Source organism: Microbacterium luteolum (assembly GCF_039533965.1).
Lineage (GTDB): Bacteria > Actinomycetota > Actinomycetes > Actinomycetales > Microbacteriaceae > Microbacterium > Microbacterium luteolum.
The window spans coordinates 1,926,320-2,152,863 of sequence record NZ_BAAAUN010000001.1 but is presented as its reverse complement, the minus strand read 5'-3'; the positions used below and the strand labels follow the sequence as shown (position 1 = coordinate 2,152,863).

Below are 226,544 nucleotides of genomic sequence, written 5' to 3'. Positions count from 1 at the left end.
CATCCAGGGTGGTGTCCAGGTCCTGCGATCCACTGGTGAGACCGACACGCTCGAGGCGTCACTCGCCCTCCACCTGGAGTATCTGAACGGCTGATCCGCCACCGGTCGCGCTCTTGCGGTCGACGGGTGACTCCTGGGAGCATCACCTGGTGAGTGCAGCGAATGTCGATACCGAGAGCGTCGTCGACGTCGGGTCTCTGGCCGGCATCGATCGCGAACCGCAGCGCTGCGAGTGCGACCACGGCGACGAGACCGGCTACGCCCCCTGCGGACGCAAGGCCAAATGGCGCGTCACGATCGACTGCGTGTGCGGCGAGGGTCATCCGCGGCGCGTCGAGATCCTGTGCTCGCGGTGCATGCGGACGGCGCGACAGGAGTACGGACGCGAGGCGATCACGGTGCGACGCCTCTGACGACGCTCAGCCGAGGAACTCGCGCGCAGCCGAGGACAGAGCGGTCACGCCGACCTCGATGGTCGGGTGGATCTCCGGCGCGAAGTACGGCGAGTGGTTCGTCGGGATGTCCTTATCCAGGCGCCCGGCGGCGGCGGCCTCGGCGAAACGCGTCGGGTCGACTCCGCCCCAGAACCAGAAGACCAGGGGCACTCCGGCATCCCGTGCGAACCACGAGACGTCCTCGCTGCCGGTGAACATCCCGGGATCGATGACGGATGCCTCGCCCAGTGCCCGCTGCAGGGCGGCGGTCACCCGGACCGTGGCATCTTCGTCGTTGATCGTGGCCGGCAGCGTGTGCAGCGTGTGGATCTCGGGCTCGCGCTCGGCGCCGGAGGCGAGGGCCTCGGCGCGCACGATGCGCTCGACGCTCGCGAGCACCTTCTCGCGGGCTTCTTCGTTCGGGTAGCGCAGGCTCAGCTCGAGTGTCGCCTCTGCCGGGATGATGTTGTTCTTCAGGCCGGCGTGGATCGAGCCGACCGTCACGACGCCCACGCCCTGCGGGTCGATCTCGCGGGAGGCGATGGTCTGCAGCCGCATCACCGTGGCCGCCGCCATCACGACCGGGTCGATCGTGGAGTGCGGGCGGGAGCCGTGCCCGCCCCGGCCATGAAGGATGACCGTGAGACCGTCGGATGCCGCCATCTGGGTGCCGCTGCGCACGCCGATGATCCCGGCGGGGAGCGGGGTGACGTGCTGGCCCAGCACGACGTCGGGCTTCGGATAGCGGCTGAGGATGCCGTCGTCGAGCATCGCTCGCGCACCGGCGCCGTACTCCTCTGCGGGCTGGATCAGCACCACGAGCGTGCCCGTCCAGTCGGCCTTCTCGGCGACGAGCTTCTCGACCGCGCCGACCATCGCCGTGACGTGCATGTCGTGCCCGCAGGCGTGCATGACCGGGACGGTGTTCCCCGAGGGGTCCACGCCCTTGGCGGTGCTCGCGTAGGCCAGGCCGGTCTGCTCCTCGACGGGCAGGGCATCCATGTCGGCGCGCACCCAGACGACCGGGCCTGCGCCGTTCTCGAGAACTCCGACGACGCCGGTGACCCCGACGCCCTCCTCGACCTCGAGGCCCAGATCGCGCAGGTGAGCAGCGGCGATGCCGGCGGTGCGCGTCTCCTGGAACGAGAGCTCGGGATGCTGGTGCAGGTCGATGTAGAGCGCTTCGAGGTCGATCGTCATGGCCCCGAGCCTACTCGGGGATGCATTGTGCCGACCCGGCCCCTTCTGCTCGAGCCAGCCCTCTGTGGTGCGCGATAAGGGGGTGGCTCGCAGGAAAAGGGCCGGGTCCGCGGAGTATTCGAGCGGAACCTTGTCAGCCCTCGCGGGAGTACGTTCCCAGCTCCGGACCCGGGTGCAGGACGCCGTTCACGATCGCCCGGATCGCGAACTCGCTCGCCCCGCCGAGTTCGATGGTGCCGGGGTGCAGGAGCCACTGCAGTTGCAGGCCGTCCATGACCGCGAGGATGCCGGCGGATGCCGCGGCGATGCTCTGCGGATCGTCGACGCCCTCCTGGGCGCAGAGCTCGTGGAAAGCTGCGGTCACCTCGCGGCGCAGGGTCGTGTACCGCTCCTCGAAGTACTCGCGGCCCGGGTGGTCGTCGGTGACGGACTCCGAGGAGAGCACCGTGTACGCCTGCACGATGCCGGGGCGCTTCTCGTTCGCGAAAGCCGTGCGCACGAGGTGGAGGAAGAGTTCGGGCCCGCCGGGGATGTGCTTCTTCTCGAGGGCGGCCACATCCGCCTGATCGCGGTAGGAGAGCACCTCGAGAAGGAGCTTCTGCTTGGAGCCGAAGTGATGCAGGACGCCGGCGTGGGTGATACCGACCTGCTCGGCCACATCGGCGAGAGTGCCGTTGGTCGACCCCTTGTTACCGAAGATCTCGACCGCGGCCTTGAGGATCTGCTCGCGCTTGGCACGGGTCGACGGACGCACCTTCGACTCGTCGTCCACCACGCTGATCCCCTTCGTCGGCCGTGCACTTGCCATCTTACTTACCAGTGGGTAACCTCACCAATACTTACTTTCTCGCCAGTAAGTGAATGTCCCCCACGCAGCACAACGACCGTGCCCAAGGAGAAGCAATGAAGCTCAGGAAATCCCTGATCGCCGTCACGGCGATCACCGCCCTCGGAATCTCGGCCCTCGCCGGCTGCTCCGCCGGCGGGAACGACGACGCCGGCTCGGGCGAGTCGGCCGCCCTCACGATCGCGAAGCCCGACGGCGCGATCACCACCGAGTCGAACAACCCGTTCGTCGGCGACTCGTCCGCCTCGAAGTACGGCTACGGCAAGGTCATCTTCGAGACGCTCGGCCTCGTCAACCAGACCGGCGACCGCGAAGTGACCCCCTGGCTGGCCGAGAGCATCGAGTGGAACGACGACTACACCGCCGTGACCGTGGTCCCGCGCAAGGACGTCACCTGGAGCGACGGCGAGCCGTTCACCGCCGACGACATCGTCTTCACCTACGAGCTCGTCTCGACTCCGGCGCTCGACACCGCAGGTCTCCAGTTCGAAGGCGCGACAGTCGAAGGCGACGCCGTGACCCTGACCTTCGGGCAGTCGAAGTTCGTCAACCAGGCCCGTGTGCTGCATGTGCCGATCGTCCCCAAGCACATCTGGGAGAACCTCGACGAGCCGGCCACCGACCCCGTCAAGGGCGACGACCTCGTCGGCACCGGCCCCTACGCGCTGTCGAACTGGTCGACCGAGTCGGTCACCCTCGAGGCGCGCGACGACTACTGGGGCGGCGACCTGGCCGTGCCCGAGCTGCACTACGTCTCCTACGGCGACAACACCGCGCTGACCACCGCGCTCGCCCAGGGCGAGGCCGACTGGGCCCAGGCGTTCATCCCGCAGATCGAGGAGCAGTTCCTCTCCGCCGATCCCGAGCACAACAAGTTCTGGGCCGCCCCGACCACCGGGTCCGCGACGCTCTTCATGAACCTGCACCAGAAGCCGTTCGACGACCCCGCGTTCCGTCAGGCTCTCGCCTGGGTGATCGACCGCGACGCCTACGTCGACATCGCCCGCGAGGGCGCCAGCGAGCCGGTCTGGTCGGTCACCGGACTGTCCTCGATCCTCGAGGACGAGATCCAGCCCGAGTTCCAGGGCGAGGAGTACTCGGTCGACGCCGAGAAGGCCCGCGGCGTCCTGAAGGACGCCGGCTACACGTGGGACGGCGACGCGCTCATCGATCCCGACGGCACGCCCGTCTCCTTCACGCTCTCGGTTCCCTCCGGATGGAGCGACTGGAACACCGCGCAGGAGCTGATCGCCGAAGACGTCTCGGACTCGATCGGCGCTGAGGTGAAGATCGACATGCCCGACTGGGGCGGCTGGCAGGGCCCGCGTGACGACGGCACGTTCTCGGCCATCATCCACTGGCTCGAGGACAGCGGTACCGCCTACGGTCTCTACACGTCCACCATGGACCCGCGCTGGATCTCGCCCGACGGCATCGCCGGATTCAACTTCGGACGCTTCGAGGACCCGGCGGCCACCGAGGCGCTGAACACCTACGCGAACGCCGCCTCCGACGAGGAGCGCACGGCCGCGCTCGACACCATGCAGAGGATCTTCGTCGATCAGGTTCCGGCGATCCCGCTGGGTGCGCACCCGCTGCTCGGCGAGTTCAACACGCGGAACTACGTCGGCTGGCCGTCGGAGGAGGACCCGTACGCATCGGCCGACCCGACGCAGCAGAACATCGTGCAGATCCTCACGAAGCTGAAGCCCGCCGAGTAAGCACCCGATGGGGAGGCCCGGTCTCGACCCTCTTGACGGGGCTTCGACAGGCTCAGCCATCCAGCACTGGGTCCCTGAGCTTGTCGAAGGGCCGGCGCCTCCCCCTCTGATCGATGAAGGAACACACCCCCATGTCAGACCCCCTCCTCACCGTGCGCGACTTCTCGGTCGTGTACGACGTCGATCCGCCGGTCGAGGCGGTGACCGATGTCACGCTGGAACTCCAGCGCGGCGAGATCCTCGGACTCGCCGGCGAGAGCGGATGCGGCAAGACCACGCTCGCGTACGGCGTGCAGCGACTGCTGCGCGCGCCGGCCGTCATCACCGGCGGAGACGTCGTCTTCCACGACGCATCCGGCGACGACGTCGACATCAACGCCCTCGACGTCGACGCGATGCAGCGCTTCCGCTGGGACAAGGTCTCGATGGTCTTCCAGGGGGCGATGAACGCCCTCAACCCGGTCGACACGATCGGCTCGCAGCTCGAGGACGTCTTCGAGATCCACCGCCCGGGGATGAACCGCCGCCAGCGCCGTGCCGAGGCCGAAGAACTGCTCGAGATCGTCAAGGTCGGACGCCAGCGCATGCGGTCCTTCCCGCACGAGCTCTCGGGCGGCATGCGGCAGCGCGTGATGATCGCGATGGCCCTCGCGCTGCGGCCCCAGCTCATGGTGATGGACGAGCCGACCACCGCGCTCGATGTGCTGGTGCAGCGGGAGATCATCAAGCAGATCTCGCAGCTGCGGCACGAGTTCGGCTTCTCGGTGATCTTCATCACCCACGACCTCCCCCTGCTCCTCGAGATCAGCGACCGGATCGCGATCATGCGCGAGGGACGCATAATCGAGCTCGCGAGCGCCGAGGAGATCTGGCGGCGTCCGCAGCACGAGTACACGAGGACCCTGCTGTCGTCGTTCCCCCGGCTGACCGGGGAGAGAGGGGTGCTGGTCCGATGACCACGCTCGAATTCCGCGGCGTCACGAAGAGCTACAACGTCCGCGGCGCCGGCCGCATCAAGGCGCTCGACGACGTCAGCTTCACGCTGACCTCGGGCCGCACGATCGGCCTGGTCGGCCAGTCCGGCAGCGGCAAGTCGACGATCGCGAAGATCCTCACGCAGCTGGAGACCCCGACCAGCGGCGAGGTGCTGCTCGACGGACAGTCGATCCCGCGTCGCGGGAAGGGACTGCGCCGCTACCGGCAGCAGCTGCGCATGGTCTTCCAGGACCCGTTCGCCTCGCTCAACCCGTACCACTCGATCCGCTACCACCTCGAGCGGCCGATCCGCCTCGACGCGGTCGTGCCGAAGAAGGACACCGACGCCGAGGTCCGCCGATTGCTCGCCCGGGTGCGCCTCGATGCGGATGCCGTGATCGACCGCCGCCCGCACGAGCTCTCCGGCGGCCAGCGCCAGCGCGTCGCCATCGCCCGCGCGCTCGCCTCGCGGCCGTCGCTGCTCGTCGCCGACGAACCCGTGTCGATGCTCGACGTCTCGATCCGTCTCGGCGTGCTCACTCTGCTCGCCGATCTGCAGCGCGAGGAGGGCCTCGGCGTGCTCTACATCACCCACGACCTCGCCACCGCCCGCCACTTCAGCGACGAGATCATGGTGCTCAACCAGGGGCGGGTCGTCGAGTACGGCACCGCCGACGACGTCATCCTGAACCCCCAGAACCCGTACACCCGCGAACTGCGCGCGGCGTCTCCCGATCCGGAGAAGCACTTCGCCTCGACCGGAGGTGCCCTGTGACCACCGCATCGCCCCACCTCGACGACGACCTCGTCGCGAACGACGCCCTCGAAGTCGGCACCACCGCGACGACCGCCGAGCGCGCGCGACGACCAGTGCCCTGGCGCTTCTTCGCCGGCCGCGCGGCGTTCTACCTCTTCACCCTCTGGGCCGCCCTCACGATCAACTTCTTCCTGCCGCGTTTCATGAAGGGCGACGCGGTCAGCTCGTACCTGGCGCGCAACCGCAACGTGAGCCCGGAGGCCGCCGACTCGCTCCGCATCCTCCTGGGCATCGACACCGACAAGTCGATCTGGCAGCAGTACCTCGAATATTGGGGCATGCTGTTCCGCGGCGACCTCGGCATCTCGACGCTCCACGGCCTGCGGCCGGTCGGCGAGGTGCTGTCGGCCGCCCTGCCCTGGACGCTCGGGCTGGTCGGGCTCGCGACGATCATCTCGTTCGCGATCGGCACGATCGGCGGGGCGATCGTCGGGTGGCGGCGCGGCAGCAGGCTCGACGCCCTGATCCCGATCACGACGTTCTTCAACACGATCCCGTACTTCTGGCTCGGTCTGATCGCGATCGCGATCTTCTCCTCGACGCTGAAGTGGTTCCCCTCGTCGCACGCCTACGACAAGGGGCAGTCGCCGGAGTGGAGCTTCGACTTCATCGGCCAGGTGATCATGCACGGCACGCTGCCGGCGCTGACCATCATCATCGCGTCGCTCGGCGGATGGATGCTCGGCATGCGCAACATGATGCTGACCGTGCTCGACGAGGACTACATCACCGTCGCGCAGGCGAAGGGCATGCCGAACCGCCGCGTGCTGTGGGCCTATGCCGCCCGCAATGCCGTGCTGCCGCAGATCCAGAGCTTCGCGCTCTCGATCGGGTTCATCGTCGGCGGCACGATCGTGATGGAGATGGTCTTCAGCTACCCCGGCGTCGGCAAGCTCCTGCTCGACGCCACCAACGCCAAGGACTATGCGCTCATGCAGGGCGTGTTCCTCGTGATCACGCTCTCGGTGCTCGTCGCGAACATCCTCGCCGATGTCGTGTACGCCTACCTCGATCCGCGCACTCGTCAGACGGAGGCCTGAGATGACCGTTCCCACCACCGCCGGAACCACCGCGCCCGACGGGTCGCCGGTCGCCTCGGGGATGCCGGAGACGGCGACCCTGCGCGCGCCGGCATCCGTCCCTCCGGAGCAGCGGACCTTCCGCTCGCAGCTCGCGCAGGCGTTCGCGATGTTCCGCAACCGCAAGTCGATCGCCGGGCTCATCATCCTCGGTGTCTTCGTGCTCGTCGCGATCCTCGCCGATTGGATCGCCCCCTACGGTGCGACCCAGAAGGACCGCTCGGCGCTGCGGCAGCCGCCGTCGTTCGAGCACTGGCTCGGCACCACCCACATGGGCGAGGACGTGCTCAGCCAGATCATCTTCGGCACGCGCGGCGTGATCGTCGTCGGCTTCCTCTCCGCCGCCATCGCCACGGTCATCGCGATCACGATCGGGGTCATCTCGGGCTATGTGCGCGGCTGGAAGAGCGAGTCGCTCTCGGCCCTGACCAACGTGTTCCTGGTGATCCCCGGCATCCCGCTGATCATCATCATCGCGTCGCAGTTCGAGAACCCGCCGCTGATCGTGATCGCCGCGGTCCTCGGCCTGACCGGCTGGGCATGGGGCGCGAGAGTGCTGCGCGCCCAGACGATGTCGCTGCGCAACCGCGACTTCATCCAGGCGGCGCGGGCCAACGGCGAACCCCTGCGCCGCATCATCACCGTCGAGATGCTGCCGAACCTCATGGCGCTCATCGCGTCGAGCTTCGTCGGCACCGTGACCGCCGCGATCCTTGGTCTCACGACGCTCGCCTTCATCGGCGTGATCCCGGTCAGCAACCTGAACTGGGGCACGATCCTGTTCTGGGCGCAGCAGAACGGTGCATTCCCCCGGCTGTGGTGGTGGTACGTTCCTGCAGGTCTCTGTATCGCCATCATCGGCGTCGCGCTCTCGCTCATCAACTTCGGCATCGACGAGTACGTCAACCCGCGGCTGCGCTCGGCGGGCGAGCGGGCCAGGGCCATGAAGAAGAAGGGGCTGAACGTGAACGAGGCGGTCACCGCCGTGCGCAGCATCCCGACCTCCCCGAAGACCACGAAGACACAGAACACGAAGTGATGACCTCTCCCACGCTGACGACCACCCTCCCGTACCAGGACCCCGCGCTGCCGATCCCCGAGCGCGTCGCCGACCTCCTCGGTCGCATGACGCTGGAGGAGAAGATCGGGCAGATGCTGCAGCTCGACGCACGCGACGATCTGGACGACCACATCCTGCGCCGCCTGGCCGGGTCGATCCTGCACACCTCGCCGGAGCGCATCCTGCGGGCGAACGAGCTGACCGCCGAGACCCGCCTGCGGATCCCGCTGCTCGTCGCCGAGGACTGCATCCACGGCCACTCGTTCTGGCCGGGCGCGACGATCTATCCGACGCAGCTCGGCATGGCTGCGTCGTGGGATGCCGAGCTGCTCGAGCGCGTCGCCCGCGCCACGGCGGAGGAGGTCGCCGTCACCGGCATCCACTGGACGTTCTCGCCGGTGCTCTGCATCTCGCGCGACCTGCGCTGGGGGCGGGTGAGCGAGACGTTCGGCGAGGATCCGTTCCTCATCGGCGAGCTCGCCAGCGCCATGGTGCGCGGCTATCAGGGCGACGGTCTCGACGATCCCACCGCGATCCTCGCGACGGCCAAGCACTTCGCGGGCTACTCCGAGACGCAGGGTGGACGCGATGCGAGCGAGGCCGACATCTCGCGGCGGAAGCTCCGGTCCTGGTTCCTCCCGCCGTTCGAGCGCGTGGCCCGTGAGGGCTGCCGGTCGTTCATGCTCGGCTACCAGACCATGGACGGCGTGCCGATCACGACGAACGAGTGGCTGCTCAGCGACGTGCTGCGCGGCGAGTGGGGGTACACCGGGACCCTCATCACCGACTGGGACAACGTCGGGCGGATGGTCTGGGAGCAGCGCATCCAGCCCGACATCGCGCACGCGGCGGCTGCGGCGGTGCGGGCCGGGAACGACATGATCATGACGACGCCCGGGTTCTTCGAGGGCACGCTGGATGCCGTGGCGCAGGGTCTCCTCGTGGAGGACGCCTTCGACGCCGCAGCCGCGCGGATCCTCACGCTGAAGTTCGAGCTGGGGCTCTTCGAGGACCCGCGGCTTCCGGGAGTGGAGCTGGATGCCGTCGTCGGCAGCGCCGCGCACGCCGAGCTCAACCTCGAGATGGCCCGCCGCTCGATCGTGCTGCTCGAGAACAACGGCGTGCTGCCGCTCGACGCCACGGCCCCGCTCCGGGTCGCGGTCGTGGGTCCCCTCGCCGACGACGCGCAGACGCAGCTCGGCGACTGGGCGGGAGGGTCGGGACAGGCCGGCTGGCTCGACGGGCAGCCGCGCGACATGATCACGACCGTGCGCGACGGGCTTCAGGGCGTCGACGGCTGGAGCGTCGTGTACGCCCGTGGCGCCGACATCCTCACGCTCGAGGAGGACCCGCAGGGCGCGTTCTTCCCGGATCACCAGCCGCGACCGCCGGTGGTGAAGCCGTGCGCGCCCGATGAGGCTCTGATCGCCGAGGCCGTGGCTGCGGCATCCGCCTCCGACGTGGTCGTCGCCGTGGTGGGAGACCGCATCGAGCTCGTGGGAGAGGGGCGCTCGACCGCGACCCTCGAACTCATCGGCGGACAGAACGCGCTGCTCGACGCGCTGATCGCCACCGGGAAGCCGGTCGTCGTGGTGCTGCTCGCCTCGAAGCCGCTCGTGCTCCCGGCATCCGTGCAGCAGGCGGCGGCCGTGATCTGGGCCGCGAACCCGGGGATGCAGGGCGGGCGTGCGCTCGCCGAGATCATCGCCGGCGCTGTGGAACCCTCGGGGCGTCTGCCGATCTCCTTCGCGCAGCACGTGGGCCAGCAGCCGACGTACTACAACCAGATCCGCGGGCAGCACGGCGATCGGTACGCCGACCTCACCCAGTCGCCCGCCTGGGCGTTCGGCGAGGGCCGCTCTTACACGACGGTCGAATACTCCGATCTCGTGCTCGAGGAGACGGTTCTCTGCGTCAGCGACACGATCGTCGGTCACGTCACGGTGTCGAACACAGGGGAGCGTCCCGTGCGCGAGACCGTGCAGGTGTACGTGCGGGATGCGGTCACGAGCGTGAGCTGGACCGACAAGGAGCTCAAGGCGTATCGACAGGTCGACATCGAGCCGGGGGAGTCGGTGCGCGTGCGGCTAGAGCTGCCGGTGGCCGACTGCACGATCGTGGATGCCGCCGGCATCCGTCTCGTCGAGCCGGGGGCGTTCGAGCTGCTCGTCGGCCCGTCGTCGCGGGACGAGGTGCTGCTCTCGGCGGGCTTCGCCGTCTCCTGAGCTCGGCGTTCGCCGACGCTCCTCGATTTGACCTCAACTGCGCTTGAGGTTTTAGGTTGGTCATGTGGCTCCGACGAGGGCCGATCGACCCGAACGAGGATGGCGTGACCCGAACGAAGACCACTCGATGACCTATGTCATCGCCCTGCCGTGCGTCGATCTGAAGGACAAGGCCTGCATCGACGAGTGCCCTGTCGACTGCATCTACGAGGGTGAACGCTCGTTGTACATCCACCCGGACGAGTGCGTCGACTGCGGCGCCTGTGAACCCGTGTGTCCCGTCGAGGCGATCTACTACGAGGACGACCTGCCCGACGAGTGGCAGGAATACTACAAGGCCAACGTCGAGTTCTTCGACGAGATCGGATCGCCGGGAGGCGCCGCCAAGACGGCGATGCTGTCGTTCGACCACCCCGTCGTCGCCGCCCTTCCGCCGCAAGGAGCGCACGCATGACCATCGCCGAACCACGCATCGCCATCGTCGGGGCAGGACCTGCCGGCATCTACGCCGCCGACATCCTGCTCGGGCGCGTGCCGCACGCCTCGATCGACCTCTTCGAGAAGCTCCCCGCACCGTATGGGCTGGTCCGGTACGGCGTCGCCCCCGATCATCCACGCATCCGCAAGATCACCGACGCGCTGCACGATGTGCTCGTGAATCCCCGCATCCGGCTGCGCTGCAATGTCGAGATCGGCGTCGACGTCACGGTCGACGCGCTCCGCGCAGCCTACGACGGAGTGATCATCGCGACGGGTGCCGACCTCGACGTCGCACTCGACATCCCCGGCATCGACCTGCCGGGATCGTTCGGTGCGGCGGAGTTCGTCGCCTGGTACGACGGGCACCCGGACACGGCGCGCACCTGGCCGCTCGCGGCCGAGTCGGTCGCCGTGCTCGGCGCCGGCAACGTGGCGCTCGATGTCACCAGGATCCTCGCGAAGCACGCCTCGGCGCTGACGCGCACCGACACCCCGGACGCGGTGCTCGACGGTCTCGCTGCGAGCCCAGTGCGCGATGTGCACCTCTTTGCGCGACGCGGTCCTGCCGACGTGCGCTTCTCCGCGATGGAGCTGCGGGAGCTGGCCGAGCAGGACGACGTCGATGTGATCGTCGACCCCGAGGAGCTCGCTCTCGACGCGCACGCCGAGCGGATGGTGGCGCAGTTCACGCAGCGCCGCATCATCGTGCGCACCCTGACCGAGTGGGCCGCGCTCGATCCGGCGGACCGCACGGGCTCGCGCCGCATCCACCTGCATCTGCGGCAGCGTCCGGTCCGACTGCTCGGCACGGACAGGGTCATCGGGATCGAGATGGAGCGCACGGCATCCGACGAGCTGGGCCGCATGGTCGGCACCGGGGAGCTGCTGCGCTACGACGTCGGGGCCGTCTACCGTGCTGTGGGATATCGGTCGACGCCGGTTCCCGGGGTGCCGTTCGCCGCGGATCCGGGCGTCGTTCCGCACATCGAGGGCCGCGTGGTGGATGTCGACGGATCGCCCATTCCGCGGCTCTACGCCACGGGCTGGATCAAGCGGGGACCGGTCGGCCTCATCGGCTCGACCAAATCGGATGCCGCCCAGACGGTCGGCCACCTCGTCGACGATCTCGCGGCTGCCGACGATGTACGCGAGGCCCACGACGATGATCCGATCGGCCACCTCGCGCACGCCGTCGATCTCAACGGCTGGCTGCGGATCGATGCCGCGGAACGCGGCGCCGGAGCCGAACGAGGACGCGAGCGCACCAAGATCGTCGATCGCGCGGAGATGCTCGAACATGCCACGCAGGGACAGAGGATGGAGATCGCTCGATGAACACGGCACCCGTGCCCACGCCGATCGGCGAAGGGCTCAAGGCAGCATTCCGCACGCACCCCGCCGGGGTCGCGATCATCACGGCGAACACCCCGGATGGTCCGGTCGGGCTCACGGCGTCGAGCGTCGCGTCGGTGGCCGTCGATCCCGCCGCGATCGTGTTCTCGGTGACCCGTGCGACCGGCAGCGCCGGGGCGATCCTCGCGGCGGACTCCTTCGTCGTGCACCTGATCGACGACGACCACTCCGCTCTCGCGCAGACCTTCGCGGTCAGCGGCTCCGAGCGGTTCACGACGGAGCAGGGATGGGCGACGCTGCCGACCGGTGAGCCGCACCTCGCGGAAGCCCGGGTCGCGCTGCGGTGCCGGCCCATCCAGACCGTGCCGGTCGGCTCGTCGACCGTGGTCATCGCCGAGGTGCTCGAGGTGCTTCCCGGAACAGCCGGGCGACCGCTCGTCTACCTCGACCGCCGCTTCCACCCTCTGCCGCACGACACCCACCTCTGAAAGGAAGACACCATGTCCGCTCTCTACACGCTCCTCGAGCTCCCGTACGACTACTCCGCGCTCGAGCCGCACATCTCCGGCAAGATCATGGAGCTGCACCACTCGAAGCACCACCAGGCCTATGTCACCGGCGCGAACACGGCGCTCGAACAGCTCGCGACGGCACGCAGCGCCGGCGACCTTGCGAACGTGAACAAGCTCGAGAAGGACCTGGCGTTCAACCTCGGCGGCCACATCAACCACTCGGTGTTCTGGCAGAACCTCTCGCCCGAGGGCGGCGGGGCTCCCGAAGGCGAGCTCGAGGCCGCGCTCGTCGACGCGTTCGGGTCGATCGACGCCTTCCGTGCGCATTTCACCGCCACGGCACTCGGCGTGCAGGGCTCCGGCTGGGCCGTGCTCGCCTGGGATTCCGTGGGCGCGCGGCCGGTGATCTTCCAGCTCTTCGACCAGCAGGGCAATGCACCGCTCGGCGTCACGCCGCTGCTGCAGCTCGACGTGTGGGAGCACGCCTACTACCTCGACTACCTCAACGTGCGCGCCGACTACGTGAAGGCGTTCTGGGAGCTCGTGAACTGGCCGGACGTGCAGCGTCGGTTCGCGGCTGCACGCACGGCGACGAAGGGCCTCATCGTCGCGCCGTGAGCTCCCGCCTCTTGGCGAACCGGCCCTCTTCGTGCGACCCGGCCCGTTTCGGACGTCCGCAACGGGCCGGGTCGTGCAGAAGGGGGCGGGTCGGCAGGGCAGGTCAGACGAGGCGCGCCGTCGTCCCGCGCACGTTCAGCTCGTAGGGCAGGGCGGCCGGGATGCGCACGGCATCCGGCTCCGAGAGCTTCGCGAGCACGGCATCCGCTGCTCGTTCCCCCTGCCCGAGCGGGAACTGGTCGACCGTCGTGAGGCGGAAGAACTCGCCCAGCTCATGGCCGTCGATGCCGACGATCGACAGGTCGTCCGGCACCCCGAAGCCCAGGTCGCGAGCGGCGAGGAGCGCGCCGATCGCCATCTCGTCGGATGCGGCGAACACGGCGGTCGGGCGGGGCCCCGGACGACCCAGCAACTGCTTCGCCGCGCGGTAGCCGCCCTCCACCGTGAAGTCCGCAGGCTCCAGGAACGCGGGGTTCAGGGGGATGCCGGCCTTCGCCAGCGCCCGCTCGAACCCCAGCCGTCGGTTGGTCGGGATGTGGAAGTCGAGGTCGAACTCGGGGTTCGCCCCGATGTGCGCGATGTCGGTGTGACCGAGGCCGATGAGGTGCTCGGTGGCCAGCTGCGCCACGGCGACGTCGTCGACCGTCAGGGTGTCGAGCTTGGGGTTCGGTCCGCCGATCGCGATGACGGGAAGCCCGAGCTCGAGCAGGTACTGCGTCTCGTCCTCGTCGAGCTCGATCGACACCGCGATCACGGCATCCACCCGCTGACGGCGCAGGAACGTGTCGAACACGTGCCGGCGCACATCCTTGTCGGCGGTGATGTTGTAGAGCGTGATGTCGTAGCCCTCGCGCATCAGGGCGGCGGAGACCCCAGACAGCACGGTGCTGAAGAACCACCGGTCGAGGAACGGCACCACGACGCCGATGTTCCGCGTGCGCCCCGAGGCCAGGCTCGAGGCCCGCGAGGAGACGACGTAGCCGAGCGTCTGCGCCGCCGCCTGCACGCGCTCCCTGGCCGACGCGGAGACCTGCCCGCGGCCGCTCAGCGCACGCGAGACGGTCGCCGTGGAGACGCCGGCGAGCCGGGCCACCTCATCGATGCTCGCCATGCGGTTCCTCCGTCGGATCCTGCTCCGGTCGCGATATCTGTCGGCTCACGGGCGGTGGAGCGGCAGATATCGCGACCGGAACGGAAGGGTGATCAGGCCGTCGTGTACCAGGCGGCCGTGTCGACGGGGAGCGAGGTGCCGTCGAACGGCTGGCTCGACAGGACGACCGTCGCGCCGGCGGGCAGCTCGAGCGGTGCGGTGCCGAGGTTGGCGACCACGTGCACGTCGCCGCGGCGGAAGGCCACGGCGTCCGCTCCCGCGTCCTCCCACACGAGCGAGCCGCTGCCGAAGCCGTGCTCGCGGCGTGCCGCCAGCAGCTCCTTGTAGAGCGACAGCGTCGACGTCGGGTCGGCCTCTTCGACATCGCGGGCGTACGTCGCCCAGCTCGCCGGCTGCGGCAGCCACGAGGCACCGGTGTCGTTGAACCCGAAGGCGGTGCCCTCGGCGGTCCAGGGCAGCGGCACGCGGCATCCGTCGCGTCCGTAGCGCTCGCCGTTCGTACGGAACCAGGTCGGGTCCTGACGGAACGCGTCGGGGATCTCCATCGCCTCGGGAAGGCCGAGCTCCTCGCCCTGGTAGAGGTAGGCGGATCCGGGGAGGGCCAGCATCAGCGTGGTCGCCGCGCGGGCGCGCGCCAGTCCGATCGCGGTGTCGGGCTTGTCCGGGGTGTTCGGTCCGATCCCCTCGCCCTGCGGGTTCTCGGCCGTCAGCGCGAGGCGGCTCGCGTGACGAACGACGTCGTGGTTCGAGAGCACCCAGGTGCTCGGGGCGCCGACCGCGCCGAACGCGTCGAGCGATTCGCGGATGACGTCCGCGAGCTCCTTCGCGTCCCACGGGGTCATGAGGTACGGGAAGTTGAAGGTCTGGTGCATCTCGTCGGGGCGCACCCAGAGCGCGGTCTGCTTCAGCGTCGGCATCCAGGCCTCGCCGCACAGCGCGCGGTCGCCGTCGTACTCGGCGAGCACCTCGTGCCAGTCGCGGTAGATGTCGTGCACGCCCTCCTGGCCCCAGTACGGCACGTTCGCCTCGCCGCCGCCCATCGAGTCGGCGTCGGCCGGGGGCGTGTAGTCGGGCAGGCCGTCGGCCTTGATCATGCCGTGCGCGACGTCGACGCGGAACCCGTCGACACCGCGGTCGAGCCAGAAGCGCAGGATCGAGCGGAACTCCTCGCGCACCTCTTCGTTGTTCCAGTCGAAGTCGGGCTGCGTGGGGTCGAAGATGTGCAGGTACCACTGACCGGGCGTGCCGTCGGCCTCGACGATGCGCTCCCACATTCCGCCGCCGAACACGGACTCCCAGTTGTTCGGCGGGAGCTCGCCGGTCTCGCCCTGGCCGTCGCGGAAGATGTAGCGCGCGCGCTCGGGGCTGCCCGGCGCGGCCTTCAGGGCTTCCTGGAACCAGGCGTGCTGCGCCGAGGAGTGGTTCGGGACCAGGTCGACGACCACACGGATGCCGCGGGCATGGGCCTCAGCGAGCATCTCGTCGAAGTCGGCGAGGGTGCCGAAGAGCGGGTCGACGTCGCGGTAGTCGGCGACGTCGTAGCCGGCGTCGCGCTGGGGGCTCGTCATGAAGGGGCTGAGCCAGATCGCATCGACGCCGAGGTCCTTCAGCGAGTCGAGCCGCGCGGTGATGCCCGGCAGATCGCCGATGCCGTCGCCGGAGGCGTCCGCGAAGGAGCGGGGATAGATCTGGTAGATGACGGCGCTGCGCCACCACTCGGAACCGGGGGCTGCGATCTGTTCAAGCTGTGCCATGGGACGAGACTAGTGCAAACGCTTACATTCCCGCCAGATGGGCGATCGAATCGGTTCGGAGCAGGAGAGCGGATGCGCGCGCCGTCGGTGCTTGCAGGAGTCCGGCCGTCCGAGGAGTAGCCTGACGGCATCCGATTCGAGGAGGCAATGATGGTTCCCGAGATCAACTACTGGGCGGTTCTGCTGGCCACGGCGTCGAGTATGCTCGTCGGCTCGATCTGGTACGCCCCGAAGGTGTTCGGCACGCGCTGGTCGAAGCTCGCGAACGTCGACATGGATCGGCCGGCCGCGACGGCGATGTGGCCCATCATCACCACCGTCATCGTGAGCTTCCTCACCGCGTGGGTGCTCGCCGGAGCATCCGCCATCTCCTGGCACTTCTACGGCGGCCCGTTCTTCTGGGGCACGATCGTGACGGGCGTGACGCTCTGGGCCGGATTCACGGCCGCCCGCTTCATCACGCACGACGCCTTCGAGGGGCGCTCGACCAGACTCACCACCCTGAACATCGCGCACGAGCTCGTCACGGTGCTGGTGATGGCCGTGATCATCGGCGTGTGGCCGCCCGCGCTCGCATAGTTCGACGTGCGGAGAGTGAACACTAGACTTTCGCCGCTTCCCCGGATGGACCCGAGGGGCGAGGCTTTTCCTGCGACTTCCTGGTCGTGCGATGCGCCCGCTTCCGACCGAGGGGTCCCATGTCCGGTTCTCCGCGCCGATACGCGCCCTGGGCGATCGTCACCGTGCTCGTCGCCGCGACCGTGTTCGCGGGGGCGGTGCCGGCCGTGTCGGCCGGCGTCACGTCGGCCGATGAACCCACGCCGACGGTGAACGCCCTCGATCCGGAGCAGTCCGTCGCTCTGGCCTACGAGTTCCTCGACGCCCGCGTCGACGAGTTCTGCGACGGCGCCGGCCACTGCCTCCCCCGGAGCTACCAAGGCGGGTTCTTCACCACTCCGAGCTGGGACTTCACGCCGTCGTTCGTCTACGACGACGCGCTGGTGGTGATCGCCTACACGTCCCGCGGCCTGCCCGCCGACCTCCGTCACGCGCAGGCGATCGGCGACACGCTGCTGTTCGTCCAGGCGGAGGACCCGATCGGCGACGGTCGCGTGCGCACCTCGTACGAACCGCACGGCATCCGTCAGGGGCGAGTGGAGATCACGGGCCCCGGCACGTTCACCGGGAACCAGGCCTGGGTCGGCATGGCGCTCGCGCGTCTCTTCCACGCGACGGGAGAGACGAAGTATCTCGACGGGGCGCTGCGGATCGCCGAGTGGATCCAGACGAACACCGCCGACATGATCCGCGCCCCCTACGGATACACGGGCGGCCAGGTGGACGACGGCACCTCGCTGACGTGGAAGTCGACCGAGCACAACAGCGACATCTCCGGGTTCTTCACTCAGCTGGCACAGCTCACCGGCGATGCGGTGTGGGCGGATCGGGCAGCCGTCGCCGCCGGTTTCGTCGCAGCGATGCAGAGCGCGGACGGTCATGTCGACACCGGCACGGGCCTCGACGGATCGACGATCAACACCCGTCCCGTGCCCCTGGATGCGCAGACGTGGAGCTACCTGGGCACCGGCGACCCGCGCTACGGTGCGGCGCTGGACTGGACCCTCGCCAACCTGATCGCGAACGATGGTCCGTACACGGGGCCCTCGATCAGTGACACCGACGTCTCGAAGGTGTGGTTCGAGGGTGCGGGCAACCTCGCGCTCGGGCTCCGGCTGCGCGACGGACAGGGCGATGCGGATCGCGCGGAGACCCTGCTCGACAGCATCCGGCTGGTGCAGCGCGACGCCGCGAACGGCGACGGAAAGGGGATCGTGGCGACGTCGACGGACGGCCTCGACTCCGGCTTCGGCGACCTGTACTACGCGAGCCTGCACACGGGCGCGACGGCCTGGTACCTGCTCGCAGAGGCGGGGGACAACCCCTTCCGCCTGCCGGTGGATTGAGGGAGAACTAGGCGGCGACGCGGGCGACCGCGGCGACCGCGCTCGCGAAGAAGCCGAGCCCGTCGATCCCGCTGCGCATCGCGACCGCGGTGTCGGGGCCGAAGCCCGGCTCGACCGAGTGCTCGGGGTGCGGCATGAGCCCCACGACGTTGCCTGCCTCGTTCGTGAGTCCGGCGATGTCGCGCAGGGAGCCGTTGGGGTTCACGCCGGCGTAGCGGAACGCGACCAGGCCCTCGCCCTCCAGGCGGTCCAGCGTCGCGTCGTCGGCGATGTAGCCGCCGTCCCCGTTCTTGAGCGGGATGACGATCTCCTGACCGGCGCGGAACGTGTTCGTCCAGGCCGTGTCGGAGTTCTCGACCGTGAGCTTCTGGTCGCGACGCACGAAGTGCTGGTGGTCGTTGCGGATCAGACCGCCGGGCAGCAGGTGCGCCTCGACGAGCATCTGGAAGCCGTTGCAGATGCCGAGGATCGGCATGCCCTTGGCCGCGGCATCCTTCACCTCGGCCATGATCGGCGAGAGGGCGGCGATGGCTCCGGCGCGCAGGTAGTCGCCGTAGCTGAAGCCGCCGGGCAGCACGAGGGCGTCGACGCCCTCGAGGTCGTGCGAGCCGTGCCAGAGCGCGACGGGCTCGGCGCCCGCGATGCGGACGGCGCGCTGCGCGTCACGGTCGTCGAGCGAGCCGGGGAAGGTGACGACGCCGATGCGGACGGTCATTCGACGACCTCGACGCCCACCACGTCCTCGATCACGGAGTTGGAGAGCACCTCGTCGGCGACGCGCTTCGCCTCGGCGAGCAGCTCGTCGGTGACCTCGCCCTCGACCGTGAGCTCGAAGCGCTTGCCGATGCGGACGTCGGTGAAGCCCTCGACGCCCAGACGGGCGAATGCGCCGGAGACGGCCTTCCCCTGCGGGTCGAGCAGTTCGGACTTGGGCATGACGTCGACGACGATGGTGGGCATCGTGATCCTCCAGGCGGCCGCAGGCCGTAGCTATGGTCATTGAGCGACGACGCTTCGTCTCGCTTCGCTCGCTCAGTGCAGGTCTTAGCGAGGAGTCGAAACGCCGGAAGTCGCGGGAAGGCTGGCGCCCTCAGTCTACCGGCCCCGGCACCTCGTCCTACGCGGGGTCGGAGTGGAAGACCGTGTGCAGATCGCCGATGGCCGCGCGCCCGCCGAGGCCGTCGATCTCGAACAGCACCGAGATGCCGACGACGTGGCTGCCGAGTCGTTCGACGAGCTCACGCCCGGCTGCGAGCGTGCCGCCCGTGGCGAGCACGTCGTCGATGAGCAGCACGCGGGATCCGGCGGGCAGATCGTCGTGCATCTCGATCGTGGCGGTGCCGTACTCGAGCGCGTAGTCGACGGATGCCGCCGGCCGCGGCAGCTTGCCCGCCTTGCGGATCGGGATCAGGCCGACCCCGGCGGCGATCGCGGCCGCTCCGGCCAGGATGAAGCCGCGCGCCTCGATGCCGGCGACCACGTCGAACTGGCCGGCGAACGGCTCGATGATCGCCTCGGTCGTGACGCGGAGTGCTTCGGCGTCGGCGAGCAGCGGGGTGATGTCGCGGAAGACGATGCCGGGTTCCGGGTAGTCCGGGATGCTGCGAATCAGGGACGCGGCGCGGACGAGGGCGGGGGAGAGAGCGGCTTCGGGCACCGGGCAAGGCTACCTCGCGTGCGTAACTCAGCAAGAATGCGGCCGATCGGCCCGCGGGACCGGAGTGTTGGGGTGCGGCGGTGAATTCTTGCTGAGTTGTGCACAGCCTCCGGCCCCGACCCGTCCTGCTTGACTTTCGTGGGAGCGCTCCCATAGAGTGACGTCTCAGTTCGTGGGAGCGCTCCCACGAATCCCTGAGCACCACACTGCGCGACCCCCACCACAAAGGAGTGACCTGTGAACACACGTGCCCGCACCCGGATCCTGACGGCAGCCGCCGTGGCATCCGTCTCCGCCCTCGCCCTGGCCGGATGCTCCGGCGCCGCCGGTGGCGACGCCGACGGCGGTGGCGACGAGGACGTCACGCTGACCGTCACCACGTTCGGCACCTTCGGCTACGAAGACCTCTACGACGAGTACGAGAAGGAGCACCCGAACGTCACGATCGAGGCGACCAACATCGACACCGGCGGCAACGCCCGCACCGACGCGTTCACCAAGATCGCGGCCGGCTCCGGCCTCAGCGACGTCGTCGCGATCGAAGAGGGCTGGCTCGGCGCCATCATGGACGTCTCCGACACCTTCGTCGACCTGCGCGACTTCGGCATCGAGGACCGCAAGGCCGACTGGGTCGACTGGAAGTACGGACAGGCGACGGATGCCGAGGGCCGTGTCATCGGCTACGGCACCGACATCGGTCCGAGCGGCATCTGCTACAACGGCGCCGCGTTCGAGGCCGCTGGCCTGCCCAGCGACCGTGAGTCCGTCGCCGAGCTGCTCGACGGCGACTGGGAGAACTACTTCGCCGTCGGCGCCGAGTACACGGCCAAGACCGGCAAGGCCTGGTACGACCACTCCGGCTTCGTCTGGAACGCCATGGTCAACCAGCTCGACGAGGGCTACTACACCGCCGACGGCAAGGTGAACGTCGAGGACAACGCCGAGCTGAAGGAGCGCTTCGAGCTGCTCGGAGCCGCGACCGAGGGCGGCCAGTCCGCTGCGCAGACCGCGTGGGACTGGAACGGCGGGAAGTCGTTCGTCGACGGCACCTTCGCGACCTTCGTGTGCCCGGGCTGGATGCTCGGCGTCGTGCAGGGTCAGGTCGAGGCCGGCGGCGGCGACGCGGCGACCGGCTGGGACTTCGCCGACGTGTTCCCCGGAGGGGCGGCCAACTGGGGCGGCGCGTTCCTGTCGATCCCGGAGAGCTCGCAGCACCAGGAAGCGGCCGCTGAGCTCGCCGACTGGCTGACGCAGCCCGAGCAGCAGGTGAAGCAGTCCGCCGCCGCGGGCAACTTCCCCTCGACCGTCAAGGCGCAGGAGACCCTCGCCTCGGAGGCGACGCCGAACGCGTTCTTCAACGACGCGCCCACCGGCGCGATCCTGGCCGAGCGCGCGAAGGGCGTGGTGGCGCAGTTCAAGGGCGCCGACGACTCCGTGATCCAGGAGAACGTCTTCGGGCCGGCTCTCAGCGGACTCGACCGCGGTGACACCGACACCCAGGGTGCCTGGGATGCCGCGATCAAGCTCCTGAACGAGCTCGTCGACTGACACCCTCGGGCGTTTCGTCTCGCTCGGCTCCGCCGTGCTCGCTCAACGACCGACATCATTCGGTCGTTGAGCGAGCGCAGCGAGACGAAACGCCCACTCCTCGCATCCACCAAGGAAGACCCATGACTCTCACAGAAGAGCGCGCGGCCACGGCATCCGCTCCGTCGCAGAAGACGGATGCCGCGCCGAAGCGGCCGTGGCGCCACAGGCTCTCGCGCTTCGACCAGAACGCGTCTCCGTACTTCTACATCTCCCCGTTCTTCCTGCTGTTCGGGCTCGTCGGACTGTTCCCGCTGCTCTACACCGTGTGGGTGGCGGTGCACGAGTGGGACCTGCTCAAGGGGGAGGGCGACTTCGTCGGCGTCGGCAACTTCGTCGAGATCCTCGGCGACTCGATGTTCTGGAACTCGATCGGCAACACCCTGAGCATCTTCCTGCTCTCCGCGATCCCTCAGCTGGCGGTCGCACTGGTGATCGCCTACCTCCTCGACCGGGGGCTGCGCGCACCGACGTTCTGGCGCATGAGCGTGCTCATCCCGTTCGTCGTCACGCCGGTCGCCGTCGCGATCATCTTCTCGAGCATCTTCAACGAGGCCGACGGTCTCGCCAACAACCTCCTGAACCTCATCGGCATCGCCGACCAGGAGTGGAAGCACAACACGGCGCTGTCGCACATGGCGATCGCGGTGATGGTCAACTTCCGCTGGACCGGGTACAACGCCCTCATCCTCCTCGCCGCGATGCAGTCCGTGCCGCGCGATCTGTACGAGTCCGCGGCGCTCGACGGCGCCGGAGCCGCTCGCCGCTTCTTCTCCATCACCATCCCCACGATCCGTCCGACCCTGATCTTCGTGATCATCACCGCCACGATCGGCGGACTGCAGATCTTCGCCGAGCCGCGCCTCTTCGACGTGTCGACCGCGGGCGGCATCGGCGGCAGCGACCGCCAGTTCCAGACGACCGTGCTGTTCCTCTGGGAGCTCGCCTTCTTCCGCCGCGATCTCGGCGAGGCATCCGCCGTCGCCATCCTGCTCTTCCTGCTCATCGTGGGCATCGGCGTGATCAACTTCCTGATCTCCCGCCGCATCTCCACGGGCAGCGATCCGAAGAACCGGGCCGCGCGCCGCCGCGCCCGCTCGACCCGCAAGGAGGAGGCGCGATGACCGCCACCCAGGCCCTCAGCGTGCCGGAGAAGATCCGCCGCCGCAGCGCGAGCGGAGGGAACGCGGGTATCGGCAGCCGCCCCGGCTTCCTCACCTACGGTCTGCTCGCCGCGTTCATCATCGGCAGCGTGTATCCGCTGTGGTGGTCGGTGGTCGTGGCGAGCGGCACCAACGCCACCCGCGGCGAGACGCTGCCCCTCATCCCCGGCGGCAACTTCCTCGTGAACGCTGCGAAGGTGTTCGACGCGATCCCGTTCTGGCTGGCGCTCGGCAACTCGTTCCTCATCTCGGGCATCATCACGATCTCGGTCGTGACCTTCTCGACGCTCGCCGGCTACGCCTTCGCGAAGCTGCGCTTCAAGGGCCGCGACGGACTCATGATCTTCGTGATCGCGACCATGGCGATCCCGACGCAGCTCGGCATCATCCCGCTGTTCATGCTGATGCGCGAACTCGGCTGGACCGGGTCGATCGGCGCGGTCATCGTGCCGACGCTGGTCACCGCCTTCGGGGTGTTCTTCATGCGGCAGTACCTCGTCGACGTGATCCCGGACGAGCTGATCGAAGCCGCGCGGATGGACGGTGCGAACCAGTTCCGCACCTTCCTCACCGTCGGCTTGCCCGCCGCCCGCCCGGCCATGGCGATCCTCGGACTGTTCACGTTCATGACCGCGTGGACCGACTACCTCTGGCCGCTGATCGTGCTCTCCCCCCAGAACCCGACCCTGCAGACGGCGCTCAGTCAGCTGCAGTCCGGCTACTACATCGACTACTCCATCGTGCTCGCCGGTGCGGTGCTCGCGACCCTCCCGCTGCTCGTGCTCTTCGTGGTCGCGGGCCGCCAGTTGGTCAGTGGCATCATGGCGGGCGCGGTGAAAGGATGACCTCTATGACGCGCCCCTTCCCCTCGAACTTCCTCTTCGGCGCCGCGACGGCGGCGTATCAGATCGAAGGAGCGGCCTTCGAGGACGGGCGCACCGCGTCGATCTGGGATGCGTTCTCGAGGGTGCCGGGGGCCGTCATCGGCGGCGACACCGGAGACATCGCGTGCGACCACTATCACCGCTACGCCGACGATGTCGCCCTCATGACCGAGCTCGGCCTGCAGACGTACCGGTTCTCGACCTCGTGGTCGCGGGTGCGGCCCGACGGCGGCGCCGTGAACGCGAAGGGCGTCGACTTCTACCAGCGTCTGGTCGACGAGCTGCTCGGCGCCGGCATCCTGCCCTGGCTGACCCTCTACCACTGGGACATGCCGCAGGCGCTGCAGGATGCCGGGGGCTGGACGAACCGCGACACGGTCGACCGCTTCCTGGAGTACGTCGGCACCATGCACGACGCGCTCGGTGATCGGGTGAACGTCTGGACGACGTTGAACGAGCCGTGGTGCTCGTCGTTCCTCTCCTACACCGGCGGTGAGCACGCCCCCGGCCACACGAGCATCGCGGAGGGGCTGCTGGCCTCGCACCACCTGCTGCTCGCGCACGGCTCGACGGTGCGCGAGCTGCGCGGTCGCGACGCCTCGCTGGATCTCGGCATCACGCTGAACCACACGGTCGCCGACCCGGCGGATCCGGGGAACCCTGCCGACGTCGACGCCGCCCGCCGCGTCGACGGCCAGTTCAACCGCTGGTTCCTCGACCCGATCTACCGCGGTGCCTACCCCGCGGACATCATCGAGGACATCCGCGCGGTGGATGCGGATGCGGTCTCCCAGTTCGAGGCCGCGGTCCACGACGGCGACCTCGAGACGATCTCGCAGCACATCGACACTCAGGGCGTGAACTACTACCACGGCGACTTCGTGGCGGGCGCGGCTCCCGCCGAGCCGCCGGTGTCGGGCGGTCCTGCGACCGAGCGGAAGGGGCGCAGCCCGTACCCCTCGAGCGACGGCATCCATTCCGTCGAGCGGGGCCTCCCGCGCACCGCGCAGAACTGGGAGGTGCAGCCGGAGGGGCTCACCCGCCTCCTCCAGCGCGTGTGGACCGAGTACGCCGAGCCCGCGGGGACCGTGCTCTACATGACCGAGAACGGCGCGGCCTACGACGACGTCGCGGTGGTCGAGGGCGGCGAGACCCGCGTGCACGACGCGGAGCGCGCCGAGTTCCTGCGCCTGCACCTCGGCGCCGTGCTGGATGCCGCGGATGCGGGCGTCGACGTGCGCGGCTACTTCTACTGGTCGATGTTCGACAATTACGAGTGGGCCTGGGGCTACGACAAGCGATTCGGCATCGTGCGCGTCGACTACGACACGCAGGAGCGGAGCCTGAAGGACTCGGGCAGGGAGTACGCGCGGATCATCGCCGCGCGCGCCCTCTGAGCCGACGTGCCCTTCGAATCGCGTGAATGGTCGCGGCTACGCCCGAAACTCGACCATTCACGCGATTCGAAAGCTCGGTGACGGGAAGCTCCCCGCCGAACAGACAGAATAGGGCGATGGAAGAGTGCGCACGATGATGTCGCCACGGGCGACCATCGAGGAGGTGGCATCCGCCGCGGGGGTGTCCCGGTCGACGGTGTCGCGGGTGGTCAACGGCTCGACGGCGGTGAGTCCCGAGGCGCTCGCCGCGGTGCGCGCAGCCATCGACGAGCTGAGCTACGTGCCCAACCGAGCGGCCCGGTCGCTGGCATCACGGCAGACCCACGCGATCGCCCTGATCGTCCCGGAGGACACCAACCGCTTCTTCGGGGACCCGTTCTTCGCCGCCATCGTCGCGGGCATCACCGGGAAGCTCGGCGGCTCGGACTACCTGCTCAACCTGCTCATCGCCAGCGACGACCCCGGCGACAAGATGACCAGCTTCGTGCGCAACGGGGGTGTCGACGGCGCCCTGATCGTCTCGCACCACACCAGTGACGCGTTCATCGATCGAATCGCGGATGCCGTACCGGTCGTCTACGGCGGACGCCCCGTGCGCCGGCGCGAGACCGACTACGTCGTCGACGTGGACAACGTCGCAGGGGCCGAGAACGCCACTCGCCGACTGATCGACATCGGCCGGACGCGCATCGCGACGGTCTCGGGCACGCCGACCATGGTGTCGTCTATCGACCGCATGCAGGGTTTCCGACGGGCGCTCGCGGATGCCGGGCTGCGGCCGTTCGCGGAGGAGGCCGGCGACTACAGCGAGGCCAGCGGAGCCGATGCCATGCGCCGCATCCTCGCGGGCGGTGCACCCGACGCGGTGTTCGTCGCGAGCGACCTGATGGCGCGGGGCGCGCTCACGGCCCTGCGCTCGGCCGGACTGAGGGTCCCGGAGGACGTGGCCCTCGTCGGTTTCGATGACTCCTCGGTCGCGGTGTCGACCGATCCGCAGCTCACGACGATGCGCCAGCCGATGTACCGGCAGGGTGAGGCGATGGCGGGTGTGCTGCTGGCGCGGCTCGCCGGCGAGGATCCGGCGAACACCACGATCCTGCCGACCGAGCTCGTGGTGCGCGCCTCGGCCTGAGCCGGTCGAACTCCTGCGGCCGATCTCGACTTCTGCGGCCTCATTCGCTCGGAATGGCCGCAGAAGTTCGGAATGGCCGCACAAAGTTCGCGGCACGACCGAGGTGAACACGGCTGTGGCCCTGGCGCCCCCTCCGGGCCAGGCCCACAGCCGTGGGTCTGTGGGTCAGCCGAAGCCGAGCGTGCGCAGGATGCCGCCGCCGAACAGCGAGAAGGCGGTCACTCCCGCCGACAGCAGCAGCACGCCGGCGGTCCCGGCCACGGCGAGGACGGAGATCCCGCGCCCGCCCAGTCGCTGCCCGCGCAGGCCGACCGAGACGCCGGCCCTCGCCGCGATGTCGCCGGCGTCGTCGTCGCGGTACAGCGCGGTGCGTGCGGCGAAGCGGCGGTGGAAATCCTCCGCGAGAGTGATCGCTGCGGCCATGGTCTCGGCGCGATCGAATCGTGTGTTCGCCGGCAGGTAGACATAGAGCCGGTCCGAGACGAGTTCGATCTCGGAACCTGCGCCGAGGTCGAGCACCCGTGCCATGAGATCGGGCGTGAAGATGTACAGCGCGTCCTGCTGGTAGCCCTCCGGCACGATGAGCCGGAAGGTCGAGGCGAACTCGCCCTCGAGGTCCATCCGCGCCGCTCCTCGCCCGAGACCCAGGGTCGGGATGATGCTCCGCCGCTTGTTCGCGAGCACGATGTGGGGCACCGACGAGGGGAGCGGCAGCTCGATGAACGCGAACGGGCGCTGCACGGTCGCCCGCTCCTGACCGCGCGACACCGAGTGGTGCATGCCGAGCTCGAACGGCATCCGCTCGTCGTCGCACGCTACGACCGCGCGCTCCTGCCCGCGGAGGACGCGGGTGAACGCCGCTCCCGGCCGCCGGGTGTGCTCGAGCGAGTCGGCGTAGGCCCATCCGTTCTGCCAGGCGAAGGCGGCGATCTTGACCCGGCGGCTGAGCCCGACCGAATACCAGACGAATCCGACCGCGGCGAGCACGGTGTACCCGACGACGAACACGCCGAGGATGGGCGCGACGGCGAGGATGTCGGTGCGGCCCAGGAACCAGAGGCCCACCAGCATCGCCGCGGCGAACAGCAGCACGGCGATGAGGATCACCACGAAACGGCGATGCGGCGGCATCCGGCAGATGCGCTCGTAGGTGAGGATGTCGCGGAATCCGGCGCTGCGTCGCAGCGGTTCCAGGTCGACGCTCAGCGGCTCCACGACAGCGACGCCCACGGGCCGTTGCGCTTCTCGGTCGCGGCAGCCTTGAAGTCCGACCAGCCGTCACCGAACTTCTCGAACGACTTCTCGTCGACGTTGCCGTCGCTCCAGTGCATGACCCGCCCGGCGACGTAGCTCAGGCCGAAGTCGGCCCATGAGCTGAAGCCGGGGCGCGCGTCGGCATTGATCCGGCGGATGATCTCCCGCGCTTCGCCGACATCGCCGTGGCCCAGCGCCACGCCCCAGGTCGTCATCGCGACGGCCTGACCCAGTGCGTAGCCGTCGAGCGTCTTCACGAACACACCGGGGGACACGATGTCCTTGCCGACGCGCTTGCGCACCTCCGACTCGATGTATTCGATCGCGGTCACGAAGCTGCGCGCATCGCGCTTGTCGCCGCCCTCTTCCACGATCGCCGCGAGCCATTCCTTCGCCTTCGGCGTGCGGCCGAGGCGCTCGGCGAGCGAGGCGCGGACGGCGAGGTAGAGCGTCCACATCTCGCGCCGACGACGGTCGGTGGTGAGGCGCTCGATGTTGTCGAGCCAGTCCTGACGCGAATGCACACCCCACTGGTCGACGAGCACCGACTTCTCCCGCGCGCCGAGACCGGAGGCGGTCGGGTCGTTCCACGGGCCGGACGGGAGGTTCGTGATCTGCAGGAACCCGAGCGCGATCTCGTTCGCCTCGGCGTCGGCCGTGGAGAACTGCTCCGACGGCTTGACCTTGGCGTCCGGAAGGAGCCACACGACGATGAAGAACAACACGACGACGCCGACGATCGCCCAGACCCACCACTGCTCGATGAGCCAGCCGATGATCGAGCCGAGGTCATTGAAGTCGACGCGCGCGAAGGGGTGCATTGCTACTCCTGGGAGGGGTGAATCCGTCGTCGTTCACAGATTGAACGAACATTCAGTGAGTAATCTATACGGCACGGGGAGGATTTCGAAAGCAACGGTCGCAACTCAGGAGGTGGATGCCGCATGGCGCGCTCCGACGAACGGAACAGAGCCGCGCGGGAACGCTCGCGTGAGACGCTCCTCCAGGCGGCGGTCGAGGTCTTCAGCGAACGGGGTGTGGCCGGAGCCAGCATCGCCGAGATCACCTCCCGCGCCGGCGTCGCGCAGGGTCTCGTGAACTATCACTTCGGCGGCAAGGACCAGCTGGTCGCCGCCGTGATCGACCGCTGGTTCGAGACCGTCCTCGGTTTCGCCCGTGTCGAGGGGACGCCTGACGAGGCGCTCGCCGCGGTGATCGACGGCGCCCTCATGGCGACCGCGTACGCGCTGCCGCTGCAGCGGGCCGTGCTCGCGATGCAGCAGCAGCCCGCGACGCACCGACTGTTCGCCGAGTCCGAGGCCCGCCACGAAGAGGCGGCGACGGCCGCGGAGGATGCCGTGCGCGACCTGTTCCGTGCCCGCGGCGCCGACGACCCTGCACTCGAGGAGGTCATGCTGCGGAGCACGCTCGAGGGGATCTTCGTGAAGTTCGCCGTGTTCGGACCGACGTATCCGCTCGAAGAGGCGCGGCAGTGGATGCACCGGCGGTACGGGCTGCCCGCACCCGCCACGCCGATGCCGCTGGCGCCCGTGATCGTGCGCGACGGGCAGCCCCGCCCGCGGGCGACCGGGGCCGTCTGCCCGGGCGACTAGGCCGGGTCGCCGCCGAGCGGACCCACGGCCTCGAGCGGCTTCGGGTCGTCGGCGCCCGTCTTCCGGAGGCGGGCGATCAGGTTGCCGAGGTGGTAGATCAGGATCGCGGCGACGGTCGCGATGACGATGCCGCCGAGCTCGAAGCCGGAGGCCTCGTCCTTGATCATGAATCCGCCGACGGCCATGATCAGCGCGACAGCGGCCGTGTACTGATTCACCGGGCGGGAGAAGTCGACGCGGTTGTCGACCCAGATCTTGATGCCGATCACGCCGATCAGGCCGTAGAGAGCGGTGGTCACGCCGCCGAGCACGCCGGCGGGAACGGAGTTGATGACCTCGCCGAACTTCGGTGACAGGCTCAGGAGGATCGCCGCGGCGCCCGCGACCCAGTAGGCGGCGGTCGAGTAGACCCGCGTCGACGCCATGACGCCGATGTTCTCGCCGTAGGTCGTCGTGCCGGAGCCGCCGAAGAAGCCGGCCAGGGTGGTCGAGACGCCGTCGGCGATCAGAGCCTTCCCGGTCTGCTCGTTGATGGTGCTGTCGCCGGTCATGGTCGCGACGCCGCGGACGTGCCCGACGTTCTCGGCGATCAGGACCAGCACGACCGGGAGGAACATCGCGAGAGCCGTCAGCGTGCCGGGCTCGGTGAAATTCGGGAGGGTGAAGGTCGGAAGTCCGATCCAGTCGGCCTTCTCGACGGCCTCGAAGTTCAGCTCGCCACGGAACGCCGCGAAGATGTACCCCGCGATCACGCCGAGGAAGATCGAGATGCGTCCGAGGAACCCGCGGAAGACCACGGCGAAGATGATCGTGATCGCGAGCGTGAACGTCGCGGTGATCGGCGCCGCCGCGTAGTTGTTGTGCGCCGCGCCCGCGAGGTTGAACCCGATGAGCGCGACGATCGTGCCGGCCAGCACCGGCGGCAGGAAGCGATCGACCCATTTGACGCCGACCGTGTGCACGACCACGCCGATGATCGCGAGCAGCACGCCGACGGCGACGATGCCGGCGAGCGCGGTCCCCATGTTCGCGGATGCCGTCGCCGCCGTCACCGGCGCGATGAAGGCGAACGACGAACCGAGGTAGCTGGGCAGCTTGTTGCGGGTGACGAGCAGGAACATGATCGTGCCGACGCCGCTGAAGAGCAGCGTCGTGGCGACCGGGAAGCCGGTGATGATCGGCACGAGGAACGTGGCGCCGAACATCGCGATCACGTGCTGGAGGCCGATCGCGATCGTGGCCGGCCAGTTCAGGCGCTCATCCGGGCGCACGACGGCGCCGGGCTCGAGCGTGCGGCCGTTTCCATGCAGCTTCCACAGGGCCATGCGGGCTCCTCAGGTTCGGGGGATGGTCGCTCGGGGGTCGCGACCGGGCTGGAGCCACACTACCGATTCCTGAGTGTTCGCTGGGTGCTTCTACGGCGACTGCTTCTCGTATGCGCTCGCCATCACCCGTGACGAACCGCTGCTGTTCACGGGCGACGGCTTCATCCACACCGATGTGCGGCGCGTCGAGTAGCCCGCGGACTCACGCCCCGAGGCGCTCGATCAGCTCGCGGTAGCGGTCGGCCGTGCGCTCGACGATGTCTTCGGGAAGCAGTGGCGGCTCGCCCTGCTTGTCCCAGTTCGCGGCCAGCCAGTCGCGCACGATCTGCTTGTCGAAGCTGGCCATCCGCTCGCTCGGGGTGGTGCCCGTCTTCCAGGCCTCGGCATCCCAGTAGCGGGACGAGTCGCTCGTGAGCACCTCGTCGGCCAGGCGCAGCACCCCGTCGCCGTCCGTCCCGAACTCGAACTTGGTGTCGGCGAGGATCAGGCCCTTGTCCTCGGCGATCGCGGCGGCACGGGTGTAGATCGCGAGTGAGGCGTCGCGCAGTTCGGCGGCGCGCTCGGGGCCGACGAGCTCGACCACCTTCTCGAAGGTGATGTTCTCGTCGTGCTCACCCATCGGCGCCTTGTAGGCGGGGGTGAACAGCGGTTCCGGCAGGCGGTCGCCGTTCTGCAGGCCGGCGGGCAGCGGGATGCCGCAGACGGTGCCGCTCTCCTGGTACTCCGCCCATCCGGAACCGGTGATGTAGCCGCGCACGACGCATTCGATCGGCAGCATCTCGAGCGACTGCGCCAGCATGGCGCGGTCGGCGACGGATTCCGGGATCGCGCCGTCGGCGAGATGGTTGGGCACGTCGGAGAGCTGCGCGAACCACCAGCGGCTGAGCCGGGTGAGCAGGGCGCCCTTCTCGGGGATGCCGGGGGAGAGCACGAAGTCGAAGGCGCTCACGCGGTCGGAGGCGACCACGAGGATGCGCGTGTCCGCCGGATCCTCGGAGGCATGCAGGTCGCGGACCTTGCCCGAGTAGATGTGCCGCCAGCCGGGAATGGTCCGTGCCGTGCCTTCTGATGAGGTGCTCACCCGCCCATTATCCCGGTTCGTCGCGGCTCATGTCGGCGCGGGTGCCTAGCCTGGATGCGTGAGTGACGACACCTTCACCGAGCGCCTTCGACTGGCGCGTCCCGTCTCGGGCGACCTCGACGCCCTGTTCCCGATCCAGACCGATCCTCGGGTGTGGACGCATTATCCGAGCCTCCGGCACACTGACCCGGCGCAGACCCTCGAGATGATCGAGAGGTGGAGGCGCAGCTGGGCCGAAGCCGGTCTCGGCTCGTGGGTCGCTCGTCTGCGCGACACGGACGAGGTCGTCGGGAACGGCGGATGCACGCTGTTGGGCGGTCGGGTGTGGAACGTCGGCTACCGGATCTCGGCCGACCACCACGGTCGCGGACTCGCGACCGAGCTGGCGCGCGCCGGGATCGAGCGTGCGCGCGCGATCGATCCCGATCGTCCGATGATCGCGTACCTGGTCGAGCACAACACGGCGTCGGCGCACGTCGCCGAGAAGCTCGGCCTCGCTCTCGTGCACCGCGGACCCGACGCGGGCAACCCCGATCCATCGGTCGTTCGCCTCGTCTACGCAGACCGGCCGCTGACCCTGGCACAGCTCGACGCCGCGCTGCGGTGAGCGCGACGCGGCCGCGGCTTGTCCCCGCGCGTCGCTGGGCGTATAGTCCATGTGGACTAATCGAGGTGGAACATGAAGGATACCGTGGATCGGCTCACTCCCATGGGAGTGATGGTGCTCGCGCTGCTGCGCGAGGCCGACATGCACCCCTATGAGATGGTGCGGCTCATGCGCGCGCGCCACGACGACCGGCTGATCACCATCACGAACGGCACGCTTTACCACACGGTGGCTCGCCTCCAGAAGGCCGGACTCATCGACGAACTCGGCACCGATCGCGACGGCAATCGTCCGGAGCGCACGACCTACACCCTCATGGATGCCGGACGAGACGCCGTCATCGCGTGGGTGCGCCGTGAGCTCCCGCGAGTGGATCGCCCTGCCGAATTCCGCGTCGCGCTCGCCGAAGCGCACAACCTCGAGCGGGACGATCTCCGGGAGCTGCTGCACGAGCGTCGGGCCGCGCTGTTCGCCGACCACCGGACGCATTACGACGGACTCCATTCATCCAGGGCCAAGGGCGTCCCCGAACAGGTCATGGTCGAGATCGAGCGCCAGGAGGCCCTCCTCGAGGCCGAACTGCGCTGGCTCGACTCCCTGCTCGCCCGCCTCGACGCCGACAGCATCCCCTGGGGTCCGTCGGCTTTCTCCCCTTCAGACCGCTACCTCGCTCAGCGAAAGGCTGCACAGCAATGACCGAATCACGACAGGCCGCCGGCCCCGAGACCGGGCCGTTCGCCACGGGGAACGCGCCGAAGAGCCCGTGGCCCGCCCTCTGGGCGCTCGTCATCGGCTTCTTCATGATCCTCGTCGACACGACGATCGTCTCGGTGGCGAACCCGGCCATCAAAGCGGCGCTCGATCCGAACACGAACAACCTCGACAACGTGGTGTGGGTCACGAGCGCATATCTGCTGACCTACGCCGTCCCTCTTCTCATCACCGGACGCCTCGGCGATCGCTTCGGCCCGAAGAACATCTACCTCATCGGTCTCGCCGTCTTCACGCTCGCCTCGCTCTGGTGCGGTCTGTCGACCTCGCTGGAAGGGCTGATCGTCGCCCGCGCGGCACAGGGACTCGGTGCCGCATTCATGACCCCGCAGACCATGGCGGTGATCACCCGCACCTTCCCGCCGAATCGCCGCGGCGCCGCGATGGGGCTGTGGGGCGCGACCGCGGGTGTCGCGACGCTCGTCGGCCCGCTGCTCGGCGGCGTGCTCGTCGACAGCCTCGGTTGGGAATGGATCTTCTTCGTCAACCTGCCCGTCGGCGTCATCGCCTTCGTCGCCGCATGGATCCTCGTGCCGCGCCTGAAGACGCACCCGCACCGCTTCGACATCCTCGGCGTCGTGCTCAGCGCGGCCGCGATCTTCCTCGTGGTCTTCGGTCTGCAGGAGGGCGAGAAGTACGACTGGGGCGTCATCTGGGGCCCGATCTCGGTGTGGGGCCTGATCATCGCCGGCATCGTCGTGCTCGCGCTGTTCATCCTGCAGCAGTGGAAGACCAAGAGCGAGGCGCTCGTGCCGCTCGACCTGTTCCGTGACCGCAACTTCTCCGGCGCCAACGTCGCGATCGCCGCGGTCGGCTTCGCCGTGACGAGCATGTCGCTGCCGCTGATGTTCTTCCTGCAGATCGCCCGGGGGCTCGCCCCGACCCAGGCCGCCCTGCTGATGATCCCGATGGCCGTGCTGTCCGGTGTGCTCGCCCCGCTCGCCGGGCGGATCCTCGACCGCACCGACCCGCGGTTCATCCTGATCCCCGGCCTCATCGCCTTCGCGGCGGCGCTGTTCTGGTACTCGTCGCTGGTGAACATGGACACCCCGATCTGGATGTTCCTGTTCCCGTCGGCCCTCCTCGGGATCGGCAGCGCGGGCATGTGGGGACCGCTCGCGACGACGGCCACGCGGATGCTGCCGATGCGCCAGGCCGGAGCCGGCGCCGGCATCTACAACACCACGCGCACGATCGGCTCGGTCGTGGGCTCCGCCGCCATCGCGACCTTCATGCAGGCGCGGCTCGAGGCGAACCTGCCGGGCATGGGGGATGCCGCGGGTTCGATCGGCTCGGGCGGCGATCTGCCCGCGGCGGTCGCCGAAGGCTTCGCGGCCGGCATGTCGCAGGCGATCCTGCTCCCGGCCGTCGTGATCCTGGTGGCGCTCGTCGCCTCGCTGTTCCTGCGCGGAGCTCCGAAGGGCGCGCCCGCCGCACAGCCCGACGTCACGGCATCCGCACCGATCGAGTAGTTCGCGCCTCGAGAACGCACCCGTCCCTCCTGCGGGCGGGTGCGTTCTCGCGGTCGGCCAGAATCCGGCACCACTCCCGCACACGCGGCGCTCCGAGGAGCTTTTCTACCGGTCGTGGGATGTCGACGTGAGGGACCGCAGAGCAGGCGATGCAGCGACGCTGGCCTCGACCGATGCCGACGGTCATGCGCGTGCGCGGGTACCGATTCTTCTTCTACAGCAATGAGGGATCGGAGCCGCCGCATGTGTACGTCGAACGGGCAGAATTCACTGCCAAGTTCTGGTTGAGGCCCGTAGAATCGGCGGCGAGAACAAGGTTCAGCGGTCGGGAGCTCCGTTTGCTGCATCGCATCGTCGAGCTACGGCGCGACCTGATCGAGGAGGCGTGGGATGAGTACTTCGGTTGATGACGCCGTGGCCATCGGCGTCGTGATCGACGATCAGGAATTGCACGTTCGCATCAAGGACGGACGCACGATCAGTGCGCCCCTCGAGTGGTTCCCCCGGCTCGCGAGCGCGACCCCCGCAGAGCGCCTCGATTGGCGTCTGATCGGCGCAGGGGAAGGCATCCACTGGCGTGGGCTGGATGAGGACATCGCGATCTCCGCTCTGCTCCGGGGGCGATGATCGTTTTGCGTCTCTGCCGACGATCGTGATGTCATCGGCGGATGACGATCGACCTCATCCGACCGACCACCGACCTCTTCGACAGCTGGGCCGCCGCGGTCGCCGAGTTCGGTGATGTGCACGTCGACGGTTCCGGATTGCGGTCGCCGGTCAGCCCCGACCGTGAGACTCTCGACGCTCTCATCGAGAAGGCGCTGCTGCACGCCGACACCTCGGCAGAGCTCCCGGAGGGTCTCGTGCACGAGGACCTCCTCTGGATCGTCGACGAGGGAGAGGTCATCGGCTTTCTCTCGTTCCGGCACGAGCTCAATGCTTGGCTCCGTGAGGCGGGCGGCCACATCGGCTACTCGGTCCGCGCATCGCGACGACGTCAGGGTCACGCGTCGGCTGCCCTCGCCCTCGGGCTCGACCGTGCCCGTGCGATGGGCCTCGACAGGGTGCTCATCACGTGCGACGTCGACAACATCGCATCCGCGCGCACGATCGAGAAGGCGGGCGGCGTGCTGCAGGACGTGAGCGACCAGTCCGAGCGCGGGCAGGGGATGCTGCGGCGATACTGGATCGCCCTGCGGCCCGGCGTGTGAACGGCTGCCCGTTAGGGTGGATGATCGGCGGCTGTCCGGTCGCATCATCCGATCCCGAGGAGCATCCGTCGTGATCCGCACACCCTCCGCGCGCATGCGAGGTCTCGGCCGCACCGCCGTCGCCGCCGCGCTCACCGCGTTCGTCGCCGTCGGCGCACTTCTCGGCGGGGCGTCGAGCGCCGTCGCCGCCGAAGACGGCGAGACCTACGTCATCGGCACCGACACCACGTTCGCGCCGTTCGAGTTCACCGACGCGAGCGGCGACCTCGTCGGCATCGACATGGATCTGCTCCGCGCGATCGCGAAGGATCAGGGCTTCGAGGTCGAGATCCGTCAGCTCGGATTCGACGCGGCCGTGCAGGCGCTGCAGGCGAACCAGGTGGATGCCGTCATGGCCGGCATGTCGATCACCGACGAGCGCAAGCAGACCTTCGACTTCAGTGACCCGTACTTCACCAGCGGCATCCAGCTCGGGGTGCTCGAGTCCAGCGACATCCAGTCCCTCGACGACCTCGACGGCGAGGCCGTGGCGGTCAAGACCGGTACCCAGGGACAGACCTTCGCCGAGGAGAACCAGGACGAGTACGGCTTCAAGGTCACCCCCTACTCCGACACGACCGACATGGTCGATGCCGTGAAGGCCGGCCAGGCGGTCGGCTACTTCGAGGACTTCCCGGTGCTGGCCTACGGCATCCAGCAGGGCTCCGGGTTCCGCCTGGTCGGCGAACCCGAGCTCGGCGGCGAGTACGGCTTCGCGGTCAACAAGGGGATGAACCCCGAGCTCATCGAGATGTTCAACGCGGGCCTCGCGAACCTGCAGGAGTCCGGCGAGTACGACGAGATCGTCGACACGTATCTCGCTGGCGGCGAGACGTCGACGCAGGCGACCGACATCATCTCGGTCGCGGTGCAGTACTGGCCCGCTCTCATGCAGGGCCTCTGGCTGACGATCCTCGCGACCCTCGTCGCCCTCGTCGCCGCCTTCATCCTCGGACTGGTGTTCGGGTTCGGCCGCATCTCGAAGTTCGCCCCCTTCCGCTGGCTCGCGACCGCCTACGTCTTCGTCTTCCGCGGCACGCCGATCCTCGTCCAGGCGTTCTTCGTCTTCTTCGCCATCCCGCAGCTGTTCCCCGGTCTGACCTTCAACCCGTTCGTCGCCGGTGCGATCACGCTCTCGCTCAACACGGGTGCCTACATGACCGAGATCATCCGCGGCGGCATCCAGGCCGTCGATCCCGGGCAGACCGAGGCCTCGCGCTCGCTCGGCCTCGGGCACTGGAAGACGATGCAGAAGGTCGTCCTTCCGCAGGCCTTCCGCATCATGATCCCGTCGTTCGTGAACCAGGGCATCATCACCCTCAAGGACACGTCGCTGATCAGCGTGATCGGCCTGGCCGAGCTCACGTTCGTCTCGCGCCAGATCATCGCCTCCACCTATCTGTCGGCACAGGTGCTGACCATCGTCGCCATCATCTACTTCGTCGTGATCACGCTGCTGACGCTGCTCGCGAACCGCCTGGAGAGGAAGTTCAACGCATGAGCAAGATCGAGGTCCGGGGTCTGCACAAGTCGTTCGGGGACAACCAGGTGCTCAAGGGCATCGATCTCGCCGTCGAGGACGGAGAGGTCATCGCGGTCATCGGCCCGTCGGGTTCCGGCAAGTCGACGCTGCTGCGCTGCCTGAACAAGCTCGAAGAGCCCACGTCGGGCCACATCGTCATCGACGGGGTGGACCTGACCGACAAGAGCGTGAAGCTCGACGAGGTGCGTCAGCGCATCGGCATGGTCTTCCAGCACTTCAACCTGTTCCCGCACATGACCGTGCTCGAGAACATCACCCTCGCGCCGATCGAGCTCGGCAGGCTGTCGAAGGCGCAGGCCCGCGAGCGTGCGCTGTCGCTGCTCGACCGCGTGGGCCTGGCGGAGAAGGCGGATGCGAAGCCGGCATCCCTCTCCGGCGGTCAGAAGCAGCGCGTGGCGATCGCCCGTGCGCTCGCGATGGACCCCGAGATCATGCTGTTCGACGAGGCGACGAGTGCGCTCGACCCCGAGATGGTGGGTGAGGTGCTGCAGGTGATCCGCGACCTCGCGTCGGGCGGCATGACCATGGTGCTGGTCACGCACGAGATGGGCTTCGCCCGCGAGGTCTCTGGTCGCACGGTCTTCATGGACGGCGGCGTCGTCGTCGAGGAGGCCCCGCCCGCCGAGCTGTTCGGCGCCCCGAAGAACGAGCGCCTGAAGGACTTCCTCTCGAAGGTGCTCTGAGGCACGGTCTCTTTTTTGCCGAGCCGCCCCTTTGCGTGCGAGCCGCCCCTTTGAGGACGCGCTCAAGGGGCCGGTTCGCGCAGAAAGGGCCGGGTCGGCGGGCTATCGGCGGGGAGCGACGGCGGGTTCGGATGCTGTCGCTCGAGGCCTGTGTCGGCGAATCGTCGCACTGACCAGGGCCGCCACCGCGCACAGCCCGGCGGCGGCGAACCACGCGAACGTGTACTGGCCGGTCTGGTCGCGCACGATCCCGGCGAGGATCGATGCGATGCCGGCGCCGATCTGGTGCGCCGCGAACACCCAGCCGAAGACCAGCGGGCCCTTGGTGCCGAACACCTCGCGGCAGAGGGCGATGGTCGGCGGGACCGTGGCGACCCAGTCGAGCCCGTAGATCACGATGAAGACGATGATGCTCGGCTGCACCTCGGCCGAGAGCAGGCTCGGCAGGAACAGCAGGCTCACGCCGCGCAGGGCGTAGTACGCGGCGAGGAGGATGCGGGGGTTGACGCGGTCGGTCAGCCAGCCCGAGAACACGGTCCCGACGATGTCGAAGACGCCGACGACTGCGAGCAGGCCCGCGGCTGTCGTCGTCGCCATCCCGTGGTCGTGCGCGCTCGGGATGAAGTGCGTGCCGATCAGGCCGTTGGTGGTCGCACCGCAGATCGCGAAACCGATCGCGAGGGCCCAGAAGGTCTTGGTGCGCGCGGCATCCCGCAGCGTGGTGAGCGCGAGTCGTGCCGCGCCCCAGGCCGAGCCGCGCGGAGTCGGCGCCGGCGCTGAGTACGGCTCGGTCTCGCCGTAGCGCGTGACGCCCAGGTCACTCGGTCGGTTGCGCAGGAAGATCCAGACCAGGGGTGCGACCGCGAGTGCTCCTCCCGCGATGATCAGGGATGCTCCCCGCCAGCCGACGTCCTCGGCGGCCGCGGCGATCACCGGCAGGAAGATCAGCTGTCCGGTGGCGCTGCCCGCCGTGAGAACCCCGGAGACGAGCCCTCGCCGCGTCGCGAACCAGGTGTCGGTGATGGTGGCGGCGAACACGAGGGCCATCGATCCGGTGCCGAGCCCGATCAGCACGCCCCAGGTGAGGATCAGCTGTCCGGGCGTCGCGACGAAGACGCTGAGCGCCGCCCCGGCACCGATCACGAACAGCGCGACGACGGTGACCGCGCGGATGCCGAAGCGCTGCATCAGCGCAGCCGCGAACGGGGCGATGAGCCCGTAGAGCAGGAGGTTGATCGAGACGGCGAGCGACAGCTCCGCGGTCGTCCACCCGAACTCCTCCTCGAGCGGAACCATCAGCACACCCGGGGCCGCGCGGAACCCGGCGGCGCCGATGAGGGCGATGAGGGCGACGAGCGCGACCGTCCACGCGGGGTGGAAGCGTCGCGGCCTGGCGACGGGACCCTCGGTGGGCGGGGTGCCGGTGGGCTCCCCCACCGACTCGGCGGTCACGCCGCATCTCCCGCGAGCAGCGCGAACGGGGCATCGCCCATGCTGCGGCGTGCCCAGCGCGTGCTGTCGGCGTCGAGCGGCGCCGCGCACGAGGCGCACCAGTCGGCGGATGCCGCGACCGCGCCGCACCGTCCGCAGGTCACCGTCAGCCCCCACTCGCCCTCGGGATCGGTGGCGCGGGTGAAGCGCGCGTAGGCGTGCAGGATCGGAAGAGTCTCGCGACCGGCATCCGTCATCCGGTAGCCGGATCGCGGGTCGTCGTCGCGGAGGAGTAGACCCGCTTCGACCATCGAGGTCAGGCGTCGGGCGAGCACCGAGTCGGCGGCTCCGGTGGCGTCGCGCAGCTGATCGAAGCGGCTCCGGCCCGAGAACAGCTCGCGCAGGATCAGGAGCACCCACGGGTCGGCCAGCACATCGGCGGAGCGGGCGATCGGGCAGGTCGTGGAGGACCAGTCGGAGCGGAGCGGCATCCGCCTACTTTCTTGAAGAAAGCGAGCGAAGTCAACAGCGTGACCTCCGGAAATCGGAGGATGGCAGGAATCTCGGATGATTCGGCAGGAATCCTCCGAGAAACGTGCGATCGCCCGAATTCCGGCGGAGGAGGAGCCGGGTCGGGAGACTACTCCGCGACGCGGGCGGCGATGTCGGTGCGGTAATGCGAGCCGTCGAGGCGGATGCGCCCGATCGCCTCGTAGGCGCGGTCGCGCGCGGTGCGGAAGTCGGATGCCACAGCCACGACGTTCAGCACCCGGCCGCCGGTCGCGACCAGCGATCCGCCCGGCGCGTCCGGGCTCGCCGTCGCGGCATGCACGAGGCGCACACCCTCGACCGCAGCGGCATCCTCGAGTCCTTCGATCGGGCGCCCGGTCTGCGGAGCTTCGGGGTAGCCCTCGCTCGCGAGCACGACCGTGATCGCGACGTCGTCGCTGAAGACCGGCTGCGGCTGGTCCTCGAGGGTGCCGGATGCCGCGGCGAACAGCAGCTCGGACAGCGGGGTCACGAGGCGGGGCAGCACGATCTGCGTCTCGGGGTCGCCGAAGCGCGCGTTGAACTCGATCACGCGGACACCGGCGGGAGTGAGGATGAGGCCCGCGTAGAGCAGGCCGATGAACGGGGTGCCTTCGGCGTCGAGCTGACGGATGACAGGGAGCGCGACGTCGCGGGTGACCTCGTCGACGAAGGCCTGCTCGCTGCCGAACTGCTCGGCGAGCCACGGCAGCGGCGAGTAGGCGCCCATACCGCCCGTGTTGGGGCCGGCGTCGCCGTCGAGCGCGCGCTTGAAGTCCTGCGCGGGGCTGAGCGCGCGGACCGTGTCGCCGTCGCTCAGGAAGAACAGCGAGACCTCGGGACCGGACAGGAACTCCTCGACCAGCACGGGACCCGAGGGGAGATAGTGCTCGGCGTGGGCGAGGGCTTCCGCGCGGTCGGAGGTGACGATGACGCCCTTGCCCGCGGCCAGGCCGTCGGCCTTGACCACGTACGGAGCGCCGAGTTCGTCGAACGCGGCCTCGACGTCGGCGATGGTGGAGGCGCGCACGGCGCGCCCGGTCGGCACGCCCGCGGTATCCATCACCCGCTTCGCGAACGACTTCGAGCCCTCGAGCTGCGCCGCGGCCTTGCCCGGTCCGAACACCGGCACGCCGTGTGCGCGCAGGGCATCCGCGACACCAGCGACCAAGGGGGCTTCGGGTCCGACCACGACGAGGTTGATCGCGTGCTCGTTCGCGAACGCGGTCACCGCCGCGCCGTCGAGCGGATCGACCGTGACGGGGGTGGCGTCCTGCGCGATGCCGGCGTTTCCGGGGGAGACGAAGATCTCGTGCTCCGCCTGCTCGGCTCGCAGAGCGAGGATGATCGCGTGCTCACGAGCACCGGAACCGAGGACGAGAATCTTCACCGGTCCAGCCTACCGAGCGTGGCCGCCGCGTTTCGGTGTGCGCGTGCGGCGTTCACAATTCAGTCGAATCGGGATGGAAGGTGCGTGCCGGGGGAGTTCCGGTGCGTTCCGGACGAGTTCTTGCTGAATTGTGAACACCGATGGACGCTCTCTCGCCCCGCTGCGCGGGTCAGAGCTCGATCGGCCGCTCGACCGTGCGGTCCCAGGGCTGAGTCCAACCGGCGGCGTCGAAGAGGGCGTCGAGCACCATGGCCGTGAAGCCCCACACGATCGTGCCGTCGACGTCGAACGCGGGACCCGAGAACGTCTGCCCCATCCGGTGCAGCGCCGAGGTGAAGCGGGTCTCAGGGTCGAGAAGCTGTGCGACGGGGACGCGGAACACGTCCACGGTCTCGGCGTGATCGACCGCGACGACACGGGAGGGGGACCGCCACCAGCCGAGGACAGGGGTGACCAGGTGGTTGCTGGCAGCGAGGGGGATCTCCGGCAGCGTCGCCAGCACCTCGACGCCGGCAGGGTCGAGGCCGGTCTCCTCCTGCGCTTCGCGGAGCGCGGTGGCGATGGCATCGGCATCCTGCTCCTCGCGTCGCCCGCCCGGGAACGAGACCTGACCGGGGTGCGACGACAGGGTGGCGGCCCGGCGCTGCAGCAGCACGTCGAGATCGGCGGCGACGGTCCGCTCGTCGGTCCGTGCCGGGATGCTGTCGAGCCGGCCGAAGAGCACCAGCACGGATGCCGGATGGGCGCCCATGGGGACTGCGGGGAAGCCCTTCGTCCACCCGTCGCTGCGCTGCGCGGTCGCGAGCAGCTCGGCGCGGGCGCCGTGCATGGTGTCGGGGTCGGGGCTCATCGACTCGAGCCTATTCCTGTCCGGTGGGCGTCGGGGCGAGCGCTCGAGCGGAGGCGTACCCTCGTTCTCATGCCTTCCCGCAGGATCGACATCATCGACGGACGCACGGCCCTCGACGCCGTGCGCGCCGCGGACGCCGCCGGCTCGACGCCCCAGCGCACCGATCTCGCCACCGCCGTCCGCTACCTGCTGCAGCTGCTCGACGAGAAGGCCCCGGGCAACAGCGTCGAGGTGCGTGTGCCGCCGTTCGGCGCCGTGCAGGTCATCCAGGGGCCGCGGCACACCCGCGGGACGCCGCCGAACGTCGTCGAGATGGATGCCGCGACCTGGATCGCTCTCGCGACCGGCGCCGAGGCCTGGACGGATGCCGAGACGGCCGGCCGCATCGCGGCCTCGGGCACCCGCGCCAGCCTCGTCGACGTGCTGCCCCTGAGGCCCTAGCCTGCGACGTGACCCCTTCGACAAGCTCAGGGATCCAGGACTGGGTTGCTGAGCCTGTCGAAGCATCGTCGGGTGGGACGGTCACGTGCCTCAGCGCCGCGCGACGACCAGGGGCACGCCGGTGACGGGGTGCGGGAAGACATCGACCGGCTGGCCGTAGACCTCCTCGATGCGCGCGGCCGTGAGGACCTCGGCGGGCGATCCGGACGCCACCACGCGGCCCTCCGACAGCAGCGTCACGCGATCGGCGTGCGCGAGGGCGGCGTTCAGGTCGTGCAGCACGATCGCCACGGCGACCCCGGCGTCGGCTCGTGCTCTGATCAGGCGCATCACGTCTTCGTGGTGCTTGAGATCGAGCGCGGCCGTGGGCTCGTCGAGCAGCAGGATGCCGGTGCTCTGGGCGATCACGCGGGCGAGAGCGACGCGAGCGCGCTCGCCGCCGGAGAGCGAGGTCACCGCCCGGGCGCGCATCGCCGTCACCTCGGTCAGGTCCATCGCCGAGGTCACCGCGAGATCGTCGTCGTCCGCGGCGGGGGTGCGAGCCCAGGGCGTCCGCCCCATCCGCACGACCTGTTCGGCGCTGAACGGGAATGTCACGGCGTTCTCCTGCAGGAGCACGGCGCGCTGCTGAGCCAGGATCCGTGCGCGCACGCCGCCGATCGGCTGATCGTCGAGGGCGACCTCGCCGGCCGCCGCGGGGACATCGCCGGCGAGCACACCGAAGAGCGTGGTCTTGCCGGCGCCGTTCGGTCCGACGAGCGCGTGGATCTCGCCGGCGCGGATCTCGATCGCGGCATCCTCGAGGATCGCGCGGCCCTCGCCGACCCGCACCGTGAGCCCGGTGCCGCGCAGCCGCACGGTCACGCCCATCCCCCCGAGCGTCGACGCGTGCGCACGAGCAGCCAGAGGAAGAAGGGCCCGCCCACGAGCGAGGTGATCATGCCGATCGGCAGGTCGGCCAACGGCACGGCGGTCCGCGCGACGAGGTCGGCGACGGCGATGAGCAGCGCGCCTCCGACCGCCGACGCGATGACGAGCGGCAGGTGCGCGGGGCCGATCATCATGCGCATCAGGTGCGGCACGACGAGACCCGCGAAGCCGATGATGCCGGCGAAGGCGACGGCCGCGCACACCAGGATCGCGACCGTGACGATCACGACCATCCGCAGCAGCTCGACGTTCAGCCCGAGGTGCCGGGCGGTGCGCTCGCCGAGTGCGAAGAGGTCGAGGCTCGGCGCGACGATGAGGGCGACGACGACGCCGATCCCCACGAGCGGGGCGATCAGCTGGATGTTCGACCACAGGGCGCCGTTGAGCGAGCCGAGCTGCCAGAACACGATCTGCTCGCGGGTCGAGGTGGTGCCGAGGAACGTGAAGAACGCCATGCCCGCACCCGCGATCGCGTTGATCGCGATACCGGTGAGCAGCAGCGTCACGACCTCGGTGCGCCCGCCGGAGCGGCTGAGGAGGTACACCGCGAGCACCGCCGCGAGGCCGCCGAGGAAGGCGAAGGCCGGCGTGGTCCACATCCCGAACGTGGCAAGGCCCAAGGTGATGCTGCCCGCGGCACCCAGTGCGGCACCCGACGAGACGCCGACGACGCCGGCATCCGCCAGCGGGTTTCCGAAGATCGCCTGCATGAGCACACCCGAGACGGCCAGGGCGGCGCCGACGAGGAGTCCGAGCACGAGCCGCGGCATCCGGATGCTGTTGATCACGCCGTAGTCCGTCGAGGCGGACGGAGCCCAGGCGGTGTCGATGCCGATGCCGTGCAGGAGCACGCCGATGAGGTCGGCGGGGGAGAGGTCGTACTGTCCGCTGGTGATCGATGCGATGCAGGTGACCACGAGCGCGACGACCAGGCCGACCATGACCAGGACGAAGCGCAGTCCCCGATGTGTGCCCGGCGTCGAGGTGACGACCTCCGAGGTCGCTCCCGCCGAGGTCACTTCTGCGGCTCGGGCGCGTACAGGGCGCGAGCGAGTGCGCTGATGACGTCGGCCGAGCGCGGGCCGAAGCTGAGGATCTCGCTGTCGGCCATGTCGATCACGCGACGGTTGGCGCCGGCGGGCGTCTCGGCGACCGCGGGGATCCGTTCGATGAGTCCGTCGATGCCGCCGACGGACTCCAGGCCGTCGGTCATCATGACGAGCACGTCGGGGCGCGCGGCGACGAGCGCTTCTGCGCTCATCGGCTTCATGCCCTCCCAGCCGATCTCGCCGGCGACGTCGACACCGCCGACCGCCTCGATCAGCGAATCGGCACCGGAGTCCTCTCCGAAGATGTAGTAGACGTTCGCGCTGCCGCGCACGTAGAGGAACAGCATCCGAGCGCGATCTTCCTCCGCGGCGGGGACCACGTCGGCGATCTCGGCGAGGGAGGCGTCGAGCGCGAGAGCGAGCCGCTCGATGAGCGCTTCGCCGCGGCTCGGCACACCGAGGGCTGCGGCGATCTCGGCGACCAGCTCGTCGGTCGTGTCAATGCGGCGGTCGCTGGAGATGACGACGACGGTGATGCCGGCGTCGCGCAGCTGCTGGCGGATCTCCTTCGGACCGATCGAGGTGTCGGTCAGGATGACGGTCGGGGCGAGCTCGAGGATCGCCTCGGCGTTGAGGGTGTGGCCGGTCTTGGTCACCACGGGAAGGTCTTCCGTGCCGGCGAAGCCGGTCGACGAGTCGCGGCCGACGACCTGGTCGCCGAGGCCGAGGGCGAACACCGTGGCGGCGATCGTGCCCGAGATGTCGATCGGGAGGATGCGATCGACGTCGGTGATCTCGACCTCACGACCTTCGCTGTCGGTCACGGTCACCGGCAGTTCCGGCGCGGTGTCGTCGTCGACGGCCTCGATCGCCCGGCTCGACAGGCAGGCGGTCGACCCGCCCGTGACCGCGCGCACGTCGTCGACCAGTGCAAGGGACGAGAGCGGAGCGGATGCCGACGGGCAGGAGTCCGTCGCCTCGGATGGGGCTGCCGCGGTCGCACCCGGCTCGGCGCACGCGGTGAGGCCGACGGCGAGTGCAGCGGCGAGGAGGAGGGCGAAGGCGCGACGCATTAGGCAAGGCTATCCTAAAACTTGACGCGCTCCGTGGGCTCCCCCTACGCTCGGGACCATCGGCTTCTTAGCTGAGCCTAACCAAACCTCATCCCTTCGCCCGACTGCATTGCGGCACCGCCGGCGCGCGTGTCCGCGTGCCCCGGGGTCCGGAGAGAACCCGTGAACGACACAGCCATTCCCCTTCGAGCGAGCAGCCGCCTTCGCGTGCTCATCGCCGCTCTCGTCTCCTTCCTCCTCGTCGCTGCGGGAGCAGTGGTCGCCGCCCCCGCGCACGCTGCGGACGGCAGCGTCGGCGCGAGCGTCACGGACGCCTCGACGGCGGGTGTGACCGTGCAGGTGGAGGCATCCGGGCTCCCGGACGTCGCCGGCGCATATGCCGCGCTCATAGTGAAGGGCACCGAGGGCTCGATCTCGGCGGGCGGCGGATACGCGGCGTTCGCGATGCCGTTCCCCTCGGTCAGCGGCGGGGCGACCTCGTTCACGCTCACGGCTCCCGCCGGATCGCTGGACCGCACTCAGACCTACGAGGTGCTGGTCTGGCAGCAGCACTCGAACCCGGATGCGACGACGATCTACGCCCGGGGCGACGTGGAGATCACCGCGGAGCAGTGGGATGCCGTCTTCGGCGCGGAGCCGGGCACCGACCCCGGGACTGACCCCGGGACTGACCCGGGCACGGACCCGGGGACCGATCCCGGCACTGATCCGGGCACGGACCCCGGCACCGATCCGGGCACGGACCCGGGGACCGATCCGGGTACCGACCCGGGCACGGATCCCGGCACCACGCCCCCGGCATCCGCGTCGCTCGAGGTCTTCCTCGGTGACGGCACCACCCCGGTGGCGGACACCGTGCTCCAGGCCGGCGACACGATCGTCGTGAAGGGTTCGGGCTACGACCCGACCGCGAACGTCGGCGGACGCGGGGCGCCGATCCCGGCGAACCTCCCCCAGGGCACCTACGTGGTCTTCGGCAACTTCGCCTCGAACTGGCAGCCGTCCGGCGGCGCGGCATCCGCGACACGCTCCGTCGGTGCGCAGGGATGGGCCCTTTCGGAGTCCGTGCTGGATCAGGTGCCGGCGCAGTATCAGGGCGCGATCCGCGCGCAGTGGGTCGCGCTCGCCGATGACGGCACGTTCCAGGCCACGCTCACGCTGAAGGATGCCGCGGCCGCCCCCGGTTCCTACGGCGTCTACACCTACGGGGCCGGTGGCGTCGTGAACGCCGACCAGGAGCGCAGCGTCGCCCTGAACTACGTCATCCCGCCGAAGCTCGCGATCTCGGCCGCCCTCGCGACGGCCGAGCCCGGCATCACCGCATCCGTCACGGGAACGGGCTTCGGCAGCGACACCGGCGTCTACGCGGCGCTGATCGAGACCGGCACCGAGGCGGATGTCACCGCCGGCGGCGGCTTCCTCGCGATGCAGTACGTGCGCGGGATCTCCGGTGGTGCGTTCTCGGTCGACCTGACTGCTCCGGTCGACAAGCTCGACCGCACGAAGACCTACGAGGTGATCGTGTGGAAGCAGCACACGATGCCGAATGCCGACACCATCCTCGCTCGTGGCGCGGTCGCGATCAGCGACGCCGACTGGGATGTCCTGTTCCCTGTCGAGGTGCCGATGGTCGAGACCACGGTCAAGACCGCCACCGCTGCGGATGGTCTCACGGTCACGGCCGCCGGCTCGGAGATGGGCACGAATCCCGGCGCGTACGTCGCGCTTATCGAGGCCGGCACCGAGGCGGGCGTCACCGCCGGCGGCGGCTTCCTCGCCATGAAGTACGTCCCCAGGATCGCTTTCGAGACGTTCTCCGTCGACCTCACGACGGCCGCCGTCACGCTCGACCGGACGAAGACGTATGAGGTGATCGTCTGGAAGCAGCACACCCTCCCGAAAGCCGACACGATCCTCGCGCGCTCGACGGTCACGATCACCGAGGCGCAGTGGGACGCGCTGCTCGGAAAGAAGCCGGAGGAGCCGAAGCCGCCTGTGACCCCCGTCACGCCGCCGGCGAACGTCCCCGGCGGCTCGCTGCGCTGGGCGATCTCCTCGTCCTTCGCCGACTACGTCACCGGTCCGATCGCGCAGGGCTCGATCTCCGTGTCGGGCGGCGCGACGCGCTCCGGCGGACAGTTCCAGTTCGGTCAGTCCGTCGGCGGCGACTTCGACGTCGCGACCGGTGTCGGCAGCGTCGTCTATCGGGGCTCGGTGCGCTTCACCGGCCATCACGGGGTGCTCGACATCACGCTCTCCGACCCGGTGATCCGCGTCACGTCCTCGAACAGTGCGACGCTGTTCGTGTCGAGCGGCGGGGCGCAGGTGGCCTTCGCGACGCTCGACCTGGGGAATGCCGTGCGCACGACGGCGAACGGTGCCGTGAGCTACACCGCGGCTCCTGCTGCGCTGACGGATGCCGGACGCGACCGGGTTCTCTCGGGCAACTCGACCACGCTCAACCCGGTCAGCTTCACGATCGGCTCCGCATCGGCGGCGCCCGCTGGAACGTCGGGCACGATCGCCGCGGCATCCGTCACGAAGAAGCCGACCCTCCCGGCCACGCCTCCCTCCGCCGAGGGGATCGTGATCGACGAGAAGAACCTCGCCGCGCTGGGAGCGGGCAAGGCGGCGACCGTCGCCGCCGCGGGCTTCCAGCCGAACGAGGAGGGCATCCAGGTCGTCGTCTACTCGACGCCGATGCTGCTCGAGACCGTGAAGGCGGATGCCACCGGCGTCGCGACCTGGTCGGGCACGCTGCCCGCCAGCCTCGAGGACGGGGCGCACACGCTGACGTTGCAGGGATCCGTCGACCGCGGCCTCGCCTTCACGCTGAACCGGGCGGCGACCGTGATCGGCGCCTGCACGGTGGAGGGTGCGACGCTGAAGTGGGGCTACAAGGAGTCGTTCCGCACGTACATCGAGGGCATCGCGAAGGGCGGATGGACGCTCACCGACGTGGCGTACCAGTACCCGGACTACGTCTGGGACTCCGGCGCCGGCTCGTTCGACGACAAGACGCTCGCCGGGCTCGTGACCTTCGGCGGCGCGATCGCCTTCACGGGCCACGAGGGTGCGCTGAACACGACGCTGGCGAACGCGCGGATCGAGCTCGCCGGCGACGCCGGATACCTCGTGTTCGACGTGACCGGCACGACGCAGGATGGCGCGAGCGTCGACCAGAAGGGCGTCCGCCTGGCGGAGTTCGCCCTGGCGGATGCCGCGGTCGTCGACGGGGCGCTGTCGCTCGACGCCGTGCCCACCACTCTGACCGCGGCCGGTGCGGCGGCGTTCGGCACGTATGCCGCGGGTGAGGCGCTCGACCCGGTCACCGCGGTGATCCCGGTGAATGCCGAGTGCGGATCAGGGGTGCCGGCCGAGGACGAGTCCGACGCGACCGCCGCGGTCACGGCCGTGACCGCACCGGCAGCCGCGGAGGGTGCCCCGGTGTGGCCGTGGATCGTCGGCGGCCTGGTCGTCGTCGCGCTCGCCGCCGCGGGCGGGGTGCTCATCGGCCGCCGCAGCCGCACGAGCGGTGCCGCCGAGGTGACGACCGAGGTCTGATCCGATCGGGCCGCAGCGGCACCCCTGCAGGTCCGGATCACGGTTGCAGGTCGGAATCGACGATTTCGACCTGCAACCGTTCCTTCGACCGACAGGTGAGCCCGTCCGCACATCCGGTGTCGTGCCCTGCAGAACGGTGGGACAATGGAGGCATGGCCACCACCGACACCCACCGTACCGTCGAGGCGACCGTGCGTCGCGTGCCTCGCTACGGCGTGCTCATGGGCATCGGCGTGGTCGTCGGCATCATCGCGGCCGCCATCCTGACCTGGAGCGGCAGCTTCGAGCAGTCGCAGGCGCTCGACGTCGTCTACCCGCCCGGTCAGGTCTTCGGCTTCCTGCTGCTGTGGACGGTGCCGATCGGTCTCGCGCTCGGGGGCGTCGTCGGCATCATCATGGAGCGCGTCGCGCGCCGTCACGATCGCGTCGTGAAGGTCGACCGGGAGACCGTCGTCGAGACCGACTGATCGGTCGCCGACTAGGCCAGTTCGGCGATCACCGGACGGATCGCGGCGTCGAACGCCACGACATCGCGCCGGAGCCCGTCTGTCACCGCGACCGTGAGGGCGCCGACCCACCAGATGCCGCGCTGCGAGAACGGCAGCACCTGCACGTTCAACTCGAACGAGTGCGCCCGGCGTCCGACCTCGCGCTCGAACTCGGCGATGGCGCTCGCGTAGGCGCGGTACGCGTCGCCGCCGGTGTGGCTCTTCATCGAGTTCACATAGCGATCGTGGGCGGCCCGCGCATAGCGGAGGACGGATTCCCCGTGCGGGGCGACCGCCGCAGTGAGCTCCTCCGCTCCGGTGGCAGGCAGCGCGACGAGCGTGTCGAAGCCGTCGACGAGCTCGAGCGGCACCCCTGACGGGTGGGCGCGCGGCTCGACGGTCATGTCCCAGTAGTCCCGCCACTGCGCCTCGACGGCGGCGGACGCGTCGGTGGCGTCCGGCGCCCGCACGGCGAGCTCGCGAAGGCTCGGGAGGTCCTCCGGGGCCCGGATCCCGAGCGTCTGGCGCAGCGCGAGCGCGACGAGCACCGGAACGCTCGCGTCTTCGCGGATGAGCCACTGCGGCTTGTCGGCCATGGCCCCATCGTAGGCGGGAGCGGGGCCGTCGTCCGAGCTCTGTTCCAGCGGAGAGTCGAGGTGCCCGCGGGCGGTAGGCTGGAGGCGTGGCTGCCTCCCCCACCAATCCCTATTCCGAAGCTGGCGTCGACACCGCTGCAGGTGATCTCGCCGTCGAGCTGATGAAGTCGTCCGTGCGCGCGACGCACGGCCCTGAAGTGCTCGGCGGTGTCGGCGGATTCGCCGGCCTGTTCGATGCCAGCGCGTTGCGCGACTTCCGTCGTCCGCTGCTCGCGACCAGTACCGACGGCGTCGGTACGAAGGTCGCGATCGCGCAGGCGATCGACAAGCACGACACGATCGGCCAAGACCTGGTCGGCATGGTCGTCGACGACATCGTCGTGGTGGGCGCGAAGCCGCTCTTCATGACCGACTACATCGCCTGCGGCAAGGTGTTCCCGCAGCGCATCGCCGACATCGTCCGCGGTATCGCCGAGGCGTGCGCCGCGACGGGCACGGCGCTCGTCGGCGGCGAGACGGCCGAGCATCCCGGACTCCTCGGCCCCCGCGACTACGACGTGGCCGGTGCGGCCACGGGTGTGGTCGAGGCCGACGCGATCCTGGGCGCCGAGCGCGTGCAGGACGGCGACGCGGTCATCGCCGTCGCCTCCAGCGGACTGCACTCCAACGGCTTCTCTCTCGTGCGTCACATCATCACCGGTGCCGGGATCTCCTATGGGGACAACGCGGCGGACCTCGGCACGACGTGGGGCGAAGCGCTCCTGGAGCCGACCCGCCTGTACACGCTTCCCCTGCTGCGTCTGATCGAGGGGCTGTCGGGCGGCGTGCACGCTCTCAGCCACGTCACGGGCGGCGGAATCGCGGCGAACCTCGCGCGCGTGCTCCCGCAGGGCACCTGGGCCGAGGTCGACCGCAGCACGTGGTCGCCGAGCCCGGTCTTCCGCGTGCTCAGCGACATCGCCGGGTCGACGCTGGAGTCTGCCGAGGGCACCTGGAACCTCGGCATCGGCTTCCTGGCCGTGATCGCCGCAGACAAGAAGGATGCCGCGATCGCGGCGCTCGGCGCCGAGGGCATGCCCGCATGGCAGGTCGGCACGGTGCACTTCGAGGGCGGCGCGGCAGGCAGCCGCCCGGCAGGAGAGTTCGAACAGGGCGCCAAGGGCGTCGACGGTGGAGCAGTGCGCCTGGTGGGCGCCTACGCGGACGGAGCGAAGTAAGAGCCCATGTGCGGCATCGTCGGAATGGTGGGGTCCGCCCCGGTCAATCAGGACATCTACGACGCACTCCTGCTGCTGCAGCATCGCGGCCAGGATGCGACGGGCATCGCCACGGCGGAAGCCAACGGCGTCATGCACAACGCGAAGGCGCAGGGCATGGTGCGCGAGGCGTTCCGCACGCGTGACATGCGTGCGCTGCTCGGCAACGTCGGCCTCGGCCATGTGCGCTACGCCACGAAGGGCACCGCCTCGAACGAGGAGGAGATGCAGCCGTTCTACGTGAACGCCCCGTACGGCATCATCCTCATCCACAACGGAAACCTCACCAACACGCGCGAGCTGACCGCCGACATGGCCAAGCGCGACCGTCGTCACCTCAACTCGTCGAGCGACACCGAGCTGCTGCTCAACGTGCTCGCCGGTGAGCTGCAGGCGACCACCTCGACCGTCGACCTCGACTCCGAGCGCGTCTTCGAAGCCGTCGCCCGCACGCAGGCGCGCATCGAGGGCGCCTACGCCGTGATCGCCGTCATCGCCGGCTACGGCCTGCTCGCGTTCCGCGATCCGTTCGGCATCCGTCCCCTCATCCTCGGGCGTCGCCCGTCGACCGTCGAGGGCGCGGAGGGGCGCGACGAGTGGGTCGTCGCGAGCGAGTCGCTCGTGCTCGAGAACGGCGACTACGAGGTCGTCCGCGAGGTCGAGCCGGGCGAGGCCGTCTTCATCACGAACGACGGCGAGATGTTCAGCAAGCGGTGCGCATCGGAGGTGCACCTCGCTCCGTGCGCCTTCGAGTACGTCTACCTCGCCCGCCCCGACTCCGTCATGAACGGCATCTCGGTGTACGAGTCGCGCCTGCGCATGGGCGACCGCCTCGCCGACACGATCGCCAAGCACGTGCCGATGGACAAGATCGACGTGGTCATGCCGATCCCGGACTCGTCGCGCCCCGCCGCGATGGAGGTCGCCCGCAAGCTCGGCATCGAGTACCGCGAGGGCTTCTACAAGAACCGCTACGTCGGCCGCACCTTCATCATGCCGGGGCAGGCGGTGCGCAAGAAGAGCGTGCGACAGAAGCTCAACGCCATGTCGACCGAGTTCCAGGGCAAGAACGTCCTGCTGATCGATGACTCGATCGTGCGCGGGACGACGTCGAAGGAGATCATCCAGATGGCTCGGGATGCCGGAGCCGCCTCGGTCACCTTCGCATCCGCGGCGCCGCCGGTCCGGCATCCGCACGTCTACGGCATCAACATGCCGTCGCGGCACGAGCTCATCGCGCACGGGAGGACCATTCCGGAGATCGCGGAGGAGCTCGGCTGCGACCACCTGGTGTACCAGGAGGTCGAAGACCTCAAGGCCGCGATCATCGAGGGCTCCGTCCTGACGGATCTCGACATGAGCTGCTTCGACGGCCGCTACGTGACCGGCACCGTCTCCGACGAATACCTCGCCTGGGTGGAGGGGTCGCAGACCTCGTGACGTCGAGGCCGCTCTGGCAGGGGAGGGCTCTCGCGCTCGTCGGGATCGTGCTGGTCGCGTTCTCGCTGCGATCCGCCGTCGCCTCGCTGTCGCCGGTGATCGACCACGTGGCCGAGGATTTCCCCGTCTCGCCGGTCGTCGTCGGTCTGATCGGGGCCGCGCCGCCGGTGTGCTTCGCGGTCTTCGGGCTGCTCACCCCGCTGTTCGAGCGGCGCTTCGGGCTGGAGCGCGTCGCGGTGACCGCCATCGCGCTGATGGCGGCCGGGATGCTGCTGCGCGGGTTTACGGTCGACTCCGTGACCCTCCTGGCGTCGACCGCCCTCGTCTTCGCGGGCGTCGGTTCCGGGAACGTGCTGCTGCCGCCCCTGGTGAAGAAGTACTTCCCCGACCGCATCGGCCTGATGATGACGGTCTACTCCACGACGTTGGCGATCTCCACGTTCCTGCCGCCGCTCGTCGCCGTGCCGGTCGCCGACTCGCTCGGCTGGCGCCTGTCGCTCGGCATGTGGGGCGTCGTCGCGGCGGTCTCGCTGCTGCCCTGGGTGACGCTCGCCCTGCGCGAGCGTCGCTCCCCGATGGTCGCGCCGGTCGAGGACGACGACATCGATCCCACCGACGGACGCCATGACATGCAGGATGCCGTGGCGGTCGCGACCGGTCCGATCTCGACGGCTCCGGCGAACCCGCGGTACTTCGCCCGGCTGTGGCGGCTGCCGCTGGCCTGGGCGCTCGCGCTCGTCTTCGGCACGTCGTCGACCATGGCGTACGTCTCGTTCGCCTGGATGCCGACGATGCTGGTCGACATCGGCGGAGTCACCCCCGCGACTGCCGGACTGCTGCTCTCCCTGTTCGCCCTCGTCGGTCTGCCGTGCTCGATGATCGTGCCGGTCCTCGTCGTCAAGTACCAGGCGACGCGTCCGCTGTTCTTCGTCGGCGTGATCGGCGGTCTGGTGGGCCTGGCCGGATTCCTGTTCGTGCCGACCGTGGCGCTGCCGCTGTGGGTCGGCATCTTCGGACTCTCGGCGATCATGTTCCCGCTGAGCCTCGTGCTGCTGAGCATCCGCGCACGCACGCCCGAGAGCGCTGTCGCGCTGAGCGGCTTCGTGCAGAGCATCGGCTACGCGATCGCCGCCGTCTTCCCCCTGCTGATCGGGATGCTGCACGAGACGACAGCCGGGTGGCAGGTGCCGATCTTCGTCGTCGCGGCCGTGCTCGTGCTGTCCATCCCCGCCGGGATCGTCGCCGGCCGACGGCGCACGATCGAAGACGAGTGGGAGCGTCGCCGCGGTCGCTGGTGATGTCCGTAGCTAGTATGCTGCCATATTCGAACGCATGTTCTAATCTGGGGGTATGGCACAGCGGCGGACGGATTTCGACCTCGATCTCGAGGAGCGTGGTCGTGTGCTGGATGCGTGGGTGGAGAAGAAGCGGCAGATCGCGGTGCTGGAGTGCGAGGCGATGGGGCTGATGGTGGAGCAGATCTCCATCCACGATGCGGATGTGGCGGGGAGTCCGTTTCATCGGGATGCGATCTACCGGTCGATGGTCGCGGAGTTCTCGGCCGCGGGGCGGATCCCTCAGGGGTCGATCGAGTTCGCGTTCACGGACGCCCGCACGGTGAGTGGCGAGTTGCCCGCGGTGTGGGAGGCGTTCGCGGCGGGGCGGATCAGTGCCTCTCATGTGCGGGAGATCGTGCGGGCGAGTGCGATCGTGGCGGAGGCGATCCGCAACAAGAAGGCGGATGCCGGCGTGATGGGGCTGTATGAGGCGGCGGTGCTGGTATTCGCGGAACGGGAGACCGCTGCCCGTACCGGTGCGGATGCGAAGCAGGTTGCGGCGGCGCTGGTCGGGGAGACGGTCACGGACCGGCACAAGCGGGCGGCCTCGGAGCGGGGTGTGACGGTCCGCTCGGTCGGTGACGGGCTGGCGTTGTTGACGGCGGTGTTGCCGGAATGGCTCGCGGTCGCGATCGCGGACCGGTTGGCGCAGATGGCCCGACAGGTGATCCGGAACCGCACTGGCCGTGCTCCCGGTGCCACGCCGGGCGACGAGCCCCGCACCGACGAGCCCCGCACCGACGAGGGCTGCGACGCCAACCGCGACGAGGGCAAGATCTTCAGCGACGACACGTTCGCCACCGACCCCGAGACAGACACCGATTCAGACACGGAAGATGTCCCCGCGGACACGCGCACGTGGGATCAGGTGCAGGCGGATCTGTTCGCCGACCTCCTGCTCACCGCTGACCCGAGTGCCGTGCAGGGTGGCGGGCTGGACAACATCCACGGGCGCATCCAGGTCACCGTCGCCGGGACCACCCTCGCCGGTGCCGATGACCGGCCGGCGGAGCTCGATGGGTACGGGCCGATACATCCCGATATCGCCCGGGATCTCGCCGGACGGAACACCGGGTGGTCGCGCCTGTTCCTCGACCCGGACGGAATGGTCGTTCAGACCGACACGTACACCCCGACGGAGGGGATGCGGCGGTTCCTGCGTGCCCGGGATCAGCATTGCCGGTTCCCCGGCTGCCGGATGCCCGTGCACCGGTGCGACATCGACCACAACCACGACCACGCCCGAGGCGGCAAGACCCGGATCGACAACCTCGCCCACCTCTGCCGCCGCCACCACACCCTCAAACACCCCGACATCCCCGACACGCACCGGTGGACCGCCCAGCAGCAACGCGACGGCACCATCACCTGGCACAGCCCCCTCGGCCGCGACTACACCGACCGACCCACCTCGCGTGTCATGTTCGTCTGACAGGGAGCGCGAACCGAGAGCGCGAACCGAGAGCGCGACGCGAAGCTCGACGGGAGAGCACGACCCGGGCTCGTCCGACAGGTCGCGTGCGCGGGTGAGCTCGCCCGCCGCGGGTGCGTCAGGCGGCGAGCACCTCGTCGCCGAGGCGCACGACACCCTCCGCGGATTCGTCCGCGGGGAGCAGCAGTCGTCCGAGGGTGGGCTCGTCCTGCGCGAATGCCTTGGTGAGGGTGGTCAGGACCTTCGCATCGCGCACGCCCGTGTCGGGGTTCGCGTGCGTCGCCAGGCAGCGCACGATGGGACCGGCCGTCCGGAACGTCACGCTGCCGATGCGCACTTCGCCCGCCCAGTCGAGTTCCGCCCACGGGGCGACGCCGTCGATGACGATGTTGGAGCGGAAGCGACGGTCGTCGGCAGGAAGATCCAGCGCGTCGCTCAGAGCCCGAGTGCTGCCGTGGCTGTGCACCGACACGTACCCGCGCGCACGATCCTGGAATCTCGACGTCTCCCCGTCGCCCACGAGGACGAGAGGGAGTCGCCCAGGACGCTGCAGCCGTCGGCCTTCCCGAGTGGAGAGCACGAAGTCGGTGACCGCCGACACGAGCTCGGCCCGGCCGTCATCGTCGATGACCGCCTCCGCGAGAACACTGCCGTCGTGTTCGACCCTCAGACGCCTTGACGCATCGTCATAGCTCGTGCGCAGCGCGGCCAAAGCCGGGAAATCCTGCAGAGCGAGGCCCTTGGACTTCGGCCAGTAGTCGAGACCGCCGTCATCCTCCGGGGTGACCGCATCGGCGAAGCGGAACGCGAGCACCCGGTCGCCGGCGACCCTGCCATCCGCCTGCACGGTGAGCGATTCACGGGATTCGGGGGTGAACCCCTTGATCGGGTGACGGTAGAGAGCAACGACACGAGCCATGAAATGATTCTCGCAGGTCACATCACACGGTCGCCGGGGTCACCGGCTAGGAGGAACCATGCGGATCGCCCTGCACTCGGTCATCGCGGACGGAGCCGTCGATCAGTACCGATCGCATCACGCGCGGATCCCCGATGATCTGCGCGACCTGTTCGCCGAAGCCGGCATCCACGACTGGATCATCTGGCGGTCGGGAAGGAACCTGTTCCACCTGGTCGAGTGCGACGACTTCGACGGGGCGATGCGCATCGTCGACGCCGCGCCCGCGAACGCCGCATGGCAGGCCGATATCGGGCGCTTCGTCGAGGGCTTCCACGGCCCGGACGGGGAGGACGGGTTCCTGCCGATCGAACAGGTGTGGTCGCTGGAGACTCAGCGGTCGAGCGAGACCTGACCCCGATCGCGGACACGACGAAGCCCCCGTGGGTCGCACGGGGGCAGGACGACGGAACAGGCGGTCAGGCCTTTTCCAGCTCGTCCTCGTCTTCGTCTGCGTACTCGTCGGCCCACTTGTCGACGTAGGCGTCTTCGTCAGTCGGGTGAGCCAACTCGCGCTCGAGCGCGGAGTAGTTCACCGACGGACTGTACGCCTTGAGTTCGCGGGCGATCTTTGTGTGCTTCGCCTTCTGACGGCCACGGCCCATACGCCAGACCCCCTCACGATTTCAGCTGCGGGCTACTGAGGCCCGACGCATTTCACGACACCGGATGAAGCCGGTAAGAGTAGCATTCAGAATAGCACGCGGGTACGACCCTCTGGCTGACGCCAGGCTGGTGAACGGAGCGATCTCATGACCGACAGCACCTCCACTCCGTCCGACGAGGCCTCGCAGAACGCGGCATTGCAGAAGGCCGTCATCGTCGGCATGCAACCGGATCAGGATCGGCACGTGATCGACGAGGCTGTCCGCTTCGCCAGATTGCTCGGCGCGCCTCTCGTCGTCGCCCATGTCGACGTCACGCGATTCGTCACCTACGAGGACCCGGATGGCTATGTGCACTCCGCCCCCATCGACATCAACTTCGTCGCGGGGGTGGCCGAGTTCGAAGCCGTGCAGGCGTCAGCCGCGTCCCTGCTCGACGGCACCGGCCTCACCTGGACCGCGCGCCAGCTGGTGGGAGATCCCGCGCTGGCGATCAAGCAGCTCGCGAACAAGCTCGACGCCTCGCTGATCGTGGTCGGCACGCGCAAGCGGGGCATCGGCGAGTCGATCAGGGAGTTCTTCACCGGTTCGGTGGCGGCGCGGCTCACACATCGGCAGCATCGCTCCGTACTTGTCGTTCCGCTCGGAGAGTCCGTGCCGGACTCGCAGAAGGAGATCTGGCCGGAGACCGTGTAGGTTCTTCCGCTCAGCGGCGCCGTCGTCCTGTCAACGGGTCCAGAGGATCGCCGGGATGAGTTCGGCGGTGGGAGCGAACGCGACCCAGCCGTCGGTGACGAGGATCCCGGAGAGCTCTCCCGGGGTGCTTCCGGGATCCGTCACCCAGGTTCCCTGTTCGGTCTCGGTCGTCCCATAACCGTTCTCCGCCGTGAGGGCCAGGAACGTCTCGCCTTCGCCCTCGCCGAGTGCCGCCCAGGCGAAGTAGGTCACGGCGTGAGGCTGCCCCTCGTATCCCCACGGGCATTCGATCGCTGCGCCCGTCGGCTCGAATCCGAACTGCGTCCATGGTTTCGCCGCAGGAATGAGCTGCGTGGAGCGCAGGACACGGTCGACCAGGGGATCCAGCATCGTGTCGCAGCTGATGCTCTCGGGCGTCGGCAGGCCGACCGAGGTGTCGGTGGGTTCAGGGGTGGGTTCGGCGCTCGGGGTCGGCGTGGCAGAGGACTCTGCGGTCGGAGGGGCGCTCTCTCCGCCGGTGGAGGGAGCAGGACTGCATCCGGCGAGCACCAGCGCCGTAGCGATCACCACGAAGAAAGGCAGCGGCTTCGTCATCGTCCTCATGCCGTCAGGCTATGGCACCTCGGCGATCTCGACGCGTGACAGGCCGTTGCTGCTCCGGCGCAGAGAGGCCCGGTGTCCGCGACGGACACCGGGCCTCTCTGACCGCCCCGTCAGTGGCCGGGGCGGAGGGTGTCGAGAGCGCGGGTCACCGCGTGCGCCGCGGCATCCAATCCGTCTTCGAGTTCGCTGACGACGGATGCCGGGAGCGAGCCGCCCTTCGCCACGTGCGTGCGCAGGTCGGTCCGCACCCGGGCGCGGAAGGCGTTGACGACGGCATCCGCACGGTGCAGCTCTTCGCGGCTGATGATGCGGGCGTCGTCCGAGGCGGCACGCGGTCGGCTCTTCGCGGCCGAGCGCTCGTCGTGTTCCGCCGAGGCGAGATCGGCCCGGAGGCTCTTCATGGCCTCTTGCACGCTCTGGCGCACTTCGTTCGCGATGAGCCGCACCGAGTCCGTGAGGCCGGCCTCGATGCCGGCGAGGTCGCCCTCACGAGACGCGAGTTCGGCGCGGCCGGCATCGGTGATCGCGTAGATGGTGGTGCGTCCGTCGACGGTCTTCGAGACCAGGCCCTCCTCCTCGAGCTTCGCGAGTCGCGGATAGATGGTGCCGGCGCTGGGGGTGTAGGTGCCCCCGGTGCGGTCGGTGAGCGACTGGATGATGCCGTAGCCGTGCTGGGGCGCCTCGGCGAGCAGCGAGAGAAGGTACAGACGCAGGTCGCCGTGAGAGAAGACGGCGGGGCTCATGATTCCTCCCACTCCGCGTCGTTCGTGATCGATTCGGGTGCGCGGCGGAGCACCGTGACGCCGCCCGACACCGAGTTCGCCCGGAGGTCGACGAAGCGCCCCGCGAGTTCGCCGGTCGTGCCGGTGTAGTTGCTCGGGCCGGAGGAGCTGCGCTCCACGCCGTCGATGAGCAGGCGTCCGCTGAGCGAGCGGATCACGTAGTTCGCGGCGAGCGACTCGTCGAGCCGCACGGTGGTGCCGCCCGAGACCGAGTTCACGGAGATGGTGTTCACATCGCCGGCAGCGTCCACGAGCGTCGAACCCGAGACGATGTCGACGGTCGCCTTGCGCACGGCGCCGGTGACGGCGACATCGCCCGAGACGCTGTTGGCGGTGATCGAACCGGTGAGTCCGCGCACCTGCACATCGCCGGAGACGGAGTTGACGTTGAGGTCGCCGATGAGGGTGTCGACGATGATGTCGCCGGAGACGGTGTTGAGCCGGGCGTCGTTTCGGATGCCGGACACCAGGGCGCCGGCGCTGACGACGCCGAGGTTCAGGGCGATCGAGCGCGGGACGGCCACGCTCACCTCGGCCCGGGGTCCGCCTGAGCCGAAGTTGCGGAAGACCTCGAGGAAGTTGTCCCAGCCGAGCTGCGGGTGGTCGATCTCGACCTCGCCGTCGTGGGACTCGATGCGGAGGTCCTTGGTGGTGACGCCGTGCACCTCGATGCGGATGCCGGGTTCGTCGTGCGCGACGATGTCGACCTGGCCGCCGACGAGGCCGACCTTCAGCCGGCTGATGGATTCGATGTCGATGACGCGTTCCTCGCCGGGGGCGATGAGCCACTTCTCGGTCATGTCTGCTTCTCCTGTGTCGGGGGATCGAGATATATCGTGTGTATCGAGAGTAACACGATATATCTCGATCTTGTCAACGAAACTTCCTGTGTGAATGTCGAGAGGCGCTCTCGACGGATGCGGGAGCGCCTCTTCTACGACAGGGATCGCGTGTCGATCACACCGGCGGGCCGCCGTACTGCGGCGCCATGGTCACCGTGTTGTTCGATGGGTTGAGGTCGAGGCGGCTGCCCGGACCGAGCAGCGTGACGACGTAGTCGGCGGCATCCGGAACCCAGGCGGTCCGGTTCACGACGGCGAACGAGGGCTGGATCGGGATGGTGTCGCCGTTGCCCGGAATGTCGAACGGCAGCGAGAACGTCACGGTGCGCGTGGTGCCGGAGAGCTCCGTCGCGATCTGCTGCGCCGGGAAACCGTCGATCCTCACGCTGGGGTCGTCGATCAGGCGCGTGTCGAAGCTGACGACCAGCGTCGCGTTCGCGACCGGCCCTCCCGCGCTCGTCGCGTCGTACGTGAAGGGAAGCGTGAGGTCGACAGCCTGCGTTCCCTCGGGGTTCGTGCCCCCGATGCGATCGCCACCGGGCCGCGCGACGAGCTCGAGATCGATCGCGGTGCTCGCGGCCGCGAGAGGCGTGGCGACGGCGACGGCCATCACCGGGATCGACCATGCCGATGCCTGCAGAATCGTGCGTCGGCTCAGGCCGATCGTCGTCTTCTGAACGATTTCGGGCATGCGTCAGTACCTCCGGCGAGTTGGGGCGGCAGCTCATCCGGCGCCCTGAACAGGCTAGTCGCGCGAATGTGGAACAAATTCCACAAGCGCAGTTGACCTTGACGCAACGTCAACTTCTAGAGTCGAGATATCGACAACGGAAGGAGGATGCAGATGGAGCAGAAGGACTGGTCTATCCAGGAGATCGCACGACTCGCAGGAACCACGAGCCGCACGCTGCGACACTACGACGACATCGGACTGCTGCCGCCGACACGCATCGCGCCCAACGGCTACCGTCACTATGACGCCCCGGCGCTCGTGCGCCTGCAGCGCATCCTGCTGCTGCGGGACCTCGGCCTCGGGCTGCCGCAGATCGCCGGGATCCTCGCGAAGGAGAGCGCGGAGACATCCGCCCTGCAGACCCATCTCGCGCTGCTGCGCGAGGAGCAGGCCCGACTGGCGCGTCAGATCGCGTCCGTCGAATCCACCATCGACGCATTGAGAGGAGGTGAAGAACTCATGGCAGAGAACATGTTCGACGGCTTCGACCACACCAAGTACAAGGAGGAGGTCGAGGATCGTTGGGGTAAGAAGGCCTACGCCGACAGCGACCGCTGGTGGCGGGGCATGACGGATGCCGAGCGCGCCGACTGGCAGCAGCGCGTCTCCGATCTCGGGCGCGACTGGATCGCCGCCGCGGAGAGCGGCATCGACCCGGCATCCGCCGAGGCTCAGGACGTCGCCCGTCGTCACGTCGAGTGGCTGACGAGCGTGCCCGGCACGCCTGCGGCGGTCCCCGGCGGCGACGTGAAGGGCTACGTGATCGGTCTCGGCGAGATGTACGTCGCGGACCCGCGCTTCGGCGCGAACTACGCGACGGCATCCGGCGGCACTCAGGGCGCGGAGTTCGTCCGCGACGCCCTTCGCATCTACGCGGAGGCGAATCTGTAGCGCTTCGTCCCACCCGCGGCCCCTTTGCGTACGAGCCACCCCGTTGTGGTCGTACGCAAAGGGGCCGCTGGCACGCAAGGGGGTGGCTCGGCACCGGGAGGTGGGGCGTATGGTCGGGACATGAGGCAACGGGCGCAGCGCAGCAACGCTGCGCCGCTGTTCGTCGCCGCGGCGATCGCGTACACCGCCAACGCCGCCCTCGGCACGGCTGTCGCGACCCGGGCCGTCGACACCTCCGAATTCCGGTGGGTGCACCACGCGCTCTACATCGCGACGTGCGCGACGACAGCAGCCGCTGCGGCCGGCGGGCTGTTCTGGGCGAGACCGCGCGGAGCGAGCCGTCGCGCAGCCCTGCTGCTCGCGCCCGCCGCCGCGCCGCTCGCCGCGATCCCGTACCTCGGAACGCACAGCCGTCGGCATCCGCTCGTCGCGCTCGCCGCCGCGCCCTTCCTCCTCGCGGGCCTCGTGTGCTCGCTCCTGCCCTCCGACCGGAAGTGAACGCATGGAACTGCTCGACGCCATCCGCCGCCGCAAGACCACGAACGGGCCGCTCCTGCCGGACCCGGTCTCCGAGGAGCACCAGCGCCTGCTGCTGGAAGCGGCGGGACGCGCTCCCTCGCAGCTGAACAGCCAGCCCTGGAGATTCGTCGTGATCGAGAGTCGCGACACCATCGAGCAGATCGCGCGCATCTCAGGCGAGAGCATGACCGAGGCGATGTCGAACGGCACCTTCTTCGAGCGGTACAAGCCGTACTTCCGCTTCAGCGAGGCCGAGATGGAGGAGAAGCGCAGCGGGATGCTGTTCGACAAGCTGCCCGCCGCGCTCCGGCCCTTCACCAGCCAGGTCTTCACCAAGCGCGGGCAGACACTGATGAACACGTTCGGTGTGCCGAAGACACTGGGATCGGAGAACCGGAAGCTCGTCGCGGGGTCGCCCCTGCTTCTGGGGGTCATGCTCGATCGCAGCGAGTACCGCCCCGGCCAGCTCTCGTCGTTCTACTCGGTGTTCAGCATGGGCGCGGCGATGGAGAACATCTGGCTCACCACGGTCGAGCTCGGCATGGGCATCCAGTTCATCTCCTTCCCGATGGAGGTGCCCGGTCGGTGGGAGGAGATCATCAGCCTGCTGAAGGTGCCCGACGACCTCGAGCTGATGGCCGTGTACCGGCTCGGCTACCTGCCGCCGGACCAGCGCCGCCCGGCGATCGACTGGTCGAGCAGTCAGCGCAAGCTCGCCTCGCAGTACGTGTTCCGCGAGAACTGCGAGGTTCCCCAGCAGGGCTGGGATGACGCGCCGACACTCCCGCACGAGGCGTGACGTCGGGCGTCAGCTGCTGCCCACGCGGGGCAGCTCCGGGAGGTCCTTGAGCGCCGGGCCTTCGATGCGCGTGCCGTCGGGAGCGAAGCGCGAGGCGTGCAGCGGGCAGTCCCACGTGCACTCGGCATCGTTCCACTCCAGCACCCCGCCGAGATGCGTGCACACCGCGGAGACGGCGCGCGTGACGCCGTCGACGGTCGAGATCCCGACCGGGACTCCGGCCCGGTTGGCACGCACCCCGCTGCCCTCTTCGGGACGCGGAACCGGGACCGATCGTGATTCGGCCCCCACCCACCCGGAGGCGGCCGCCGCCGCGACCTTGGCGCCCTCGACGGCGCCCTTCGCGAGATCGGCCGGCACGGTCAGTCGCGTGGCGATCGCGTTCATCCAGCGCGGCCGGTCGCGCCAGCCCGTGCCGAGGATCTCGGCGGTCAGCCGCAGCGCGGCGGCCGGAGCGTTCGAGAGTCCCCATTTCGCGTAGCCGGTGGCGAAGCGGATCGCGCCGAGCCCGCGGGGCATCGCTCCCACGAACGGGATCTGGTTGTGCGACGTGTAGTCCTGCGCCGACCAGCGGTGCGTCTCCTCCGCGCCGGGGAAGTGCTGCGCGGTCCACGAGACCAGGTCGTCGATCGCGGCGGCCTCGCTGTCCGAGCGTCCGACCGGGTGGCCGTTGCCGCCGACGACGAGCTGCGCCGTGTCGGCCGGCCCGTCGGTCTCCGACACGGGGCGGATGGAGCGGGTCGAACCGTCGACCGAGAGGAAGGTGCCGGTCGGCACCTCGCCGGGCACCCGGAACGAGACGCAGTACGACCGCATTCCGCTGGTCTTGGTGAAGTAGAGGCCGCGGTCGAGGATCGGGCTTCCGGTGGCGAGCACGATGTGGTCGGCGAAGACCGGTCCGTCCGCCGTCTCGACGCGCGGCGAGGGGAGTGCGTGCACACCGGTGGCGCGGATGCCGGTGTGCAGCGTCCCGCCCTCCTCGAGGAACTCGCCGGCGAGGGCGCGCGTGACGGTCACGGGGTCGATCGTCACCTGGTCGTCGAGCGCGACGGCGCCGGCGGCCGGGAACGGGGCCGCGTCCAGGTCGCCGGGGGTCAGCATCCTCGTCGCGAGCCCCGCCTCGCGGGCGGCCGCGTGCTGTGCCCGCAGCGTCTCGAGTCCGTCCGGTGTCTGCGCGTAGGAATGGTCGGGGCGCCAGGTGTACGGGACTCCCGCGGTCTCGGCGAACGCGAGCAGCCACTCCATGCCCTGGCGGTTGGCGTCGACGTAGGCGCGCACGAGCGCGGCAGGGTGGTGGCGGCGGATCTCCGCGAGCCGCTTGCCCTGCAGCAGCGAGAGCTTGCCGGTGTTCCCGCCCGTCGCGAGCTCGGCGATGTCGCCGGATTCGATCACGGCCACATCGAGCCCGGCGCGGGTGAGCATCACCGCGGTGGTCAGGCCGGTGATCCCCGCTCCCACGATGACCACGTCGTGCTGGGCGCCCGGCTCGAGCGGCGAGCCGAGGAGCGGGGACGTGTCGATCTTCCAGAGCGGATTCATGCGTTCAGTCAACGCCCTCGGCGGCGCGGGTCCCACTGCCTTGACATCGGGGCGCCGCGCTGCCAGAGGCGACTACAGTGACGAAAGTGAACCTCCGCCGCGTCCTGCTCGTCGCCCTCGGCGGCACGGTCGGCACCGCGGCGAGGCTGGGTCTCGGACTCGTCATCCCGGATGCGGGCGGCTTCCCGATCGCGGTGCTGCTCGCGAACGTCGTCGGCGCTCTGCTGATCGGTGTGCTGGTGGCGCGCCCCCTCGACAGGCGCGGGGAGACCGCTGCTGCCGATCTCCGCCTGCTGCTCGGCACCGGCGTGCTCGGCGGGTTCACGACGTACAGCGCCTTCATGACCGGAACGGTGTCGCTGTGGGCGGATGCTCCGCTCGTCGCGACCGCCTACGCCGCCGGAACTCTCGCGCTCGGCCTCGGCGCCGCCGCGCTGGGGCTGCGCATCGGTCGACCCCGCCCGGCCTCAGGGGCGGCGTCGTGAGTCCGCTGCTCTTCCTCGGTGCTGCGCTCGCCGGCGGACTCGGGGCGGTGCTGCGTTATCTCGCCGACCTCGGAGTCGCCCACGTCGCCGGGCGCCGCTTCCCGTGGGGCATCCTGCTGGTGAACATCACGGGCTCCTTCGCCCTCGGTGTCGTCACGACCGCGCTGCCGGATGCCGCGTTCCTCCTCGGGGCCGGGCTCCTCGGCGGATACACGACGTTCAGCACCGCCATGCTCGACACCGTCGCCCTGTGGCGCGACGGGGAGCGTCCGGCATCCGTCCTCAACGCGATCGGGATGCTGCTGCTCGGACTCGTCGCGGCGGGACTCGGGCTGGCTCTCGGCGCTTCGATCTGACGAGAGCTGCTCTCCGAATTGACGGTTGCGCTCTGCCCGGCATCCGGGTTATCGTCGTGCTAATCGTTTAACGCTAAACGGTTAACACGCGCTTTCCCCCTGCATCACGACGCAGAAACTGTCAAAGGAGACACCGATGCCCTGCACCTCCCTCCGCGCCTTCGGCGCCCTGGCCGCCACCGCGGCCGCCGTCCTCGCCCTGAGCGCCTGCTCGTCCACGCCGTCCGGCGAGGGGTCGTCCGGCGGCGACGTCACCCTCAGCTACGCCATCTGGGACGAGAACCAGAAGCCGGCGATGGAAGACATCGCCGCGGCGTTCACCGAAGAGAACCCGAACGTCACGATCGACATCCAGGTCACTCCGACCAAGGAGTACTGGACCAAGCTGCAGACGGCGGCGAGCGGCGGAGCGGCCGCGGACGTTTTCTGGATGAACGGCCCGAACTTCCAGCTCTACGCGTCGAACGGCCAGCTGGCTCCGCTCGACGACTCCGCCATCGACCCCGCTGACTACCCGGAGGCCCTCGCCGAGCTCTACACCTTCGACGGCAAGCTCTACGGCGCACCCAAGGACTTCGACACCGTCGCGCTCTGGTACAACACCGCGCTCTTCGACGCCGCCGGAGTCGAGTATCCGACCGCTGACTGGACGTGGGATGACCTCAAGGACGCGGCGAAGAAGCTGACGGATCCGGCGAAGGGCCAGTACGGGATCGCCGCGAGCCAGTACGGCCAGGAGAACTACTACAACTCGATCGCTCAGGCGGGTGGCGAGGTCGTCTCCGCCGACGGCACCGAGAGCGGATACGGGTCGGGCGAGGCGCTCGAAGGCATCGAACTGTGGACGGATCTCATCGCCAGCGGTTCATCGCCGACCGCGCAGCAGCTCACCGACACCAACCCGGAGGACTTCTTCCTCTCGGGCAAGGTCGCGATGTTCCAGAACGGGTCGTGGGCTGCCGGAGCCTACGCGGACAACGCGGACATCGGCGGCTCCGTGAACGTGGCTCCGCTCTCGGCGGGACCCGAGGGGAACCAGAGCGTGATCCACGGGTTGGCCAACGTCGCCAACGCGAAGAGCCCGCACCTCGAAGAGGCGAAGGCCTTCGCCGCCTTCGCGTCCGGAGAGCAGGCGGCGAAGATCCAGGCCGAGACGGGCACCGTCATCCCCGCCTTCAACGGCACGCAGCAGGCCTGGGTGGATGCACTGCCGCAGTACGACCTGCAGGTCTACATCGACGCGCTCGACACGGCAGTGCCCTACCCGGTGTCGAAGAACACGTCCGCCTGGACGAGCATCGAGAGCGAAGTGCTGTCTCAGGTCTGGTCGGGCGCGGTCTCGCCGAAGGACGGCCTCCAGGACCTCGCCGAGCAGATGCAGGCGGCCCTGGACGCCGAACAGGAGTGATCCCATGATCGTCGTCGCGTCACCCCCGCGCGCCTCGGCAGAGCGGATGCCGGAGGCCCCGCGCCCCGGCATCCGCCGCCGCCGGCGCAACCCCGGCGCCTCCCCGTGGTGGGCGCTGGTCTTCCTCGGCCCCACGGCCCTGGGGATCACCGCCTTCTACCTGTGGCCGACAGTGCGCACCCTGATCATCTCGTTCACCAGGTCCGGGCCGTTCGGCGGCTCGGAGTGGGTCGGCATCGAGAACTACACCCGCCTTTTCCAGGATGCCGAGCTGATCGGCGCGCTGCGCAACACCGCGCTCTACACGGTGATCGCCCTGATCGGCATCCCTCTCGCCGTGGCGATCGCCGCACTCCTGAACACGACAGGGCTCAAGGGCCGCAGCGTCTACCGCACCCTCTACTTCATCCCCGTGGTCACGATGCCCGCGGCGATCGCGCTGGTGTGGCGGATGATCTACAACGGCGATTACGGCGTGCTCAACGCGGCGCTCGGTGCCGTCGGCATCGACGGTCGCAGCTGGCTCACCGACCCGAGCACCGCGCTCATCGCGATCGCGGTCGTGGGCATCTGGGCCGGCCTCGGCACGAACATCGTCATCTTCCTCGCGGGGCTGCAGGGCATCCCCGACACGATCATGGAGGCCGCCGACCTCGACGGCGCCGGACCCGTGCGCAAGTTCTTCTCGATCACGATCCCGCTGCTGTCGCCGTCGATCTTCTTCGTCAGCGTGATCAGCGTGATCGGCGCGCTGCAGGTGTTCGACCTCATCTACATGATGCTCGGCCGCAGCAACCCCGCGATGCCGAACACCCGCACCGTGGTCTACCTGTTCTACGAAGCGGGCTTCCTCGACAACGACCGCGGCTACGCGGCCGCCGTCGCCTTCCTCCTGCTCGTGATCATCCTGCTGCTCACCGTCGTCCAGTTCCGTCTGCAGAAGAAGTGGGTGCACTATGAGTGACGTCTCGCTCGACACGCGTGCCATCGTCGGCGCCTCCCGACGCGAAGGCGCCGGTGCCGGCCGCACGAAGAACCGCGGCCTCTGGGTCGTGCATCTCGTGCTCCTCATCGGCGCGGTGCTGATGGTCTTCCCCTTCCTCTGGCAGCTGCTCACCTCGTTCAAGACGCTGTCCGACTCCGTGCAGGTGCCGCCGAGCCTGCTGCCGCGCGAATGGGTCTTCACGAACTTCGCCGAGGTCTTCGAGTCGATGCCGTTCGCCCAGATGTTCCTCAACTCGGTGTGGCTCACCGTCGGACGCACGGTCGGTCAGGTGCTGCTGTGCACGATGGCCGGGTACGCGTTCGCGCGCATCCCGTTCCCCGGACGCAACGCCCTCTTCGTGCTCTTCCTCTCGGTCCTGATGGTGCCGTCGCAGCTGTACCTGCTGCCGCAGTACGAGATCATCCAGGCGCTCGGCTGGCTGAACACCCTGCAGGCGCTGATCGTGCCCGGCATCTTCAGCGCGTTCGGCACGTTCCTGATGCGGCAGTTCTTCCTGTCGATGCCGGCCGAGCTCGAAGAGGCGGCGCGCATCGACGGGGCGAATCCGTGGCAGACCTTCTGGCGCATCATGGTTCCGCTCGCGAAGCCTGGCATCATCGCTCTCGTGGTGTTCACTGTGCTCTGGTCGTGGAACGACCTCCTCTGGCCGCTGATCGTGACGACCGATCCGGCGAAGATGCCGCTGTCCGTCGGGCTCTCCCAGCTGGTCGGTCTGCACGGCACCGACTACCCCGTGCTGATGGCCGGAGCGCTCCTGGCGACGCTGCCGATGCTGGTGACGTTCATGATCCTGCAGCGGCAGTTCATCCAGGGCATCGCCTTCAGCGGATCGAAAGGCTGAATCATGGCGCAGCGCGAACATTCGGCGCCCCGGCGACCGACCCTCCGCATGGTGGCCGAGCGCGCGGGGGTGTCGACGGCGACCGTGTCGTACGTCTTCTCCGGGCGATCGGGATCCACCGGCGCCGGGGTCGCCGAGGCGACGGCCGCCCGCGTGCTGGCCGCAGCGGAAGAGCTCAACTACCGACCGAACAGTGCGGCGCGGTCGATCCGCACCGGTCGCAGCGGCATGGTGCAGCTCTCGCTGCATCTGCTCAGCGACCCGTGGTCTCTGGCCGTCGCCGACGCCGTGAACGCCGAGGCGAACCGCCACGGACTCACGACGCTGATCCTCGCCGACGGCGACTGGCATGCCGCCCTCGACCGGGTCGAGAGCGACGTCGCCTATCTCGACGGAGTCGGACTCGGCGAGGACGCGAGGCGCAAGCTGCAGGAACTCGTGCAGCGCGGCCAGCGCCTCGTGGTGTTCTCGGAGTCGCTCGAACCCGACGGCTTCGACGTCATCCGCTCGGATGCCATCCCCGGATGCGAGCTCGCGATGGACCACCTCCTCGAGCGGCACACCGCGATCGGATGCATCGCCGCGGAGGGTGCCGTGCGCCTCGCACCCGAGCAGGTCACGCGTTACACGCCCTACCTCGAGAAGCTGGCGGCGGCGGGCATCGAACCCGACCCGGACTGGACCGTCACCTACGAGGAGACACCGGCCAGCGCCTTCACCGCCGCCGTCACGCTGCTCTCGCGCGACGACCGTCCCCGCGCGATCTACGCCACGACCGACTTCGCCGCCATCGCCGCGATCAACGCCGCGCACATGCTCGGACTCCGAGTGCCGCACGACGTCGCCGTGGTGGGCGTGGGCAACACGCCCGATGCGAGCCTCGTGGCGCCGACGCTGACGACGGTCGGCCCGACCGACTTCTACGAGCGCCAGGCGAGCATCATCATCGACCGCGCTCTCGAGAGCGAACCCTCACCGGGGCGACGGCACGATTTCCCCTGGACGCTCTTCCCCGGCGGCTCGACGGACCTCGACGCCCCCACCGCGCGGCCGCGCTGACGCGGCCCCGCCCACACACCTCTCACCTCACAGAAGGACCATCGTGGATCTCAAGATCGGCATCATCGGCTTCGGCGCGCGCTCGACCCTGCAGGAAGAGGTGCATCGCCCCGGCAAGGGGTCGCGCATCACGGCCGTCTGCGACCTCGCCGACCGTGCCAGGCAGGACGCGAGCGCCCTGCTGCCCGACGCGCTCGTCACGGACTCGCTCGACGAGCTCCTCGCGTCCGGTGTCGACGCGGTGATGGTGCTCACCCCCGACGACACCCACGCGGCGCTCAGCATCCGCGCTCTGGAGGCGGGGGTGCCCGTTTTCTGCGAGAAGCCGCTCGCCATCGACCTCGCCGATGCCGATGCCATGCTCGAGACGGCCCGCCGCACCGGGACGCGTCTCTACATCGGCCACAACATGCGGCACATGCCCCTCATCACCCTGATGCGCGACCTCATCCAGGCCGGTCGCATCGGCGAGGTCAAGGCGGTGTGGGTGCGCCACTTCGTCGGGCACGGCGGCGACTTCTACTTCAAGGACTGGCACGCCGACCGGCGACGCACCAACGGGTTGCTCCTGCAGAAGGGCGCCCATGACATCGACATCATCCACTGGCTCGCCGGCGCGTACACCGAGCAGGTCGCCGCGATGGGCGCGCTGAGCGTCTACGGCGACATCGACGATCGGCGCGAGCGGACGAACGAGCGCATGCGTGACTGGTTCAGCGTCGACAACTGGCCGCCGACCTCCCTCACGGGGCTCAACCCCGTGATCGATGTGGAGGACATCTCGATGGTCAACATGCGGCTCGAAGGCGGAATCCTCGCGTCGTACCAGCAGTGCCACTTCACGCCCGACTACTGGCGCAACTACACCGTGATCGGCACCGAGGGCCGGATCGAGAACTTCGGCGATGTGGCGGGCAGCGAGGTCAGGCTGTGGAACCGACGTCACGCCGGAGCCGCAGACGCCGACGAGGTGTTCATCGTCCCGGCGGTGCCGGATGCCGGGCACGACGGCGCCGACGCGCTGCTCGTCGCCGAGTTCCTGCGGTTCGTCCGCGACGGCGGCCTCACAGAGACGTCACCCGTCGCGGCACGAGAGGCTGTGGCGGCCGGCATCCTCGCGACCGTGTCCCTGCGCGGCGACGGCTCGTCGATCGCGATCCCGCCGCTGGACCCCGACCTCGCGGCCTACTTCGAACGGGGACAGGTCGAGGTCGCGCTGGTATGAGCTCGGCCGGCGGCACGCGGCTGCCGCAGGAGTCATTGCTCCGGGAATCGCTGCTGCTGGTCGTGCTGCTCGCGGCGACCTGGGTGATCGCGGGCTTCGCGCTCGAAGGCGCCGGAGTCGGCGTCGTCGCGGCGGGCCGCGCGGGGTTCGCCGCGCTCGGGCTGTTCCTCCTGACGCTGCTGCCGCGCCGAGGGGGAGCACGCTCTGCCCCGGCGGATCGGACACCCGCCGGCCGGGGGTACGCCTGGTGGCAGCTCGGCATCCTGTCCCTCACCGGGGTCACCGGGTACACCGTGCTCTCGACGGTCGCGATCTCCCTCGCCGGCCCCGCCATCCCGAGCCTCATCCTGGCACTCTCGCCGGTCGTCACTCTCGTCGCGGAGAGCCTGCTGAACCGAGTGCGGATGTCGCTCCTCGTGCTCGCCTCGACGACCGTCGCCATCGTCGGCGCTGTGCTCTATGTCCTTCCTCGCCTCGGCGCACCGGGCGGGTCGAGTGTCCTCGGCGTGCTGGCCGCCGTCGGCGCGATGCTGTCCATGGCGGCGTACGGTCTGTTGTTCGCGCACCTCAACCGGGGTCGTCGCGGGCCGATGGCTCCGCGCATCCTGCCGATCTTCGCCCTCGGCAGCGTCCCTCTCGTGCTCTGGGCCGTCGTCGAGGTGTGGTCGGGCGGCCGGTGCGAGCCCTGGGTGATCCTGGTGCTGGCGGTGCTCGGCCTGGCCGTGTACGTGCCCGCGTACCTGGTGCAGCACCGCATCATCGCGACCGCCGGTGCCTCGCATGCGGCGCTCTTCGGGCTCGCGGTGCCGCCGGTCGTCGGACTCACCGCCGCGGTCCTCGGCCTCGCCGCTCTGCCGGAGCCGCTGCAGGTGTGGGGGATCGTGCTCACGCTGGCGGGGATGCTCGTCGTGATCCGATCGAGGTCGCAGCGCCCGCGGTCGGCGGCGTCGCCCTGAGCGGACGGCACGGCTCCCAGCATCCTCACAATCCGGAAATGTACAAACGTACATGTACGGAAGTCCAGGGGGTGCCCGATGGGGGAGAGCACGCGTCGCCGACGTGACCCTGAAGCGCGCCGCCGGGAGATCGTCACCGCCGCGGCGGAGCTGATCGTCGAGGTCGGCGCCGACGGCGTCACCCACCGCATGGTCGCGGCGCGCGCCGGCGTTCCGCTCGGCGCCACCACGCAGTACTTCGACACGCTCGACGACCTCCGCTCCGCCGCCCTCCGCGCGCTCGCGGACGAGGTCGACGCACGCCTCGACGGTGTGCGCATCGCTCTCGCCCAGCGCGGGGTGAGCCCGGCCGTGATCGCCGATCTGATCACCGAGGGACTCGACGACGCCCGTGCCGTGAAAGCCGATCGGGCCGTCGTCACCGCCGCGATCCACGACCCCCGCCTGCGCAAGCTCGCGCGGCACCTGTCCGAGCAGCTGGTCTCCTTCCTCGAGCCCGCCTACGGGTACGACAGGGCGACGGCCGCGATGATCTTCATCGACGGCGTCATGTGGAGCACCCAGATCCGGGAGACCACCCTGGATCGCGCGTTCATCGAGACCGTGCTCACGCAGCTCCTCGGCATGCCCGAGACTGATACCACCCCCGGTCGCACCGCAGCGTCCTCCGCACACTGAACCGAGGAATCCGCCTTGTCGAATCTCGCCGTCCTGAGCTTGAAGAACCGGGCGCTCATCGCGCTCATCACGATCGTCGCCGCGGTGTTCGGCGGGCTGGCGCTGACCAACCTCAAGCAGGAGCTCATCCCCTCGCTCGAGCTGCCCAACCTCATGGTCATGACGACGTACCCCGGCGCCTCGCCCGAGGTCGTCGAGAACGACGTGTCGACGCCGGTCGAGTCGGCGATCCAGGGGGTGCCCGGCCTCGAGGGGACGACGGCGACGAGCACCACGAACGCGTCGATCGTGCAGGCGACCTTCGCCTACGGCACGAACCTCGCGACCGCGGAGCAGAAGATCCAGCAGGCCATCAACCGCATCTCGAGCCAGCTCCCCGAAGACGTGAGCCCCCAGGTGCTCGCGGTGTCGATCGACGACTTCCCGGTGATCCAGGTCGCGGTCACCGGATTCGAGGACGCCGACAACGCCCAGGCCGAGCTCCAGAGCGTCGCGATCCCCGACCTCGAAGACGTCGACGGCGTCAATGCCGCGCAGCTCATCGGCGGCGTCGGCCAGCGCATCACCATCACCCCCGACTTCGCGCTGCTCGCCGCCGAAGGCCAGAGCACGCAGGCCATCACGTCGGCGCTGCAGCAGAACGGCACGCTCTTCCCCGGCGGTGACATCACCGAGAACGGCGAGACCCTCACCGTCCAGACGGGCGCGAAGATCACGTCGGTCGACGAGCTCGCCGCCCTCCCGCTGGTCGGTACCTCGCTGACGATCGGCGACGTGGCGACGGTCGCGCAGGAGTCCGACCCGATCAGCTCGATCTCGCGCGTCGACGGCAAGGACGCACTCTCCATCTCGATCACCAAGCTCCCCGCCGCGAACACCGTCGAGGTCTCGCAGGGCGTGCTCGCCGCGCTCGACGAGATCGGCGAGGCGTTCCCGGATGCCGAGTTCACGGTGATCTTCGATCAGGCGCCGTTCATCGTGCAGTCCATCGAGAGCCTCGCGACGGAAGGTCTCCTCGGACTGGTCTTCGCGGTGATCGTGATCCTCGTCTTCCTGCTGTCGATCCGCTCCACCCTGGTGACGGCGATCTCGATCCCGACCTCCGTGCTCATCACGTTCATCGGGCTGCAGGCGTTCGGATACTCCCTGAACATCCTGACGCTCGGCGCGCTCACGATCGCGATCGGCCGTGTGGTCGACGACTCCATCGTGGTGATCGAGAACATCAAGAGGCACTACGTGGGCGATGCCGACAAGGGCGACGCCATCAGGCTCGCCGTGCGCGAGGTCGCGATGGCCGTCACGGCGTCCACGATCACGACCGTCGCGGTGTTCCTCCCGATCGTCTTCGTCGGCGACATGGTCGGCGAGCTGTTCCGGCCGTTCGCGATGACCGTGGCGATCGCCATGATCGCCTCCCTGCTCGTCTCGCTGACGATCGTGCCGGTGCTCGCCTACTGGTTCCTGCGCCCCGGCAAGCCGCTGCTCGACGAGAACGGCGTGGCCATCGACCCGGAGCACCAGGATGCTCCGCCCACCGCGCTCCAGCGCGCCTACCGGCCCATCCTCGGGTGGACGCTCAAGCATTCCGCCGTCACCGTGATCCTCGCCGTCGTGGTGCTGGGCGGCACGCTCGCCGCGGCGCCGCTCATGAAGGTCAACTTCCTCGGCGACTCGGGCCAGAACACCATGACGGTCACGCAGGACCTCGGTCCGACCGCGAGCCTCGAGGCGAAGTCGGATGCCGCGACCGCGGTCGAGGACGCACTGCTGGGCGTCGACGGCATCGAGCACGTGCAGGCATCGATCGGATCGAGCGGCTCGGCGCTGCGCGACGCCTTCTCCGGCGGGGCCGGCGTCACGTACTCGGTACTGACCGACGGCGACGCCGACCAGGAGAAGCTGCGCGCCGACGTGCAGGACGCGATCGACGGACTCGGCGACGAGGTCGGAGACGTGTCGGTCGCGGCATCCGCGGGCTTCGGCTCGAGCGACATCGAGATCTCCGTCTCGGCGTCGAACGCCGACGACCTGCAGACCGCGACGACCTCCGTGATGGAGGAGCTCGACGGGCGCGACGGCGTCGGTCAGGTGACCGACAACCTGGCGGCATCGCTGCCCTACATCGCCGTCGTGGTCGACCGTGAGGCTGCCGCGCAGCGCGGGCTCTCCGAGGTCGCGGTCGGATCCATCGTGTCGAACACCATGCGCCCGACCCAGGCCGGTTCCGTCGAGATCGACGACACCGCGCTGACGATCTACATCGTCACCCCGGCGCCGCCCACCACGATCGACGCCCTGAAGACCCTCGCGATCCCGACCCCGCTCGGCATCGTCCAGCTGCAGGACATCGCGACCGTCGAGGAGCGCAACGGCCCCACGTCCATCACCACGGAACAGGGCCGCCGCACCGCGACGATCACCGTGCCGCCGGCATCCGACAACCTCGCGACCGCGACCGCATCGGTGACCGCGGCGCTCGCCGCGGTCGAGCTGCCCGACGGTGCGTCCGCCGAGGTCGGCGGTGTCGCCTCGCAGCAGGCCGACTCGTTCTCGCAGCTGGGCCTGGCGATGCTCGCCGCGATCCTGATCGTGTACGTGGTGATGGTCGCGACGTTCAAGTCGCTGCGCCAGCCGCTGCTGCTGCTCGTGTCCGTGCCGTTCGCGGCGACCGGTGCGATCCTGCTGCAGATCGTCACGGGTGTGCCGCTCGGCGTCGCCTCGCTGATCGGCGTGCTGATGCTGATCGGCATCGTGGTGACGAACGCGATCGTGCTCATCGACCTCGTGAACCAATACCGCGAGAAGGGGCTGTCGACGATCGAGGCGGTGAAGGCCGGTGGCGAGAAGCGACTGCGTCCGATCCTCATGACCGCGCTCGCGACGATCTTCGCGCTCACCCCGATGGCGCTCGGCATCACCGGGCACGGCGGCTTCATCTCGCAGCCGCTCGCGATCGTGGTGATCGGTGGGCTCATCTCCTCGACCGTGCTGACCCTGATCGTGCTGCCGACGCTGTACAACCTCGTCGAGGGTGCGAAGGAGCGGCGTCGGGCTCGCAAGGGCGGCGGATCGGATGCCGTGGGCGCGAGTTCCGATCCGGACGCCGTCACGGTCGATGCGAGCGGTCTGCCCGACCTGTCGCACCTGACGCGACGCGAGCTGCGCGACCGCGGGGTCGTCTGATCGCTCCGTCTCCTCCGGTCGTTGAGCGAGCGAAGCGAGACGAAACGCGTTCGACACGGCGTTTCGTCTCGCCTGCGGCTCGCTCAACGAACGAGAAGGCAGGAATCAGCCCAGCGTGATGCCCCAGCGCAGGGTCCAGGACTCGTCGGGGGCGAGGCGACGGATGCCGAGGCCGCTGTTGAGCGCATCGGCCGGTGCCGTCATCGGTTCGATCGCGACAGCAAGGTCGTGCCCCGGGTAGTTCGTCGCGGTGTACACCTGCACGAAGTCGAAGCCTTCGCCCTGCCAGAGCGTGACCCGGCGGCCGTCCGGCGCCGTGAGTGACGTGCGCACCCGTCCGTCGCCGTCGCGGGTCAGGTCGGTGAAGCCGGTGTCGAGCGAGGCGTCGCCCAGACGGATGCCGTCGCGCAGGGCCGCGTCGGCCGGACGGGTGCCGGTGGGCAGCATCCGCTCATCGGTCTCGAACGCGGTCGCGGCCGGAATGCGCAGCACGAGCTCGTGCGGGTCGACGTCCCCGATCGTGACGAACGGGTGGGTGCCGAGGGCCACCGGCGCGGGGTCGGCCGAGCGGTTCGTGAGCACGTGGATGACCTCGATGCCGGCATCCGTCAGCAGGTAGGTGACCGAGGTCTCGACCAGATACGGAAACCCGGTCTGCGGGAAGATCGTCGCGCTGAGCGTGGCCGCGGCATCCGTCTGGTCGATCTCGTAGGCCGAGAACCGCAGCAGGCCGTGGCTCGCGTTGGTGAACTTCGGCTCGGTGATCGCGAGCTGGCGCGCGGTGCCCTCGTCGTTCCACAGTCCGTCACGCACGCGATTCGGCCAGGGTGTGAGGACGACGCCCGAGCACGACGGCGTCGGGATGTCGAGCGGGTACGGCGTCACGAGGTCGATCCCGCCGACGCGGAGGGAACGGAGAGAGGCGCCGACCTGCGCGATCTGCGCCGTGACGTCGCCGGACTGGAGGTGCACCTGGGTGCCGGTGGGGGATTCGAAGCTCACCTCGCCATCGTACGGTCGCGGAGGACTCTCTCAGGCGCGACCTGTAGACTTCTTCGGTCGGCTTCGGACACCCGCGCACAGCGCGGACGTTTTTGTGTAAGAAGTGTGAGTCCAGGGGCCGATGGTGAGCGTCGATCGACGCAAATCAACCATCACATGAATGGCCCCGGCCGCTGACAGTCCGGAACCCTGCTCCTCCCCACGGGAGGAAGCACTCGGGTGCTCGCGCGTGCGCGCAGCGCCGTTCTCGTGCGAGAACTCAGAAGGACACCTGCTTTGCCCAAGAACAAGAAGCCCCGCGGCGGACGCCCCGCCGCCAACTTCGAGCCGCGCTACGGCGCCAAGAAGACCTCTTTCCACGACCGCCACACCACGGGCCGCGACAGTGCCCGCGACGGCGCCCGCCCCGAGCGCGGTGCACGAGCGGATGCCGGTGAGCGCCGCAGCGCGCCCGCCGCAGGCGGTTACGACCGTCGCCCGGGCAGCCGCAGTGCGAACCACCGCGGCTACCGTCCGGCTGAGGCCGAGACCGGCGCTCCGAAGCAGCGCTGGAACGCGCAGGAGCGCGCCGGGCGCGACGAGGCCCGCAGCATCCGCAACCGCGCCGAGTCGGGTCGCCGTGAGGCCCCGCACCACCGCGGCGACGAGCGTCGCCCCACCGGTCCCGGCACCTACCGCGATGAGCGCGGTGGCCAGCGCTTCGACCGTGACGAGCGTCCGCGTCGTGACGACCGTGGCGCCGGCACCCAGCGTCAGGGCTTCCGCGACAACGACCACCGTGACGGCGGCCGCCCGGTTCGCGACGACCGTCGCGGCCAGCGTCCCACCGGTCCCGGCAGCTACCGCGATGAGCGCGGTGGCCAGCGCTTCGATCGTGACGAGCGTCCGCGTCGTGACGATCGCGGAGCTGCGCCCCAGGGTCGCGGCTACGACCGTCCGAACCGCGGAGGCGCCGAGCGCCCGGAGCGCTCGTACGATGCCGATCGCGCGCGCCGCGCTTTCGACCGCGATCGCACGCAGCGTTCGTTCGACGCACCGCGCGACGATCGTCCCCGCCGTGACGACCGCACCTCGTCCGACCGCACCGAGCGCCCGCGGTACGACCGCGACGCGCGCGATTCCCGCGGTGGCGAGCGGAGCCGTCCGTCGACCGGCGGCGCGTACCGCACCGAGCGCGTGCGTCCGCTGACCTCGGACACCCGCGGGCGTCCGAGCCGCAACGAGCGTCCGAGCCGCAACGACTGGAACGCGACGAGCCGTCCCGCACCCGCGGCGGCGAAGTTCGAGCCGGGCGCCGACGTCGTTCACGAGCGCCTCGAGGCGAAGTCCGTCGAGGCTGTCGAGGTCGACGGTGTGAGCTTCAGCGACCTCGGGCTGGGCTCGAACATCGTCGAGACGCTGGCAGGTCTGGGAGCGGCGTCGCCGTTCGCCATCCAGGCGGCGAGCATCCCCGCCGTTCTCGAAGGACGCGACGTCCTCGCTCGTGGTCGCACCGGCTCCGGCAAGACCATCGCCTTCGGCGCCCCGCTCGTCGAGAACGTGCTGAAGTCGCAGGCAGGCAAGCGTCGTGAGTTCGGCCGGTCGCCGCGCGCGATCATCCTCGCTCCGACGCGCGAGCTCGCGCTGCAGATCGACCGCACGATCCAGCCGATCGCCCGCAGCGTCGGCCTGTTCACCACCCAGATCTACGGTGGCGTCCCGCAGGGCCGTCAGGTCGGAGCGCTCAAGAAGGGCGTCGACATCGTGATCGGTACCCCCGGTCGCGTCGAGGACCTCATCAACCAGGGCAAGCTCGACCTCTCCGACTGCCGCATCGCGGTTCTCGACGAGGCCGACCACATGTGCGAGCTCGGCTTCGTCGAGCCCGTGCAGCGCATCCTGCGTCACACGGCCGAGGGCAGCCAGAAGCTGCTCTTCTCGGCGACGCTCGACCGTGAGGTCGCAGCCCTCGTCGACGAGTTCCTGATCGATCCGGCCGTCTTCGAGGTCGCCGGTGAGGACCAGGGATCCAGCACGATCGAGCACCGCGTGCTCGTCATCGAGCACCGCGACAAGGCCGACATCCTCACCTCGCTCGTCGACCGCGCAGGCAAGACCCTCGTCTTCGCCCGCACCCGTGCCTACGCCGACATGCTCGCCGAGCAGTTCGACGATGCCGGCATCCCGGCCGTCTCGCTGCACGGCGACCTGAACCAGGCCAAGCGCACCCGCAACCTGGAGCGCCTGACCTCGGGTCGCGTGAATGTGCTGGTGGCGACGGATGTCGCGGCCCGCGGCATCCACGTGGATGACATCGACCTGGTCGTCCAGGCCGACGCTCCCGACGAGTACAAGACGTACCTGCACCGCTCCGGCCGCACCGGTCGCGCCGGCCGCTCGGGTCGTGTCGTCACGCTCATCACGCGCCAGCGTCAGCGTCGCATGACCGAGCTGCTCGACCGGGCCGAGATCGACGCGCCGTTCGAGAACGCGCGTCTCGACGACGACATCATCGAGGAGATCACCGGTCGCATGCCGACCGCTGCGGCTCTCACGAGCTGAGGCGATTGTTCGAGAGGCCCCGTCACCGCTTCGGCGGGGGCGGGGCCTCTCTCGTGTGCGGGGCTCCTGCGGCACAACTTCGGAGATCCTCCCGCGACGCGCCTGCGTCGGAGTCGAACCGGCGGTGTGTCGTCGCGGGATTCCGAAGTTGTGCGGGTCGCGGGTGTCGGGTCCGGGTCGGATGCCGTCGTGATGCGCGACCTAGCCGAGCTCGTGCTCGTGGATGGCCGAGGTCAGGCTGGTGCCGTTGAGGTCGAGGTAGAGCACCTGCTCCGTGACCGTGAGGGTCATGGTGTTGCGTCGCTCGATCAGCGCCGCCGCGGCGTCGATGAAGCCAGGGTCGAAGCTGTAGACACGGATGGCGTCGGACCGGTGGATCTTCTTCCCTGCCCACGGCGCCATGACCTTCGCCGGGTCTCGGTGCGTGTAGACGACGGTGCGCTCGGCGAGGCGGCTGCCGTAGTGCAGACGCTCGGCGTCGGGGGCACCGATCTCGATCCACGCCATGATCGCCCCGGTCATGTCGCGCACGATCACCGCGGGCTCCTCGGTCGACGAGATGCCGTCGCCGAAGGCGATCCCCTCCGCATGCTCGAGGCCGTGGGCCAGGACGCGGGTGACCATGTAGGCGTCGGTCTCGGACGGATGCCGCGCGACGCGCAACGTGTAGTCCTCGTAGACGCCCCGATCGGTGTCGGCCAGTTGGACGTCGAACGTGTGCATCGTGGAGCCGGTAGCCATAACCACCGAGCCTACGCGGCGGCGGCGGCGCGACCGGTCAGAACAGCATCGGCTGCGCGGGGGATGCCGCGCCCGACCTCGTCGTCCGGAATGTGACGGCTGTGCTCGAGGAGCCGGCGCTCTGATCGCCACCCTGACGCCAGATCGACTCGACGTGCCCTTGCCCCGGACGGATTCCGCGCTGCGGATAGTCGTCTTCGTGCCGGCCGTCGAGGCCATGCATGCGGATCAGCGGCCGCGCGCGTTTGGCTAGCCATTGCCGGTAGCCCTTCGGCGCCTCGGCGGAGACGCCGGGATATAGCCCGCGGTACGACGAGACGAGGTCGGGGCGCGCCTCGCCGAGCCACTGGAAGAACCACGGCTTCACCCCAGCGCGGAGGTGCAGGGCTCCGTAGATCACGCTACGGGCTCCGGCGGTCTTGATGCGGGCCAGCGCGTCGTCGATGGCGACGACCGAGTCGGTCATGTGCGGCATGATCGGCATCAGGAACACGGTGACCCGGAATCCGGCATCCGCCAGCGCCCGCACGGTGTCGAGCCGAGCCTGGGTCGTCGGGGCTCCCGGTTCGATCGCCTTCTGCAGGTCGTCGTCGTACATGGCGATCGACATCTGCACGTCGATGGGCACGCGCTCGGCAGCCTTCACGAGCAGCGGGATGTCCCGCCGGATCAGCGTGCCCTTGGTGAGGATCGACATCGGCGTGCCGGACGCCGCGAGCGTCTCGATGATCCCGGGCATCAGCTTGTAGCGCCCCTCGGCCCGCTGGTACGGGTCGGTGTTGGTCCCGAGTGCGACGGTCTCGTGTTGCCAGCTGCCCTTGCGCAGCTCTTTCTCGAGCACCTCGACGACGTTCACCTTGACGACGATCTGCGAGTCGAAGTCGGCGCCCCCATCGAGGTCGAGATACTCGTGTGTTCCGCGGGCGAAGCAGTAGACGCAGGCATGACTGCATCCACGGTACGGGTTGATCGTCCAGGCGAACGGCATGCGCGAAGCGCCCGGAACATGGTTCAACGCGGACTTCGAGAGCACCTCGTGGAACGTCATGCCGGCGAACTCGGGGGTCGTCACCGACCGCAGCACGCTCGACCGGTCTTCGAGACCGGGGAGTGCCGCGGCATCCGTCTCTCCGAGCTTCTGTCCCTGCCAGCGCATGCTTCATTCGAACATGTGAACGAAGTTAACGCAAGCGAGATTCGAAGTAATGTGCCATCATCCACAGATGGCTTGAAGTAGCGGTATGTCGCAACCCGTACTCGCGTGATGGCCGTATCGGGGGAGAATGGGAGCGATGCTTTCCTCGCCGCACGCCCAGCACGCGGCTCCGCGCTCCCCGATCCGCGGTCCCGCACTGCCCATCGGTGTCGCCGTGACCGCGATCGGGATGCTGTTCTCCATCGCGTCCGCACCGATGGACACGTCAGTCGAGCCCGCGTCGATGCCGGAGCCGGTCGCGGTGGTGCAGGTGCCGACGGTGAAGGTGGGCGCGACCATCGCGGCCGATCCGTGCGCCGAGCCCTCGGTGCTGGAGTCTCTCGCGAGCGGCGACGATGCGGCGACGATCGCCGGCTTCGGCGGGGGCGAGAACTTCCGTGCTGCTGTCGTCGCGGGGAATGCGCCGTGCATCTCGCTCAGCGATCCGTCGCGGCTCTGGGTGGTCGTCAACAAGACCCGCCCGCTGGATCCGATCGAGTTCGAGCCTGCGTCGCTGGATTCGGTGCCCCTGCAGATGACGACGCTCTCCGGGCTCGTGCGCTCGGACGTCGCGGTCGCCGTCGGCCAGATGGCCGATGCGGCCTCGGCGTCCGGCGTCGGGGTCATCGGGGCGAACAACGGCTACCGGTCCTACAGCCTGCAGGTGTCGACGTACGATTCGCATGTCCGCGCCGAGGGGCAGGAGGGAGCGGATGCCGGTTCGGCCAGGCCCGGCCACAGCGAGCATCAGACGGGGCTCGCGCTCGACGTCGTCGCGTGCGGAGGGGGCTGCGGAGGGCTCGACGACTTCGGCGCCACGGCGCAGAGCGACTGGGTCGCTGCGCACGCTTGGGAGTACGGGTTCATCGTCCGCTACGAGGGCGTCGGCACCCCGGTGACCGGATATTCGCCCGAGCCGTGGCACCTGCGCTATGTCGGCGTCGACATCGCTGCCGCCTATCACGCGGGCGGATTCCACACGCTCGAGGAGTTCTTCGGGCTGCCCGCGGCGCCCGACTACGCCTACTGACCCGGCCGGACTGCCGGGTTTGCGGCATCCCACAAGCGCGGTACCCAGTGTCACCTTCTGTGGGATGCATTCTCACAATGACCTGCTGTGCGTCGGCATCCGGACATAGAATCGCCGGAGCAATGAGGCACGACACGTTCAGGAGGATCGCATGGAACGCGACATCTACGAAGAGGATCACGAGGCATTCCGCGACCTCGTCAAGGATTTCGTCAAGCGCTACGTCACCAACGAGACGATCGAGAAGTGGAACGCCGACGGCGAGGTCGACCGGGCCACGATGCTCGCCGCGGGCGAGGCCGGGATCATCGGCCTGTCGGTTCCCGAGGAGTTCGGCGGCGCCGGGATGCTGCAGGATTACCGCTTCCGTGCCGTCGTGAACGAAGAGGTCATCGCGGCCGGTGCGGGTTCGCTCGCCGGCGCGTTCGGCATCCAGGATGACCTGGCCGTGCCGTACCTCGTGCACATGGGCACGCAGGAGCAGAAGGAGAAGTGGCTGCCCCGCATGGCCACCGGTGAGGTTGTCGGCGCTCTCGCCATGACCGAGCCCGGTGCCGGATCCGACCTCCGTGGCATCAAGACCACCGCGAAGAAGGTGGACGGCGGCTACATCGTCAACGGTGCGAAGACGTTCATCTCCTCCGGCGCGACCGCCGATCTCGTCGTCACGTTCGTGAAGACGGGCGAGGGCAACCGTCCCGACGCGTTCAGCCTCGTGCTGATCGAGAACGGCATGGAGGGCTTCGACCACGGCAAGAAGCTGCACAAGATGGGCTTCCAGGGTCACGACACCGCCGAGCTGTCGTTCAGCGACGTGTTCGTGCCAGAGGAGAACCTCATCGGTGGCGTCGAGGGCAAGGGCTTCGTGCAGCTCATGATGAACCTTCCCCTCGAGCGGCTGTCGATCGGCGTCGCCGGAGCTGCGGCCGCGCAGGCCGCGCTCGACTGGACCGTCGCGTACACGAAGGACCGCGAGGCCTTCGGCGAGCGGATCATCGACTTCCAGAACACCCGTTTCAAGATCGCCGACATGGCCACCACGGTCGACGCGCTCTGGGCCTACATCGACCGCGCACTGCTCGCGTACTCGAAGGGCAAGCTCTCGGCCGAAGAGGCCGCGAAGGTCAAGTTCTGGGCGACCGAACGCGAGTGGGAGGTGCTCGACACCGGCGTGCAGCTGCACGGAGGCTACGGCTACATCACCGAGTATCCGATCGCCCGTGCCTTCCTCGACGCCCGCGTGCACCGCATCTATGGCGGCACGAACGAGATCATGCGCGAGATCGTCGGACGGCAGATCGCGGGGAAGCGGTAGGGCTGCGATCTGATCTGCATCGGGAGCGCACGTTCGGGGATGGTTCCCGGACGTGCGCTTCTGTGCGTGGGTGCTGACGCTGCCCTCGGTGCTCCTGCCGCAGCATCCCGCGCATCTAGAGTGAAGCGCAAAAGCATGATCGGCGGGGATGACGTGGCGAAGTTCTTTCAAGGTCTCGGCTGGTTCTTTCTTCTGATCGTGCGCGGGTTGGCTCTTTGGGTACTGATTCCCATTGCATTCCTTGCGTGGCTCATGGTTCATTCCTGGGCGCAACGGGCTTCCCTCGGCCAGGCGATTTCCTGGTACGACGGGATCTTCTGCATGTTGCTGATCAAGGGGCCATTGCGTCCGCTGGTCAGACTCGAGGGCGAGGCGAGGTTCCACGCAATCTCCCAGATGCGAACCCTGCCGCCGTTTCGACTCGGTCGGCTCTTCGACCTGGTGTAAGGGCCTGCCGCGGTGCCGCGGTGCCGCGGTCGCGGCGGCGCATCCGGGCCATCGGGCGGCGGTCTACGAGTGCTGGTGAATCAGCGGAGCTCATCTCCAGCACATTCGACTATGCGGCGAATGCTCGGATGCTCGCGACAATTCGTTAGAACTCGGGGTTGCGGCACTGGCGCGATATTCCAGCATGCAATCGAACAAAGCTTCGAAAGTCGGGTGGACGCGCGGTAAACTGGGGGTATGTCGAAGCTCACTGGATTGTTGGAGGCGGTCACCCGTCTCGATGCGGTGGGCGGGTGCGGATGACGCGACGGGGTTGTCGCGGGAGCAGCTGATCGCGGTGGAGACGGCGATCGGGGTGGTGCAGCGGACGGCGGATGCTGTGCACGCGGATGTGGCCGCGCGGATTGCTTATGAGTCGCGGGCCGAGCTGGGTGCGGGGAGCCTGGCGAAAGAGCACGGGTTCCGGTCGGCGGCGAAGTTGATCGCCGCGACCACGGGCGTGTCGTCGGGGGATGCGTCCCGGTTGGTGAAAGTGGGAGAGGCGACCGCTCCCCGCACGGACCTACTCGGGGCCAGGTTGCCGGCCCGGTATGAGGTGCTGCGGGCGGCGTTGGCTGCCGGGGTGATCCCGTGGGTCATGGGCGGGCGCAGCGAGATCCTCGACTGGGGGAGGGAGAAACGCCTCTTCACCCGTGCGCAACGCCTCGCCTTGGTGGAGCGGGATGGCGGGTGTGCGATGTGCGGTCTGCCACCGGGGATGACGAAAGCGCACCACATCCGATGGTGGACGAGGGACAACGGCCCCACCGATCTCAGCAACGGAGTGCTGTTGTGCGAGACGTGCCACCACCGGATCCATGACAACGGATGGGAAGTCCGCATCGACGGAACCGGCGTCGCCGCGAGAGTGTGGTTCATCCCGCCCGCCCACGTCGACCCCGCCCGCACGCCTCGCACCGGCGGCCGCCATCGCTTCGACATCGCCGCATGAACGACGACTCCGGCCGTAAGAACGGCACCTCGGAATCTCCGCGCGTCGAGCTCTCAGGCCTCCGGCTTCGCGGCCGGCGTGCGTGCGGAACGAGGCTGCGGAAGCCGCCCGCCGACCCCGGCTCGACGCAGACGATCCGCGATCAGGATGCCGAGAGCCGTCGCCCCGACGCAACTCGCCAGCGTGATGGCGAAGAACGCGATGCGCACACCCACGGGCATGGTCTCGAGGTTGAACGAGGCCCACGCCAGCAGCGGATACACGACGCCGACGACCACCGCGCCGACGTAGTGCAGCCACGTTCCCCAGTACCGCCAGATCACGAAGAGGAACGGCAGCTCGGTGAACGCCGCCCACCACAGGTTCGTCGCGACGCTGCCGAATCCGTAGCCCGAGAACGGCACGATCACGAGCCCGGCGAGCAGGCCGACCAGCAATCCGACCAGCGGCCGGCGCAGCAGCCGCAAGGCGATAACCGACGGCAGCAGCCACAGCCCAGCCAGAGCGACGCTGACGAATGGCAGACCGGGGAAGAGGATCGTCGAGATCCAGTTCGCCGGCGCCAGCAGCAGACCGCCCGCGACGCCGAGCGCCGCGCACGTCAACAGGATCGCCGTCGGGAAGCGGAAGCGTCCGCGCGACCGGGGCGCGCCCGCGTCGGTGCCGCTCATGCGAGGGGCTCCGCAGCTGCCTCGCGTGCGGCCTTCGACGCCGGAGAGGCCGCGCCGATCTTCCAGTACCCGCAGAAGCTCACCGCGTTCTTGTCGACACCGCGCTCACCCACGAGATGCTTGCGCACCCCCGAGGCGAGAGCCTGCTCGCCCGCCGCATACGCGTGGAACGGCGCCTCCGGCAGAGCCGTCCGGCCCAGCGTCTCCAACGCCAGAGAACCCGGTGCGGCCTCGTGCGGCCGCACGATCCAGACGACCTCGAGCCCCGCAGGATGCGGGAACGACAGCGCGTCCTCCCGCGTCGGCACCTCGATGATCGCGAGGCCGGCGGCATCCGACGGCAGTGAAGCGCTGATCGAGGCGATCGCCGGCAGCGCCGTCTCGTCGCCGACCAGCAGAACACGATCCGTTCCGCGCTGCGGGTTGAAAGTCAGACCCTCGTCGATGATCAGCACATGCTCCCCCGGCCGGCACGTCTCCGCCCACCGCGACGCCGGACCGGCCGTGCCATCGGCCGCAGAGCCGTGCAGCACGAAGTCCACGTCGATCTCCGCCCCGGCATCCGCGGTCGCCGCGCGATACGCCCGCACGCTGTAGTTGCGCATGACAGGCCGCTCGCCGTCGGGGATCCGCAGGAACTTCAGATACCCGAACACCTTGTTCGCCTTCGCCGGCACCCGATCCAGACCCGCGTCGCCGCCGATCGGCAGGAACAGCCGGAACCACTGGTCGAAACCCATCGGCCGGAACTTCTCGATCTCGCCGCCGCCGAGCGTCACCCTGATCCAGTGCGCCGACAGTTGTTCGCTGCGCAGCACCGTGAGGTGGATGAGCTCGGCCGACTCGGGCTTGACCAGCTTGCTGTATGCCATACGACGCCTTTCAGGAAAGCTGCCAGGGGAAGAACGCGACGAAGATCGCCGCGGATGCCGCGAGACTCGCGACCGTGAAGATGACGTCGCGCGCACGGAACGGCACCAGATGCCGTTCGGTCCGCGTCGAGTGAGCGCCGAACGCGCGCGAATCCATCGCGAGCGCCACCCGCTCCGCATGCCGGATCGCACCGGCCAGCAGCGGCACGATGTACCCCCACCCGCGAGCGATCCGCGCGAACGGACCCCGGCCGCCGTGATGCCCGCGCACGCGATGCGCCGCCCGGATCACCGCGAGCTCATGCCCGAACCGCGGCACGAACCGGAACGCCGCCAGCGCCGTGTACCCGATCCGATACGGCACGCGCAGCTGCTGCACGCTCGCCCGCACCAGATCAGGGCCCGTCGTCGTGAGCCCGCCGATCAGCGCGAGGGCGATGATCGCACCGAGGCGCAGCGCCGTCGCGAACCCGATCTCGAGGGCGCCTGCGTAGAGCGTCCACCCGCCGATGCGCAGGAACGGGGCGGTTTCGGCGACGAGCGCGGCATCCACCCAGAGCGAGAACCCGACGCCGATCGCCAGCATCCCGACCGGCAGGGCCAGCAGCATGAGCGCGAGCAGCCGCCCCGTCAGCCGCGCACCGATCAGGATCACCGCGTACGCCAGCACGAGGAACGAGGCTGGCGTCGCGAGATCCCGCACGAAGATGAGCAGCACCATCGCCGGCGCGAAACCCACCACCTTCGCGAGCGGATTCAGGGCGTACAGGAACTGGTGGCGCGACGAGGCCGTCATCGTCGCGTACGGATCGAAGGGTGCCGACGCGGGAGTCGTGGCGGTCACGACGCCACCTCCAGACCGGCGGATGCCAGGACCCGCTGCAGCGCGGGCAGGCGCAGTCCCGCGTCCGCGAAGACCTGCTCGTCCCGGAAGAGTGTCGACGTAGGGCCCGCCGCATGAACGCGCCCGTCCCTCAGCACCACCGTGTGCGTCGTGTGCTCGGCGACGAGCTGCAGATCGTGCGTGACGATCACGATCGTCGTACCCTCGGCGCGCAGACTCTGCAGCAGCGTGAGCAGCTCGGATGCTCTGGCACGATCCTGACCGAACGTCGGCTCATCCAGCGCCAGCACCCGAGGGCGTGTGATCAGCGCGGTGCCGACCGACAGGCGCCGCTTCTCGCCGCCCGACAGCAGGAACGGATGCACGCCCGCCTTGTGCTCGAGCCCGAATCGCGCGAGCATCTCCTCCACGCGCGCCGTGATCTCCGCATCCGGAACGCGCCGGAGGCGAAGTCCATGCGCGAGCTCGTCGAACACGGTGTGCGCGATGAACTGGTGCTCCGGATTCTGGAACACGAAGCCGATGCGCGAAGCGAGATCCCGCGGAGACGCCGACCCCGGATCCATGCCGTCGACGCTGACCTGGCCCTTCGGCGGCGGCACGACCCCCGCCAGCGCCTGGATCAGCGTCGTCTTGCCGGCGCCGTTCGCGCCGACGATCGCGGTGAGACTCCCCTCCGCAAGATCCAGATCGATGCCATGCAGGATCTCGGTCCGTCGCCGCCGCACAGTCAGCCCTCGCGCGCGGATGATCGCCGGACCGGCATCCTCGGTCGTCGTGCTCGTCGTGCGAGCAGGGCGAGACGAGACGTCCGCTGCGGGCAGCGAACGGGCCAGCTCCTCCGGCGACAGCGGCAGCGGATCGAACCGGTGACCCTGCTCCCGCAGCCGCAGTGCGGCCAGCGTCGCCGTGGGCAGCCACACGCCCATCGTGACGAGTTCCTCGGCATGCGTCCGGATGATCTCCGCCGCCGGCCCGTCGAACACCACGCGTCCCTCGCGGTCGAGCACGATCGTGCGTGTCACGAAGGCCATGGCCGCATCGAGGTTGTGCTCGACGAGCAGGATCGCGCGATCGCCCGCCGCCACGACATCGGTGAGCGCCGCATACACGTCGTCGATTCCCTGCGGATCGAGATTCGCCGTGGGCTCGTCCAGCACGATCAGCGGCGACCCCATCGCCAGCGCGCAGGCGATCGCGAGACGCTGCCGCCCGCCGCCGGAGAGGTGGTCGGGGTTGTCGTCGCGACGCTCCCACAGCCCGACACGGCGCAGCGCGTCCTCGACCCTGGCACGCACCTCCTCCAGCGGGAGCAGCAGGTTCTCCGGCCCGAATGCGACCTCGTCGTACACGGTGCCCGTGACGATCTGCGCATCCGGATCCTGGAACACCATCGCGACCTGTGTGCTCAGCGTCGCCGTGTGCGTCGACCCCGTGTCGAGCCCACCCGCCTCGACGGTGCCCGTCATGGTCGCCGGCACCGCATGGGGGATGAGCCCGTTGAGGGCGAGCGTCAGCGTCGACTTGCCCGAACCCGACGGCCCGAGCAGCAGCACGACCTCCCCGGCGTCGATGTCGAACGTCACGTCGCGCGGCGACGGGTGCGCGGCATCCGCGTGGGTGAGAGAGAGCTCACGCACGCGGAGCAGGGGCGCGGATGAGCGCACGGCGGAGTCCCGAGGTCGGCGGATCGAACGCTTCTAACTTAGCTGAGCCTTACCTGATCCGCCATCGAGCGAAAACGCGCGATCGGCACCGCGGAGATTCAGCGCTGCGCGACCCCGGCCCGCCGCAGCGCCGCCCCGATCGCCAGCCCGACGGCCGTCCACGCGATCGGGCCGAGCACCGAGATCACGAGGTACAGGACCTGGGCCCACAGTGGCAGCGCCCCGAGATGCGCGGCGAAGAACACGACCACCGCGACGAGCACGCCGATCACGGCCGCCGAGACGAAGAACCGCCAGGCGCCCCATGCCCGATAGCGGGTGAGGGCCGCGACGCCCTCCTGGATCGCCCCGAACAGCAGCGCCGTGCCGAGGAACCGCAGCGCCCACGCCGGGTTGAAGGCACTCGCGACGAGCGCGGCGATGACGTGGGTGATCAGCGCGACCAGCGGCCGACGCAGGACCTCCTGAGCGATGATGCCGGGCAGCACATGCGAACCCAGCAGCAGCCCGTAGGCGAACGGGGCGGCGAGCAGCACGACCGGTGTCAGCAGCCCCGCGATCCCGCCGATGATGCCCGTGGCGACGCCGATCGCCGCGCAGACCAGCAGCAATCTGGTCGAAAGGACGGGGGTTCGGGCCACCTCCCCAGCCTAGTTGCGCCACCGCCGAGCAGCGCCGCCGAGGGCCGGCAAAAAGGGCGAACCATCGCCGCCCCTTCGACCAAAGTCCCCCCTGTGGCCCTTCGTCTATGTTTCCGCCAATCCCCTGGCGTGGCCTTCGACCCCGGACTACTTTGAGCGGCATTGCGGCAACGACGCCGCACGAAGATCATCGAGCATCGGGAGAAAAGCGCATGGGTCGAACACCCCTCCGCATAGCAGCAGCCACCACCCTGGCCACGCTGTTCATCGCATCGACGGCAACCGCAGGCTACGCGGCGGAGGAGGTGACGCACCCCGTCCCCGTCGCCGGCACGCCTGGGCACTACATCGTCGTGATGAAGTCCGATCCGCTCGCCAGCTACGAAGGCGACGTCGACGGCCTCAAGGCGACCAAACCCGCCGAGGGCGAGCAGCTCGAGACGCAGTCGCAGGATTCCCAGCGCTATGTCGAGCACCTCCAGACCGAGCAGACCGACCTCGCCACGCAGGTCGGCATCACCCCGGACACGACCTACCAGGTCGTCCTGAACGGCTTCAGCGCCGATCTCACCGGCGAGCAGGTCGACGAGCTCCGCGCCTCGAAGGACGTGTTCGGCGTCTACCCTGATGAGATCCGGCACCCCGACGCGCAGACCTCGACCGACTTCCTCGGACTCGGCGACGACCGCAAGGGTCGCGGCGGCGTCTGGCAGCAGACCGGCGGCGTCGACAAGGCCGGCGAAGGCGTCGTGGTCGGCGTGATCGACACGGGCATCGCTCCCGAGCATCCGTCGTTCGAGGGCAAGAAGCTCAAGAAGCAGAACAAGCAGCAGAACCGCCACAAAGGCGGCCAGCCGTACACCGACGGCACCTACGTCTACTTCGACAAGTCCGACGGCGGGCAGTTCCAGTCCGCGATGGTCGAAGGTCAGGACTGGGACAAGCGCGACTACTCCTCCAAGCTCATCGGCGGCCAGTACTTCTACGCCGGTGCGGAGGCAGCCGGTTTCGACTTCCAGTACGACTACCTCTCGCCGCGCGACGGCGACGGCCACGGCTCGCACACCGCGAGCACGGCGGCCGGGAACTTCAAGGTCAAGGCCCAGATCGAGGACGTGAAGTTCGGCACGATCTCGGGCGTCGCCCCCGGCGCGAAGGTCGCGGCCTACAAGGCCTGCTACGTCGGACCCGACACCACCGTCACCACCGATGACATCTGCGCGCTCAGCGACCTCGTCGCTGCGATCGACCAGGCCGTCGCCGACGGCGTCGACGTGATCAACTACTCGATCGGCGGCGGAGCGGCCAGCACCGTGCTCGCCCCCGAGGACCTCGCGTTCTTCAACGCGGCCGCCGCGGGCGTCTTCATCGCCGCCAGCGCCGGCAACGACGGTCCCGACCCCGTCACGGCCGACCACGCCTCGCCGTGGTACACGACGGTCGCGGCATCCACCATCCCGACCTGGGAGGGCACCGTCCAGTTCGACGGGTTCGCGCAGGCCGGAGCCTCGGTGAGCGTGCCGTTCGGCACGACAGTGACCGGCCCGTCGATCGCCGCAGCGGATGCCGCAGCCGACGGCGCCGTCGACGCGCAGGTCTGCCTGCCCGGCACCCTCGATCCGGCCAAGGTCGCAGGTCACATCGTGGTCTGCGATCGAGGGAACAACGCGCGTGCCGAGAAGTCGCAGGTCGTGAAGGATGCCGGTGGCATCGGCATGGTCCTGGTGAACGTGCCCGGTGGTGCGGACTCCCTCGACAACGACTTCCACGCGGTGCCGACCGTGCACCTCGGGTCCGTGCATCGTGAGGCCGTGCTCGCCTACGTGCAGAGCGGCACCGACCTGCCGATCTCGCTGGTCGGGGAGAACACGACGGGTGTGACGACGCCGACGCCGCAGATCGCCGGCTTCTCGAGCCGCGGTCCGATGCTCGCCGACGGCAGCGACGTGCTGAAGCCGGATGTCTCGGCTCCCGGCGTCGCGATCCTCGCCGCGACGAACAACGCGCCGGGGGAGAAGCCGACCTTCGGCATCCTCTCCGGCACGTCGATGGCCTCGCCCCACGTCGCGGGTCTCGCCGCCCTCTACCTCGGGGAGCGCCCGAAGGCGACGCCCGCCGAGGTCAAGTCGGCGATGATGACCACCGCCTACGACACCGTGCTGGCCGACGGATCGCCGAACACGAACCCGTTCGAACAGGGGGCGGGTCACGTCGACCCACGGCGCTTCTTCAACCCCGGACTGCTCTACCTCAACGGCGTCAAGGACTGGGCCGCCTTCCTCGACGGGAAGGGTCTCTCGGACTTCCCGGGGATCGAGCCCATCGACGGCAGCGACCTCAACCAGGCGTCGATCTCGATCGGCTCTCTGGCCAGCGAGCAGACCGTGACCCGTTCCGTCACCTCGACCGAGAAGGGCGTCTTCACGGCGCAGGCCTCGGTCCCCGGACTGAACGTCCAGGTCTCGCCCCAGCAGCTGACGTTCGACAAGGCGGGGCAGACGAAGACGTTCACGGTGACGTTCGACAACGCCGACGCACCCGTCGAGCAGTGGACGACCGGGTCTCTCGTCTGGACGAGCAAGAAGAACACGGTCCGCTCTCCGATCGCGGTGTTCCCGGTGACGGCGGATGCTCCGGCAGAAGTCGCGGGCACCGGCGTCGACGGCAGCACCACCGTGGAGATCACCCCTGGTCTCGACGGGGATCTGCCGCTGAACCTCTCCGGGCTCACTCCGTTCGAACTGCTCGCCGACCCGGACAACCCGGTCGAGGGGCACTCGGGTGATGAGAACTCCGGCGACGCCAACAAGGACGTCTCCTGGATCGTGGACGTGCCGGAGGGCACCACGCTCTCGCGGTTCGACCTCGACTCGTCGGATGACGACGGCAGCGATCTCGACCTCACCGTCTACCGCGTGGTGAGCGCCGACGACCTGCAGTACTACGAGCGCTGGCGGTCAGCGACCGGTTCGGCGGACGAGCAGGTCACGATCCCCGCCCCCACAGCCGGCACCTACCTCGTGGTGGCGAACGTGTACTCGACGACGGGGCCGATGACGTGGGACATGACCTACGCCAACGTCCTGCCCGCCGACGAGGGCGCGCTCACGGCGACGCCGAACCCGATCGCCGCGCTCCGCGGTGTGAAGACGAGCTACCAGCTCGGCTGGACCGGTCTCACCGCCGGCACCCGCTACCTGGGGCTCGTGCAGTACGGCGACTCGGCTGTCCGCACGATCCTGACGGTCGACGCCCCGGCGGCCAAGGTCCCGGAGAAGGAGGTCCCGCCGACGGAAGCGCCGCCGACGGAAGCCCCCGAGACGCCGGCACCGGAGACGCCGGCGCCGCCGACCGAGGCCCCGCCGACGGAGGTTCCGGAGACACCGAAGCCGGAGTAAGCCCCCACAGCACAGCGCCCCGCGGTCGACAGACCGCGGGGCGCTGTGTGCGTCCGGGCATCCGTTCATCGCGTCGTCGCCGCCGCTCGTCGCAGCATCCGTCCGATGATCCTCCGCCGGCGCCGGGGCCTTCCTAGCGTGGGGGAACGCAACGACGCGTATCCCGAGGAGACCCCCATGACCGCACCGGGCAGCACTGAACCCGTCATCGTCACCGACCCGAAACTCCCCTCCACAGCTCTCTCCGACGAGCACCACGAGAAGGCGAATCGCTGGACCCTGCCGAAGATCGTCCTCTGGGCGGCGATCGCGCTGCTGGGGGCCGTCGCCTGGACCATGCTCGCGATCGTCCGCGGCGAGACCGTGAACGCGATCTGGTTCGTGTTCGCAGCCGTGTGCACGTACCTGATCGGCTACCGCTTCTACTCGAAGGTGATCGAGAAGTACATCACGCGCCCCGACGACCGTCGCGCCACTCCGGCCGAGGTCAAACAGGACGGCAAGGACTACGTCCCCACCGACCGGCGCGTGCTCTACGGCCACCACTTCGCCGCGATCGCCGGCGCCGGCCCGCTCGTCGGTCCCGTGCTCGCCGCGCAGATGGGCTACCTCCCCGGCACGATCTGGATCATCGTCGGCGTCGTGCTCGCCGGTGCCGTGCAGGACTACACGGTCCTCTTCTTCTCGATGCGCCGCGGCGGTCGCACGATCGGCCAGATGGCGCGACAGGAGCTCGGCCGCATCGGTGGCACGGCGGCGATCGTCGCCTCGCTGCTGATCATGCTGATCATCGTCGCGATCCTCGCGCTCGTCGTCGTCAACGCCCTCGGCGAGAGCCCGTGGGGCGTGTTCTCGGTCGCGATGACCATCCCGATCGCGATCTTCATGGGCATCTACCTGCGCTTCCTGCGCCCGGGCAAGGTCACCGAGGTCTCGATCATCGGCTTCGTGCTGCTCATGGCCGCGATCATCGGCGGCGGTCAGGTCGCCGCGACCGACTGGGGTCAGGCGATCTTCCACCTCGACCGCACCACGATCGCGTGGGGCATCATCATCTACGGCTTCATCGCCGCGGTGCTCCCGGTCTGGCTGCTGCTCGCACCTCGCGACTACCTGTCGACGTTCATGAAGATCGGCGTGATCGTCATGCTCGCCGGCGCGATCATCCTGGTCCGCCCTGAGATCACGGTCCCGGCAGTCAGCATCTTCGGCGAGAACGGCATGGGGCCGGTGTTCGCAGGCCCTCTCTTCCCCTTCCTCTTCGTGACGATCGCCTGCGGCGCGCTGTCGGGCTTCCACGCCCTGATCGCCTCCGGCACGACGCCGAAGCTCATCGAGAAGGAGCGCCAGACGCGCTTCATCGGCTACGGCGGCATGCTGATGGAGTCGTTCGTCGCGATCATGGCGCTCGTCGCCGCGATCTCGATCGACCAGGGCATCTACTTCGCCATGAACGCTCCGACCGCGGCGACAGGAGGCACGGTCGAAGGGGCCGTCGCCTTCGTGAACTCGCTGGGGCTGACGGGGGTGAACCTCACACCCGAGATGCTCACCGGCACGGCCCAGGCGGTCGGCGAGGAGTCGATCGTCTCGCGCACCGGTGGCGCCCCGACGCTCGCGCTCGGCCTCGCGCACATCATGCAGCAGGCTCTCGGCGGGCAGGCGCTCATGGCGTTCTGGTACCACTTCGCGATCATGTTCGAGGCGCTGTTCATCCTCACCGCGGTGGACGCCGGCACGCGCGTCGCCCGCTTCATGCTGCAGGACTCGATCGGCGCCTGGTTCCCCAAGTTCCGTGACGTCTCGTGGCGTCCCGGCGTCTGGATCTGCACCGCGATCATGGTGGCCGGCTGGGGAGCGATCCTCATCCTCGGCGTGACCGACCCGCTCGGCGGCATCAACACCTTCTTCCCGCTGTTCGGCATCGCGAACCAGCTGCTCGCCGCGATCGCGCTCGCCGTGGTGCTGGCGATCGTGGCCAAGCGTGGGCGCAGCTACTTCAAGTGGTTGTGGATCATCGGTCTGCCGCTCGCGTTCACGGCGGTCGTGACGATCACGGCCTCGTTCTACAAGATCCTCTCGCCGGTACCGGCGATCGGCTACTGGGCGAACCACTTCAAGTACGTGGCGGCCCGCGACTCGGGCGACGACTCGCTCGGCGCTCCCGAGGTGCTCGAGGCGGTCATCCGCAACACCGCGGTGCAGGGCACGCTGTCGATCATCTTCGTCACGCTCGCGATCATCGTCATGGTCGCGGCGGTGATCGTGACGATCAAGGCGATCCGCAACGGCGGCGGCGAGAACACCGAGGAGGAGCCCGTGGCCTCGCGACGCTTCGCCCCGGCCGGATTCCTGCCGAACGCCGCGGAGCGCGAGCTCGAGAAGCAGTGGGAGCCGATCCTCGCCGACGACCGCAAGGCGTCGAGTCACTGAGATGGTCGACACCATGAATCCAGCGGATGCCGCGACCACCCACCCCCTGCGCACGCTCGTTCGTGTCGCAGGGCGGGTCGGCCGCGGCATCCGCTGGTACATGACGACGCTGATGGGCGACACGGCGTACGCGACGTACGTCGCCCACCATCGCCGCGCGCATCCGGGAGAGGAGCCGATGACGGAGCGGCAGTTCTGGCGGCAGAAGATGGACGACCAGGATCGCAACCCCGGTGCCCGGTGCTGCTGACCTGCCTAGGCTGAACGCATGACCGACGTCGTTCTCGCTGCCGTGCTGGGCGTGCTCGGCGGGATCGTCCTGACGGTGCTGCTGCTGCTCGCCCGCCGCCTCGCGCGCGGCGCGACCGATCTCGGCAGCGATGCCGAACAGGCGGCGCTGAACGCCCTGCACCATGCGAGCCTCGCGGCTCCGCATCTGCGCGCAGGACTGTCGGCGCCCGATGTCGTGAAGGCCGCGCGGCATCTGCGCGTGCTGCTCGGCAGCGCCGCCGTGGCGATCGTGAGCGCCGACGGCACGGTGTCGTTCGACGGCCCGTCCGACGGACTGGAGTCGGCGGCGCTCCGCATCGCGACGCAGGTCGAGGAGTCCGGCCGACGGCAGGTCTTCCCCGCTCCCGGACCCGACGACGATCTGGAGGCGGTCGGCGCGCCGATCCTCGTCGATGGCCGTGTCATCGGCGTGGTGGTGGCGTTCGCAGCGCCGGTGCGCGCGGCGCTCGTGCGAGCGGCGGAGGAGGTCGCGGACTGGTGCGCGGCGCAGGTCGAGCTGGGCGGCCTCGACGCCTCTCGCACGCAACTGGCCGAGGCCGAGCTGCGGTCGCTGCGCGCGCAGATCTCGCCGCACTTCATCTACAACGCGCTCACCGCCATCGCGTCCTTCATCCTCACCGACCCCGCCCGCGCCAGGGAGCTCGTGCTCGAGTTCGCCGACTTCACCCGCTACTCCTTCCGCCGCCAGGGCGAGTTCACCACGCTCGCCGAGGAGCTGGGCAGCATCCACTCCTATCTCGAGCTCGAGCGCGCACGTTTCGGCGACCGGTTGCGTGTCACCCTGCAGATCGCACCGGAGACCCTCGCCACGGTCATTCCGTTCCTCTCGGTGCAGCCGCTGGTCGAGAACGCCGTGCGGCACGGGCTGGAGCCGGGGGAGGGTGGCGGCGAGATCCGCATCCTCTCTCGCGACGACGGCACGCACACCGAGATCGCCGTCGAGGATGACGGCGTGGGGATGGACCCGGAGGGGCTGCGGGCCACGCTCACCGCGGGAGACGACGGCGTGCACGTGGGCCTCCGCAACGTCGACACCCGCCTGCGCCAGCTCTACGGCGCCGAGGGCGGTCTGGTCGTCGAGACCAACACCGGCGCGGGTACTCTGGTGCGCATGCGGGTCCCGAAATCGCAGCCCCTGCATGATCCTCTGCGCGATCAGGTGACCCCATGATCGACGTGCTGGTCGCCGACGACGAGAAGCCGGCGCTCGACGAGCTCGTCCACCTGCTGCGCACCGACGATCGCATCGGCGACATCCTCACGGCGGGCAGCGGGGCGGATGCTCTGCGGCAGCTGTCGGAGCGGGCCGTGCGGATCGCGTTCCTCGACATCCACATGCCGGGGCTGACCGGCACAGAGCTGGCACGCGCCCTGCTCGGCCTCGCCCAGCCGCCGGCCGTGGTCTTCGTCACGGCCGATGACGCCCGCGCCGTCGAGGCGTTCGAACTGCGGGCGGCGGACTACCTGCTCAAACCCGTCCGCGCCGAACGGCTGCGGCAGGCCGTCGATCGGGTCGTCGAGCTGGGCGAGACCGCGAGATCGGGCGACGACGAGATGGTCCCGGTCACGGTCGGATCCGCCGTGCGCTTCGTGCGCCGCAGCGACGTGCGCTGGGTGCAGGCGCAGGGCGACTACTCCCGGCTGCACACCGGCGACGGCGCGGGGCATCTCGTGCGCATCCCGATCTCCGAGCTGGAGGTGCGGTGGGCGGACGCCGGCTTCCTCCGCATCCATCGCTCGTCGCTGGTCCGCACCGCCGCGGTGACCGAGGCGCGTCTCTCCGGGGCGGACCCCGCGGTCTCGATCGGCGAGCTGTCGCTTCCGGTCAGCCGACGCCTGGTGCCGGCGGTGCGCGAGGCCCTGGTGCGGGGCGAGGGATCCGGGTGAGCGTGACCCCGAAGCGCGTGCGGGTGACGGCCGACCTCCCCGTGCGGCGACCGTCCCCGTCGACCCGCGGCATCGCGCTGCCGGGTTCGCCGGTGGACGAGGCGGATGCCGTCTACGCGCGGGCCCTCATGCGGAGCCAGCTCCGCCTGGCGCTCGGTACCGTCGCCGGCTTCGTGCTCGTCGTCGTCGCCCTGACGCTGACGATCGCCCTGATCCCCGAGATCGGCAGGGTGCTGGTATGGGGGCTGCCGCTGTCGTGGCTGCTGCAGGCCTACGCGTTCTACCCGATCATCCTCGTGTTCGCGGTGCTCTACGTGCGCACCGCGGCCCGCAACGAGCGGCGCTACCGCGCGCTGCGGGACCGCGAGTGAACGCCGTCCTCGACCTGGTCGGCGTCGCGCTTGTCGTCGTCGCGACGCTGCTCATCGGCGTGTACGGGCTGCGGATCTCGCGTACGACCGGCGACTTCTTCGTCGCCTCTCGCACGGTGCGGCCGGTGTGGAACGCCTCGGCCATCAGCGGGGAGTACCTCTCGGCGGGCACGTTCCTCGGGCTGTCGGGGCTCGTGCTGCTCGACGGCGCCCGGGGGTTCTGGTTCCCGATCGGCTACGCGGCCGGGTATCTGCTCGTGCTCGCGTTCGTCGCGGCCCCGCTCCGGCGCAGCGGCGCGTACACGATCCCGGACTTCATCGAGGCGCGGCTGGAGTCGGGCGCCGCGCGGCGGGTCACCAGCATCGCGGTGCTCATCATCGGCTGGCTCTACATCGTGCCGCAGCTGCACGGTGCGGGGATCACCCTGCTCGTCGTCGCCGGCGTGCCGGAGTGGGTGGGCGCCGTCACTGTCGCGGTGCTCGTGGCCGCCGCCGTGGCCGCCGGCGGCATGCGCGCGATCACCTACGTGCAGGCGTTCCAGTACTGGCTCAAGCTCACGGCGCTCCTCGTCCCGGTGGTCTGCATCGCCTTCGCGCTGAGCGGCGGACCTCACGATTTCGATCCGGCGCTCGTCTTCCCTGCCGAGGCAGGGCCCTCCGGGTTCGATGCCTACGAGACGGCATCCCTCCTGCTCGCCCTGCTGCTCGGGACCATGGGTCTCCCGCACGTGCTCGTGCGGTTCTACACGAGTCCGACCGGGGTCTCGGCGCGCCGCACGACCGTGATCGTGATCGTGATGGTGAGCGCGTTCTACGCGGTGTCGAGCACCATGGGGCTGCTGGCGCGCATCGCGGCGCCCGACCTGGCCGTGCCCGGCATCGCCGACACGGTCGTGCTCCTGCTGCCCTCGCGCGTCTTCCCCGGTGTCTTCGGCGAGCTGCTCACCGCGCTCATCGTGGCCGGTGCCTTCGCCGCGTTCCTGGCGACCTCGGCCGGGCTCGTCGTCTCGCTCGCCGGCGTGATCAGCCAGGACGTGTTCTCCGGCTCGGTGCGATCGTTCCGGTTGTCGGCGGTGCTGTGCGCCCTGGTCCCGCTCGCCGTCGCGCTGCTCACTGCGCCCGCGGGTCTCGGCTCGAGCGTGGGTGTGGTGTTCGTCGTGGCGGCCTCGACGCTGTCGCCGGTCGTGCTGCTCGGCGTGTGGCGGCGGGGACTCACGGCGCGAGGAGCGGTGGCGGGGATGCTGTCGGGCGGCCTCGCGGCCGGCCTCGCGCTGCTCGTGCACGCCGTGATCGGGGGAGTCGGCGTCGCCGCGCCGTACCTGGCGCAGCCGGCCGCGTGGACCATCCCCCTCGCGGCGGCGGTCACGGTCGTGATGTCGCTCCTCGATCCCCGCGGACCCTCCCCGCGCACCGAGCGCTTCCTCGCGCGGGTGCACACGCCCGAGCGCGGCTGAAGCGGGCGGGCGATTCTCAGGGCCGGGCGTCGCGCAGCGACCAGGCGGGCCACCAGCCGTCGGCGAGACGCCCGAGGATCTCGGCGGCGCGGTCCAGCCGCTCCGGCGAGATCGACGGGCCGGGATCGCCGCTGCTCGACCGCCCGCCGTCGGCGGTGAGGATCCGGGTGTGCAGCGAGCGCTGCCGCCCGACGGGGAACACTTCCCGTAGTCCTCCGGCGGCGATCGCGAGCAGGGTCTCCTCCAGCTGGTCGGCCACGGTCTCCGCGGTCTCGTCGCAGGCGTCGCAGGTGCAGCCGGGGGCGAGGTCACGGAACAGCGCTCCGGCCTCTATGCTCACGGACTCGGCGGTCGCGGTGATCGTGATCGCCGCGCCCGTCGTCGGCCGCAGGTGCATGACGCGCGCATCCGATTCGCCGGCTCGGCGGTCGACGTCGACGACGTACCAGGTCTCGAGGTAGTCGACCAGAGCTTCGACGACCGTCAGCACCGGGGCAAAGCGCTCGGGGTGCGAGACCCGCGAGTAGGCGTCGTCCGGCGGGGAGCCGCCGGCCCAACGGGATCCGTAGCCGATGACCCGGCCGTCGTCGTCGACGAACTCCGGGAGCGCGAGCGCCGGACGCGCGAAGGGCTCCGGTGGGACGACGAGCTCGACGTCAGCGTCTTCCTGCGCGAGGGCTGAGAGCTCCTGGTCGTCGCGGTCGGCCTGCGGCCACGAGGCGATCATCTCCAGGAACGGCTCACGCTGATCCGGGCGCTCCACGATCGTCCGCAGCAGGCCGACCACCGTCACCGACCTCGTCGAGGTGCCCACCTCGGGTTCGCTCATCATTCGCCACGTCGCCGCCGGATGCGCGACGGCGATCGCGTTCCCCAGGAACCGCGTCGCCGCATCCGCGGTGTCGGCGGAAACGAGGAGGGCGGGGTGTGCGGCCACGAAATCCCACAGCGCGGCGAGATCGGCGGCGAGGACGGCAGGGTCCGCGCCGGCGTCGCGGGCGAACGTCTCGAAGCGCTCGAAGCCCTCCACGAATCGCGGAGGAGGCGCGGGGTCGGCGCTCGACCAGATCATCAGGCCGGATTCCTTGGCATCCGGCATCCGCGCCAGTGCGCCGGGGAAGACGTCCGACGTCGCCATCGGGTTCAGATCTTCCGGCCTCGCGGCATCAGCCGCACGTCGGGCAGAGGCGGAGCGGGGATGCGCACGTCGTGCCCGTCGACGGTCCCGAAACGAGCGGATGCCGCCTCCCAGTCCTCCCGCGCCGCGACGATCTCTTCGTGCGAGCGGCCGGCGAAGTTCCACCACATCACGATCTCGTCCTCGAACGGCTCGCCGCCGAGCAGGAACAGGAGGGCGCCCTCGGTCGACGAGACTTCGACGTGATCGCGGGAATCGCCCAGGTACAGCAGCTCGTTGCGCTCCAGCGGATGCTCGGACACGACGGCATCGCCCTCGACGAGCATGAGCGCATGCTCCCAGGCCGACGCCATCGGCAGCCGCACGCGGGAGCCCGGCGCGAGCACGATCTCGGCGCCGACGATCGGGGTGTGCACCGTCGCCGGCGATGAGACACCCGCGAACTCGCCGAGCACGACCGTCGCCGTGGCATCGGCCCCGGCATCCGCCGTCAGGGCCACCGTCGGCAGCTCCGTGTGCCGCTCGAATCCTCCCGCGCCGTGGCGGGCGGAGTCCGGCAGCACGACCCAGAGCTGCAGCGCGTCGAGGGGGATCGGGCTCTCGCCGATCGAGTACTCCGAGTGTGAGATGCCGTTGCCAGCGGTCATCAGGTTCAGCTGGCCGCGGCGCAGGTCGGCGTCGCTGCCGAGGGAGTCGCGGTGCCGGATCTCGCCGACGAGCGGCCAGGTCACGGTCTGCAGACCGATGTGCGGGTGCGGCTCGACGCGCATCTTCGTGTCGGCAGGGCCGAACCGGTCGAGGAAGCACCAGGCGCCGATCGTCGGCAGGTTGCGATGCGGAAGTGCACGCAGGACATTCATGCCGCGCACCCCGCCGAGCGGAACCTCGCGGGGCTCCAGGACGATGCGGCGCTGCCCGATCATTCGGAATCGGCCGTTCGGGGGCGCGGCCAGCGGATCTCGGCGCCCTCGATCTCATGCGTCTCGAGGTACTTCGCGATGTAGGGGCACAGCGGCACGATCGCCTCGCCGCGACCCGCGGCATCCGTCAGCGCCGCTGAAGCGAGCTTCCCCGCGAGACCCTGACCCTGGAACTCGTCGTCGATCTCGGTATGGAGGAAGCGGATGGAACCGGGACGCAGATCGAACGCGGCGAAACCGGCGAGCACGTCGCCCGAGCGGATCTCGTAGCGCGATTCCTCGTCGTTGCGGGTGACGGTGATGTCGGTCATGGGTGCTCCTTCATGCGTCTGCATCCAACCTACGCCCGTATCTGTGGACGGGCGCCGCCGAGGTCGGCGGGGATCGTTACGCTGGAGGGATGCCGCAGACTCCCCGTGACCCGTACGCGGATCTGCCGTACGCCGACGAGCCCTACGACGACGGCTGGGAGTCGTCTGCTCCGCCCGAGCCGATGGACTGGGAACCGCAGGGAGCGGGGTTCGAACCGCCGCTCGACTGGGGTCCCGGGCCGGTCACCAAGGTCGCACCGAGATCGTGGGTCCCTGAGCCTGTCGAAGGGCGCGAGGTCCGCAAGGCCACGCCGAGCCGCTACGCCACTGCAGCCGAGGCGCTGCACACGGTCTTCGGCTACGACGAGTTCCGCGGCGACCAGGCCGCCATCGTCGACCAGGTGATCGCCGGGGGCGACGCGGTCGTGCTGATGCCCACCGGCGGCGGCAAGAGCATCACGTACCAGGTGCCGGCGCTCGTGCGCGAGGGGACCGGTCTCGTGATCAGTCCGCTCATCGCGCTCATGCACGACCAGGTCGACGCGCTGCGCGCGAACGGCGTCAAGGCCGCGTATCTGAACTCGACACAGGCGATCGACGAGCGCCGAGAGGTCGAGCGCGCCTACGTCGCCGGTGAGCTCGACCTGATCTATGTCGCCCCCGAGCGCCTCTCGAGCGCGCAGACCACAGCGCTGTTGCAGCGCGGCACGCTCAGCGTCATCGCGATCGACGAGGCGCACTGCGTGTCGCAGTGGGGGCACGACTTCCGTCCCGACTACCTCGCGCTGGGCGACCTCGGCGAGCGGTTCCCCGGTGTGCCCCGCATGGCGCTCACCGCGACGGCGACCGCGGCGACCCACAAGGAGCTCACCGACCGGCTGCGGCTCGACACCGCGAAGCACTTCGTCGCCAGCTTCGACCGGCCGAACATCCAGTACCGGATCGTGCCGAAGGTCGACCCGCGTAAGCAGCTCGTCTCTTTCATCAAATCGCAGACCCCGGCGACCGACGACGGCGCCCAGCCGGCCGGCATCGTCTACGCGCTCAGCCGCAAGTCGGTCGAGCAGACGGCCACCTACCTCGCGGCACAGGGTCTCGACGCCCTGCCGTATCACGCGGGACTCCCGGCCGAGGTGCGGGCGGCGAACCAGTCGCGCTTCCTGCGCGAAGACGGCGTGGTCATGGTCGCCACCATCGCGTTCGGCATGGGCATCGACAAGCCCGACGTGCGTTTCGTCGCGCACATCGACCTGCCGAAGTCCGTCGAGGGGTACTACCAGGAGACGGGTCGCGCGGGTCGCGACGGCGAGCCCTCGGTCGCCTGGATGGCGTACGGCCTCGGCGACGTCGTGCAGCAGCGCCGCATGATCGACCAGAGCCCGGGCGACCGCACGTTCAAGATGCGGCTCGGGCAGCACCTCGATGCGATGCTCGCCCTGTGCGAGACGGTCGAGTGCCGTCGGCAGAACCTGCTCGGATACTTCGGTCAGGATTCGCAGCCGTGCGGCAACTGCGACACCTGTCTCGACGACACCGAGACGTTCGACGGCCTCGTCCCCGCGCAGAAGCTGCTCTCGACGATCGTGCGTTTGAAGCGCGAGCGCAACCAGTCGTTCGGCGCCGGGCACCTCGTCGACATCCTCCGCGGCGCCTCGACCGAGCGCATCCGTCAGCAGGGTCATGACAAGCTCGCGACCTACGGCATCGGTGCCGATCTCTCCGACCAGGACTGGCGCAGCGTCGTGCGGCAACTCCTCGCCCGCGGCATCCTCGTCGCCCAGGGCGACTACGGCACCCTCGCTCCCGGTGAGGCCGCGGCCGCCGTGCTGCGCGGCGAGACGCCCGTGCCGCTGCGCAAGGACACGATCGGGCGCCCGGCCTCGTCGACCCGTGCTCGCAAGGCCAGTGCGGCCGACGCCCTGGATGCCGGGGACCGCGGGCTGTTCGAGGCGCTGCGCGCCTGGCGCGCCGAGACCGCCCGCGAGCAGGGTGTTCCGGCGTACATCGTGTTCGGCGACGCGACCCTGCGGGCTCTGGCCGAGCATCGCCCGGCATCCCTCGGCGATCTCGACGGCATCACCGGCATCGGCGCGAAGAAGCGCGAGGCCTACGGCGAAGGCGTGCTCGCGGTCATCGCCGCGGCCTGACCGGCCTGGTCAGCTGACCGGCAGCACGTCGTCGATGTGCGCACGCAGGTGCGCGGCGACGTCGACGGCGTCCCGGTCGTAGAGCCACTGATACTGCAGGCCGTCCCACATCGCGATGAGCCAGATGGCCTCGCGAGCGGGGTCGCGGTGCTCGGGCAGGTCGCCGTCGACCTGGGCGAGGCGGAAGAGCTCGGTGAAGTACGCGATCGCACTCCGGAAGCGGTCCGTGAAGTACTCGTGCGCCGGATGCGACGACGGCACGGCCTCGCAGGAGAGCACCGCGTACACCTGGATCAGACCGGGCTCCTCGAGCGCGTTCACCCGTGCGCCGTCGGCGATGCCGCGGAGCAGCTCCCCGGCGCGCTCCGACGCGCGCACGACGCCCCTCTCGCGGATGGCGCTGTCGCGCTCGGCGAGCACGGCGCTGAGCAGCAGCTCCTTGGTGGGGTAGTGGTGCAGCAGGGTCGACTTCGAGACGCCGACGGCCTCGGCGATGTCGCGCAGGCTCGTGTCGCCATAGCCGTCGCGCGAGAACAGCCGCATGGCATCGGCGACGATCTGCGCGCGACGTCGGCGTCCGACCGCGTACCCGGGTTCGACGCCGACCGGCTCGTCGCCGAACGGAGGAGGCAGGGGTCCCGAGGCCTCCGTCGCGGGCTCGCCGTCGTCGGGGTCGCGCCAGCCGTGGGGCAGTGCCCACAGCGCCTCGCGCTCTTCCAGCATCTCGACCACGTCGACCTCGCCCGGCAGGTACTGGGCGAGCAGCTGCAGTCCGTCCCAGCCGGCGGTGTGGCGTGTGATCTCGCCGTCGACGTCACGCTCGGAGTCGATCGCGCCGAGGTGCTGAGCGTCTGCGAGCACGTCGCGGCTCAGGCTGCGCAACTGCGCGTAGCGCTCCCGCATCCGCTCGTGCGCGGGGTGTCCCGGAGACGATGCCTCCCCGGTCAGCGCGGCGAACAGCTCGAGATAGCCCACGGTCCGCGCATTCCGTTCGGCGAGCTGGGCGAAGATCAGCTCGCCGGGTTCGGATGCCGCGGCCACCGCGCTGAAGACCGCCTCGTTCTCCGCTTCGAACTCGCCGACCACCTCGGCGAGCAGGGCGTCCTTCGATGCGAAGTGGCCGAGCAGGCCCGGATGGCTGACCGATGCCGCCGTGGCGATGTCGCGCAGGGAGGTGGAGCGATAGCCGTGGCTGACGAAGAGCTCGCGCGCGGCGGACACGATCCGTCCGCGCGTCGCGGCGGCGCGGTCGTGCCGTGAGCCCTGGGGCACCGTCGTCGTCATCGCATCCTCTTCCCTGCTCCTATCCTGTCTCATTACCAGGCGGTCGGCATTCACTTACCAATCGGTCGAGATTGATGTAAGGTCGTCCCAGAGCCGCCTCGCCCGAAGACGTGCGGCGCATCGAAAGGACTGTCATGACAGAGCTGTCATCCGCCGCGACCGCGGCAGCGGTCGGCACGACCGGCTTCAAGGCCCCGGGAACGACGCCGCCCCGGACGCCCCGCGGGTACACGCCGGGCCTCGCCGCCGTGAACTTCGGCGTCTATCTCGCCCTGCTCACCCCGGTGATGGTGTCGATGGCGTTCAAGATCCAACACATCGACCCGACCAACACCGAGGGCAGCCTCGGTCTCGTCATGGGCGTCGGCGCGGCATTCGCCCTCATCGCGAACCCACTGGTGGGCCGGCTCTCCGACCGCACGACGTCGCGGTGGGGCATGCGTCGCCCGTGGATCCTCGGCGGCGCGATCGTCGGCCTCGGCGGCTTCGCGCTGATCGGCGCGGCCGACTCCGTGCTCGTCGTCCTGCTCGCCTGGTGCCTGGTGCAGGCGTCGATGAACGCCGTGCTCGCAGCGGCGAACGCGACGCTGCCCGACCAGGTGCCCGTCTCGAGCCGCGGCAAGGTCTCCGGCATCATCGGGATCACCACGCCCATCGGCATCCTCGCCGGCAGCTTCCTCGTGAACTTCCTCCCCGGCGACTTCGAGCGCTTCGTCGTGCCCGGCGCGATCGCCCTCGTGCTCGTGATCGTCTTCGTGCTGCTCCTCAAGGACCGCCGTCTCGCCCAGAAGCCCGCCGAGAGGTTCACGATCGGCACCTTCTTCGGCTCGTTCGTGTTCAACCCGCGCAAGCACCCCGACTTCGGCTGGACCTGGCTGACCAAGTTCTTCGTCATGTTCGGATACGCCGGCATCGCCACCTTCCTGCCGCTGTACCTCGTGACCAAGTTCGGCCTCGACGAGCAGGGGGCGGTCGGCATCATCCTCGCCGCGAACCTCGCGTCGATGGCCGCGATGGCGATCTCCTCGCCGCTGGGCGGCTTCCTCTCCGACAAGATCGGCAAGCGTCGCCCGTTCGTCGCCGTCGCGGGTCTCATCATGGTGGTCGGCCTCGTGATCCTCGCCGTCGCCCCCGACATCACGACCGTCATCGTGGCGCAGGCGATCATCGGCCTCGGCGCCGGTTCCTTCCTCTCGGTCGACCTCGCCCTCGCGACCGAGGTGCTGCCCAACCCCGACGACGTGGCGAAGGACCTCGGCGTGCTGAACATCGCCAACGCCCTGCCGCAGTCGATCGCCCCGGCCATCGCCCCCGGAATCATCGCGCTGGGCGCGGCCACGCCGCTCGGCGGCTACACCACCTGGTACCTCTTCGGCGCGCTCGTCGCGCTCGCCGGTGCCGTTCTCGTCTACCGCATCAAGGGAGTCAAGTGACCATCTCCGACACCACCGCCACGACCACCGCCCGCCCCTGGCTGAACGCCGACCTGCCGGTCGACGAGCGGGTGCAGCTCCTCCTCGACGCGATGACGATCGAGGAGAAGGCCGGGCTCTTCTTCCACACGATGATCGCGATCGGCGATCTCGAGGAGCCGAACCCCGTCTTCGCGACGCCGTCGGCGAGGGAGTTCCTCGAGACGAAGCGGATGACGCACTTCAACCTGCTCGGCGCCGCCCCCACGGGCCGGGAGATCGCGGCGTGGCAGAACGCGCTGCAGCGGCTCGCGGCATCCACGCGTCTCGGCATCCCTGTCACCCTGTCGACGGACCCGCGCCACTCGTTCAGCGAGAACCCGGGTGCGTCGATCCTCGCCGGTCCGTTCTCGCAGTGGCCCGAGACCCTGGGCCTCGCCGCGACGCGCGACGAGGAACTGGTCGAGCGCTTCGCCGACATCGCGCGTCAGGAGTACACCGCGGTCGGACTCCGCGTGGCTCTGCACCCGCAGGTCGACCTCGCGACCGAGCCGCGCTGGGCGCGGCAGACGGCGACCTTCGGCGAGGATGCCGAGCTCTCCGGCCGACTGGGCGCCGCCTACATCCGCGGGTTCCAGGGTGCGGCCTTCGGCCCCGGCTCGGTCTCGACGATGACCAAGCACTTCCCCGGAGGCGGACCGCAGAAGGACGGCGAGGACCCGCACTTCCCGTACGGTCGCGAGCAGGTCTACCCGGGCGGCGAGTTCGAGCTGCATCTCAAGCCGTTCGAGGACGCGCTCGCCGCAGGCACCCGGCAGATGATGCCGTACTACGGCATGCCGGTCGGCACCGAGTACGAGGAGGTCGGATTCGGGTTCAACAAGTCCGTCATCACCGGCCTCCTGCGCGAGCGCTACGGTTTCGACGGTCTCGTGTGCACCGACTGGGGGCTGATCAACGACTCCGAGATCTTCGGCCAGCCGTTCCCGGCGCGCGCCTGGGGAGTCGAGGACCTGACGCCCCGCGAGCGGATGAAGAAGGTGCTGGATGCCGGCGCCGACCAGTTCGGCGGCGAGGCCGACCCGGAGCTGCTGCTGGCGCTCATCGCCGACGGCGAGATCACCGAGGAGCGCATCGACGTCTCCGCGCGCCGGATTCTGCGGGAGAAGTTCGAGCTGGGGCTCTTCGAGGATCCCCTCGTCGATGAGGATGCCGCAGACGAGGTCGTCGGCCGCGCCGACTTCCGCGCGGCGGGAGAGAACGCGCAGCGCGCGTCGATCACGGTGCTCACGAACGACGGCGCCCTGCCGTTCGCCCCCGGGCTGAAGCTCTATGTCGAGGGGATCGACGCCGCGGTCGCGGCATCCTTCGGCGAGGTCGTCGCGACGCCGGACGAGGCCGACCTCGCCGTCATCCGCCTGCAGGCTCCGTTCGAGGAGCGGGCGACGATGTTCGAGAACTTCTTCCACGCGGGGTCGCTCGATTTCGCCGACGACGTGGTCGCGCACGTGCGCGAGGTGGCGGCGGCCGTGCCGACGGTGGTCGACGTGCTCGCCGACCGCCCGCCGATCCTCACCCCGATCACGGATGCTGCGGCTGCGGTCACCGTGAACTGGGGAGCCTCGGGTGCGGCGCTCCTCGATGTGCTCAGCGGAGCCGTCGCCGCGCTGGGGAAGCTGCCGTTCGATCTCCCGCGCTCGATGGCGGCCGTCGAGGCGTCGCGTCCCGACGTGCCGTTCGACACCGCCGACCCGCTGTTCCGCTTCGGGCACGGCCTCTCGCTCTGAGTCCTGCCCGCCGACCGGCCCCTCTGCGTGCGAGCCGCCCCTCTATGAGCGTTCATAGAGGGGCGGTTCGCGCAGAAGGGGGCGGCTCGGCGGGGAGGGGAGCGCCATCCTGTCGGCTGGCGACAAGCGGATGGCGGGATGCCCCGGCGCATCGTTAGAGGATCAGTACAGTCGACTTCGCCTTGGTTTGTCGCAGACCTACCATGGAGGCATCCCTACTTCTCTCTGGAGGAATGCCATGGTCGACGCCGCCGTCCGTCCTTCGACGACACCTGACGTGTCGATCGAGCCGCTCACCGTCCCGCAGATCGATGTCGCCGCCGTCAACGATGCGCTGATGGGCACCTGGGCCGACACCCGCCGCGAGGCGCGCGAGATGATCAAGGACTCCGCGTTCTGGCGCAAGGACGAGCTCGGCAAGGACGAGCACCGCGAGCGCGTGCTGAGCCAGCTGCACCTGCTGGTCGAGAACAAGGCCGTGCACCGCGCCTTCCCGAAGTCGCTCGGCGGCGAGGAGAACAACGGCGCGAACATCGCCGGCTTCGAGGAGCTCGTGGTCGCCGACCCGAGCCTGCAGATCAAGTCGGGCGTGCAGTGGGGGCTGTTCGGATCGGCGATCCTGCAGCTCGGCACGACGGAGCACCACGAGAAGTGGCTCCCCGGTGTCATGGACCTGTCGATTCCCGGCGCCTTCGCCATGACCGAGATCGGCCACGGCTCCGACGTCGCGGCCGTCGGCACGACCGCGACCTACGACCCGGACACCGAGGAGTTCGTCATCCACACGCCGTTCCGCGCGGCGACGAAGGAGTACCTCGGCAACGCCGCACTGCACGGCATCGCCGCGACCGTGTTCGCGCAGCTGATCACGAACGGCGTCAACCACGGCGTGCACTGCTTCTACGTGCCCCTGCGCGGCGAGGACGGCAACGATCTCCCGGGCATCGGCCGTGAGGACGACGGACTCAAGGGCGGACTCAACGGCATCGACAACGGTCGGCTCTCGTTCGACCAGGTCCGCATCCCCCGCACGAACCTGCTGAACCGCTACGGCGACGTCGCCGCAGACGGCACCTACTCCAGCGCGATCGACAGCCCCGGCCGTCGCTTCTTCACGATGCTCGGCACGCTCGTGCAGGGTCGCGTCTCGCTCGACGGTGCGGCCAGCTGGGCATCCGCCCTCGCGCTGAAGATCGCGATCACGTACGCGACCCAGCGTCGCCAGTTCGACGGCGCCGACGGCCAGGAGGTCGTGCTCCTCGACTACGGCAAGCACCAGCGCCGGCTGCTCCCGCGGCTCGCCACCACGTACGCGCAGATCTTCGCGCACGACGAGTTCCTGCAGAAGTTCGACGGCGTCTTCTCGGGTCGCATCGACACCCCCGCCGACCGCGAAGACCTCGAGACGCTCGCGGCCGCCCTCAAGCCGCTGTCGACCTGGCACGCGCTCGACACCCTGCAGGAGGCGCGCGAAGCCTGCGGTGGTGCCGGGTTCATGTTCGAGAACCGCCTCGTCGGACTCCGTGCCGACCTCGACATCTACGTCACCTTCGAGGGCGACAACAATGTGCTGCTCCAGCTGGTCGGCAAGCGCCTGCTGACCGACTACGCGAGCCAGTTCAAGGGCAAGGATGCCGCGGCGCTCGCGAAGTTCGCCGTCGGCATGACCGCGGGCAAGGTCTTCCACGGTGCAGGACTCCGTCAGCTCGGTCAGGCCGTGTCCGACTTCGGCCAGGTGTCCCGCTCGGTCGAGCGCGGCCTGCGCGAAGAGCAGCAGCACGATCTGCTCGCCGGCCGCGTGCAGCAGATGGTCGCCGACATCGCCGCTCGCCTGCGCCCCGGCGCGAAGGACAAGGCCCTCGGCGCGCGCCTCTTCAACGAGAACCAGGCCGAGCTCATCGAGGCCGCCCGTGCGCACGGCGAGCTGCTGCAGTGGGAGGCCTTCACGGATGCCGTGCACGAGATCGACGACGCCGACACGAAGAAGGTGCTCACCTGGCTGCGCGACCTGTTCGGTCTTCAGCTGATCGAGAAGCACCTGGCCTGGCACCTGATCAACGGTCGCCTGTCGACCCAGCGTGCTGCCGCGGTCTCGAGCTACATCGACCGCCTGTGCGCGCGACTGCGTCCCTACGCGCTCGACCTCGTCGACGCCTTCGGCTACGAGCCGGAGCACGTCCGCGCCCCCATCGCGAGCGGTGTCGAGAAGCAGCGTCAGGACGAGGCCCGCGCCTACTACGCCGACCTCGAGGCATCGGGCAAGGCACCCGTGCGGGAGAAGAAGGTCAAGCGCGAGCCGCTGGGTGATCTGAAGCAGCGCTGATCGGCCTGCGTCAGACGCCTGGGGCAGGCGGGTACTGCGGTGGGTACGGCGGCGCAGGAACGGGCGGATAGCCGGCGGCCGGGAACGCGCCCGTTCCCGCCGCCGTCGACATCGCCTGCTTCCGCACGCGCAGCAGCACCACGGTGAAGGCGAGATAGACCAGCGCGATCGCCGTCCCCACTCCGAGGATCAGCAGCTGCGGCAGCGTCCGGCCGACCATCGGCACGCGCCCGAGCGCGGCGAACACCGCATCAGGGATGAGCACGAGCAGACCGAGCACCAACAGGACCGCAGCCGGCAGCACCAGCGCGAACGTCGACCAGCGGGTGGCGAACACTCCGGCGACGGAGAGCAGCGTCCCGAGCAGGACGGCTGCGGCGGCATCCGGCAGGAAGTCGAACCGGAACTGCTGGAGCGCGGTGAACTGACCGCGAGCGATGCCCCACGACAGCAGCAGGATCCCGGCCGCCAGGAGGATCGGTGAGGCGACGAGGCCGATGATCGACAGGCCGGTCGCGGTCCGCTCGGGATGGCGGCGCACGATCGCGAGAACGACGCCCATCGCTCCGAGCGCCGGGAACAGGACCAGCGGGATGCCATACGTGAGGCCGTCGAGCCATTCGCGCGGGAGGACCGACCCCAGCACCCGGTACGACTGCAGCAGCAGCGCCGGCAGGAGCGCGAGAAGGAGCGGCACGACCGCCAGCACCCCCACCGCGATCAGGCCCGCCGAGCTCCAGATGCCGGTCAGCACCACGAGGAGCAGGAGCAGGATGCCGAGCGCCTGAAGGAGCGTCGGCATCACCAGCGGGCCGAAGCCGTCGCGGGCGCCCCCGTACTGGAAGTAGGTCATGAGCCACGACGTGCCGCCGCTGGAGAGCAGCCCCACGGCGACAGGTGTGACGATCACCGCGATGACGATGGTGATCAGGCGAGCGAGCGTGCGGGATCCGCGCATGATGACTTCCCCCTCCGGAGTCTCCGTCCACCGTATCGACTCCGCGTGCGGTCGGTAGTCTCGAAGGACCGCACACCCGAGGAGCCCGCATGACCCGCGTCCACGCCTACGCCGCCCCCAGCGAAGCCGCACCGCTCGAGAAGACCGTCATCGAGCGCCGCGAGCTCGGCCCGCTCGACGTTCTCATCGACATCGCCTTCGCCGGCATCTGCCACTCCGACATCCACACGGTGCAGGGGGATTGGGGTCCGCAGCAGTATCCACTCGCTCCCGGGCACGAGATCACGGGCACCGTCGCGGCCGTCGGCGCCGAGGTGACGAAGCATGCCGTGGGCGACCGCGTCGGCGTCGGCTGCCTCGTGAACTCCTGCGGCGAATGCCGCAACTGCCTGCGCGGCGACGAGCAGTTCTGCACCGAGGGAGCGATCTTCACCTACGGCGCGACCGACCGCGACGGCACCGTCACCCAGGGCGGCTACTCCGAGCAGGTCGTCGTGACGGAGTCGTTCGTGCTCCGCATCCCCGACGGGCTGGCGCTCGACGTGGCAGCACCCCTGCTCTGCGCCGGCATCACGACGTACTCGCCGCTGAGGCACTGGAACGTCGGTCCCGGCACGCGCGTCGCGGTCGTCGGACTCGGCGGACTCGGCCACATGGGTGTGCAGATCGCGCACGCGCTCGGCGCCGAGGTGACGGTGCTCTCGCAGACGCTGAGCAAGAAGGACGACGGGCTCCGCCTCGGCGCCGACGACTACCGCGCGACGAGCGATCGTGAGACCTTCCGCGAGCTCCGCAGCTCGTTCGACGTGATCCTCAACACCGTGAGCGCCGTGATCGACACGCGCTCGTACCTCAGCCTGCTCGACGTCGGCGGCACCATGGTGTGCGTCGGCGCTCCGGCCGAACCGCTCCCCGTCCAGGTCATGTCGCTCATCGGCGGGCGCCGCTCGCTGGCCGGCTCGAACATCGGCGGTATCGCCGAGACGCAGGAGATGCTGGACTTCTGCGCCGAGCACGGCATCGCCGCCGAGATCGAGGTGATCCCGGCATCCGAGATCAACGCCGCCTACGAGCGGGTGCTGGCCTCGGACGTGCGGTACCGGTTCGTCATCGACGCCGCGACGTTCAGCGAGTGATGTCGGTCGTCGCGGATAGCCTCGACGCATGACCTCGCTGATCACGGGCCCCGATGCCCGCGCCCGGTGCGCCTGGGTCGGCGACGACGTCGAGTACCGGCGCTATCACGACGAGGAATGGGGCTCCGCGCTGCACGGCGATCGCGCCCTGTTCGAGAAGATGGCGCTGGAGGGGTTCCAGGCCGGCCTCTCGTGGATCACGATCCTGCGCAAGCGCCCGCGGTTCCGCGAGGTGTTCGCCGGCTTCGAGCCCGAGGTCGTCGCGGAGTTCGACGAATCCGACGTGGAGCGCCTGATGGCGGATGCCGGGATCATCCGCAACCGCGCGAAGATCGAGGCCACGATCGGCAACGCGCAGCTCGTCCGCACCATGGCCGATGGCGAGCTCGACGAGCTCATGTGGTCGTTCGCGCCGCCGGCGTCCGGCATCCGTCCGGCGACCATGGCCGACGTCCCCGCCGTCACCCCGGCCTCGAGCGCTCTGAGCAAGGAGCTGCGTCGTCGCGGGTTCCGATTCGTCGGGCCCACGACCATGTACGCGCTCATGCAGTCGGCCGGCATGGTCGACGATCATCTGGCGGGATGCTGGCGCGCCTGACCCCTGCGGCGATGGGCAGATCAGCCCATCAACGATATTTCGGTACGCGGTTAGGATGAACGGGTGTGTTGCAGGGCCTTCGCGCCCTGCACGGAAGAGTCGAAGTGTGTCGACCCTGGGGGGAACCGGGTATGAAGGCGTTGTCGTGGATGCGGGCGCGGCCGAAGATGCTGGCGTCTGCCGCCGGTGTCACCGTGGGCATCGTCGCCATCACGACGATGGCGCTCACCTATGAGGGCTTCCCGACCACCAAGGTCGATCTGAACGACGGCGGCGTCTGGATCACCAAGACCTCGAGCCTGCTCGTCGGGCATTTCAACCACGAGTCGACCGTTCTCGACGGTGGTCTGCGCACGGCAGGCGAGGACTACGACATCGTCCAGGACGCGGCGAACGTGCTCGTGGTCGACGAGGGAAGCTCGACGGTCACGGCCGTCGATCCCGCTCGTGTCTCGCTGGGCGACTCCGCAGGCATCCCGAGCTCGGCCAAGGTGGCCATGGGCCTTCAGACGGCCGCCATCCTCGACACGAAGTCCGGCAACCTGTGGGTCGTGCCGGTGAAGGGCATCGCCTCGTTCGAGATCGAGGCCGCCGACCCCGTCGCCGAGCTCGGCGAGGGTGCGGATGTCGTCGTCGCCGAGGACGGCACGGTCTTCGGGCTGTCGAGCGCGAAGGGCGAGGTCGTCACCGTCCCCGTCGACAACGAGGGCGAGCCGCTCGAGCCGTCCACGGCGTCGGTCGGCGAGCTCGACGCGTCGAAGCCGGTGACCATCACCGCCGTCGGTCGCACCCCGGTCGTCCTGGAATCGGCGTCCGGCGTGGTGATGACGCCCGGCGGATTCCGCACCGAGATCCCCGATGCCGAAGGAGCCGCGCTCCAGCAGGCATCGGCCGAGACGGACGCGGTCGCGGTCGCGACGGCATCCGCCCTGGTTCGTGTTCCGCTCGACGGCTCCGAGGTGACGACGACGGATGCCGGTGGCAAGGGCTCGCCGGCGGCACCGGTGTGGCTGAACGGCTGCACCTACGGCGCCTGGGGCGGCACCGGCGCCTTCGTGCGGGAGTGCGCCGGATCGGCGAACGACGTCTCCGCCACGATCGAGGAGGCGCAGGACTCGAAGAGCCTCGTCTTCCGCGTGAACCGCGACGTGATCATCCTGAACGACGCTGTGGGCGGCGCGGCCTGGCTCGCCGACGAGAGCCTGCAGCGCGTCGACAACTGGAACGACCTCACCCCGCCGGAGGGCGAGACCGAGAACGAGGAGGACTCGACCGAGGAGACGGTCGAGACCACCCTCCCGGAGCGCAGCGAGATCAACACCCCGCCGATCGCCGAGGACGACTCCTTCGGCGTGCGACCGGGCGCCTCGGCGCTGCTGCCCGTGATCGACAACGACAACGACCCCGACGGCGACGTCCTCGTCGCCGCGATGGCGCAGGAACAGCCGTCGATCGGCACGGTCCAGCCGATCTACAACGGCGCCTCGCTGCAGATCGCCGTCGCGGAGGATGCCTCGGGCACGGCCACCTTCCAGTACGAGGTCGACGACGGTCGCGGTGGCAAGGACACCGCGACGGTCACCCTGGCGGTGCACGACGAGGGCACGAACTCGGCGCCGGCGCCCAAGCGCAAGACCTCGCTCACGGTCGAGACCGGCGGCACGGTGTCGTACAACATCCTTCCGGACTGGATCGACCCCGACGGTGACGACATCTACCTCAAGGACGTCGTCCCTGCCCCCGGCGACGAGGTCGACTTCAGCACCGACGGCCAGCTGACCTACAAGGCGACGGCGAGCCTGCAGGGTCGCAAGGACATCCAGGTCACGGTCGCCGACGGCTTGGGCGAGTACACCACGGCCACGGTCACCCTCGATGTGCGACCGCAGGGCACCACCAAGCCGAAGACGAACGCCGACCACGTGGTCACCCGCGTCGGCGAGCAGATCACGGTCGCCCCTCTCGCGAACGACACCAGCTCCGGTCGCGAGCGCCTGCGTCTCGGCCGCGTCGACGAGGTCCCGGGTGCGACCGTGCTGCCCGACATCACCAACAACACCTTCAGCTTCACCGCTCCGGCGGTCGGCGTCTACTACGTGCAGTATCTCGCGACCGCCGGCCCGGAGAACGGCGAGGGACTCGTCCGCATCGACGTCACCGAAGCCGCCGAGGTGACTCTGCCGCCCGTCGCCGTGCGCGACGTGGCGCTGCTCCCCACCGGCGGCGACGTGCTCATCGGCGTGCTCGACAACGACACCGATCCGTCCGGCGGCATCCTCGTCGTGCAGTCCGTGTCGATCGAGCCCGGCACCGGCGTCTCGGTGTCGGTGCTCAACCACGAGACGCTCCGCATCACGGACCAGGGCACGCTCGACGAGCAGGTCCGCATCAAGTACCGGATCTCCAACGGCGAGCAATCCGCCGAGGGCGAGGTCGTCGTGGTGCCGATCCCGGCCCCCGAGGAGATCCTGCAGCCGGTCGCCAACCCCGACTCGGTCTACGTCCGCGCCGGCGACGTGGTGACCATCCCGGTGCTCGACAACGACACGCATCCGAGCGACGACGCCCTGCATCTGGCTCCCGATCTCATCGAGCCCTTCGTCGATCCCGAGGACGGCGAGGCCTTCGTCTCGCAGGACGAGGTGCGGTTCAAGGCCGGCGACGTCGCCAAGACGGTCTATCTGACCTACGAGGCCGTGGACTCCCGCCAGCAGAAGGCCGCGGGATACGTGACCGTCCAGATCCTGCCGATCGACGAGGAGACGAACGCGGCGCCGCGGCCCCGCGACCTCGTGGCCCGCACGCTCGCGGGCACCGAGACCAACATCGCGGTGCCGCTCGACGGCATCGACGCCGACGGCGACTCGGTCGAGCTCCTGGACATCGCCTCGAACCCGACGAAGGGGCGCATCACCGAGGTCGCGCAGGACTACTTCACCTACGAGGCGCTCGACGGTGCGACGGGTGTCGACGTCTTCAAGTACCGGGTGCGCGACCGTCTCGGCAAGGAGGGCACCGCCACGATCCGCGTGGGTATCGCTCCCGCCGAGCAGGTGAACCAGGCGCCGTTCGCAGTGAAGGATGCTGTCGTGGTGCGTCCCGGTCGCGAGATCGCCGTGCCCGTCATGCTGAACGACTCCGATCCCGAGGGCGACAAGATCTCGCTGGTGAAGAAGGGACTCGAGGTCCCCGGCGAGCTGGAGGCCCGCGTCTCGGGAGACCGGGTGCTCGTGCAGGCGCCCGATCGCGCGCTCGAGTCGTCCCTGCAGTACACCGTCAGCGACGCGCGCGGCGCGACCGCGACGGCCGTGCTGCAGGTCACCGTCGACGAGGACGTGCCTCTGCAGGCACCGGTCGCGAGAGACGACCGGCTGCGCCCCGCCGATCTCGAGGACGGCGGTCTCACCGCCGACCTCGACATCCTCGACAACGACGAGGACCCCGACGGCACGACCGAGCGCCTCGACCTCGATGTCGGGCCCGGGGCGACGGTGCTGGAGAACGGCAAGGTCCGCGTCACCGTCACCGACGAGCTGCAGCTGATCCGGTACACCCTCACCGACCAGGACGAGCTGCAGTCCTCGGCGTTCATCTTCGTCCCATCGGAAGACGGCCTGCGACCGACGCTGACCTCGACCAAGCCGCTCGAGGTCAAGAGCGGCGAGACCAAGGACGTGCCCCTCGAGAAGTACGTCACCGTGGCCGGTGGCGGCGACGTCGTCATCACCGAGCACGCCAAGGTGAGCGCACTCAAGGCCGACGGATCCGACCTCGTGAAGGATGAGCGCACGCTCGTCTACACCTCGGCTCCCGGATACTTCGGTCAGGACTCGCTCACGTTCGAGGTCACCGACGGCACCGGACCCGACGACCCTGAGGGTCGCAAGGCGACGCTCAGCATCCCGATCAACGTGCTGCCGCCCGACAACCAGCAGCCGAAGTTCGTCGGCGGCCAGATGAACGTCGCCCCCGGCGAGAAGGCGAGTGTCCTCGACCTGGCGGCACTCACGGTCGACCCGGATCCGGAGGACAAGGGCAAGCACAAGTACACCCTCGTCGACGGCGAGGGCAAGGGGATCACCGCGAAGATCGACGGCGACAAGCTGCTCGTCGAGGCATCCTCGAACGCGAAGAAGGGCGCGGCGACCACGCTGACGCTGCGCGTCAGCGACGGCGAGACCGAACCGGTCGAGGGCTCCGTCCTCGTGCAGGTCGGAGCGTCGAACCGCGCGATGCCCGCCGCCAACACCGACACCGTCGCAGAAGCCGATCAGGGTAAAAGCGTCACGGTGCCGGTGCTCGCGAACGACTTCAACCCGTTCCCCGAGACGCCGCTCAAGCTCTTGACGGCGAACGTCGAGACCGGCTCCGGCCAGGCGAGCATCAAGGGCGACGACGTCGTGGCCACGCCGTCGAAGGACTTCGTCGGCACCATGGTGGTGCGCTACACGATCCAGGATGCGACGGAGGACGTCGACCGTCAGGCGACCGGACAGGTCGTGCTCACGGTGCAGGGCGTCCCGAATGCGCCGGGCGCGCCGACGGTCACGAGCGTGCAGGACCGTACCGTGGTGGTGTCGTACGGCGCTCCGTCGAACAACGGCGCCGAGATCACCAAGTACACGGTGAAGGCGGTGCAGGGCGGCTCGTATTCGAAGGAGTGCCAGTCGACCACGTGCACGCTCGACGGACTCACGAACAACGTCGAGTACGTCTTCCAGGTCACCGCGACGAACCGCGTCGGCGAGTCCGAGCCCTCCGGCTCGTCGGCCGTCGCACGCCCGGATGCGCGCCCGGACACGCCCAACCCGCCGACCCTGAAGTTCGGCGACAAGTCGCTCCAGGTCGCCTGGACGACTCCGACGACCCCGGGATCGCCCGTCGAGCGGTACACGCTGCAGATCTCGCCCGCCCCGCCGTCGGGCATCACCCAGAAAGAGGTGACCGGCAACTCCCTCACCTGGGAGGGCCTCGAGAACGGCGGCAACTACCAGGTGCGGGTGCAGGCGCACAACCGCGCGCCGGACCCTTCCAGCTGGAGTGCCTGGTCGGCATCCGAAGTGCCAGCAGGTCCGCCGCTGGCGGCCGGGGCGCCGACGACGGCGGAACTGCAGCCCGTGGGCGACCAGGCGCAGATGCAGGTCAACTGGGGAAACGTTCCGGCGAACGGCGACGCGATCGACTCCCTGCAGCTCGAGGTGTGGGAGGGGTCCAGTCTGCAGAGGACGCTGACCCCCAGCCCGGGAGCATTCAGCCAGGCAGTCGTGGTACCGACCTCGGAGAACGGCTACACCTACCGGATCCGCGGGCACAACAAGGCCGGCTGGGGCGAGTGGAGCGCGATGTCGGCGCCTCGACGCGGTGTCATCGCCCCGTCCGCCCCGTCCATCAGCGCCGTCAACGCGGGCGACGGCTCTGTGACCGTCGTGTGGGCGCAGGGCAACCGCAACGGCGCCAAGACGAGCGAGGTGAGCTACCAGTACCAGCTCAACGGCGGCGGCTGGGCGGGAATGCCGGGGAACAACACGATCGGCGGGCTCAACAACGGCACGTCGTACACGGTCGAAGTGCGCGGCGTCGCGAACGTCGACGGCCAGCAGTACGTCGGCGCGGCATCCAACGGGGTCGCGCAGACCCCGTTCGGCCCGCCTAAGACACCCGCGGCCAGCGCCAGGAACCTCGGCACGAGCGTCGAGGTCAGCTGGAACTCCGACCGTTCCTACAACGGTCGTCCGATCCAGACCACGCAGATCCGGATCGGCGGCGGCGGCTGGCAGGACGTCGCGGCCAGCGGCTCCCGCACGGTGGGCAACGGATACCAGCAGAACCACAGCATCGACGTTCGCGCGCAGGACTCGAACGGGACCTGGTCTCCTGTGAATTCGGCGTCGGCGCGTACGAGCGATCCGCCACCGCCGCGCGCGTGGGTGACGCGAGGTGACTCCGTCAGCAATGCGCAGTGCAACGACGGGACCTGCGCGAAGTTCAAGGTCACCACCAAGGACTTCCCGGCAGGCACCTACACGGTGGTCTGCAACAGCACAGTGAGCGGGAGCTTCTCCTCCTACAGTTCGGTGTCCGTTCCCGCCAACGGGACCTTCAACCTCGGCTGCTTCCACGGCTACGGCGGCCGCACCGACGTCTGGGTCACCATCGGCGGAACCAACTACGAACACCGGGCCTGGTAGTGCCCCGCTCGACCCACCGTCACCACAGAGGAAGCAGAGACAACGCATGAGCATGACCCCCGAGCAGGCAGCCTGGTTCCAGGGAACCTTCACGCGCCTCGTGGACAACATCGACAAGGCCGTGCAGGGCAAGCGCGAGATCGTCGGCCTCGTGCTGGCGTCGATGCTCGCCGAGGGGCACGTCCTCCTCGAGGACGCCCCCGGAACCGGGAAGACCAGCCTCGCCAAGGCGCTCGCCGCGACCGTGCAGGGCACGAGCGCGCGCATCCAGTTCACGCCGGATCTGCTGCCGTCCGACGTCACCGGTGTCACGATCTACGACCAGCAGTCGCACCGCTTCGAGTTCCACAAGGGCCCGATCTTCGCGTCGATCGTGCTCGCCGACGAGATCAACCGCGCGTCGCCGAAGACGCAGTCGGCGCTGCTCGAGGTCATGGAGGAGTCCCGGGTCACGGTCGACGGCGTCACGCATGAGACGGGCCGACCGTTCCTCGTCATCGCGACGCAGAACCCGATCGAGCAGGCCGGAACCTACAAGCTCCCCGAGGCGCAGCTCGACCGCTTCCTCATCAAGACGTCGATCGGCTACCCCGACCTCGCGGTGACCGAGAGCATCTTGGCCGGAGCATCCGACCGCAACCCGTCGGCCGGCCTGGGGGCGATCATCACGACGAGCGCGGTCGCCGACATGGCCGACCTCGCGGCATCCGTGCACGTCGAGCCCGCCGTGCTCCGGTACGTGGCGGAGCTCGCCGAGGCGACCCGCAACGACTCCGCGATCCGTCTGGGCGTCTCGGTGCGCGGCGCGATCGCCATGATCCGCATCGCGAAGGTCTGGGCCGCCGCGCACGGCCGCCACTTCGTCCTGCCCGACGACATCAAGGCCCTCGCGCGTCCGACGTGGCAGCACCGTCTGCTCCTCGACGCCGAGGCGGAGTTCGCCGGGACCAGCAGCGACACCGTGATCGCTCGCGTGCTCGACGGGATCGCGGCACCCCAGGCGCGAACGGCGGCCTGATGACCACGGAGGCACTCTCGGCGCCGTCGGCGCAGACGGACCGCGACGCCGGTTGGCGTGACGTCGCGGCCGTCATCGGCGCGCGCGTCCTGACCCGCCTCCGCATCATCGCCTCGGCCATCCGCCCGCTCGCGTGGGTGCTGATGGGCCTCGCCGTCGGCTTCTGGATCCTCGGGCAGATCGCCGGCTGGTCGGAGTTCACCGTCGCGGCGATCGTGATCGCGATCACGGTCACCCTGTGCGCCCTCTTCCTGATCGGCCGCACCGCCTACGACGTGTCGCTCGACCTCGCGCGCACGCGTGTGGTCGTGGGCGAGCGCGCGGTCGGCGCGCTGACGCTGGCGAACCGCGGCACCCGCGCGATCCTGCCCTCGCGCATCGTGCTCCCGGTCGGCTCCGGTCGCGGTGAGTTCGGCATCCAGCGTCTCGCCGCCGGCGAGGAGGCGGAGGAGCTCTTCGCGATCCCCACGCAGAAGCGCGGCGTGGTCAAGGTCGGTCCGGTGAGCGTCGTGCGGGGCGATCCGCTCGGCCTGTTCGAGCGGGCGCACCGGCGCGACGAGCCGGTCGACCTCTTCGTGCATCCGCGCACCGTGCTGTTCGACGGGCAGTCGCTCGGCTACCTGCGCGACCTCGAGGGGATGCCCGCCGCCGACCTCTCCCGCGACGACGTGTCGTTCCACGCCCTCCTCGAGTACCAGCCCGGTGATGACCTGCGGCACGTGCACTGGAAGTCCACGGCGCGCACGGGGACCATGATGGTCCGCCAGTACGAGGAGACCCGCCGCTCGCACTTCGTGATCGGGCTGTCCAGCTCCAGCGGCGACTACGCCACGGCCGACGACTTCGAGCTCGCGATCTCGGCGGCAGGGTCCATCGGCCTCCGCGCGCTCCGCGACTCGCAGCGCGTGGACATGCGCGTGCAGGGACGCGAGCTGCCCGCCGGTACCGGCAAGCAATTGCTCGACTCGCTGTCGGCGGTCGAGAACAGCAAGCCGCGCGACGGCGGCATCGCCGAACTCGCCGGCGTCCTCTCCGCCACCATGCCCCTGGCGAGCGTCGTCGTGCTGGTGTGCGGCTCGAAGGTGCGCTCCGACGACCTGCGCCTCGCCTGCTCGCGGCTGCCGTTCGGAGCACGCGCTCTCGCCGTGGTCGCCGACACGTCCGCTCAGGCTCCGGCTCTGCGGCGCATCGGCGACGCCGACGTCGTCACGATCGGCGCGCTCGACCAGATCCCGCTCGCACTGCAGAAGGTCCTCGCATGACAGCGCCAGCTCCCGCACCCGCTGCTATCTCCGTGCGCCGCTGGAGTCTCGACCTCGGCGCGACCGCGCTGCTCGTCGCCGTCGCGCTCGTCGGCTTCTGGCCGACGTTCGCGGGCCCGGCGTTCGTGCCCGCGGTCGTCGGCGGCATCGTCATCGGCCTCGCCGTCGCGGGCGTCGCGGCGTGGCGCCGCTGGGGCATCCTCATCATCACCGGTCTCACCGTGGCCGCCTACTTCGTGTTCGGCGGCGCATTCGCCCTTCCGCACACCGCGATCTTCGGCTTCATCCCGACGCTCGACACGCTGCAGCGCCTCGCCGTGGGAACGGTCACCGCGTGGAAGCAGTTGCTCACCACCGTGGCCCCCGTCGCAGCGGCCGACGGGCACCTGCTCGTCCCGTTCCTGCTGGCGCTCGTCGTCACGACGCTCACCGCATCCCTCGCTCTGCGCCTGCCGCAGGTGGCCTGGGCGCTGCTGCCCGCCGGTGCGGCGCTGATGCTCGTGATCGCGCTCGGCACCCCGCAGCCCGCGTTCCCGATCGTGCAGGGTCTCGTGTTCGCCGTCGTCAGCATCGCCTGGCTCGCCCTCCGTCAGATCTGGGCGCCGCAGAACGCGGCCGTCTCGGTCAGTGAGGTCGACCCGTCGCGCGCCGCGCACATGCGCCTGCGGCGCCTGCTCGCGGGCGTCGCCGTCCTGGCCGTGGCCGGAGGGGCCGGTGTCGCGACCAGCGCGATCGCCGCGCCGACCGAGCCCCGGCACGTGTTCCGCGACGTGATCATCCCGCCGTTCAACATCCGCGACTACCCGAGCCCGCTGCAGGCGTTCCGCAAGAACGTGCGCGACGAGGTCGACGAGACGCTCTTCACGGTGCAGGGGCTGCCCAAGGGCGCGCGGATCCGCACCGCCGTCATGGACGAGTACGACGGCATGGTCTACAACGTGACCGACGGCGGGCCGACCTCCTCGAGCGCGTTCTCGCCGCTGCGCTCCGGCATGTCGCCCGACGCCGAGGGCGTACCCGTCACGCTCAACATCGAGGTCGACGAGTACAACGGGGTGTGGATGCCGACGGCCGGTGAGCTGTCCGAGATCCGCTTCACGGGAGATCGCGCCGAGGAGCTGCGCCGCGGAACCTACGTGAACACCGCGACCGGCACCGCCGTCGCCACCCCGAAGCTGCGCAAGGGCGACGAGTACTCGGTCGACGCGGTCATGCCGGACCTGCCCGACGATGACCAGCTCGCGGATGTCGAGTTCGGCACGGTCGCGCTGCCGAAGCAGAGCAACGTGCCGGAGGAGCTCACCTCGCTCGCCGCGGAGACCGTGTCGAGCGCCGAGTCGCCCATCGAGAAGGTCCGTGCGCTCGAGACCTTCCTCTCCGAGGGCGGATTCTTCAGCCACGGGCTCGAGGGCGAGGTGCTCTCGCGCGCCGGCCACACGTCCGAGCGCATCACGACGCTCATCGGCGGCGATCAGATGATCGGCGACGACGAGCAGTACGCCGTCGCCATGGCGCTCCTCGCCGGTGAGCTCGGCATCCCGGTCCGCGTCGTCATGGGCTATTACCCCGACGAGGAGCAGGACGGCGACCCCCTCTTCACCGCCACGGGCGACAACGTGCACGCCTGGGTCGAGGTGAACTTCCAGGGGTTCGGGTGGCTGCCGTTCAACCCGACGCCCCCTGAGGACCAGGTCCCCAACGACCAGAACACCAAGCCGCGCGTCGACCCGAAGCCGCAGGTGCTGCAGCCGCCGCCTGCTCCGCAGGAGCCCGTCGACCTGCCCCCGACGCTGCCCGACGACCGCGAGTCCGAGGACGAGAACCTCAACCTCGCCGGCATCATCGGGGCGATCCTGCTGATCGGCGGGATCTCGCTCGGGATCATCGCGCTGCTGATGTCGCCGTTCATCGTGATCGGGGCGTGGAAGGCCGCCAAGCGGCGCTCGCGCCGGGCGGCGGCTCGCACCGCGGACCGGATCAGCGGCGGGTGGGACGAGCTCACCGACCGCGCCGTCGACTACGGTGCACGCCTGACGCCGGGAGGAACGCGACCCGAGGAGGCCGCAGCCGTGGTGGCGACGCTCGCCGTGCCCCGTGTCACGGACCTCGCGCACCGCGCCGACGCCGACGTCTTCGGACCCACTGACCCGTCGCCCGAGGATGTCGAGGCGTTCTGGAGCGAGGTCGACACGATCGTGGGCGGCCTGGGGGAGGATGCCGGATTCTGGAAGCGCACGAAGGCGCGACTGAGCCTCCGATCGCTGATGGGCGGCAGCGCCATCTCGACGGGTCTCCAGGGACTCCGAGAAGCGGCGACCGCGCGCGTGCGGCGCGAACCTGGCACGATCGAGAGCAGCAGCACCAGCACGCCCGTCGCACCCGAGAGCGAGACACCATGACGCAGCCCGCGTTCGCACAGATCGCGCCGATCTCCCGTCGCGCGATCGGCTACCTCATCGACGCGCTGATCGCGGCCGGCCTCTCCGTCGTCCTCGGCGGCGCGCTGCTCATCGCCGCCACTCTCGCGGGCGGCCTCGAGGGGATGCTGATCACGCTGCTCATCGGCGGACCGATCGTCTCGCTCCTGCTGCTCGGCTGGTTCGTCGTGTACACGCTCATGCAGACGGGCAAGGGCTCGATCGGCATGCGCGCGCAGGGTCTGCGCCTCGTCTCCGCCAAGGATCAGGGGCCGCTGGGCTTCGGCCGCACGCTGCTGCGCAATGTCATCTTCGGACTCGCCGGATCGATCGTGGTCGGCTACTTCACGCCGCTGTTCGACGGATCGGGCCGCTTCCAGGGGTGGCACGACAAGGTCGCCGGCTCGCTGATGCTCGATGCGCGGGTGACGGCTCCTGCCGTCCCGACGTCGGGCGTCCCCGCGGCCGTCGTACCCGGACTCGCGGCGGAGCAGGCACGCACCGTCGCTCCCGCGATCCCCGGCATCCCGCATCCGACGGCGCAGCCCGTGCCGCCCGCTCCCGCGCAGCCGGCGGTCGCCCCGTCCGTGCCCGCGGCGCCGGTGTTCCCCGCGCAGCCCGTGATCCCCGCATCCGTGTCGCGCCCCGCGGCTCCGGCGAACGACGACGGCTCGCTCATCGCCTTCGTCCCCGGCATCACCCAGGATGCTCCGCCGCCCCGCGTGACGCCGGCGCCGCCGACGGATGCCGGGTCGGAGCTCGACGCGACCGTGCAGGGGTACCCCGCCGCGCGGCCCGTCGCACCTTCCGCGCCGAGTGCTCCGCCCGTGCCGGAGGCTGCGCCCGCCCCGCCGGTGCCCGTCGTCCCGCCCTTGCCGGAAGCCGTGCCCGTGCCCGCTCCCGCGGCGGCGCCCGCGCCTGCCGCGCCCGCCCCCGTTGCTCCCGCCGCCGCCGAGCCCGAGGACATCGAGGACACGCGGATCAGCATCCCCGGGCACCGTCTCGTGTTCACCTGGGACGACGGGACCCGCGTCTCGGTGTCGCGGCGCACGATCTTCGGCCGGAACCCCGCTGCCGAGGATGGCGCTGTCGTCGTCCCGGTGCGCGACGAGACCCTCTCGCTCTCGAAGACGCACTTCGAAGCCGCGGCGGAGTCGTCCGGCGGATGGGTGCTGGATCGCCACTCCACGAACGGGATGACCCTCGTCCGCGAGGGACAGCGCATCGCCTGCCCCGCCGGACAGCGCGTCCCGGTGAGGCTCGGAGACGCCATCGAGATCGGCGACCGCATCGTCACGATCGGGGGCTACGCGTGAGGCCCGCACTCATCGTCTCGACGGGGTCGGCCACGCACCCCGGTCTCCGTCGCGCGCTGAACGAGGACGCGCACCTCGCGAGCGCTCCGGTGTTCGTGGTCGCGGACGGCATGGGCGGTCACGAGGCGGGGGAGCGAGCGAGCGCGGCGGTCATCGCCGAGTTCTCCGGCTCCGTCGGGCGCGCGTCGCTCGAGCTCGACGACGTGCGGCTCGCGCTGTCGCGCGCCAGGGCGAGCGTCGAGGAGCTGTCCACCTCGGGCAACGGCCGCGCCGGCACGACCCTGAGCGGTGTCGTCATCGCCTCGGTCGACGGCATGGGCTACTGGCTGGCCGTCAACATCGGCGATTCGCGTACGTATCGGCTGGCCGACGGGGAGCTCGAGCAGATCAGCGTCGACCACTCGGTCGTGCAGGAACTGATCGAAGCCGGCGAGATCACCGTCGAGGATGCGGCGACCGATCGACGGCGCAACATCATCACCCGGGCGATCGGCGCCAGCAGCACGGGCGACGCGGACTACTGGCTGTTCCCGGCCGAGCTCGGCGACCGGATCATGGTCTGCTCCGACGGCCTGACGTCCGAGGTCTCGGACGCGCGGATCCGCGAGGTGCTGCAGGGTACGCCCGACCCGCAGAAGGCGGCCGACATGCTCGTCGACGACGCCGTCACGGCGGGTGGCAGGGACAACATCACCGTGGTCGTCGTGGATGCCGTCTCGGTCGCTTCGCGACCGGGGACGCTCCTGGAGACCGACTCGGACATCGACATGGACACGCGTCCGCGCGAGGCCGCAGCAGGAGGGGTTCGCTGATGCAGACGATCTACCGACCGGGACAGTGGTACGTCATCGTGATGCCGGGCGCGCTCGTGGCGCTGCCGCCGGATGTGCCAGGAGACGTCGTGGCGCGGCTGTGGGAGCGGATGCCGGAGAGCAAGACGCTCGCGACCGTCGTCGACGTGCTCACCGCGCGCGCCGGCGGGGACTTCTCCTCGCTGCCTCCGTTCGTGGCTGCCGTGGTCGAAGGGACCGACATCCGCATCGCGCTGCGCGGCGGGGTCAGCGCGCGCGTGAGCTCCCGCACGGAGTCGTACGACTTCTCCGGCGCCGAGGTCACGACGTGGAGCGAGCGGTTCGTGGGCGGGGCCTCGCGCGTCGAGGTCACGGTCGAGGCCGTGGAGAGCGAGGCCGCCCTTCCCGTGCAGAGCGGCGTCGTGCGCGCTGCGGCGGTGAGCGCGGAGCTCGAGCCCGGCGACGACCGTCCCCTCGCCGACGTGCTCGGACCGGTCCCGGTCATCGAGATCGAGGAGGCCGGCGCGTCCGCGGCCGCCTTGACCGGCACGCCAGGACCCTCGATCGCGAACTTCGGGACGGCCGCGACGTCGGCGGCATCCGTGGAATCCGCGTCGGATGACATCCCCACGTCCGCTCCGGTCGACGCCGAGCCTCTGGTGGCCGACGTTCCGCCGGCACCGGCCGAGGCCGAGGCGGATGCCGAGCCGGTCATCGAGCCGACTGTCGAGCCGGTCACCGACGACGTCGACGAGCAGATCGTCGACGACGCCGTCGAGGAGGCTGCCGTCGAGGCTGCCGTCGAGGCGGCCCCCGAGCCGGAGGCTGCGGAGGCGGTCGACGGCGCCACGATCGTGCCGACGGAGGTCACCCTCGCTCCCTCCACCGAGGACTTCGACCAGCTCTGGGGTGCCACGGTGCATTCCGTGCCGACGGCCGGTGCGGCATCCGCGGCACCGGCGGTCCCGGCTCCGGCCCAGGGCGACCACGACGGCGCGACCATCTCGGCGGCAGAGCTCAGGGCCATGCGGCAGCAGGCTCCGACCGGCGATGACGTGCCGACGGCCGTGATCCCGGTGGCGACCGGGGCGATCGGGGCGACCGGTCGCATCCGTGTGTCCACCGGCCAGGTCGTCGCGCTCGACCGCACGGTCATCATCGGTCGTCGTCCGCGTTCGACCCGGGCCAGTGGAGCCAACCTCCCTCATCTGATCGCCGTCGAGAGCCCGCAGCAGGACATCTCGCGCAGTCACCTCGAGATCAGGCCCGAGGGTGACACCGTGGTGGTCATCGACCTGCACACCACCAACGGATCGACCCTGCTGCGGCCGGGCGCCGACCCGATCCGTCTGCACCCCGGCGAGCAGACGCTCGTGCTGTCCGGTGACGTGGTGGATCTCGGCGACGGAGTGAAGGTCGCCTTCGAGGATCTGCCGTGAGTCGTCCTCCCTCTCCTCCTCCGCAGCTCCCCGGATTCCGGTATCTCGAGCCCCTCGGCACGGGTGGTTTCGCGGACGTCTTCCTGTACGAGCAGGAGATGCCGCGCCGCCAGGTCGCGGTCAAGGTGCTGCTCGCCGACCGCATCTCCAGCGGCGCCGCACAGGAGTTCGCCGATGAGGCGAACGTCATGGCGATGCTGTCGACGCACCCCGCGATCGTCACGATCTATCAGGCGGGCGTCGCCGGCGACGGCCGCCCCTACCTCGTGATGGAGTACTGCCCCCGTCCGAACCTGCAGCTGCGCGCGCGCCGCGAGTCGTTCTCGGTGGCCGAGGCGCTGCGCGTCGGCGTGCAGGTCGCCGGAGCAGTGGAGACCGCTCACCGCGCCGGCGTGCTGCACCGCGACATCAAGCCGGCGAACATCCTGGTGACGGCGTACAACCGGCCGGCGCTGACCGACTTCGGCATCGCGTCGACCACCGGCGCCACGGGCGAGGCCTCCGGCATGTCCATTCCCTGGTCGCCGCCGGAGTCGTTCGCGGATCCGCCCCAGAGCGGTCCGCGCACAGACGTGTGGGCTCTCGGCGCGACCATCTACACGCTGCTCGCGGGGCGCTCGCCCTTCGAACGGCCGGGGGAGCGCAACTCCAGCGCCGACCTCATCGAGAGGATCGAGCGCGCAGCTCTCACGTCGCTGGGCCGCCCCGACTCGCCGGAGAGCCTGCAGCGCGTGCTCGAGCGCGCTATGGCGAAGAACCCGGATGACCGCTACCCGAGCGCGGTCGCGTTCGCGCGTGCGCTGCAGAAGGTGCAGATCGAGCTCTCGCACTCGGTGACGCCGATCGACATCGTCGACGACCACCCGACCGCGGAGGACCTGGACGACGACGGCGACGGCCTCACCCGTGTGCGGGAGATCGTCAGCATCGATCCGGATGTCGCGGCCTTCACGCGTCCCTCTGCGACCACCCAGCCCAAGAGCGCCATGCCGCCGCTCCCCGATGTGCCGCGCTTCGACTCGCCGCCGCGCGTGGACGCCGTCGACGAGGCGACGCAGATGCGCGTGCCGACTCCGAGCGCGCCGCCCGCGCCCGACGACCGGACCATCGTCCGGCCGCCGATGGTGGTCGCGCCGCAGGCCGCTGTGCCCGCCGCATCCCCTGTCGCGCCTGCCGCACCCGTCGGCGACGCTTCGGTCCCGACGGCTCCCCGCAGTCGACGCGGTCTGTGGATCACTCTCGCGGCCGTCGCCGCCGTGGTGGTCGTCGTGGGGACGATCGTCGGACTGAACGTGCTGGTCGCGGGCATCGAGACCCCGGTGGAGACGACCGAGACGACCGAGCCCCAGGATGTCGTCTCGGACTTCGTCCCCAAGGTCGCGGAGCTGAGCGGCACGCGCCAGGGCGATCTGATCGCCTTCACGTGGGTCAACAAGGACCCGCAGGAGGGCGACACCTTCATCTGGAGCGTCGTCGACGTCTCCGGTCAGGTCGACCCCCAGCAGTCCGAGGCGCCCGCCGCGCAGGTGCCGGCGACCGCGGGCACGGTCTGCATCGATGTCATGCTGCGCCGCGACGACGGACGCGTTTCTGAGCCGGCGCGGGGGTGCGTCGACTGACATGATCTGGGAAATCGACGAGCAGCAGCAGACGATCGAGGGGGTTGATGCTCAGGGGCGCCCCGACCCCGCGTACGCCGCGGCGCTCGGCCTCCTGCGCGCTCCCTTCGGGCGGCGCGCGCTCGCCGCGGCGATCGATGTCGCGATCTGGATGCTGCTGCAGCTGCCCCTCTGGATCGGGGCGATCCCGCTGCTGCTCAAGCTCGCGAGCGGGGCGATCTCGTCGTACGGATTCGTCAACCACCCGGACTTCGTCCTGGCTGTCGTCGCGGCGTCGGTGTCGACGCTGCTCAGCCTGATCTTCCTCATCGTCCAGCTCTTCCTGCACGGACTCAAAGGCCGGACGATCGGCAAGGGGCTCACGGGACTGCGCAGCGTGAACGTGGTGACCCTGGAGCGTCCGCGAGTCGGCGCCGTCCTGCTGCGCTTCCTCATCGTCTTCGCCGCGGGCGTCGTGCCGCTCGTCGGCCCCGCGCTCATCCTCATCTCGCCGACGTTCGACCCCGAGGGACGCGGTCGCGGACTGCACGACAAGGTCTCGAAGATCTGGCTCATCGACGTGCGCAAGGGGCTCAACCCCTTCGATGAGAAGCGGATGCGCGTCGCCCGCAAGGTCGTGAAGGCCGAGCCGACGCCGGAGCGCTCCGCCCTGCCGTCGCTGGCCACGCCGATCGACCCCGCGGCTCAGCCCTCCTACCGGCCGGGCAGTCGCGTCAGCGCGGGGGTGCTCGGCGTCGCGCGCCCGTATCAGGCGCACGAGCGCCCGTCGGTCGGTCTTCCCCTCGCTGCCCCGACCGTCGACGTCGGCCCGGGCGAGGCCGGAAAGCCGGTGCTCGGCGGGTATCGGATCGCCGACGGCGACCGAGTCGTGCGAGCAGACCTCTCGAGCGCTGCGCCGGCCCCTCAGCCTGCGGCACCGCCGGCTCCCGCGTCGGCTTCCGCATCCGAGCCTGCGCCGGCCCCGCCGGCCCCGCCGTCCGCGTCGGCCGCCGCTTCGTCTCCCGCGCCGCAGCCGGCGCCGAGCCCCGCACCCGACCCGGTCGCCGCACCTCCCGCGCCGCCGGTCGCACCCGTGGCAGCGCCCGTGGCCCCGGCCGCAGCGCCCGTGGCCCCGGCCGCACCGGAGCCTGCCGTCCGTTACGGACTGCGGTTCGACACGGGCGAGAGCATCCTGATCGCGGAACCCGTGCTCCTCGGACGCAACCCGGATGCGGCGGAGCATCCCGGCGCGCGCCCGATCGCGCTGGTCGACGACAGCCGCTCGCTCTCCAAGACGCACATGCTGGTGCGCCCTGTCGACGGCGGCCTCGAGATCGTCGACTGCCACTCGACCAACGGCTCGGGACTGATCCGCGGCGGCACCGAGTACGGCGTCGCGGCGGGCACGCCCGTGCAGACCGTCGACGGCGACATGATCCGCCTCGGCGATCGCGTGGCCGCGGTGGTCCGCGCGTGATGGAACGTGAACGAATGATGAGGGTCGCTGGCGAGCCCAGCGGCATGGGGAGACACGCATGAGGCTGAAGCTGACCCTGCACCGTCAGGAGGGGGAGCCCGTCGACATCGTGATCACGACGGACTCGACCGCCACCGCCGGCGACGTCGCGCGCCACGTCGCGACGGCCGACCCGACGCGATCGATCCCGGTCGCCGAGGGCGATGTGCTCACGCTCGCCGTCGCGCCGCCGAACGGTGAACGGCTCGTTCCCCTGCAGCCCGAGGTCCCGATCGGCGAGGCGCCCATCGGCTCCGGGTTCGCGGCATCCATCATCAACTACGGTCCGGACCACTCCTTCGCGGGCCAGCGCGACGTCGCCGGCGTGCTTCTCGCGACATCCGGGACGCTGGCCGGTCAGGAGTTCCCGATCTCGTCGGGGCATGTGTTCCTCGGCCGCGAGGCCGGCAACGACGTCGTCCTGGCAGATCCGATGGTCTCGAAGCGCCACGCGCGGCTCGAGGTCGGCACGCACATCGAGGTCGTCGACCTGAACTCCGCCAACGGCGTGCTCGTCGACGGCGTCGCCGTGCAGCGCGTGCGGATCGAGGAGGGCGAGCCGTTCATCATCGGCGGCACCACCCTCGTCCTGCGTCTCGCGCGCTCCTTCGACGGGTCGGCGACCGAGGAGCCGATCATCGAGCGCGGCGGCGGTCTGCTCTTCAACCGCAGTCCTCGCGTCGAGGTGCGCTTCCCGGGGACGCTCTTCAAGGTGCCGCGGCTGCCCACCGAGAAGATCGGCAAGATGTTCCCGTGGCCGATCATGGTCGCTCCGATCCTGATGGGCATGGCGCTGTACGCCATGAACGGCAATCCCCGATCTCTCCTGATGATCGTGATGACGCCGCTGATGGCGTTCGGCAACATCATCAACCAGGCGGCGCAGAGCAAGAAGAGCGAGGGGCACGAGGTGCTGCTCTTCGAGCGGCAGTACGAACAGCTCGAAGAGGACTTCTTCAAGGGGAAGCCCGAAGAGGAGCGCGCCCGCAACGCCGAGGCGCCGCCCGTCGCGGAGATCTACGACCACGCGATGCGGCTCGGCCCCATGCTGTGGACGCGGCGGCCGGAGCACTGGAACTTCCTCGGCCTGCGGCTCGGCAGCTGTCGGCTCCCGGCACGGAACAAGATCGACGACGCCGAGGTGCCCGACGGTCTGCCCGAGTTCATCGACCGCGTCGACCGGCTGCGCGAGCGCTATGAGTTCGTCGACGACGTGCCGGTGTTCGAGAAGCTGGCGGTCGCGGGATCCATCGGCATCGCCGGCCCGCAGGGACCCGTCGCCGACACGATGCGCGGCATCGCCGTGCAGCTGCTGGGACTGCACGCACCCAACGACGTGGTGGCCGTGGCGTTCGCCGATTCGGCATGGACACCCGAGCTGGACTGGCTCAAGTGGATGCCGCACACGTCCAGCGAGAAGAGTCCGTTCCGCGACATGGCGCTCGCGGATTCCGCCCCGACGAGCGCCGCGCTGCTGAGCAGCCTCGAGGAGTATGTGCAGCGGGCGACCGGTGACCGCGAGGGCGAGCCGCGCGGGCCGTTCAAGGAGGAGTGGAATCCGCTTCTGTACGGCACCGACGTCTCGCGCGCGGCGGGCGACCATCAGGGCACCCCGCCTCTCTCGGTCATCGTGTTCGTGAGCGGCGATGCCCCGGTCGATCGAGGACGCCTCACCGACGTGCTCGAGCGCGGCGCCGATCACGGCGTGCACGCGGTGTTCGTCTCGCCCACGGTCGAGTCGTTGCCCGCCGTGTGCCGCAGCTACATCGACGTCACCGCAGGGCTGGAGGATGCGCAGGTCGGCCTCGTCCGCAACGGCGAGTACTTCGAGCACGTGCGCGTCGAGGGCGTGTCCAACGCCTACATGCACATGCTCGCGCGACGCCTGGCACCCGTGCTGGATGCGAGCACCGCCGTGCACGACGCCTCCGACATCCCGGGTGCGGTGATGTTCCTGCAGCTCGTCGACCCGGCGATCGCCGAGGACCCGCACGTCGTGATCGAGCGCTGGCGGCAGAACAACACGATCGTGGACCGCTCCACGAACCCGAGGCCGCGTCTGAAGAAGGCCAGCACCCTGCGCGCGATCATCGGACAGGGCGCCAGCGATGCCATGGCCCTCGATCTGCGCACGCAGGGGCCCCACGCGCTCGTGGGTGGAACGACCGGTGCCGGAAAGTCCGAGTTCCTGCAGGCCTGGGTGCTGGGCATGGCGGCCGCGCACAGCCCGGACCGCGTCACGTTCCTGTTCGTCGACTACAAGGGCGGATCGGCGTTCGCCGACTGCGTCGAGCTGCCGCACTGCGTCGGACTCGTGACCGACCTGAGCCCGCACCTGGTTCGTCGCGCGTTGACCAGCCTCCGAGCCGAGCTGCAGCACCGCGAGCACCTGCTCAACCGCAAGAAGGCGAAAGACCTGATCGAGCTCGAGAAGCGGCAGGACCCCGATGTTCCGCCGGCTCTCGTCCTGGTGATCGACGAGTTCGCCGCCCTGGCATCCGAGATGCCGGAGTTCGTCGACGGCGTCGTCGACATCGCCCAGCGCGGCCGTTCGCTCGGCATCCATCTGATCATGGCGACGCAGCGACCGGCCGGCGTCATCAAGGACAACCTGCGCGCGAACACCAACCTGCGCATCGCCCTGCGCATGGCCGACGAGGCGGACTCCCGCGACGTCGTCGACGACGGCGTCGCCGCGACCTTCCCCGCGTCGATCCCCGGCCGCGCCATCGCCAAGACCGGTCCCGGCCGCCTGGTGCCGTTCCAGTCGGCGTACGCCGGCGGCTGGACCACGGACGAAGACGGAGCGGCCGCCGAGGTGCGCGTGGCACCGCTGCGCTTCGGTTCCGCGGCGGAGTGGGAGCCGGATCTGCCCGCCGACTCCGACGCGCACGAGGCCGACCTCGGCCCCAACGACCAGAAGCGCATCGTCTCGACGCTGATCCGAGCCAGTGAGACCGCGGCGCTCCCGCGTCCTCGCCGGCCGTGGCTCGACGACCTCGCGCCCCTCGTCGACCTGCACGACCTGCCGAACGAAGGCGACACGCGCATCCCGCTCGCCCTCGTCGACGTGCCGGAGAAGCAGCTGCAGCAGTCGGCGGTGTTCGCGCCTGACCGTGACGGCTCGCTGGTGATCTACGGCACCTCGGGATCGGGCAAGTCGACCGTGCTCAAGACGATCGCGACGGCGGCCGGCATGCGACCCGACCTCGGGCGCGTGCAGGTGTACTGCCTCGACTTCGCCTCGGGTGCGCTGGGGGCGCTCAACGTCCTTCCGCACGTGGGTTCGGTCGTCGACGGCGCCGATGTCGAGCGCATCCAGCGTCTGCTGCGCACGCTCGACGGCGAGATGGACCGTCGTGCCGCCGCGTTCTCGGCGGCCAGTGCGGCGTCGGTGCAGGAGTACCGGGAGCTGCGGGATCCGCGGATGCCGCGCATCCTGCTCCTGATCGACAACTACCCCGAGTTCAAGAAGGACTGGGAGGTCACGGCAGGCCGCAACGCGTTCTACCGCATGTTCATGCGCATCCTGGGTGAGGGTCGCACGCTGGGCGTGCACACGGTCATCACCGCCGACCGCGGGAATGCCGTCCCCAGCGCCGTCGCCGCGAACATCTCGCGCCGCATCGTGCTCCGGATGGGCGACCCGAGCCAGTACATGCTGCTCGGCGCACCGCGCGACGTGCTCGACGAGCAGTCGGCGCCGGGTCGTGCGATCGTCGACGGCCACGAGGCGCAGATCGCCGTGCTCGGCGGAACGCTGAACGTGGTCGAGCAGACGAAGGCCCTCGGCGTGCTGGCCGACAGGCTCCGCGAGAGCGGCGTGCGTGATCTGCCCGAGATCGGGGCGCTGCCGACGATGGTCCTGTCGTCCGAGATGCCCACCAAGATGGACGGGATGCCGGTGTTCGGCGTCGCGGACGACACGCTGTCCGCGCACGGCTTCGAGCCGATCGGGTCGTTCGTGATCTCCGGCCCTCCGGCATCCGGCAAGACGAACACGCTGAAAGCGCTCGTCGTCGCGATGGAGCGGTTCGACCCGAGCATCCGGATGTACCACTTCGGCACGCGCCGTTCCGAGCTCAAGGACTTCCGTCCGTGGGTGAAGAGCGCCGTCCGGCCGGAGGAGGAGAAGGATCTCGCGACGGAGCTCGCGGAGCTGGTCGTCAGCGACATCTCCGGCGGTCGCATCCTGATCGTCATCGAGGACATCCCGCACCTCGCGGACGGCCCCGCGGACCGTCCGATGCGCGCGCTCCTGCAGGCGATGAACAACAGCGACCACATGCTGATCGCCGATGCCGAGATCAGCCGCGCCAGCGGCAGCATCGGCGTGCTCGGCGAATGGAAGACCGGTCGTCAGGGCATCGTGCTCAAGCCCGACACCTACGACGGTGACGCGATCTTCAAGGCTCCGTTCGGTCGCGTCAAGCGCACCGACTTCCCGGTCGGTCGAGGGATCTTCGTGCAGGCGGGCCGCACGGTGACCATGCAGATCCCGTTCGTCCCCGACGCCCCGGCGACCCGGGGGTAGCGATTCGAGCTCATGGGCACCGCTCCCCATTTGTCTATCGGGGATCGTTGGCTAACCTCGACGTAAGAGGCCGAGCGGCCTGAACGAGAAGATACTGGAGGCGGTTCTCATGGCCCATGATTTTGGCGCAACGTACAGCGAGATGGAAAGCGCCGCGGCGCGACTTCGTGACGGACGCAGCTCTGTCACCGACACGCTCAAGGAGCTGCAGGGCGTCATCGACGACCTCGTGCAGGACGGCTTCAAGACCGAGAACGCGTCCGATGCCTACGCCACGGCGTACGAGGAGCTCACGACGTCGCTCGACGACGCAGCCGAGGCCGTGAACGACATGGCCCAGGCCCTCGACCGGATGGCGGACCAGATCCGCGACACCGACTCGAGCATGGCCGGCGGCGCCTGAACCATCGCGCACAGAGGTCGTGGGGTTGATCGGAAGATCGACCCCACGACCTCTCTCTGTGCAGGGGCGGGTTCGGATCGCCCCGAATAGAATCGATCGGGAAGACGAGGGGAACACGAGCGATGACCGGAACACAGAGCTACTACTGGTACAACCTGACTTCGCAGTCGGTGGTGCGCGCGGACGAGCGTCCCTCGGAGGACGTCATCGGACCGTTCGGTTCGCCGGAAGAGGCGGAGGAGTCGCCGGCCATGCTGCTCGAGCATGCCCGCGCCTGGCTCGAGAGCGAGGAGAGCGAGCCGTTCCGCGCGCTGGTCGAAGAAGAAGACGGCACCGATCTCGCGTGACGGACGGCTCATGAGGGGGGTTCGCCGCGTCGCGGCACCGATCGCCGTGCTGCTCGCGGTGGGCCTGGCCGCCTGCACGCCGGCCTTGCCGGAGACGGTCGTGCCGGACACGAAGATCACCGTGGGCTGGACGGGCGCGTTCACCTCGGCGAATGCGGCGGCATCCCCCACTCCGGGCAACGTCGACATCGCGGAGACGATCCGCGGCGACTTCGGCGATCTGGTGGACGGCGAGTTCGTGGCGGATGAGGGTTTCGGCACGGTCACGATCGTCTCCGACGACCCGTTCACCGTGCGGTACGACCTCGCCGAGCCGGTCTGGTCGGACGACATCCCCCTCGACGCCGCCGATCTGCTGCTCGGGTGGGCGGGCGCGGCCGGATATTTCGACGACGCGGAGGATGCTGACGGCGAGGATGCCGCTGCCGATGAGGACCCCGTCGAGACGGCAGTGCCCGCGCTCGACGAGTTCGCCCGCGCGATCGAGGTGACCTCGCCGCAGCCGATCATCGGATGGCAGCAGGCCGTCACCGCACCGGTGCCCGCTCACGTCGTCGGGCACCGGGCGTTCGGCACCGACGACCCCATGGAGGCGAAGCAGGCCGTCATCCGCGCGATCCAGGACGGCGACGACGACGCCCTCGCGAAGATCGCCGTGGTGTGGAACGAGGACTTCGAGGTCGGGAAGGACGGGAAGCTCGCGGCGGACCTGCTGCTCTCGAGCGGACCCTTCCGGGTCGACAGCTTCAGCGACGACGGCGACGGCCAGAGCGTGGCGCTCGTGCCCAACCCGTCGTATCGGGGCCTCGTGACGCCGAAGGTCGCGCGCATCGAGCTCGTGCCGGCCGGCGACCTGCCCGAGGCGGAGGTCGGCGAGCGGCTGAACGTGGCGCAGGTCGCCCCCACCACGGCCAACCGCGAGATCATCCGGCAGCTCGAGCGCCAGGACTTCACGGTCGACACGCGGCACGACGGCACCCTCTGGGCGCTGATGCTGGACCCGACCGGACTCTTCACAGAGCCGCAGGCCCGGGCCGCCTTCCTCCGTGCGATACCGGCGACGTCGCTCACCGAGCGGGGCTCAGGGGTGTGGGCGACCGCCTACACAGGCACCACGTCGATGGTGACCGCGCCGGGGTCCCGCGCCTACGACATCGTCAGCGAGGATTCCGGCTTCGCCGCCGCGCTCGGCACGCCCGCTGATGACGCCGCGCTGGAGCGCGAGAGCGCCGGGATCGCCGCGGGATCGTCGGTATGCGTGCTGTACGACACCGGGAGCGAGTTCGCCACCGGGGCCTTCGTCGCCCTGGGTGAAGTCGCCGCGGAGGCCGGCTGGAGCATTGCCGACTGCGGCAGCTCGGACTTCGACGCCGCGCTCGCGGCGGGTGCCTGGGATGCCGTGATCGCCCGCGTGCCGGTGCCGCAGACCCCGGAGCAGATCCTCGATCAGTGGGGCAGCCAGGGGGCGGCATCCGTCACCGGGAACGTCGACCCCGACCGTGATGCGCTGATCGCGGAGCTCGCGCAGACCACAGACGTGTACGAAGCGAGAGACCTTCTCGCGCAGATCGAGGCGACCATCGTCCGCGCTGCCGTCGCGCTGCCCATCGCGATGAACCCCCGGGCGACGATCATCGATCGTTCTGTGACGGGAATCGCGCCGCGAACCGGTGCCGCGGCCCCCCTCACCTACGGCGTCTCGCAGTGGGAGTCGGTTCCGTGAGCCCGGCACAGTGGGTTGTTCTCCCCATCGCGACCATGCGGTCGCGACTCGTAGAGTCATCTGTGGAGGTGTCGCTGTGGGAATGATGTTGCCGAATGAGCTTGTCTGGGTGATGGAGAAGCTGGGTTTCGAGTGGCCGGATATCGATGAGGATGAGGTGCGTAAGGGTGCGACCCTGGTGCGGAACTTCGGGTCGGATCTGGAGGATGTGATCCAGGCGGTGGACCGTCAGGTGAACGGTGACCTGGGTGGGGCGCTGCGGGGGCAGACGGGTCCGGCGACGATGTCCGCGTGGAACACGAACCGGTCGCAGAACCTGCAGCAGCTGATCGACATCATGCCGCCGGCGGCGACGGCGATGGATGTCGGTGCGGATGCGATCTTCGCGTTGAAGATCAAGGTGATCGTGGATGTGTCGTCGACGTTGATCACGTTGGTGGCGATGTTGACGAACCCGATCACGGCGGCGGGTGCGGGGCCGATGCTGTTGATCAAGAAGAAGCTGTTGAATGCGGCGGTGGATATCGCGGTGGAGCAGTTGTTGAATCAGTTGGCGCCGATGCTGATCGAGCCGATGGCGGAGAAGCTGCCCGCGGTGATCGACGCGATCCTGGATGCGCCGATGGTCGAGGGGAACATCGGGGATTCGGATGAGTTCTATGCGGATCTGCAGGCGTTGGATGATGCGCAGTCGACGATGAAGCTGCACGGGTCTGACATCCAGTCGTTGACGTCGAATTTCTTCAGCGAGTTCGAGGCGTTGGACTTCGGTGGTGATGACTGATGAGTGCGATCAAGCCGATCATCCGCGAGGTGAAGCAGTCGGTGCTGAAGGGCTTCGCGCACGCTAAGGACAAGCTGCACCAGCTCGCCGACAACATCGTCAAGCACGTCGATGACGTGGGCGTCCGCGTCCGGGGCCAGGACAAGTTCGACGGGCCGGGTGGCAACGGTGGTTCTGGGAACTCGAACGGGCAGCCCTACAGCCACGGTGTGCGGTTCTTCGGTGAGGATCAGCTGAAGTACTACACGCGGGAGAACGCGACACTGGGTCGCGAGGGCAGCGCAGTGTTCATGATGCCGTCTGAGGATGCGGTCAACGTGAGCAGCGCCATGGACGCGGCGATCGAGAGCGGGCTCGCTCCCAACGTCACTGAGGCCGCCTTGCGGGGCGAGTCCGTGTACGGCGCTCTGATTCCGGTAGACCATCTCCCTCAGCGACTGCCGACGGCGGAGGATGCCGGGGGATTCGTGCACTACCTGCCCGGCGGGCACACAGCAGTCAACATCGACGGCGTGCACTACCCCAACGCGACCCGTGAGTTCGTCGTAGACGGCGGCGCTCCGCTTCCCCCGGGAACCGTCGTGTTCCAGTTGGGACCGGGCGGCACCTGGGATATTCTGGGCATCTATGGTTGACTCCGACATGCCTGAATCCTCGACTGTCGAAGCGCTGGCACTTCGAGCCCAAAGTGGTGGACAGCCTGAGAATGACGCGTTGATCAATGCGTTCCTCGACGCCGTCGTTGTGGTCCCGAGCGGAAGCGACCCGGGCAAGGGTTCGTTCGAACCCGTGATGGTCGACATCGATGGCACCTCTCACATGCTCGTCTGTGATTCGCTCACCGCGGCTCGCGAGGCCACGGATCTCGCCCCCTTCGCAGTGTCTATGCGGGGCATCGATGTGGTTCGCGGACTGACACCCGGGCATGCGATTCTTCTGCGGACGCCGAAGACCGGCTTCGCCATCGACGAGGCCTTGCTGAACGAGATCCGAGCGCGTTCATGACGCCGAACCCGGCGTACCCGGGTGCATGCGATATCTGCTCGGGCTACTGGGCGACGTACGCGCCGGACGCGCGTGCGGTGACGATCGGCGAGAGCGAAGAGTTCATGGCCGAAGTGCGGCGCTGCCGCTACTGCGGCACCTACTGGGAGGTCGGGGCCTTCAGCTATCCGCAGGTGATCTCTCGGGAGCATGCGCGACGCGAGCTTCCCGACCTTGACGCGCTCGAGCAGGCCCTCGGCATCGATTTCCCTGAACCACCGCAAGAGTCCTCAACCTGACGGGTTGCGGCTCGTTGCAGGAGAAGACGGCGATGACGATCAGGGAGGTGGCAGGGGCGCGAATCGGTCTCGATACTGGGTGGCCGTTCTCGGTGACCAACGATGCGATCGGCCTCAGCTCATGATCCAGAGCCCGCAGACGATCGAGGCGAGCCGAGACGGCGTCGTCCACCAGGCGACGATCGCCTGGCAGCTCACACCGGACTATCGCTGGCTGGTGTCCATCGAGTCCTCGGCATTCGAAGCGTTCGAGGCGCGGGCGAACGACGCGTTCGAGGCGCTCTGTATCGTGCGCGAGCACCTCGAACCTCAGGGATGGCGGCTCGGCGTCGTCGGTGCGCAGATCGACGTCTGGCCCAGCGGCATGGCTCGTGATCAGGGCGGCGGGAAAAGGGCCTACCGGATGACTGGCGACGGTGTTCAGGGCGTGGTGGATACGTTCGCGCCGACGGACCCGGCGACGGTCGCGACGGTCGCTGCGCAGAAGGCCGAGGCTGATCGGTTGTTCGAAGAGATGCGGCACCGCGCTCGAGACGCGTGAAAAGCGGCCCGATACCCGGAGAGTAACTTCCCTCACCCGCAGGAGTGACGATGGCACACGAGGTTCTGACCGTGGGTGACGTGCTCGCCCTGGTCAGCGAAATACGGCCCGCTGCGAATCAGTTGGTGAGGAAGTCGGATGTCGAACTCGGCTTCGTCATCTACGACGCGTTCAGTGTCCGCGGCTTGTACGACGACTACGGCAGCGGCAACTGGGGATTCAGTATTGCTCTGGGCGGAGACGCCGTCGTGTCCACTGTTCTCGGGCGGCGCCTGGGTATTCGCGGCACTCCGGACGAAGTGCGATCGGCTCTCAAAGCCGTCGACGAGTACGCGCGTCTGAGGCTCGGGCCCGAGTATCTCGCCGCGCACGAGGCTGCATACGGCAGCTGATGCCTCGCGCTGATGAATAGCCGGCTCGTGACGGAATCCGTAAAGTGGCGGGAGTTGAGCGAACGGGATACGGACAAGGAAGATCCGCACATGACGATACCCGTCATCGACCTCGCAGATATCCTGAAAGCATGACGGCAGGGTCGCGCGGGATCCAGGTGATGCGCGAAGGGATCGTGCGAGACGCCACTGTGTCGTGGCGGTTCGAGGAGCCCTTCTCCTGGGTCGTGGAGGTACGCGGCTCCGGATTCGGCACGGCCGAAGCACGCGCGGACGATGCGTTCGAGGCGCTCTGTGTCGTACGGGAAGAGCTCGAGCCGTTCGGCTGGCGGATCGGCGTAGCGGGTGCGCAGATCGACGTCTGGCCCAGCGGCATGGCTCGTGATCAGGGCGGCGGTCTGCGCGCGTATCGGATGACGTCCGAGAGCGTGGGGGATCTCGTGGACACGTTCGCGCCGGTGGATCCCGCGTCGGTGACCACGGTGGCCGTGCAGCGGGCGGAGGCCGAGCGGCTGTACGAGGCGATTCGGCATCGGGCGCGAACCGGTGAGGACTGATGAAGAACCTGACCTACGACGGCATCATCGCTGCTGCGGGTGATGTCTCTGTTCCCGCGACTATCGCCGTGGTGCAGGACTTCGATAGCCCGAACGGCAGGGAGTACACGGTCTCGGTCGAGTTCGACCAGCGCGTGTTCACCGGCGTGGGCGCGGACGCGTTCTGGGCCTTCGAGCGAGCGCGTGAACAGTACGAGCCTCTGGGGTGGAGGGTGGCGGTTCAAGGCGCCTCCGTGCATTGCTTTCCCAGCGGAGTGCAGGGCGAGGCCGGCGCCCTCGTGGTGTACAGGCACCCGGAATCGCTTGAAGTTGCGCAACCGGAGCCGGTCGTGACCTTCGCGGCCGCGGCGCTCGACGAGATCGTGACCTTCGCGGAGCAGATGGCAGCGCAACGAGAACGCATCGAGTCCTGGCGTCGATCATCGAACCCCGCATGAGCCTGAGCGAAGCACGCACGATGATGGATGCCACGCTCACTGCCGCGATCATCGCGTACGTCGGATACGGCTCGCGGCGTACGCCGGGAGCCGATGACGCGGCGGTCCTCGCGATGGACGTGCCCGACGCCGAAGCGCTCCTCGGTGAGGTGAAACAGATCGTGACGGCCAGCGACGCCCTGAACATCCGCAGAGAGGCCTTCGGCGATCAGGACAAGTCGACTCTCTTCGGCATCGAATTCGAGAAGATCCGCCCCGGCCTGAGCGCTGAGGCTCTTCGCGCTCTCTCCTGGCGGTGGTCCTACCATGCGTTCTTCTGATCGGGCGGCGGTAGCGTGCAGGACCAGACTCGGCTTGGAAGGAGGAGCGACGGATGCCGCATGACGACATGACCGTTGACGATGTGCTCGACCTGGTTCTCGCGCATCTCCCCGCTGCGACGAAGGCGTACAGGAGGTCGGATGTCGAACTGACCTTCGTCCTGTACGACGCGTTCGCCGTGCGCGGCTCGTACGACGACTACGGCAGCGGTAGCTGGGGATTCGGCATCCTCTTGGGCGGAGACGCGTCGGTGTCCGAGATCCTCGGGCAGCGGCTGTCGATCCGCGGCACTCGGGACCAGGTTCGGGAAGCGCTGAAGGCCATCGACGAGTACGTGCGGTTGCGGCTGGGGAGCGAGTATCTCGCGGCCTACGAGGCCGCGTACGGGGCGAGAGGAACCCAGCCGTGACGGACCAGAACACAGATCTGAGCGAGGCCATCGTGGTCCACCTCACGAACTATCCGGGGAAGAACGAGGCCGCGTTCGAGGCACGGTACGGCTCATCCGGGATGCGCGAGCAGGTACGTGCGATGCTGGACGAGACGATCAGCACCCGGATCGACTGGGCGGGCATGTCCCTCAGCGAGATCGGTGACGAGCTCGAACGCGTGATGCGTGAGAGGCATCCGGAGCTGTCGGATGCCGCGATCACCGGGCTCCGCAACTACTACACGTATCTGGTCAAATGAGGGGAATCGACCGATGAGCGCGATCAAGCCGATCATGCGCGAGGTGAGGCAGGCGGTCCTCTCGGGCATGGCCCACTCGAAGGACAAGCTGCACCAGCTGACCGACAACATGCTCAACCATGTCGATGATGTCGCGAAGCGGGTGCGCGGCCAGGACAAGTTCGAGGGCAGGGACGCGCCGTGGGCGCTGCGTGGCGGATGGGACCGGAACTCGTCGACCCAGCCGGGCGACTACACCCCCGGCGGGCGGTACGACCACGACCACAAGAGCGACCGTCCCGACCCCGAGGACTACCTGAGCAAGGACTACATCGACCGGCACCTCGCGCGGTTCGACAACGGTGCGAGCCGCATCTACGTCTCGGACTCCCTCAACAACTACGGGCCCGCGCAAGCCGACCACGACGCTTTCGTCTTCCCGACCGAAGACCTCGACCGGGTGCTCAACGAGGCGGGGCATGACACCGACAAGCTCGAGGATCTGCTCGGGTTCGACCGGGGATCGCTGCGCGACGACGCCGGCAACCCGCTCCAGATCGAGATCCGCCACTTCTCGCCCGATGAGCTCAACGGGCTCACCGTTCCGTCGGGGCGGGAGAACGGCGCGAATGACAACTGGCTTCCGGGCGGCTATCTTCCGACGGGTGTGCCCGAGGGCGTGATCACGATGCCGGACACCGCCACCGGATCGCGCAACGGCGGCGGCGGCCCGGCATCCTGGCCGGGAACGTTCGGCGGCAACTACGAGCTGCGGTGACCCGCGCCATGATCTTCCGCAAGAAGCAGAGCCCGGCTGACGCCGGCCTTCCGGACGGCACGGTCGCGCTGCATCCGTTCGATGACCGGCTCGGCCGGACAGCGGGGGTGCCGCAGATCAGCGCCCAGGATGCCGAGACGCGATGGGCAGCCGGGGAGGAGATCCATCTGGTCCCTGAGCATGAGGCGGGCGCTGTCGTGCCCTGGTCGCTCACGGCCCGGCGCGGTCGGGACTACGTCGTCAACGAGTACGCCGCCGACGGTCGCCGCGTGCGGAGCGAGCGTTGGGTGCAGGACGGCGATCGGGTGCGGATGGCCGGCGGCGAGGCGCGGTTCGAACAGGACGGCGGTCAGGGCCCGACGGCTTATCAGGTCGAGTGGGACGCGTATCCCGGCGGGGCGATGCGGATCGAGACCATCGCTCCACACGCCGAGGACGACCAGGTGACCGGTTTCCGATCCGCTCCGGAAGCGCGGATCGAGCGGCCGGCCCCCGCGCTCGGCACTGTTCTCGACCTGCGCGACGCCGACGACCTCGACGCTGCGGCTTTCGCGGGTCTCGGCCCTCGGGAAGCTGCCGAGCTCTACGCCCACAGCCGTGCCCGCGGCGCGGCACCGCTCACGACCGAGGACGTGTTCGGCGAGGCGTCGCTGCGCACCGGCGCTGTCGTCCTCGCCTCGGCCCGCCAGATCATCGACATCGTCGACGGGATCCTGCGTCGCGGCACAGCCACCGACGGGGTCGTGGAATCGCGGGTTCCGATGCTGCAGCGCGGGGCGGCGACCATCATCCCGCTCGGTGCGCAGGGCGCGGCCCTGGAGTATCAGGCGGATGTGCGTGCCGAGCTGGTGGAGCTGTCGAGCAGCGTCCGGTGGGCCCTCGAGCACCGCGCAGGGAGTCGGGTGAGCCTGGACCTCGCGGACGCGCCGCCGTCGAGGGAGCGTTCGTATCGATCGCAGCTGGTGACGGCCGGGGCGACGAGTGCCGGCGTCTGGCGGCCGGAGCCGGGTCTCGCCGTGGTTCTCGTCGTCTCGGGCGACCCGGATGCCGGGACGCTCACCCATGCGCTCCACATCGTACCGAGCGGATGGGTGGCATCGCCCGAGACGGCGGAGCGACCCACGGACGAGCCGATCGACATCGCCTGGTCCTGGACTGACGTCGTGGCGTTGGCGTCGTCCCGGTGACCGACGCATGAGCGGTCGCGACCGGCTCAGCGCGCCACCAGCGCCGGATAGTCTGATGAGAAGCCGAGGAGAGGACCGCAGCGCATGTCGATGGCATTCGAGGGGCTGGACGTGAGCGTCGTCCCGCGGGTCTATGGCGCGAACGAGCTCGGGGTGCTCGCGATCACCGCCCCCGGCGAGGCGCACCCTCGTGTCCAGTACGCCGGCGGCGAGCTCTTCGTGGGACTCGACCAGGCGGGGGACCGCGCGGCAGTCACCGAGGGGCAGGCCGAGGGATGGCCGCAGCCGTTCGCCGATGTCGTGGCGTCGGCGGTGGCCACATCGAGCGCCCTCCCGGATGCCGCCGAAGGCCTCGTCGTCATCGAGGATGAGGCCACGGCATCCGCTGTTCTGATCGATCCGTCGCGGCTGGCGGGAGCCCGGATCGCGGGTGCTCCGGTCGTCTTCGGGCTTGCGCGCGATCGCTTCGCGATCGTCGGGGCCGATGACGAGCCCGCTGCCGTGCGGGTGCTCGATCTCGCCGAAGAGCTCTACGACGCGGGAACTCCGCTCGTCAGCGCGCACCCGATCGTGCTCACCGACGACGGCTGGGCGCCGTTCCCGTGGCGCCAGGGGTTCCCGGCGCTCGAGATGCGGTTCGAACGTGTGCTCCGTCTGTTCAGCGTGCGGGCATACGAAGCCCAGACGGCGGCTCTCCAGCGACCGGACGTGCGCTACATCGATCCCAAGATCCGCGTGCTCGACACGGGCGTCACCACCACGTTCGCCGCGTGGCCGAAGGGCGTCGCGTCGTTGCTTCCCGTCGTCGACAACGTCATCATCGCGGACAGCTCCGGCGAAGGCACGCAGCTCAGCGTGGCGACGATGGATCAGTTCCTCGAGGCCGGGGGCGACGCCATCGTCCGCACGGGCCTGTCTCCCCTGCGGTACTTCGTGCCGGGCGACGTGCCCCGCACCTCCTGAAGCGGTCGATGGGCTGATCTCCCCATCGCGTCGGCATCCGCTCCCTGGGTAGCGTCGGGGCCGGAGGTGGTCGCCGTGGGAATGATGCTGCCGGACGAGCTCATCTGGGTGATGGACAAGCTGGGCCTCGAATGGCCCGACATCGATGAGGACGAGGTGCGGAAGGCCGCCGTCTACGTGCGTGCCTACCGCGACGACATGGAGTCGCTCGTGCAGACCGCCGATCGTCGGATCAACGGCGAGCTGGCGTCTGCGATGCGCGGTGAGGCCGGCACGGCGCACGTGACAGGCTGGAACCGCAACCGCTCCGAGAACGTGCAGCAGCTGCTCGACATCCTGGGGCCCGCGGCCGTGGGCATCGACATCGCCGCCGACATCGTGCTCGCGCTGAAGGTGAAGGTGATCGTCGACGTCACCGTCACCCTCGCCCAGCTGATCCCGCTGCTCGCCGCCGGCCCCTTCGGGGCGGGCGGGGCTGCGCTGCTGATCATCGCGCGGAAAAAGCTCTTCTCGATGGCGATGGAGATCACCCTCGAGAAGGTCATCGACGAGGTGCTCCCGCTGGCGATCGAACCCCTCGCCGAGCAGGTCCCCGGGCTGGTCATGGCGCTCATGGACGCGCCCGTGGTGGAGGGGACGGTCGGCGATGTCGACGAGTTCTTCGCCGATCTCGACGCTCTCGATCAGGCGGCGACCGACATGGACGCGCACGCCGCCGACGTGGAAGACCTCACCGACCGGCTGCTCGCCGACATCGCCAACCTGCAGATCTCGGGGGACTGACCCATGACCTTGAAGAAGCTGATGCGAGACCTGGTCGATGCGGTGGACGGTGCAGGGCACGAGTTCAAGCAGGGGTTCTCTAGCGCCTTCCGCAAACGCGGCGGCAAGCACCGTGCGGACGCCGACGTCATCCGCGGGTGGGATCGGCGCAATGTGGACTATGAGCCGCGGCATCGTGGGGACGGCAAGCCGCCCACCTCGCATGCGAAGGACTACGACATCCGCGACGACGTGCGGCGCGGTCTCGAGTCGCTCGGACACGTGCCGAAGCACGCCGACCCCGACTACGACACCGCCCGCGATCTCGGGACCTCGCTGGGCAAGGATGTCCGCGGCCTCCCCGGCGACGTGCTCGACGAGGTGAGGGGCGTGCCGAAGAAGGCACCGAAGCAGCTGGTCGAGGAGCTGTACGAGGACGCGATCGGGCAGGACAGCCCCGACAAGTACGGCGAGACGGCGCAGGGAGACATGCGCTTCCTCGCACCCGCGAGCGAAGCCTCGGATCTCAGTGGCCTGAGCAACAGCGAGCTGGAGGCGCGGTTCGGGCTGGCGCCGGGTTCCCTCGACGGGGCGACCGTCGAGGTCACGTCGATCCCCGGCTCGCGCTTCACGAGCGTCGAGATCGAGCGTCCCGACGGGAGATGATCCTTCCCTGGTCGGGGGAGCGCTGCCCATGGTGGGGATGAGTGACTCCCACGTACAGTCTGTGCAGGAGGTGTCGCTGTGGGAATGATGTTGCCGAATGAGCTTGTCTGGGTGATGGAGAAGCTGGGTTTCGAGTGGCCGGATATCGATGAGGATGAAGTGCGTAAGGGGGCGACCCTGGTGCGGAACTTCGGGTCGGATCTGGAGGATGTGATCCAGGCGGTGGACCGTCAGGTGAACGGCGATCTGGGTGGGGCGCTGCGGGGGCAGACGGGTCCGGCGACGATGAGCGCGTGGAACACGAACCGGTCGCAGAATCTGCAGCAGCTGATCGACATCATGCCGCCGGCGGCGACGGCGATGGATGTGGGTGCGGATGCGATCTTCGCGTTGAAGATGAAGGTGATCGTGGATGTGTCGTCGACGTTGATCACGTTGGTGGCGATGTTGACGAACCCGATCACGGCGGCGGGTGCGGGGCCGATGCTGTTGATCAAGAAGAAGCTGTTGAATGCGGCGGTGGATATCGCGGTGGAGCAGTTGTTGAATCAGTTGGCGCCGATGTTGATCGAGCCGATGGCGGAGAAGCTGCCGGCGGTGATCGACGCGATCCTGGATGCGCCGATGGTGGAGGGGAACATCGGGGATTCGGATGAGTTCTATGCGGATCTGCAGGCGTTGGATGATGCGCAGTCGACGATGAAGCTGCACGGGTCTGACATCCAGTCGTTGACGTCGAATTTCTTCAGCGAGTTCGAGGCGTTGGACTTCGGTGGTGATGACTGATGAGTGCGATCAAGCCGATCATCCGCGAGGTGAAGCAGTCGGTGTTGAAGGGCTTCGCGCACGCTAAGGACAAGCTGCACCAGCTCGCCGACAACATCGTCAAGCACGTCGATGACGTGGGCGTCCGCGTCCGGGGCCAGGACCGGTTCGACAACCCCAACGGCAACGGGGGTTCCGGGAACGGTCCCGACACCGATCGTCCGGGCGACGGCGACGCGCCGGCGCCTCGCAACGATGGACGAGACGACCGGGGTCGGTTCGTAGGAGACGGCAATCGACCGTGGGTTGATCGTGAGCAGATCGGGTTGGACAACGTCGCCAACCGAGAAGGCGTCGATGTCATTCGCGATCAGGTCGCGTCGCGGCACCCGAGCACGGGCGACCAGATCCGCTACTACGACGGCCTGTTCGCGAACGCCGACGGCACCTACACGGGTATCGAGGTCAAGAGCGGCTCAGCCTCCCGAAACCCTGCGCAGACGTTGTTCGACGGAGCCGTTAGTGTAGAGACGCCCGCGATCGCGAACCTGCCGAACGTCGGGCAGATCAGCATCGTGCAAGTCATTCTGGAGAGGGTGCCATGACTCGGCATACCCATGTGGTGGAGTCCAACGGCTACAGTCGGGGTCCGCTCATCGACAGCGTGCGTCCGTATCCGGACGCCATCCGCTTCGCCCTGAACCGGCTGAACGGCACGTCGTTCTGGGCGTACAGCCTGTGGCGTGCGCCCGCCGACGCCGACTTCCTGGAGGACATCCCCGTCTCTGACGAGTACATGCAGAGTGCGGGGACGGCAGGGGCGCTGACCGTCGAGGTCCGCGTGCTCGACGAGAACGGCGTCGCACACCAGTACACGGTCGGAAAGCCGGGCGAGACGCCGACCGGAGCGCCCGCCGAGATCATCCGGTGGGACGAGGGACGCCACAGCACCGCGGTCTATCCGCACGAGGTGTTCACCGCGGACGAAGCAGCCGATCTGTTCTATGCCTATTTCCAGACTGACGAAGTCCCCGATTCGTACACACTTCGCGAGCTCGATCTGACGCGCTGAGCGGGAGTCGATCGCCGCCATCCGTCCTCGGAAACGGGTATGACTAGGACCACCATGACGGAGCGATACATCTACACAGACAAAGTCGGAGCAGGTCCGGAGCACCCGAAGAAGCAATGGGGACTCTTCAGCAAGGAGTTGACGACGGATGAGGCCGTCGCTCGCTACGACCTCGATGCCGCACGTCGCGAGGACTGGTTCGGAGTGGTGCTCCAGTCCGACGATCAGCGGCCGCACGCCTACCTGCAGATGTGCCCGAGGGCCAATGGGGTGGAGATGCACAAGCTGAACGCGCAGGGAAGCGTCGACGTCGCTTACACCTGGCGCGCTTATTACACACCGTCCGATTCAGCGCACGACGACGGCGACGACAGCCGGATCTTCTTGAGCGCGATCACGTGGTACACCTATCCGGACGAGTTGCGCTTCTATCTGAGGAACGCGTCCGTGGGCAATGTGTCGATGACATTCGGTCCCGACGGTTACGGCAAGGAAGAACGGGTCACGAAACGGGGTTTCGGCGAGCCCGCGGACGTGGAGACGCGCGAGTTCCGCAACGTCGAGGTGACCGCCAACTGGACCAGAATCCCGGACTTCGGTGACTGGGGTGCCTTCTTCCACCCCGAGACTCAGAAGTGACCGGTAGGAACCCTGACGCGCGAGGAGACCAGACACCGGATGCTCCAGGGTGACGTCTTCACCTTCCTGAACGCTCTCGGAGCGCGGGAAGGCGATCCGCGCCTGGAGCATGCTCTCGCGTTCGTCGGCGGTCCGCACGAGGTCGAGGTGTTCGACGAAGGCGGCGTGCAGGAGAAGTACCTGGTCATGACGGATCGCGGGGTCGACTTCCTGCTGAAGGACGGCGTGCTCACCACGGTCTTCGTCTACGCGACCGGCACCCCGGATCAGGGCATCTACGGCGGATGGGAGAGCCTCGTCGACGGAGTCTCCCCCGAGGCGTCACCCGACGATGTCGTGCAGGCGCTCGGCGCACCGCTTCGCTCGACAGAGTCATTCGTGCGGTATCAGGTAGACCCCGGATTCGTGCAGTTCGACTTCGACGGCGACGCGCTCAAGATGCTCGTCGTCATGCAGGAGGTGGTCGGCGGCGACGCTCCGCAGGCCGCGGCCGATGAGGTCGAGGGGGCGGAGACCGTCGATGGCGACCTCGCCGTCTTCATGCGTGCTGTCGGCCACCCGATGTTCTCCCCGGCGCACATGGCGGTGATCGGGCTCGCCGGTCCGGCGACCGAGTCCTACGACGAGGAGCGCGGCGGTGCGATGTGGCAGTACGAGGATTCGGCGAGAACCGGTGTCACGCTCCAGTTCACGCAGGACGTGCTGGTGGGCGCGCTCATCAAGCTCCGAGCGGAGGACGGCAAGTTCGGCTATCCGACGCCCGAGCTCACGGCCGTCACCGTCGTGCTGCCCGGCGTCGAGGCGTGAGACCCGAGCACCGGACCAGGAGATCCATGAGCCGTCACACCCATGTGGTGGAGTCCAACGGATACAGCCGTGGTCCACTTCTCGACATGTTCCGCCCGTATCCCGATCAACCCCGCTTCTCCCGCCGAGGCGGCCGACGTCTTCTCTGCCTACCTCCAGACCGACAGGGTGCCTGAGTCGTTCACACTCCGCGAGCTCGATCTGACCCGATGACGGTGGGTTGATCTCCCCATCGCGGTGCGCCGTCCCGGCTGGGGGTAACCTCATGGCGGAGAAGCTGGGCTTCGAGGGGCCGGATCAGGACATTCTGGTCACACGAGTGATCGTTCGGGAGGAACCATGACGCGGTACGGACCCTACGCCGAGACCACCCCTCGCGGGCAGACGGGCTGGCTCGACGGGGCACGCCGGCCTTTGCCCGACCATCTCCGGCTCATGCTCGGACACCTGGACGGCGTCGGCAAGTACACGTACAGCATCTGGCGTGCGACGAATCCGGACAGCATCATCGTGACGCGGAAGGATGCCGGCGACACGTTCCTGCAGGCGGCTGGGTCTGCTTCGGCCATGACGCTAGAGATCCGGAAGCCCGGCTCTGACGGCAAGGGCCGTCTTTATACAGTCGGTCGAGGTGCTGCGACCGGTGAAACCACGATCCTCATTCCGATCAACGACGAACGGGCGGTGCGGGTCTTCGCCGACGAAGTCTTCTTCGCCGACGAAGCGGCCGCGATCTTCACGCAGTATTGCGAGACTGGCACCCTCGCAGAGCCGTTCGTCTTCCGCGAACTGGACCTGTCACGGGATCATTCCGTGGCTCGCTAGAAGGCCGAGGATCGTTCTATCCATGAGCCGGCATACACATGTGGTGGAGTCCAACGGCAACCGTCGCAGGCCGCACCTCCGCGAGCTCGATCTGACCCGATGACGGTGGGTTGATCTACCCATCGCGCTGCGCCATCCCGGCTGGGTAACCTCATGGCGGAGGTGCTGCCATGGGAATGATGCTGCCGAACGATCTGATCTGGATCATGGAGAAGCTGGGCTTCGAGTGGCCGGATGTCGATGAGGATGAACTCCGTCGGGCGGGCGACATCGTCAGCACCTTCACGGGTGAGCTCGAGGATCGGATCCAGGCCGTGGATCGGAAGATCAACGGCGATATGGCGGCCGCCATGCGCGGAGAAGCGGGTCCTGCCTTCGTCGCCGCGTGGAACAGCAACCGCTCCAACAACCTGCAGAAGCTTCTCGACGCGCTGGGGCCTGTGCCGGCAGGGCTCGAGGTCGGGGCGGGCGTCGTCTTCGGCCTGAAGATGAAGGTCATCGCCGACCTCACCACGACGGCCATCGCGCTGGTGGCCATTCTGACGAACCCGTTCACGGCACCCGGGGCGGGCCTGATGGTCATCCTCAAGAAGAAGCTGCTGAACGCGGCCGTCGACATCGCGCTCGAGCAGGCCCTGAACCAGATCCTGCCCATGGTGATCGAACCGCTGGCGGAGGAGCTGCCGGGGCTGGTGATGGCCGCGCTGGACGCGCCGGTGGTCGAGGCCGCCGTCGGCGACTCCGACGAGTTCTACGCCGACCTGCAGGCGCTGGAGCAGGCCGAGTCCGATCTGGACATCCAGGCTGCCGACATCGACGAGCTGATCGAGCGGCTCGGCGCCGACCTCGCCGGCCTGAACATCACGGGGGACTGAACCATGGGAAGAGTGGGAGACGAGCTCGCGCGACCGATCATGAGGGCGCTCCAAGATGCGTCCCCGAACCTCAAGGCGCTGGCGGACATCCCTCGGAAGCTGCGCACGAAGGCGCGGGGCAACCAGGGCAGCGTCCGATCGATCGACCGGTACGACGCCGATGCGCGCCACATCGATGTGACGACACGACGGTTCACCCAGAACCCGGAGCACCGTCCCGAGCAGTTCAACGACCAGCTCAACGAGCAGATCGATACGCTCGAGAACACGTCGATGGCGGACTGGGTCCTCAACCGCGTCGACTATCTGAGGAATGGGCGACCCCATGACTCGGTCGTGGAGCAGGAGCTGGTTCGCGACGCCGCGCACAATGACGCGCTCCGAGAGATCATGCGTGAGAATCCGGGACTGGATCTGGCGACCGCGAACAGGTTCGTGGACCAGTGGATGGAGACGCAGGCCGCTCTGCACCGTCTGGACGGAATCGCGGGCGGCAACCCCACCGACGTCCCCCGCGTGGGTGACGGGAACGTGAACTCGTCGCTCGGGAGGCAGTGGCAAGAGCGGGTGGCAGATCTCGATGCCGCGGTCATCGACTTCATGCAGCAGAACCCCGGTGTCGACCTGAACACCGTCTTCATGAACATTCACTTCCGATAGGTTGAAAACATGATCGAGATTTCGGACTTCGTGTCGCACGGGCCGGTCGAGCCGGAGATCATCGAGGCCTACAGGGGCCGCGTTCCCGACGAGGTGATCGAACTGTGGGAGACCTACGGGTACGGCACCTTCGCGTGGGGGTTCCTGCGCGTGATCAACCCCGCGGTGTACGAGGCGGAGCTGGCGGACTGCATCGGCAAGACCCAGGGGGACGGCATCGCGATCCCCATCATGGTGTCGGGCCTCGCCGACCTCATCACGTGGGAGCCGAGTATCGGCTTCGTGGGTCTGAAGTACCGCGAGGGTCGTGCCTCCGGTCTCAACAGCGAGCTGAGCGGGTTCCTGGAGATGCTGCAGCTGGCGGGCCAGGACTACCTGTCCATGACGCTGAACTGGGACATCTTCCCGAAGGCCGTGGAGGCGCATGGCGAACTGCCGTACGAGCAGTCGTTCACGTTCGTGCCGCTGCGTTCGCTGGGTGGTCCGGAGAAGGTGGAGAACCTCAAGAAGCGGGAGACGATCGCCGCGATCCAGGTGATGGTCGAGTTCCAGGGCGTCATCGGGCACTGACCTCATGCAGGCCATCTTCAAGGAGATCGTCGACGGCGAGGACCAGAAGGTCCGCGACCGGATCGCGAGGGATCCTTCCCTCGTCAACCTCGTCGCCACAGGGCAGCCGAAGCAGTACGCAGGCCAGTCCGCTATGCAGGTCGCGGTTCGCACGGGAGCCTTCGCTCTTGCGAGGTTCCTGCTCGAGAACGGCGCCGACGCGAACTTCGTCGACACGGATTCGCCGAGCGGGTGGGCGAAGTCGGTGCTTCACGACGCGGCGGTCGCCGCGGTGATGCGGTCGCGCTGGGTCAAGATGACGATCAACAAAGACTCTGAGAAGGAGTGGAGCGTCAGGAACAGCGACGCGGATGCCGACGAGGCCTTCGAGACGCTGGTGGCACTGCTCGACGCGGGCGCCGTCGTCGACGCGGTGGACTCGAAGGGTGCCACCCCGCTCGGGCGCGCTGCCCTGACGGCGAATGACGTGCTTCCTCGGCGCCGCGACGACCAGCCGGAGCGGAACGACGACCGCCCGCTGAATCCGGAGCTCGTCCACGACCTCTCCCGCATCTTCGAGGCTCTCATGTCGCGCGGGGCCGATCCGGATCAGGTCGAGCCCCAGCTCGACATGAGCCTCACTCAGTACTACGCGCACCGACTGGTCGGGAAGTTCCTCGCCGGCGAAGCGCAGCCCGATCCCGCGTCCTGACCGAGCGGATCCCGGAAATCCGGTAGTCACCCTCTACCACCGCCCGAGTCCGAGCGTGGCAGGATGTAGCCCGGGGGGTAGTCACGTGACTGATCGGAATGCGACGGAGCTCGGCGCGGGCACGAAGGTGGCCGAGGGGAAGCAGATCGTGCCGCTGCGGTTGGAGTTCGCCGGGGAGTGGCACGACCTGCCGCACGACCGGCCGTTCATCATCGGCCGAGAGGGCGACCTCGAGATCGACGACAACCCCTATCTTCATCGTCATTTCCTGGAGCTGCAGAACCGGGATGGGCTGTGGTGGCTCGCGAACGTGGGTGTGCGCCTCGCCGCCACGATCTCCAGCGCCGGCGGTGCCGTGCAATCCTGGCTCTCGCCCGGAGCCCGCATGCCGCTCGTCTTCGAGCGCAGCGTGATCGTGTTCACCGCGGGGCCCTTCACCTATGAGCTGAGCCTGCACACCGAGCAGGCCCCCTACGAGATCTCGCGTCAGGTGGAGATGTCGATGAGCGGCGAGACCACGGTCATGCCGGCCAGCTTCACGCCGCTGCAGAAGCAGCTCATCGTCGCGCTCGCCGAGCCCATGCTGCGTCGCGAGGGCGTGAGCATGAACGAACTGCCGTCGTCGAGCGACGCCGCCAAGCGCCTCGGCTGGACCATGAGCAAGTTCAACCGCAAGCTCGACAACGTGTGCGACAAGCTCGACCGCATGGGCGTGCAGGGGCTCCGCGGCGGTGCCGGCAAGCTGGCGACCAACCGTCGCGCCCGCCTGGTCGAGTACGCGGTGACGTCGCAGGTGGTCACGCGCGCCGACCTGCCGCTGCTCGATGACGAGGCGCTGAGGAACCAGAGCGACTCCGACGGCGACTGAGTCCCGCCGCGGCAGCGCTCAGCGCGTCGCGTCGGCCAGGTGGCGTGCGTTGTGGTTGAGCACCTTCACGATGATCCCGTGTCGGCGCAGCTCTGCGGCCGTGCGCCTGCCCTCTTCGGCATCACGGCCGAGAGCGTTGATGTTCGCGACGACCAGCACGTCGCCGACGTTGAGCGTCGCGATGAGGCGGCCGAGCCGATCGCCCCAGCTCTCGAGGATGTCGGGCGCCGGGTGACGGAACCCTTCGATCGGCACGCCGAAGCGGGTGAGATCGTCGCGCTGCTCGACGACCGACGGCATCCCCTCACGGGAGACGACCAGGCCGACCAGGCGTGAGCCGACCGGGCGGGCGAGCCACCAGTCGCGGTTCTGCTGCAACTCGGTGAAGCACTTGGGGCACTCGGCCGCGGCGTGCGGCAGGTGCAGCGGGCTGGTGAGGGCTTCGTCGACGGATGCCGCTGCCTTCGTGGGATCGATCGTCTCGCTCATCGCGCACCTCCAGGGTCCATTCTGCCCTGATCCGGCCTTGCGCGGCGACCACTCTCAGAGCATGCCGAGCGACCGCACCGCCTCGCGCTCCTCGACGAGCTCGGCGACCGAGGCGTCGACACGGGCGCGCGCCCACTCGCTCAGCTCCAGCCCCTCCACGATCTGCCATTCGCCGTCGACGGATCGCACGGGGAACGACGAGATCAGGCCCTCCGGCACGCCGTACTCGCCGTGCGAGACGACGCCGGCCGACGTCCAGTCGTCGGTGCCGCGTACCCAGTCGCGCACATGGTCGATCGCCGCGTTCGCGGCGGAGGCCACGGAAGACGACCCGCGCACCTCGATGATCTCGGCTCCGCGTTTGGCGACGCGGGGGATGAACGTCGACTCGAGCCATGCGGGCACGTCGCCCACGATCTGCTCGAGTGCCTCGTGCACCGGCTGCCCGCCGACGGTGGCATGCGAGATGTCAGGGAACTGCGTGGCCGAGTGGTTTCCCCAGATCGGAACGCGTCGGACCGTGTCGACGGGCGTGCCGAGGGCCAGCGCCAGCTGAGCCCGCGCGCGGTTCTCGTCGAGCCGGGTGAGCGCCGTGAAGCGCTCGGCGGGCAGGCCGTCGGCGGATGCCGCGGCGATCAGCGCATTCGTGTTGGCGGGGTTGCCGACCACCGTGACCCGCACGCCGGATGCTGCGTTCGCCGCGATCGCGGCGCCCTGGGGGCCGAAGATCCCGGCGTTGGCCGCGAGGAGGTCGGCGCGCTCCATGCCCGGTCCGCGGGGACGCGCGCCGACGAGCAGCGCGAGGTCGCACCCGTCGAAGCCGACCGCCGGGTCGTCGGTCACCTCGACGTGCTGCAGCAGGCCGAACGCGCCGTCCTGCAGCTCGAGCGCCGCGCCCTCCGCGGCCGCGATTCCCTGCGGGATCTCGAGCAGTCGGAGCCGCACCTTCTCATCGGGGCCGAGGAGGTCTCCGGCCGCGATGCGGAACAGCAACGCGTAGCCGATCTGTCCGCCCGCGCCCGTGATGGTGATCGTCGTCGTCATGTCATCGAGCCTACGTCCGTTGCTTGTGCGTCGCTCGGAGTACCCTCGTCGCATGACCTTCAATCCCGACGCCGATCTCTCGAACAACACGACGCGTCGACGCGGACGCAACGCCGCCATCGCCGGTGGCGGCGTCGTGGGTGTGCTCGGCATCATCGCGCTGATCGCCGGACCCCTTCTCGGTATCGACCTGACCGGTCTGCTCGGCGGGGGAGCCGCTCCCGGCGGGGGCACGGAGCCGGCCGGCGGCTCGGTGATCGAGAACTGCGACACCGGCCAGGATGCGAACGAGAACGTCGACTGCCGGATGGCGGGGGCGCAGCTCGCTCTCGACGATTTCTGGAGTGAGAACGTCGAGAACTACAGCGCCCCGCAGCTGATCGTCGTCGACGGCGCCACGAACACGGCCTGCGGTACGGCGTCCAACGCCGTCGGACCTTTCTACTGCCCGCCCGACCAGACCGTCTACATCGACCCGACGTTCTTCCAGCTCATGCAGCAGCAGTTCGGAGCATCCGCCGGCAATCTCGCGCAGCTCTACATCGTGGGTCATGAGTGGGGCCACCACATCCAGTACATCACCGGCGTGATGGATGCCTACCCGAACAACGGCACCGGCCCCGACAGCAACGGCGTGCGGGTCGAACTGCAGGCCGACTGCTACGCCGGCGCGTGGATCGGACAGATCACGAAGCAGAAGGATGCCGACGGCGATTCGTATCTCCAGCCGACGACCGAGGAACAGCGGGTCGACGCGCTCAACGCGGCATTCGCGGTCGGCGACGACAACATCCAGGAGCAGTCGTCCGGCACGGTGAATCCGGAGAGCTTCACGCACGGAACAAGCGAACAGCGCCAGCGCTGGTTCGCTGAGGGCTACCAGAACGGATTGGGCGTATGCGGGCAGACGCTGACGCTGCCCGGCGATCAGCTGGGCCCGTGAGGCCGGGGCTGGGGGACCGATGACGAAGAACCTGGATGCGCTGTATCCGCCGATCGAGCCGTTCGAGACGGGCGAGCTCCTCGTCGGCGACGGCCAGCGGATGTACTGGGAGGTCAGCGGCAACCCCGCCGGCAAGCCGGTCGTGTTCCTCCACGGGGGTCCCGGGAGCGGGACCTCGCCCTGGCAGCGGCGGTTCTTCGACCCCGCCGTCTACCGGATCGTGCTGCTCGACCAGCGCGGCTGCGGGCGCAGCACCCCGCACGCCAGCACTCCCGAAGCGGACTTCCGCTTCCTCACCACCGCGCACCTGATCGCCGACATCGAGCTGCTGCGCAAGAACCTCGGCATCGCGCAGTGGCAGGTCTTCGGAGGGTCCTGGGGGAGTGCGCTGGCGCTCGCCTACGCGCAGGCGCATCCGGATGCCGTGTCCGAGCTCGTGCTCCGGGGCATCTTCACGCTGCGACGCGAAGAGCTGGAGTGGTTCTACGAGGGCGGCGCCGCGGCGCTGTTCCCCGACCTCTGGGAGGACTACGTCGCCCCGATCCCGGTGCTCGAGCGCTCGCGCATGATCGAGGCGTACCACCGTCGCCTGTTCGACCCCGACCCCGCCGTGCACGTGCCGGCCGCGGTCGCCTGGTCGACCTGGGAGGCGTCGACCGTCACGCTCCGCCCGGATGCCGCCCAGATCGCCGCGATGTCGGACGCGCGCAACGCCACCGCGTTCGCCCGCATCGAGAACCACTTCTTCGTCAACCGCGGCTGGTGGACCGAGGGGCAGCTGATCGCGGGCGTTGCCGGCATCCGTCACATCCCCGCGGTCATCGTGCAGGGCCGACACGACGTCTGCACACCGATGATGACGGCTTGGGATCTGCACACGGCTTGGCCGGAGGCGGAGTTCGTCGTGGTCGACGACGCCGGTCACTCGGCCGCAGAGCCCGGCATCCAGCGGGCCCTGCGCGCCGCGACAGACGGATTCGCCGCTCGCTGACCGCCCTCAGGCGCGCATCGCGCGGAGAAGCGTCTTCACGAGCCCGAGCACGCCCCCGCTCGCCCGGAAACGGGTGAGGCCTTCGCTCACCTCGGCTCCGGTGTGTGCCGAGACGAACCACGGCGGCTTGGGCAGGATGGTCAGACGCCCGCCGCCGTTGAGCAGAGGCAGGGAACGGGGCAGTGGCCGGAAGGGCCCGCGGATCACCGAGCGCTCGACCCGGTCGAGCAGCAGGGCGTTGTGCACGACCCCGATGCCGCTGCCGACGTCGTCGATCGTGTTGCCGGGGAAGGCGCCCCAGGTCATCGTCGGGGTGATGAACCCGAAGGCCGTCCAGCCGTTGATCGCGATCGATCCGTAGCGCAGCGCGGTGATCGCCCGCTCGAAGCCGGCACCGAGCGCCTTCTCGGTGGTGGGATCGATCAGCAGGTTGGCGCCCAGGGTGCCCTGGAGCTTGTCGTTCGCGTGGGCCACGGCCGCATCGAGGAACGCCTGACCGGTGCCCGGCACCGTGACGACGCCGAGGACGGGGGCGAAGTACTCGGTGCTCTGGAGCGCCGACGGATCGTCGTCGCCGTCGACCTCGATGAGGAGGCGGTCGCCGAGCACGAGGGCATCGGGGTACTCCTCCGTCGCGAGGTGCATCCGCGAAGGGGAGCCGGGGTACCAGATCGGGCGTTCCGGCGCGTTCGCGTAGGCCCGTCGGAGCGCGGCGCGGAAGGCATCCGCCTGATCCCAGTCGGAGGAGAGGATGACCACCTGGCCGGCGATGCAGTTGTGGCCGGCGTTCTGCAGCCGCATCGTCGCGACGTGTTCGGCGTGGTACGTGAGGTCGGCATCCGTCCACGCGCCCGGCACGATGATGATCGGCGAGACGCCGCCGAGCTCCGCCGTGATCGGCTTCTTCAGCTGCGGACGGTTCTCGCGTCGTCGTCGCGCGGTCGCCGCGGCTCCGGCGCCCTTCGACGGACCCCAGACGATCGCGTCGAACGTGGCCGCCGACCCGGTGATGTGCACGTGCGCGAGGTCAGGATGGCCGGTGAGGTAGGCGCCCACCTCGGGTCCGCCGCGGACGATGCGCAGGAATCCCGGTTCGATGAGGGGCGCGAGCGCACGCTTGTACACGGGCACGAGAGCATCCTGCGTGGGGTTCACCTTGAGCAGGGCGGTGCGGTTGTGCGCGAGCAGCTCGTACATCACGTCGAGCACCGGGATCGAGGTGATGTTGCCCGCGCCGAGCACGAGGCCGACGCCGGCCGGTTCGGCGGGCGTCCGCTGTGCGAGACCGGCGGCGGCGCGCGTGGTGTTCGGGGTGACGCCGGGTTCCAGCCAGACCTCGCCGGTGTAGCCGGACAGCAGGAACTGATCGATTCCGGTCAACGGGAACGCCTGCACACGCGTGCGGCCTCCGGGAGCACGGCCGACCCGGAGGCCGTCGAGCGGGTTCCGGCCCTCCGCGAGACGAGAGAGGGTCTCGATGTACGCGTCGAGTGCGCCCAGCACGCTGTACGGGCCGCTGAGCCACTCCTCACCACGCAGCGGATGCCGTCCGTCGAGGCCCTTCGAGGCGGCGGCCGTGTGCGCCCAATCCTCGGAGGAGGCGGCGACGCTCGTGCGCACCGCGCGCAGCAGCGTCACGCGCTGTGCGACCGTGAGGGCGGACCAGGTGCGCGCACCGACCTGCAGTTCCGCGATCGCCCCGTCGAGCCGTTCGCGCACGCCGTCGCCCAGCGCGGGGGCCGCGGCCTTCGGTGCGCGCTTCGCGGGGGTGGACGGGGCGGCGGGCGTGGTCGCAGAAGTCATCGGCGTCTCCTTCGGACGGGATCCCAGCTTATGCGCCGGGTTCGGCGGCGACGTCGATGTCGTGACGGCGCAGGCGGTAATGGCGCAGAGTCAGCAGGCTCGCGGCCATGAGCACGGCAGGGAGGATGCTGAAGCTGAGCACGATCCCCGTGATCGCGGCATCCGGCTGCTGGACGGCGACGCCCGCAACCGTCGAGATGTAGCCGGTCGCCGCGAGCGTCAGCGACACCACGGTGGCGCCGAGGGCGAAGCCGACCGTCTCTCCTGCGGTCCAGATGCCGGTGAACGTGCCGGCCTGACCGGGACCGCTCACGCGCTCATCGTGAGAGATGACATCGGGGAGCATCGCCATGGGCAGGGACTGCAGCCCGGCGTAGGCGATGCCGGCGACGGCGACGGAGCCGTAGATCCATTCACCCGGAGCCCACACCGCAGCGGTGATCGTGAGCGCGGCCACGGCGAAGAGCGCGCTCGCGATCGCGAACGCCCGCTCCTTGCCGATCCGCCGCGCGATGGCGGTCCAGGCGGGGGTGGCGAGGAGGGCGGGACCGACGAGGGCGACGAAGACGAACGTCACCGCATCCTCGGATCGCAGCACCCAGGTCGCGACGTACTGTGCCCCGGCGAGCATCGTGCCCGTGGCCAGGGCTTGCAGCAGGAAGGTGCCGAGCAGTGCGCGGAACGGCTGGCTGCGCCGAAGCGCCCGGAAGCCGGAGAGGTACTGATCGCGCCACGGGGAGGCCGGCGGCGAATTCCTCGGTACTCCCTCCTGGGCCCCTGAGCTTGTCGAAGGGCCCGCGGTCCGCGCGGCGATGAGCATCCCGATGCCGATCACGAGTCCCGCGGCGACGCCCATCACGAGGTAGCCCAGGACGGGATCGGAGCCGGCATTGCGGAGAGCGGGGCCGCCGGCACCGAACAGCAGGATCGCGGCGGTCAGGACCACCACCCTCCAGCCGAGCAGACGGGTGCGCTCGTCGTAGCCGTCGGTCAGCTCGGCGGGCAGAGCGACGTACGGCACCTGGAACAGGCTGAAGGAGGTCGCCGTGGCGAGGAAGGCGAGCAGCACGCACACGGCTCCGGCGACCGGACCCCACGACGGGGGAACGGCGAACGTGAGCGCGAAGAAGAGGGGGAGCGTGAGGGCGCCGGTGATCATGAACCCTCGTCGCGATCCCGTCCGCGCGAGCTGCCGGTCGGAGGCGGCTCCGATCAGCGGGTCGATGATGACGTCCCAGATCTTCGCCGCGGTGACGATGAGTCCGGCCGCCAGCGCGGCCACGCCGAGGTTGTCGGTCAGGAAGTACGTCAGCACCAGCCCGGGCAGGGTGGCGTAGCCGCCGGTGCCGAGCGAGCCGATCGCGTACAGCACGACGGTGCGTGGGGACAGGCGGACGGCTGCTCGTTCGGGTCGAGCCTCGGTGCTCATCGCGCCAGTGTATCGGCGCGACGAGCGGTCAGATCAGTGCGAGTTCGCGCAGCTTCGACTCGACGTCGGCGTTCGACGGCTCGACGTGGTGCGAGGAGTCGGGGTACAGCACGACGGGGATGTTCATGCGCCCGGAGATCTCCTTGGCGACGTCTGCCGCCGAGGGGTCGGCCTCGAGGTCGACGTAGGTGTAGGCGACGCCCAGTTCATCGAGCTGCTTCTTGGTGCGGCGGCAGTCGCTGCACCATTCGGCGCCGAACATCGTGAGGGTGTCAGAAGCGGGAGAAGTCATGCATCCAGCCTACGACCGCCCGGCTGGGTGGGCTCCGGGTGCGACGCGCTCGCTTGCCAGGTAAGGCTATCCTTACCTATACTTCTGGCATGAGCAGCGCCTGCGAGCACCTGGACGATCCCGACTGGGAGAACATCGACGGAGCCGTGCTCATCGCCGGCGATGCGGCGGATGCCGCCGCCATCGCTCGGGTCGCGGCCCGACTGCCCTGGGACGCGACGGGCGTCATCATCCTGGAGGCCGCCGCCCGCATCCAGTTCCGCCACATCGACGTGCCCGATGGCGTGTCCGTGCGGTGGCTCGTGCGCGGTGACGGACTCAGGGCGCACACCAAGGGTGAGCGACTGGCGAGCGCCGTGCACGCGTGGTGCGTCGAGTGGACATGCACGGAGCCGCCGGCGCAGTGGACCGTCTGGCTCGGCCCGCACACTCCGCCGCACGTCGCCCGGATGGCGCGGAGCCTGCTGGGCGTCGCGAACTGAGTCAGCGCGACATCGCCGCGGCCGGCACGTTCGCGCCCGCCGTGATCGCGTCGAGCGCACGTCGGAGCGAAGAGCTCGAGGTGTGGGCGGTGTATGGGAAGTACACGACCTCCACTCCGACCTCGGCGAACTCCCGCTCGAGGCGCAGGCCCTTCTCGGTGCCGCGCCAGTCGTCGCCCTTGAAGAAGTGCGTGAACTGCACGTCCCGCCAGGAGTCCATCTTCGACGGCGTGGTCTCGACGTAGACGTCGTCGACGAACGAGATGTGCTTGACGATCTCCGCACGTTCCGCCGTCGGGATGACGGGCTCGATGCCCTTCACCTCGCGCAGCATCTCATCGCTCACGACGCCGGCGATCAGAATGTCGCACTGCTGCTTGGCGTGACGAAGAAGGTTGAGATGCCCGACGTGAAACAGGTCGAAAGCACCAACGGCATAGCCGATACGCGTCCCCATGATCTCCCCAGATCAGTAATTCCCCAGTAAGCGGATCCCCATCCGCTTGACGACTCCCACAGCCGCCGTGGTGAGTCTAGCAGAACCGGTTTCCCGACCCATAGGAACCCGTGAAACGATGGAGCCCGCACATCGGGTGGAGATGGGGGAGCACGTGGGGGCAGCGGTCACGGTCATCGTGCCGACGTTCAATGAACGCGACAACGTCGCGGAGCTCGTCGCGCGCACCGCCGAAGCGCTCGCCGGACGCGACGCCGAGATCCTGTTCGTCGACGACAGCACCGACGACACGGCGGCAGAGATCGCCAGGGTCGCGGCGGATGCGCCGATCCCCGTACGGGTGATCCACCGTGAGGAGAACAGCGGCGGCCTCGGCGGAGCGGTCGTGGTCGGGCTCTTGGCCGCGGCATCCGACGTCTGCATCGTGATGGATGGGGACCTGCAGCATCCGCCGGAGCTGCTCCCGGTCCTCCTCGATCGATATGCGGAAGGTGACGCCGACGTCGTCGCCGCGTCCCGCTACATCGGCGGCGGAGACACCAGCGGACTCGGCACCGCCGTGCGGTTCGGCGTCTCGCGCAGCGCGACCTGGCTGACGCGGGCGATGTTCCCGATCAGGCTGGCGCGCAGCACCGACCCGATGACGGGGTTCTTCCTCGTCGACCGGAGCCGGCTCGACCTTCCCTCCCTCCGGCCCCGGGGGTTCAAGATCCTGCTGGAGATCCTCGCGCGCACCGATCTGCGCATCGCGGAGATGCCCATGGAGTTCGCCGAGCGGCGCCACGGCAGCTCCAAGGCCAGCCTGCGCCAGGGGGCGACGTTCCTCGCCCACCTCGCGCGGCTGCGCTTCGGCAAGATGTCGCTGTTCGCCCTGATCGGCGCGATCGGCGCCGTGGCGAACCTCGCGATCATGTGGGCTCTGACAGCGGCGGGCGTCCCCTACATCTGGGCGGCGATCATCGGGGCCGAGGTGACGATCATCGGCAACTTCCTCCTGCAGGAGCGGTTCGTGTTCGCCGACATGCGCACGGACGCCCGTGCACTCGGCATCCGCTTCGCCAGCTCGTTCGCGTTCAACAACGTCGAAGCCGCGCTGCGGATACCCGTGATGGCTCTCATGGTGGAGAGCTGGCATATCTCGAGCGTGCTGGCGACGGCGCTCTCGCTGATCGTGGCCTTCTTCGCGCGGTTCCTCTTCCACTCGCTCGTCGTCTACGCACCGCAGCGACGCCGAAAGACCGACGCGGCGGCATCCGAGCCGAAGCCGGATACCGCCGCGCAGCGCGTGATACGCGCGATCGACGCCGAAGCGATGAGGCCCGGCGAACTCTAGGGAGCAGTCACGCCGAGGTCGGACCACGGTGCCATGACGGCGCTCGGTGCCCGCTTGGAGAGGTAGCCGAGGAGGAGCACCTCGTCGCCGGCGGGCTTCGCTCCGCCGGCGGTCAGCTGCCAGTCCGGCTCTTCCGCGCCGGCCACCCACGACTTGGCGGAAACCGTGCCGTCCTTGACGCTGATCGCGACCTGGACGTCGTCACCGGGGGCGTAGCTGCCACGCTTGGCGACGGTCACGTCCTCGAGGACGGTGGTCCTGTTGCCGGTCACGCTGGCCAGGGTCAACCGGATGCTGCCGGAGGCCTTGAGCGTGACCGTGGCGCGGTAGCCGCTGCGTCCGTCATCGGAGGACGCGACCTGCAGCGAGTGGTACATCACACCGGTCCCGATGTTCTTCGGCACGGTGAACGCGACTTGCGCTTCCGATCCGTCCGCTGCGCCGGCGTCGTAGTCGTGGCGCACCTCCTTGCCCGGCCAGAGCGCGAACGTGCCGGCCTCGACCGGGTTCTCGACGACGGGCGGCTCCACCACCGGCGGTTCGACGATCGGCGGTTCGACGACCGGCGGGACCACGACGGGCGGGACCACGACGGGCGGTTCGACGACGGGCGGGTCCACGACAGGAGGATCGACGACAGGAGGCTGTTCGCCCGGCTCTGCCATGCGCCAGATCTTCAGGCTCTGCAGGTTGATCGCGCCGCCCTGCCAACCGCCGATGGGAAGACCGATGCCGCACAGGAGATCGAGCGGCGGGCAGCCGATCTGCAGGGTCACGCGGGGGTACCAGGTGGCCCCGGGGCGCTCGAAGATCGCGTTCCAGTCGAAACCGGGACGGACGTCTTCCGGGCCGGCATCGAGCATGACGTGACCGTCGACGCTGATGACGATGCGGTTGGGCGTCTTCTCCATCACGTAGGTGTGCACGCCGGTCGGGTCCGAGTTCGGCAGGTTCTCCCACCGGACGGAGCCCTGGAGGCTGCGGTGCGTGGATCCGTACTCGTTGTGGATGGTGGCCGCCGGGCGAGCGTCGTCGCCGAAGACCTCCATCAGGTCGATCTCGCCGTGTGCGCTGTCCAGCGGACGGAGCCACATGAGAGCGGGCCACAGGCCGGGACCGTAGGGGACCGACCCCACGACCTCGACCCGCGAGTAGTTCGGGATCTTGATGTCGAGGCCCTTGGCGTCACCAGAGGTGTAGGCCGCGGAGGAGCGCTTCTCCTCCGCACCTCGAACGGTCAGTCCGTCGCCGCCGAACGAGACGTTGCTCGGGATGTCGTACGAGGAGGTGTTCGACGACTGGCCGGTCTCGAGAGTCCAGCGACTCGAGTCCGACAGGTCGACGTCTTCCTGGAAAGTCCATCCGGGAAGGTCCTCGTCAGCGGCGAGAGCAGGTGCTCCGCTGAGGAGGGAGAAGGTGAGAATCGCGGCGCCGAGCGCAGCAAGAGACGTTCTTCGAGAGGTTGGCATGATTCGGGAGACTCATTCCGTCGGAACCCCCTCCGCGGAAAATAACGCTTTCATCACAGCACGTTCAGGTATCGAGGTCAAATCGCATGACGCGATCCGATGCGCGTTCGACCCGTGTCAGGTGCGGATCTCGCTCGCCGGGGAGGCGACGATCGCGCCGGGAGGGACGTCCCGGAAGACGACCGCGTTCGGCCCGATCCGCGCGCCGGTGCCGACGGTCACCGAACCGATGATGACGGCTCCCACACCGATCTCGACGTCGTCCTCGATCGTCGGGCAGTCGTCCGGGAGCTTCCTGTTCCCCAGTGTGACTCCCTGGCGGATCATGACGTTCGCGCCGATTCTGCTGGCCGGATTCACCACGATTCCGACGCCGTGGCGAAGGCGGAGTCCAGGGCCCACCTCGGTGCTCGCGGGCAGTTCGATCCCCATGAACCCCTCGGTGACGAGCTTGTACGATCCGCCGACCACGAGGAAGACGATTCGAGCGAGGGGGCCTCGTTCAGCGCGCCACCGGTGGGCGCTGCGGAACCAGCGAAGAATAAATTTACTCTTCGGGTAGGAGGCGTTCGCCCGACGATCAGCCGCCCACGCGGCACGGTACTGCTGGCGAGGAGTCAGCGCGGTCATCGCGTCGCCACCGTCGCGTCTTTGACCCGTGCAGCGAGCCAGGCCCGCCGTTCCGCGAGCTTGCGGCGCAGGGCGCGCTGCGCCGAAGGCCGATGTCCGTCGAGGGCGCGCCGGAACAGGGCGGAGAAGCGGTCCACCTCGGCGAGCTTCTCCTTCGCGCTCAAGGACTCATCGATGGAGAGGGAGGTGATGCGGGTGGCGGGGGCGCCGAGAAGACGCTCGGCGAGAGTCGAGTACGACTCCGCGATCTCCGCGTTCTCCCACGACGAGCGTCGCCATTTCTCGGATGCCGTCACCTGCCCCGGGTGCACGCGATAGGCGAGCCCCGGGAGTGCGAGCCGTCGGATCCGGGCTCCTCGCTCGGCCATTCGGAGCCAGAGGTCGTAGTCCTCGGTGGGCAGTCGGCGGTAGCCCCCGGCGTCGACGACGGCTGAGCGCCGGGCGACGAGAGTGGAGTGGGCGACCGGGTTCGTCAGCAGCAGGTGCAGGCCGAAGTCCTCGGCATCGATCCCCGTGGGCCGTGGCACACCGGGCAGGCCGGAGCCCCACGTCACGACCGTGGTGAAGACGGCGTCGGCGCCGTCATCGAGCGCCCTGAGCTGCCGACGGAATCGGCCGGGCAGGACGAGATCATCGGCGTCCATGCGAGCGACGACCTCGCTGTCCGTCGCGTCGAGCAGGTCGGTGAGAGTTGCGGCGACCCCGCGGTTCGGGCGGGAGAGCACACGGATCCGGGCGTCGCCGGTCTTCCGGGCCGCCTCGGCGGTGCCGTCCGTGCTGCCGTCGTCGAGGACGACGATCTCGGCGTCGCGGGGCAGCGCCCTCGCCGTCGAACGCAGGGCGGAGGCGATAGTGCCGGCGGCGTTGTAGGCCGGGACGATCACCGAGAGGCGGGGCATCTACATGCCCCGTCCGCGCTTGTTGAGCGCGGAGACGACCCGCTCTCCTGAGACGACTCCCATGCCGACGAGCATCGCCAGGTACGCGCGCGGCTGGCGGGCATCGTGACCGATCGCACGCCGCGCCCAGGAGCGCGCCTTCGGACGATCGCCCAGGGCGCCGTGCGCGAAGGCGATCTGGCCCTCGATGCGGGCCTGGCCCTCGCCGCTCCGGGTGAACTCGGGGTGCTTGGCGAGCAGGTAGCTCAGGCCGTCGGCGATCCCCTGCCACTTCTCGCTGAAGTAGGAGGTGCGATCCCAGTGGATGATCGTGAGTGCTTCGGGGACCGCCCGCACGCGACCGACCTTGGCGGCGCGCAGGAGCAGGTCGTAGTCCTCGCCGTACGAGGCCGGAAGCTCCTCGTCGACCAGTCCCAGAGCGCCCTTCAGCACCTCGGCGCGGATGACGAACGACGACGGGTGCAGCTCGGTGATGCGCGAACGCAGCAGGTCCTCGAGATCCACGGATGCCGGAGAGAGGCGCTCGTGCGTGCCGCCGGCCGAGTGGATCTCGATACCGGTGGCAGCGAGCACAACATCGGAGTCCTGGAAGAGCGGCAGCTGCGCGCTGAGCTTGCCCGGCTTCCACTCGTCGTCATCGTCGCAGAAGGCGATGAGGGGCGCGCTCGCCTCCAGAATGCCAGTATTCCGGGCGCCGGCGAGGCCGGGCGTTCGCGCATTGTTGACGGCACGCAGCGTGTGCGGACCGCGGTCGAGGTCCGTCAGCTCGTCGATCTCGGTGCCGTCGTAGACGAGCACCACCTCGATCGGGTGGACGTGCTCCTGTGCGAAGACGGAAGCCACAGCGCGACGAAGCAGCTGCGGACGGTCTCGCGTCGCCATGACGACGCTAACGATCGGTTGCACCATTGACTCCCCAAAGTCTTGGTCGATGTCACGCGCTCCCCTTCTGGCGTGACCCGGTACATCCTAGCGGTTCGACGGGGGTGGCGACAATGACGTTCTCGACGCCCGCGACGCCCGGAGCTCCCTCATGGCGAGCGCGGCCACCGGGAAGGTGAGGATCAGTCCGTTGGGCAGCACGCCGTAGAAGAACACCTCGACGAGGATCACGAGCTGCACGGTGTGCAGCACCAGCATCGCGGTGCTGCGGCCGCGGATGGTGGCGAAGTACATCCAGACCAGGGCGCCGACGAAGCAGATCAGCGCGGGGAAGCCATGCGAGAACATCACCATCCACAGGTGCCCCTGCGTCCCGGCGGAGGGAGCTCCGTCCGTGAAGGACGGGCGGGGCGCCCCGTATCCGAAGAGCGGTGACTGCAGCGTGCGGACGAATGTCTCCTCGTAGAGGTTCGCTCGATCCTCCGTCGACGAGCTCGTCTCGACGCGGTCGGTGAGCTTGCTGCCGACGTCGAGGGCGATCGCGGCCACCGCCGCCACCACGCCGATGACCGTGAGCAGGAGCACCTGTCGGAGTCGGCCGGCCATCGCGAAGCGGAGGAAGAGGTAGGCGGCGGCCACCGCGAGGCCGATGAACATGCCGCGGTTGAGGGTGAGGAAGGCCGGGATGAGCGACAGCGGGATGGCCAGGAGCAGCAGCCAGAAGGTCTTGCCCCGGCGGATGAGAGTCATGTACGCGACCACCATCGGGAGGGTCACGGAGTAGACGTTGCCCCAGCCGTTCGTATAGAGGAACGGCGCGGAGGGTCGCGGATCGAGCGCGAGCCAGCTGTCGGGGTTGAACTGCGTCAGCCGTCGAACGACCATCTCGCTGATGAGCTCGTTCGCCTGGAGACCCTGCGGCAGGATGTACGACAGCGGTGTGCGGAAGGCGAACTCGGGTGCCGCGACGCCCGCGAAACCGCCGAGTACGGCCCACAGCCAGAAGAGCGTCATCAGCCCGAGCACGTAGCGCAGGGTGAGCGTCTCCTTCGCGTTGTACACATAGACGAAGACGACGGTGATGGTCGCGTAGAGCAGCGCCCGGTAGACGAACCCGATGAGGCGGCCCGACGTGTCGATGCCGATGACCGATGCGCCCATGAGGACCATGAAAAGCAGCCAGATCGCGAATCCGCGGGGGACCTGGATGGCACCGCGCCTGACCATGAGCACGACCATGCATCCGGCCAGCGGGATCCAGGCCATCTCGGCGACCCCGAGGGCCCACCAGAGAGGGAACAGCGCGAGCATCGCCGTGAACGGCCACCGGGGCAGGGCGGCGCGGGCGACAGTCGACGGGGGCGTCGCACCGACGACGGCGAGATCCGTACGCACGCGTCCTCCGTTATCACTCAGGCTCCGCCCCTAGGATAGGCCCACGGACAAGAAGAGGGCTGGGAGCCCGTGGGGTCGGCACAGGCGCGCTCGCAGTCGAGGGGAAGATCGTTGATGGACGAGGATCAGGGAAGCACGGCGACGCTCGGATTCGAGCAGTACGTTTTCGTGCTCAAGCGACAGTGGCGGGTGATCCTCGCCGCGACGGTGCTCGGGGGCATCGCGGCAGCGGGATACCTCGTGGTCGCGCAGCAGACGGTCACAGCCACCACCACGATCAACCTCAATGTGATCACGACCGAGCCGTTCAGCGCGCAGAAGGCCGCGTCCGGTCTGCTCGACGATGCGACCGAGACGGCCATCGCCCGATCGCACGTCGTCGCGTCGCGGGCGTCGGACCTGCTCGACGGTGCGATGAAGGCGAGTGAGATCCGCGCCGCGTCCACGGTGACGACCTCGTCCGGCGCTGCCGTCGTGACGGTCGACTTCGACGCGGACAACGCCGCCGAGGCGATCAAGGGCGCGGATGCCGTCGCCTCCGCCTACCTCTCCTTCCGCAGCGATCAGGCCGATGAGCGCATCGATGTCATGGTCACGAGCCTCACCGAGCGCATCGACGCGCTCAACACGACTCTCGGCGAGGCCAACCAGGCGCTCGTCAGCGCCGATGTGACCAGCGCCGCCTATGCGCAGGCGACGACGCAGCGTCAGCAGATCCTCACCGAGCTCGACGGACTGCTCTCGCAGCGCAACGGGCTGCAGAGCGTCGACACGACCGGCGGCATCGTCCTCTCGGCCGCCGAGGACAACGAGCTCGGCTTCGCCCCTGGGCGCACGGTGACGCTGCTCACGGGCATAGCCGCAGGACTCGTCCTCGGGCTCATCGCGGCGTTCATCTGGAATCCGTTCGATCGCCGGCTGCGCAACGCCAGGGAGATGTCACGGGCTCTCCGCGCCCCGGTGTTCGCGACGGTCGATGCGCGGCGTGAAGACGTGCCGGCGCGCGGTGCCGCGGCGGATTCGCTGCGCGTCACCCGCGAGCGTCTTCTCGTCGACATCTATCTGGGAACGACGGTCCTGGTCATCGACGCGACGCACCGCACGGAGACATCGCCCACCGCCGTCAACCTCGCCGTCGTGACCGCGCAGGCAGGACACGAGGTGCAGGTCATCGTCCCGGAGGGAACGGACGAGTTCCGGGAGCACCTCCGCGCCGCGCTCGCGCTGGACGACGAGGACGCCGGCACGGCGACCTCGTCGACGATCCCCTCCCTGCGCGTGTTCTCGGCGACCGACGAGGGCGACGAGTACCAGGGAGACCTGCTTCTCACCGAACAGACGTACGCGGCGATCGAGAACGCCGGCAGCGACGAGATCACGTTCCTCGTGCTCTCGTCCGGCGCGCATCCCGCCAGCATCCTCGCCGGTCTTCGCGTCGCGCAGTCCGTCGTGGTGGTCACCCGCGAGCGGGACACGACGACCGCCGAGATCCGCTGGATCAGGGAAGAGGCCGACGGGATCGACACGCGGATCCTCGGCGCGATCGCGGAGCGCGGTCTGCCGCGCGCGCAGCGCAAGGAATCGGGCATCTCCTGGCCGTTCCCGGCACGCAGCGAGCGTACGGCGACCCTGCGCCATGAGGCGCGCAATCCGGTGGCAGCGGACTCCTGAGCGAGGCCGGCGCGCGGGTCGTCCGATGGACGAGACCCGCGCGCCGTGTCAGCGAGCGACGAGCTTGCGGTACTTGCGTCGCATCGACGCGGCCGTGTGCACGAGGTTGATCGCGAACAGGAGCGTGTAGACGACGGCGAATGCCGGCGGGAACATCCAGAACGCGAAGCTCCAGCACAGCACGCCGGTATCCGTCGGCAGCAGGAAGAGCGACTTGCGAACGCCGTTGCTCTCGCCGGTCTCGCCGCCGGAGTTCCGGACGAGCTGCTCGGCCAGGATCTGACTCATGAACTGGCCGACGCTCATCACGGTGAAGAGCAGCGCGATGACGGCGACCCAGACGAGCTCGGGGCGGTGCAGGATGACGGCGACGGCCACCGTGAGGTGGATCGCCGGCGTGCGGATCGCATCGACCACATGGTCGAGCCACTCGCCCGCCGGGCTGGATGTCCCCGTGAGGCGGGCGACCTGGCCGTCGGCCGAGTCGAAGACATAGCCCAGGGCGAGGAGCGCAGCCGTCAGCAGAGCCGACCACCAGGTCGGACCGACGACGATCATCAGCGCGAGCCCGGCGGCCGAGAGGATCGCGCTGATCGTTGTCACCGCGTTCGGGGTTAGTCCCAGTGCCGACGACGCGGCAGCGATCCCACGAGCCAGCCGACGGTTCACCCAGCGCGTGTACGCGGGCACCCCCGCGCCGCTCTTCTGGGCGCGGTTGAGATCTGCGAGGTACTCGCGGAAACCGGGTCGACTCTGTGAGGTCACTCCCGTCATGATGCCACGGCGGACAGCTCGAAACTATGGCTCGGAGTCGAGCGGTAGTTCGAGTGCACCTCGACGGCGATCACATTCGCACCCGCCACGAAGGCCGCGGCCGGGACATCGAACACGAAGGGCGTGCTGACGGCTGCGGAAGCCGACACCGCGGCGTTCGCGTAGGTGCTCTGCGTCACGGCGCCCTCGTTCAGGTTCTTCCGTGCGACCTCGACCCCGTTGACGTAGACCACGACGCCGTCATCCGCACGCGTCGTCACGGTCAACTTGGTGAAGTCGACCGATGAGAGCGTGATCGGCTGTCGGTAGTAGCTCGTGATCGGACGCGGGCTCAGCGTGGTGTCGAGCGGAGTCGCGAGCTCGGTGTGACCCCAGCCGAATGCGCCGGTGCCGGACGTCCAGGTCGAGGCGTCGAAGTCGGTCGCCGCCCAGTTCGCGGGCGTCGCATCGTTCGAGAACAGGTACGACCAGGCCGATCCTGCCGCCACGACCGTCGTGTCGACGGGCTCGGGTTCCGGCTCCGGCTCGGGCTCCGGTTCCGGCTCGGCCGGCGGTGCCGGCGGAGCCGGCTGCGTGCCGATCGTCGCCACGGCCTCGAGCTCGAAGCTGTGGCTCGGCGTCGTCCGGTAGTTCGAGTGGACCGAGGCCGAGATCACGTTGGTGCCCGTGGTGAACAGGTTGCCCGGCACGGTGATCGTCACCGGGTTCGCCAGGGCAGCGGCAGCGCCGACCGCAGCGTTCGCGTAGGTACCGACTCCCGCTGCTCCGGCGTCGACGTTCTTGCGCAGAACCTCGGTGCCGTTGACGTAGAGCACGATGCCGTCATCGGCTCGCGTGGTGATCTTCACCGATTCCACCACCGCGGCGTTGGCCACCTGGAATGCCTGCCGGTAGAACGAGGCGAGAGGCTTCGGTGCGGCGCTGGTCAGCGTCGTGCCGAGGGTCGTCTGGCCCCATCCGAGCGGAGCGGCACCGGTCTGCCAGGCCGAGCTGTCGTATCCGGTGGTCGTCCAGGCGCCCGTCGGTCCCGCCGCGTTGTAGAGGTAGGACCAGTTCGATCCTGCTGCGACGAGCGTGGCCGTGGTCGGCTGCGCCGGAGGCGCGACTGCCGTGACCCCTGCCGTCGACGCGGAGGCGTTGCCCCGTGCGTCGATGGCGCGGACGAAGTAGAGCGTGTCGGCCGGTGCTGCGGGGAGGGTCGCTGTCGTGCCCGTCACCGTGGCGACGACTCGATCCTTGCGGAGCACCTGGTATGCCGTGACGCCGCGGTTGTCGGTCGAGGCCCCCCAAGTGAGGGCTACGCCGTCGGTCTTCGTGTTCACGACGAGGTTCGTCGGCGTCGTGGGCGCGACCGTGTCGCGCTGCGCGTGGCGGACGAAGCCTCCCGACCACTGCCGGTTGTACCCGGCCTGCGTGGAGTAGGTCCAGTCGCCGCCCTGCCACAGCGTGCCGGTCGAGTCGACGAACAGCGCCCAGGCGCCGGCACCGCGGTTGGTGTCGAAGTCGCCGTTGAAGCTCGGGATGCGAGCGCCCGTCGAGGCACTCCACGCGCCGGAGCCGTAGACGGCATCCGCGGCGGTCCAGGCCGTGCCGACCGGGTTCCAGGTCGTCGATCCGTCGTACTGCGTCTCGAAGCAGTGGCATCCGCCGTAGACGGCGTTGCCGTCGGTGGCGATCGCCTGGAAGTCGCCGCCGGCGTTTCCGACCGACGAGCTCTGCAGCGTGAGGCCGTCACGGGAGTAGCTGAACAGCGAATGCTCGGATCCTCCCAGCCAGACGCGGTTGCCGACCTCGAGGACCGCCTGCTGGTAGCCGGTCCGGCCGCTGTTGCGGTTCGAGAAGACGACCGCCCACGGGAACAGGTCGGTGTTCGCCGTCGACATCGCCGCGGCCTTGTCGGCCGGGCGGGACTTCGACATCGTGAAGAAGCCGGCGAAGTACGCGCGGTCACCCTGTGCGGATGCATCCACGCTCATGACCGTGCCGTTGAACTCCGGGTTCCACGTGCCGTCGGGCGTGCCGTTGGTCACGTTGAAGCGCACGGCGCCGCGCGTGTAGCTCTGCACGCTGGAGGTTCCGCCCGTGGAGTGCGTGAAGACGCCGGCCGCGTACAGCCATCCGCCCTGCACGTCGAGCGTCCGCACGACGGGAACGCCGCCGCTGAGCGCGTTGATCAGTCGCCCCGTGAATGCGGTGTCGATCGCACCCGTTGTCGCGTTGAGGACCACGAGGCCCGCAGCGTTCTGGCCGTTCACCTGGGTGAAGAACCCGCCGACCGCGACGCGGTTGCCGGGAAGCGGCGCGAGCGCCTTGACCTGGTTGTTGAAGGTCGGACGGAAGGTCGGGATGAACTCGGCAGTATCGCGCTGGAAAGCGGCGAGGTAGGCCTGCGACTGCGCGCTGCCCCCGCCCGCCGTCTTCTGCACGGTGGTGAAGTTGCCTCCGACGAAGACCGTGCTGCCGACCTCGGTGAATGCCGAGACCTCGTTGCTGCCCTCCGTCGAGGCGGCGCCTGCGCCGAGACCGGCGACACCCCAGTTCTGCGTCTGGGCGAAGCTGTCGACGACCGCCTGGTTCGTGATCGCTGCGGAGCCGGATGCCGGGATGCTCTCGAACGAAGCCGTCGAGAGCTGCGGACGGATGAAGACCTGCGTGAACGGACGGGCGGAGCCGGTGTTCGTGTCCTTCGACCAGAGGTAGCTCGAGCTCGCGGGGTTGCCGCGGATGTTGGGGCCGAAGCCGAAGCCCATCGCGTAGCCCTCGGCGGAGCCGGTGATCGTGCGCACGCGGATGTAGTTGTTGTCGTTGCCGAAGTTGGCGGTGTTGCCGCCGCTGCGGGTGACACCGTTCACCTTGTACTGATTGACGCGCTGTTCGTTGTTGAACATCCACGTCCACTTGTCGCGCGGGCTCGAGAAGGTGAAGGTCAGATCCTGCCACGTCGTGCCGGCCGTGTTCGTGGCGCGCACGAGGCGGACGCCGTCGGCGAGGTTCTTGATCGGCTGGTTGTTGGCCAGCTGATCGATCAGTTCACCGGGCAGCTGGCGGGGCTTGAAGGCCGCTTCGCCGGTCACGTCGGTCCGCACCTGCTCGGGAGAGCCCGAGCCGTTGGTCGATGTCGCCCATGCCTCGCGTCCGCGTCCGACGAGCACCCAGCCGCCGCCGTTGGAGGTCTGGTCGCAGTAGAACTGGTCGGCAGCGACCATGGCCTGCGTCTTGAGCCAGTAGACCCCGTTCTGCGACTGCGGGTTGCGCTGCTTGATCTCCCAGCACGACGCGGCGGCCGTGATCTCGGTCAGGCCATCGGCCGTCGGGAGCGTGGGTTCTGCCGCCGTGGCGGCCGACACCGGAGTGAACAGCGCTGCGATCGTGAGGGCAGCGGTCGCAGCGGCGACCGCGATGCGGCCGGAGCGACGTGAGGTGGAGCGAGTCATTGCAGGGCGCCTTTCGTCAGCAGCCGTGTTCAGCATGTCGGGTCGTTGGGGAAGCTGTGGGCGGAGATCCGCCAGATGTCGTCAGTTCCCTGGATGAGAGTGAAGAGGTGGAGGGCGCGGGGCGTCTTCGCCGAGTCGTCGCCGATCGGAGCGCCGTTCGCGTCGAGCATCGTCACTGCGGACGAGTCGACGCAGGCGGTGATCTCCGCCGTCGGAGGTTCGGCATCGGCGGAGAGGCTCGTGACCTCGGTCGACACCAGCGTGGGCGAGCCGTCGATGCTCCAGCCCTGCGAGATGAGTTCCTGCCACTGCGCCTCGACCTCGGCCGCATAGGCGTCGACCGCGACGTCCTTCAGCACGGCGGCCAGATCAGCCGACGTACCGGCGGTGCCGATCGGCGCGGCCAGCGCGGTCTGGATGGTGAGCTGCGCCTCGTCGGCGTCGATCTCACCTGCGACCGTCGGCGGCGCAGCCGGAGCGGGCGTCGCCGTGACGCTCGGCGTCGGCGAAGGCCCTGATCCGTTCGTGGCCTGGTCGTCCCGGTTCGCCGTCAGCGCGAACGCGCTGACGGTACCGACGACGGCGAGTACCACTGCCGCGATCGCTATCCACAATGCCGTGCTGCGTTTTTTCGCAGCAGGCGTCCCCAAAACGTCGTTAGACATCCCCTGTTTTCCCCAGATTCTGATTTGCTCGTCCCACCGAGCGGCTTCTCATACGAAGAGACGAGAAGATTCCCCAGGCGGCATTCTAGCATGCCTGTCGAATCCTGCACCAGCCCCCAGTTCTGATCTATCGAGCGCCCGGGAGTCGCAGCTGATCCAGGTGGAGACGTCGGCGATCGAACCGGCACCACGCGAGGAACAGGGCGGCGCCGACGACGACCGTGGCGATGAGCCCGAGCCATGTCGCGCCGAAGAGCAGCCGGAAGGCCGCCGCGGGGACCCCGATCGTGACGATGGCGACGATGAGCGGGTAGATCCCGGCGAGCGGTGACACCCGCAGACCGAGGACGAAGCGCACCTGCAGCGAGGCGAGCACCGCGTCGAGCGCGCAGGCGACCGCCCAGGCGACGGCTGCGCCGGTGATGCCCCAGAGGGGCACGAGGAGGTAGATGAGACCGACGTTGACGGCGACGGCGACGGCCTTGTTCAGCGCGGCCAATCCGCTGCGGCCGCTCATCAGCAGGACGGAATGGATGTTGCCCGCGAGGAAGGTCACGATCGAACCGACGGACATCACGATGAGGACGCTCTGGCCGTCGGCGAAGGACTCTCCGAGCAGCGACAGCGCGACCGGCGCGAAGACGGCCAGGAGGATGTAGACCGGGGTGCTGAACAGCACCAGCCACACGGTGGCGGTCCGGTAGACGGATTCGAGCTCGCCCGTGTCCTTGCGGTGCAGCATCCGGCTGAACATCGGCGAGACCACCACGCGGAGCGCGGTGTCGACGATCATGCCGGCGGCGACGAAGCGACTCGCCGAGCCGTACACGCCCGCGGCGGCGGGGCCGGCGATCGCGCCGACGATGATCACCGCCAGCCAGATCAGCAGCTGCTCGAGCGCCGAGGAGACGACGCGGGGGAGCGCGTACTGGAGCGTGCGCTTCGGCACGTCCGACCGCAGGAAGCCCGGTTCGCTCGTTCGTCCCTGTCGTCGGAGCTGCACCAGCATCACCGCGACCGCGGCGACGGCAGCGGGGAGCAGGGGCAGCGCCCAGGCGAAGGATGCGGCGACGGCTCCGGCCCCGAGACCGACCGCGACGGCGATGGCGATCGGGCGGAGAGTCGGGAGCGCCACGTTGCCGACCAGGACGTAGGCGTCGACCTTGCCGAGCGCCCGGGTCGCCGAAAGCGCGGTGAGCATGACGGAGGCGACCGGCAGGAACCAGACGATCGTCCGGAGCGCGGCCGCGACATCGTCTCCCGGACTCTGCGCCTCTGCGATCAGGATGCCGACGAAGAGGACGGCGGAGCAGACGAGCCCCACGACCGCGGACATGATCAGGAGGAACGCACCGGTCGGCCGCAGCAGCTGCCGCTGGTCTTCCAGCTGACGCGGAAGGATCCAGATCGCCGCGGAGTCCATGCCGAAGCGCGCGACGCCCAGAGCGATCGTGAAGATGCCGACGGCCTGCAGCACGATGCCGGATCCGGCATCGCCGAGCAGCCGGCCGAGGATCACGATCAGCACCAGCCCCATGACGGCGCTCACGGCCGATCCGGCGAAGCTCAGCGCGCCGCCACGGGCGAGCTCGCCGCGCGGCGAGCTCGCGGCGGTGCTCATGCCTTCGACCCGCGCAGTCTCTGCGTCGCGACCGCGGCCATGAAAGACGGATTGCCCAGAAGGTACCGCTTGGCGAGTCGACGCGGCTCGATGATCAGGCGCCACAGCCATTCCAGGCCCCCGCGGATCATCCACGCGGGCGCGCGCTTGTTCGATCCGCTGAGCCAGTCGAAGAGACCGCCGCAGGTGAGCACCGCGGGTGGCAGGCGATCGCGGTGAGCGTCGATCCAGAGCTGCTGTGCCGGGTCGCCCATTCCGACGAACAGGATGCCGGTGCCGTGCGACCGCATGTCGTCGAGGACGCCGTCGATCCCCTCGGCGGCCACGTAGCCATGATGCGTGCGCAGTCGCAGCTCGGGGATCTTCTCCCGGAGGATCGTCGCAGCGCGCTCCGCCACGCCCTCCGCAGCGCCGAAGAAGTAGACCGGGATACCGGCATCCGCCGCGGCACGCAGCACGGGTTCGGCGATGTCGGTGGTCGCGAGGCGCCCGGGGAGGTGCCCGCCGAGCAGCCTCGCGGCCCAGACCACGGACTGGCCGTCGGCGTAGGTCGAGCCGTCGGTCACGAGGCGCCGGAAGTGCGGATCCTTGCGAGCCAGGTTGCACACGTGCGCGTTCACGCCGATCGCCACGTCGACCCCGTCGCTCGTCGCCATCTCGAGCACATGGTCGACGAGCGAGGCCTCGGTGAACGAGTCGACGCGGACGCCGGCGATGTCGACGGACTCAGCGACGGGGGCCGTGTTCCCTTGACTCATCCGTTCAGTATGCACCGCTCGGCTGCACCATCGCCTTGGCGGTGCGCCACATGATCTGCAGGTCGTTCATGACGGACCAGTTCTCGACGTACCGGAGGTCGAGGCGCACGCTCTCGTCCCACGAGAGGTCGCTCCGGCCGGACACCTGCCACAGACCCGTGATGCCGGGCTTGATGTACAGGCGGCGGAAGATGGTGCCGTCGTAGGCCGTGACCTCGCTCGGAAGCGGCGGACGCGGGCCCACGACGCTCATGTCGCCGATGAGGACGTTCCAGAACTGCGGCAGCTCGTCGAGCGACAGCTTGCGCAGGATCTTCCCGACGCGGGTGACCCGGGGGTCGTCCTTCATCTTGAAGAGCAGACCTGCGCCCTCGTTGGCGGCCTTGAGGGCCGCGAGCTGCTGTTCGGCGTCGGTCTTCATCGAGCGGAACTTGACGATCCGGAACGTGCGGCCGTCGCGGCCCACCCGCTCCTGGAAGAAGAAGACGGGTCCGGGAGAGTCGAGCTTGATGAGCGCGGCCAGGACCGGCGCCAACAGTCCGATCGGGATCAGCGCGACCGTGGCGACGGCGATGTCGAGCGCGCGCTTGAGCACGTGCACTCCGCCTTCGTAGGTCGGGATCTTGACCTGGATGAGCGGCAGGCCCTCGACGGGCGCGAACGAGATCCGCGGACCCGCGACATCGGTGAGACGGCTGGACAGCACGAGCTCGGCAGCGGTCCCCTCCAGCTGCCAGCTCAGCTGCTTCACGAACTCCGGCTCGCCCTCGGGGCGGCTGGCCACGATGATCGTGTCGGCGCCCAGCTCGGCGGCGACCGTCGACACGGTGTTCACGTTCCCCAGAACTGGGAACACCGCGCCGTCGATCTCCACCTCGCGGGCGTTGCCGTCGAGGAGCGTCGCGCCGACCACCTGGTAGCCCGACGCGCCGATCGGGTGCAGCGTGCGCACCACGTACTCGACGTCATCCCTGTTACCCACGACGAGCGTGCGGGAGGCGAACCGCCCGTGCGTCCGCTGGGTCTGGAGCCAGTGGCGCCACAACCACCTGGTCACCAGAAGTGTCAACACACCGACGGGCAGCCCCAGCAGCAGCGTCAGTTGCATCGACTTCCATGCGAGCAGCACCGCCACGATGGCGATGATCCCGAAGGCGAGCCCGCTGGCGTGGACCACGCCGCGGTACTCGGTGGCACTCGCACGGAACAGCGCGGCGTCCCGCGTGTGCAGAGCACTGAGCATGAGGTACCAGAGCGCGGCGAGGGGGATGCCGTCTCGAAGGACCTCGAACCCGGTGATGCCGACGCTCAGCTGGACCGTCGCGGTCAGAACGACGGCGAACAGGATGACGGCCGCATCCGTGATCCGCAGTCGCATCCGGTAGCGACGCTCCCACTGGCGGCGTCTTTCCAGAGTCGCCGAAGCACGCGGTGTGACCACCGTGCGCGTCACCGACTTGGTCGCTCTCGGAGCGGCGATCGGCAAGAAGACCGAGCCCGGACGAGAGATGCTCAGAGCATCCTCGACGGAAGTCATGCCGAGGCTCCTTGAGCCGTGAATGTACGCAGAAGTCCCCAGTGCGACATCAGTTATCCCCAGATTTCCCCAGACCATGAACCCCACGTTCACGGCAATCGTCTGCGTCCCGACCCCTCGGGTCCTGCTGAAACTCGGTGATCCCACTCACGGAGTGCATTTCGCCGTCCCACACGGCGGTCGCTAGCAGCAGGCACAGCAGACTTTGATCACTGTAGCGGATGGAGGGCTCGAGCGGAAGATATCTCCGCCGAATGGACGTATCAATTTTTCGGGAGGGACTATTCTGACGCGGTGACCGAGAACTCCACCGCCCCGCGCTTCCGGCTCCGGACGATGCTTCCGCGCGATCCCGGCCAGCCCCATCGCACCGCGAGCACCCTCGAGCTGTTCTTCGACCTCGTCTTCGTGGTCGCCGTCAGCATCGCTTCGGCACAGCTGCACCACGCACTGAGCCACGGCGACTTCCTGCATGGCGTCACCTCCTACGCGATGCTGTTCTTCGCGATCTGGTGGGCGTGGATGAACTTCACCTGGTTCGCGACCTCGTTCGACACCGATGACTGGCTGTACCGCGTCACGACGTTCGTGCAGATGGGCGGCGTCCTGGTGTTCGCGGCAGGCATCCCGCGCGCGTTCAACGAGGGCGACTTCGCGGTCGTGGTGCTCGGCTACGTCGTGATGCGTGTCGCGATGGTCGCGCAGTGGCTGCGCGCCTCCCGATCGGCGGGGCCGCTCCGTGCGGCGACCAGAAGGTACGCCTTCGGGATCGCGGCTGTCCAGGTGCTCTGGATCCTCTTCCTCCTGGTCCCCTCGGGGGCTCTGCAGATCACGGCCTTCGTGATCTTCGCGCTGATCGAGATCAGCGTGCCGGTGTTCGCGGAGTACCGCCGGCAGACGCCCTGGCATCCGCATCACATCACGGAGCGCTACGGCCTGTTCACGCTCATCGTGCTCGGCGAGAGTCTCCTGGCCTCCGCGAACGCGATCATCGACGCCCTCGAGAAGGTCGACACGCTCGGCCCGCTGATCGCGATCTCCGTGCTCACGCTCGTCGTCACGGCATCCGTCTGGTGGATCTACTTCTGGCCGCCCCACCACCGCGCGATCACCTCGTTCCGCAGCTCGCTCCGCTACGGGTACACGCACTACTTCGTCTTCGCCGCGGCCGCCGCCTTCTCCGCCGGCATCGAGGTGGAGCTCGACGTGCTCACGGGGGAGAGCCACCTCTCGAACGTCGCCGCCTCGTTCACGGTCACGATCCCGATCGCCGTCTTCCTCATCGGCATCTGGTGGATCGCCATCCGCGAGAACGCCGACCGCGTCGTGAACACGGTCATCCCCGTCGGCGCTCTCCTCGTGCTGCTCGACCCCGTGCTGCCGATCCCCGTCACGCTCTCCGCGCTGATCCTGGTGATCATCGTCGTCGTGCTGGTCATCCGCCCTCCGGTGCCGCGCGCCGAGACGTTGCGCATGGAGACATAGGAAGCGCATAGCCCAGGCAGAGGATCCTGATCGGTCGCTTGAGGACCATGGTGACGACACACCATCGGTTCACCCGAGAGGAGCCCGACCATGAGCCGTATCCCCGAACCCATCCCGACGCCGGACGGTCCCACCTACGAGGGGCGGCTGCTCGATCGCGCCGATGAGGAGGTCGTCGATCAGGGCGTCGTCTTCGACATCGGCACTCTGCTCAGCCGGCGCGGAGTCCTCGGCCTGGCGGGGCTCGGCCTCGGCGCCGTCGTGCTGGCCGCCTGCGCACCTGCCGCCTCGGGAGGCGCGTCGTCGACACCCACCCCCACGCCGACCTCGACGCCGGATGCCGCCGCGGTCGTGACGGGGGAGATCCCCGACGAGACGGCGGGGCCCTATCCCGGCGACGGCTCCAACGGGCCCGACGTCCTCGAGGACTCCGGCATCGTCCGCCGCGACATCCGTTCATCGATCGACGGCGCGGCGACGGCCGACGGCGTGCCGATCACCATCGTCTTCCAGGTCGTCGATCTGGCGAACGGCGGCGTCCCCTTCGCCGGTGTCGCGGTCTACGCCTGGCACTGCACCGCGCAGGGGGAGTACTCCCTCTACTCCTCGGGCCTCGAGGACGTCACCTATCTGCGCGGCGTACAGGTGGCGGATGCCGACGGCAGGGTGTCGTTCACCTCGATCTTCCCCGGGTGCTACGCGGGCCGATGGCCGCACATCCACTTCGAGGTGTTCCCGGATGCGGCGTCGATCACCGATGCGGCCAACGCGATCGCGACGTCGCAGCTGGCGCTCCCCGAGGCCGCCTGCTCCGCGGTGTACGCGCAGTCCGCGTACGCCGGCTCCGCTCAGAACCTTGCGCAGGTCACGCTGGCGGGGGACAACGTGTTCGGGGACGATGCCGGAGCCTCGCAACTCGCCACCCTCAGCGGCGACGCGACGTCCGGATACACGGCGACCCTGGTCGTCGGCGTCGACACCACCACCGCGCCTGCCGCCGGCGGTGCTCCTGGCGGCGGCGATGGAGGCCCGGGCGGAGGCGGTCAGCCGCCCTCGAGCTGAGGTCGCGGAGGGGCGGTCGGGGGAGGGCGTGGCGAGATCTGCTATGCTGATGATGCAACGTGTGTGCTGTGCCCCTCTCGGCCGCCACGTCGCCACTGATCAGGGCCATCACGGACCACGCACATCGATGCGCGCGGCATCCGCCCTCGATCTCACATCTTGCGGAGCGCCGACGCGTGCCCGCCACACAGCAATGAGCATCACCATGAGCACCACCACCTTCCCCCCATCCGATCCGTTGACCTGGAAGCAGGCCGACGCCGACGTGCACGTCGCGACGCGCAACGGCGAATTCGCCGGATTCGTCGAGTTCGACGGCACCGCGTACCTCGTGCGCGACAACCACGGCACCGAACTCGGCGCCTTCGACTCCCTCGACGACGCCCGCTCCGCCCTGGAGCGCACTCAGCACGCCAGGACCCCGCTCACGCAGGGCCGCGCACTCGTTCTTCCCCGCGCTTTCCGCCGCCGCCCGCGGCGCGTTCGCGCCTGACGATCAGCACACCGGAAGCGGCGCGTCAAGGTCCCGGATGTATTCCCGGAGCCGTATGTGGGTCGGGCTACTGTGAGGTAAGCGTTGGGCACTCGCCTTGGGCTTCCATAGCTCAAGGGCTCCGATCGACAGGAGAAGATCATCTCCATCACACAGGTCGAAAAGACCGCAACGCTGGGACCGGTTCGTCAGACCTACGCCGGCAACGCCGATTTCCCCCCGATGGCGCAGGCCTACAAGCAGGTCTCGCAGGTCGTCAAGGAGACAGGTCTCCTCCGCCGTGCGCAGTGGTTCTACGTCGCTGTCGCCGCCGGTATCGCGGTCGCCCTCGGTGGACTGATCACGGGCTTCATCCTTCTCGGCGACAGCTGGTTCCAGCTGCTCATCGCCGCCGGCCTCGGCATCATCCTCACGCAGATCGCGTTCCTCGGACACGAGGCGGCGCACCGTCAGATCCTGACCACGGGACCCGCGAACTTCAAGCTCGCCCGCATCGTGATCGCCAGCATCGGCATGAGCTACTCGTGGTGGGACTCGAAGCACACCAAGCACCACGGAAACCCGAACCAGGTCGGCAAGGACCCCGACATCGAGGTCGACACGATCTCGTTCCTCGAAGAGGATGCCGCGAAGGCGAAGGGTTTCATCAAGCTGATCACGCGCAAGCAGGGCTGGCTCTTCTTCCCCCTGCTCACCCTCGAGGGACTGAACCTCCACTTCCTCGGCCTGAAGTACCTCATGACGACGAAGAACGTCAAGGGACGCTGGACCGAGCTCAGCATCATCACGCTGCGGTTCGCCCTCATCCTCGTCCCCGTGTTCATGATGCTCCCGCTCGGAATGGCGTTCGCCTTCATGGGTGTGCAGTTCGCCGTCTTCGGCGTCTACATGGGAGCGGCGTTCGCGCCGAACCACAAGGGCATGCCGATCATCGAGCCGGGCGCCCGTCTCGACTTCTTCACCAAGCAGGTGCGCACCTCCCGCAACATCACCGGCGGATGGGCGACCACCTGGCTCATGGGCGGCCTCAACTACCAGGTCGAGCACCACCTGTTCCCGAGCATGCCGCGCCCGTACCTGGCCAAGGCGCGCGAGATCGTCCGCGACTACTGCGCAGCCAACGACGTGCCGTACACCGAGACCAACCTGCTCCGTTCGTACAAGATCGTGATCGACTACCTCAACCGCGTCGGTCTCTCCGCGGGCGCCGACCCGTTCGACTGCCCTGCCGTCGCGCAGTTCGGCCGCGCGTAACCCACGACGGCGCGGGGTTCGGTCAGAGCAGACCGAGCTCCAGCGCCAGCGTGACCGCCCGCGTGCGGTCCGAGACCTCGAGCTTCTCGAAGACATGCAGCAGATGCGTCTTCACGGTCGCCTCGCCGATGAAGAGCTCCCGAGCGATCTCCGGATTGCTGCGACCGCGTGACACGAGACGCAGCACCTCGAGCTCCCGCGGGCTGAGCGAGGGGCGTGTCGTGCCCTCCCGGCGCATGCGGGTGACGAGGGTCGCCGCGATGCTGGGCGCCAGCACGGTGTGGCCCTCGGCCACGGACCGGATACCGGCGACGATCTCCTCCTGCGGGGCGGCCTTCAGCAGATAGCCGCTCGCGCCGGCCTCGATCGCTCCCAGGATGTCGTCGTCGCCCTCGTGCGTCGTGAGCACGAGCACCCGCACGTCGGGGAGGGTCGCAGTGATCCGCGCGGTGGCCGCGGCGCCGGACAGGTTCGGCATGCGCAGGTCCATGAGTACGACGTCCGGACGCTCGGCGGTGGCGAGCGCGACGGCCTCCGCGCCGTCGGAGGCTTCGCCGACCACGTCGATCCCCTCGTCGAGCGAGAGCAGGCCGACGATGCCGGAGCGGACGATCGGATGGTCGTCCACCACGATGACGCGGATCATGCTGTTTCCTGCCCGACCGTGAGCGGGATGCGCACGGTCAGCGTCGTCCCTGCGGCCTCGCCGTCGCGGGCCTCGAGGGTACCGCCCACGAGCGCGACCCGATCGCGCATTCCCGCGAGGCCGAATCCTCCCCCGGCGCCGATGTCCGCGCCGTCGGGGCGGACGCCTCCGAGGCCGCGACCGTCATCGCTCACGACCAGGACGGCGTCGTCGTCGACGGTCAGCACGAGCGACGCTGCACCGGCTGCTGCGTGCTTGCGCACGTTCGCGAGACCCTCCTGCGCGCATCGCAGGAGGACGACCTGGAGGTCTCTCGGGACGACGAGCGGTGAGGCCTCGACCGACACCGGAAGGCCCGTCTCGCGACCGAACCGCTCGCCGAGCCGTCGCAGCGCTTCGGCCAGCGACCCGGAGGGGTCGGCCGCCGAGGACTCGACGACGACGAGCGCGCGCGCTTCGCGCAGCGCCTCGCGCGCGGCATCCTCGATCAGGGAGATGGCCTCGTGAGAGCCGTCCAGCCGACTGCGTTCGGCGAGCATCACGATGCTCGTGAGGCTCTGGGCGATCGTGTCGTGCACCTCCCGGGCGAGGCGGGCGCGCTCCGCAGCCGCTCCGGACTCCCGGCTCGCGGCCTCCAGCCCGTGCTGGGCGGCGGTGAGCTCCGCCAGCAGGCGCTGACGCTCCGTGCCCCACTCCGCGATCCGCGTGATCCACAGCCCGAGCGCGATGCTGAACGCCGCGGACAGACCCGAGGTGACGACTCCGGCGAGCAGCATGCCGGGACTAAAACCGTCGGAGGCGGCGTAGGCGATCGAGAGCACCACCGCGTTCAGCAGGGTGACGAGGATGGACTGCCGGGTGGAGCGCGACGTCATCCAGATCAGCGGCAGCACGATCGTCTGAAGCAGCATCATGGTCGGCTCGATCGAGGTGCCGACCGCGAGGAGAATGATGAGGGCGGCCTGCAGCAGCCAGGAGACCGGCGGCGAGGGCTCGGGGCCTTCACGCAGGCTCACGTAGCGACGGGCGCCGAAGGCGTAGACCGCGGCGATCCCGACGGCGGTGGCGACCAGGTACCACGACGAGCCGGGGAATCTCGGTGGAAGAGTGAACGCGAGGATCACGATCACGACGAAGAGCGCGGCACTGGCGAGATCCCAGCCCACGCGCTCTCTGACGACGGCGCTCATGCCGACCACTCTTCCATCATCTTCGTCCGGCTGCGGCGCCGTCGGCGTCAGCGATCCCGACGGATCCAGCGGAACGTGAGACGGCTGAGCACCAGTCCGACCACGAGCCAGACCACCAGCATCAGGGCGATGAGCCCGATCTCCCAGGAGCCGCTCGTCTCCGCCGCGCGGAAGGAGTCGGGGAGGAACACGGACCGCATCCCCTGCGCGATCCACTTCACGGGCAGGACGCCCGCCGCGTTCTGCAGCCACTCGGGCAGCATCGAGAAAGCGATGTAGACGCCCGAGACGAACTGGATCAGCAGCACGACCGGGATCACCACGGCCGCCGACGACTTCCCTGAGCGGGGCACGGAGGACAGTGCGATCCCGAGGAGCGTGCACGCGATCAGTCCGAGGACGAAGATCCAGGCGAATCGGACCCAGAGCGTCAGGTCCGTCGGCAGCTCGACGCCGTACACGAACACGGCGACGGCGATCAGCAGGGCGATCTGGAGGATCGCCGTGACGAACACCTCGCCGATCTTGCCGATGAAGTACGTGACGGGTGAGATCGGCGTTCCACCGAGGCGCTTGAGAGTGCCGTCGCTCTTCTCGGCCGCGATCTCGAGCGCGGGCGCCTGCACGCCCGAGAGCAGGATGCCACCCGCGATCAGTCCGGGAAGGTAGTAGGTCGCCATGCTGACCTGATCCGGTCCCTCGCCGATGTCGCCCGTGAAGATCGTCGCGAAGACGACGTACATGAGGGTCGGGAACAGGAACGTGAAGAAGACCTGATCGCCGGCGCGGAAGTACTGGCGGAGCTCGAACGGGATGCGCCGGACGCCCAGGCGGATCGTGCGCCCGATGCCGAACCTCGTCGTGGCCGGCGTCGTCGTGGTCGTGATGCTGCTCATGCTGCCGCCTCCTCGAGGCGCGAGTCGAACGCGCGGATCAGGTCGAGATAGATGTCCTCGAGCGTCGGGCGGACGACCTCCAGATCGCGGGGCTCTCCCCCCTCGCGTTGCAGGGCGGAGACGAGAGCTCCCGGTTCGCCGGTGCGCTCCTCCCGCCGCGCGCCCGCGGCGTCGGTCCAGCGGACGAGCGGGATGCGCGAGTCCGCTCCGCCGAGCTCGTCGATGCGGCCGATCGCCGCGATCGTGCCCCCGGCGATGACGGCGGCGCGGTCGCCGAGCTGCGCGGCCTCGTCGAGATAGTGGGTGGTGAGCAGGATGCTGGTGCCCTCGGCCTTGAGTGAGCGGATCAGATCCCAGAACTGGCGCCGGGCCTCGGGGTCGAAACCGGTGGTCGGCTCATCGAGGAACAGGAGCTCGGGCCGGCCGATGATGCCGAGAGCGACGTCGAGCCGACGCTGCTGACCGCCGGAGAGCCGCGCGGCCCGTGTGCGCTGCTTCTGCTCGAGACCGACGGCGGCGATGACCTCGTCGACGTCGCGGGGGCGCGGGTAGTAGCCGGCGAACTCCTTCAGGAGCTCTCGCACCGTGAATGAGCCGGCCTCTCCCGTGGACTGCAGCACGATGCCCAGCCGCGCCTTCCAGTCCAGGCCGCCGTGCTGCGGATCGACGCCGAGCACGCGCACCTCGCCGCTGCTGCGGTGACGATAGCCCTCGAGGATCTCGATCGTCGTGGACTTCCCCGCGCCGTTCGGGCCGAGCAGCGCGAATGTCTCGCCGCGCTCGATGTCGAAGCTGATGCCGTCGACGGCCGTGAAGTCGCCGTAGTCCTTGCGGAGGTCGCGAACCTCGATCACGCTCTCTGTCATGCACCCCAGAATGCCCCGGAGCAGCGGTCGGCGGTAGCGGTGGACCGACGGACCACGGCATCCACCGATCGGTGGATGCCTCAGGATGCAGAAGAGGTGCGCGCGGTCACCCGCGCGCACCTCTTCTCCGATCAGTCGACCGCGTCAGCGCTTGCCGCTCTCCTCGGCGTCGACCACGTCGATCGTGATCTTCTCGAGAGGGCGGTCGTCGAGCTCGTCCTCGAGCAGCTCATCACCGAGGAACTCCTCGCCCGATGCCGCGTCCTCGTCGCTCTCGGCCGGAGCGCCGTCGGCGATCTCCGCGGGAAGGGCGTCGTCCGAGAAGATGCCGTCGGGGCGGATCAGCTCGCGCACCTCCGCCATGAAGCTCGTGAGCTGCTGCTGCTGCCAGCGCAGCTGGCGGGCGCGGTCCTCGGCATCCCGCAGCACGGCGGTGGTGTGGCCGGTGACGGACTCGACGATCTTCTGCGACTTGACGCGGGAACGATCGAGGATCTCACGGGCGCGAACCTTCGCGTCGGCCTCGATCGCCTGCGCCTGCGAACGCGTCAGGTGCTCGTAGTCCTCGGCCCGGGCCGAGATGCGCTGCGCGTGCTCGAGGGATGCCGCGACCTGCTCGTTGGCGTCGGTCGTGATGCGCTCGGCGTGGGCGACGGCTTGGTTGTGCAGCACGAGGAACTCCTGCTGCGCGTCGTCCTGGCGTCGGCTCAGCGTCTCCTCGAACTCGAGGACGCGCGCGTTCATGTCGCGCACCTCGCGCTCGGCATCCGCGCGCAGCTGGGTCGTCTCGCGCGTGACGAGGGAGCGCAGAGCCGCCGCGCCCTTCTCGGCCTCGGTGCGGATCGCGGTCGCCTCCTGCGCGGCCTGGTTGACCTTCTCCTCGGCGTGCGCGGCTTCGCGCTCGATGCGCGCCTCATGGGCCGTGTACTCGGTGTCCATCTTCAGGCGCACCTGGTCGGCATCGCGCTGCGCCTGCGCGGTGATGCGCTCGGCGTCGGCCTCGGCCTCGGCGCGCTGCGCCGTGACCTCCTCACGCGCCGACGACATCAGCCGATCGGCCTGCACAGCGGCGTTCTGGATCAGGACGTTCGCCTGCTCCTCGGCGACGCGGAGGATCGCCTCGAACTGCTGGCGCGACGGCGCTTCCTTCCCGTCCGGCTGCGGAGCGTCGACGAGCTCCGAGGTGAGGGTCGCGATCTGCTGCTCGGCATCCGAGGCCTTCGCCGCCGCCGCGCTCAGTTCGCCCTCGAGCGCCTCGCGGGCGGCACGCTCTTCGGCTCGGACGGCCTCGACGGCCTCGGTCTGGTCGGCCTTGGTGTCGGCGAGGTCCGTCGTCAGCTGCTGGATCTGGGCGCGGAGGGTGCTGAGCGCCGTGTCGACCTCACCCTTGTCGTAGCCGCGGAAGCCCACGGTGAACGCCGCCTGCGGCTCACGCGGGTTGGTCTCGATCAGCTGATCGAAGAAATCGGGGGACCGCTCGTCGCGATCGGTGCTTCCGGAGGATTCGCTCATGAGCTTCAAGCCTTTCTGGCGAGGCCACGTGGCGGAGCTGCGGCTCCGTCCCGCCGAGCGGGCAACACGTGGACCATGGGGGGAGGTCGTATGGGCTCACGCCGCGGCCGAGACCTGGTGGAGGTCAGGCCGTGCGCGGGCGCGCATACAGCCTAGTTCCGTCTCCTGCATCGTGCGCGGTCGGATTTCGTCGCGGTCATGGCGATCACCGCCGCCCGCTCGTCAGCGCGGGGCGACCAGGTGGTCCAGGACGAGTTCGCCCGTGGCGTTGAGGGCCTTCATCATGTCGGCGATCAGGTGCGGATCGACGGCGGGCGGCTCGGCGCTGTCGAATCCGAACTGCAGCGGGATCGCCGGATGGATCCATACGGTGGCACGCTGATCCTCGCCGCCGTTGACAGGGCGCCACGTCATCATGAAGCTCTCCTGGCGGCGGAGCTTCGTCGCGATCACGATCTTCAGGTGCGCCAGGGTCTTGTCCTCGATGAGGATCGGATCCGAGGTGCCGTCGTACCGGAGTCTGCCCATCCTTGAACCGTACACCCGCGCGCACCCGTCTTTGCATGCCCGGGAATCGCCCGGCGCGCAATCCCCTTATGCCCCGACCCCCCTCGGGCTATTGTCACCGGATGACGGAGAACGGGGAGGCGAGTGGAATGAGTGAGATGCGGACCATGGTGCGCACCCGGGTCACGGTCAACGACGTCGGGTTCTTCCTGGCGCAGGGACAGGATGTCGACGAACTGAAAGGGGAGATCGAGTCCGCTGTCCGTGACGGTCCCCGGTTCGTCGAGTTCGTCGTGGTCGGCAACCGCTCGGTCAGCGTGCTCGTGTCGACGGCGACCCAGGTCGTGATCTCGGTCGACACCGTGCAGTACGACCATCGCGACAACGGAGATGACTCCGCTCCCTTCGGCGGGACGTTCGACCTGCTCTGACCGTCGTGACGCGCGCACGGCGACACCCGGCATCCTCCGTCGACGTTCGCCGGTCGGCCCCATGCGCCCTGGTACGGTGACGGCGGAGGACACTGCGTCCCTGGGGCCGACCGAGCAAGAGAGTACGTCGAGATGAAGCGAGCATCCCGTTGGCGTCTCGTGCGCGTGAGCGCGGTCACCGCGATGGCGCTGGTCATCGGAGCACTCGTGCCCTCCCTCTCCTCGGCCACCCCGGCCGCTGCGGCGACCGACGGGCAGATGATCTTCCCGGCGTCGGGCAACATCCAGTCGAAGGTCGGGGACGGATGCCTCGGCGACTACCGCCCCCATGAGGGGATCGACATCACCGGGTCGGGTGGGGATCCGATCCTCGCCGCGTACGACGGGGTCATCAAATCGCGGACCTCCAACAGCGGCTACGGCAACTACGTCGACATCCAGCACCCCGGCGGCTATGTCACGCGCTACGCCCACATGGTCGCTCCCGGATGGTACGAGCCGGGCACCCCTGTCGTGCGCGGCCAGCAGATCGGGGTGGTGGGCAAGACCGGAGCGACCAGCGCCAATCACCTGCACTTCGAGGTGCGATTGAACGGCGCGGTGTACACCCAGATCAACGACGGCTTCACATGTCTGAGCAATGTGCGGCGCGGTGACCTGATCCCGCTGTTCTTCCCCGGGCTCGGCACCGATCCCATCTCCACGGTCGCCTCGGCCGACTACACCGGCGACGGGAACGCCGACCTGATGACGGTCGCGGGCAACGGAGATCTCCAGCTCCGCGCCGGCAACGGCGCCGGCGTGTTCCAGAAGACGGCCACCTACGCCGGGTTGGCATCCATCCGGCGGCACATCACTCACGCCGATCTCAACGGGGACGACAAGGCCGACTTCCTCTCTGCCCGATCCGATGGGGCGCTGGAGTACTTCGCCGGCGCGGGCAACGGAGGGTTCCAGGCGGTCGCGATCGTCGGCAACGGCTGGTACGACATGCTGCACGTGACATCGGGCGCCGACTACACCGGCGACGGGAAGCAGGATGTCATCGGCGTCTCGGCCGGCGGAGTCATGACCATCTTCCGCGGATCCGGGTGGGGAGGATTCGCGACGCCCTACGTGACGCTCGGCGGCGGCTGGGAGGGATTCCATTTCCTCGTCGGCGGAGACTTCGACAACGACGGGCGCGGTGACATCATCGGGATCGACGACACGGGCACCCTCTATTTCTATCCCGGCGGCGTCAATGGGTTCGGCGCACGGCGCACGGCCGGTGCCGGATGGCTGGAGTTCACCGCCCTCACCGGCGGCGTCGACTACAACGGCGACGAGCGCGCCGATCTGCTGGGACGCACTCCTGCGGGCGAGCTCTTCCTCTACCCCGGCAATGGCCGAGGCGGCTTCAACGCGCGCACACTCGTCAGTGCGGATGCCGCCGACTACCTCACCCTCGAGTAGCGCGCCGGATCTGCGCGGCCGAGCGGGCGCGCCCGCGTATCGTGGGCGCATGGCCGATCCGACGCTCGAGGAGATCGCTGCAGGACTCTGCGCCGGACCGCCCGAGGACTTCGTGTCCGCGCGCAACGCGCGCGCCAAGGAGGTCGGCGACGCCGCGCTGTCCGCACGGATCCGCGCCCTCCGGAAGCCGTCTATCGCGGCCTGGGTCGTGAACGTCTTCGCCCAGGAGCGCGCGGGGCAGCTGGACCAGGCGCTGCAGCTCGCCGCCGAGCTCCGCGAGGCGCAGGATGACCTGGATGCCGCCGCGCTGGCGAAGCTCGGCAGAGAACGCCGGGCTCTCACCCGACGGTTGGCCGAGACCGCGGCGGAACTGGCGGGGTCCCGCGGCGAGCGCATCACACCGGCGACGCTCGAGGCCGTGGAGCAGACCATCTCGGCCGCGTTCTTCGATCCGGATGCTGCCGCCGCTGTCGCCTCTGGGCGGCTGGTTCGTGCGCTCGAGCCGACCGGGAGTGCGGATGACGTCCGAGACGCCGTGGCAGGCGAGGTCACCGCGCTCGAGCCGTCTCCCGCGCGTCCAGCTGATGAGCTGCAGGCTCGGCGGGTGCGCCGAGAGGCCGAGAAGCGTGTCGCCGCGGCGGAGAAGGAGCTCACCGCGGCGGAGCGCGAGCTGGCGAAGCAGATCAAGGCGCGGGAGGCGCTCCGGTCGCGCGCCTCGGAGCTGTCCGAGGAGGAGGCCGACCTCGAGGCCCGGCTCGCGAAGGTGCGGAAGGAGGTCGAACGCGTGCAGCGCGAGACTCCGGAGGTCGAGGCGATGCACGCGAAGGCCCAGGAGCAGGCGGATGCCGCGGCCGATGAGGTCGCGGACGCGCGACGCGCGGTCGAGGACCTGTAGGCGGTCGATCCGCGGCGGACGCCGTGCATCGAACCGTCCCCAGACGTCGATAGAGTTCCTCCATGCGAGCGAAGACGGCCGTGCCGGAGAAGTCGGCGCGCGTCCGCGGCATCCTCGCCCTGATCGTGGTGATCGTGCTGCTGGCTGCGGGAGCCGGAGTCGGACTCGTCGTCGGCGACGCCCTCGGGATCCGTGCGCAGCCCGCCGAGCGGATGGGTGGGGAGTCCCGCGCGGTCGAGACGGTGACGGCATCCGTCCCACCCCCTCGGATCACCGTGCTCGGCTACGGCGGGACCGAGCGGATGCGCGTCGCGGTCGACGAGCTCGACGCGGCGCTGTCCGGGGTCGAGACCAAGGGCAGCGCCACGCTCACGATCGCGATGGGCGGTCCGCTCGCCGGCGAGATCGATGACGACACCTACGTCTTGACGGGCACGCCGGACGCACTGCGCATCGAGACGTCCGGCGAGGCCGGCGCGGCACGAGGCATATACGACATCGCGTCGGCGATCCGACAGGGGAAGGCCATCGCGGCGGGCATCGGGACGCCGGTGACGTCGCGCCTCCCGTTCCGCATGGTCGATCTCGGCGCGGTCGGCGTGGCGGCCGATCCGGCCGAGTGGCTCCCGGGAACCGACTACTCGCACGCATCGAAGGCGTTCGCGGACGTGTTCCTCGCCGAGGCGCCGTATATCGACGAGGAGGCGCTTGCCGCGGCCTACGACGACTACGACGGATACCTCAGGAGGGTCATCGCGGACGGCTACAACGCCATCTCCTTCCCCGGCTTCGTCGAATTCGTGACCTTCGACGAGGTCGATGGCGTCTATGCGGACGGCGACGCGCACGTGGACAAGGCGCTCGCGCTGCGCGAAGCGTTCGGGCCGTTCTGGGACCGCGCCGAAGAGCTCGGGATGAAGGTGTTCCTGCGGACCGACATGCTCACGCTGACGTCGCCGCTCGAGGACTACCTCACCGACCGTCTCGGTGCGCTCGACACCACGTCGCCGGAGCTCTGGAACGTGTACACCGCAGGGCTCGACGAGCTCTACGCGGCGGAACCCGCCCTCGACGGGGTGCTCATCCGCATCGGCGAAGCGGGGCGGGTGTACGACGTCGAGGGGTGGGACTACTACTCGGCGCTGGCCGTGACCACTCCCGAGGCGGTGCGGGCGATGCTCACCGCGCTCACCGGTCAGGCCGAGGAGTCCGGACGAGAGGTGATCTTCCGCACCTGGAGCGTCGGCGTCGGCGCCGTCGGTGACATGCACACGAACGCCGCGTCGTACGAGGCCGTGCTCGGCGGGATCGACTCGCCCGCGCTGATCGTGTCGACGAAATACACGCTCGGAGACTTCTACAGCTGGCTGCCGTTGAACGACACCCTGCAACAGGGTGAGCAGCGGCGCATCGTCGAATTCCAGAGCCGCCGCGAGTTCGAGAACAACGGGGCGTTCCCGAACGACCTCGGCGCGGAGTACGCCTGGGCGCTGCAGGAGCTGCTCGCATCGAACGAGCACATCGAGGGTATCTGGGCGTGGGCGCAGGACGGCGGCCCGTGGCGCGCCGGGCCGATGATCCTCTACGACAAGGCGGGCTTCTGGCAGCTCGCGGACCTGAACTCGCAGCTCGCCGTGCAACTCGCGCGCGATCCGGACGCGGACCCGGCCGAGATCACGGCCGGATGGGCGCGGGAGTGGTTCTCCGACGACCCGGCCACGGTCCAGGCGATCGCGGAGGCGATGGCGCTGTCGCGGACCGCCATCGAGCAGGGCCTGTACATCCCGCCGTTCGCCGAGCAGCGCGTGTCGGCGATCGGACTCGAGCCCCCGCCCATGATGTGGATCTTCGAATGGGACATCCTCACCGGCGACTCCGCGGTGCTCGACGTGATCTACACGATCTCCCGGGACAGACTCGACGAGGCTGTGCAGGGTGGCGACGTGGCCTCCGAAGCCGTGGCGCGGATGCGCACGCTGATCGAGCGCACCGACCCGTCGACCTGGCGCGACCCCGGGCTGCGGGAGGCCTTCCTCGGCAGCCTCGACTACGAGCAGGACACGCTCGACCTGCTCGGCTCGTACCGGGCGATGATCCTTCACCAGGCCGCGTGGCACGACACGCTCTCGGCCGACTCCTACGCCGCATGGCAGACTGCCCGCGACGCGTACACCGCGCAGGCCGCGGCCCACCTCGCCGCCTATGAAGGAGACGTCGACCACCGGGCGTTCAATCTCACCGCCGCTGAGCTCGGGGTGGAACGCGGCGATCACGATCTCGCCATGGCCTGGATCGCGCGCGTGCTGATGGTGCTCACCGCGACGTGGGTGCTGATCGGCATCCTGTCCGCGCGCACGCGACTGGTCCGGCGGCCCGGGGCGATGGCCGCGCGCGCGACCTGGGTCAGCTCGACCCGTCCGTGGCGAGCGGGGGAGTCGACGCTCGGGATGCTGCGCGCCGACCACATCCTGTTGGTCCTCGTACCGGGCGCCCTCCTCGTCGCGACGCGGGCGGTGCAGACGTCGTTCCTCTCCTGGGTGCATCTCGCCGTCACGCTCGGCGCGTGGGCCGTGTTCGTCGCGCTGCTGCTCGTGCTGTTCCGCGGCCGGTGGGGGTGGGCGGTGCTGGCAACGATCGGCGGCGTCGTCGTGCTGCGCTGCGCCCTGGTGCTGGCGGCGCTCTCGTTCAGCGGACCAGGCGGCTACTGGTTCGCGTTCTGGACCGATCCGGTGCGCCGCTCGCTCTACATCGCCCTGGCGTTCGCGCTGTTCGTCTGGCTGTTCGTGGCCGTCGGGTGGGCGCTCGCCGCCCGCATCGGCGCACGGCGGGCGACGGGCGCAGTACTCGCGGCGATCGGTGCCGGGCTCGCGGTACCGGCCGCGGTCGTCGCGATGGTCGGACTCGAACGGGCCCTCACCGCGTGGAACGATCAGATGGGGCTGCTGCCGTGGGGGCTGTCGCGCATCCTCGGCATCACGGTGTATCTCGACATCCCCTCATCGACGGCGTGGGTCGCTGCCGGTATCGGCGCCGTGATCGCCGCGCTCGGACTCGGCCTTCTCTTCATCGGTCGGCGGGTGCCGGGCCGCCGGGATGCCGTGCCTAGTTCTGGATGAGCGTGAGCTGGGTGCCGTCGGTGTCGACCAGATAGCCGATCCGCAGTCCCGAGCTCTCGATGCGCGGCTCGTGCAGACGGGGGCAGCCGGTGCGGGCGACGGGAACACCTGCCTCGTGGATCGCCTGCCACAGCTCGTCCAGGTCGTCGACCCGGATCGTGCACTGATGGCTGCTCGTCAGCGGATCGACGTCCGGATGCGGGAAGAACTCGATCTCGACATCACCGCGCCGCAGGATCATCCAGCCGTCATCGCGGAACGTCGGGCGGAAGCCGAAGCCCTCGTAGAAGCGCTGCGTGACGTCGAAGTCGCTCGACGGGAGGTTGGGGAGTGCGCGGTCCGGGGCCATGTCGGCAGCCTAGGCGTGCGGCGCCCGGGAGTGGGGTGCCGGGCGGATCCGTCCGGGCAGGAACGGCAGCGCCGGCGCCCGGTACTCGAGCGCGAGGTCATCGGGCGCGAGGGTGTGCTCCGCCTGACCGAACCGCCACAGGCGGTTGAAGAGGAAGACGCCCAGGGTCACGGTCTCGTCGGCGGGTACCTGCCACGTGCCGAGGCCCCACTGCGTCGGCTGGCCTCGTCCGGCGAGCACGAGCGTCGGGCGTATCCCCGCATACAGCGCGAACCACGGCTTGTGCATGGTCAGCTCGATGCGGCGGGAGGGGGCCTCAGCGCTCACAGGCGTTCCATGTCGCGGAATCGGGGCGCGTCACGACTGCCGCGCGAAGAAAGCCTTGGTCTTCTCGCCGGCCCACAGGAGCAGGATGATCGCCACGGGCGCGGCGATGTTGAGGATGTGACTCCAGAGCGACTCGGCGGCCGGAGAGGTCGCGAGCGACGCCAGGGCTCCGAGGACGCTCACGACCTGGACGATCGTGACGATCAGGCGGGCGACACGGTTCCCGCGCAGGATCCCAGCGGCGAAGATCAGGTTCAGCACGGCCGCAAGGATGGCGAGGACGGCGAGGATGATGAGATGCCCGGGCGCTCCCGCGCCGGCGATCGCCGCGACGATGGCGAGGATGCCGGCGATCAGGCCGATGATGCCGGTGACGATCAGGAGGACGGCGACGATCGTGACGCCGACGGGCCGGTTGCTGCGGGTCATGTGTGCTCCAGTGCTCTCTTGCGACGGAATCGATTCACCCTATCGATCGTGTGCGGGCGAGCGCGAGCGGCGTCCCCTCGTCGTCGCCCCGCAGGGTTCCGCTCGTGAGCCTCGGACGACAGAATGAGAGGCCGCAGAAGGAGGCCGTTCATGAAGTCCCTGCTGACCTCTGGGGGAGTGACCAACGCCTCCATCCGAGACGCCCTGGTCGAGCTCCTCGGGAAGCCGATCGAGGAGTGCACGGCGCTGCTCATACCGACGGCACAGTGGGGGCACCCGATGTGCTCGCCGTTCTCGGCGTGGAGGTCGGTCGCCGGCCGCTGGCCGGAGAGGCAGGATCTCGTCGAGCTCGGGTGGAAGCAAGTGGGACTGCTCGAACTCACCGCTCTGCCGAGCCTGGATCGGGACCGATGGGAGCCGTGGGTCCGAGAGGCCGACGTGCTCCTGGTGGACGGGGGAGAGGCGATCTACCTCGCGCACTGGATACGGGAGTCCGGCCTCGAGCGGCTCCTGCCGGAGCTGAACGACACGGTCTGGGTCGGGGTCAGTGGCGGAAGCATGGCGCTGACGCCTCGTGTGGGCGACGCCTTCCTGGGGTGGAGACCGGAGGAGGGGGACGAGGCCCTCGGCATCGTGGACTTCTCGATCTTCCCGCATCTCGACTATCCCGGATGGGAGTCCAACACCTCGGAGCGTGCGAGGGAGTGGGCGGCCGATATCGGAGGGCCGGCCTACGCGATCGATGATCAGACGGCGATCGCCGTCGTGGACGGCGGAGTGCGCGTCATCTCCGAGGGGCGCTGGTTCGCGATTCCTGCGGAGGACTGAACGCCATCTGCCGTTCCAGGGCAAAGCAAAACCCCCGCCATGTAGAAGCTAGGCGAGGGTTTCTAAGGTGATTGTAATGATCACCCTGTGGCTCCGACGGGCGTCGATCCCGTGACCTCACGATTTTCAGTCGTGCGCTCTACCAACTGAGCTACAGAGCCGAGCGACGGCGATGCTACCGCTTCCTAGACGAAGAGCCCCCTCCGAAGAAAGAGCTCGACGCTTAGAGCGACCCTGACGGGACTTGAACCCGCGACCTCCGCCGTGACAGGGCGGCACGCTAACCAACTGCGCTACAGGGCCATACTTGTTTTCAATTGTATCGGATGGAGTGACCCCAACGGGATTCGAACCCGTGCTACCGCCGTGAAAGGGCGGCGTCCTAGGCCGCTAAACGATGGGGCCGAGTCAGTCCCGGGGGACTTCCTTGCCGACGCTCAAGCATAAGGGATGTGTCGGGCAAATCGCGAATCGAGGGCGCGGCGGCTTCCTCGACGGGCCGAACAGGAGGACGATGGACACGTCAGACGTGTCACGCTTCCGCACTCTCACCCTGTTGCGGAAGTGAATGTTGTTGTTAGTGTGACATGTGTGAAACCGGCGGAAGGGGCCTGGTGAACGACAGGAACACGCTGGATGCTGCTGAAGCGGCATCCGCGGAATGCGGCTGTGCACCCAGCCCGACAGAACAGCGCGCCTTCTCGAAGCCCGGGATCAGCCGTCGCGGTGCGCTCGGGCTCGGCGTGCTCAGCGTTGTCGCGCTCAGCGCTTTCGGCGTCTCGTCCGGTGTCTCCGCCGCGTACGCCGCCTCGTACCCCAGCTGGGAGGACGTGCAGGCCGCGAAGCAGAACGAGGCCGCCGCCGCCGCCGAGGTCGCTCGCATCGAGGGCCTCATCCAGGCCTTGACCCAGAAGGTCGCCGAGACCCAGGCCGCCGCGAAGCTGGCGTCCGACGAGTTCTACGCCGCGCAGCAGGCCTACTTCGCTGCCATCGCCGAAGCCGACACGCTGCAGGCCAAGGCCGACGAGCAGTCCGCCATCGCCATCGAGTCGGCGCGCAAGGCCGGCCAGGTCGCCGCCCAGCTCTACCGCAACGGCGGGGACGACACGTCGCTCGAGCTGTTCTTCGCCGGATCCGCCGACAACGCCGACGAGCTCCTCGCCCGCCTCGGCACGATGGACAAGCTCCTCGAATACAACCAGTCGGTCTACGACGACGCCGTCGCGGCTCGCAACTCCGCGCAGTCCCTCAGCGACCAGGCCGTCGTCGCCCGCAACGAGCGGGACCGTCTGCAGAAGGTCGCCGAGGAGAAGATGCAGGCCGCGCAGCAGGCTGCGGATGCCGCCCAGGCCGCACTCCTGGAGCAGTCGACCAACCTCGCGACCATGCAGGCGCAGCTCGCCGCCCTCAAGGACACCACCGTCACGACCGTCGCCGGATACCAGGCCGGCGTCGAGGCGGAGGCGCAGGCACAGCGGGACCGGGAAGCAGCCGAGGCCGCGGCCAACGCCGGCGGCAACAGCGGCGGCGGTGGAACTCCCGGCACGGGAGGCTGGGTACGCCCGCACGGTGGCGAACGCAGCTCGGGCTACGGCCCCCGCTCGCAGCAGTGCAACTCCAACGGATGCTCGTCGAGCTGGCACTACGGCATCGATCTGGCGAACGGCTGCGGCGCGGCGATCTACGCGGCCTACTCCGGGACCGTCGACGCGGCGTTCTACAACGGCGGCTACGGCAACTACATCCGCATCCAGCACGGCTACGGGGTGGCCACGGGCTACGCGCACATCAAGCCGGATGGATTCGCGGTCGGCCACGGCCAGTGGGTCGAGGCCGGTCAGGTCATCGCCTATGCGGGCAACACCGGCGGCTCCTTCGGATGCCACCTGCACTTCGAGGTGTACATCGACGGCCGCTACACGAACCCCGCCGACTTCATGGCTGACCGGAACATCTGGATCTGAGCGCCGTCCTCCTGACGCCAGAAGACCCCCGGCCGCTGAGCGGTTCCGGGGGTCTTCTGCGTCGACAGCGTGCGTCAGCGGGTCAGTGGCCCTGCTCGCCGAAACGGACGATCGCCTCGTCGAGGATGCGCTGCGCCTCAGCGGCATCGCCCCACTCGTCGACCTTGACCCACTTGTTGGGCTCGAGGTCCTTGTAGTGCTCGAAGAAGTGCGCGATCTCCTTCTTCGTGAACTCGGCGATGTCGCCGATGTCCTGGATGTGCGCCCAGCGCGGATCCTTCGACAGCACGGCGACCAGCTTGTCGTCGCCGCCGGCCTCATCGCTCATCTTGAGCACGGCCACGGGACGCACCTCGACGACGACGCCGGGGTAGATGGCGTGGTCGAGGAGCACGAGTACGTCGAGCGGGTCGCCGTCCTCGCCCAGGGTGTTGTCGAAGTAGCCGTAGTCGGCCGGGTACCCGAAGGTCGTGTAGAGCACGCGGTCGAGGTGCACTCGTCCGGTCTCGTGGTCGACCTCGTACTTCACGCGGCTGCCGCGCGGGATCTCGATGACGGCGTCGTGTGCGCCCATGCGTGTGCTCCTCAGAAAAGACGGTTGGATGCCGCGGACCAGCCTACCTGCGTGTACGGGGACCGCCCGGTTCGTCGTCTCCGACGGTCTCATCCTCCGATCCCGGAGCCCGCCGCGACCAGAGCCGGTTCAGAGCGCGCGCGAGGATGCCGGTGAGGAAGAGCAGGAAGAGCGCGAAGTAGCCCTGATCGACCATGACGACGGCGATCCCGAGCGCCAGGCCGAAGAGGATGATCGCGGCGACGTCGCCGGCCACGTCCTGCCGGACGCGTGAGATCGGCGTGCTGGTGAGATCCGGATGCCGCAGCAGGTAGAGCTTCGCCGCGAGTGTGGCGACCTGGGTGAGGATCAGGGTGCCGATGTAGACCGTCTCCTGCAGGGGATCCGTGTCCATCTGCCCGAGCATCGCCGTCGGCACGGGCAGCCAGACGATCGTCGCCAGCCACGCGATGTTGATCCAGAGAAGCGCGGGGGTGATCTCCGTGACCTCGGTGTACTGCCGGTGATGCTCCATCCAGAAATTCGCGATGAGCAGGAAGCTGAGCGCGAAGCTGAAAAGCTGGCCGCCGTTCTCGGCGAAGAACTCTCCGGTGGTCAGGTGCTTCGCGCCGGCATCCGACACCGCTTCCAGCAGCGGCAGGATCAGCAGCGTCATCGCGATCGCGACGACGGCGTCGGCGAACGCCTTGAAGCGCTCGGTCGAGAAGCGGAGGCTCGTGCGATCGGTCACGGCGCCAGACTAGACCGCCCGCAGGCGAGTGTCAGGCATCGATCGCCGTCACGGCGCCCAGCAGCGCGTCCTGCATGGCGGCCGTGCGTCGCCGCAGCGCATCCGCGACCGCGGCCACGGCCGGTTGGCGCAGGGAGTCCGGCCGCAGCACGAGCCAGTACGGCAGCCGCTCGGCGAACTCTCCCGGGAGCAGGCGCACCAGATCGGGGTGCCGGTCGGCGAGGAAGCAGGGCAGGAACCCGATTCCCGCTCCGGCCCTGGTGGCCTCGACGTGCACGAAGACGTTCGTGGAGCTGAGCGAGTCCCGCATGCCGGGGACCAGGCGCCGTGGTGCGTCGAGAACATCGACCTGCAGCATCGAGTCGACGAAGTAGACCAGCGGATGCTCGCTCAGCTCCGCGATGCCGGCGGGTGTGCCGAACTCGTCCAGATAGCTGCGCGCGGCGTACATTCCCAGCGTGTAGTGACCGAGCAGGATCGCCTCGGCCCGATGCACCTGCGGCTCGCCGACCACGACCTCCATGTCGAGACCTGAGCGATGCTGGAGAGCGCGGCGGGTGACGTTGACGATCTCGACGCTGAGACGCGGATGCCTCCGATGCAGCTGCGCGAGCGCGGGGGCGATGATGAATGCGCTGAACCCGTCGGTGGCGGAGATGCGCACGACGCCGGCGATCTGGTCGGCCTGTTCGCCGTCTTCGTGGATGCTCGCCAACGCGGTCTCGACGTCTTCCGCGGCACGCACGGCGCGGCGTCCCAGGTCGGTCAGCTCCCATCCGCCCGGGGTGCGGGCCAGAGCCCGACCGCCGAGCCCGACCTCCAGCGCGGCGATCCGGCGAGAGACCGTGGTGTGGTTCAATCCGAGGCTCTCTCCGGCGGTCGTGAAGCGTCCGGTGCGCGCGACCGCCAGCAGGATCAGCAGATCGTCGGGACTGGCGGCGGTTCCGAGCGATGCGTTCATATCTGCAATTCTGCACCACGCCTCTGCTCGACTGGTCATTGGTGCACAGCATCCGTCGTGCCCATACTGGCGGGGGCCTCCCCTTCCCGCTGGGTCGCGGGGCCCAGGGCAGCAGCTGTCGATGCGGACACTGCAGAACACGAAGGAGTGCACCCATGAGCGTCAACAAGACGACGACCACCCAGGAGACGGAGCCACGGACATCCGGGCTGAAGAGGATCGTGGCCGCCTCGATGGTGGGCACCGTCGTGGAGTGGTACGAGTTCTTCCTCTACGCCACCGCCGCCTCGCTGGTCTTCGGCACCTTCTTCTTCCCGGATGCCGGCACCGAGCTCGACGGCATCATCGCCGCCTTCCTGACCTACGCGGTGGGCTTCGTCGCCCGTCCGCTCGGCGGCATCGTGTTCGGTCAGATCGGCGACCGGCTGGGGCGCAAGCACACCCTGCAGATCACGATCATCCTGGTGGGCGTCGCCACGTTCCTGATGGGGTGCCTGCCGGGCTTCGACACCATCGGCTACTGGGCGCCCGCGATGCTCGTGGCGCTCCGCTTCATCCAGGGCTTCGCTGTGGGCGGTGAGTGGGGCGGTGCGGTGCTGCTCGTCGCCGAGCACAGCCCGGACAAGTCTCGGGGCTTCTGGTCGAGCTGGCCGCAGGCCGCCGTCCCCGTCGGCAACCTCCTGGCCACGCTCGTGCTCCTCGGGATGTCGTGGCTTCTGCCGTCCGATCAGTTCCTCGGCTGGGGCTGGCGCGTGGCCTTCTGGCTGTCAGCGATCGTCGTCATCATCGGCTACTACATCCGGACCCACGTCAGCGAGGCGCCGATCTTCCTCGAGGCCCGTGCACAGGTGGAGGCGGACAAGGCCGCCGGCTACGGCGTGCTGGAGGTCGTGAAGAAGTACCCGCGGGGCGTCTTCGGGGCGATGGGCCTGCGTTTCGCCGAGAACATCCTCTACTACATCATCGTGTCCTTCACGATCGTGTATCTGAAGACCGTGCACCAGTACGACACCAGCCAGCTGCTGCTGGCGCTCCTGATCGCCCACGTCATCCACTTCCTGGTGATCCCGCAGGTCGGTCGGCTCTCCGACGCCTTCGGCCGTCGCCCGGTGTACCTGGCCGGAGCCGTGCTCGGCGCCACCTGGGCGTTCTTCGCCTTCCCGATGTTCGACACCATGAACCCGTTCCTGATCATCGCCGCTGTCACCATCGGACTCTGCTTCCACGCCCTGATGTACGCCGGCCAGCCCGCGATCATGGCCGAGATGTTCCCGACGCGCATGCGCTACTCCGGTGTCTCCCTCGGCTACCAGGTCACCTCGATCGTCGCCGGATCCCTGGCGCCGATCATCGCGACCGCGCTGCTGCAGCAGTACGGGTCGTGGATGCCGGTGGCCGTCTACGTGGCCGTGGCCTGCGCTGTCACCGCCTTCGCGGTGATCACGATGAAGGAGACCCGCGGGATCTCCCTGCTCGCCGTCGACGACGCCGACGCACGCACGCACGGCCTGGCCAGGGTCGCCCGGTGAGCGCCGCACCGCAGCCGCTCGCCGGCCGGCGGGCGCTCGTCACCGGCGGTGCCAGCGGGATCGGGCTGGCCGTCGTGCACGAGCTGGCGGCTCGCGGCGCGCACGTCGTCGTCGCCGACCGGGATGCCGAAGGCTGCGAAGCCGCGGCGGCGGCGGTGGGCGGGTCCACCTGGGCCGTCGACCTGCTGGACTCCGCGGCGCTCGCGGACGACCGGCTGACGGAAGCGCTGGCCGGGGTGGACATCCTGGTGAACAACGCCGGGATCCAGCACGTCAGCCCGATCCAGGACTTCGATCCCCGCGAGTTCCGCAGGATCACGACCCTCATGCTGGAGGTGCCGTTCCTGCTGATCCGCGCCGTTCTCCCGGCGATGTACGCGCAGCGGTTCGGACGGATCATCAACGTGTCCTCGGTGCACGGGCTGCGCGCGTCGCCGTACAAGTCCGCGTACGTCGCGGCCAAGCACGGGCTCGAGGGGCTGTCGAAGGTCACCGCGCTGGAGGGCGGTGAGCATCGGGTCACGAGCAACTGCGTCAACCCCGGGTACGTCCGGACACCGCTGGTCGAGAAGCAGCTCGCGGACCAGGCCCGCGTGCACGGCATCCCCGAGGCGGAGGTCCTGGACCGGATCATGCTCACCGAGAGCGCCATCAAGCGGCTGGTCGAGCCGGCCGAGGTCGCAGGACTCGTGGCCTGGCTCGCGAGCGAGGAAGCGGCCATGGTGACCGGGGCGAGCTACACGATGGACGGCGGCTGGTCGGCCCGGTGAGCGGGACAGCGGCGGCGCACCCCGCTAGCGTGGAGTCGTGCCGTCGCTGAAACCCGCAGTCGCCGAGATCCGCCTCGCCGTGCGCTCCGCGCTCGCCGAACTCGCCGAGGGCTCGACGGTGGTCGTCGCCCTCTCCGGAGGCGCGGATTCGCTCGCGCTCGCCGCGGCCACGGCGTTCGAGGCATCGAAGCGGCGGATGCCGGTGACATCCGTCACCGTCGACCACGGTCTGCAGGACGCCTCCGCGGAGGTCGCCGCGCGTGCGGCGCGCATCGCCGCAGGTCTCGGCATCGAAGCCCTCGTGGTGCGCGTCGACGTCGATGGCGACGGCGGTCCTGAGGCGGCGGCGCGTGCCGCGCGCTACCGGGTGCTGCGGGATGCCGCGGCCGATGTCGGGGCATCCGCGGTGCTCCTCGGGCACACGCTCGACGACCAGGCCGAGACGGTGCTGCTCGGACTCGCACGCGGTTCCGGGGCCGCGAGCCTCCAGGGCATGGCGCCGGCGCGCGAGGACGAGGACGGGCTGCGCTGGCTGCGGCCGCTGCTCGGGGTGCGGCGGGAGACGACGCGCGAGTTCTGCACGGCATCCGCTCTGGACCCGTGGGACGACCCCCATAATCTCGACGACCGGTTCGCCCGGGTGCGCGTGCGCGAGACGGTGCTCCCGGTGCTCGAGGCGGAACTCGGGCCCGGCATCGCGGAGGCGCTGGCCCGCACCGCGGAGCAGCTCCGCGAGGACGCCGAGGCGTTCGACGACATGATCCACGAGACGATCGAGGACATCGTCGAGCACGCGGAGGCGGGCATCTCGGTGAGCGTCGCCGCCCTCGCAGCGAACCCCGCGGCTCTGCGGAATCGCATCATCCGCTTCGTCGTCGACAGCGAGTTCGGCGTGAGTCTGACCCGCACGCAGACCGTCGAGGTCGCCCGGCTCGTCACGGACTGGACGGGGCAGGGGCCGATCGACCTGCCCGGCTGCTCGGCCGTGCGCCGAGGCGGGCAGCTCGTCTTCACGGCATCCGCTCGCTGACTCCCGCGGGCGACTTGTGCGGCCGGAACGAACTTCTGCGGCCTCCTGGTGTGCAGGAGGCCGCAGAAGTGCGAAGTGGCCGCAGAAGAGCGCTGACTACTTCTTGCCGCCGAGCAGTCCACCCAGGAGGTCGCCGATCCCGCCGCCGCCGGAGTTGCCGCCGCCGAGCAGTCCGCCCAGCACATCGCCGATGCCGCCGCCGCCCGCGCTCGAGCCGCTGTTGCCGCCGCCGAGCAGGCCGCCGATGAGGTCGCCGATGCCGCCGCCGGAGTCCTGACCGCCGGCATCCGCCTGCGGGTTCTTGCTCTTGTTCGCGTTCGCGATGAGACCCATCACGATGGGCGCGAGGATCGGGAGGAGCTTGCCGAAGTCGATGCCCGGAGTCGCCTTCGACTCGGTCAGCTTCGTCGTGACCTCCTTCTCCTTCCCGCCGAGGATGTGCGCCACGATCTTGCCGCCATCGGCCTGATCGACGTCGTCGACCTTCGACGCCCCCGTGGATCCCTCGTGCTTCTGCAGCGCCTTCTGGATCGCCGCGGAGCCCTCGGCGGTCTCGGCGTTCTTGGCCAGTCCGCCCAGCAGAATGGCACCGCCCTGCTCGATCGCGACCTTCGCCTCGTCATGCGAGACGCCCAGCTTCTCGGCGATGTCGTCGATCGGCACCTGCTTGAGGATGTCGTCAAGAGCCATGGTGATTCCTTCCGTCGTTCGGGCGTCCGCCCGTCTCACCGCTCACAGTAGTGCGGATGCCCTGTCGTCGTCGCCTAAAATCGATCCATGCGCGCCGCGGAAATCCAGGACGACCTTGCCCAGATCCTCGTCACAGAGGAGCAGATCCTCGCCAAGCTCGACGAGCTCGCGGCGCGGGTCGCCGTCGACTACGCGGGGAAGGAGCTCGTGCTGGTCGGTGTGCTCAAGGGCGCCGTGATGGTGATGGCGGACTTCGCCCGGGCGCTGCCGTTCCACGCCCCGATGGACTGGATGGCCGTGTCGAGCTACGGCGCGAGCACCAAGTCCAGCGGCGTCGTGCAGATCCGCAAGGACCTCGACACCGACCTCAACGGCAAGCACGTGCTGATCGTGGAGGACATCATCGACTCCGGCCTGACCCTCAGCTGGCTGCTCGAGAACTTCGAGTCCCGCGGGGCGGAGTCGATCGAGGTGCTGGCGCTGCTGCGCAAGCCCGAGGCCGCGAAGGTCGTCATCGACTGCCGGTACGTCGGATTCGACATCCCCACCGACTTCGTCGTCGGGTACGGACTGGACTACGCCGAGCGGTACCGCAACCTGCGCGACGTGGCCGTGCTCGCGCCGCACGTCTACAGCTGACGGGGGTGGTCCCTGAGCTTGACGAAGGGTACGCCGTGGGTGAACGCACAGCGGGTGCCTAGTCCACGCGCGATACGCTGATCCGATCATGGATGTGAAGAAGCTCACCCGGAATCCGCTGATCTACGTCGCGCTGATCGGCGTGCTGCTCTTCGGCGGCTTCCTCCTGATCTCGAACCTCGGGGCGCCCAAGCAGATCACGACCCAGGAGGGGCTGAAGCTGCTCTCGGGCTCCTCGGTCACCGAGGTCGTGAACACCGACGGCGACCAGCGAGTCGACATGACGCTGTCGAAGCCGTTCGAGGGTTCCGAGAACGTGCAGTTCTACTACGTCGACGCCCGTGCCGACGAGGTGGTCTCCGCGATCAACGAGGCCGCCCCGAAGGACGGCTTCAACGACGCGGTGCCGCGTGCGACGTGGTTCGATGGCTTCCTCTCGCTCCTCCTGCCGCTCGTGCTGCTCGGCCTCCTCTTCTGGTGGCTGCTCTCGTCCATGCAGGGCGGCGGCGGCAAGGTCATGCAGTTCGGCAAGTCCAAGGCCAAGCTCGTCAACAAGGAGACCCCGACGGTCACCTTCGCCGACGTCGCCGGCGCCGATGAGGCCATCGAGGAGCTCCACGAGATCAAGGAGTTCCTGCAGGACCCGGCCAAGTTCCAGGCGATCGGCGCCCGCATCCCGAAGGGCGTGCTGCTGTACGGCCCTCCCGGAACCGGAAAGACGCTGCTCGCCCGCGCGGTCGCCGGTGAGGCCGGTGCCCCGTTCTACTCCATCTCCGGATCCGACTTCGTCGAGATGTTCGTCGGCGTCGGCGCCTCGCGTGTGCGCGACCTCTTCGGCCAGGCCAAGGAGAACGCCCCCGCCATCATCTTCATCGACGAGATCGACGCCGTCGGTCGTCACCGCGGCGCCGGCATGGGCGGTGGCAACGACGAGCGCGAGCAGACCCTCAACCAGATGCTGGTCGAGATGGACGGCTTCGACCCCAACGCGAACGTGATCGTGATCGCGGCGACCAACCGCCCCGACATCCTCGACCCCGCCCTGCTGCGCCCCGGCCGTTTCGACCGCCAGATCGGCGTGGACGCCCCCGATCTCAAGGGCCGCCAGCGGATCCTCGAGGTGCACAGCAAGGGCAAGCCCCTCGCGAAGAGCGTCGACCTCGAGGTCGTCGCCCGCAAGACCCCCGGCTTCACCGGCGCGGATCTCGCCAACGTGTTGAACGAGGCGGCGCTCCTGACCGCGCGCTCGAACGCGCAGCTGGTCGACAACCGCGCCCTCGACGAGGCCATCGACCGCGTGATCGCCGGTCCGCAGCGTCGCACCCGTGTGATGCGCGACAAGGAGAAGCTCATCACGGCGTACCACGAGGGCGGACACGCGCTCGCGGCCGCGGCGATGAACTACACGGATCCGGTCACCAAGATCACGATCCTGCCCCGTGGCAAGGCGCTCGGTTACACGATGGTGCTGCCGCTGGACGACAAGTACTCGGTCACCCGCAACGAGCTGCAGGACCAGCTGACCTACGCCATGGGCGGCCGCGTCGCCGAGGAGATCATCTTCCACGACCCGACCACCGGCGCCTCGAACGACATCGAGAAGGCGACCTCGATCGCCCGCAAGATGGTGCTCGAGTACGGCATGACCACGCAGGTCGGTCCCGTCAAGCTCGGCACCGAGGGTGGCGAGCCCTTCGCGGGTCGTGACATGGGTCGCGGCCGTGAGTACTCCGAGCGGGTCGCCGAGCGGGTCGATGCCGAGGTGCGCGCTCTCATCGAGCAGGCGCACAACGAGGCCTACGAGGTGATCAGCGCGAACCGCGACATCCTCGACAAGCTGGCCCTGGCGCTGCTCGAGCAGGAGACCCTCGACCACAACCAGATCGCCGAGATCTTCACGGAGATCAAGAAGCTCCCCGAGCGGCCGCTGTGGCTGTCGAGCGAAGACCGTCCGGTCTCCGAGCGCCCCCCGATCGAGGTGCCGAAGAAGGACGTCTCGCTCGCGGCATCCGTCGAGGCGCCATCGGCGACCCCGCGCGCCCAGCAGGGATCGGCCGGAGTGAGCAACCCCCGCCCCGCGACGGCGTGACGTGACCGTCGACAGGCAGCGCGTCGAACGGCTCACCAGGGAGCTGCTCGAGGCGATCGGCGAAGATCCGGATCGCCCCGGCCTGAAGCAGACCCCGGCCCGGATGGCCGAGCTGTACTCGGAGTTCTTCGACGGCGTCGGCGAGGATGCCGCGGAGCCGCTGGCGCGCACGATCAGCGTGGCGCGCGGACCCGCTCCCGACACGCTCCCCTCCGGCGCCGTGCTGCTGCGCGACATCCGCTTCCGCTCCGTCTGCGAGCACCACCTCCTGCCGTTCGCCGGTCACGCGCACCTCGCGTATCTGCCGGGCGAGCAGGTCGTCGGGCTCGGCGCGCTCGTGCGCGTCGTCGAGATCCTCGCCGCCCGTCCGCAGGTGCAGGAGCGTCTGGGCGAGCAGATCGCCGACACGATCGCGGAGCACCTCGACACCCGCGGCGTCCTCGTCGTGCTCGACGCCAGCCACGGTTGCGTGACGATGCGCGGCGGCCGGCAGACCGAGGCGTCGACGCTCACGATCGCCGCACGCGGCGAGTACACGGATGCCGCGGCGCGCGCCGAGCTCATCACGCTGATCGGCGCTTCGACGAGCTCAGCGACCCAGGCCAAGGGTTCCGGGACGTCTGGATGACCGGGATCTGGGGCATCGTCAACGTGACGCCCGATTCCTTCAGCGACGGCGGGCGCTATCTCGAGGTCGACCACGCCGTCGCACACGGGCTGAGGCTGCGTGCCGACGGCGCGAGCGTGCTCGACGTCGGCGGCGAGTCGACCAGGCCCGGCGCGGAGCGCGTCGGCTCCGATGTCGAGCAGCAGCGCGTGATCCCGGTGATCGAGCAGCTCGCGGCGGCGGGCGTGCCGGTCAGCATCGACACGCTCAGCGCAGCCACCGCCACGGCGGCCGTGCGCGCCGGTGCGCGGATCGTCAACGACGTCTCGGGCGGCCTCGCCGACCCCGACATGCGCGCGGCGGTGGCCGAGTCCGGCGCGGACTACGCGATCGGTCACTGGCGCGGATTCTCCGCCGACATGTACGCCAACGCCGAGTACCGCCGTGCGGCCAGGGAGGTCGCCGGCGAGCTGCAGGAGCGCATCGGCGAGGCCGCGGCCGCCGGCATCGCCCCCTCGCGCCTGATCATCGATCCGGGCATCGGCTTCGCCAAGGCGGGCGCCCAGAACTGGGACGTCCTGCGCGGGCTCGACGAGATCGTGGCGCTCGGCCCCCGGGTGCTCATCGGCACCTCCCGCAAGCGGTTCCTCGCCGAGACGCTGCAGGCCGAGGCCGGCGAGACGGACGGGATATCGGAGGCCCGCCGCGACCTCGCCACCGCCGTGACCAGCGCCCTCGCCGCGCGCGCCGGTGTCTGGGCCGTCCGGGTGCACGACGTCGCCGCGACGCGCGACGCCCTCGCCATCGCCCACGCCTGGACGGGGTGAGGCGGTCCGACCGCCCACGTACGCTAGGGACATGGACTTCCTCGACGAGATCTCCCTCACCGGGCTGACCGTGTTCGGGCGCCACGGCGTCTACGACCACGAGCGCGCGGACGGCCAGGAGTTCACGATCGATCTCCGCCTTCGCCTGGCGCTGGACCAGGCCGCGGCATCCGACGACGTGCGCGACACCGTGCACTACGGCGAGCTCGCCGAGAAGGTCGCCGCCGTCGTCGCGGGGGAGCCCGTGAACCTCATCGAGACGCTCGCCGAACGGATCGCCGTCACAGCCCTCGAAGACCTCCGTGTGCAGGGCGTCACCGTGACCGTCCACAAGCCGCACGCCCCGATCCCGCTGACGTTCACCGACGTGGCCGTCACCGTGCACCGCACCCGCACCACCCCCGGCCTGGAGGACATCACCGCATGAGTCGGAATCTCGCCCAGCCCATGGATCCGCCAGAGCGTCGGCCCGGCCGACCGGAGGCCGTCGCGGTCGTCGCCCTCGGCGCGAACCTCGGCGAGCGTCACGCCACCATCCGCGCCGCCGCAGAACGGATCGCGCGGCTGCCGCTGGTCCGCGAGGTGCGGCTGTCCCACCTGTTCGAGACCGTCGCGCTGCGCGTGGACGGACCCGACCCCGAGGCCCCCGGCTACGTCAACGCCGTCGCCCTGGTCACGACCCGGCTCGCGCCCGAGATCCTGCTCGGGATGCTGCACGCCATCGAAGACGAGAACGGCCGCGAACGCCGCGAGCGCTGGGGGGACAGGACCCTCGATCTCGATCTCATCGCCTACGGAGACGTCGTCTCAGACGAGCCGCATCTGCAGCTCCCGCACCCGCGCGCGGCGGAGCGCCTCTTCGTGCTCGACCCGTGGCTCGACCTCGACGCCGACGCGGAACTCATCGGGCACGGCAGGGTGGCCGACCTCGCGGCGGACCTGCGCGCCGGGGGCGATGGATGAGACGCACATCGCCCGGCCTGCTCGCCGTGCTCGCCCTGCTCGGAGTCGGGCTCGGCTACCTCGTGGATCATCTGCTGACTGCGAGCGGTCGCGCCACGTTCACCCCGTCGCTGCTGCTGCCCGTCCTGCTCCTGCTCATCGCGGGCGCATCCCTCGGGGTCGCCTGGCCGGTGCGGCACAGCGTGCGCTCCGGCATCCGGATCGACCCGTTCCGCGCACTCCGCGCGGCCACCCTCGCCCGTGCCTCGAGCCTGCTCGGGGCGATCATGGCGGGCCTCGGTGCCGGCCTCCTCGTGTTCCTCCTCACCCGCCCCATCGATCCGCCGGTAGGGTCGACTGTGGCCATGCTGGCCCTGATCGGGAGCGCGATCATCCTCGTGATCGCCGCGCTCGTCGCCGAACAGTTCTGCACCCTGCCGAAGGATCCTGATGACTCAGAACCCAGAGACCGCGCCCCTGAACCCGGCAGAGGGCACTGACCTCGACGCCCTCGACCAGGGCACCTACACGCGTCTGCGCACGGCGCGGAACGAGGCGCGGCTGGAACTGGACGGCACCTGGCACCAGATCTCCCCGCGCTACGTCGTCTCGCAGATCGTGCAGAACGTGATCTTCATCGTCGTGGTCGTCGTGGCCGCCGTCGTGCTCAACATCTTCATGGAGCAGGACTGGGTGTGGATCCCCGCCGGTGCGATCCTGCTCTTCACGGTGATCGCGCTCATCATCCTCCCGCGGCAGGCCAGGGCCATCGGCTACATGCTCCGTGCCGACGACATCGTCTTCCGCAAGGGCATCCTGTGGCAGCGGATGATCGCCGTGCCGTACGGGCGCATGCAGCTCGTGGACATCACGCAGGGGCCGCTCGACCGCGCCTTCGGTATCTCGCAGCTGAAGATGGTGACCGCCGCCGCCACCACCGGCGTGCAGATCCCGGGCCTGACCCAGGCTGCTTCCGAAGCGCTGCGCGACACCCTCATCGAAGTGGCCGAGACCCGCCGGACCGGCCTGTGAGCGAGCAGCAGTTCCCCGCCGCGCCGAACGCACCGGCGCCCACGCAGGTCGGCGACCCGTCGACGACCCTGGCGGACGGCGAATGGCACCGGATGCATCCGCTGACGCCCCTGTTCAAGGGCGGGCTGGTGCTGATCATCGTCGCCGGAGTCCTGATCGCGAACATGCGCGACCGGATCATCACCTGGCTGGTGACGCTCTTCACGCCGGAAGAGGTGCACTACAGCGACTACGCCGGTCGAGACCCGGTCGACTGGGTGTTCGAGAACAACCTGATCCTGCTGGTGCTCCTCGGGGTGCTCGGTCTCGTGGTCGTGCTGGTGCTCGTCTTCTGGATGCTGTGGCGGTTCCACCAGTTCCGCATCACCGGCGATCACGTCGAGGTGCGCAAGGGCATCGTCTTCCGCTCGCACCGGCGCGCGCCGCTCGATCGCGTGCAGGGCGTCAACCTCACGCGTCCGTTCCCCGCCCGGATCATCGGACTCGCCAAGCTCGAGGTGGTCGGTGCGGGCAATGACGCGAACGTCGACCTGGAGTACCTCGCGACGACGCGCGCGGAGTCGGTGCGCGCCGACATCCTGCGCCTCGCCTCCGGGGCACGGGCCGCGCGTCACGCGGCGCTCAACCCGCAGGCGCCGACCACGGGGGCGGATGCCGCGGCAGTCCCGGCCTCCACCCGGGCGCAGCTGCGCGGCTCGGTCAACGAGGGCGTCACGAGCCTCATCGCCGGTGTCGACCTGGCCGACGTCGCCCCGGAGAGCGTGGTGAAGATCCCGACCGGACGTCTGATCGGGTCGCAGCTCATCTCGGGTCTGCTGTGGCTCTTCTTCTTCGGGGTGATCTTCGCGATCGCGCTCGGCAGCACGATCATCGGCCTGGTCGCCGACGGTGACACTGGCGGAGGAGTGGTGCTGCTCGGCATCGGCCTCGCCATGGGCATCCCCATGGTCATCGCCGTGGTGGGTATCACCTGGGCCCAGATCTCCAAGTCGCTGCGCTACTCGATCGCGCCCACGCCGGACGGCGTGCGCATCACGTACGGTCTGCTCACGACGGTGACCGAGACGCTCCCGCCGGGACGCATCTTCGCGGTCGAGGTCTCGCAGTCGCTCCTGTGGCGACCCTTCGGCTGGTGGACGATCAAGATCAACCGGATGAGCGGCAAGAGCGCGGCGGCGCAGCAGTCCGGTAACGCCCAGCAGTTCAACGTGGTGCTGCCGGTCGGCAAGCGCGCCGACGTGGAGCGCGTGCTCGGCCTGGTGCTGCCGGATGTTCCGGCGGCGAGCATCCCGTTCCTCTGGGAGCAGGGCATCGTCGGCCCGGCCGAGGGCGACCCGTTCCGGCGGATGCCGCGAAGGGCCGGATGGCGTCGTCCGCTGTCGTGGAAGCGGCACGGGTATGCGATCGCCGACTTCGGACTGCTGCTGCGCCGCGGATTCGTGTGGCGCAAGCTCGCGGTCTTCCCGCTCGCGCGTCTGCAGGGCGTCTCGCTCTCGCAGGGACCGATCGACCGGGCACAGCGCGTCTCCGGTGCGCAGGTGCACACGGCACCCGGCCCCATCACGGGGTACCTCTCCGGACTCGAGCGCGCGGATGCCCTGGCACTGCTCGGGGATGTCAGCCGCGCCGCAGCCGAGGCCGCGTCGAGGGACACCAGTCATCGATGGAGCGAGCACGCCGGGGTGGCGCCGTCTGCGCCTGCCGCTCCGCCTGCGCCTCCGGCCTCTGCGCCGCCGGCGTACACGAACCTTCCGGCGCCTTCCGGGCCGCCGGTCGCGCTGCCTGCGCCGCCGGTGACGCCTCCTCCTGCGCCTCCGGTCGCGCCGCCGCCTGCGCCTCCCGCGCCGCCGGCACCGCCGACGTATGCGCCTCCGCCCGCTCCTCCGGTGGCGCCTCCCGCTCCTCCGGTGGCGCCTCCCGCGCCGCCGGTTGCACCTCCCGCGCCTCCCGTCGCACCTCCGGCTCCTCCCGTCGCGCCGCCTGCGCCTCCCGTCGCGCCTCCGGCTCCTCCGGTCGCGCCTCCCGCGCCGCCGGTTGCACCTCCCGCTCCGCCCGCGACGAACGGGGAGTGACGCCGTGGTGCGCGACGGGCGTCTCGGCGTCGGCATCATCGGCGCGGGCCGTGTCGGACCCGTGATCGGGGCCGCGCTCGGCGGCGCCGGTCATGCGATCGTCGGCATCACGAGCGGATCGGATGACGAGCGCGCCTCGGCCGTCCTGCCCGAGGTGCCGGTGCTGGACGCCCTCGAGGTGGTGCGCAGGGCGGAGCTCGTGATCCTCGCCGTGCCGACCGACCAGCTCGCCTCGCTCGTCGCGGGCATCGCCGAGGTCGGCGGGTGGCAGATCGGCCAGCTCGTGCTGCACACGGATCCGGCGCACGGCACCGATGTGCTGCGGCCGGCCGCCGAGCGCGGTGCGATCCCGCTCGCCGTGCACCCCGCCATCACGTTCACGGGGACCTCGATCGACCTGCGGCAGCTGCAGGCCGGCTTCGCGGCGGTGACGGCCCCCGCCCCCGTGCTGCCCATCGCGCAGGCGCTCGCCGTGGAGATGGGCTGCGAGCCGATCGTGATCGCCGAGGAGGATCGCCCCGCCTACGCGGACGCCATCCAGGCCGCGACGGAGTTCTCCCGGTCGATCATCGGGCAGTCGACGGCACGGCTGCGCGAGATCGGCGTGGAAAACCCCGGTGGCTATCTCTCGGCGCTCGTGCAGTCGACGGTCGAGCGCGCGCTCCGCGAAGCATCCGATCCTCCGCCGCTGATCTGACGCGCGCGCAGGTCCCGAGTCAGCGTCCCCCGGAGAACCCTCCGCCGCCTCCGCCGCCGGAGAAGCCGCCGCCGAACGACCCTCCCGAGCTCGACGAGGTCCCCGCAGATGGCGAGGTGTAGGTCGCGGCGGCGTGCGACGACGACGTGAAGGCGGAGAGATACACGCCGAGATAGGGGGAGGTGGGGTCGCCGATCCAGCCCGGGCCGCGCTGCTCGAGGGAGTAGGCGCGCTCGAGCACGTCGCCCCACTCCTTCTCCATGCCGAAGAGCATCGCGTAGGGGAGCAGATGCTCGTACACGTGGATGACGTCGGCGGTGCCGTCCTGACGGCGTTCGGCGCCCCTGTAGGACTGCAGCATGCGCAGCCGGTCGGCATCGGCGACGCGGATGAACTCCTCGACACCCTTCAAATACTCGAGTTCCCGGGCGCCCTCGGGGGTCAGCACGGTGTGCTTCGCGAACGAGTAGAAGCTGCCGATGAGGACGAGGACGATGACGAAGGAGATCACGACGAGTGCGGGCACAGCGGAGAGGCGACCGCCGATCACGCCCCACAGCGCGAGTCCCACGCCCGCCGCGGCGACGGCGATCGCGCACCACTGCATGATCGCTGCTCCGCGACTGCGCGCCGTGGTGGTCAGGCCGCGCGAATCGGCAGCCTTCTTCCCGCTCTGCTCCAGGGCGCCCATCCGGCCGGCGAACGCCTCGCTGGCACTGGGCACGTCGACCACCCCGCCGGCGTTCGCCTGCAGGAACAGCGCGTCCAGCGCTTCGACGTCGAGCTGGTCGGGGATGCGCGAGCCGGGGATGCGTCGCAGGCGCGGGTTCTCCGGCGAGCCGCCCTCTTCGATGCGCAAGGTGCCGCGCACGGCGAGGTGCACGATCTCGGCCGGGATGGTGTCCTTCGCGCCCGGCACGATCGCGGCAGCGAGCAGCGGCGGCATCGAGTCCGGCACGTCATACTGCGCGACGACGATGCCGGTGGCGGTGCGGCGGCGGCGTTGGAGGGCCGACACGCTCACCCAGGCGCCCACCGAGAGGCCCGCAGCGCCGATCGCCGCAAGGAAGGGCGCGAAGTCGGCCGCCGGATTCGGCGTCCGGGCGGGCGGCTGCACGGCCGTCCCCGGTTCGAAGCCGATGGCGACGGTCACCCCGTCGCCGGGTGGGCGCTCGCCGGATTCGACCCGGAACGTCGCCACCCCACCGTCGACCGCCGGTCCCTGGATCGGGCATTCGGCGGTCGATCCCGAGAATCCGGTGTAGCAGCTCGCGGATCCGGTGAGTCGATCGCTCATCGCGGCGTCGAAGACGACGTCGGCGCGGAAGCGCTCGATGGGCTGCGTGCTGTCGAGGGGGAGGAGGTCCCAGTAGAACTCGTCCACCCGAGGGGTTCCCTCGCGTTCGCCGCGCGCACCTCTCGAGGCGTCCGCGGCCAGGATGACGTCGCGCATCTCGTACTCGATCACATACGTGGTCAGTCCCCGCACGTAGTCATCGTCTCCGGTCAGCACGAAGAGCAGACCGTCTTCCCCGTCGGTCTCGTACGGCACGGCCGCGCCCTCCGCGTCTTTCACCGACAGCACGCGGGTGCCGAGGTCCGCGCCCTCGTATGACGTCGGCAGGCCGCGGACGATGCCGCGGTTCTGGTCGTAGTCGGGGAAGCGGGCGACGAGCGTCTCGGTCACGTGCATCCGTGCGCGGCCGTCGTCGTCGAGTCCGACTTCGTAGATCGCATCCCAGGAGGCGTAGGAGAAGTCATCGACGTCGGCCTGCACTGCGGCGTGCGCGGCTGCCCCCGGTGCCCGGGCGGCGACGGGTTCGGATGCGGCGACCGCCGAGGCCGGGGCGACGACCGCGGCGACGGCGAGGGCGAGGGCGGCGAACGCGCGGATGATCCGGGTGACGGTCATTCTTCGAGGCTACCCAGCCAGCGCGAAGGAGGCGGTACGTCGGCTCGGTAAACTGGGGACGACTTCCAAGGAGCCCCGCACATGACTGACGCGTCCGCCGCGCCCGAATCGGCCTCGGCCGACCCTTCGACCGAGGAGGACACTCACGAGCAGAGGGCCGTCCGCCTCGCCAAGCGCGAGCGCCTGATCGAGAAGCGGGCGGATGCCGCAGGCGGTGCCTTCCCGGTCGCCGTTCCGGTCACGCACAGCATTCCGGCGCTCCGCGCGCAGTACGACGCGCTGGAGGCGGGAGCCGAGACCGGCGTCGTCGTCGGCGTCGCGGGACGTGTCGTGTTCAGCCGCAACACCGGCAAGCTCTGCTTCGCGACGCTGCAGGCCGGCGACGGCACCCGCATCCAGGCGATGATCTCGCTGGCGAACGTCGGTGACGAATCGCTCGCGGAGTGGAAGGAGTTCGTCGACCTGGGCGACCACGTGTTCGTGCACGGCGAGGTGATCTCGAGCCGTCGCGGTGAGCTCTCGATCATGGCTGACGCCTGGGCGATCGCATCGAAGGCGATCCTCCCGCTGCCCAACGCCTACTCCGAGCTGAGCGAGGAGGGCCGCGTCCGCAGCCGCTACCTCGACCTCATCGTGCGCGAGCAGGCCCGAACCACGGTCAGGGCCCGTGCGGCCGTGAACGCGAGCCTACGCGCCACCTTCACGGGTCACGACTACCTCGAGGTGGAGACGCCGATGCTGCAGGTGCAGCACGGCGGAGCATCCGCCCGCCCGTTCGTCACCCGCTCGAACGCCTTCGACACCGAGCTCTACCTGCGCATCGCGCCGGAGCTCTACCTGAAGCGCGCCGTCGTCGGCGGCATCGAGCGCGTGTTCGAGATCAACCGCAACTTCCGCAACGAGGGCGCCGACTCGACGCACAGCCCGGAGTTCGCCATGCTCGAGGCCTACCAGGCCTATGGCGACTACAACCAGATGGCCGCGCTCACGCAGGAGCTGGTGCAGCAGGCCGCGATCGCGGTGACCGGCTCGACCACGGTGACCTGGGCCGACGGCACCGAGTACGACCTGGGCGGCGAGTGGGACCGCATCTCGATGTACGAGTCGCTCTCCGCGGCATCCGGTCGCACGGTCACCCCGCAGGACGCGGTCGAGGATCTGATCGCCTTCGCCGAGGCGAGCGGGGTCGACCTTCCGCCGCAGGCCACGCACGGCAAGCTCGTCGAGGAGCTGTGGGAGCACTTCGTGAAGGGCGACCTCGTGCGTCCGACCTTCGTGATGGACTTCCCCGTCGACACCTCGCCGCTGGTGCGCGAGCACCGCTCCATCGCCGGCGTCGTGGAGAAGTGGGACCTGTACATCCGCGGCTTCGAACTCGCGACCGGATACTCCGAGCTCGTCGACCCCGTGATCCAGCGTGAGCGGTTCCGCGAGCAGGCGAAGCTCGCGGCTCGCGGCGACGTCGAGGCGATGCCCATCGACGAGGAGTTCCTGCGGGCCCTCGAGCACGGCATGCCGCCGTCCGGCGGCATGGGCATGGGCATCGACCGTCTGCTGATGGCGATCACGGGGCTCGGCATCCGCGAGACGATCCTCTTCCCGCTCGTCAAGTAGCGGCGCGGCGCGGTCATTCCACCGGACCGCGCCGGAACGCCCACTCGGGAAGCATCGCGCCGCCGATCATCGTGCCGAGCAGTTCGGCGAGCCCGTACTGCGGGTCGATCTCGTGCACCATCTCGAGGTAGCGGCCCGCGTGCGTCGACCGTCCGAGGGCCCACGACAGCCACGCCGCCGCAGTGAGCGGCGCAGGCCTCGAAGCGCGGGGCGCTCGCGCCGCCGCCGACCGGACGACCGAGAGGGCGACACGGAGCCGCTCGACATCGGGAGCGGGACCGCGGCCGAGGAAGACGAGGCCGAGATCATCGGGGACCGTCGCACCGGAGCCGGCGAAGTTGAGCTGCGCGTCGAGGGTGCGCATGCCGCCCGCCAGATCCGTCGCCCACTGCGTGATCGCGACATCACGGAACAGCGGCCGGTTGAGACACCAGAGCAGGGCGGCCGTGGCGAACGGCGGGAGATCCTCCGACGTGCGCAGGACCGACTCGAAGAACGCCGGGATGTCTTCCAGCATCCCGAGCGACGCGAGCAGGAGGGGATTCTCGCGGCCGGTCAGGGGGCTGTGCCCTTCACGACCGAGCAGTTCGGTGAGCTCCTGCAACGCCCGGCCCACGCGCTCCTTCTCGGCGAGGTCGGCGGTCGGCAGCTCGACGCCGGCGAACTGGTCTCCGGACACGTCAGCGTCGGACCGCGGCACGGACGCGGCCCCGATATCGGAGAGCGCGCCGACCACGGGCTCGTCGATGAGGTAGCTCGACCAACCGCCCGAGGTCACGCAGAGGGCGTCCACGACGCGGAGCCCTGCGTCGTCCGCGCAGCCGAGCAGCTCGTCGACCGCCACGGCGAACGGCAGGACGAGACCGTCGCGCGTCGGGTGCGCCTCCGCATCGGTGTAGACGACGAGGGCGACGGCATCGGTCCCCTCCACGCGGGAGAGCAACCCGACCGCGGCGTCGGCGTACTCCTCGAGGGAGAGGCCCTCAACGGGGAGGTCGAGGCGCATCGCCCCGTAGCTGCGTGAGCCGCGGAAGGGGAGGAGCACGATGCTCTGGCGAGGCGTGAAGCCGGCGAGGGCGGGGACGACGCGGAGGAAATCGGCGGAATCGGAAGCATGGAGCACGGTGGTCATTCCAGGAGTGTGCGCGAACGGCACAGCCCCGTGGCGCGAAATCGCCTCCTGTGGAGGAGTTCCCTGAACGGCGACGACTGTGGACGAAGAGTGGCTCGCGTACCATGGACCCATGGAGAACTTCTGGCTCGCTGCCGCATGGTCGATCCTGCCGACCATCGGAGTGAGCGTCGTGTTCTTCTTCGTTCTCCGCGGCATCCTCCGCTTCGACCGCACCGAGCGCAAGGTGCACGCGCAGATCGAGGCCGAGGAGCGCGCGGCGCGCGGCCTCCCTCCTCGCCTCTGAGCGCGTCCGAGCCATCGGCTACTGTGTAGCCAATACGCGGGTGACCGCGCGAGCCCCCGGCGATCGACGCCGTGGGAGCAAGGGGAGACGATGACGCCGGAGAGCGTGGCCTGGTGGATCGCCGCGTTCCTGCTGCTCCTCGATCTCGTCATCCGCACCACCGCGATCATCGTTATCCCGCGCAATCGCCGCCCCACCGCCGCGATGGCCTGGCTCCTCGCCGTGTTCTTCATCCCCTTCATCGGTGTGTTCCTCTTCCTGCTCATCGGAAACCCGCGCCTCCCGCGTGCCCGCCGGCGCAAGCAGGATCAGATCAACGAGTACATCGCGCAGACGAGCGAGCACCTCCACTTCGGGACTCTTCGCCCGCATGCGCCCGGCTGGTTCGGCCCGATCGTGGAGATGAACCAGAGGCTCGGCGCCCTGCCGCTCTCCGGCGACAACGGGGCGCACCTCATCTCGGATTACCAGGAATCGCTCGACGCGATGGCCGACGCGATCCGCGAGGCGCAGGACTACGTCCACATCGAGTTCTACATCCTTCAGTCCGACGACTCGACCGACAACTTCTTCCGGGCGATGGAGGAGATCGCGGCTCGTGGCGTCGAGGTGCGCGTGCTCCTCGACCACTGGGCGAACCGTTGGAAGCCGCGCTACCGGGCGACCGTCAAGCGGCTGAACGCCATGGGCGCCGACTGGCAGCTGATGCTCCCGGTGCAACCGCTCAAGGGGAAGATGCAGCGGCCCGACCTGCGCAACCACCGCAAGCTCCTCGTCGTCGACGGGAAGGTCGCCTTCCTCGGGTCGCAGAACGTCACGGCATCGACCTACAACCTGCCGAAGAACATCAAGCGCGGCCTGAACTGGGTCGACCTCATGGTCCGCATCGACGGGCCGGTCGTGCTCAGCGTGAACGCGATCTTCCTCAGCGACTGGTACAGCGAGACCGATGAGGTGCTCGAGGAGATCGACATCGCCCATGCCGACATCGGCTCGGGCAACCTGGACTGCCAGGTGGTGCCGTCGGGTCCCGGCTTCGAGGTCGAGAACAATCTGCGCCTGTTCCTCGGCCTGCTCTACGCGGCCAAGCACCGCATCATGATCGTCAGCCCCTACTTCGTCCCCGACGAGGCGCTGCTGCTCGCCGTCACCGCTGCGGTCGACCGGGGCGTCGAGGTCGAGCTGTTCGTCTCGGAGGAGGGCGATCAGGCGATGGTGTACCACGCCCAGCGCAGCTACTACGAGGTGCTGCTCAAGGCGGGGGTGCGCATCTGGATGTACCGCAAGCCCTACATCCTGCACACGAAGAGCCTCACGATCGACGACGAGGTCGCGGTCATCGGCTCGAGCAACATGGACATGCGCTCCTTCGGTCTGAACCTCGAGGTCTCGATGCTCGTGCGCGGCGAGGAGTTCGTCTCGGAGATGCGCGCTGTCGAGGACAAGTACCGCTCGTTGAGCCGTGAGCTGACGCTGGAGGAGTGGATGCAGCAGCCGCTCCGATCGACGGTGCTCGACAACCTCGCCCGCCTCACCTCCGCCTTGCAGTAGCAGCCATGCCCCTGTCGGGCTCGGGGGTGAAACCGGAATATCGGACGGGTACCCTGTGACCATGGCCACACGCACGCGTCTCGCAGCCGTCCTCTCGTCCCTCGCCGCGGTCGTGCTGCTCAGCGCGGGCTGCACGGCGACGCCAGGTGCCGTGACGCCGACGAACTCCCCCGTGCCGAGCGCGACGACCGGTGACGATGCGGGCGACATCGAGGGTGTGCTCCTCGACGAGGGTCGCATGTTCGCCGTCGTCACCTGGGGATCGTCCAGCTGCATCCCGCAGGTCGACGAGGTCTCGGCGGACGGCCAGACGGTCACCCTGAACCTCGTGGATCTCGACGCCGAAGACGGCAAGGAGAAGGTCTGCACCGCCGACTTCGCTCCGCGCGCGAGCATCGGGGCTCTCCCGGAGGGCGTCGATCCCACGGCCGAGATCACCCTGCAGGTCACCTACGGGGACATCGTGGACGATGTCGAGCTCGACGGCGACCCCGCCTTCACCGGGAAGCCGGGAACCTCGACGGAGTATCAGCCGTCGGCCGGCTGGTTCGACGACGAGAGTCTGGTGCTGCTCACCTGGGGTTCCTCGGGGTGCCCTCCGGTCGTCGAGTCCGTCGAGGGAGCAGGCAATGCGGGCACCGTGACGTTCGTCACGGATGCCGACCAGATGTGCACCATGGACATGGCGCCACGGCTGACGATCATCGCGTTCCCGGACGACGACGTGGACGACGACGACTTCACCCTGACGCTCGCCGGCGGCGGCCTCGAGGGCGCCGTGAAGGTGCACAGCAGCTGACCGACGCCTGGGGGCTCCGCGGACTCAGAGCATCGACACCGGGTGCCCGGCGGGCAGCGCGAGCAGCAGCGCGCCGGGGTCGGCCCGACAGGTGATGCGCACCGCCTCGCCGAACTCGTCTCCGTCGAGCTCGACGGGCGTCGGGCCGGGCGCCGCGGCCTCCGCCGCCGCCCCGCGGAAGTAGTGCACCGAGGCGTCGCGGCCGCGGCGCTCCAGGACGCGGCGTCCGGCCCGGGAGCGCCGCAGGACCGAGTTGTCCCACCAGATCTTGCGCCACACGCCGAGCCAGCCGAGCACCCCCGTCGGCTGGATGACGGCGACGTCGAGCGTCCCGTCGGTGATGGAGGCGTCGGGGATCAGCGCGATCCCGGCCGGGAGCGTCCCGCAGTTCGCGAACAGGATGCTGTGCACCTTCGTCGAATGCAGGCGTCCGTCGTCGATCTGGTAGACCGCGCGGAACGGCCGGGCCCGCGGGAGCGACCGTGCCGCCCCGTCGACGTACGCGATCCAGCCGACGGACTTCTTGAGGTCGGAGCGCGTGTTCGCGATCATGTCGGCGTCCAGGCCGATGCCGGCGAGCACCACGAACGCGTGCTCGGACTCCTCGCCGTCCGCGCGGCTCACCCGCGCCCAGCCGATGTCGATCGGATGCCGGAAGTCGCCGAGTGCTGCCCGGATCATCTCCCTCGGGTCCCCGAGCGGGAGTCCCAGGTTGCGCGCCAGCAGGTTGCCCGTGCCGCTCGGCAGGATCGCCAGCGGCACGCCGGTGTTCGCGATCGCCTCGGAGACCGCGCGCACGGTGCCGTCACCGCCCGCCACGAGCACGACGTCGACGCCACGGGCCAGGGCCTGCGCGGTCGCCGCCTGTCCGGCATCCTCGATGCTGGTCGGGTAGAAGGCCGGATGCTCCCAGCCGGCTTCCCTCGACAGATCGCGCACCGCGCCGCGGAGACGCTTGCCGTCGACCTTGATCGGGTTGTAGACGAGCGCCGCCTGTCGTCGGGCGGAATCGCTCGTGGTCATGGCGCTACTCTAATCCCGCCATTCGCCCCTCCCCTCCGGCGGCTGAAGCCCCGGGCACGCGCTCTAGACTTGGTGGATGATCGACCTCGCACTCCTCCGCGACAATCCGGAGATCGTCCGCCGTTCGCAGGTTGCCCGTGGAAACGACCAGGGCACCGTCGACACCGCGCTCGAGGCCGACCGATCGCGCCGTGCCGCGCTGACGACGTTCGAGGAGCTGCGCGCCGAGCAGAACGCGTTCGGCAAGCAGGTCGCGAAGGCGCCGAAGGACGAGAAGGCGGCTCTCGTCGCCCAAGCCAAGGAGCTCGCCGAGCGCGTCAAGCAGGCCCAGGTCGCGGCGAACGAGGCGGTGGAAGCGGCATCCGTCGCCCTCGCCCGGATCGAGAACGTCGTGATCGACGGTGTGCCGGCCGGCGGCGAGGCCGACTTCGTCGAGCTGCGCCGGGTCGGCGACGTTCCCGCGTTCGACTTCGAGCCCCGCGACCACCTGGAACTCGGCGAGCTCCTCGGTGCGATCGACATGGAGCGCGGTGCGAAGGTGTCGGGCGCGCGCTTCTACTTCCTCCGCGGCATCGGCGCCCGCCTCGAGATCGCCCTCATGAACCTCGCGCTCGACAAGGCGCTGCAGAACGGCTTCGTGCCGCTGATCACGCCGACCCTCGTGCGCCCGGAGATCATGCAGGGCACCGGCTTCCTCGGCGAGCACGCCGACGAGGTCTACCACCTCGACAACGACGACCTCTACCTCGTCGGGACCAGCGAGGTCGCGCTCGCCGGGTACCACAAGGACGAGATCGTGGATCTGAACGACGGCGCCCTCCGCTACGCCGGCTGGTCCACCTGCTACCGCCGGGAGGCCGGTTCGCACGGCAAGGACACCCGCGGCATCATCCGCGTCCACCAGTTCAACAAGCTCGAGATGTTCGTCTACACGAACCCCGAGGACGCCGAGGCCGAGCACCTCCGCCTCGTCGCGCTGCAGGAGGAGATGCTGACCTCGCTCGGCCTCGCCTACCGCGTGATCGACGTCGCGGCCGGCGACCTCGGATCGAGCGCCGCGCGCAAGTACGACATCGAGGCCTGGGTTCCGACCCAGGGTGCGTTCCGCGAGCTCACGTCGACCTCGAACTGCACGACGTATCAGGCGCGGCGACTCGATGTGCGGCATCGTCCGGCCAGCGACCCTTCGACAGGCTCAGGGACCCACGACAACAAGACGCAGCACGTCGCGACGCTCAACGGCACCCTCGCCACCACGCGCTGGATCGTCGCGCTGCTCGAGACGCATCAGCAGGCCGACGGCTCCGTGCGCGTGCCCGAGGTGCTGCGACCGTACCTCGGAGGACTCGACGTCATCCGCCCGCTCGGGTGGGTCGACGATGCCGCGCTTCGACAGGCTCAGGAACCCACTTCATGAGCGAACCCTGGCTCGTCGGCCTCGATGTCGACGGCACGATACTGCTGCAGGACGAGACGATGAGCCCCGGCGTGCCCGAGGCGATCACCCGTGTCAGGGAAGCCGGGCACGAGGTCACGATCGCCACCGGCCGCAGCTGGATGGCGACGCGACGCTACGTCGAGGAACTGGGCCTGACGGCGGAGTACGTCGTCTGCTCCAACGGCGCTGTGACCATGCGCCGCGTCGACGGGGAGTGGGAGCGCTGGAAGATCGAGACCTTCGACCCGCGGCCGGTCCTCGCGCTGCTGCAGGAGCGCCTGCCCGACGCGCGCTACATGGTCGAGCTCGCATCGGCGCAGCGTCTGTACACCGCCCAGCTCGACGACTGGACCCTCGACGGCGGCCGCCAGGTCGACTTCGACGAGCTCGGAGCCGAGCCGGTCTCGCGCATCGTCGTCGTCTCGCCGGGGCATGACGAGGAGGACTTCCACCGGCTGGTGTCGGATGCCGGACTCAACGAGGTCTCCTACGCGATCGGCTGGACCGCCTGGCTCGACATCGCGCCGCAGGGCGTCGACAAGGGCACGGCGCTGGAGCAGGTGCGCACCGCGCTCGGCGTCGACGGCAGCCGCGTGTTCGTGGCCGGGGACGGCCGGAACGACATCGGCATGTTCGGCTGGGCGCAGTCCCACGGGGGCCGCGCGGTGGCGATGGGGCAGGCTCCGGACGAGGTGAAGAATGCCGCGGGCGAGATCACGGACGACGTGGTCGACGGCGGCCTGGCGGCTGCTCTCGACACGCTTCCAGCACCCGCCCAGGTCGACGCGTCAGAATAGAACTCGGCTAGACTCACGCGTTGTCGGCAGATTCGTCTGTCGGGAGGGTTGTCCGAGCGGCCGATGGAGCTGGTCTTGAAAACCAGTGGGCAGAGATGTCTCGTGGGTTCGAATCCCACACCCTCCGCATACTGAACCCGAAAGGCCACGAGTGAGCGAGAACTCCCGACGGCGTCGCACCATCGCGCGACACGGTCAGCAGCGGACCCCCGGCGCGGTCGGTCAGCTGATGAAGTTCCTCGCCATCGGCCTCGCCGTGGTGCTAGTCAGCGGGTTCGGCGTCGGTGCGTACATCCTCTACGACTTCTCCAGCACGGTGTCCGCGAACGCGGTCGATCTGGAAGGTCAGGAGCAGGTGCCGCCGGACATCGGCGAGTACAAGGAGGGCTTCAACCTCGTCCTCACGGGTGTCGACACCTGTGAGGAGAACTACAAGGAGCTCTTCGGCGACCGCTGCACCGGAGCGGACTCCGAAGGCACGCTCAACGACGTGAACCTGCTGGTGCACGTCTCGCAGGAGCCTCGTCGCATCACCGTCATCAGCTTCCCGCGCGACCTGATGGTCCCGATCCCGGAGTGCACCGACCCGGAAGGTGAAGTGCACTCGGGCATGAGCAAGCAGCCCATCAACGTCGCCTACACCGACGCCGGACTGAACTGCGTCGCGAAGACGATCTCCGCGCTCACGGGGCAGGAGGTCCAGTTCGCGGCCTCCGTCACCTTCGGCGGCGTCATCGAGATCACGAACGCGATCGGCGGCGTCGAGGTCTGCCTCGCCAGCCCGATCGACGACGTCTACACGGGCCTCGACATGGAGGCGGGAACGCACTACCTCCAGGGGCTTCAGGCGCTGCAGTTCCTCCGCACCCGGCACGGCGTCGGCGACGGCAGCGACCTCGGCCGCATCGGCAACCAGCAGCAGTACATGTCGAGCCTGACGCGCGCGCTCATCAGCAGCGACACCCTCGGCAACGTGCCGGTCATGCTCAAGCTCGCAAACATCGGCCTCAACAACCTCGAGACCAGCACCTCGCTCGCTGATCCGATGAAGATCGTGCAGATCGCGCTGGCGGTGAAGTCGGTGCCTTTC

General features: G+C 69.2%; 216 protein-coding genes and 4 tRNA genes (2 of these 220 running past the window's edge). 145 read left to right on the top strand and 75 right to left on the bottom strand.

The annotated features are described in order from the left end of the window. Both ABD648_RS10340 and ABD648_RS10335 read left to right on the top strand, forming a co-directional pair. Positions 1–94, top strand: the 3' end of a protein-coding gene (locus ABD648_RS10340) for a TetR/AcrR family transcriptional regulator (RefSeq protein WP_282214869.1). It extends 485 nt beyond the left edge of the window; 94 of the gene's 579 nt are visible here — the last part of the coding sequence; the start codon falls outside the window, past its left edge; the stop codon is at positions 92–94. A gap of 55 nt (positions 95–149) precedes the next feature. Continuing rightward, on the top strand, positions 150–413 hold the full coding sequence (locus tag ABD648_RS10335) for a hypothetical protein (RefSeq protein ID WP_282214868.1): 264 nt from the start codon (positions 150–152) through the stop codon (positions 411–413). 6 nt (positions 414–419) lie between these two features. On the opposite strand, the gene ABD648_RS10330 is transcribed toward ABD648_RS10335, so the two are convergent. Beyond that, positions 420–1,634, bottom strand: a complete 1,215-nt coding sequence (locus tag ABD648_RS10330; RefSeq protein WP_282214867.1) for an amidohydrolase — start codon at positions 1,632–1,634, stop codon at positions 420–422. A gap of 133 nt (positions 1,635–1,767) precedes the next feature. Next, entirely contained in the window at positions 1,768–2,442 is a 675-nt protein-coding gene (locus ABD648_RS10325; RefSeq protein WP_425561705.1) for a TetR/AcrR family transcriptional regulator, read from the bottom strand. Positions 2,443–2,537: 95 nt separating this feature from the next. Between ABD648_RS10325 and ABD648_RS10320 the strand changes: the two genes are divergently transcribed. From ABD648_RS10320 to ABD648_RS10275, 10 genes are all read left to right on the top strand, one after another. Then, positions 2,538–4,202: an ABC transporter substrate-binding protein gene (locus ABD648_RS10320; RefSeq protein ID WP_282214865.1), complete on the top strand. Its 1,665-nt coding sequence runs from the start codon at positions 2,538–2,540 to the stop codon at positions 4,200–4,202. 131 nt (positions 4,203–4,333) lie between these two features. Further along, a complete protein-coding gene (locus tag ABD648_RS10315) occupies positions 4,334–5,158 on the top strand; it encodes an ABC transporter ATP-binding protein (protein WP_282214864.1) in 825 nt (274 codons plus the stop codon). Beyond that, complete coding sequence (locus ABD648_RS10310) at positions 5,155–5,952, top strand: ABC transporter ATP-binding protein (protein WP_282214863.1); 798 nt, start codon at positions 5,155–5,157, stop codon at positions 5,950–5,952. Before ABD648_RS10315 ends, ABD648_RS10310 begins: the two co-directional genes overlap by 4 nt. Next, positions 5,949–7,034 carry an ABC transporter permease gene (locus ABD648_RS10305; RefSeq protein ID WP_282214862.1) on the top strand — a complete coding sequence of 362 codons (1,086 nt, stop codon included), beginning with the start codon at positions 5,949–5,951 and terminating at the stop codon, positions 7,032–7,034. The genes ABD648_RS10310 and ABD648_RS10305 overlap by 4 nt, the downstream gene beginning before the upstream one ends. A gap of 1 nt (position 7,035) precedes the next feature. Continuing rightward, positions 7,036–8,112, top strand: a complete 1,077-nt coding sequence (locus ABD648_RS10300; protein ID WP_282214861.1) for an ABC transporter permease — start codon at positions 7,036–7,038, stop codon at positions 8,110–8,112. Next, the gene (locus tag ABD648_RS10295) at positions 8,112–10,358 is read left to right on the top strand and encodes an exo-beta-d-1,3/1,6-glucosidase (protein WP_282214860.1); all 2,247 of its coding nucleotides are present in this window, start codon (positions 8,112–8,114) and stop codon (positions 10,356–10,358) included. The genes ABD648_RS10300 and ABD648_RS10295 overlap by 1 nt, the downstream gene beginning before the upstream one ends. Positions 10,359–10,485: 127 nt before the next feature. Continuing rightward, complete coding sequence (fdxA, locus tag ABD648_RS10290; protein WP_282214859.1) at positions 10,486–10,812, top strand: ferredoxin; 327 nt, start codon at positions 10,486–10,488, stop codon at positions 10,810–10,812. Next, the gene (locus tag ABD648_RS10285) at positions 10,809–12,173 is read left to right on the top strand and encodes an FAD-dependent oxidoreductase (protein ID WP_282214858.1); all 1,365 of its coding nucleotides are present in this window, start codon (positions 10,809–10,811) and stop codon (positions 12,171–12,173) included. The genes fdxA and ABD648_RS10285 overlap by 4 nt, the downstream gene beginning before the upstream one ends. Beyond that, on the top strand, positions 12,170–12,679 hold the full coding sequence (locus ABD648_RS10280) for a flavin reductase family protein (protein ID WP_282214857.1): 510 nt from the start codon (positions 12,170–12,172) through the stop codon (positions 12,677–12,679). Before ABD648_RS10285 ends, ABD648_RS10280 begins: the two co-directional genes overlap by 4 nt. A gap of 12 nt (positions 12,680–12,691) precedes the next feature. Further along, positions 12,692–13,321: a superoxide dismutase gene (locus ABD648_RS10275; protein WP_282214856.1), complete on the top strand. Its 630-nt coding sequence runs from the start codon at positions 12,692–12,694 to the stop codon at positions 13,319–13,321. Positions 13,322–13,424: 103 nt separating this feature from the next. Here ABD648_RS10275 and ABD648_RS10270 read toward each other — a convergent pair whose 3' ends face one another. Both ABD648_RS10270 and ABD648_RS10265 read right to left on the bottom strand, forming a co-directional pair. Further along, the gene (locus ABD648_RS10270) at positions 13,425–14,432 is read right to left on the bottom strand and encodes a LacI family DNA-binding transcriptional regulator (RefSeq protein ID WP_116635978.1); all 1,008 of its coding nucleotides are present in this window, start codon (positions 14,430–14,432) and stop codon (positions 13,425–13,427) included. 92 nt (positions 14,433–14,524) lie between these two features. Then, a complete protein-coding gene (locus tag ABD648_RS10265) occupies positions 14,525–16,186 on the bottom strand; it encodes a glycoside hydrolase family 13 protein (protein WP_282214855.1) in 1,662 nt (553 codons plus the stop codon). 150 nt (positions 16,187–16,336) lie between these two features. Here ABD648_RS10265 and ABD648_RS10260 point away from each other — a divergent pair, with 150 nt between their 5' ends. Next, on the top strand, positions 16,337–16,765 hold the full coding sequence (locus ABD648_RS10260) for a DUF1761 domain-containing protein (RefSeq protein ID WP_282214854.1): 429 nt from the start codon (positions 16,337–16,339) through the stop codon (positions 16,763–16,765). A gap of 119 nt (positions 16,766–16,884) precedes the next feature. Beyond that, a complete protein-coding gene (locus ABD648_RS10255) occupies positions 16,885–18,150 on the top strand; it encodes a hypothetical protein (protein WP_282214853.1) in 1,266 nt (421 codons plus the stop codon). A 7-nt stretch (positions 18,151–18,157) separates the two neighbouring features. Here the strand turns inward: ABD648_RS10255 and purQ are convergent, their stop codons facing one another. From purQ to ABD648_RS10240, 3 genes are all read right to left on the bottom strand, one after another. Beyond that, on the bottom strand, positions 18,158–18,865 hold the full coding sequence (gene purQ / locus ABD648_RS10250) for a phosphoribosylformylglycinamidine synthase subunit PurQ (protein WP_282214852.1): 708 nt from the start codon (positions 18,863–18,865) through the stop codon (positions 18,158–18,160). Continuing rightward, positions 18,862–19,110 carry a phosphoribosylformylglycinamidine synthase subunit PurS gene (gene purS / locus ABD648_RS10245; protein WP_282214851.1) on the bottom strand — a complete coding sequence of 83 codons (249 nt, stop codon included), beginning with the start codon at positions 19,108–19,110 and terminating at the stop codon, positions 18,862–18,864. Before purS ends, purQ begins: the two co-directional genes overlap by 4 nt. Positions 19,111–19,267: 157 nt before the next feature. Further along, positions 19,268–19,807: an adenine phosphoribosyltransferase gene (locus ABD648_RS10240; protein ID WP_282214850.1), complete on the bottom strand. Its 540-nt coding sequence runs from the start codon at positions 19,805–19,807 to the stop codon at positions 19,268–19,270. 237 nt (positions 19,808–20,044) lie between these two features. Here ABD648_RS10240 and ABD648_RS10235 point away from each other — a divergent pair, with 237 nt between their 5' ends. The 5 genes from ABD648_RS10235 (at position 20,045) to ABD648_RS10215 (ending at position 25,970) form a co-directional block, all read left to right on the top strand. Then, positions 20,045–21,355: an ABC transporter substrate-binding protein gene (locus ABD648_RS10235; RefSeq protein ID WP_282214849.1), complete on the top strand. Its 1,311-nt coding sequence runs from the start codon at positions 20,045–20,047 to the stop codon at positions 21,353–21,355. A 122-nt stretch (positions 21,356–21,477) separates the two neighbouring features. Beyond that, the gene (locus tag ABD648_RS10230; protein ID WP_282214848.1) at positions 21,478–22,518 is read left to right on the top strand and encodes a carbohydrate ABC transporter permease; all 1,041 of its coding nucleotides are present in this window, start codon (positions 21,478–21,480) and stop codon (positions 22,516–22,518) included. Next, the gene (locus tag ABD648_RS10225; protein ID WP_282214847.1) at positions 22,515–23,402 is read left to right on the top strand and encodes a carbohydrate ABC transporter permease; all 888 of its coding nucleotides are present in this window, start codon (positions 22,515–22,517) and stop codon (positions 23,400–23,402) included. Before ABD648_RS10230 ends, ABD648_RS10225 begins: the two co-directional genes overlap by 4 nt. Before the next feature lie 5 nt (positions 23,403–23,407). Further along, complete coding sequence (locus tag ABD648_RS10220; protein WP_282214846.1) at positions 23,408–24,838, top strand: GH1 family beta-glucosidase; 1,431 nt, start codon at positions 23,408–23,410, stop codon at positions 24,836–24,838. Positions 24,839–24,974: 136 nt separating this feature from the next. Beyond that, positions 24,975–25,970, top strand: coding sequence for a LacI family DNA-binding transcriptional regulator (locus ABD648_RS10215; RefSeq protein ID WP_282217539.1), 996 nt, complete (start codon positions 24,975–24,977; stop codon positions 25,968–25,970). A gap of 165 nt (positions 25,971–26,135) precedes the next feature. On the opposite strand, the gene ABD648_RS10210 is transcribed toward ABD648_RS10215, so the two are convergent. Both ABD648_RS10210 and ABD648_RS10205 read right to left on the bottom strand, forming a co-directional pair. Beyond that, a complete protein-coding gene (locus ABD648_RS10210) occupies positions 26,136–27,200 on the bottom strand; it encodes a hypothetical protein (protein ID WP_282214845.1) in 1,065 nt (354 codons plus the stop codon). After that, entirely contained in the window at positions 27,173–28,045 is an 873-nt protein-coding gene (locus ABD648_RS10205) for a DUF1266 domain-containing protein (protein WP_282214844.1), read from the bottom strand. Before ABD648_RS10205 ends, ABD648_RS10210 begins: the two co-directional genes overlap by 28 nt. Positions 28,046–28,168: 123 nt before the next feature. Here ABD648_RS10205 and ABD648_RS10200 point away from each other — a divergent pair, with 123 nt between their 5' ends. Continuing rightward, positions 28,169–28,837: a TetR/AcrR family transcriptional regulator gene (locus tag ABD648_RS10200; protein WP_282214843.1), complete on the top strand. Its 669-nt coding sequence runs from the start codon at positions 28,169–28,171 to the stop codon at positions 28,835–28,837. Here ABD648_RS10200 and ABD648_RS10195 read toward each other — a convergent pair. Further along, entirely contained in the window at positions 28,834–30,162 is a 1,329-nt protein-coding gene (locus tag ABD648_RS10195) for a uracil-xanthine permease family protein (RefSeq protein WP_282214842.1), read from the bottom strand. The genes ABD648_RS10200 and ABD648_RS10195 overlap by 4 nt on opposite strands. Before the next feature lie 73 nt (positions 30,163–30,235). Between ABD648_RS10195 and ABD648_RS10190 the strand changes: the two genes are divergently transcribed. Then, entirely contained in the window at positions 30,236–30,355 is a 120-nt protein-coding gene (locus ABD648_RS10190) for a type II toxin-antitoxin system VapC family toxin (protein WP_282214841.1), read from the top strand. A gap of 9 nt (positions 30,356–30,364) precedes the next feature. Here ABD648_RS10190 and ABD648_RS10185 read toward each other — a convergent pair whose 3' ends face one another. Next, positions 30,365–31,243, bottom strand: a complete 879-nt coding sequence (locus ABD648_RS10185) for a phosphoribosylaminoimidazolesuccinocarboxamide synthase (protein WP_282214840.1) — start codon at positions 31,241–31,243, stop codon at positions 30,365–30,367. A 58-nt stretch (positions 31,244–31,301) separates the two neighbouring features. Between ABD648_RS10185 and ABD648_RS10180 the strand changes: the two genes are divergently transcribed. The 8 genes from ABD648_RS10180 to ABD648_RS10145 all read left to right on the top strand — a co-directional run bounded on the left by ABD648_RS10180 (position 31,302) and on the right by ABD648_RS10145 (position 37,569). After that, complete coding sequence (locus ABD648_RS10180) at positions 31,302–31,850, top strand: GNAT family N-acetyltransferase (RefSeq protein WP_282214839.1); 549 nt, start codon at positions 31,302–31,304, stop codon at positions 31,848–31,850. Between the two features lie 72 nt (positions 31,851–31,922). Next, entirely contained in the window at positions 31,923–32,546 is a 624-nt protein-coding gene (locus tag ABD648_RS10175; protein WP_282214838.1) for a PadR family transcriptional regulator, read from the top strand. Further along, complete coding sequence (locus tag ABD648_RS10170; protein ID WP_282214837.1) at positions 32,543–34,093, top strand: DHA2 family efflux MFS transporter permease subunit; 1,551 nt, start codon at positions 32,543–32,545, stop codon at positions 34,091–34,093. The genes ABD648_RS10175 and ABD648_RS10170 overlap by 4 nt, the downstream gene beginning before the upstream one ends. Before the next feature lie 173 nt (positions 34,094–34,266). Beyond that, complete coding sequence (locus ABD648_RS10165; RefSeq protein ID WP_282214836.1) at positions 34,267–34,500, top strand: DUF4160 domain-containing protein; 234 nt, start codon at positions 34,267–34,269, stop codon at positions 34,498–34,500. Continuing rightward, the gene (locus ABD648_RS10160) at positions 34,484–34,720 is read left to right on the top strand and encodes a DUF2442 domain-containing protein (protein WP_282214835.1); all 237 of its coding nucleotides are present in this window, start codon (positions 34,484–34,486) and stop codon (positions 34,718–34,720) included. Before ABD648_RS10165 ends, ABD648_RS10160 begins: the two co-directional genes overlap by 17 nt. Positions 34,721–34,761: 41 nt before the next feature. After that, entirely contained in the window at positions 34,762–35,304 is a 543-nt protein-coding gene (locus tag ABD648_RS10155; RefSeq protein ID WP_282214834.1) for a GNAT family N-acetyltransferase, read from the top strand. A 70-nt stretch (positions 35,305–35,374) separates the two neighbouring features. After that, positions 35,375–36,844, top strand: coding sequence for an amino acid ABC transporter substrate-binding protein/permease (locus tag ABD648_RS10150; protein ID WP_282214833.1), 1,470 nt, complete (start codon positions 35,375–35,377; stop codon positions 36,842–36,844). Further along, positions 36,841–37,569 carry an amino acid ABC transporter ATP-binding protein gene (locus tag ABD648_RS10145; protein WP_282214832.1) on the top strand — a complete coding sequence of 243 codons (729 nt, stop codon included), beginning with the start codon at positions 36,841–36,843 and terminating at the stop codon, positions 37,567–37,569. Before ABD648_RS10150 ends, ABD648_RS10145 begins: the two co-directional genes overlap by 4 nt. Positions 37,570–37,671: 102 nt before the next feature. Here the strand turns inward: ABD648_RS10145 and ABD648_RS10140 are convergent, their stop codons facing one another. The 4 genes from ABD648_RS10140 to ABD648_RS10125 form a co-directional block, all read right to left on the bottom strand. Next, on the bottom strand, positions 37,672–39,021 hold the full coding sequence (locus ABD648_RS10140) for an MFS transporter (protein WP_425561704.1): 1,350 nt from the start codon (positions 39,019–39,021) through the stop codon (positions 37,672–37,674). Continuing rightward, on the bottom strand, positions 39,018–39,491 hold the full coding sequence (locus tag ABD648_RS10135; protein WP_282214831.1) for a winged helix-turn-helix transcriptional regulator: 474 nt from the start codon (positions 39,489–39,491) through the stop codon (positions 39,018–39,020). The genes ABD648_RS10140 and ABD648_RS10135 overlap by 4 nt, the downstream gene beginning before the upstream one ends. A gap of 149 nt (positions 39,492–39,640) precedes the next feature. Continuing rightward, complete coding sequence (gene purD, locus ABD648_RS10130) at positions 39,641–40,918, bottom strand: phosphoribosylamine--glycine ligase (RefSeq protein WP_282214830.1); 1,278 nt, start codon at positions 40,916–40,918, stop codon at positions 39,641–39,643. A gap of 169 nt (positions 40,919–41,087) precedes the next feature. Then, the gene (locus ABD648_RS10125) at positions 41,088–41,768 is read right to left on the bottom strand and encodes an NUDIX hydrolase (protein ID WP_282214829.1); all 681 of its coding nucleotides are present in this window, start codon (positions 41,766–41,768) and stop codon (positions 41,088–41,090) included. A 69-nt stretch (positions 41,769–41,837) separates the two neighbouring features. On the opposite strand from ABD648_RS10125, the gene ABD648_RS10120 reads away from it, so the two are divergent. Further along, positions 41,838–42,209, top strand: coding sequence for a sterol carrier family protein (locus ABD648_RS10120; RefSeq protein WP_282214828.1), 372 nt, complete (start codon positions 41,838–41,840; stop codon positions 42,207–42,209). Positions 42,210–42,299: 90 nt separating this feature from the next. Here ABD648_RS10120 and ABD648_RS10115 read toward each other — a convergent pair whose 3' ends face one another. The 3 genes from ABD648_RS10115 to ABD648_RS10105 form a co-directional block, all read right to left on the bottom strand. Then, on the bottom strand, positions 42,300–43,079 hold the full coding sequence (locus ABD648_RS10115; RefSeq protein WP_344708972.1) for a heme ABC transporter ATP-binding protein: 780 nt from the start codon (positions 43,077–43,079) through the stop codon (positions 42,300–42,302). Then, the gene (locus ABD648_RS10110) at positions 43,070–44,080 is read right to left on the bottom strand and encodes a FecCD family ABC transporter permease (protein ID WP_425561729.1); all 1,011 of its coding nucleotides are present in this window, start codon (positions 44,078–44,080) and stop codon (positions 43,070–43,072) included. Before ABD648_RS10110 ends, ABD648_RS10115 begins: the two co-directional genes overlap by 10 nt. 74 nt (positions 44,081–44,154) lie before the next feature. Then, a complete protein-coding gene (locus tag ABD648_RS10105) occupies positions 44,155–45,261 on the bottom strand; it encodes a heme/hemin ABC transporter substrate-binding protein (RefSeq protein ID WP_282214826.1) in 1,107 nt (368 codons plus the stop codon). A gap of 162 nt (positions 45,262–45,423) precedes the next feature. On the opposite strand from ABD648_RS10105, the gene ABD648_RS10100 reads away from it, so the two are divergent. Both ABD648_RS10100 and ABD648_RS10095 read left to right on the top strand, forming a co-directional pair. Then, on the top strand, positions 45,424–48,825 hold the full coding sequence (locus tag ABD648_RS10100) for an HtaA domain-containing protein (protein ID WP_282214825.1): 3,402 nt from the start codon (positions 45,424–45,426) through the stop codon (positions 48,823–48,825). Between the two features lie 152 nt (positions 48,826–48,977). Then, positions 48,978–49,292, top strand: a complete 315-nt coding sequence (locus ABD648_RS10095) for a potassium transporter Trk (RefSeq protein ID WP_282214824.1) — start codon at positions 48,978–48,980, stop codon at positions 49,290–49,292. An 11-nt stretch (positions 49,293–49,303) separates the two neighbouring features. On the opposite strand, the gene ABD648_RS10090 is transcribed toward ABD648_RS10095, so the two are convergent. After that, positions 49,304–49,909 carry a zinc-binding alcohol dehydrogenase gene (locus tag ABD648_RS10090; protein WP_282214823.1) on the bottom strand — a complete coding sequence of 202 codons (606 nt, stop codon included), beginning with the start codon at positions 49,907–49,909 and terminating at the stop codon, positions 49,304–49,306. Between the two features lie 86 nt (positions 49,910–49,995). On the opposite strand from ABD648_RS10090, the gene purM reads away from it, so the two are divergent. From purM to ABD648_RS10070, 4 genes are read left to right on the top strand one after another with little or no spacing between them, the layout of a single operon-like run. Next, complete coding sequence (purM, locus tag ABD648_RS10085; RefSeq protein WP_282214822.1) at positions 49,996–51,126, top strand: phosphoribosylformylglycinamidine cyclo-ligase; 1,131 nt, start codon at positions 49,996–49,998, stop codon at positions 51,124–51,126. A gap of 6 nt (positions 51,127–51,132) precedes the next feature. Beyond that, complete coding sequence (purF, locus tag ABD648_RS10080) at positions 51,133–52,605, top strand: amidophosphoribosyltransferase (RefSeq protein ID WP_282214821.1); 1,473 nt, start codon at positions 51,133–51,135, stop codon at positions 52,603–52,605. After that, positions 52,602–53,903, top strand: a complete 1,302-nt coding sequence (locus tag ABD648_RS10075) for an MFS transporter (RefSeq protein ID WP_282214820.1) — start codon at positions 52,602–52,604, stop codon at positions 53,901–53,903. Before purF ends, ABD648_RS10075 begins: the two co-directional genes overlap by 4 nt. Before the next feature lie 52 nt (positions 53,904–53,955). After that, a complete protein-coding gene (locus tag ABD648_RS10070) occupies positions 53,956–55,374 on the top strand; it encodes an HNH endonuclease signature motif containing protein (protein ID WP_282214819.1) in 1,419 nt (472 codons plus the stop codon). Between the two features lie 118 nt (positions 55,375–55,492). Here ABD648_RS10070 and ABD648_RS10065 read toward each other — a convergent pair whose 3' ends face one another. Beyond that, entirely contained in the window at positions 55,493–56,293 is an 801-nt protein-coding gene (locus tag ABD648_RS10065) for an MOSC domain-containing protein (RefSeq protein ID WP_282214818.1), read from the bottom strand. 58 nt (positions 56,294–56,351) lie between these two features. On the opposite strand from ABD648_RS10065, the gene ABD648_RS10060 reads away from it, so the two are divergent. Then, complete coding sequence (locus ABD648_RS10060) at positions 56,352–56,687, top strand: L-rhamnose mutarotase (protein ID WP_282214817.1); 336 nt, start codon at positions 56,352–56,354, stop codon at positions 56,685–56,687. 64 nt (positions 56,688–56,751) lie between these two features. Here ABD648_RS10060 and ABD648_RS10055 read toward each other — a convergent pair whose 3' ends face one another. Then, a complete protein-coding gene (locus ABD648_RS10055) occupies positions 56,752–56,937 on the bottom strand; it encodes a DUF3073 domain-containing protein (RefSeq protein WP_282214816.1) in 186 nt (61 codons plus the stop codon). 147 nt (positions 56,938–57,084) lie between these two features. Between ABD648_RS10055 and ABD648_RS10050 the strand changes: the two genes are divergently transcribed. Beyond that, the gene (locus tag ABD648_RS10050; RefSeq protein ID WP_282214815.1) at positions 57,085–57,633 is read left to right on the top strand and encodes a universal stress protein; all 549 of its coding nucleotides are present in this window, start codon (positions 57,085–57,087) and stop codon (positions 57,631–57,633) included. A 30-nt stretch (positions 57,634–57,663) separates the two neighbouring features. Here ABD648_RS10050 and ABD648_RS10045 read toward each other — a convergent pair whose 3' ends face one another. The 4 genes from ABD648_RS10045 to ABD648_RS10030 all read right to left on the bottom strand — a co-directional run bounded on the left by ABD648_RS10045 (position 57,664) and on the right by ABD648_RS10030 (position 60,551). Further along, positions 57,664–58,236 (bottom strand): hypothetical protein, encoded by a 573-nt coding sequence (locus tag ABD648_RS10045; protein WP_282214814.1) that lies wholly within the window; start codon positions 58,234–58,236, stop codon positions 57,664–57,666. 110 nt (positions 58,237–58,346) lie between these two features. Next, a complete protein-coding gene (locus tag ABD648_RS10040) occupies positions 58,347–58,979 on the bottom strand; it encodes a PadR family transcriptional regulator (protein WP_282214813.1) in 633 nt (210 codons plus the stop codon). Next, positions 58,976–59,818 carry a DUF4097 family beta strand repeat-containing protein gene (locus tag ABD648_RS10035; RefSeq protein WP_282214812.1) on the bottom strand — a complete coding sequence of 281 codons (843 nt, stop codon included), beginning with the start codon at positions 59,816–59,818 and terminating at the stop codon, positions 58,976–58,978. Before ABD648_RS10035 ends, ABD648_RS10040 begins: the two co-directional genes overlap by 4 nt. 157 nt (positions 59,819–59,975) lie before the next feature. After that, complete coding sequence (locus tag ABD648_RS10030) at positions 59,976–60,551, bottom strand: hypothetical protein (RefSeq protein WP_282214811.1); 576 nt, start codon at positions 60,549–60,551, stop codon at positions 59,976–59,978. Between the two features lie 153 nt (positions 60,552–60,704). Between ABD648_RS10030 and ABD648_RS10025 the strand changes: the two genes are divergently transcribed. From ABD648_RS10025 to ABD648_RS10015, 3 genes are all read left to right on the top strand, one after another. Further along, positions 60,705–61,484, top strand: coding sequence for a MerR family transcriptional regulator (locus tag ABD648_RS10025; protein ID WP_282214810.1), 780 nt, complete (start codon positions 60,705–60,707; stop codon positions 61,482–61,484). Positions 61,485–61,604: 120 nt separating this feature from the next. Further along, positions 61,605–61,982, top strand: a complete 378-nt coding sequence (locus tag ABD648_RS10020) for a hypothetical protein (protein WP_282214809.1) — start codon at positions 61,605–61,607, stop codon at positions 61,980–61,982. A 4-nt stretch (positions 61,983–61,986) separates the two neighbouring features. After that, positions 61,987–62,802, top strand: a complete 816-nt coding sequence (locus ABD648_RS10015; RefSeq protein WP_282214808.1) for a nitroreductase family protein — start codon at positions 61,987–61,989, stop codon at positions 62,800–62,802. 9 nt (positions 62,803–62,811) lie between these two features. On the opposite strand, the gene ABD648_RS10010 is transcribed toward ABD648_RS10015, so the two are convergent. Next, entirely contained in the window at positions 62,812–64,341 is a 1,530-nt protein-coding gene (locus ABD648_RS10010) for an FAD-dependent oxidoreductase (RefSeq protein WP_282214807.1), read from the bottom strand. A 77-nt stretch (positions 64,342–64,418) separates the two neighbouring features. On the opposite strand from ABD648_RS10010, the gene ABD648_RS10005 reads away from it, so the two are divergent. The 10 genes from ABD648_RS10005 to ABD648_RS09960 all read left to right on the top strand — a co-directional run bounded on the left by ABD648_RS10005 (position 64,419) and on the right by ABD648_RS09960 (position 75,541). Further along, positions 64,419–64,826, top strand: coding sequence for a fluoride efflux transporter FluC (locus ABD648_RS10005; protein ID WP_282214806.1), 408 nt, complete (start codon positions 64,419–64,421; stop codon positions 64,824–64,826). Continuing rightward, a complete protein-coding gene (locus tag ABD648_RS10000) occupies positions 64,823–65,182 on the top strand; it encodes a fluoride efflux transporter FluC (protein WP_282214805.1) in 360 nt (119 codons plus the stop codon). The genes ABD648_RS10005 and ABD648_RS10000 overlap by 4 nt, the downstream gene beginning before the upstream one ends. A 136-nt stretch (positions 65,183–65,318) precedes the next feature. After that, a complete protein-coding gene (locus ABD648_RS09995) occupies positions 65,319–66,590 on the top strand; it encodes an ABC transporter substrate-binding protein (protein WP_282214804.1) in 1,272 nt (423 codons plus the stop codon). A 4-nt stretch (positions 66,591–66,594) separates the two neighbouring features. Beyond that, the gene (locus tag ABD648_RS09990; RefSeq protein ID WP_282214803.1) at positions 66,595–67,554 is read left to right on the top strand and encodes a carbohydrate ABC transporter permease; all 960 of its coding nucleotides are present in this window, start codon (positions 66,595–66,597) and stop codon (positions 67,552–67,554) included. Further along, positions 67,547–68,437, top strand: coding sequence for a carbohydrate ABC transporter permease (locus ABD648_RS09985; RefSeq protein WP_282214802.1), 891 nt, complete (start codon positions 67,547–67,549; stop codon positions 68,435–68,437). Before ABD648_RS09990 ends, ABD648_RS09985 begins: the two co-directional genes overlap by 8 nt. A 3-nt stretch (positions 68,438–68,440) precedes the next feature. Continuing rightward, entirely contained in the window at positions 68,441–69,496 is a 1,056-nt protein-coding gene (locus ABD648_RS09980) for a LacI family DNA-binding transcriptional regulator (RefSeq protein ID WP_282214801.1), read from the top strand. A gap of 43 nt (positions 69,497–69,539) precedes the next feature. After that, on the top strand, positions 69,540–70,721 hold the full coding sequence (locus ABD648_RS09975) for a Gfo/Idh/MocA family protein (RefSeq protein ID WP_282214800.1): 1,182 nt from the start codon (positions 69,540–69,542) through the stop codon (positions 70,719–70,721). Beyond that, positions 70,718–71,677 carry a DMT family transporter gene (locus ABD648_RS09970; RefSeq protein WP_282214799.1) on the top strand — a complete coding sequence of 320 codons (960 nt, stop codon included), beginning with the start codon at positions 70,718–70,720 and terminating at the stop codon, positions 71,675–71,677. Before ABD648_RS09975 ends, ABD648_RS09970 begins: the two co-directional genes overlap by 4 nt. A 78-nt stretch (positions 71,678–71,755) precedes the next feature. Continuing rightward, positions 71,756–72,355, top strand: coding sequence for a TetR/AcrR family transcriptional regulator (locus tag ABD648_RS09965; RefSeq protein ID WP_282214798.1), 600 nt, complete (start codon positions 71,756–71,758; stop codon positions 72,353–72,355). Between the two features lie 15 nt (positions 72,356–72,370). After that, positions 72,371–75,541: an efflux RND transporter permease subunit gene (locus ABD648_RS09960; protein WP_282214797.1), complete on the top strand. Its 3,171-nt coding sequence runs from the start codon at positions 72,371–72,373 to the stop codon at positions 75,539–75,541. Between the two features lie 105 nt (positions 75,542–75,646). Here ABD648_RS09960 and ABD648_RS09955 read toward each other — a convergent pair whose 3' ends face one another. After that, positions 75,647–76,543, bottom strand: a complete 897-nt coding sequence (locus ABD648_RS09955) for an aldose 1-epimerase family protein (RefSeq protein ID WP_282214796.1) — start codon at positions 76,541–76,543, stop codon at positions 75,647–75,649. A gap of 276 nt (positions 76,544–76,819) precedes the next feature. On the opposite strand from ABD648_RS09955, the gene ABD648_RS09950 reads away from it, so the two are divergent. Beyond that, positions 76,820–79,084 (top strand): DEAD/DEAH box helicase, encoded by a 2,265-nt coding sequence (locus ABD648_RS09950; RefSeq protein WP_282214795.1) that lies wholly within the window; start codon positions 76,820–76,822, stop codon positions 79,082–79,084. Positions 79,085–79,285: 201 nt separating this feature from the next. On the opposite strand, the gene ABD648_RS09945 is transcribed toward ABD648_RS09950, so the two are convergent. Together ABD648_RS09945 and ABD648_RS09940 are read right to left on the bottom strand one after the other, a co-directional pair. Continuing rightward, complete coding sequence (locus ABD648_RS09945) at positions 79,286–79,825, bottom strand: YaeQ family protein (RefSeq protein ID WP_282214794.1); 540 nt, start codon at positions 79,823–79,825, stop codon at positions 79,286–79,288. A gap of 37 nt (positions 79,826–79,862) precedes the next feature. Then, the gene (locus ABD648_RS09940) at positions 79,863–80,981 is read right to left on the bottom strand and encodes an Rv2578c family radical SAM protein (protein WP_282214793.1); all 1,119 of its coding nucleotides are present in this window, start codon (positions 80,979–80,981) and stop codon (positions 79,863–79,865) included. 136 nt (positions 80,982–81,117) lie between these two features. On the opposite strand from ABD648_RS09940, the gene ABD648_RS09935 reads away from it, so the two are divergent. The 4 genes from ABD648_RS09935 to ABD648_RS09920 all read left to right on the top strand — a co-directional run bounded on the left by ABD648_RS09935 (position 81,118) and on the right by ABD648_RS09920 (position 84,803). Continuing rightward, entirely contained in the window at positions 81,118–82,050 is a 933-nt protein-coding gene (locus ABD648_RS09935; protein WP_282214792.1) for a M15 family metallopeptidase, read from the top strand. Positions 82,051–82,201: 151 nt separating this feature from the next. Then, the gene (locus ABD648_RS09930) at positions 82,202–83,365 is read left to right on the top strand and encodes an acyl-CoA dehydrogenase family protein (RefSeq protein ID WP_282214791.1); all 1,164 of its coding nucleotides are present in this window, start codon (positions 82,202–82,204) and stop codon (positions 83,363–83,365) included. Positions 83,366–83,500: 135 nt separating this feature from the next. After that, positions 83,501–83,812, top strand: a complete 312-nt coding sequence (locus ABD648_RS09925) for a hypothetical protein (protein ID WP_282214790.1) — start codon at positions 83,501–83,503, stop codon at positions 83,810–83,812. Between the two features lie 337 nt (positions 83,813–84,149). After that, positions 84,150–84,803 carry an HNH endonuclease signature motif containing protein gene (locus tag ABD648_RS09920; protein WP_282214789.1) on the top strand — a complete coding sequence of 218 codons (654 nt, stop codon included), beginning with the start codon at positions 84,150–84,152 and terminating at the stop codon, positions 84,801–84,803. Between the two features lie 53 nt (positions 84,804–84,856). On the opposite strand, the gene ABD648_RS09915 is transcribed toward ABD648_RS09920, so the two are convergent. From ABD648_RS09915 to ABD648_RS09895, 5 genes are all read right to left on the bottom strand, one after another. After that, positions 84,857–85,474 carry an ECF transporter S component gene (locus tag ABD648_RS09915; RefSeq protein WP_282214788.1) on the bottom strand — a complete coding sequence of 206 codons (618 nt, stop codon included), beginning with the start codon at positions 85,472–85,474 and terminating at the stop codon, positions 84,857–84,859. After that, the gene (locus tag ABD648_RS09910) at positions 85,471–86,346 is read right to left on the bottom strand and encodes a siderophore-interacting protein (protein ID WP_282214787.1); all 876 of its coding nucleotides are present in this window, start codon (positions 86,344–86,346) and stop codon (positions 85,471–85,473) included. Before ABD648_RS09910 ends, ABD648_RS09915 begins: the two co-directional genes overlap by 4 nt. A 10-nt stretch (positions 86,347–86,356) precedes the next feature. Next, positions 86,357–87,142: an energy-coupling factor transporter transmembrane component T gene (locus tag ABD648_RS09905; protein WP_282217536.1), complete on the bottom strand. Its 786-nt coding sequence runs from the start codon at positions 87,140–87,142 to the stop codon at positions 86,357–86,359. Between the two features lie 44 nt (positions 87,143–87,186). After that, positions 87,187–88,857: an ABC transporter ATP-binding protein gene (locus ABD648_RS09900; protein WP_282214786.1), complete on the bottom strand. Its 1,671-nt coding sequence runs from the start codon at positions 88,855–88,857 to the stop codon at positions 87,187–87,189. A gap of 98 nt (positions 88,858–88,955) precedes the next feature. Continuing rightward, entirely contained in the window at positions 88,956–89,498 is a 543-nt protein-coding gene (locus ABD648_RS09895) for an ECF transporter S component (protein WP_282214785.1), read from the bottom strand. Between the two features lie 212 nt (positions 89,499–89,710). Here ABD648_RS09895 and ABD648_RS09890 point away from each other — a divergent pair, with 212 nt between their 5' ends. The 7 genes from ABD648_RS09890 (at position 89,711) to ABD648_RS09860 (ending at position 99,332) form a co-directional block, all read left to right on the top strand. Continuing rightward, on the top strand, positions 89,711–92,896 hold the full coding sequence (locus tag ABD648_RS09890) for a S8 family serine peptidase (RefSeq protein ID WP_282214784.1): 3,186 nt from the start codon (positions 89,711–89,713) through the stop codon (positions 92,894–92,896). Positions 92,897–93,073: 177 nt separating this feature from the next. Continuing rightward, the gene (locus ABD648_RS09885) at positions 93,074–95,329 is read left to right on the top strand and encodes a carbon starvation CstA family protein (RefSeq protein ID WP_282214783.1); all 2,256 of its coding nucleotides are present in this window, start codon (positions 93,074–93,076) and stop codon (positions 95,327–95,329) included. A 1-nt stretch (position 95,330) separates the two neighbouring features. Then, positions 95,331–95,579 (top strand): YbdD/YjiX family protein, encoded by a 249-nt coding sequence (locus ABD648_RS09880; RefSeq protein WP_282214782.1) that lies wholly within the window; start codon positions 95,331–95,333, stop codon positions 95,577–95,579. Positions 95,580–95,597: 18 nt separating this feature from the next. Further along, the gene (locus tag ABD648_RS09875) at positions 95,598–96,791 is read left to right on the top strand and encodes a sensor histidine kinase (RefSeq protein ID WP_282214781.1); all 1,194 of its coding nucleotides are present in this window, start codon (positions 95,598–95,600) and stop codon (positions 96,789–96,791) included. Beyond that, a complete protein-coding gene (locus ABD648_RS09870) occupies positions 96,788–97,507 on the top strand; it encodes a LytR/AlgR family response regulator transcription factor (protein ID WP_282214780.1) in 720 nt (239 codons plus the stop codon). Before ABD648_RS09875 ends, ABD648_RS09870 begins: the two co-directional genes overlap by 4 nt. Then, positions 97,504–97,878 (top strand): heavy metal transporter, encoded by a 375-nt coding sequence (locus ABD648_RS09865; RefSeq protein WP_282214779.1) that lies wholly within the window; start codon positions 97,504–97,506, stop codon positions 97,876–97,878. The genes ABD648_RS09870 and ABD648_RS09865 overlap by 4 nt, the downstream gene beginning before the upstream one ends. Further along, positions 97,875–99,332 carry a sodium/solute symporter gene (locus tag ABD648_RS09860; protein WP_282214778.1) on the top strand — a complete coding sequence of 486 codons (1,458 nt, stop codon included), beginning with the start codon at positions 97,875–97,877 and terminating at the stop codon, positions 99,330–99,332. Before ABD648_RS09865 ends, ABD648_RS09860 begins: the two co-directional genes overlap by 4 nt. Before the next feature lie 16 nt (positions 99,333–99,348). On the opposite strand, the gene ABD648_RS09855 is transcribed toward ABD648_RS09860, so the two are convergent. Genes ABD648_RS09855 through ABD648_RS09845 form a run of 3 tightly spaced genes read right to left on the bottom strand, consistent with a single transcriptional unit; the run spans position 99,349 to position 101,701 of the window. Next, complete coding sequence (locus ABD648_RS09855) at positions 99,349–100,470, bottom strand: DUF6226 family protein (RefSeq protein WP_282214777.1); 1,122 nt, start codon at positions 100,468–100,470, stop codon at positions 99,349–99,351. A 5-nt stretch (positions 100,471–100,475) separates the two neighbouring features. Next, complete coding sequence (locus ABD648_RS09850; protein WP_282214776.1) at positions 100,476–101,393, bottom strand: pirin family protein; 918 nt, start codon at positions 101,391–101,393, stop codon at positions 100,476–100,478. After that, positions 101,390–101,701 (bottom strand): GNAT family N-acetyltransferase, encoded by a 312-nt coding sequence (locus tag ABD648_RS09845; protein WP_282214775.1) that lies wholly within the window; start codon positions 101,699–101,701, stop codon positions 101,390–101,392. Before ABD648_RS09845 ends, ABD648_RS09850 begins: the two co-directional genes overlap by 4 nt. A gap of 89 nt (positions 101,702–101,790) precedes the next feature. Between ABD648_RS09845 and recQ the strand changes: the two genes are divergently transcribed. Continuing rightward, positions 101,791–103,848 (top strand): DNA helicase RecQ, encoded by a 2,058-nt coding sequence (gene recQ / locus ABD648_RS09840; protein WP_282214774.1) that lies wholly within the window; start codon positions 101,791–101,793, stop codon positions 103,846–103,848. Positions 103,849–103,857: 9 nt separating this feature from the next. Here recQ and ABD648_RS09835 read toward each other — a convergent pair whose 3' ends face one another. Next, the gene (locus tag ABD648_RS09835; RefSeq protein ID WP_282214773.1) at positions 103,858–105,132 is read right to left on the bottom strand and encodes a TetR/AcrR family transcriptional regulator; all 1,275 of its coding nucleotides are present in this window, start codon (positions 105,130–105,132) and stop codon (positions 103,858–103,860) included. Between the two features lie 134 nt (positions 105,133–105,266). Between ABD648_RS09835 and ABD648_RS09830 the strand changes: the two genes are divergently transcribed. The 3 genes from ABD648_RS09830 to ABD648_RS09820 all read left to right on the top strand — a co-directional run bounded on the left by ABD648_RS09830 (position 105,267) and on the right by ABD648_RS09820 (position 110,654). Further along, positions 105,267–106,565, top strand: coding sequence for an MFS transporter (locus tag ABD648_RS09830; protein WP_282214772.1), 1,299 nt, complete (start codon positions 105,267–105,269; stop codon positions 106,563–106,565). Next, positions 106,562–108,331, top strand: coding sequence for a glycoside hydrolase family 3 protein (locus tag ABD648_RS09825; protein WP_282214771.1), 1,770 nt, complete (start codon positions 106,562–106,564; stop codon positions 108,329–108,331). Before ABD648_RS09830 ends, ABD648_RS09825 begins: the two co-directional genes overlap by 4 nt. A 238-nt stretch (positions 108,332–108,569) precedes the next feature. Beyond that, positions 108,570–110,654, top strand: a complete 2,085-nt coding sequence (locus ABD648_RS09820; protein ID WP_282214770.1) for an acyl-CoA dehydrogenase family protein — start codon at positions 108,570–108,572, stop codon at positions 110,652–110,654. 10 nt (positions 110,655–110,664) lie between these two features. Here ABD648_RS09820 and ABD648_RS09815 read toward each other — a convergent pair whose 3' ends face one another. Further along, positions 110,665–111,612: a hypothetical protein gene (locus ABD648_RS09815; protein WP_282214769.1), complete on the bottom strand. Its 948-nt coding sequence runs from the start codon at positions 111,610–111,612 to the stop codon at positions 110,665–110,667. A gap of 89 nt (positions 111,613–111,701) precedes the next feature. Between ABD648_RS09815 and ABD648_RS09810 the strand changes: the two genes are divergently transcribed. The 42 genes from ABD648_RS09810 to ABD648_RS09605 all read left to right on the top strand — a co-directional run bounded on the left by ABD648_RS09810 (position 111,702) and on the right by ABD648_RS09605 (position 155,010). After that, positions 111,702–112,748, top strand: a complete 1,047-nt coding sequence (locus ABD648_RS09810) for an NAD(P)-dependent alcohol dehydrogenase (protein WP_282214768.1) — start codon at positions 111,702–111,704, stop codon at positions 112,746–112,748. 28 nt (positions 112,749–112,776) lie between these two features. After that, entirely contained in the window at positions 112,777–113,346 is a 570-nt protein-coding gene (locus tag ABD648_RS09805; protein WP_282214767.1) for a DNA-3-methyladenine glycosylase I, read from the top strand. Positions 113,347–113,477: 131 nt separating this feature from the next. Then, on the top strand, positions 113,478–119,534 hold the full coding sequence (locus ABD648_RS09800; protein WP_282214766.1) for an Ig-like domain-containing protein: 6,057 nt from the start codon (positions 113,478–113,480) through the stop codon (positions 119,532–119,534). Positions 119,535–119,580: 46 nt separating this feature from the next. Then, positions 119,581–120,552 (top strand): AAA family ATPase, encoded by a 972-nt coding sequence (locus ABD648_RS09795; protein ID WP_282214765.1) that lies wholly within the window; start codon positions 119,581–119,583, stop codon positions 120,550–120,552. Continuing rightward, positions 120,552–121,814, top strand: a complete 1,263-nt coding sequence (locus ABD648_RS09790; protein ID WP_282214764.1) for a DUF58 domain-containing protein — start codon at positions 120,552–120,554, stop codon at positions 121,812–121,814. The genes ABD648_RS09795 and ABD648_RS09790 overlap by 1 nt, the downstream gene beginning before the upstream one ends. Beyond that, positions 121,811–124,213, top strand: coding sequence for a transglutaminaseTgpA domain-containing protein (locus tag ABD648_RS09785; RefSeq protein WP_282214763.1), 2,403 nt, complete (start codon positions 121,811–121,813; stop codon positions 124,211–124,213). The genes ABD648_RS09790 and ABD648_RS09785 overlap by 4 nt, the downstream gene beginning before the upstream one ends. After that, on the top strand, positions 124,210–125,547 hold the full coding sequence (locus ABD648_RS09780) for an RDD family protein (protein ID WP_282214762.1): 1,338 nt from the start codon (positions 124,210–124,212) through the stop codon (positions 125,545–125,547). The genes ABD648_RS09785 and ABD648_RS09780 overlap by 4 nt, the downstream gene beginning before the upstream one ends. Further along, positions 125,544–126,359: a PP2C family protein-serine/threonine phosphatase gene (locus tag ABD648_RS09775; protein ID WP_282214761.1), complete on the top strand. Its 816-nt coding sequence runs from the start codon at positions 125,544–125,546 to the stop codon at positions 126,357–126,359. The genes ABD648_RS09780 and ABD648_RS09775 overlap by 4 nt, the downstream gene beginning before the upstream one ends. Further along, positions 126,359–127,777, top strand: a complete 1,419-nt coding sequence (locus ABD648_RS09770) for an FHA domain-containing protein (protein WP_282214760.1) — start codon at positions 126,359–126,361, stop codon at positions 127,775–127,777. The genes ABD648_RS09775 and ABD648_RS09770 overlap by 1 nt, the downstream gene beginning before the upstream one ends. Next, positions 127,774–129,396: a serine/threonine-protein kinase gene (locus ABD648_RS09765; RefSeq protein WP_282214759.1), complete on the top strand. Its 1,623-nt coding sequence runs from the start codon at positions 127,774–127,776 to the stop codon at positions 129,394–129,396. Before ABD648_RS09770 ends, ABD648_RS09765 begins: the two co-directional genes overlap by 4 nt. Before the next feature lies 1 nt (position 129,397). Next, the gene (locus tag ABD648_RS09760; RefSeq protein ID WP_282214758.1) at positions 129,398–130,852 is read left to right on the top strand and encodes an RDD family protein; all 1,455 of its coding nucleotides are present in this window, start codon (positions 129,398–129,400) and stop codon (positions 130,850–130,852) included. A gap of 58 nt (positions 130,853–130,910) precedes the next feature. Continuing rightward, positions 130,911–135,425 (top strand): type VII secretion EssC family protein, encoded by a 4,515-nt coding sequence (locus tag ABD648_RS09755; RefSeq protein WP_282214757.1) that lies wholly within the window; start codon positions 130,911–130,913, stop codon positions 135,423–135,425. A 109-nt stretch (positions 135,426–135,534) separates the two neighbouring features. After that, positions 135,535–135,828, top strand: a complete 294-nt coding sequence (locus ABD648_RS09750; protein WP_279303202.1) for a WXG100 family type VII secretion target — start codon at positions 135,535–135,537, stop codon at positions 135,826–135,828. A 122-nt stretch (positions 135,829–135,950) separates the two neighbouring features. Continuing rightward, positions 135,951–136,175 (top strand): hypothetical protein, encoded by a 225-nt coding sequence (locus tag ABD648_RS09745; protein WP_116634138.1) that lies wholly within the window; start codon positions 135,951–135,953, stop codon positions 136,173–136,175. Between the two features lie 10 nt (positions 136,176–136,185). Next, positions 136,186–137,898 carry an ABC transporter substrate-binding protein gene (locus tag ABD648_RS09740; protein ID WP_282214756.1) on the top strand — a complete coding sequence of 571 codons (1,713 nt, stop codon included), beginning with the start codon at positions 136,186–136,188 and terminating at the stop codon, positions 137,896–137,898. A gap of 112 nt (positions 137,899–138,010) precedes the next feature. Continuing rightward, positions 138,011–138,682, top strand: coding sequence for a WXG100-like domain-containing protein (locus ABD648_RS09735; RefSeq protein WP_282217535.1), 672 nt, complete (start codon positions 138,011–138,013; stop codon positions 138,680–138,682). Next, complete coding sequence (locus tag ABD648_RS09730) at positions 138,682–139,317, top strand: hypothetical protein (protein WP_282214755.1); 636 nt, start codon at positions 138,682–138,684, stop codon at positions 139,315–139,317. The genes ABD648_RS09735 and ABD648_RS09730 overlap by 1 nt, the downstream gene beginning before the upstream one ends. Further along, the gene (locus ABD648_RS09725; RefSeq protein ID WP_282214754.1) at positions 139,310–139,687 is read left to right on the top strand and encodes a hypothetical protein; all 378 of its coding nucleotides are present in this window, start codon (positions 139,310–139,312) and stop codon (positions 139,685–139,687) included. The genes ABD648_RS09730 and ABD648_RS09725 overlap by 8 nt, the downstream gene beginning before the upstream one ends. Beyond that, positions 139,684–139,965: a hypothetical protein gene (locus tag ABD648_RS09720; protein ID WP_282214753.1), complete on the top strand. Its 282-nt coding sequence runs from the start codon at positions 139,684–139,686 to the stop codon at positions 139,963–139,965. Before ABD648_RS09725 ends, ABD648_RS09720 begins: the two co-directional genes overlap by 4 nt. Before the next feature lie 121 nt (positions 139,966–140,086). After that, complete coding sequence (locus ABD648_RS09715) at positions 140,087–140,506, top strand: hypothetical protein (protein WP_282214752.1); 420 nt, start codon at positions 140,087–140,089, stop codon at positions 140,504–140,506. A gap of 71 nt (positions 140,507–140,577) precedes the next feature. Then, positions 140,578–140,898 carry a hypothetical protein gene (locus ABD648_RS09710; RefSeq protein ID WP_344708935.1) on the top strand — a complete coding sequence of 107 codons (321 nt, stop codon included), beginning with the start codon at positions 140,578–140,580 and terminating at the stop codon, positions 140,896–140,898. 131 nt (positions 140,899–141,029) lie between these two features. Beyond that, entirely contained in the window at positions 141,030–141,455 is a 426-nt protein-coding gene (locus tag ABD648_RS09705; RefSeq protein ID WP_282214750.1) for a hypothetical protein, read from the top strand. Then, on the top strand, positions 141,455–141,892 hold the full coding sequence (locus tag ABD648_RS09700; RefSeq protein WP_282214749.1) for a hypothetical protein: 438 nt from the start codon (positions 141,455–141,457) through the stop codon (positions 141,890–141,892). Before ABD648_RS09705 ends, ABD648_RS09700 begins: the two co-directional genes overlap by 1 nt. After that, the gene (locus ABD648_RS09695; protein ID WP_282214748.1) at positions 141,889–142,212 is read left to right on the top strand and encodes a hypothetical protein; all 324 of its coding nucleotides are present in this window, start codon (positions 141,889–141,891) and stop codon (positions 142,210–142,212) included. The genes ABD648_RS09700 and ABD648_RS09695 overlap by 4 nt, the downstream gene beginning before the upstream one ends. Positions 142,213–142,265: 53 nt before the next feature. Continuing rightward, the gene (locus tag ABD648_RS09690) at positions 142,266–142,622 is read left to right on the top strand and encodes a hypothetical protein (RefSeq protein WP_282214747.1); all 357 of its coding nucleotides are present in this window, start codon (positions 142,266–142,268) and stop codon (positions 142,620–142,622) included. Further along, positions 142,619–142,903 carry a hypothetical protein gene (locus tag ABD648_RS09685; RefSeq protein WP_282214746.1) on the top strand — a complete coding sequence of 95 codons (285 nt, stop codon included), beginning with the start codon at positions 142,619–142,621 and terminating at the stop codon, positions 142,901–142,903. Before ABD648_RS09690 ends, ABD648_RS09685 begins: the two co-directional genes overlap by 4 nt. 13 nt (positions 142,904–142,916) lie before the next feature. Continuing rightward, positions 142,917–143,660: a hypothetical protein gene (locus tag ABD648_RS09680; protein ID WP_282214745.1), complete on the top strand. Its 744-nt coding sequence runs from the start codon at positions 142,917–142,919 to the stop codon at positions 143,658–143,660. Beyond that, the gene (locus tag ABD648_RS09675) at positions 143,657–144,847 is read left to right on the top strand and encodes a hypothetical protein (protein ID WP_282214744.1); all 1,191 of its coding nucleotides are present in this window, start codon (positions 143,657–143,659) and stop codon (positions 144,845–144,847) included. Before ABD648_RS09680 ends, ABD648_RS09675 begins: the two co-directional genes overlap by 4 nt. Positions 144,848–144,931: 84 nt before the next feature. Further along, positions 144,932–145,810: a hypothetical protein gene (locus ABD648_RS09670; protein ID WP_282214743.1), complete on the top strand. Its 879-nt coding sequence runs from the start codon at positions 144,932–144,934 to the stop codon at positions 145,808–145,810. Between the two features lie 81 nt (positions 145,811–145,891). Continuing rightward, entirely contained in the window at positions 145,892–146,593 is a 702-nt protein-coding gene (locus tag ABD648_RS09665) for a WXG100-like domain-containing protein (protein ID WP_282217534.1), read from the top strand. Between the two features lie 3 nt (positions 146,594–146,596). After that, positions 146,597–147,238 carry a hypothetical protein gene (locus ABD648_RS09660; RefSeq protein WP_282214742.1) on the top strand — a complete coding sequence of 214 codons (642 nt, stop codon included), beginning with the start codon at positions 146,597–146,599 and terminating at the stop codon, positions 147,236–147,238. A 114-nt stretch (positions 147,239–147,352) separates the two neighbouring features. Then, positions 147,353–148,024, top strand: coding sequence for a WXG100-like domain-containing protein (locus tag ABD648_RS09655; RefSeq protein ID WP_282217533.1), 672 nt, complete (start codon positions 147,353–147,355; stop codon positions 148,022–148,024). Next, positions 148,024–148,608 carry a hypothetical protein gene (locus tag ABD648_RS09650; RefSeq protein WP_344708930.1) on the top strand — a complete coding sequence of 195 codons (585 nt, stop codon included), beginning with the start codon at positions 148,024–148,026 and terminating at the stop codon, positions 148,606–148,608. The genes ABD648_RS09655 and ABD648_RS09650 overlap by 1 nt, the downstream gene beginning before the upstream one ends. Next, on the top strand, positions 148,605–149,075 hold the full coding sequence (locus ABD648_RS09645) for a hypothetical protein (protein WP_282214740.1): 471 nt from the start codon (positions 148,605–148,607) through the stop codon (positions 149,073–149,075). Before ABD648_RS09650 ends, ABD648_RS09645 begins: the two co-directional genes overlap by 4 nt. A 54-nt stretch (positions 149,076–149,129) precedes the next feature. Beyond that, positions 149,130–149,714: a hypothetical protein gene (locus ABD648_RS09640; RefSeq protein WP_282214739.1), complete on the top strand. Its 585-nt coding sequence runs from the start codon at positions 149,130–149,132 to the stop codon at positions 149,712–149,714. Positions 149,715–149,753: 39 nt separating this feature from the next. Next, positions 149,754–150,521 carry a hypothetical protein gene (locus tag ABD648_RS09635; protein WP_282214738.1) on the top strand — a complete coding sequence of 256 codons (768 nt, stop codon included), beginning with the start codon at positions 149,754–149,756 and terminating at the stop codon, positions 150,519–150,521. 339 nt (positions 150,522–150,860) lie between these two features. Then, a complete protein-coding gene (locus ABD648_RS09630) occupies positions 150,861–151,346 on the top strand; it encodes a hypothetical protein (protein ID WP_282214737.1) in 486 nt (161 codons plus the stop codon). A gap of 170 nt (positions 151,347–151,516) precedes the next feature. After that, a complete protein-coding gene (locus tag ABD648_RS09625) occupies positions 151,517–152,221 on the top strand; it encodes a WXG100-like domain-containing protein (protein WP_282214736.1) in 705 nt (234 codons plus the stop codon). Between the two features lie 3 nt (positions 152,222–152,224). Further along, positions 152,225–152,881 carry a polymorphic toxin type 15 domain-containing protein gene (locus tag ABD648_RS09620; RefSeq protein ID WP_282214735.1) on the top strand — a complete coding sequence of 219 codons (657 nt, stop codon included), beginning with the start codon at positions 152,225–152,227 and terminating at the stop codon, positions 152,879–152,881. 9 nt (positions 152,882–152,890) lie between these two features. After that, positions 152,891–153,451 carry a T6SS immunity protein Tdi1 domain-containing protein gene (locus ABD648_RS09615; RefSeq protein ID WP_282214734.1) on the top strand — a complete coding sequence of 187 codons (561 nt, stop codon included), beginning with the start codon at positions 152,891–152,893 and terminating at the stop codon, positions 153,449–153,451. Positions 153,452–153,455: 4 nt separating this feature from the next. Beyond that, positions 153,456–154,142 (top strand): ankyrin repeat domain-containing protein, encoded by a 687-nt coding sequence (locus tag ABD648_RS09610; RefSeq protein WP_282214733.1) that lies wholly within the window; start codon positions 153,456–153,458, stop codon positions 154,140–154,142. A gap of 145 nt (positions 154,143–154,287) precedes the next feature. Then, a complete protein-coding gene (locus ABD648_RS09605; RefSeq protein ID WP_282217532.1) occupies positions 154,288–155,010 on the top strand; it encodes an FHA domain-containing protein in 723 nt (240 codons plus the stop codon). An 18-nt stretch (positions 155,011–155,028) separates the two neighbouring features. Here the strand turns inward: ABD648_RS09605 and ABD648_RS09600 are convergent, their stop codons facing one another. Beyond that, complete coding sequence (locus ABD648_RS09600) at positions 155,029–155,499, bottom strand: recombinase family protein (RefSeq protein WP_116634161.1); 471 nt, start codon at positions 155,497–155,499, stop codon at positions 155,029–155,031. A 54-nt stretch (positions 155,500–155,553) separates the two neighbouring features. After that, positions 155,554–156,543 carry a malate dehydrogenase gene (locus ABD648_RS09595; protein ID WP_282214732.1) on the bottom strand — a complete coding sequence of 330 codons (990 nt, stop codon included), beginning with the start codon at positions 156,541–156,543 and terminating at the stop codon, positions 155,554–155,556. A 52-nt stretch (positions 156,544–156,595) separates the two neighbouring features. Here ABD648_RS09595 and ypfJ point away from each other — a divergent pair, with 52 nt between their 5' ends. Further along, positions 156,596–157,486: a KPN_02809 family neutral zinc metallopeptidase gene (gene ypfJ / locus ABD648_RS09590; protein WP_282214731.1), complete on the top strand. Its 891-nt coding sequence runs from the start codon at positions 156,596–156,598 to the stop codon at positions 157,484–157,486. 19 nt (positions 157,487–157,505) lie between these two features. After that, positions 157,506–158,477, top strand: a complete 972-nt coding sequence (pip, locus tag ABD648_RS09585) for a prolyl aminopeptidase (RefSeq protein ID WP_282214730.1) — start codon at positions 157,506–157,508, stop codon at positions 158,475–158,477. A 6-nt stretch (positions 158,478–158,483) separates the two neighbouring features. Here the strand turns inward: pip and ABD648_RS09580 are convergent, their stop codons facing one another. Genes ABD648_RS09580 through ABD648_RS09570 form a run of 3 tightly spaced genes read right to left on the bottom strand, consistent with a single transcriptional unit; the run spans position 158,484 to position 162,001 of the window. Further along, positions 158,484–160,280 carry an aldehyde dehydrogenase family protein gene (locus tag ABD648_RS09580; RefSeq protein ID WP_282214729.1) on the bottom strand — a complete coding sequence of 599 codons (1,797 nt, stop codon included), beginning with the start codon at positions 160,278–160,280 and terminating at the stop codon, positions 158,484–158,486. Between the two features lie 28 nt (positions 160,281–160,308). Further along, positions 160,309–161,709 (bottom strand): MFS transporter, encoded by a 1,401-nt coding sequence (locus ABD648_RS09575; RefSeq protein ID WP_282214728.1) that lies wholly within the window; start codon positions 161,707–161,709, stop codon positions 160,309–160,311. A 28-nt stretch (positions 161,710–161,737) separates the two neighbouring features. Beyond that, the gene (locus ABD648_RS09570) at positions 161,738–162,001 is read right to left on the bottom strand and encodes a glutaredoxin domain-containing protein (RefSeq protein ID WP_116634166.1); all 264 of its coding nucleotides are present in this window, start codon (positions 161,999–162,001) and stop codon (positions 161,738–161,740) included. A gap of 89 nt (positions 162,002–162,090) precedes the next feature. On the opposite strand from ABD648_RS09570, the gene ABD648_RS09565 reads away from it, so the two are divergent. After that, positions 162,091–162,483: an SIP domain-containing protein gene (locus tag ABD648_RS09565; RefSeq protein WP_282214727.1), complete on the top strand. Its 393-nt coding sequence runs from the start codon at positions 162,091–162,093 to the stop codon at positions 162,481–162,483. Position 162,484: 1 nt separating this feature from the next. Here ABD648_RS09565 and ABD648_RS09560 read toward each other — a convergent pair whose 3' ends face one another. Next, positions 162,485–162,940, bottom strand: coding sequence for an FAD synthase family protein (locus ABD648_RS09560; protein WP_282214726.1), 456 nt, complete (start codon positions 162,938–162,940; stop codon positions 162,485–162,487). 118 nt (positions 162,941–163,058) lie between these two features. Between ABD648_RS09560 and ABD648_RS09555 the strand changes: the two genes are divergently transcribed. Next, positions 163,059–164,273: a glycosyltransferase gene (locus tag ABD648_RS09555; RefSeq protein WP_282214725.1), complete on the top strand. Its 1,215-nt coding sequence runs from the start codon at positions 163,059–163,061 to the stop codon at positions 164,271–164,273. On the opposite strand, the gene ABD648_RS09550 is transcribed toward ABD648_RS09555, so the two are convergent. From ABD648_RS09550 to ABD648_RS09530, 5 genes are all read right to left on the bottom strand, one after another. Beyond that, positions 164,270–165,742 (bottom strand): glycoside hydrolase family 16 protein, encoded by a 1,473-nt coding sequence (locus ABD648_RS09550; RefSeq protein ID WP_282214724.1) that lies wholly within the window; start codon positions 165,740–165,742, stop codon positions 164,270–164,272. The two genes, ABD648_RS09555 and ABD648_RS09550, sit on opposite strands and share 4 nt — an antisense overlap. A gap of 117 nt (positions 165,743–165,859) precedes the next feature. After that, the gene (locus ABD648_RS09545) at positions 165,860–166,372 is read right to left on the bottom strand and encodes a serine acetyltransferase (protein ID WP_282214723.1); all 513 of its coding nucleotides are present in this window, start codon (positions 166,370–166,372) and stop codon (positions 165,860–165,862) included. Continuing rightward, positions 166,369–167,271 (bottom strand): glycosyltransferase family 2 protein, encoded by a 903-nt coding sequence (locus tag ABD648_RS09540; RefSeq protein ID WP_282214722.1) that lies wholly within the window; start codon positions 167,269–167,271, stop codon positions 166,369–166,371. The genes ABD648_RS09545 and ABD648_RS09540 overlap by 4 nt, the downstream gene beginning before the upstream one ends. Then, on the bottom strand, positions 167,272–168,180 hold the full coding sequence (locus tag ABD648_RS09535; RefSeq protein WP_425561703.1) for a glycosyltransferase family 2 protein: 909 nt from the start codon (positions 168,178–168,180) through the stop codon (positions 167,272–167,274). Positions 168,181–168,240: 60 nt separating this feature from the next. Further along, on the bottom strand, positions 168,241–169,548 hold the full coding sequence (locus ABD648_RS09530) for an O-antigen ligase family protein (protein ID WP_282214720.1): 1,308 nt from the start codon (positions 169,546–169,548) through the stop codon (positions 168,241–168,243). Between the two features lie 114 nt (positions 169,549–169,662). Between ABD648_RS09530 and ABD648_RS09525 the strand changes: the two genes are divergently transcribed. After that, positions 169,663–171,219, top strand: coding sequence for a Wzz/FepE/Etk N-terminal domain-containing protein (locus tag ABD648_RS09525; RefSeq protein ID WP_282214719.1), 1,557 nt, complete (start codon positions 169,663–169,665; stop codon positions 171,217–171,219). A gap of 48 nt (positions 171,220–171,267) precedes the next feature. On the opposite strand, the gene ABD648_RS09520 is transcribed toward ABD648_RS09525, so the two are convergent. The 6 genes from ABD648_RS09520 to ABD648_RS09495 form a co-directional block, all read right to left on the bottom strand. Further along, positions 171,268–171,993, bottom strand: coding sequence for a CDP-alcohol phosphatidyltransferase family protein (locus ABD648_RS09520; protein WP_425561702.1), 726 nt, complete (start codon positions 171,991–171,993; stop codon positions 171,268–171,270). Next, entirely contained in the window at positions 171,990–175,427 is a 3,438-nt protein-coding gene (locus tag ABD648_RS09515; protein ID WP_282214717.1) for a fibrinogen-like YCDxxxxGGGW domain-containing protein, read from the bottom strand. Before ABD648_RS09515 ends, ABD648_RS09520 begins: the two co-directional genes overlap by 4 nt. Positions 175,428–175,456: 29 nt before the next feature. Continuing rightward, positions 175,457–176,020 carry a hypothetical protein gene (locus ABD648_RS09510; RefSeq protein ID WP_282214716.1) on the bottom strand — a complete coding sequence of 188 codons (564 nt, stop codon included), beginning with the start codon at positions 176,018–176,020 and terminating at the stop codon, positions 175,457–175,459. A gap of 199 nt (positions 176,021–176,219) precedes the next feature. After that, entirely contained in the window at positions 176,220–177,713 is a 1,494-nt protein-coding gene (locus ABD648_RS09505; RefSeq protein ID WP_282214715.1) for an oligosaccharide flippase family protein, read from the bottom strand. Next, on the bottom strand, positions 177,710–178,471 hold the full coding sequence (locus ABD648_RS09500) for a WecB/TagA/CpsF family glycosyltransferase (RefSeq protein WP_282214714.1): 762 nt from the start codon (positions 178,469–178,471) through the stop codon (positions 177,710–177,712). The genes ABD648_RS09505 and ABD648_RS09500 overlap by 4 nt, the downstream gene beginning before the upstream one ends. Positions 178,472–178,475: 4 nt before the next feature. Then, positions 178,476–180,008, bottom strand: a complete 1,533-nt coding sequence (locus ABD648_RS09495) for a sugar transferase (RefSeq protein ID WP_282214713.1) — start codon at positions 180,006–180,008, stop codon at positions 178,476–178,478. A gap of 336 nt (positions 180,009–180,344) precedes the next feature. Here ABD648_RS09495 and ABD648_RS09490 point away from each other — a divergent pair, with 336 nt between their 5' ends. From ABD648_RS09490 to ABD648_RS09475, 4 genes are all read left to right on the top strand, one after another. Then, positions 180,345–181,493, top strand: a complete 1,149-nt coding sequence (locus tag ABD648_RS09490) for a low temperature requirement protein A (protein ID WP_425561728.1) — start codon at positions 180,345–180,347, stop codon at positions 181,491–181,493. A gap of 90 nt (positions 181,494–181,583) precedes the next feature. Then, positions 181,584–182,555: an intradiol ring-cleavage dioxygenase gene (locus tag ABD648_RS09485; protein WP_282214711.1), complete on the top strand. Its 972-nt coding sequence runs from the start codon at positions 181,584–181,586 to the stop codon at positions 182,553–182,555. 205 nt (positions 182,556–182,760) lie between these two features. Next, a complete protein-coding gene (locus tag ABD648_RS09480) occupies positions 182,761–183,048 on the top strand; it encodes a hypothetical protein (RefSeq protein ID WP_282214710.1) in 288 nt (95 codons plus the stop codon). Between the two features lie 138 nt (positions 183,049–183,186). Next, entirely contained in the window at positions 183,187–184,302 is a 1,116-nt protein-coding gene (locus ABD648_RS09475; RefSeq protein ID WP_425561727.1) for a fatty acid desaturase family protein, read from the top strand. 22 nt (positions 184,303–184,324) lie between these two features. Here ABD648_RS09475 and ABD648_RS09470 read toward each other — a convergent pair whose 3' ends face one another. The 6 genes from ABD648_RS09470 to ABD648_RS09445 all read right to left on the bottom strand — a co-directional run bounded on the left by ABD648_RS09470 (position 184,325) and on the right by ABD648_RS09445 (position 189,940). Further along, positions 184,325–184,948: a response regulator gene (locus ABD648_RS09470; RefSeq protein ID WP_282214709.1), complete on the bottom strand. Its 624-nt coding sequence runs from the start codon at positions 184,946–184,948 to the stop codon at positions 184,325–184,327. After that, the gene (locus tag ABD648_RS09465) at positions 184,945–186,138 is read right to left on the bottom strand and encodes a sensor histidine kinase (protein ID WP_282214708.1); all 1,194 of its coding nucleotides are present in this window, start codon (positions 186,136–186,138) and stop codon (positions 184,945–184,947) included. Before ABD648_RS09465 ends, ABD648_RS09470 begins: the two co-directional genes overlap by 4 nt. A 47-nt stretch (positions 186,139–186,185) precedes the next feature. Continuing rightward, complete coding sequence (locus ABD648_RS09460) at positions 186,186–187,034, bottom strand: ABC transporter permease (RefSeq protein ID WP_282214707.1); 849 nt, start codon at positions 187,032–187,034, stop codon at positions 186,186–186,188. Then, positions 187,031–187,900, bottom strand: coding sequence for an ABC transporter ATP-binding protein (locus ABD648_RS09455; protein ID WP_282214706.1), 870 nt, complete (start codon positions 187,898–187,900; stop codon positions 187,031–187,033). Before ABD648_RS09455 ends, ABD648_RS09460 begins: the two co-directional genes overlap by 4 nt. A 144-nt stretch (positions 187,901–188,044) precedes the next feature. Further along, complete coding sequence (locus ABD648_RS09450; RefSeq protein ID WP_282214705.1) at positions 188,045–189,412, bottom strand: coiled-coil domain-containing protein; 1,368 nt, start codon at positions 189,410–189,412, stop codon at positions 188,045–188,047. 222 nt (positions 189,413–189,634) lie between these two features. After that, positions 189,635–189,940, bottom strand: coding sequence for a DUF7882 family protein (locus ABD648_RS09445; RefSeq protein WP_282214704.1), 306 nt, complete (start codon positions 189,938–189,940; stop codon positions 189,635–189,637). Positions 189,941–190,068: 128 nt separating this feature from the next. On the opposite strand from ABD648_RS09445, the gene ABD648_RS09440 reads away from it, so the two are divergent. The 4 genes from ABD648_RS09440 (at position 190,069) to ABD648_RS09425 (ending at position 195,816) form a co-directional block, all read left to right on the top strand. Further along, positions 190,069–190,350 carry a hypothetical protein gene (locus tag ABD648_RS09440; protein ID WP_282214703.1) on the top strand — a complete coding sequence of 94 codons (282 nt, stop codon included), beginning with the start codon at positions 190,069–190,071 and terminating at the stop codon, positions 190,348–190,350. A gap of 132 nt (positions 190,351–190,482) precedes the next feature. Next, entirely contained in the window at positions 190,483–191,805 is a 1,323-nt protein-coding gene (locus ABD648_RS09435) for a VCBS repeat domain-containing M23 family metallopeptidase (protein ID WP_282214702.1), read from the top strand. Between the two features lie 49 nt (positions 191,806–191,854). After that, positions 191,855–192,700, top strand: coding sequence for a transposase (locus ABD648_RS09430; protein ID WP_282214701.1), 846 nt, complete (start codon positions 191,855–191,857; stop codon positions 192,698–192,700). A gap of 62 nt (positions 192,701–192,762) precedes the next feature. Then, the gene (locus ABD648_RS09425; protein WP_282214700.1) at positions 192,763–195,816 is read left to right on the top strand and encodes a hypothetical protein; all 3,054 of its coding nucleotides are present in this window, start codon (positions 192,763–192,765) and stop codon (positions 195,814–195,816) included. Here ABD648_RS09425 and ABD648_RS09420 read toward each other — a convergent pair. The 3 genes from ABD648_RS09420 to ABD648_RS09410 are packed head-to-tail and all read right to left on the bottom strand — an operon-like array spanning position 195,803 to position 196,921. Further along, positions 195,803–196,165 (bottom strand): bleomycin resistance protein, encoded by a 363-nt coding sequence (locus tag ABD648_RS09420; protein WP_282214699.1) that lies wholly within the window; start codon positions 196,163–196,165, stop codon positions 195,803–195,805. The genes ABD648_RS09425 and ABD648_RS09420 overlap by 14 nt on opposite strands. 9 nt (positions 196,166–196,174) lie before the next feature. Further along, positions 196,175–196,492: a hypothetical protein gene (locus ABD648_RS09415; RefSeq protein WP_282214698.1), complete on the bottom strand. Its 318-nt coding sequence runs from the start codon at positions 196,490–196,492 to the stop codon at positions 196,175–196,177. A 30-nt stretch (positions 196,493–196,522) separates the two neighbouring features. Beyond that, positions 196,523–196,921 (bottom strand): hypothetical protein, encoded by a 399-nt coding sequence (locus tag ABD648_RS09410; protein ID WP_282214697.1) that lies wholly within the window; start codon positions 196,919–196,921, stop codon positions 196,523–196,525. A 150-nt stretch (positions 196,922–197,071) separates the two neighbouring features. Between ABD648_RS09410 and ABD648_RS09405 the strand changes: the two genes are divergently transcribed. Beyond that, positions 197,072–197,749 carry a Type 1 glutamine amidotransferase-like domain-containing protein gene (locus tag ABD648_RS09405; RefSeq protein ID WP_282214696.1) on the top strand — a complete coding sequence of 226 codons (678 nt, stop codon included), beginning with the start codon at positions 197,072–197,074 and terminating at the stop codon, positions 197,747–197,749. 88 nt (positions 197,750–197,837) lie between these two features. On the opposite strand, the gene ABD648_RS09400 is transcribed toward ABD648_RS09405, so the two are convergent. The 3 genes from ABD648_RS09400 to ABD648_RS09390 form a co-directional block, all read right to left on the bottom strand. Further along, positions 197,838–197,910: transfer RNA gene (locus ABD648_RS09400), tRNA-Phe, on the bottom strand. 68 nt (positions 197,911–197,978) lie between these two features. Next, positions 197,979–198,052 (bottom strand) — tRNA-Asp (locus ABD648_RS09395). A gap of 29 nt (positions 198,053–198,081) precedes the next feature. Next, positions 198,082–198,154, bottom strand: a tRNA-Glu gene (locus tag ABD648_RS09390). 209 nt (positions 198,155–198,363) lie between these two features. Between ABD648_RS09390 and ABD648_RS09385 the strand changes: the two genes are divergently transcribed. Then, a complete protein-coding gene (locus ABD648_RS09385; RefSeq protein WP_282214695.1) occupies positions 198,364–199,713 on the top strand; it encodes a M23 family metallopeptidase in 1,350 nt (449 codons plus the stop codon). Between the two features lie 82 nt (positions 199,714–199,795). On the opposite strand, the gene ABD648_RS09380 is transcribed toward ABD648_RS09385, so the two are convergent. From ABD648_RS09380 to ABD648_RS09370, 3 genes are read right to left on the bottom strand one after another with little or no spacing between them, the layout of a single operon-like run. Continuing rightward, complete coding sequence (locus ABD648_RS09380) at positions 199,796–200,287, bottom strand: inorganic diphosphatase (RefSeq protein WP_116634191.1); 492 nt, start codon at positions 200,285–200,287, stop codon at positions 199,796–199,798. A gap of 43 nt (positions 200,288–200,330) precedes the next feature. Next, positions 200,331–201,017, bottom strand: a complete 687-nt coding sequence (locus tag ABD648_RS09375) for a TMEM175 family protein (RefSeq protein WP_282214694.1) — start codon at positions 201,015–201,017, stop codon at positions 200,331–200,333. Positions 201,018–201,048: 31 nt separating this feature from the next. Further along, positions 201,049–201,978: a LysR family transcriptional regulator gene (locus ABD648_RS09370; RefSeq protein ID WP_282214693.1), complete on the bottom strand. Its 930-nt coding sequence runs from the start codon at positions 201,976–201,978 to the stop codon at positions 201,049–201,051. 155 nt (positions 201,979–202,133) lie between these two features. On the opposite strand from ABD648_RS09370, the gene ABD648_RS09365 reads away from it, so the two are divergent. From ABD648_RS09365 to tilS, 3 genes are read left to right on the top strand one after another with little or no spacing between them, the layout of a single operon-like run. Beyond that, positions 202,134–203,507: an MFS transporter gene (locus tag ABD648_RS09365; protein ID WP_282214692.1), complete on the top strand. Its 1,374-nt coding sequence runs from the start codon at positions 202,134–202,136 to the stop codon at positions 203,505–203,507. Further along, positions 203,504–204,277, top strand: coding sequence for a 3-hydroxybutyrate dehydrogenase (locus tag ABD648_RS09360; RefSeq protein WP_282214691.1), 774 nt, complete (start codon positions 203,504–203,506; stop codon positions 204,275–204,277). The genes ABD648_RS09365 and ABD648_RS09360 overlap by 4 nt, the downstream gene beginning before the upstream one ends. Before the next feature lie 37 nt (positions 204,278–204,314). Beyond that, a complete protein-coding gene (tilS, locus tag ABD648_RS09355) occupies positions 204,315–205,307 on the top strand; it encodes a tRNA lysidine(34) synthetase TilS (protein ID WP_282214690.1) in 993 nt (330 codons plus the stop codon). A gap of 96 nt (positions 205,308–205,403) precedes the next feature. Here tilS and ABD648_RS09350 read toward each other — a convergent pair whose 3' ends face one another. Continuing rightward, complete coding sequence (locus tag ABD648_RS09350; protein ID WP_282214689.1) at positions 205,404–205,997, bottom strand: DUF937 domain-containing protein; 594 nt, start codon at positions 205,995–205,997, stop codon at positions 205,404–205,406. Between the two features lie 87 nt (positions 205,998–206,084). Between ABD648_RS09350 and hpt the strand changes: the two genes are divergently transcribed. From hpt to ABD648_RS09300, 10 genes are all read left to right on the top strand, one after another. Continuing rightward, a complete protein-coding gene (gene hpt, locus ABD648_RS09345) occupies positions 206,085–206,636 on the top strand; it encodes a hypoxanthine phosphoribosyltransferase (protein ID WP_282214688.1) in 552 nt (183 codons plus the stop codon). Between the two features lie 88 nt (positions 206,637–206,724). After that, entirely contained in the window at positions 206,725–208,725 is a 2,001-nt protein-coding gene (gene ftsH / locus ABD648_RS09340) for an ATP-dependent zinc metalloprotease FtsH (RefSeq protein WP_282214687.1), read from the top strand. Position 208,726: 1 nt separating this feature from the next. Next, entirely contained in the window at positions 208,727–209,353 is a 627-nt protein-coding gene (folE, locus tag ABD648_RS09335) for a GTP cyclohydrolase I (RefSeq protein ID WP_282214686.1), read from the top strand. After that, positions 209,350–210,159 carry a dihydropteroate synthase gene (gene folP, locus ABD648_RS09330; protein ID WP_282214685.1) on the top strand — a complete coding sequence of 270 codons (810 nt, stop codon included), beginning with the start codon at positions 209,350–209,352 and terminating at the stop codon, positions 210,157–210,159. The genes folE and folP overlap by 4 nt, the downstream gene beginning before the upstream one ends. Before the next feature lie 31 nt (positions 210,160–210,190). Continuing rightward, positions 210,191–210,586 (top strand): dihydroneopterin aldolase, encoded by a 396-nt coding sequence (gene folB, locus ABD648_RS09325; protein ID WP_282214684.1) that lies wholly within the window; start codon positions 210,191–210,193, stop codon positions 210,584–210,586. Next, on the top strand, positions 210,583–211,122 hold the full coding sequence (gene folK, locus ABD648_RS09320; RefSeq protein WP_282214683.1) for a 2-amino-4-hydroxy-6-hydroxymethyldihydropteridine diphosphokinase: 540 nt from the start codon (positions 210,583–210,585) through the stop codon (positions 211,120–211,122). The genes folB and folK overlap by 4 nt, the downstream gene beginning before the upstream one ends. Then, on the top strand, positions 211,119–211,601 hold the full coding sequence (locus ABD648_RS09315; RefSeq protein WP_282214682.1) for a DUF3180 domain-containing protein: 483 nt from the start codon (positions 211,119–211,121) through the stop codon (positions 211,599–211,601). Before folK ends, ABD648_RS09315 begins: the two co-directional genes overlap by 4 nt. Further along, positions 211,552–212,133 (top strand): PH domain-containing protein, encoded by a 582-nt coding sequence (locus ABD648_RS09310; protein ID WP_282214681.1) that lies wholly within the window; start codon positions 211,552–211,554, stop codon positions 212,131–212,133. Before ABD648_RS09315 ends, ABD648_RS09310 begins: the two co-directional genes overlap by 50 nt. Then, the gene (locus tag ABD648_RS09305) at positions 212,130–214,205 is read left to right on the top strand and encodes a PH domain-containing protein (protein ID WP_282214680.1); all 2,076 of its coding nucleotides are present in this window, start codon (positions 212,130–212,132) and stop codon (positions 214,203–214,205) included. The genes ABD648_RS09310 and ABD648_RS09305 overlap by 4 nt, the downstream gene beginning before the upstream one ends. 4 nt (positions 214,206–214,209) lie before the next feature. After that, the gene (locus ABD648_RS09300; RefSeq protein WP_282214679.1) at positions 214,210–214,902 is read left to right on the top strand and encodes a DUF2520 domain-containing protein; all 693 of its coding nucleotides are present in this window, start codon (positions 214,210–214,212) and stop codon (positions 214,900–214,902) included. A 19-nt stretch (positions 214,903–214,921) separates the two neighbouring features. Here the strand turns inward: ABD648_RS09300 and ABD648_RS09295 are convergent, their stop codons facing one another. Beyond that, positions 214,922–216,814 carry a DUF2207 domain-containing protein gene (locus tag ABD648_RS09295; protein WP_282214678.1) on the bottom strand — a complete coding sequence of 631 codons (1,893 nt, stop codon included), beginning with the start codon at positions 216,812–216,814 and terminating at the stop codon, positions 214,922–214,924. Between the two features lie 81 nt (positions 216,815–216,895). Here ABD648_RS09295 and lysS point away from each other — a divergent pair, with 81 nt between their 5' ends. Beyond that, positions 216,896–218,428, top strand: a complete 1,533-nt coding sequence (gene lysS / locus ABD648_RS09290) for a lysine--tRNA ligase (RefSeq protein WP_282214677.1) — start codon at positions 216,896–216,898, stop codon at positions 218,426–218,428. A 13-nt stretch (positions 218,429–218,441) separates the two neighbouring features. Here the strand turns inward: lysS and ABD648_RS09285 are convergent, their stop codons facing one another. Then, positions 218,442–219,560 carry a DUF4192 family protein gene (locus ABD648_RS09285; RefSeq protein WP_282214676.1) on the bottom strand — a complete coding sequence of 373 codons (1,119 nt, stop codon included), beginning with the start codon at positions 219,558–219,560 and terminating at the stop codon, positions 218,442–218,444. Between the two features lie 112 nt (positions 219,561–219,672). Here ABD648_RS09285 and ABD648_RS09280 point away from each other — a divergent pair, with 112 nt between their 5' ends. From ABD648_RS09280 to ABD648_RS09270, 3 genes are all read left to right on the top strand, one after another. Then, entirely contained in the window at positions 219,673–219,846 is a 174-nt protein-coding gene (locus tag ABD648_RS09280) for a hypothetical protein (protein WP_282214675.1), read from the top strand. A gap of 90 nt (positions 219,847–219,936) precedes the next feature. Then, positions 219,937–221,397 (top strand): cardiolipin synthase, encoded by a 1,461-nt coding sequence (cls, locus tag ABD648_RS09275; RefSeq protein ID WP_282214674.1) that lies wholly within the window; start codon positions 219,937–219,939, stop codon positions 221,395–221,397. Between the two features lie 61 nt (positions 221,398–221,458). After that, positions 221,459–222,196 carry a hypothetical protein gene (locus tag ABD648_RS09270; RefSeq protein WP_282214673.1) on the top strand — a complete coding sequence of 246 codons (738 nt, stop codon included), beginning with the start codon at positions 221,459–221,461 and terminating at the stop codon, positions 222,194–222,196. Positions 222,197–222,220: 24 nt separating this feature from the next. Here ABD648_RS09270 and ABD648_RS09265 read toward each other — a convergent pair whose 3' ends face one another. Further along, complete coding sequence (locus ABD648_RS09265) at positions 222,221–223,219, bottom strand: diacylglycerol/lipid kinase family protein (protein ID WP_282214672.1); 999 nt, start codon at positions 223,217–223,219, stop codon at positions 222,221–222,223. 76 nt (positions 223,220–223,295) lie between these two features. Here ABD648_RS09265 and serS point away from each other — a divergent pair, with 76 nt between their 5' ends. The 4 genes from serS to ABD648_RS09245 form a co-directional block, all read left to right on the top strand. Further along, on the top strand, positions 223,296–224,636 hold the full coding sequence (gene serS / locus ABD648_RS09260; RefSeq protein ID WP_282214671.1) for a serine--tRNA ligase: 1,341 nt from the start codon (positions 223,296–223,298) through the stop codon (positions 224,634–224,636). Beyond that, the gene (locus tag ABD648_RS09255) at positions 224,633–225,454 is read left to right on the top strand and encodes an HAD family hydrolase (RefSeq protein WP_282214670.1); all 822 of its coding nucleotides are present in this window, start codon (positions 224,633–224,635) and stop codon (positions 225,452–225,454) included. Before serS ends, ABD648_RS09255 begins: the two co-directional genes overlap by 4 nt. Positions 225,455–225,496: 42 nt before the next feature. Continuing rightward, positions 225,497–225,581, top strand: a tRNA-Ser gene (locus ABD648_RS09250). 24 nt (positions 225,582–225,605) lie between these two features. Continuing rightward, positions 225,606–226,544 carry the 5' portion of an LCP family protein gene (locus ABD648_RS09245; protein ID WP_282214669.1) on the top strand. The gene runs 282 nt beyond the window's last position, so the window shows 939 of its 1,221 coding nt (coding positions 1–939); it begins with the start codon at positions 225,606–225,608; its stop codon lies off the right edge, out of view.

What these genes read in the sequence shown, in the direction of transcription:
- ABD648_RS09425 (WP_282214700.1), top strand. Translation starts at nt 192,763, where the DNA reads ATGCGAGCGAAGACGGCCGTGCCGGAGAAGTCGGCGCGCGTCCGCGGC.
- ABD648_RS09545 (WP_282214723.1), bottom strand. Translation starts at nt 166,372, where the DNA reads ATGACCGCGCTGACTCCTCGCCAGCAGTACCGTGCCGCGTGGGCGGCT.
- ABD648_RS09595 (WP_282214732.1), bottom strand. Translation starts at nt 156,543, where the DNA reads ATGACGACGACGATCACCATCACGGGCGCGGGCGGACAGATCGGCTAC.
- ABD648_RS09285 (WP_282214676.1), bottom strand. Translation starts at nt 219,560, where the DNA reads ATGACCACCGTGCTCCATGCTTCCGATTCCGCCGATTTCCTCCGCGTC.
- ABD648_RS09655 (WP_282217533.1), top strand. Translation starts at nt 147,353, where the DNA reads ATGGAGAAGCTGGGTTTCGAGTGGCCGGATATCGATGAGGATGAAGTG.
- ABD648_RS10170 (WP_282214837.1), top strand. Translation starts at nt 32,543, where the DNA reads ATGACCGAATCACGACAGGCCGCCGGCCCCGAGACCGGGCCGTTCGCC.
- ABD648_RS10050 (WP_282214815.1), top strand. Translation starts at nt 57,085, where the DNA reads ATGACCGACAGCACCTCCACTCCGTCCGACGAGGCCTCGCAGAACGCG.
- ABD648_RS10025 (WP_282214810.1), top strand. Translation starts at nt 60,705, where the DNA reads ATGGAGCAGAAGGACTGGTCTATCCAGGAGATCGCACGACTCGCAGGA.
- ABD648_RS10010 (WP_282214807.1), bottom strand. Translation starts at nt 64,341, where the DNA reads ATGAATCCGCTCTGGAAGATCGACACGTCCCCGCTCCTCGGCTCGCCG.
- ABD648_RS09505 (WP_282214715.1), bottom strand. Translation starts at nt 177,713, where the DNA reads ATGAGCACCGCCGCGAGCTCGCCGCGCGGCGAGCTCGCCCGTGGCGGC.
- ABD648_RS09520 (WP_425561702.1), bottom strand. Translation starts at nt 171,993, where the DNA reads ATGACGGGAGTGACCTCACAGAGTCGACCCGGTTTCCGCGAGTACCTC.
- ABD648_RS10110 (WP_425561729.1), bottom strand. Translation starts at nt 44,080, where the DNA reads ATGGTCGGCCTGGTCGTCGCGCTCGTGGTCACCTGCATCGCATCGATC.
- ABD648_RS09800 (WP_282214766.1), top strand. Translation starts at nt 113,478, where the DNA reads ATGAAGGCGTTGTCGTGGATGCGGGCGCGGCCGAAGATGCTGGCGTCT.
- ABD648_RS09485 (WP_282214711.1), top strand. Translation starts at nt 181,584, where the DNA reads ATGAGCCGTATCCCCGAACCCATCCCGACGCCGGACGGTCCCACCTAC.
- ABD648_RS09460 (WP_282214707.1), bottom strand. Translation starts at nt 187,034, where the DNA reads ATGAGCAGCATCACGACCACGACGACGCCGGCCACGACGAGGTTCGGC.
- ABD648_RS10120 (WP_282214828.1), top strand. Translation starts at nt 41,838, where the DNA reads ATGCCTTCCCGCAGGATCGACATCATCGACGGACGCACGGCCCTCGAC.
- fdxA (WP_282214859.1), top strand. Translation starts at nt 10,486, where the DNA reads ATGACCTATGTCATCGCCCTGCCGTGCGTCGATCTGAAGGACAAGGCC.
- ABD648_RS10060 (WP_282214817.1), top strand. Translation starts at nt 56,352, where the DNA reads ATGCGGATCGCCCTGCACTCGGTCATCGCGGACGGAGCCGTCGATCAG.
- ABD648_RS10325 (WP_425561705.1), bottom strand. Translation starts at nt 2,442, where the DNA reads ATGGCAAGTGCACGGCCGACGAAGGGGATCAGCGTGGTGGACGACGAG.
- ABD648_RS09550 (WP_282214724.1), bottom strand. Translation starts at nt 165,742, where the DNA reads ATGCCAACCTCTCGAAGAACGTCTCTTGCTGCGCTCGGCGCCGCGATT.
- ABD648_RS09740 (WP_282214756.1), top strand. Translation starts at nt 136,186, where the DNA reads ATGAGGGGGGTTCGCCGCGTCGCGGCACCGATCGCCGTGCTGCTCGCG.
- ABD648_RS09365 (WP_282214692.1), top strand. Translation starts at nt 202,134, where the DNA reads ATGAGCGTCAACAAGACGACGACCACCCAGGAGACGGAGCCACGGACA.
- pip (WP_282214730.1), top strand. Translation starts at nt 157,506, where the DNA reads ATGACGAAGAACCTGGATGCGCTGTATCCGCCGATCGAGCCGTTCGAG.
- ABD648_RS09670 (WP_282214743.1), top strand. Translation starts at nt 144,932, where the DNA reads ATGTCGATGGCATTCGAGGGGCTGGACGTGAGCGTCGTCCCGCGGGTC.
- ABD648_RS09515 (WP_282214717.1), bottom strand. Translation starts at nt 175,427, where the DNA reads ATGACTCGCTCCACCTCACGTCGCTCCGGCCGCATCGCGGTCGCCGCT.
- ABD648_RS10255 (WP_282214853.1), top strand. Translation starts at nt 16,885, where the DNA reads ATGTCCGGTTCTCCGCGCCGATACGCGCCCTGGGCGATCGTCACCGTG.
- ABD648_RS09455 (WP_282214706.1), bottom strand. Translation starts at nt 187,900, where the DNA reads ATGACAGAGAGCGTGATCGAGGTTCGCGACCTCCGCAAGGACTACGGC.
- ABD648_RS09880 (WP_282214782.1), top strand. Translation starts at nt 95,331, where the DNA reads ATGGTCGACACCATGAATCCAGCGGATGCCGCGACCACCCACCCCCTG.
- ABD648_RS09625 (WP_282214736.1), top strand. Translation starts at nt 151,517, where the DNA reads ATGGGAATGATGCTGCCGAACGATCTGATCTGGATCATGGAGAAGCTG.
- ABD648_RS10125 (WP_282214829.1), bottom strand. Translation starts at nt 41,768, where the DNA reads ATGAGCCCCGACCCCGACACCATGCACGGCGCCCGCGCCGAGCTGCTC.
- ABD648_RS09420 (WP_282214699.1), bottom strand. Translation starts at nt 196,165, where the DNA reads ATGGCCCCGGACCGCGCACTCCCCAACCTCCCGTCGAGCGACTTCGAC.
- folK (WP_282214683.1), top strand. Translation starts at nt 210,583, where the DNA reads ATGAGTCGGAATCTCGCCCAGCCCATGGATCCGCCAGAGCGTCGGCCC.
- ABD648_RS10065 (WP_282214818.1), bottom strand. Translation starts at nt 56,293, where the DNA reads ATGGCTCGTGTCGTTGCTCTCTACCGTCACCCGATCAAGGGGTTCACC.
- ABD648_RS09610 (WP_282214733.1), top strand. Translation starts at nt 153,456, where the DNA reads ATGCAGGCCATCTTCAAGGAGATCGTCGACGGCGAGGACCAGAAGGTC.
- ABD648_RS09495 (WP_282214713.1), bottom strand. Translation starts at nt 180,008, where the DNA reads ATGACTTCCGTCGAGGATGCTCTGAGCATCTCTCGTCCGGGCTCGGTC.
- ABD648_RS09465 (WP_282214708.1), bottom strand. Translation starts at nt 186,138, where the DNA reads ATGAGCGCCGTCGTCAGAGAGCGCGTGGGCTGGGATCTCGCCAGTGCC.
- ypfJ (WP_282214731.1), top strand. Translation starts at nt 156,596, where the DNA reads ATGACCTTCAATCCCGACGCCGATCTCTCGAACAACACGACGCGTCGA.
- ABD648_RS09315 (WP_282214682.1), top strand. Translation starts at nt 211,119, where the DNA reads ATGAGACGCACATCGCCCGGCCTGCTCGCCGTGCTCGCCCTGCTCGGA.
- ABD648_RS09480 (WP_282214710.1), top strand. Translation starts at nt 182,761, where the DNA reads ATGAGCACCACCACCTTCCCCCCATCCGATCCGTTGACCTGGAAGCAG.
- ABD648_RS09645 (WP_282214740.1), top strand. Translation starts at nt 148,605, where the DNA reads ATGACTCGGCATACCCATGTGGTGGAGTCCAACGGCTACAGTCGGGGT.
- ABD648_RS09945 (WP_282214794.1), bottom strand. Translation starts at nt 79,825, where the DNA reads ATGGCTACCGGCTCCACGATGCACACGTTCGACGTCCAACTGGCCGAC.
- ABD648_RS09570 (WP_116634166.1), bottom strand. Translation starts at nt 162,001, where the DNA reads ATGACTTCTCCCGCTTCTGACACCCTCACGATGTTCGGCGCCGAATGG.
- ABD648_RS09780 (WP_282214762.1), top strand. Translation starts at nt 124,210, where the DNA reads ATGACGCAGCCCGCGTTCGCACAGATCGCGCCGATCTCCCGTCGCGCG.
- ABD648_RS09445 (WP_282214704.1), bottom strand. Translation starts at nt 189,940, where the DNA reads ATGGGCAGACTCCGGTACGACGGCACCTCGGATCCGATCCTCATCGAG.
- folB (WP_282214684.1), top strand. Translation starts at nt 210,191, where the DNA reads ATGGACTTCCTCGACGAGATCTCCCTCACCGGGCTGACCGTGTTCGGG.
- ABD648_RS10200 (WP_282214843.1), top strand. Translation starts at nt 28,169, where the DNA reads ATGGCGCGCTCCGACGAACGGAACAGAGCCGCGCGGGAACGCTCGCGT.
- ABD648_RS10195 (WP_282214842.1), bottom strand. Translation starts at nt 30,162, where the DNA reads ATGGCCCTGTGGAAGCTGCATGGAAACGGCCGCACGCTCGAGCCCGGC.
- ABD648_RS09255 (WP_282214670.1), top strand. Translation starts at nt 224,633, where the DNA reads ATGAGCGAACCCTGGCTCGTCGGCCTCGATGTCGACGGCACGATACTG.
- ABD648_RS09310 (WP_282214681.1), top strand. Translation starts at nt 211,552, where the DNA reads ATGACTCAGAACCCAGAGACCGCGCCCCTGAACCCGGCAGAGGGCACT.
- ABD648_RS10155 (WP_282214834.1), top strand. Translation starts at nt 34,762, where the DNA reads ATGACGATCGACCTCATCCGACCGACCACCGACCTCTTCGACAGCTGG.
- ABD648_RS09695 (WP_282214748.1), top strand. Translation starts at nt 141,889, where the DNA reads ATGAGCCTGAGCGAAGCACGCACGATGATGGATGCCACGCTCACTGCC.
- ABD648_RS09845 (WP_282214775.1), bottom strand. Translation starts at nt 101,701, where the DNA reads ATGACCGACATCACCGTCACCCGCAACGACGAGGAATCGCGCTACGAG.
- ABD648_RS09750 (WP_279303202.1), top strand. Translation starts at nt 135,535, where the DNA reads ATGGCCCATGATTTTGGCGCAACGTACAGCGAGATGGAAAGCGCCGCG.
- ABD648_RS09890 (WP_282214784.1), top strand. Translation starts at nt 89,711, where the DNA reads ATGGGTCGAACACCCCTCCGCATAGCAGCAGCCACCACCCTGGCCACG.
- ABD648_RS09690 (WP_282214747.1), top strand. Translation starts at nt 142,266, where the DNA reads ATGCCGCATGACGACATGACCGTTGACGATGTGCTCGACCTGGTTCTC.
- ABD648_RS10230 (WP_282214848.1), top strand. Translation starts at nt 21,478, where the DNA reads ATGACTCTCACAGAAGAGCGCGCGGCCACGGCATCCGCTCCGTCGCAG.
- ABD648_RS09720 (WP_282214753.1), top strand. Translation starts at nt 139,684, where the DNA reads ATGACGCCGAACCCGGCGTACCCGGGTGCATGCGATATCTGCTCGGGC.
- ABD648_RS09665 (WP_282217534.1), top strand. Translation starts at nt 145,892, where the DNA reads ATGATGCTGCCGGACGAGCTCATCTGGGTGATGGACAAGCTGGGCCTC.
- ABD648_RS09680 (WP_282214745.1), top strand. Translation starts at nt 142,917, where the DNA reads ATGAGCGCGATCAAGCCGATCATGCGCGAGGTGAGGCAGGCGGTCCTC.
- ABD648_RS09620 (WP_282214735.1), top strand. Translation starts at nt 152,225, where the DNA reads ATGGGAAGAGTGGGAGACGAGCTCGCGCGACCGATCATGAGGGCGCTC.
- ABD648_RS09705 (WP_282214750.1), top strand. Translation starts at nt 141,030, where the DNA reads ATGACGGCAGGGTCGCGCGGGATCCAGGTGATGCGCGAAGGGATCGTG.
- purQ (WP_282214852.1), bottom strand. Translation starts at nt 18,865, where the DNA reads ATGACCGTCCGCATCGGCGTCGTCACCTTCCCCGGCTCGCTCGACGAC.
- ABD648_RS10205 (WP_282214844.1), bottom strand. Translation starts at nt 28,045, where the DNA reads ATGCACCCCTTCGCGCGCGTCGACTTCAATGACCTCGGCTCGATCATC.
- ABD648_RS09350 (WP_282214689.1), bottom strand. Translation starts at nt 205,997, where the DNA reads ATGGCTCTTGACGACATCCTCAAGCAGGTGCCGATCGACGACATCGCC.
- ABD648_RS09755 (WP_282214757.1), top strand. Translation starts at nt 130,911, where the DNA reads ATGAGGCTGAAGCTGACCCTGCACCGTCAGGAGGGGGAGCCCGTCGAC.
- ABD648_RS09430 (WP_282214701.1), top strand. Translation starts at nt 191,855, where the DNA reads ATGGCCGATCCGACGCTCGAGGAGATCGCTGCAGGACTCTGCGCCGGA.
- ABD648_RS09930 (WP_282214791.1), top strand. Translation starts at nt 82,202, where the DNA reads ATGGAACGCGACATCTACGAAGAGGATCACGAGGCATTCCGCGACCTC.
- ABD648_RS10020 (WP_282214809.1), top strand. Translation starts at nt 61,605, where the DNA reads ATGAGGCAACGGGCGCAGCGCAGCAACGCTGCGCCGCTGTTCGTCGCC.
- ABD648_RS09725 (WP_282214754.1), top strand. Translation starts at nt 139,310, where the DNA reads ATGGTTGACTCCGACATGCCTGAATCCTCGACTGTCGAAGCGCTGGCA.
- ABD648_RS09790 (WP_282214764.1), top strand. Translation starts at nt 120,552, where the DNA reads ATGACCACGGAGGCACTCTCGGCGCCGTCGGCGCAGACGGACCGCGAC.
- ABD648_RS09600 (WP_116634161.1), bottom strand. Translation starts at nt 155,499, where the DNA reads ATGAGCGAGACGATCGATCCCACGAAGGCAGCGGCATCCGTCGACGAA.
- ABD648_RS10175 (WP_282214838.1), top strand. Translation starts at nt 31,923, where the DNA reads ATGAAGGATACCGTGGATCGGCTCACTCCCATGGGAGTGATGGTGCTC.
- ABD648_RS09795 (WP_282214765.1), top strand. Translation starts at nt 119,581, where the DNA reads ATGAGCATGACCCCCGAGCAGGCAGCCTGGTTCCAGGGAACCTTCACG.
- ABD648_RS09785 (WP_282214763.1), top strand. Translation starts at nt 121,811, where the DNA reads ATGACAGCGCCAGCTCCCGCACCCGCTGCTATCTCCGTGCGCCGCTGG.
- ABD648_RS09760 (WP_282214758.1), top strand. Translation starts at nt 129,398, where the DNA reads ATGATCTGGGAAATCGACGAGCAGCAGCAGACGATCGAGGGGGTTGAT.
- ABD648_RS09815 (WP_282214769.1), bottom strand. Translation starts at nt 111,612, where the DNA reads ATGCGCGGATCCCGCACGCTCGCTCGCCTGATCACCATCGTCATCGCG.
- ABD648_RS10275 (WP_282214856.1), top strand. Translation starts at nt 12,692, where the DNA reads ATGTCCGCTCTCTACACGCTCCTCGAGCTCCCGTACGACTACTCCGCG.
- ABD648_RS09295 (WP_282214678.1), bottom strand. Translation starts at nt 216,814, where the DNA reads ATGACCGTCACCCGGATCATCCGCGCGTTCGCCGCCCTCGCCCTCGCC.
- ABD648_RS10330 (WP_282214867.1), bottom strand. Translation starts at nt 1,634, where the DNA reads ATGACGATCGACCTCGAAGCGCTCTACATCGACCTGCACCAGCATCCC.
- lysS (WP_282214677.1), top strand. Translation starts at nt 216,896, where the DNA reads ATGACTGACGCGTCCGCCGCGCCCGAATCGGCCTCGGCCGACCCTTCG.
- ABD648_RS10225 (WP_282214847.1), top strand. Translation starts at nt 22,515, where the DNA reads ATGACCGCCACCCAGGCCCTCAGCGTGCCGGAGAAGATCCGCCGCCGC.
- ABD648_RS09370 (WP_282214693.1), bottom strand. Translation starts at nt 201,978, where the DNA reads ATGAACGCATCGCTCGGAACCGCCGCCAGTCCCGACGATCTGCTGATC.
- ABD648_RS09995 (WP_282214804.1), top strand. Translation starts at nt 65,319, where the DNA reads ATGCCCTGCACCTCCCTCCGCGCCTTCGGCGCCCTGGCCGCCACCGCG.
- ABD648_RS09435 (WP_282214702.1), top strand. Translation starts at nt 190,483, where the DNA reads ATGAAGCGAGCATCCCGTTGGCGTCTCGTGCGCGTGAGCGCGGTCACC.
- folP (WP_282214685.1), top strand. Translation starts at nt 209,350, where the DNA reads ATGACCGGGATCTGGGGCATCGTCAACGTGACGCCCGATTCCTTCAGC.
- ABD648_RS10285 (WP_282214858.1), top strand. Translation starts at nt 10,809, where the DNA reads ATGACCATCGCCGAACCACGCATCGCCATCGTCGGGGCAGGACCTGCC.
- ABD648_RS10030 (WP_282214811.1), bottom strand. Translation starts at nt 60,551, where the DNA reads ATGCCCGAAATCGTTCAGAAGACGACGATCGGCCTGAGCCGACGCACG.
- ABD648_RS09450 (WP_282214705.1), bottom strand. Translation starts at nt 189,412, where the DNA reads ATGAGCGAATCCTCCGGAAGCACCGATCGCGACGAGCGGTCCCCCGAT.
- ABD648_RS10115 (WP_344708972.1), bottom strand. Translation starts at nt 43,079, where the DNA reads ATGGGCGTGACCGTGCGGCTGCGCGGCACCGGGCTCACGGTGCGGGTC.
- ABD648_RS10300 (WP_282214861.1), top strand. Translation starts at nt 7,036, where the DNA reads ATGACCGTTCCCACCACCGCCGGAACCACCGCGCCCGACGGGTCGCCG.
- ABD648_RS10270 (WP_116635978.1), bottom strand. Translation starts at nt 14,432, where the DNA reads ATGGCGAGCATCGATGAGGTGGCCCGGCTCGCCGGCGTCTCCACGGCG.
- ABD648_RS09500 (WP_282214714.1), bottom strand. Translation starts at nt 178,471, where the DNA reads ATGAGTCAAGGGAACACGGCCCCCGTCGCTGAGTCCGTCGACATCGCC.
- purS (WP_282214851.1), bottom strand. Translation starts at nt 19,110, where the DNA reads ATGCCCACCATCGTCGTCGACGTCATGCCCAAGTCCGAACTGCTCGAC.
- ABD648_RS09985 (WP_282214802.1), top strand. Translation starts at nt 67,547, where the DNA reads ATGAGTGACGTCTCGCTCGACACGCGTGCCATCGTCGGCGCCTCCCGA.
- ABD648_RS09870 (WP_282214780.1), top strand. Translation starts at nt 96,788, where the DNA reads ATGATCGACGTGCTGGTCGCCGACGACGAGAAGCCGGCGCTCGACGAG.
- ABD648_RS09635 (WP_282214738.1), top strand. Translation starts at nt 149,754, where the DNA reads ATGCTCCAGGGTGACGTCTTCACCTTCCTGAACGCTCTCGGAGCGCGG.
- ABD648_RS10310 (WP_282214863.1), top strand. Translation starts at nt 5,155, where the DNA reads ATGACCACGCTCGAATTCCGCGGCGTCACGAAGAGCTACAACGTCCGC.
- ABD648_RS09490 (WP_425561728.1), top strand. Translation starts at nt 180,345, where the DNA reads ATGCTTCCGCGCGATCCCGGCCAGCCCCATCGCACCGCGAGCACCCTC.
- ABD648_RS09965 (WP_282214798.1), top strand. Translation starts at nt 71,756, where the DNA reads ATGGGGGAGAGCACGCGTCGCCGACGTGACCCTGAAGCGCGCCGCCGG.
- hpt (WP_282214688.1), top strand. Translation starts at nt 206,085, where the DNA reads ATGCGCGCCGCGGAAATCCAGGACGACCTTGCCCAGATCCTCGTCACA.
- ABD648_RS09650 (WP_344708930.1), top strand. Translation starts at nt 148,024, where the DNA reads ATGAGTGCGATCAAGCCGATCATCCGCGAGGTGAAGCAGTCGGTGTTG.
- ABD648_RS09615 (WP_282214734.1), top strand. Translation starts at nt 152,891, where the DNA reads ATGATCGAGATTTCGGACTTCGTGTCGCACGGGCCGGTCGAGCCGGAG.
- ABD648_RS09700 (WP_282214749.1), top strand. Translation starts at nt 141,455, where the DNA reads ATGAAGAACCTGACCTACGACGGCATCATCGCTGCTGCGGGTGATGTC.
- ABD648_RS10135 (WP_282214831.1), bottom strand. Translation starts at nt 39,491, where the DNA reads ATGCCGCTCCGCTCCGACTGGTCCTCCACGACCTGCCCGATCGCCCGC.
- ABD648_RS10280 (WP_282214857.1), top strand. Translation starts at nt 12,170, where the DNA reads ATGAACACGGCACCCGTGCCCACGCCGATCGGCGAAGGGCTCAAGGCA.
- ABD648_RS09470 (WP_282214709.1), bottom strand. Translation starts at nt 184,948, where the DNA reads ATGATCCGCGTCATCGTGGTGGACGACCATCCGATCGTCCGCTCCGGC.
- ABD648_RS10295 (WP_282214860.1), top strand. Translation starts at nt 8,112, where the DNA reads ATGACCTCTCCCACGCTGACGACCACCCTCCCGTACCAGGACCCCGCG.
- ABD648_RS09810 (WP_282214768.1), top strand. Translation starts at nt 111,702, where the DNA reads ATGACCCGCGTCCACGCCTACGCCGCCCCCAGCGAAGCCGCACCGCTC.
- ABD648_RS09830 (WP_282214772.1), top strand. Translation starts at nt 105,267, where the DNA reads ATGACAGAGCTGTCATCCGCCGCGACCGCGGCAGCGGTCGGCACGACC.
- ABD648_RS09835 (WP_282214773.1), bottom strand. Translation starts at nt 105,132, where the DNA reads ATGACGACGACGGTGCCCCAGGGCTCACGGCACGACCGCGCCGCCGCG.
- ABD648_RS09820 (WP_282214770.1), top strand. Translation starts at nt 108,570, where the DNA reads ATGGTCGACGCCGCCGTCCGTCCTTCGACGACACCTGACGTGTCGATC.
- ABD648_RS09745 (WP_116634138.1), top strand. Translation starts at nt 135,951, where the DNA reads ATGACCGGAACACAGAGCTACTACTGGTACAACCTGACTTCGCAGTCG.
- ABD648_RS09850 (WP_282214776.1), bottom strand. Translation starts at nt 101,393, where the DNA reads ATGATCGGGCAGCGCCGCATCGTCCTGGAGCCCCGCGAGGTTCCGCTC.
- ABD648_RS09405 (WP_282214696.1), top strand. Translation starts at nt 197,072, where the DNA reads ATGAAGTCCCTGCTGACCTCTGGGGGAGTGACCAACGCCTCCATCCGA.
- ABD648_RS10090 (WP_282214823.1), bottom strand. Translation starts at nt 49,909, where the DNA reads ATGGCCGACAAGCCGCAGTGGCTCATCCGCGAAGACGCGAGCGTTCCG.
- ABD648_RS09855 (WP_282214777.1), bottom strand. Translation starts at nt 100,470, where the DNA reads ATGGCGACGTCGGACGTCTTCCCCGGCGCACTGGCGCGGATGCCGGAT.
- ABD648_RS09990 (WP_282214803.1), top strand. Translation starts at nt 66,595, where the DNA reads ATGATCGTCGTCGCGTCACCCCCGCGCGCCTCGGCAGAGCGGATGCCG.
- ABD648_RS09280 (WP_282214675.1), top strand. Translation starts at nt 219,673, where the DNA reads ATGGAGAACTTCTGGCTCGCTGCCGCATGGTCGATCCTGCCGACCATC.
- ABD648_RS09560 (WP_282214726.1), bottom strand. Translation starts at nt 162,940, where the DNA reads ATGGGGACGCGTATCGGCTATGCCGTTGGTGCTTTCGACCTGTTTCAC.
- ABD648_RS10045 (WP_282214814.1), bottom strand. Translation starts at nt 58,236, where the DNA reads ATGAGGACGATGACGAAGCCGCTGCCTTTCTTCGTGGTGATCGCTACG.
- ABD648_RS10160 (WP_282214835.1), top strand. Translation starts at nt 34,484, where the DNA reads ATGAGTACTTCGGTTGATGACGCCGTGGCCATCGGCGTCGTGATCGAC.
- ABD648_RS10265 (WP_282214855.1), bottom strand. Translation starts at nt 16,186, where the DNA reads ATGGCACAGCTTGAACAGATCGCAGCCCCCGGTTCCGAGTGGTGGCGC.
- ABD648_RS09980 (WP_282214801.1), top strand. Translation starts at nt 68,441, where the DNA reads ATGGCGCAGCGCGAACATTCGGCGCCCCGGCGACCGACCCTCCGCATG.
- ABD648_RS09660 (WP_282214742.1), top strand. Translation starts at nt 146,597, where the DNA reads ATGACCTTGAAGAAGCTGATGCGAGACCTGGTCGATGCGGTGGACGGT.
- ABD648_RS10095 (WP_282214824.1), top strand. Translation starts at nt 48,978, where the DNA reads ATGGCCACCACCGACACCCACCGTACCGTCGAGGCGACCGTGCGTCGC.
- recQ (WP_282214774.1), top strand. Translation starts at nt 101,791, where the DNA reads ATGCCGCAGACTCCCCGTGACCCGTACGCGGATCTGCCGTACGCCGAC.
- ABD648_RS10105 (WP_282214826.1), bottom strand. Translation starts at nt 45,261, where the DNA reads ATGCGTCGCGCCTTCGCCCTCCTCCTCGCCGCTGCACTCGCCGTCGGC.
- ABD648_RS09535 (WP_425561703.1), bottom strand. Translation starts at nt 168,180, where the DNA reads ATGGTGCAACCGATCGTTAGCGTCGTCATGGCGACGCGAGACCGTCCG.
- ABD648_RS10165 (WP_282214836.1), top strand. Translation starts at nt 34,267, where the DNA reads ATGCCGACGGTCATGCGCGTGCGCGGGTACCGATTCTTCTTCTACAGC.
- ABD648_RS09555 (WP_282214725.1), top strand. Translation starts at nt 163,059, where the DNA reads ATGGAGCCCGCACATCGGGTGGAGATGGGGGAGCACGTGGGGGCAGCG.
- ABD648_RS09630 (WP_282214737.1), top strand. Translation starts at nt 150,861, where the DNA reads ATGACGCGGTACGGACCCTACGCCGAGACCACCCCTCGCGGGCAGACG.
- ABD648_RS09875 (WP_282214781.1), top strand. Translation starts at nt 95,598, where the DNA reads ATGACCGACGTCGTTCTCGCTGCCGTGCTGGGCGTGCTCGGCGGGATC.
- ABD648_RS09270 (WP_282214673.1), top strand. Translation starts at nt 221,459, where the DNA reads ATGGCCACACGCACGCGTCTCGCAGCCGTCCTCTCGTCCCTCGCCGCG.
- purF (WP_282214821.1), top strand. Translation starts at nt 51,133, where the DNA reads ATGTGCGGCATCGTCGGAATGGTGGGGTCCGCCCCGGTCAATCAGGAC.
- ABD648_RS09580 (WP_282214729.1), bottom strand. Translation starts at nt 160,280, where the DNA reads ATGACTTCTGCGACCACGCCCGCCGCCCCGTCCACCCCCGCGAAGCGC.
- ABD648_RS10035 (WP_282214812.1), bottom strand. Translation starts at nt 59,818, where the DNA reads ATGACCGAGAAGTGGCTCATCGCCCCCGGCGAGGAACGCGTCATCGAC.
- ABD648_RS09410 (WP_282214697.1), bottom strand. Translation starts at nt 196,921, where the DNA reads ATGACCCGCAGCAACCGGCCCGTCGGCGTCACGATCGTCGCCGTCCTC.
- ABD648_RS09380 (WP_116634191.1), bottom strand. Translation starts at nt 200,287, where the DNA reads ATGGGCGCACACGACGCCGTCATCGAGATCCCGCGCGGCAGCCGCGTG.
- ABD648_RS10145 (WP_282214832.1), top strand. Translation starts at nt 36,841, where the DNA reads ATGAGCAAGATCGAGGTCCGGGGTCTGCACAAGTCGTTCGGGGACAAC.
- ABD648_RS10220 (WP_282214846.1), top strand. Translation starts at nt 23,408, where the DNA reads ATGACGCGCCCCTTCCCCTCGAACTTCCTCTTCGGCGCCGCGACGGCG.
- ABD648_RS09715 (WP_282214752.1), top strand. Translation starts at nt 140,087, where the DNA reads ATGATCCAGAGCCCGCAGACGATCGAGGCGAGCCGAGACGGCGTCGTC.
- ABD648_RS09265 (WP_282214672.1), bottom strand. Translation starts at nt 223,219, where the DNA reads ATGACCACGAGCGATTCCGCCCGACGACAGGCGGCGCTCGTCTACAAC.
- ABD648_RS09910 (WP_282214787.1), bottom strand. Translation starts at nt 86,346, where the DNA reads ATGGCATACAGCAAGCTGGTCAAGCCCGAGTCGGCCGAGCTCATCCAC.
- serS (WP_282214671.1), top strand. Translation starts at nt 223,296, where the DNA reads ATGATCGACCTCGCACTCCTCCGCGACAATCCGGAGATCGTCCGCCGT.
- ABD648_RS09730 (WP_282214755.1), top strand. Translation starts at nt 138,682, where the DNA reads ATGAGTGCGATCAAGCCGATCATCCGCGAGGTGAAGCAGTCGGTGCTG.
- ABD648_RS09970 (WP_282214799.1), top strand. Translation starts at nt 70,718, where the DNA reads ATGAGCTCGGCCGGCGGCACGCGGCTGCCGCAGGAGTCATTGCTCCGG.
- ABD648_RS10040 (WP_282214813.1), bottom strand. Translation starts at nt 58,979, where the DNA reads ATGAGCCCCGCCGTCTTCTCTCACGGCGACCTGCGTCTGTACCTTCTC.
- ABD648_RS09940 (WP_282214793.1), bottom strand. Translation starts at nt 80,981, where the DNA reads ATGCGCTGGCAGGGACAGAAGCTCGGAGAGACGGATGCCGCGGCACTC.
- ABD648_RS10015 (WP_282214808.1), top strand. Translation starts at nt 61,987, where the DNA reads ATGGAACTGCTCGACGCCATCCGCCGCCGCAAGACCACGAACGGGCCG.
- ABD648_RS09925 (WP_282214790.1), top strand. Translation starts at nt 83,501, where the DNA reads ATGATCGGCGGGGATGACGTGGCGAAGTTCTTTCAAGGTCTCGGCTGG.
- ABD648_RS09575 (WP_282214728.1), bottom strand. Translation starts at nt 161,709, where the DNA reads ATGAGCACCGAGGCTCGACCCGAACGAGCAGCCGTCCGCCTGTCCCCA.
- ABD648_RS10070 (WP_282214819.1), top strand. Translation starts at nt 53,956, where the DNA reads ATGGCACAGCGGCGGACGGATTTCGACCTCGATCTCGAGGAGCGTGGT.
- ABD648_RS10215 (WP_282217539.1), top strand. Translation starts at nt 24,975, where the DNA reads ATGTCGCCACGGGCGACCATCGAGGAGGTGGCATCCGCCGCGGGGGTG.
- ABD648_RS09905 (WP_282217536.1), bottom strand. Translation starts at nt 87,142, where the DNA reads ATGACGGCCTCGTCGCGCCACCAGTTCCTGTACGCCCTGAATCCGCTC.
- ABD648_RS09735 (WP_282217535.1), top strand. Translation starts at nt 138,011, where the DNA reads ATGGAGAAGCTGGGTTTCGAGTGGCCGGATATCGATGAGGATGAGGTG.
- ABD648_RS09640 (WP_282214739.1), top strand. Translation starts at nt 149,130, where the DNA reads ATGACGGAGCGATACATCTACACAGACAAAGTCGGAGCAGGTCCGGAG.
- ABD648_RS09540 (WP_282214722.1), bottom strand. Translation starts at nt 167,271, where the DNA reads ATGCCCCGCCTCTCGGTGATCGTCCCGGCCTACAACGCCGCCGGCACT.
- ABD648_RS09915 (WP_282214788.1), bottom strand. Translation starts at nt 85,474, where the DNA reads ATGAGCGGCACCGACGCGGGCGCGCCCCGGTCGCGCGGACGCTTCCGC.
- ABD648_RS09935 (WP_282214792.1), top strand. Translation starts at nt 81,118, where the DNA reads ATGCTTTCCTCGCCGCACGCCCAGCACGCGGCTCCGCGCTCCCCGATC.
- ftsH (WP_282214687.1), top strand. Translation starts at nt 206,725, where the DNA reads ATGGATGTGAAGAAGCTCACCCGGAATCCGCTGATCTACGTCGCGCTG.
- ABD648_RS09885 (WP_282214783.1), top strand. Translation starts at nt 93,074, where the DNA reads ATGACCGCACCGGGCAGCACTGAACCCGTCATCGTCACCGACCCGAAA.
- ABD648_RS09565 (WP_282214727.1), top strand. Translation starts at nt 162,091, where the DNA reads ATGAGCAGCGCCTGCGAGCACCTGGACGATCCCGACTGGGAGAACATC.
- ABD648_RS10260 (WP_282214854.1), top strand. Translation starts at nt 16,337, where the DNA reads ATGGTTCCCGAGATCAACTACTGGGCGGTTCTGCTGGCCACGGCGTCG.
- ABD648_RS09525 (WP_282214719.1), top strand. Translation starts at nt 169,663, where the DNA reads ATGGACGAGGATCAGGGAAGCACGGCGACGCTCGGATTCGAGCAGTAC.
- ABD648_RS10055 (WP_282214816.1), bottom strand. Translation starts at nt 56,937, where the DNA reads ATGGGCCGTGGCCGTCAGAAGGCGAAGCACACAAAGATCGCCCGCGAA.
- ABD648_RS10315 (WP_282214864.1), top strand. Translation starts at nt 4,334, where the DNA reads ATGTCAGACCCCCTCCTCACCGTGCGCGACTTCTCGGTCGTGTACGAC.
- ABD648_RS09440 (WP_282214703.1), top strand. Translation starts at nt 190,069, where the DNA reads ATGAGTGAGATGCGGACCATGGTGCGCACCCGGGTCACGGTCAACGAC.
- cls (WP_282214674.1), top strand. Translation starts at nt 219,937, where the DNA reads ATGACGCCGGAGAGCGTGGCCTGGTGGATCGCCGCGTTCCTGCTGCTC.
- ABD648_RS09805 (WP_282214767.1), top strand. Translation starts at nt 112,777, where the DNA reads ATGACCTCGCTGATCACGGGCCCCGATGCCCGCGCCCGGTGCGCCTGG.
- ABD648_RS10320 (WP_282214865.1), top strand. Translation starts at nt 2,538, where the DNA reads ATGAAGCTCAGGAAATCCCTGATCGCCGTCACGGCGATCACCGCCCTC.
- ABD648_RS09770 (WP_282214760.1), top strand. Translation starts at nt 126,359, where the DNA reads ATGCAGACGATCTACCGACCGGGACAGTGGTACGTCATCGTGATGCCG.